This is a genomic window from Burkholderia sp. AU6039, assembly GCF_002223365.1.
Classification (GTDB): domain Bacteria; phylum Pseudomonadota; class Gammaproteobacteria; order Burkholderiales; family Burkholderiaceae; genus Burkholderia.
The window spans coordinates 1-228695 of record NZ_NKFK01000003.1 but is presented as its reverse complement, the minus strand read 5'-3'; the positions used below and the strand labels follow the sequence as shown (position 1 = coordinate 228695).

Genomic DNA, 228695 nt, shown 5'->3' with positions numbered 1-228695 from the left:
ACGCCGTGGCCGTGGTCGACGCCGAGTACTGCGGATACATCGGCATCAGCAGCACGCGCTCGACGCCCGCCCGCTTGAACTGCGCGAGCGCGTGCGAAATGTTCGGGCTGCCGTAGCGCATCGCGTAGTCGACCATCACGTGATAGCCGTTCGACGTGAGCAGATGCCGCACGCTGTCGGTCTGGCGCTCCGTGTACACGCGCAGCGGCGAGCCCTCGGGCATCCAGACCGCCGCGTATTTCTTCGCGGAAGCCCGGCCGCGCAGCGGCAGGATCAACGTGCGCAGCAGCACCTGCCAGACGGCCTGCGGAATCTCGACGACCCGCGGATCCGACAGGAATTCGGCCAGGTAGCGCCGCACCGCACGCGGTGTCGGGGCGTCGGGCGTGCCGAGATTGATCAGCAGCACACCGATGCGATGGGCAGCCGCGGTGCTCGAAGGCGGCTCAAGATCGAAACGCATGGGCAATTACGTGCTCGGGGCACGGGACCGGACGGCTCTCAATTATAGCGGGCCGCTCCGCGCCGGTCGGCTGGCCGTTCGGCCGACTGCCGGCACACGCGGTGCCGCGGCACGATGACGGGGCAGGATCGGGCCGGCGACCGCAGGCTACTGCTGGCTCAGCGTGAGCGACAGCAGGCGCGCGGTGATGTCGACGATCGGTATCACGCGGTTGTACGCCATGCGGGTCGGGCCGATCACGCCGAGCGTGCCGACGATCTGCCCGTTCACCTCGTAAGGCGCGGTAACGACGCTCATTTCCTCGATCGGCACGAGCGTCGATTCGCCGCCAATGAAGATCTGCACGCCCTGGGCGTGGCTCGACACGTCGAGCAGTTGCAGGAGGCCCGTCTTTTGGTCGAATACGTCGAACAGCTTGCGCAGTCGCGCCATGTCGGACGAGAGATCCGCCACTTCGAGCAGGTTGCGCTCGCCGGAAATCAGCACGGTGTCCTCGGTGTCGGGCACCTCGGTGCTGGCCGTCACGGCGGCGTGCATCAGCGCGGTCATGTCGCCGCGCAACTGGTCGATCTCGTCGCGCAGGCGGCGGCGCACCTCGTCGAACGACAGGCCGGCGAAATGCGCGTTGATGTAGTTGGACGCCTCGGTCAGTTGCGACGGCGAGTAATCGCGCGGCGTCGCGAGCATCCGGTTCTGCACGTCGCCCTCGGGCGTGACGATGATCAGCAGGATGCGCTTGTCCGACAGGCGCATGAACTCGATCTGCTTGAACACGTGGCTGCGGCGCGGCGTCAGCACCACGCCCGCGAACTGCGACAGGTTCGACAGCACGCTCGCGGCGGCCGCCACCACCCGCTGCTGCGGCTCGCCGGCCTGCAGCGTGTTCTGCACCTGCCGCGCGACGGCTTCGGCGTCGATCGGCGCCTCGACCGTCAGCATCGTGTCGACGAACAGCCGGTAGCCGCGCGGCGTCGGCACGCGGCCGGCCGACGTGTGCGGGCTCGACACGAGGCCGAGCTCCTCCAGGTCGGACATCACGTTGCGGATCGTTGCCGGGCTCAGCTCGAGCCCGGAGTAACGGGACAACGTGCGCGATCCGACTGGCTGACCGTCGGCGATATACCGTTCGATCAGGGTTTTCAGGAGGGTTCGTGCGCGAGGATCTAGCATGGTGGAAAATTTTAGCGCAACCGCGCGACCGCGGCGAGTGGCGTCGGCTACCGTTGCGCGGGCCGGCCCGATCCGGCCCCGACCGCGCACAGCCGGTTCTTTTCGTCAACGAGCTATGGTGTAATGCCGGCATGAAAACCGGTAATCAGTTCAACACTGTCGCGCTCGTCGGCCGGAGCAACACGCCGAACATCGCCGAGCCGCTCGCCACGCTGGCCGCCTGCGTCGCCAAGCGGGGCTTCGAGGTCGTCTTCGAAGCCGAGACCGCGCGCGAGATCGGCATCACCGGCTACCCGGCGCTGACGCCGGCCGAAATCGGGGCGCGTGCCGATGTGGCGGTCGTGCTGGGCGGCGACGGGACGATGCTCGGCATCGGCCGTCAGCTCGCGCCGTACAAGACACCGCTGATCGGGATCAACCACGGCCGGCTCGGCTTCATCACCGATATCGCGGCGGCCGACATGCAGGCGCTCGTCCCGGTGATCCTGTCGGGCAAGTTCGAGCGTGAGGAACGCGCGCTGCTCGAGGCCCGGATCATGCGCGACGGCGAACCGATCTATCACGCGCTCGCCTTCAACGACGTCGTCGTGAACCGCAGCGGCTTCTCCGGGATGGTCGAGCTGCGCGCATCGGTCGACGGCCGGTACATGTACAACCAGCGTTCGGACGGCCTGATCGTCGCCACGCCGACCGGCTCGACCGCTTACGCGCTGTCGTCGGCCGGCCCGATCCTCCATCCGCAGCTGGCGGGCATCGTGCTCGTGCCGATCGCGCCGCACGCGCTGTCGAACCGGCCGATCGTGCTGCCCGACGATTCGAAAATCGCGATCCAGATCGTCGGCGGGCGCGACGTCAACGTGAACTTCGACATGCAGTCGTTCACCGCGCTCGAACTGAACGACACGATCGAGGTGCGCCGCTCGAAGCACACGGTGCCGTTCCTGCACCCGATCGGCTACAGCTACTACGCGACGCTGCGCAAGAAGCTGCACTGGAACGAACACGCCTCGAACGAAGACGACAAGGCGTCCTGACGCCGCTCTGCCCGACACCATGCTCCGCCACCTCTCGATCCGCGACTTCGTCATCGTCGCCGCGCTCGATCTCGAATTCGACAGCGGCTTTTCCGTCTTTTCCGGTGAAACCGGCGCCGGGAAATCGATCCTGATCGACGCCCTCGCCCTCGCGCTCGGCGAACGTGCCGACGCGAGCGTCGTGCGCACCGGCTGCAGCCGCGCCGACATCACCGCCGAATTCACGCCGCACGACCGCGTCGCGCGCTGGCTCGACGAACACGCGTTCGACACCGAGGACACCGTGATGCTGCGCCGCGTGATCGATGCGAACGGCCGGTCGCGCGCGTTCATCAACGGCACCAGCGCGACGCTCGCGCAGCTGCGCGAGCTCGGCGAAATGCTCGTCGACATCCACGGCCAGCATGCGCACCAGCTGCTGATGCGGCCCGATGCGCAGCGCGAGCTGTTCGATACGCACGCGGGGCTCGTCGCCGATGCCGCGAACGTCGCGCGCGCATGGCGCGTGTGGCGCGACGCGACGCAGGCGATCGACGCCGCAAAGGCGCATGAGCGCGAGCTGCAGCTCGAACGCGAAAAGCTCGCCTGGCAGCTCGCCGAACTCGACAAGCTCGCGCCGCAGCCCGGCGAATGGGACGAAGTCAGCAACGAGCACAAGCGCCTGTCGCATTCGGCGAACCTGATCGAAGGCGTGCGCGGCGCGCTCAACGCGCTGTCCGAGTCCGACGACGCGATGCTCGCGCAGCTCGGCGCGATCGTGTCGAAGCTGCGCAGCCTCGCCGACTACGACACCTCGCTCAGCGACGCGCTCGCGTCGCTCGAACCGGCCGAGATCCAGTTGCAGGAAGCCGTCTATTCGCTGCAGCACTATGCGCAGCGCGTCGATCTCGATCCCGAACGGCTCGCGCAGGTCGAAACGCGTCTCGATGCGCTGCACTCGACCGCCCGCAAGTTCCGCTTGCCGCCCGACACGCTGCACGAAGAACACGCGGCACGCCGCGCGCAGCTCGCCGCACTCGATGCGGCAGCCGATCTCGGCGCGCTCGTGGCGGCGCAGGCCAAGGCGCGGGAAGCCTATCTCGCCGACGCCAAACACCTGTCCAAGGCACGCGCGCAGGCCGCCAAGGCGCTCGGCACGGCCGTCACGGCCGGCATGCAGGAACTGTCGATGGCGGGCGGGAGCTTCGAAGTCGCGCTCGTGCCGCTCGCCGACGGCGGCCCGCACGGGCTCGAGCAGGTCGAATTCCGGGTCGCCGGGCACCCCGGCGTGCCGCTGCGGCCGCTCGCGAAGGTGGCGTCGGGCGGCGAGCTCGCGCGGATCAGCCTCGCGCTCGCGGTGATCGCCAGCGCGGCAAGCCCGACGCCGACGCTGATCTTCGACGAAGTCGATACGGGGATCGGCGGCGGCGTCGCCGAAGTGGTCGGCCGCCTGCTGCACCAGCTCGGGCGCGATCGCCAGGTGCTGTGCGTGACGCACCTGCCGCAGGTCGCCGCGCGCGGTGATCATCACTACCAGGTCGCAAAAGGCGCCGACGACCGTGGCGGCACGGTGTCGACCGTCGTCGCGCTCGACCGCGCCAACCGCATCGAGGAAGTCGCGCGAATGCTCGGCGGGCTCGAGATCACGGCGACCACACGCAAGCACGCGAAGGAAATGCTCGCCGCATAAGGCATCGGATACGCGAAACAGCACGCTCAGCCAACGTGAAAACGTAAAAAGGGCCGTTCCGGGTAATACCGGAGCGGCCTTTTGACGGGTTCCGACTTGTCCGACGCGCTTCGCGGCACGACGAACTTAGCAGGTGGCACCAGATCGAACGGCACGCGCCAGGGCGGTCGCCCGCGCCGGCACCTCGCCGTGCCTACTTGCCCTTGCACGCCGCATGCATGTTCGCGACACCCTTCTCGCGCCATGCGCCCCACTCACCGCCCGTCCCCGGCACATCGCCGAGCACCCACCAGCCGTTGAGCCAGGTCTTGCCGGCGTGGCTGACCTCGTGGCACGGCGTCGCGTAGGTCTTCTTCTTGTCCCAGGCCGGCGCGCCCGTGGCCACGTCGGCACGCACCGTCACGCCATGCGTCGCCACCGCACTGCGGTTCTGCGCATCCGTCACGGTCAGCTTCACGTCGTAGCGCTGCGCCTGCGTCGCCTTCGGCGCGACGAACGATGCATTCGCACCCTGCTGGTCGATCGCGAGTCCTGCCGGCGCGGTCCACACATACTTCAGCCCCTTGCCGGTCGACGCCGCGCCGGACAACGCGACGGTCGCGCCACCGTCGACCGTGGCCGGCCCGCTGATCGCGGCCCGCGGCGGCGGGACGATTTCCTGCGCCTTCACCTTGACGACATGCGACGCCTGCGCCGTGTAGCCCTTGTCGTTGGTCACGGTCAGATCGAAGGCGTAATCGCGGTCCTGTCCAAGCGCGGGTGCAACGAACTTCAGTTCCGCGCCGTTCGGTTTCGCATCGATGCCGGCCGGGGCCGTCCACGCATGGCGCAACTGCTCGCCGACCGACGACGCGCCCGACAACACGACCGTCGCGCCCGCGTTCGCCTGTTGCGGGCCGATGACGGCCGCCTGCGGCAGCAGCACCCCGTCGTTCTTCACCTCGACCACCGCGCCGTTCGGCCCGACCGACTTGACGGTGACGATCTTGCCCGACAGCGTGTCGTGCAACGCATGACCCGGCATCAGCGGCGCGTCCTTCATGCCCTGCGCACTGCCCGGCGTCGCATCGACCAGCGTATTGGCCAGCACATTGCCGGCGTGTGCGACGGTTCGCACGATCACGCCATTGACGAACGGGTCGTCGGACTTCCAGTTGTCGAAGCCGGGCTGCGGCTGGCGAAACTCGAGCCACAGCGTCGAGCCGTCGGCGCGCGCCAGACGGTACGCCTTCGCACCCGACGCTTTGCCCCACAGCGGCGCGAGTTGGTACGTGCCCTCGCCCTTGATCTCGGGCACGTCGGCTTCGGTCAGCCAGCCTCTGAGCAACTGGTAGCTCGCCGGATACAAACGCCGGCCACCGCCGCCCATCGTGTCGGACGGATCGTCGACCCCGCCCGCGCGACACGCGCTGCCTACCTCGACCGTGCCGCCCGGCGTCGGGCAGTTGACGAGCGAGCCCGGATGCCGCGCGCCCAGGCTGTGACCGAATTCGTGGGACCACATCCAGTAACCCTGGCCGCTCGCGTTCGACAGGATCCAGTTGCCGGGCATCGCCGCCAGGCCGGCCCAGTCGCAGCTGCTCATTTTCGGCAGTTCGACGAACAGGTAGTCGAACTTGTCCGGGTTCACACCGCGGGCGAACGCCGCGCTGCGCGCCGCCGCGCGAATCGCGCCGGAATCGCAACTGGCCGGACGGTCGCCCAGGTTGACGCTGTCGAGCGTCTGACCATGCAACGTCAGCTTGCCGTGCGACGCGACCTCGACATAACGCCGCAGCGACGAATAGTCGTCGCCGTCGCCGAACACCGCCTTGCGCACCACTTCGCTATCGGCCGGTTGGGAGTCGTTGAAGTGCGTCACCATCAGCAACGCCGACTTGTCGCCGAGCAGCGGGCGCTGCGACGGCGCGATCGATGCGGACGACCGCCAGACCGACGCCGGCTGGCCGCGCAGGTTCTGCATCGCGACGCCGGCGCTCCCTTCCCGCGGCGCCAGCACTTCGTTGGATCGGCCGGTGTTGACCCGGTACCGGTTGCCGAACGACACGCGGCCGTCGATGCCGATGTCGGCCCGCCAGTCGCGCATCGTCTGGTCGCCCTCGCTGCAGACGCCGACCGACACGCGCCCCATGCCGTTGTCGCCGGTGGCCGAATGCAGGCACATCTTCGTGCCGCGTGCCGCGCTCGCGCCGGCGTTGATGATGCGCTGGAAGCCGTCGCGCGGCTCGAAGGTCCAGTCCTGCGCGGCGCTGCCGTCGCATGCCGCGAACACGGCCGAGTTGTCGGCCGGCTGCCAGGCCAGGCACTGGCCATCGCCACGCGACAGGTTCTTCAGCGGGGTGGAAGCCGTTTCCGCTGCACCAGCGGAAACGGAGAACAGTCCAGCGACGGCCGCGGACAGCGCCGTCGTGGCAAGAGAGTAGCGGATAGGTTTCAAGATGAGTCGAGATCGCTTGTGGCGCACACGGCACCGGTTGAACGGAAAGCCGGATTCTTCCGATACCCGCCCTTCCGCTCAAACAATCTCAAACGAATCTCAATGCCGGCCGCTGCGGCGCGCGCGGCGTGCCGCGGTCAGATTCCGCCGAACACCCGCTCCCACAGCGCCGTCACGGCCGCCCGCTCGTCGGCCACCACGGCCGGATCGACCCGCGCCTTCTCCATCCCGTCGAGCCGCAGCTTGTGCTGCAGCTTCCGGTACTTGCGGTACGCCGCCCCGACCCGCTCGGCCTCGTCCTCGCCCATCAGCCCGAAGCGCGCGACCTCGCGCAGCAGCGCGATGTTGCCCGTGTTGCGGATCAGCTCGGCATCGCTCGACGCGTGCAGCAGCACCCAGTACTGGACGATGAACTCGATGTCGACCATCCCGCCGCGATCGTGCTTCAGGTCGAACAGCTCGGTCTGGTTCGGGTGGCCGGCGAACACCTTGCCGCGCATGTCGACGATTTCCTTCGCGAGCACGCCGCCGTCGCGCGGCGTCGTCAGCACCTGCTGGCGGATCGCCTCGAAGTCCGCGCCGATCTGCGCGTCGCCCGCGCTGTAGCGGGCCCGCGTGAGCGCCTGATGCTCCCAGACCCACGCGGTATTCGCGGCGTCGCCCTCGCGCAGCTGGTAGCGGCGGAACGCGTCGAGATCGGTGACGAGCAGCCCGGCCTCGCCGTTCGGCCGCAGCCGCAGGTCGATGTCGAACAGCGCGCCCGCCCCGGTCGCCGTGGTGAGCCACGTGATCAGGCGCCGCGTGAAGGTCGTGTAGACGTCCGCCGAGCGCTCGTCGGCGTCGTCGTACAGGAAGATCAGGTCGAGATCCGATGCGTAGCCGAGCTCCTTGCCGCCCAGCTTGCCGTACGCGATCACCGCGAACTTCGGCACGTCGCGATGGCGCTTCGCGAGCTGCGACCAGACGACTTCGATCGTCACGTCGAGCACCGCGTCGGCCAGCTCGGACAGCCGGTCGCTCACGTGCTCGACCGACAGTTGCCCGGCCAGATCGATCAGCAGGATCCGGAACACCTCCGCGTGCTGCGCGTGCCGCAGCAGGTCCATCTGTTGCTCGGGGCCGTCGGCCGCGGCGAGGCGCGCGCGCAGCGCGTCCTTGAACGCGGGCCAGTCGAACGGGCTCGCGATCGCCTCGTCGTCGAGCAGTTCGTCGAGCAGCTGCGGATGGCGGATCAAGTAGCCGCCGCCCCAGCGCGTCGCCCCGAGCACCGACAGCACGCGGTCGAGCGCGGCCGGATATTCGGTCAGCAGCGCGAGATAGACACCGCGCCGGCTGACCGTCTCGAGCAGGTCGAACAGGCGCACGATCGTGTCGTCGCGGCGCGCCGCGTCGATGTTCGGCGCGGCGTCGAGCGCCCGCTGCGCGACGCTGTCGAAGCGCTGCCGGCTCTTTTCCGGCAGGCCCATGTAGCGCGACGACTGCCAGATCGCACGCAGCCGGGCGAGCACGGTGGCCGGGTCCGTAAAGCCGAGGCCGTCGAGACGCGCGACCAGCGCGTCGTCCTCGCCGTCGTCGGCCAGCGCGCCGCTCCAGATCCACGCGGCGGCCGTGTCGTCGCCGGCCGCGCAGGGCGCGCCGCTCGCCTTGTCGGCAAAAATCTGGTCGAACTGCGCTTCGACGAACGTGCGGTGGCCGTCCAGCACCGTCATCAGCGCCGCATAGTCGGCAAAGCCCAGCGACGCGGCCAGCGCCGCGCGCTCGTCCGGCTCGACCGGCATCGCGTGCGTCTGCGCGTCGTTGCGGTACTGCAGACGGTGCTCGAGCGTGCGCAGGAAGTTGTAGGCCTCGGTCAGGCGCGCACGCACATCCTCGCCGATCAGCCCGCGCGCCTGCGCATGGCGCAGCACCGCGAGCGTCGGCCGCACGCGGAATTCCGCATCCTGGCCGCCGCGGATCAGCTGGAACACCTGGGCACTGAATTCGATCTCGCGGATCCCGCCGCGCCCGAGCTTGATGTCGTCGGCCTTGTCGGGCCGCATCGACGCGCGGCGCGCGGCTTCCTGCCGGATCTGCTGGTGCAGCGAGCGGATCGCGCCGATCACGCCGAAGTCGAGGTAGCGGCGGTACACGAACGGCTTGACGAGCGACTCGAGTTGCGACGCCAGCCGTTGCGCCGCGTCGCTGTCGCCTTCCGACACGAGCCGCCCCTTGATCCACGCATAGCGCTCCCACTCGCGCCCCTGCACGTAGAAATACTCCTCGAGCATGCCGAGGCTGCAGACGAGCGGCCCCGAATCGCCGTTCGGACGCAGCCGCATGTCGACGCGAAACACGTAGCCGTCGGCCGTGACTTCCGACAACACGCCGATCAGCCGCCGGCCGAGCCGCGTGAAGTATTCCTGCGTGGACAGCGGCGAACGCGCGCCGCCGGTCGTCTCGCCGTCGTCCTCGTAGACGAAGATCAGGTCGATGTCCGACGACACGTTCAGCTCGCGGCCGCCAAGCTTGCCCATCCCGACCACGCCGAGCACGACGCGCTGGCCGTCGGCGCCGCGCGGCTCGCCGTACAGCGCCTCGAGCTCGGCCGACAGCAGCGCGAGCGAGCGCTGCACGGCCACTTCCGCGAGATCGGTCATCGCGCCCGTCACCTCGGCGACGTCCGCCAGCCCGCGCAGGTCGCGCTCCGCCACCGCGCCGAATGCCTCGGCACGCAGTTGCCGCAGCGCGCGCTTCAGGTGCTCCTCGGTCGGCGCGGCGGCGCCGGCCGGCGTTGCCAGCAGTTCGGTGAGGCGCGCGTCGAGCTGCGCGCGACCGAGCGGCGCGGCCGCCCACGCGGCGACCTGGTCGACGAGCGCGGGTCGCGCGGCGGCCGCGCGGGCCAGGTAACGGGAATAGGACGTGCTGATCAGGGCGGAAGCGTCGGTCATCGAGAAGCGGGCCTGGCGGAACGGCCGGCCGGCACGGGAACGCATGCGCGCCCCCCTCCCGACCGGCTCCATGGACTCGGCGCGGCATCGCGGGGCGGGTGCGCCCATCGCGAAACCGCGCGCCGGAAAGCCCGTGCCGCGCTGCCGCATCGGCCGCCGGCACGAACCCGTGTGATACATTTCAACGTCAGTCTGCAAAACTACCATATCGCCGCCCGTCCGCCGCATGTCCGACCGTCAGGAATCCGCCGTAGCTGCGCCCGAAGCGGGACCTCCGAAGCACGATCATCCGGTCTTGCGTCGCGTGTTCAGGGTGACGCTGGCAGTCGGGATCGGCACCTACTTCATCGCGTCCGGCACCTTCCTCGGGCTGCGCTACGTCCTGCTGCCCCGCATCGACGAATTCCGCCCGCGCATCGAACGCGCGGTGTCCGACAAGCTCCACGCGCAGCTTTCAATCGGCAAGCTTTCCCCGAACTGGTCCGGCATGCAGCCGGGCGTCGAACTCACGAACCTGACGATCCGCGGCCATGACGGCAAGGTCGCGCTGTCGGTGCCGCATGCGACGGCCGCGCTGTCGTGGATGTCGCTGCTGCGGCTGTCGCCCGCGCTGTCGAGCCTGATCGTCGACCAGCCCGACCTGGTCGTCGCGCGTGCGGCCGACGGCTCGCTGAGCATCGCGGGCGTCGGCGTGGCGACCACCCACGGCGGCAACGATACGTTCGGCACGTGGCTGCTGAAACAGGAGGCGATCGTGCTGCGCGGCGGCACGCTGCGCTGGCGCGACGCGCAGCATGACGCGCCGGAGCTCGTGCTGTCGGGCATCCGGCTCGCGGTGCTCAATACCGGCCGCGTGCACAAGGCCGCGCTGCAGGCGCCCGCGAACGGCACGCTGCTGCTCGGCCCGCTCGACTTCCGTGCGCGCTTCAAGCACAAGCCGCTCGCGCCGGTCGGCAAACCGGCGAACTGGACGGGCGACGCGTACCTGTCGACGGGCCCGGTCGACCTGCAGACGCTGGCGCGCTACCTCGACATGCCGCTCACGATCCACGCGGGCCGGATCGACAACGCGATCTGGGCCACCTTCGGCGACGGCCACCTGCATTCGGCGGGCGGCGACCTGCAGGGCGCGGACGTCGCGCTGCGCGTGCGCCCGACGCAGCCGCGGCTCGACGTGCCGACGGTCGGCTTCGGCTGGGACATGCAGCTCGACGCCGGCCACGACTACACGCTGCACCTGACGCGCTTCAACGCGGAGCTCGGCCAGCCGCCGCTGCCGGACGGCACGCCGCTCGCCCGCTCGCTCGCGCTGTCGACGCTGACGGCCCGCTACCGCGTGCCGACCGCGAACCAGGGGCAGTTGTTGAGCGTCGTCGGCGACCGCGTCGATCTCGGCATCCTCAGCGAGTTCATCCGCGGGCTGCCGCTGCCGGCACGCCTGCGCAACGAGCTGATCAAGCTTGACCCGCGCGGGATGGTGTCGAACTATCACATCGAGGTCGAGCGCGCGAAACCCGCACATGCCGACCTCGCCGACGAGGAGCGGCGCACGGGCGCCGCGCCGATCGTGCGCTACCGCTTCCTCGGCGATCTCCAGGGCATCAGCTTCGCCGCGCAGGAACCGCCGCCCGGGCTCTCACCGCGCGGCCACCCGCGCGCCGGCTGGCCGGGTGTCGAGAACCTGTGGGGCCGCGTCGACGCGAACGAGACGGGCGGCTCCGCGCATTTCGACACGGTCAATGCGGCCGTCACGGTGCCCGGCGAATTCGACGAGCCGCGCCTGACGTTCGACCGGCTGCGCGGCAATGCCAAATGGACGATCACGCCCGCGCCCGGCGAGAAGCACGCGCGCGTCGACGTATCGCTGCCCGACCTGTTCGTCTCGAACCCCGATGCCGAAATCGCGGTGTCGGGCTCGTACGCGAACCCCGGCCACGGCCGCGGCACGCTCGACCTGCGCGCCGATTTCGCCCGGGCGTCGGTGGCGCGCATCCCGCGCTACCTGCCGACCGGGATGTCCGAACACCTGCGCGACTATCTCGGCCACGCGCTGCAGGACGGCCAGGTGACCAAGGGCGCGTCGATCGTCGCCCGTGGCCCGCTCGAGAAATTCCCGTTCGAACACGAGCCGGACGCCGGCGTGTTCCACATCGTCGCGCCGTTCACCGGTGGCCGCTTCGAACCGACGCCGTACCCGCCGCGCAAGCTCGCGAACGGCACGCCGAGCGTCTGGCCGGCGCTCGACGGGATCGACGGCGTATTCGAACTCGCGCAGAACAAGCTGCGCTTCGACATCCACCGCGCACACTACAAGCGCGTCGCGCTGACGAAGGTCGCCGGCCGCATCGACGATCTCGGCAATCCGACCCACTCGCCGCTCATCATCGACGGCCATGCGCAGGGCCCGCTCGCCGACCTGATCGACTACGCGGACAACAGCTCGCTAGGCACGATGAGCGGACATATCGGCCAGCGGATCGATGCGCAGGGGCCCGCGTCGCTCGGGCTCAAGATCACGATTCCGCAGCACGTCGCGCATCCGCACACGCACGTCGAAGGCGCGCTCGCATTCGGCGGCAACACGCTGACGACCAGCGGCGTGCCGCCACTGTCCGCGCTGCGCGGCAGCGTCCGGTTCACCGAGGCCGGCGCGTCGCTGCACGACCTGTCGGGGCGCTTCCTCGGCGGCCCGGTGCGCGCGAACGGCAACTTCCAGTCGCACGGGCCGTACACGGTGGACGTCGACGGCCGGCTCGCACTCGACGCCGCGCGCGGCCTGAACCTGCACGGCCCGGCCGCCGCGCTGCTCGAGCACGTGGTCGGCGACGCGCCGTACAAGGTCGCCGTGCGCGGCGCGCCGGGCCGCCTGCCCGACATCAGCGCGCGTTCCGACCTGACCGGCGTCGCGCTGAATTTCCCCGCGCCGTTCGCGAAGGCGGCCGGCACGCCGATGCCGTTCAGCTTCACGCTGCAGCCGGCGCCGCAGGCCGACGGCAAGCGCCTCGAGCACGCCGACCTGACGCTCGGCCCCGTGTCCGCGACCTACCTGCTCGACGCGACGCGCGGCCAGCCGCTGCGCGCGGTGCGCGGCGCGATGGGCATTCACCGGATGCCCGACATGCCGCAGGACGGCGTGAGCGCGGCCGTCGACGTCAACGAACTGGACGCCGACGCGTGGCTCGCGCTGGCCCATACGCTGAAGTCCGACACGCCGCGCGCGCCGGAGCCGCAGGCCGCGCCGCGCGTCGATTTCGCGAGCTTCGCGCCGAAGCGTTTCGCGCTCCACTTCGGCACGCTGAAGCTGCTCAAGCGCAACTGGGAAAACGTGATCATCGGCGCGTCTCACGTCGACGAGCTGTGGCAGGCGAACATCGCGTCGAACCAGGTGTCGGGCTACCTGTCGTGGGCGCCGGGCGGCGGCCACAACGGCGCGGGCGTGTTGAATGCGCGGCTCGCGAAGCTCGTGGTGCCCGACAGCGCACAGCACGATCTCGTCGGCCGCGCGATGAACCTGCCGACGCCGACCGACCGGCCGATGCCGTCGATCGACCTGATCGTCGACCAGGTCGTCGCGCGCAACCACGACATCGGCCGCCTCGTCGTCAACGCGCGCAACATCGACGAAGCCGGCACGCCGGTCTGGCAACTCGACAAGCTGGAGCTGTCGAACCCGGACGCGAAGCTGACGGCGACCGGCAACTGGCGCACGTCGCGCCGCGCGCTCGCCCGCGGCGCCGACGAGAGCGACGCACCGCGCCGCACCGTGTTCGACTTCAAGCTCGACATCGGCAACGCGGGCGCGCTGCTCGACCGCGTCGGCCTGCCGCGCACGCTGGCGGACGGCCATGGCTCGGTGACCGGCAAGGTCGGCTGGCGCGGCGGCCCGACCGCGCTCGACTTCCCGTCGCTCGGCGGCCAGATCGCGATCGATCTCGAACACGGCCAGATCCTGAAGGTCGACCCGGGCGCCGCGAAGCTGCTTGGCGTGCTGAGCCTGCAGAGCCTCGCGCGCTTCCTGACGCTGAATTTCCGCGACGTGATCGGCAAGGGGCTGCCGTTCGACAAGATCACCGGCACCGGCCAGATCTCGAACGGGATCGCCCGCACCGACGACTTCTCGATGATGACGGGGCCCGCGAACGTCTCCGTGCGCGGCGCGGTCGATCTCGGCGCCGAGACACAGGACCTGCACGCGCACGTCGCACCGAAGATCAGCGCGGGCGCTGCCGCGATCGGGGCGGCCATCATCAACCCGCTGCTCGGCGTCGGCGTGCTGGCCGCGAACTACGCGCTGTCGGAAACGCTGTCGCGCGCGTTCGCGCTCGACTACGCGATCACCGGCTCGTGGGCGCACCCGCACATCGAGCGGGTGCGGGGCGATCAGGGTAAGATGAATCACGGTCCGGCCGATGCGGCGAATCATTGAGCCGCGCGTCGAATCGCGCACGGTGCCGGGCCGCACCCCATTTATGACGCAACCGATCCTGCGATGACCGACCACACCCGTTCCGCCACGCCCTTCCAGGTCGCCGCGCTGCAGATGGTGAGCACGCCGGACGTCGCGCGCAATCTCGCCGAAGCCCGCCGCCTGATCGCGGAAGCCGCCGGCGAAGGCGCGCAGCTCGTGCTGCTGCCCGAGTATTTCTGCTTCATGGGCCACCGCGACACCGACAAGCTCGCGCTCGCCGAACCCTATCAGGACGGCCCGATCCAGCGCTTCCTCGCGGACGCCGCGCGTCGCCACGGCGTCTGGGTGATCGGCGGCACGCTGCCGCTGAAGGCGCCGGAACCCGATCGCGTGCTCAACACGACGCTCGTGTTCGATCCGTCCGGCAACGAAGCCGCACGCTACGACAAGATCCACCTGTTCAACTTCGAGAAAGGCGACGAGTCGTTCGACGAGGCGCGCACGATCCGCGCGGGCGATACGGTCGTCGCGTTCGACGCGCCGTTCGGGCGGGTTGGCATGTCGGTCTGTTACGATCTCCGCTTTCCGGAGCTGTATCGCAGGATGGGCGACTGCACGCTGATCGTCGTCCCGTCGGCGTTTACGTATACGACGGGCCGCGCGCACTGGGAAACGCTGCTGCGCGCGCGGGCCGTCGAGAACCAGTGCTACGTGCTCGCGGCCGCGCAAGGCGGCAAGCACGAGAACGGCCGGCGCACCTGGGGCCACAGCATGCTGATCGACCCGTGGGGCGAGATCGTCGCGGTCCGCGACGTGGGCGCCAGCGTCGTGCTCGGCGCGATCGATCCGCAACGCATCGCCGACGTGCGCCAGAGCCTGCCCGCGTGGCGGCACCGCGTGCTGACCTGAATCCGCCGCGCCGCTTGAAACGCCGCGCGGCCAACCCATCTGCCCAGAAGCACCCGACAACTTTTTGAGAAACCCCGATATCCGCATGAACATCATCGAACCCGGCATCCGCAACCTCGCGCTGGCGAAGGACATCCTGCTCACGCCGTACGGCCTCGACGAAAGCCTGCTCACGCGCACGATCGCCGACATCTTCACGCATCGCGTCGACTACGCGGACCTGTACTTCCAGGCGACCCGCAGCGAAGCGTGGAGCCTCGAGGAAGGCATCGTCAAATCGGGCAGCTTCAGCATCGACCAGGGCGTCGGCGTGCGCGCGGTCGCGGGCGACCGCACCGCGTTCGCGTATTCCGACGACCTGTCGCCGGAAGCGATCGCGCAAGCCGCTGCCGCCACCAAGGCGATCGCGGCGGCCGGCGGCGGCCGCCAGAAGATCAAGGCGGCATCGTCGCTGAAGGGCATCTCGGGCCGCGACCTGTACCTGCCGTCCGATCCGCTCGCGTCGCTCGACGCGACGGCCAAGGTCAAGCTGCTCGAGCGCATCGAGCAGATGGCACGCGGCCGCGACCCGCGCATCACGCAGGTGATGGCGGGCCTCGCCGGCGAATACGACGTCGTGCTGGTCGCCCGCAGCGACGGCGCGCTCGCGGCCGACATCCGTCCGCTCGTGCGCGTGTCGGTCACGGTGATCGCGGAGCAGAACGGCCGCCGCGAGATCGGCTCCGGCGGCGGCGGCGGCCGCTTCGACTACGGCTACTTCACCGACGACGTGCTGTCGCGCTACGTCGACGACGCCGTGCATGCGGCGCTCGTGAACCTCGATGCGCGCCCCGCGCCGGCCGGCGCGATGACGGTCGTGCTCGGACCGGGCTGGCCGGGCGTGCTGCTGCACGAGGCGATCGGCCACGGCCTCGAGGGCGACTTCAACCGCAAGGGCTCGTCGGCATTCGCGGGCCGGATCGGCGAGCGGGTTGCCGCGAAGGGCGTGACCGTCGTCGACGACGGCACGCTGCCGAACCGCCGCGGCTCGCTGAACATCGACGACGAAGGCAACCCGACGCAGTGCACGACGCTGATCGAGGACGGCATCCTGAAGGGCTACATCCAGGACACGCTGAACGCGCGGCTGATGAAGATGCCGGTTACCGGCAACGCACGGCGCGAGTCGTACGCGGCGCTGCCGATGCCGCGCATGACGAACACGTACATGCTGAACGGCGACAAGGATCCGCAGGAAATCATCGCGTCGGTGAAGAACGGCCTGTACGCGGTGAACTTCGGCGGCGGCCAGGTCGACATCACGAACGGCAAGTTCGTGTTCTCGGCGTCCGAGGCGTACATGATCGAGAACGGCAAGATCACCTACCCGGTGAAGGGCGCGACGCTGATCGGCAGCGGCCCCGAATCGCTGAAGGACGTGAGCATGATCGGCAACGACATGTCGCTCGACTCGGGCGTCGGCGTGTGCGGCAAGGAAGGCCAGAGCGTGCCGGTCGGCGTCGGCCAGCCGACCCTGCGGATCGACAGGATGACGGTCGGCGGTACGGCATAACCGCATCGCGGCGCAGACATTCCGCGCATTTTGAATAAAACGCGCGGAATGTCCGCATTTTCGACGTCTCCCGGTTGCCAGCCGACCGGCGACGGGGTATAAATTCCGAATCAACTTTTTTTGACGAACCGAATCTCCGTCATGTCCGCCAAGTTTTACTTTTACTTTTTTTGGTATCTCAGACCGCTGGCGGATCGAGAGGGTTGATGGCGCGTAAAGCGCAACCGAAATTCCCGAAAAAACCGCCGGCGAACCCGGCGGTTTTTTTTCGCCCTTCGCCACCCGGTCGCCGCCGCAGCGGTCCCGCGGCCCCGACCGAAACCACTGAATCGCTTGAATTGATGAATCTGCCGCACGCGCACTCGCACTGACCGAACCGCGCCCGGAACCAAGGAGAAACAGCATGCCCCCGCACAACACCGACGACGTCCGCATTCGCGAACTCAAGGAACTGACGCCGCCCGCCCACCTGATCCGCGAATTCGCGTGCTCCGAAGCCGCGTCCGAGCTGATCTACAACTCGCGCCAGTCGATGCACCGCATCCTGCACGGGATGGACGACCGGCTGATCGTCGTCATCGGGCCGTGCTCGATCCATGACACGAAGGCGGCGATCGAATACGCGGGCCGGCTGGTGAAGGAGCGCGAGCGCTTCAAGGGCGAACTGGAAATCGTGATGCGCGTGTACTTCGAAAAGCCGCGTACGACGGTCGGCTGGAAGGGCCTCATCAACGATCCGCACCTCGACAACAGCTTCAAGATCAACGAAGGGCTGCGCACCGCGCGCGAGCTGCTGCTGCAGATCAACGAAATGGGGCTGCCGGCCGCGACCGAATACCTCGACATGATCAGCCCGCAGTACATCGCCGACCTGATCTCGTGGGGTGCGATCGGCGCGCGCACGACGGAATCGCAGGTGCACCGCGAGCTCGCGTCGGGGCTGTCGTGCCCGGTCGGCTTCAAGAACGGCACCGACGGCAACGTGAAGATCGCGGTCGATGCAATCAAGGCAGCGTCGCAGCCGCACCATTTCCTGTCGGTGACGAAGGGCGGCCATTCGGCGATCGTGTCGACGGCGGGCAACGAGGACTGCCACGTGATCCTGCGCGGCGGCAAGGCGCCGAACTACGACGCGGACAGCGTGAACGCCGCGTGCGCGGACATCGGCAAGGCCGGGCTCGCCGCGCGCCTGATGATCGACGCGAGCCACGCGAACAGCTCGAAGAAGCACGAGAACCAGATCCCCGTCTGTGCCGACATCGGCCGCCAGATCGCGGCCGGCGACGCCCGCATCGTCGGCGTGATGATCGAGTCGCATCTCGTCGAGGGGCGCCAGGACCTGAAGGAAGGCTGTGAGCTGACCTACGGCCAGAGCATCACCGATGCGTGCATCGCATGGGACGACAGCGTGAAGGTGCTCGAAGGCCTCGCGGAATCGGTGAAGGCGCGTCGCGTCACGCGCGGCAGCGGGAACTGATCGCCTCACCTGCCAAAACAAGAAAGCCCGGCTCCCGCCGGGCTTTTGCATTGGCGGGAGGCGATCCGCCCGCGCATCACTCGAGCGCGCCCGAACCGAAGATCTCGGTGTTCACGCGTTCCGGCGCGACGCCCAGCGCGACGAGCGCGTCACGCTGCGCCTTCATGAACCCGATCGGGCCGCAGATGTAGTAGTCGGCGTCCGGCACCAGCGCGTATTGCTGCACGCGTTCCGGCGTGAGGCGCCCTTCCAGGTCGTGGTCGATGCCCGCGCGATCGTTCGGGCCGGCCAGCTCGTACACCACCGTGCGCTTGACGTTCGCATGGTCGCGCACCGTATCGTTCAGCCAGTCGCGGAACGCGTGGACCGCGCCCGAACGACACGCATGGACGAACCGCACTTCGCGCCGGCTGCCCTCGGCGATCAGCGTCGACGCCATCGACATCATCGGCGTGATGCCGACACCGCCGGAGATCAGCACCACCGGCGTCTCGACGCCATGCTTCAGCGAGAATTCGCCCATCGGCGCGGTCACTTCGACGATCGCGCCCTCTTCCACGCCGTCGTGCATCAGCGTCGACACCTTGCCGGCCGGAATGACTTCCGGCTTGCCGGCTTCACGCTTCACCGAGATGCGCAGCCACTTGCCGTGCGGGGCGTCGGACAGGCTGTACTGGCGCGGCTGGTCGACGCCGAGGTCGCCGACAAAGCGCTTCACGGTGATGTACTGGCCCGGCTCGAACGTCGGCGCCGCGCCGCCGTCGGCCGGCGTCAGGTAGAACGACGTGATCTCGTCGCTTTCGCGCACCTTGCGCTCGACCTTGAACGGGCGGAACCCGCTCCACGCGGCGCCCGCGTACAGGTCGGCCTCGACGCCGATCAGGATCTGCGCGAGCTGGCCGTACGCGACGCGCCATGCCTCGAGCGTCTCGGCATCGACCGCGTCGCCCAGCACTTCGACGATCGACGCGAGCAGGTTCTCGCCGACGATCGGGTAATGCTCGGGGCGAATGTTCAGGCTCGCGTGCTTGTGCGCGATCCTGGTCACGGCGCCGCCCAGCGCGCCGAGGTTGTCGATGTTCGCCGCATACGCGTAGACGGCCTTCGCGAGCGTTTCCGGCTGGCTGCCCGTCTTCTGGTGCGTCTGGTTGAACAGGTTCTTCAGTTCCGGATGGCGCGCGAACATGCGCTGGTAGAAGTGCTTCGTGATCGTCGCGCCGTGCACGGCGAGGACAGGGGCAGTGGCCTTCACGCGAGCCATCTGGTCAGCGGTGATGTGGGTCATGTTCGTTCTCCGTTAAACATGCACACACAATACATCTTTAAAAATGGACGCCCCTCGGGCAAATTGTCGCAGTGCGTCAAAGGGGCAAACCGTCAGCGGACGCGACCGCGCTCCCACAGCACGTCCGATCCGCCGTCGGTGCGGTTCAGCACGCGCGCCAGCACGAACAGCAGGTCCGACAGCCGGTTCACGTAGCGCCGCGGCGCATCATTGAGCGTCTCGGTGCGCCCGAGCGCGACGATCGAACGCTCCGCGCGGCGGCATACGGTTCGGCACACGTGCGCGAGCGACGCCGCGCGCGAGCCGGCCGGCAGGATGAATTCCTTCAGCGGCGGCAGCGTCGCGTTGTAGTCGGCGAGCCAGCGGTCGAGACGCGCGAGATGCGTGTCGTCGAGCACGGTATGGCCGGGTATGCACAGTTCGCCGCCGAGATCGAACAGGTCGTGCTGGATCGTCACGAGCGCCGTGCGGATGCCGTCCGGCAGCGTTTCGGCGAGCAGCACGCCGAGGTTCGAGTTCAGTTCGTCGACGTCGCCGATCGCGGCGATCCGCATGTCGTCCTTGCCGATGCGCCGGCCGTCGCCGAGCCCGGTGGTGCCATCGTCGCCCGTGCGCGTGGCGATCTTGCTCAAGCGGTTGCCCATGCGAATATCCTCTCGTGCGTGGCCGCGAGGCGGCCCGGTTGCGTTCAAACGCGATTATCGCAGCCCGCGGAGGCGGGCGCAGCGGGCGTTACAGCGTAGAATGGGCCGAAACCCTGCAGCACGGGAGCCGGGCCGGTGCCAACGCACTCACCCGGATCGACAAGGAGACGTACGTGAATCACCCTGCCCAGCCGGCCGCCACGCGCCGCCCCCTTCCCCCTGCCATGCTCGATGCGCTGCGCGCCGCCTTCGGCGAGCGCGTGTCGACCGCCGACGCCGTCCGCACCCATCACGGCCGCGACGAATCGCCGTTCGACCCGCAATTGCCCGACGCCGTCGTGTTCGCGCACAGCGCGGACGACGTGCGCGAAGTCGTGTCGCTGTGCTCGCTGTACAGCGTCCCGCTGATCCCGTACGGCGCCGGCTCGTCGCTCGAGGGCCATCTGCTCGCGGTGCGCGGCGGCGTCTCGCTCGACCTGTCGGAAATGAACCGCGTGCTGTCGATCAACGCCGAAGACCTGACCGTGACGGTCGAGCCGGGCATCACGCGCAAGGCGCTCAACGAAGCGCTGCGCGACACCGGCCTGTTCTTCCCGATCGACCCGGGCGCCGACGCGAGCATCGGCGGGATGACCGCCACGCGCGCGTCGGGGACCAACGCCGTGCGCTACGGCACGATGCGCGAGAACGTACTCGGCCTGACCGCCGTGCTCGCCGACGGCCGCGTGGTGAAAACCGGCTCGCGCGCCCGCAAGTCGTCGGCCGGCTACGACCTCACGCGCCTGTTCGTCGGCTCCGAAGGCACGCTCGGCGTGATCACCGAGATCACGCTGCGCCTGCATCCGCTGCCCGAAGCCGTATCCGCCGCGATCTGCACGTTCCCGTCGATGGGCGACGCGGTGCGCACCGTGATCGAGACGATCCAGATCGGCGTGCCGATCGCGCGCGTCGAATTCGTCGATGCGCTCGCCGTGCGCTCGATCAACCGCCATTCGAACCTGACGCTCACCGAAGCGCCGACGCTGTTCTTCGAATTCCACGGCACCGAGGCCGGCGTGAAGGAACAGGCCGAACTCGTGCAGGCGCTCGCCGGCCAGAACAACGGCCAGGGCTTCGAATGGGCCACCCGCCCCGAGGACCGCAGCCGGCTCTGGGCGGCCCGTCACAACGCGTATTTCGCGATGCTGCAGTTGAAACCCGGCTGCCGCGCGGTGACGACCGACGTGTGCGTGCCGATCTCGCAGCTCGCCGCGTGCGTCGAGGAAACCGAGGTCGACCTGCGCGCGTCGTCGCTGCCCTGCCCGATCGTCGGCCACGTCGGCGACGGCAATTTCCACGTCGCGATCCTGATCGACCCCGACAAGCCCGAGGAAATCGCGGAAGCCGAGCACATCAACGACCGGATCGTCGAACGCGCGTTGCGCCTCGGCGGCACCTGCACGGGCGAGCATGGCGTCGGGCTGCACAAGATGCGCTTCCTGCCGAAGGAGCACGGCGACAACGCGATCGACACGATGCGGGCGATCAAGCTCGCGCTCGATCCGCGCAACCTGATGAATCCGGGCAAGATTTTCACGTGCTGACACGGTGGCGCGATGCCGCGCCGCCTGCTGCAGGAGACCCCATGAACGCTCCCGTCGAACTGTCGAGCGCGGCTCGCGCGCAGCGTCAGCGCGAAGTCGTGCAGGCGCTGATGGCCGTGCTGCCGACGCACTGCCTGCTGTACCGCGACGAAGACACGGCGCCGTACGAATGCGACGGCCTGTCCGCGTACCGCCGCCTGCCGCTCGCGGTCGCGCTGCCCGAAACGGAATCGCAGGTGCAGCGGATCGTGCAGATCTGCCGCCGCATGGAAGTGCCGATCGTGCCGCGCGGCGCGGGCACGAGCCTGTCGGGCGGCGCGCTGCCGATGGCGCTCGGCGTCGTGCTGTCGCTGGCGCGCTTCACGCGCATCGTCGAAGTCGATCCTTACGCCCGCACGGCAACCGTGCAGCCCGGCGTGCGCAACCTGGCGATCTCGGAAGCCGCCGCGCCGTACGGCCTGTATTACGCGCCCGATCCGTCGTCGCAGATCGCGTGCACGATCGGCGGCAACGTCGCGGAGAATTCCGGCGGCGTCCACTGCCTGAAATACGGGCTGACGGTGCACAACGTGATGCGCGTGCGTGCGGTGACGATCGACGGCGAGATCGTCGAATTCGGCTCGCTCGCGCTCGACATGCCGGGCCTCGACCTGCTCGCCGTGATGATCGGCAGCGAAGGGATGTTCGCGATCGTCACCGAGGTCACGGTGAAACTGATCCCGAAGCCGCAAACGGCCCAGCTCGTGATGGCGAGCTTCGACGACGTCGTCAAGGGCGGCGAGGCCGTCGCGGCGATCATCGCGTCGGGGATCATCCCGGCCGGGCTCGAAATGATGGACAAGCCGGCCACGCAGGCCGTCGAGTCCTTCACGCATGCCGGCTATGACCTCGACGCGAAGGCGATCCTGCTGTGCGAATCGGACGGCACGCCGGAGGAAGTCGCGGAAGAGATCGTGCGGATGACGGCCGTGCTGCGCGAGCACGGTGCGACGCGCATCCAGGTATCGCGCAACGAGAGCGAGCGGCTGCGCTACTGGTCGGGCCGCAAGAACGCGTTCCCGGCCGCCGGCCGTATTTCGCCCGACTATTACTGCATGGACGGCACCGTGCCGCGCCGCGCGATCGGGCCGCTGCTCGCGCGCATCGAACAGCTCGAAACGCGCTACGGGCTGCGCTGCATCAACGTGTTCCATGCGGGCGACGGCAACATGCATCCGCTGATCCTGTACAACGCGAACGATCCGGACGAACTGCACCGTGCCGAGCAATTCGGCGCGGAAATCCTCGAATGCTGCGTGGAATTCGGCGGGAGCGTGACGGGCGAGCACGGCGTCGGCATCGAGAAGCTCAATTCGATGTGCGTACAGTTCTCGCCGCAGGAGCGCGACGCGTTCTTCGCGGTCAAGCGCGCGTTCGATCCGGCGGGGCTGCTGAACCCGGACAAGGGCATCCCGACCCGCGCGCGCTGCGCCGAGTACGGCCGCCAGCACGTGCGCGGCGGGCTGCTGCCGCACCCCGACCTGCCGCGTTTCTGAGCCTCACCCCCGGTACGCGGCCCGTGCCGACGGGCGGGTCGCGGCGGCGCGCCGCGCCCGCGCGGCCCGTTCGAGCGACGGCGCAAGCATGCGGCCTGCAATACGGGGCTTAGGGATAGTCGCGATGTGGATTCGCGCCACCCCGGTACAATCGACCGAACAACAAGTCGAGGCAGCAACAGAACATGGAAGAGGACGACATCGTCGCCGGATGGGCCGAGCGTATCCGCGCCGCCAGTGCCGACGGCCGGCCGCTGCGGATTCGCGGCGGCGGCACCAAGGACTGGTACGGCCAGGCGCTCGAGGGCGAAATACTCGACACGCGCGCGTTTCAGGGCGTCGTGTCGTACGACCCGGCCGAACTCGTCGTCACGGTCCGCGCGGGCACGCCGCTCGCGCAGCTTGAAACCGTCCTCGCCGAGTGCGGCCAGATGCTGCCGTTCGAGCCGCCGCACTTCGGCCGCGCGGCCACCGTCGGCGGCTGCGTCGCGGCCGGCCTGGCGGGCCCGCGGCGCGCCACCTGCGGCGCGCCGCGCGATTTCGTGCTCGGCGTCACGCTGATGAACGGCCGCGGCGAAATGCTGCGCTTCGGCGGCCAGGTCGTGAAGAACGTCGCCGGCTACGACGTGTCGCGGCTGATGGCCGGCGCGCTCGGCACGCTCGGGCTGATGCTCGACCTGTCGCTCAAGGTGCTGCCGATGCCCGTCGCCGAAGTCACGCTGAAGTTCGAGATGACCGCGACCGACGCGGTGCGCAAGCTCAACGAATGGGGCGGCCATCCGCTGCCCGTCAGCGCGAGCGGCTGGCGCAACGGCACGCTCGTGCTGCGCCTGTCGGGCGCCGAAGCGGCCGTGAAATCCGCGAAGACGCTGCTCGGCGGCGAAGTCGTCGACGCGGTCGAGGCCGAACGCTTCTGGGCCGGCCTGCGCGAGCATACCGACCCGTTCTTCAACGGCATCCCGCCCGGCTATGCGCTGTGGCGCCTCGCGCTGCCGTCGATCACCGAACCGATGCACCTGCCCGGCACCCAGCTGATGGAATGGGGTGGCGCGCAGCGCTGGTGGATCACCGACGCCGACGCGCAGACCGTGCGAATGAGCGCGAAGCAGGCCGGCGGCCACGCGACGCTGTTCCGCGCGGGCGACGCGTACGATCGCAGCGCGGGCGTGTTCACGCTGCTCCCCGCGCCGATGATGAAAATCCACCGCGGGCTGAAGGCCGCGTTCGATCCCGCGCGCATCTTCAACCGCGGCCGGCTCTACCCCGATCTTTAGGGTCTGTTTACCTATGGAACGCACATGCGAATGCCCGAAATCGCCCGTAGGGCAAGAAGTGAGGAGCGCCGTTTGGCCGAGCCAAACAAGCGACGAGCGACGCCGCCATACGGGCGATTTCGGGCATTCCCGTGACATGTTTTTTTTAATTTGGGGTTGCCCCGAGAACGGCCGCTCGCCGCGTTGCGCTCCTTGCGAATACGTCAGTATTCGCGGCGTCGCGCGCCTCGCGAGCGGCCGTTCTCGGGGCAACGCATGTGCGTTCCATAGGTAAACAGACCCTAAGCTCGATGCAAACGAACCTCGCCGATTTCATCCGCAATACGCCCGACGGCGACGAAGCCGACGCGATATTGCGCAAGTGCGTGCATTGCGGGTTCTGCACCGCGACCTGCCCGACCTACCAGTTGCTCGGCGACGAACTCGACGGCCCGCGCGGCCGGATCTACCTGATCAAGCAGATGGTCGAAGGCGCGAGCGTCACGCGCAGCACGCAGCAGCACCTCGACCGCTGCCTCACGTGCCGCAGCTGCGAGACGACCTGCCCGTCCGGCGTCCAGTACGGCCGGCTCGTGGAGATCGGCCGCAAGCACGTCGAGGCGCAGGTGCCGCGCCCGGTGCAGCAGCGTCTCGTGCGCCGCCTGCTCGCGAGCCTGGTGCCGAACGAGGCGCTGTTCTCGCCGGTGATGCGGCTTGGCCAGCACGTGCGGCCGCTGCTGCCGAAGCGGCTGCGCGACAAGGTGCCGCCGCGCACGCGGCTGCTCGAATGGCCGCACCTCACGCATACGCGCAAGATGCTGATGCTCGGCGGCTGCGTGCAGCCGTCGATGCTGCCGAACATCAACATCGCGACCGCGCGCGTGCTGGACGCGCTCGGCATCGAGACGGTCGTCTCGCCCGACGCAGGCTGCTGCGGCGCGATCCGCCTGCACCTGAACTATCACGACGAAGCGCTCGACGACGCGCGCCGCAACATCGACGCATGGTGGCCCCATGTCGAACAGGGTGTCGAGGCGATCGTGATGAATGCGTCGGGCTGCGGCGCGACGGTGCTCGAATACGCACACCTGCTGCGCGACGACCCGGCCTACGCGGAAAAAGCGCAGCGCATCGTGTCGCTCACGCGCGACATCTCCGACGTGCTGCTCGCGTTCGAGGCCGAACTCGCGACGCTCGCGCGGCGCCGCGCGATCCATACGGTCGCGTACCACCCGCCGTGCACGCTGCAGCACGGCCAGCAGTCGCGCGGCAAGGTCGAACGCCTGCTCGAGACGCTCGGCATCGACGTGCGGCTGCCGGCCGACAGCCATCTGTGCTGCGGGTCGGCCGGCACCTATTCGCTGACGCAGCCGTCGCTGTCGTACCGGTTGCGCAAGCAGAAGCTGCTGAAGCTGCAGGCGCTCGAACCGCAGATGATCGTCTCCGGCAACATCGGCTGCATCGCGCACCTGCAAAGCGGCACGCAGATTCCGGTCACCCACTGGATCCAGCTCGTCGAGCATCTGCTGTACGGCTAGCGCGTGCTCATACGAATGACAGGGGGACGCTGGGCCTCGCGCACGGCGTCCGTATAATGGGCGAATCGATGCGTCGCGTGCCGCGGCGCATCCGCACCATGCCCGCTTCCGTGCCTGCTTTCGTGCCCGTCATGTCCGATCTCGCCGCCCGTCTCGCCTCCGTTCATCGCCGCATCGCCGACGCCGCCCGCGCGGCCGGCCGCGATCCCGCCACCGTGTCGCTGCTCGCCGTGTCCAAAACGTTTCCCGCCGACGACGTGCGCGCCGCGCATGCGGCCGGGCAGCGTGCCTTCGGCGAAAACTACGTGCAGGAATCGATCGACAAGATCGACGCGCTCGCCGACCTGCGTGCGGACCTCGAATGGCATTTCATCGGGCCGCTGCAATCGAACAAGACGCGCCCGGTTGCCGAACGCTTCGACTGGGTCCATTCGGTCGACCGGCTGAAGATCGCGCAGCGCCTGTCGGAACAGCGCCCCGCGCACCTGCCGCCGCTCAACATCTGCGTGCAGGTGAACATCAGCGGCGAGGCGTCGAAGAGCGGCGTTGCGCCGGCCGACGTGGCCGAGGTTGCGCGCGCGGTCGCCGCGCTGCCGTCGCTGCGGCTGCGCGGGCTGATGGCGATTCCCGAACCGGCCGGCGACGCCGACGCGCAACGCGCGCCGCATCGTGCGCTGCGTGCGCTGTTCGACACGTTGCGTGCCGACGGCCTGCCGCTCGACACGTTGTCGATGGGCATGTCCGCCGATCTCGACGCGGCCGTGCTCGAAGGCGCGACGATCGTGCGCGTCGGCACCGCGATCTTCGGCGCGCGCGATTACTCGCACTGAACGCCACGCCCTTTTACGCCTTTCCGTTCACTCACTCGCTCAATCCGACATCATGAAAATCGCATTCATCGGCGGCGGCAACATGGCCGCGGCCCTGATCGGCGGCCTGATCAAGCGCGGCGTCGCCGCTGACGGCCTGTATGCCATCGACGTCAACGAAGAGGTGCGCGCGCGCGCGGCCCAGCAGTTCGGCGTGCGCACCGGCGCGGCCATCGACGCGACGCTCGCCGACTACGACGCGGTCGTGCTCGCGGTGAAGCCGCAGGTGCTGAAGGACGTCGCGCAGGCGCTCGCACCGCACCTGAAGACGCAACTCGTGATCAGCATCGCGGCCGGGATCCGCGGCAGCGATCTCGCACGCTGGCTCGGCGACTACGCGCGCGTCGTGCGCACGATGCCGAACACGCCCGCACTCGTCGGCATGGGCGTGACGGGCCTCGCCGCACTGCCCGGCGTCGACGCGGCGGGCCGCGAACTCGCGTCGAACGTGCTGGGTGCAGTCGGTGAAATCGTGTGGTTCGACGACGAGTCGAAGCTCGACGCCGTCACGGCCATTTCGGGCAGCGGCCCCGCGTACGTGTTCTATTTCATCGAAGCGCTGCAGGAAGCCGCGCGCCAGCTCGGCATGAACGACGAACAAGGCCGTGCGCTGGCGGTCGCGACGTTCACGGGTGCCGCGCAACTGGCCGCGCAATCCGGTGAGCCCGCGAGCGTGCTGCGCGAGCGCGTGACGTCGAAGGGCGGCACGACGGCCGCCGCGCTCGCGTCGTTCGACGCGCAAGGCGTGAAGGATGCGATCGTGCGCGGTGCACTCGCGGCCGAAGCGCGTGCGAAGGAAATGGGCGACGAGCTCGGCCGCGCGTGAGCGCGCCTGCGGTGGCCGGCCCGGTGCTCTCTGTACGCGTTGGGCGCCCCGCCCCGTCATGCTGATTTGCACGAACAACAAAAAAGCGGCCCAGGCCGCTTTTTTGTTGGTACCACGTCTAGCATCGCATACCGCCTGCGGTGCGATCGGGAAATTCAGCTCCCCGCCAGCAGGTAATGCACGGCGATCCCGGCGAACAGCACGCCGCCGAGCCAGTTGTTGTGCCGGAACGCCGCGAAGCACGGCATCCGCTCGCGGTCCTTGATCAGCGTGTAGTGATACAACGCGCAGCCGACCGCCGCCGCCCAGCCGGCCCAGTATGCGAGGCCGAAGCCGAGCGTCACGCCGATCCACACGTAGATGCCGAGCGTCACCGCGTAGCACAGCATCACGGCCGCGACGTCGAAGCGGCCGAACGTCAGCGCGGACGTGCGGATGCCGATCTTGATGTCGTCGTCGCGATCGACCATCGCATATTCGGTGTCGTACGCGACCGACCAGAAAATGTTCGCGACCAGCATCACCCACGCGATCGTCGGCACCGTGTCCTGCACGGCCGCGAACGCCATCGGGATGCCGAAGCCGAACGCTATGCCCAGATAGGCCTGCGGAATCGCGAAGAAGCGCTTCATGAACGGATACGAGCCCGCGACGAACAGCGCGACGACGGACAGCTGCTTCGTCAGCGTGTTGAGCGGCAGGATCAGCAGGAACGAGATGAAGGCGAGCCCGACCGCGATCGCGATGGCTTCCCATGCGCGGATCTTGCCCGACGTCAGCGGCCGGTCGGCCGTGCGCTTTACATGGCGGTCGAAGTCGCGGTCGGCGTAATCGTTCATCGCGCAGCCGGCCGAGCGCATCAGCAACGTGCCGAGCGAGAAGATCACGAGCAGCGGCCAGCGCGGATGGCCGTCGGACGCGATCCACAGCGCGTTGAGCGTCGGCCACAGCAGCAGCAGGCTGCCGATCGGCTTGTCCATCCGGACGAGCCGCAGATACAGGGGAAAGCGGGCAAGCATGGCGAGGCACCGGGAAGATAACCCCGGCATTTTAGAGCCGAGCGGTGCTTCGCGTCATGTCGGCACGGCCCGCGGGCGCTCGCGGCCGGACGCCGGCGCGCTGCCCGCACCCGCTGCACGTGGCCGAGCCGCAACGCGCATCAATCAAGGGACAGAGCCGGCGCACGCACGGATCCGCGCAGCCCGACGACGGTGGATCAATCAGGGCCGGAGTCACTATGCGCAGGCGTCGGCCAGCCTGCCGCGCGTTGCACGCCTACGCGAGCAACGACCGCAGCATCCACGCGGTTTTTTCATGAATTTGCAGGCGCTGCGTCAGCAAGTCGGCGGTCGGCTCGTCGCTCGCCGCATCGGCAAGCGGAAAGATCGCACGCGCGGTACGCACGACGGCCTCGTGCCCTTCGACGAGCTGGCGAATCATATCTCCGGCAGCGGGCACACCGTTCGCTTCCGGCACCGACGACAGTTTCGCGAAATCACCGAAGGTGCCCGGCGCGACGACGCCGAGCGTGCGAATGCGTTCGGCAACCGAATCGACCGCGAGCCACAATTCGTTGTACTGCTCCTCGAACATCAGGTGCAGCGTGTTGAACATCGGGCCCGTGACGTTCCAGTGGAAATTGTGGGTCTTCAGGTACAGCGTGAACGTATCGGCAAGCAGACGCGACAGGCCTTCCGCGATCTTCTTGCGGTCCTTGTCGCTGATGCCGATGTTGATCTGGGCAGCTTGAGTTTTCCTGGCCATGTTCCGTACTCCTTATTCAATGAAACAGAGCAATGAAAGTGAATCGGACTACCTGCCTATTGATACCACACCTGCCGCACGCGCGTGGCGAGCGAAACGCCTCGCTCAGGCGGCCGCGATCGCGTGCAGCGCCTGCGACACCAGTTCGGCCGCCCCGCCGATGACGATGGCGGATCCGACGACGTATCGCGCGACCTCTGCCGGCGACGCCAGTACAGCGCGCGTTTTCAACATCACTTGCGTCATGATCGTCACTCCTTCAACAATACTCAGGGTCAGGAAGAAACGGCCGGTCGGACGACCGGCCGTTTCCGGTTACTGCCTCACCGCACTACCGCGCGGCGACGCTTACGCGAGGTCGAAGCGGTCCAGGTTCATCACCTTGTTCCAGGCCGCGACGAAGTCGTGCGCGAACTTCTCCTTCGCATCCGCGCTGCCGTACACCTCGGCCAGCGCACGCAGTTGCGCATGCGAGCCGAAGATCAGGTCGACGCGCGAGCCCGTCCACTTGACCTGGCCCGTCGCCCGATCGCGCCCTTCGAACACGTCGTTCGCGGCCGACACCGGCTTCCATTCCGTGCCCATGTCGAGCAGGTTCACGAAGAAGTCGTTCGTCAGCGCTTCCGGACGATCGGTGAACACGCCCAGCTTCGCATCGCCGGCGTTCGCACCCAGCACGCGCAGGCCACCGACGAGCACCGTCATCTCGGGCGCGGTCAGCGTCAGCAGTTGCGCCTTGTCGACCAGCAGCGCCTCGGCCGGCGTCTTGTATGCGCTCTTCAGGTAGTTGCGGAACCCATCCGCGACCGGCTCGAGCACGGCCATCGCTTCGATGTCGGTCTCTTCCTGCGACGCATCCGCACGGCCCGGTGCGAACGGCACCGTCACCGCGACGCCCGCGTTCTTCGCAGCCTGCTCGACACCGGCCGCACCGGCCAGCACGATCAGGTCGGCGAGCGACACCTTCTTGCCGCCCGTCTGCGCATCGTTGAACGCCTTCTGCACGCCTTCGAGCGTCTCGAGCACCGTCGCGAGTTCAGCCGGACGGTTCACTTCCCAATTCTTCTGCGGCGCCAGGCGGATACGCGCACCGTTCGCGCCGCCGCGCTTGTCCGACCCGCGGAACGTCGCAGCCGACGCCCATGCGGTCGACACGAGCTGCGACACCGACAGGCCCGTAGCCAGCACCTTCGCCTTCAGCTCGGCGACGTCGGCGGCGTCGATCAGCGGGTGATCGACCGCCGGGATCGGGTCCTGCCACAGCAGGTGTTCCGCCGGCACGTCCGGGCCGAGATAGCGGGAACGCGGGCCCATGTCGCGGTGCGTGAGCTTGAACCACGCGCGCGCGAACGCATCGGCGAACTCGGCCGGGTTCTCGTAGAAACGGCGCGAAATCTTCTCGTAGGCCGGATCGAACCGCAGCGACAGGTCGGTCGTCAGCATCGTCGGGCGATGCTTCTTCGACGCGTCGAATGCATCCGGAATCACCTCGCCTGCGTCCTTCGCGACCCACTGGTGCGCGCCGGCCGGGCTCTTCGTGAGCTCCCACTCGTAGCTGAACAGGTGCTTGAAGAAGTCGTTGCTCCACTGCGTCGGCGTCGACGTCCACGTGACTTCGAGGCCGCTCGTGATGGCATCCTTGCCCTTGCCCGTGCCGAACGTGCTCTTCCAGCCGAGACCCTGCTGCTCGAGGCCCGCGGCTTCCGGCTCGGGGCCGACGTTCGACGCCGGACCGGCGCCGTGCGTCTTGCCGAACGTGTGGCCGCCCGCGATCAGCGCGACCGTCTCTTCGTCGTTCATCGCCATGCGCGCGAACGTCTCGCGGATGTCATGCGCGGCGGCGACCGGGTCGGGGTTGCCGTCCGGACCTTCCGGGTTCACGTAGATGAGGCCCATCTGCACCGCGGCGAGCGGGCTTTCGAGTTCGCGCTTGCCCGTGTAGCGGCTGTTCGGGCCGCCGCTCAGTTCCAGCCAGATCTTTTCCGACCCCCAGTACACGTCGTCCGGTTCCCACGTATCGACGCGGCCGCCGGCGTAGCCGAAGGTCTTGAAGCCCATCGATTCGAGCGCGACGTTGCCGGTCAGGATCAGCAGGTCGGCCCACGAGATGTTGCGGCCGTACTTCTGCTTGATCGGCCACAGCAGGCGGCGCGCCTTGTCGAGGCTGACGTTGTCCGGCCAGCTGTTGAGCGGCGCGAAGCGCTGCTGCCCGCCGCCCGCGCCGCCGCGGCCGTCGGCCGTGCGGTACGTGCCGGCGCTGTGCCAGGCCATGCGGACGAACAGGCCGCCATAGTGGCCGAAGTCGGCCGGCCACCAGTCCTGCGACGCCGTCATCAGTGCGTGCAGGTCCTGCTTCACCGCCTCGAGGTCCAGCTTCTTGAACGCTTCGGCGTAGTCGAAATCCGGGTCCATCGGATCGGACAGCGCCGAATGCCGGTGCAGGATGTTCAGGTTCAGCTGATTCGGCCACCAGTCCTTGTTCGTCGTGCCGCCACCAGCGGTGTGGTTGAACGGGCACTTCGTTTCGTTCGACATGCTTTTTCTCCTTGTCTTGCTCGTAGGCCCCCACGTGCCAGGCGCGGTTCGTGGAGCATTGCGGGGGGGATGAAACGGAACAGGCGGTTCCTCCTGTCGTACTACGGGACGTCGTGCGCGGCCTGCGACCGGCTTTCCCGCTGCGACGCGCCGCAGGCGGGGCGCTCGGGAAAGCGGCTGCCGGCAGTCGTCGTGCTGGCGAGGCGGTCGGCTTTTCGGGTATCGGACATGCAATGCTCCCTCATGGCTCGGCGGCAGTTAGTCGGGGGAACACAGGACCGGTGTGCGGCGGCACTCATCCGCCATACACACGGTCCGCCAGGTACGCGAACGCAATCGGACGCAGGCTGCGAACCGCCGCCCTGGCGCGATGTACGACCGCGTCGCGCGACGGGACGTTCCGCTGCGCGTGCTGCAATACCGACCGCATCATGACATCCTCCTTTGACGCTTGCATCCAACGTGCTGATCAGTCGTCGACATCACGCCGATCCATGGAGAAGATTCTATCCAGATCTATCGATTAATTGAATTTGATAAATTTCATCTATTCGATAGAGAAAAATAAACGGGGTCGTAAGATCCCGTTCATCGTGCCGCCACACGCGCATGCTGCAGCGTGCTCAGTTCATCGTCGCCGGCATGTCGAGCTTCGCGACACCCGGCAGCTCGCACGCGGAAATCGCGTCGCTGATCGCGTCGATCGCGGGCATCCGCGTGAAGCTCTTGCGCCACACGAGCACCACGCGGCGGTCGGGCACCGGCTCGTTGAACGGCACGTACGACAGCAGTTCGGCATCGGGGCCGTTCGCGCGCGGGCCGACCTCGGCGACCGACATCCGCGGCAGCACGGTGATGCCGACACCGCTTGCGACCATGTGGCGGATCGTCTCGAGCGACGAGCCCTCGAAGGTCTTCTGGATGCCGTCGGCCGTCTGCGAGAAGCGCATCAGCTCCGGGCACACGCCGAGCACGTGATCGCGGAAGCAGTGGCCGTTGCCGAGCAGCAGCATGGTTTCCTGCTTGAGATCCTCGGCGTCGATTTCCTCGCGCTTTTCCCACGGATGGCCGGCGGGCAGCGCGACGACGAACGGCTCGTCGTACAGCGGGCGCACCATCAGGCCGGTTTCCGGGAACGGCAGCGCCATGATCGCGGCGTCGATCTCGCCCTGCTTGAGCAGTTCGAGCAGCTTCAGCGTGTAGTTTTCCTGCAGCATCAGCGGCATCTGCGGGACACGCTGGATCATCTGCTTGACGAGCGTCGGCAGCAGATAGGGCCCGATCGTGTAGATCACACCGAGGCGGAACGGGCCGACCAGCGGATCCTTGCCCTGCTTCGCGATCTCCTTGATCGCGAAGGTCTGCTCGAGCACGCGCTGCGCCTGCGTGACGATCTGGTCACCGATCGGCGTGACGCTCACTTCGCTCGCGCCGCGTTCGAAAATCTGCACGTTGAGCTCGTCTTCGAGCTTCTTGATCGCCACCGACAGCGTCGGCTGGCTCACGAAGCATGCTTCGGCCGCGCGGCCGAAATGCCGTTCGCGCGCGACCGCGACGATGTATTTCAATTCAGTCAGCGTCATTGTGGGTCAATCAGAGATATACAGGCGATAGGTTTAATTTATACACCCTGTGACACCGGTTCGCCAAGTTTCTCAGCATCGGAATGCTTCAAACGGCGGTTTTAAATCCGGCCCCGACCCGCGGATCAGGCCTTCAGATACTGCTCCCGCGCACCGAGCCAGCGCGCGAGATGCTGCGTGACGACCTCCGGATACGCGGCAATCAGCCGCGACGCGGCTTCGCGGGCCGGCTCGATCAGCCAGCCGTCGGTCTCGAGGTTCGCGAAGCGCAGCATCGCCGCGCCCGACTGGCGCGCGCCGAGGAATTCGCCGGGGCCGCGGATCTCGAGGTCGCGCCGGGCGATCTCGAAGCCGTCGGTCGTCTCGCGCATCGTCTTCAGCCGCTCGCGTCCCGTGAGCGACAGCGGCCCCGTGTACAGCAGCACGCACACCGACGCCGCGGTGCCGCGCCCGACCCGGCCGCGCAGCTGGTGCAGCTGCGCAAGGCCGAAACGCTCGGCGTGCTCGATCACCATCAGCGACGCGTTCGGCACGTCGACGCCGACCTCGATCACGGTCGTCGCGACGAGCAGCTGCACGTCGTTGCGCGTGAACGCCTCCATCACGGCCGCCTTGTCGGCGGGCGACAGCCGGCCGTGCACGAGCCCGACCTTCAGCTCCGGGAGCGCGGCGGCCAGCGTCTCGTATGTCTCGACGGCCGTCTGCAGCTGCAGCGTCTCGCTCTCCTCGATCAGCGGGCACACCCAGTACACCTGGCGCCCGGTCAGCGCGGCCTCGCGCACGCGGGCGATCACCTCCTCGCGCCGCGCATCGCCGACGAGGCGCGTCAGCACCGGCGTGCGGCCCGGCGGCAGCTCGTCGATCGTCGAAACTTCGAGATCGGCGTAATACGTCATCGCGAGCGTGCGCGGAATCGGCGTGGCCGACATCATCAGCTGGTGCGGCTGGAAGTCGCGCGCGCCGTTGGCCGCGTTCGCGGCCTTCGCACGCAGCGCGAGCCGCTGCTCGACGCCGAAGCGGTGCTGCTCATCGACGATCACGAGGCCGAGCCGCGCGAATTCGACCGTGTCCTGGATGATCGCGTGCGTGCCGATCACGAGCTGGGCAGTGCCGAGCGCGGCCGCCTCGATCGCCGCGCGCTTCTCCTTCGCCTTCAGGCTGCCCGCGAGCCACGCGACCGTGACGCCCAGCGGCTCGAGCCACGCGCGCAGCTTGCGCGCGTGCTGTTCCGCGAGGATTTCGGTGGGGGCCATCAGCGCGGCCTGGTAGCCCGCGTCGATCGCCTGCGTGGCGGCCAGCGCCGCGACGACCGTCTTGCCGCTGCCGACGTCGCCTTGCAGCAGGCGCTGCATCGGGTGCGCAAGGGTAAGATCGTTCGCGATTTCGTCGACGACGCGCGCCTGCGCGCCCGTCAGCGTGAACGGCAGCGCGGCATAGAGCCGGGTCGTCAATGCATCGGCATCGCTCGCGGCGCGGCGCGGCATCGCGGGCGCCGCACGCGTGCGGCGCTCCTCGTGCGCGCGCTTGAGCGACAACTGCTGCGCGAGCAGCTCCTCGAACTTGATGCGCGTCCACGCCGGATGCGAGCCGTCCATCAGCGCGGCTTCGTCGGAATCGACGCGCGGGTGGTGCAGGATGCGCACCGCCTGCTCGAGCGTCGGCACGTCGAGCGGCTTCAGATAGTCGCGCTGGATCTCGGGCGGCAGCAGCTCGGGCAGCGGCGTGCGCTCGACCGCGTTCTCGATCGCCTTGCGCAGATAGGCCTGCGACACACCGGCCGTGCTCGGATAGACCGGCGTGAGCACCTGCGGCAGCGGCGCATCCGCTTCGACGACGCGCACCGCCGGATGCACCATCTCCATCCCGAAGAAGCCGCCGCGCACGTCGCCGCGCACGCGCAGCCGCTGGCCGACGGCCATCTGCTTGACCTGCGAGCCGTAGAAATTCAGGAAGCGCAGCACGAGATGCTCGCCGTCATCGTCCTGGATCTTCACGACCAGCTGGCGGCGCGGCCGGTATGCGACCTCGTTGTCGAACACGACGCCTTCGGTCTGCGCGATGCCGCCCGGCAGCAGCTCGCCGATCGGCGTGAGCGTGGTTTCGTCCTCGTAGCGCATCGGCAGATGCAGCACCAGATCGATCGAGCGCGTGAGGCCGAGCTTCGCGAGCTTGTCGACCGTCTTCACGGGTTTATCGGCGGCGGGCTTCTTCTTGCGCTTCGCGCCGGCCGCGCCTGCCGCGTCGCTGTCAGCCGCGCCATCGGCATCGGGCGCGGCGGCGGCCGGCTGCGCGAGCCTGCCGTCGGCGCCGCGCTTCGGGCCGGCGCGGCGCGGTGCGGCGCGCTCCGCGGAATCACGCTCGCCCGCGCGTTGCGCGGGCGGCGCGACATCTTCCGCGTCGAACGGATCGGCGGAATCGGCAACGGCAGCGGGGGAACGGCGTGGTGACACAGGCATCGGATCGTCTGGGTGCTTCGCAAGGCAAGTACAATAGCGGCTTTCACGTCGTCCGAACGAACGACGCCGGCCAGGCCGCGCATCCCGCCATCATAGCGGCTCGCGCGCCCGATTTACGCGTTTCCGCCCCGCCGGCGACGCCCGCCGGCCGCTTCGAACCAGCCCGCATGTTCACGCTTTCCGATTTCGATTTCAATCTGCCTCCCGAGCTGATTGCACAAACCGCGCTGCCCGATCGCACCGCGAGCCGCCTGCTCGAGGTCGACGGCACCGTCGCGCCCGCACGCCTGGTCGACCGCCATTTCACCGCGCTGCCGTCGTGCATCGCGGCCGGCGACCTGCTCGTCTTCAACGATACCAAGGTGCTGAAGGCGCGTTTCTTCGGCCAGAAGGCCAGCGGCGGCAAGATCGAGGTGCTGATCGAGCGCGTGACCGGCACGCACACGGCGCTCGCGCAGATCCGCGCGAGCAAGTCGCCGGGCGCCGGCACGACGCTGCGGCTCGCCGATGCGTTCGACGTGACGGTGGGCGAGCGCGTCGACCCGTTCTTCACGCTGAACTTCCCCGCGCCGTGCCTCGACCTGATCGAGCAGTACGGCCGCCTGCCGCTGCCGCCCTATATCGAACACGATCCGGACGCGACCGACGAGACGCGCTACCAGACCGTCTACGCGAGCAACCCGGGCGCAGTCGCCGCGCCCACGGCCGGGCTGCACTTCGACCAGCCGATGCTCGACCGGCTCGACGCGATGGGCGTCGAGCGCGCGACGCTGACGCTGCACGTCGGCGCCGGCACGTTCCAGCCGGTGCGCGTCGACAACATCGCCGAGCACAAGATGCACAGCGAGTGGTACGACCTGCCGCAGTCGCTCGTCGACAAGATCGCCGCGACCCGTGCGCGCGGCGGCAACGTGATCGCGGTCGGCACGACGTCGATGCGCGCGCTCGAAGCCGCGGCGCGCGCGGCCGACGAAGCGGGCCGCCCGCTCGCGGCCACGCAGGCCGAGACCGACATCTTCATCACGCCCGGCTATCGTTTCCGCGTGGTCGACCGGCTCGTCACGAACTTCCACCTGCCGAAGTCGACGCTGCTGATGCTGGTGTCCGCGTTCGCGGGCGTGGAGACGATCCGCGCCGCGTACCGGCACGCGATCGACGAGCGCTACCGCTTCTTCAGCTACGGCGATGCGATGCTGCTCACGCGGCGCGACACGCCGGAGGCGCCGGGCGCGTAAGCGCGGCACGGAGGCCGGCCGCCGTACCGAACGGCCAGGTTCCGCTTTCACGTTGTGCGTGCGATGCTCGCACGCACCCGCTTTCCCCGCCGCCGGATTCCCGGCGGCGTTTCCAACATGCGCCGGACTGTTTTCCGGTGGCGAGGAGAATGACGCGATGACCGAAGGTTCATCCCACGATACGCACGCTGATACGCACGCCCCCGTGCAGGACCGCCCGGCGAACGGGCTCGAATTCGAACTGCTGACGACCGACGGCCATGCGCGCCGCGGCCGCGTGAAGCTCAACCACGGCGTGGTCGAGACGCCGATCTTCATGCCGGTCGGCACGTACGGCACCGTGAAGGCGATCCAGCCGCGCGAGCTGCACGAGATCAAGGCCCAGATCATCCTCGGCAACACGTTCCACCTGTGGCTGCGCCCGGGCCTCGACACGATCGACGCGCACGGTGGCCTGCACGCCTTCATGGGCTGGAACAAGCCGATCCTGACCGACTCGGGCGGCTTCCAGGTGTTCTCGCTCGGCGACCTGCGCAAGATCACCGAGGACGGCGTGACGTTCGCGTCGCCGATCAACGGCGACAAGCTGTTCCTGTCGCCGGAAGTGTCGATGCAGATCCAGAAGGTGCTGAACTCCGACGTCGTGATGCAGTTCGACGAGTGCACGCCGTATGCGACCAACGGCGTGCCGACCACACACAAGGAAGCGGCCGACTCGATGCGCATGTCGCTGCGCTGGGCGAAGCGCTCGCTCGACGAGTTCAACCGGCTCGGCAACCCGAACGCGCTGTTCGGGATCGTCCAGGGCGGGATGTTCGAGGACCTGCGCGACGAATCGCTCGCGGGCCTCGCGGAACTCGGCTTCCACGGCCTCGCGATCGGCGGGCTGTCGGTCGGCGAGCCGAAGGAAGACATGATGCGCGTGCTGCGCCACGTCGGCCCGAAGCTGCCGCCCAACAAGCCGCACTACCTGATGGGCGTGGGCACGCCGGAGGACCTGGTCGAGGGCGTCGCCAACGGCGTCGACATGTTCGACTGCGTGATGCCGACCCGCAACGCGCGCAACGGCTGGCTGTTCACCCGCTTCGGCGACGTGAAGATCCGCAACGCGACGCACAAGAACTCGCTGAAGCCGCTCGACGCGAGCTGCGCGTGCTACACGTGCCAGAACTTCTCGCGCGGCTACCTGCATCACCTGCACCGCGTAGGCGAGATCCTCGGCGCCCAGCTCAACACGATCCACAACCTGCACTACTACCTGCAGCTGATGAGCGAGATCCGCGAAGCGATCGAGACCCACACGTTCGACGCGTTCCGCCAGCGCTTCGCGGAAGATCGCGCCAGAGGGGTCGACTGACGGACGGTCGCGCCGCCCTTGATAAGACAAGCACTAAACGGATCGAAAATCTGTTGGGACTCGTCCTAAACAAGCGCGTCCCAACTGCCGCTCGGAACCGACAAACATTACAATTGCCTTTCCATACAAGTCGCAACGGTACCGGTTCACGCTTTAACAGCTTGATCCGAAAGCGCATTTGCCGATCCGTTTGCGCATGGGGCCGGTGGTAGAATAACCGGCTTATTTTTCGATCTTCCCCTACGGAGAGACCAACGTGCCGTTCATTTCCAACGCGTTCGCCCAAGGTGCCGGTGGCGCCGAATCGAGCCTGATGAGCTTCCTGCCGCTCATCCTGATGTTTGCCGTGCTCTACTTCATCATGATCCGTCCGCAGATGAAGCGTCAGAAGGAGCACCGCAACATGCTCGCGGCCATGGCCAAGGGCGACGAAGTCGTCACGAGCGGCGGCCTCGTGGGCAAGGTGACGAAGGTCACCGAAGGCTACATCGGCGTCGAAATCGCCGAAGGCACCGAAATCACCGTGCAGAAGGCCGCGGTCACGACCATTCTGCCGAAGGGCACGATCAAGTCGCTGTAAGCCCTTCACCGAGCGTCCGGCTCCCCGCGCCGTGCCCGCCTGAGAGAGCGGGCCGCCGCGGCGCCGGACGCGACGCTTTCACGCCAACCACCCGTTCGGCTCCCTCATGAATCGTTATCCACTCTGGAAATATGTCGTGATGGTCGTGGCGCTCGCCATCGGCCTTCTGTACACATTGCCCAACTTCTTCGGCGAATCGCCGGCGGTGCAGGTGTCGAGCGGCAAGGCCACGGTCAAGCTCGACTCGACCACGCTGACCCAGGTCGAATCGGCGCTCGCCTCCGCGCAGATCACGCCGGACGACGTCACCTTCGAGAACACGGCGACCAACGCGAACATCCGCGTGCGCCTGAAGGACACCGATACGCAGCTGCGCGTCAAGGACCTGCTGCAGAAGTCGCTGAACACCGACCCGAACGATCCGCAGTACGTCGTCGCCCTGAACCTGCAGAGCGCGTCGCCGCGCTGGCTGACCTCCCTGCACGCGCTGCCGATGTATCTCGGCCTCGACCTGCGTGGCGGCGTCCACTTCCTGCTCCAGGTCGACATGACGGGCGCGCTCACGAAGAAGCTCGATTCCGACGCGTCCGACGCGCGCACGCTGCTGCGCGACAAGAACATCCGCGACGGCGGCGTGAGCCGCGTCGACCAGTCCGTGGTCGTCAACTTCAGCGATGCGCAGACGGCGGAAGACGCCCGCAAGCTGCTCGCGCTGTCGATCACCGAACTGCAATGGGCGACCCAGCCCGGCGGCGGCGGCACGCAGGTCGTCGGCACGTTCACGCCGGCCGTGCAGAAGTCCGTCGAGGACGCCGCGCTCAAGCAGAACCTGACGACGCTCCACAACCGCGTGAACGAACTGGGCGTGTCCGAGCCGATCCTGCAGCAGCAAGGTAGCGACCGCATCGTCGTCGAGCTGCCGGGCGTGCAGGACACCGCGAAGGCGAAGGACATCATCGGCCGCACCGCGACGCTCGAGGCGCGCCTCGCCGACCCGATCAACACGCACCCGAACCCGAACGACCCGGTGCCGCCGGGTGAAGAGCTGTTCACGCAGGGCAACCAGGCGCCGGTGCTGCTGAAGAAGGACGTGATCTTCACGGGCGACCGCATCATCGATGCATCGGCCGGCTTCGACGATCACCAGCGTCCGTCGGTCAACATCCGCCTCGATTCGGCGGGTGGCCGCTCGGTGCGCGCGGTCTCGCGCGAGAACATCGGCAAGCCGATGGCGATGGTGCTGTTCGAGAAGGGCAAGGGCGAAGTGCTGACGGTCGCGACGATCCAGTCGGAACTCGGCGACCGCTTCCAGATCACGGGCCAGCCGACGCCGCAGGCCGCAGCCGACCTCGCGCTGCTGCTGCGCGCCGGTTCGCTCGCAGCGCCGATGGACATCATCGAGGAACGCACGATCGGCCCGAGCCTTGGCGCCGACAACATCAAGATGGGCATCCACTCGGTGATCTGGGGCTTCTGCGCGATCGCCGTGTTCATGATCGCGTACTACATGCTGTTCGGCGTGATCTCGGTGATCGGCCTGTCGGTGAACCTGCTGCTGCTCGTCGCCGTGCTGTCGCTGATGCAGGCGACGCTGACGCTGCCCGGCATCGCCGCTATCGCGCTCGCGCTCGGTATGGCGATCGACGCGAACGTGCTGATCAACGAGCGCGTGCGTGAAGAACTGCGCGCCGGCCAGCCGCCGCAGACCGCGATCCAGGCCGGCTACGCGCATGCGTGGGCGACGATTCTCGACTCGAACGTCACGACGCTGATCGCTGGCCTCGCGCTGCTCGCGTTCGGCTCGGGCCCGGTTCGCGCGTTCGCGATCGTGCACTGCCTCGGTATCCTGACGTCGATGTTCTCCGCGGTGTTCTTCTCGCGCGGGATCGTCAACCTCTGGTACGGCGGCCGCAAGAAGCTGAAGTCGCTCGCGATCGGCCAGGTGTGGAAGCCGGAAGGCGCCGCTGCCGCCGCGTCGTTCACCGACGCCGACGAATCGACCGACACCGCACGCGCCGCGAAGCTCGCCGCCCCCGCGAAGGGCAACGCGCCGCGCGCCGGCAAGCCGCAGCTGCGCAACCGCGCGCAGCAGGGCGTGTCGCCGAAGAAACCGGGCTCGACCCAATAAGGCCCCGGAGAAGACCATGGAATTTTTCCGCATCCGTAAAGACATTCCGTTCATGCGGCACGCGCTGGTGTTCAACGTGATCTCGCTGGTCACGTTCCTCGCCGCCGTGTTCTTCCTGTTCCACCGCGGGCTGCACCTGTCCGTCGAATTCACCGGCGGGACGGTGATCGAGGTGCAGTACCAGCAGGCCGCTGAACTCGAACCGGTGCGCGCGACGCTCGGCAAGCTCGGCTACGCCGACGCGCAGGTGCAGAACTTCGGCACGTCGCGCAACGTGCTGATCCGCCTGCAGCTGAAGGAAGGCCTCACGTCCGCGCAGCAGAGCGACCAGGTAATGGGCGCGCTGAAGGCGCAGAACCCGGACGTCACGCTGCAGCGCGTCGAGTTCGTCGGCCCGCAGGTCGGTCGGGAACTCGCGACCGACGGCCTGCTCGCGCTCGCGTGCGTCGTGATCGGCATCGTGATCTACCTGTCGTTCCGCTTCGAGTGGAAGTACGCGGTGGCCGGCATCATCGCCAACCTGCACGACATCGTGATCATTCTCGGCTTCTTCGCGTTCTTCCAGTGGGAGTTCTCGCTGGCGGTGCTCGCGGCGATCCTCGCGGTGCTCGGCTACTCGGTCAACGAGTCGGTCGTCATCTTCGACCGGATCCGCGAAACGTTCCGCCGCGAACGCAAGATGAGCGTGCAGGAAGTGATCAACCACGCGATCACGACCACGATGTCGCGTACGATCATCACGCACACGTCGACCGAAATGATGGTGCTGTCGATGTTCTTCTTCGGCGGCCCGACGCTGCACTACTTCGCACTCGCGCTGACGGTCGGCATCATGTTCGGCATCTACTCGTCGGTGTTCGTCGCGGGCTCGCTCGCGATGTGGCTCGGCATCAAGCGCGAAGACCTGATCAAGGAAAAGAAGTCCGCGCACGATCCGGACGATCCGAACGCAGGCGCGCAGGTTTAAGCGCCACGCTGCTTCGGCACCGACGAAAAGCCGGCCCGGTTGGGCCGGCTTTTTCATGCCCGCGCCACCGCCGCGCATCGCGCCGCCCGCTCGCCCTGCCCCGTCATGCACGTCGGCTACAATCGTGACCGTCCCGCCACGCCGCCCGCCGGCCGTGCGTCAGCGGGACAGCGCCTTCGCCCTCCGTTCAAACGTGCGGTCCCGATGATGCCTCCCACGCGTGTCGTGCTTCGCCTTGCCGCTTGCGCCGCCGTCACGGCCGCGCTCCTGCCGTGCGCGTCATCCGTCGGTGCGCAACAGCCGGCGTCCGCCCCGCCCGCTTCCGCCGCTTCGGCGCCCGCAGCCGCTTCGCCCGCAGCCCAACCGCCCTCGCCCTGCCCGCCCGACTGGGAGCCGCAGATCTGCGAGCTCAAGGCGGCGGTCGAAGTCCTGAAGCGGCAGCACCTGACCGACATCGACATCGGCGCACTGCTCGACGCAACGACCCACGCGGGGATCAAGACGCTGCCGTACGCGCGTTTCTTCGACGCGAAGGAGGAGCAGGAGCGGCGCGACGACGAACGTCGCGCGCGCGACGGCACGCCCGGCATCGGCATCGTGTTCGAGACGCGGCCCGACGGGCTGCACATCGTCGACGTGATTCCCGACGCGCCCGCGGAAAAGGCCGGCGTGCGCCCCGACGATCTCGTCGTCGCTATGAACGATACGAGCGTCGTCGGCATCGACGCCGCCGACCTGACCAGACTCGCCAAGGGCGACGCGGGCGTGCCGCTGAAGCTCACGGTCCAGCGCGGCCCGTCGCACGCGGTGCTGAGCGTCGCGCCCGTGCGGACGATCCTCAAGCCCCATCCGGCCACCGCGAAGCGGCTCGACGGCGACATCCTGTACACGCGGCTGTCGAGCTTCCCCGAACCTGCGGTCGGCGACTACATCGACGCGGTGCAGGCCGCGCGCCGCACGGGGCCGCCGGTGAAAGGCGTGATCCTCGACCTGCGCATCAACGGCGGCGGCGCGCTCAATGCGGCGATCGGCATCACCGCGCTGTTCGCGGGCCGCGACCGCACCGCGATGGTGACGGTCGAGCGCGGCGACGCCAACCGCCGCCGCTACACGACCAACTGGCCCGACTACGCATTGCCGGTCATGCACGGCCAGGATCCGCTCGCGCCGCTGCAGGCGGACGACTGGTGGCGCATCGTGCCGCTCGTCGTGCTCGTCGACGGACAGAGCGCGTCGGCCGCCGAAGCGACCGCGGCGGCGCTGAAGGATCTCGGCCGCGCGAAGCTGCTCGGCATGCCGACCTACGGGAAAGGGCTTGCGCAGACGGGCGTCGACCTGATCGACGGCACGCGCCTGAATTTCACGTACGCGCGCAACCTGCGGCCGAACGGCTGCCCGATGGACGGCTACGGCGTCGTGCCGGACTGGCTCGTGCCGCCGCGCCGCGACTCGGACGTCGACGGCGTGCTGCTGTGGTACCGGGAAGCCGATCTCGCCCGCGCGCCGTATGCGGACCGGCTGGCGCCCGATCCGTTCGCGAAGGTGCGCAAGGAACGGCAGACGCTGCGCGAGCGGCGGGCGCTCGCGAAGATCGATACCGCGAAGAGCGCGGCGCTGCCGCAGCGCGAATTCGGCACGGCCACCGACTGGCAGCTCGGTCAGGCGCTTGCGGCGCTCGCCGGGCGCCCGGTGCGGACCGTCGAAGCCAGGCCGCTGCTGATGCCCGCGCAACCCGTGTGCGAGCGCGCCGGCGACTGATACGCGCCGCCCGTCCCGTTACCGGAACCCGAACCGCTTGCGCAGCACGACCAGCGCCACGAGGCTCAGCACGGCCGCGAACATCAGGTAGAAGCTCGGCGCGGTCTTCATTCCGGTCGCCTTGATCAGCCACGCGATGATGAACGGCCCGAAGCCGCCGAAGATCGTCACCGCGACGTTATAAGCGAGCGACATCCCGGTCGTGCGCGTCTGCACCGGAAACACTTCCGACAGCAAACCCGGCAGCGCCGCGAAGTAGCCCGTCATCAGGAACGCGAGCAGCACCTGCAGCGCGATCAGCGTACCGAAGCCCGGATGGGCAACCAGGTACGCGAACGCCGGGTAGATCAGCACGAGGATGCCGACGGCCGGCGCGATCATCACGCGCACGCGGCCGTAGGTGTCCGACCAGTGGCCGACGAGCGGCGCGAACGCCATCTGGATCACGCCGACCACCAGGATCGCCGCGAACGCAGCCGACGGCGCGAGGCCGAGCTGCTTCACGCCGTAGGTCGGCATGAACAGCACGAGATAAGTCGCGACGGTGCCGAGCACGACCACGCCCATTGCGGCGACGAGGCGCGCCTTGTGCGACGCGAACGTGTCGCGCAGCGGGTTCGCGGTGCCTTCCGCCGCGAGGAATTCGGGCGTCTCGTCGACCTTCGTGCGGATGTAGTACGCAACCGGCCCGAGCAGCAGGCCGAAGAAGAACGGCACGCGCCAGCCCCACGACGCCATCTGCGCGGCCGTGAGCTGCGCGTTCAGCACGGTGCCGAAGCCGGCGGCGAGCAGCGTCGTGAGCCCCTGGCTCGCGACCTGCCAGCTCGCGAAGAAGCCGCGCCGGCCCGGCACGTGCTCGGCGAGGAACGCGGTCGCGCTGCCGAACTCGCCGCCGGCGGAGAAACCCTGCATCAGCCGCGCGGCGACGAGGATCACCGGCGCCGCGACGCCGATCGTCTCGTAGGTCGGCAGCACCGCGATGATCAGCGTGCCGCCCATCATCAGCAGGATCGACAGCGTGAGTGCGGCCTTGCGCCCCGCGCGGTCGGCATACGCGCCGAGCACGATCGCGCCGAGCGGGCGCATGAAGAACGACACGCCGAACGTGCCGAGCGTGAGCAGCAGCGACACGGTGTCGTTGCCGGCCGGGAAGAACAGCTTCGAGATCGTCACCGCGAAGAAGCCGTAGACGACGAGATCGAACCACTCGAGCGCATTGCCGATCGACGCGGCAACCACCGCGCGCCACACGCGCGGCGACGAGGCAATGGAACGGGACTGCGTGACGGCATGCATCGGCGATCTCCTTGTCGTTGTACGTTCTGTGCGAGGCGGCCGCTCGCGCGCCGTCGGCCTGCCCGGCGCCGCGCACGGCGCTCGGGCGATTATAGGCGCGCAAATAAAAACCGCCGCGCCCCTGACGGGAACGCGGCGGCGGGCTCGCGACGGGCCGGCGCGAAGGCCGGCCCGGCCGGCGGGCTTACTGCTGCTTGAGCGCTTCGGCCGTGATCAGCAGCTTCGTCTTCATCTTGAAGCCGTACTGCTTGCCGTAGTCGAGGCCGAAATCGCTGCGGTCGAATTCGCCGACGGCGTCGACGCCGCACACTTCACGCTTGAGCATCGGGTGCGGCATGCACTTGAACGAGTCGATCTTCAGCGTGACCGGCTTCGTGACGCCATGCAGCGTCAGGTTGCCGACCACCGATACCGGCTTGTCGCCGTCGAACTTGATCGCGCCCTTGTAGTTCGCCTGCGGGAACTTGGCGACGTCGAAGAACTCGGCCGTCTGCAGATGCTCGTCGAGCTTCGTGCTGCCGGTGTGGATCGACGCGATGTCGGTCGTCACGTCGACCGTACCGGTCTTCGCCGCGCGGTCGAGCGTCACGGTGCCGCTCGACTTGTCGAACTTGCCGCGCCAGACCGACAGGCCGCCCATGTGGTCAGCCTCGAAGCTCGGGTACGTGTGGCTCGGGTCGAACTGGTACGTGACGCTTTCGGCGAATGCCGAGAACGACAGCGACGCTGCCAGCGCGCCTGCGGCGATGATCAGTTGCTTTTTCAAACCTTTTCTCCTTGGAACGGCGCCGCGCCCTCGCGCGGCATTCGGGTGAGGCGACAGCCCGCCGCTTACTTGGTGGCGACGAGATGGAACTTGATCTGCACTTCGTCCGCGACGACCGACGTGTCCTTCCACTCGCCGGTGCCGACGTTGAACGCCGAGCGCTTGATCGGCAGCACGCCGTCGAAGGTCTGCGTCGCGCCGCTCTGCGTGACCGTGACGGGCACCGTGACGTTCTCGGACTTGCCCTTGATCGTCAGCTTGCCGGTCACGTTGTACTTGTTGCCGCCCGCCGGCGCGATCGCCGACGACACGAACGTGGCCTGCGGATACGCCTTCGCGTCGAACCAGTCCTTGCCGGCGACCTGGTCGTTGTACATCTTGTCGCCGAGGTCATAGCTCGCGACGTCGATCGTCATCTGGGCGCTGCCCTGCGCGGCTTTCGCCGGGTCGAACTTCACCTGCGCGGAAAACTTCTTGAACGCGCCTTCGGTCGGCACGTTCATCTGCTTCGACACGGCGGACACCTTGCTCTTCGCGAGATCGACATCGGCGAGCGCCGCGCCCGACGCGACAAGTGACGCCGCGGCGAACGCGGTCAGCATGGAGCGGGAGAAAGACACTTTCATGGGATCCTTCATTTGGCAAAGGGAAGCATCCGCGACAGCAGGCCGTCGCGGTCCAACAACTGGTGCTTGAGCGCCGCGACCACGTGCAGCGAAACGAGCGCAAGCAGAATGTAATTCAATGACACGTGAAGCGTCTTGAAGGTTTCCTTCAGCACCGGATCGGGGTCGATCAGCCGCGGCAGCGGCACGATGCCGAGATAGACGACCGGGATGTTCGACGCCGAGCTGTACAGGTAGCCCGTCACCGGAATCACGATCATCAGCAGGTACAGCAGGATGTGCACGCCGTGCGACGCCGCACGCTGCCACGCGGGCGTGCCGCCCGGCAGCGCCGGCGGCACATGGGTCGCACGCCACAGCACGCGCGCGACGGCCAGCGCGAATACCGTCACGCCGATCCACTTGTGCCACGAGAAGTACTTCAGCTTGGTCGGCGTGAAGCCGGGGATGTCGGTCATCACCCAGCCCAGCGCGAACGCGCAGACGATCAGCAGCGCGATCAGCCAGTGCAGCGCGATCGCCGTCTGCGTATAGCGTACCGGCGTGGCCGGCAGCGATTTCGATGCCATCTTGGATTCCTCAGTTCAGCGAACGGCCGCGCCGGAAATTCGTCCGACGCTTGTCAAGGGCGCCATGCTACCGCAACCTTTTGACGCGCGCGGACTCTGAAGACAGGCCCGCCAGCCGGCTGACAGCTTCCTGTCATGTTACCGATCGGTCACCGAACTGGCGATCGTTGACGCGCCGAAAAAGGCCTTTTGGTAAGATTGGCGCGGGTTCCGGCCCCGTCGACGCGTCTCCCCAGCCGTCGCACCACTGCCTTTTCCATGCAACGAAACGACCTGATTGCCTGCCACGAGTGCGACGCACTGTTGCACAAACCGCGCCTGAGCGGACGTGAAATCGCGCGCTGCCCGCGCTGCGATGCGCTGCTCTATCGCAACAGCACCACGCAGATCGAGCGGATCTGCGCGCTCGCGCTCGCGGCGCTGATCACGTTCACGATCGCGCAGGCGTTCCCGATTCTCGAAATGGACGTGAACGGCAACCGCGTGCAGACCACGCTGATCGGCGCGATCGATTCGCTGTGGCACCAGGACATGGCGATCGTCGGCGTGATGGTGTTCTGCTCGACCGTGCTGTTCCCGCTCGTCGAGATGGCCGCGCTGCTGTACCTGCTGCTGCCGATCCGGCGCGGCGTCGTCCCGCCCGGCTTCAACCTGGTGCTGCGCGCGATCGAGCTCGTGCGGCCGTGGGGCATGATCGAGGTGTTCATGCTCGGCATCCTCGTCACGATCGTGAAGATGGTGAGTCTCGCAAGAGTCGTTCCCGAGGCCGCACTGTTCGCGTTCGCCGCGCTCACGCTGATGATCGCCGTCGTGCTGATGTTCGATCCGCGCACGCTGTGGGACATCGCCGACGACCTGCGCGCCGGCCGCTCGCCCGGGCAGCCCGACGATGCCGCCCCGCTGCCGGAAGCCCCCCGCCGATGACGATCCCGACCGCCGCCCGCGAGGGCTACGCCAGCTGCCACGCATGCGGCCTCGTGCAGACGCTCGACCATCCGCACGCACACTGCGCGCGCTGCGGCAGCGCGCTCCATTTCCGCACGCCGAACAGCCTGATGCGCACGTGGGCGCTGCTGCTCGCCGCCGCGATCCTCTACATTCCCGCGAACCTGCTGCCGATCATGCGCACCGCGTCGATCGTCGGCTCGCAGGAAGACACGATCATGAGCGGCGTCATCTATTTCTGGACGTCCGGCGACTGGCCGCTCGCCGTCGTCGTGTTCGTCGCGAGCATCCTCGTGCCGATGCTCAAGCTCGGCGTGCTGCTGATCCTCGTGATCAGCGCGCAGCGCCGCGCCGCCTGGCGGCCGCTGCAGCGCACGCGCCTGTTCCGGATCGTCGAACGCATCGGCCGCTGGTCGATGCTCGACATCTTCGTCGTGACGCTGACCGTCGCGCTCGTCCATTTTCGTTCGCTCGCCATCATCACGGCCGGCCCCGGCGCGCTCGCGTTCGGTTCCGTCGTGATCCTGACGATGCTCGCATCGATGCAGTTCGATCCCCGCCTGATCTGGGATCCAGTCGAAACCTCAGGGAATCACCATGAATAGTCCACAAGGCCCGCAGCACGACGCGCCCCGGCCGCCCGATCCGACGATCTCGACGAAAAGCGGCTGGCTGCCGTCGCTCGTCTGGCTCGTGCCGCTGATCGCCGCGCTGATCGGCATCGGCCTCGTGATCAAGTCCGTGCGCGAGCGCGGCCCGGAAATCACGATCAGCTTCCACAGCGCCGAAGGGCTCGAGCCCGGCAAGACCCAGGTCAAGTACAAGGACGTCGAGATCGGCATGGTCAAGACGATCAAGCTGTCGAAGGACCTGTCGCGCGTGCTCGTCCAGGTGCAGCTCAAGAAGGAAGCGGAGGATTTCGCGGTCAAGGGCTCGCGCTTCTGGATCGTGCGGCCGCGCGTCGGCGCGACCGGCGTGTCGGGGCTCGGCACGCTGCTGTCGGGCGCCTACATCGGCGTCGACGCCGGGCGCTCGGAGGACACGCTGACCGACTTCACGGGACTCGAGTCACCGCCCGCCGTCACGGGCGACCAGAAAGGCACGCAGTACGTGCTGCGCGGCGATTCGCTCGGCTCTGTGGACATCGGCTCGCCGGTCTACTACCGCCGCGTGCAGGTCGGCCAGGTGGTCGGCTTCTCGCTCGACAAGGACGGCACCGGCGTCACGTTCAACGTGTTCGTCAATGCGCCGTACAACCAGTACGTCGGCGTGAATTCGCGCTGGTGGCAGGCAAGCGGCGTGGACCTGCGGCTCGACTCGAGCGGCCTGAAGCTGAACACGCAGTCGCTCGCGACGGTGATCCTCGGCGGCATCGCGTTCCAGACGCCGCCGAACCAGGGCTCCGGCGCGACCGCGCCGAACAACACGACGTTCCGCCTCGCGTCCGACGAGGGCGACGCGATGCGCGACCCGGACGGCCAGCCGCTGCAGGTCGTGATGAACTTCAACCAGTCGCTGCGCGGGCTCGCGGTCGGCGCGACGGTCGACTTCCGCGGCATCGTGCTCGGCGAAGTGACGAACATCGGCATCGACTTCGATCCGAAGACGAAGAACTTCCTGATGCCGGTGACAATGAACGTGTATCCGGAACGCCTCGGCCGCCGCTTCCGCGAAACGATCGAGAGCAAGGGCGAACCGGCCCGCCGCGAGATCGTCGAGCGGCTCGTCCAGCACGGGCTGCGCGGCCAGCTACGCACCGGCAACCTGCTGACGAGCCAGCTGTACGTCGCGCTCGACTTCTTCCCGAAGGCGCCGGCCGTGAAGATCGACACGGCGCGCCAGCCGCTCGAGCTGCCGACCGTGCCGAACACGCTCGACGAGCTGCAGCTGCAGGTCGCCGACATCGCGAAGAAGCTCGACAAGGTGCCGTTCGACCAGATCGGCGCGAACCTGAACAGCGCGCTGTCGAACGCCGACAAGCTGTTCAAGCAGCTCGACACGCAGGTCGCGCCGGAAGCGCGCGACACGCTGTCGGCCGCGAAGCAGACCTTCTCGACCGCCGAAGCGACGCTGCAGCAGGATTCGCCGCTGCAGTCCGACGTGCGCGGCGCGCTGAAGGAGCTCACGCGCACGCTGCAATCGCTGAACGCGCTCGCCGACTATCTGGAGCGCCACCCCGAATCGCTGCTCAAGGGCAAGCCAGGAGATAAACAATGACGACGACACGCGTGAACGGTTTCGCGAGCGGCGCGGCGGCGGCTGTCGCCGCCCTCGCGCTCGCCGCGTGCAGCTCGCCGCCCGCGCGGTTCTACACGCTCAGCCCGGCCGATGCCGCGGCGCCGCTGCGCACCGCGCCGGCCAACCCGGCGTTCCTGATCGAGGTGCCGTCCGTCGGCGTGCCCGAACAGGTCGCGAAGAACCAGCTGGTCGTGCAGAAGAACGCCGCGCAGGTCGACGTGCTCGAGCAGGAACGCTGGGCGTCGCCGCCCGCCGACGAGATCCATCGCGCGCTGTCGGACGATCTCGCCGCGCAGCTCGGCACGATCGACGTCGCGAACTCCGCGACCCCGCCCGGCGTGCCGGTGTACCGGATCAGCGTGAACGTGCAGCGCTTCGAGTCGTGGCCCGGCAAACGCGCGGCGGTCGACGCCGTGTGGAGCGTGCGCTCGCTCGCCACGCAGGCCGTGATGACCTGCCGCACGAGCGTCGCGGAACCGGTCGCCGACGGCTACGACGCACTCGTCGCCGGCCACCGGCGCGCGCTCGACGTGATTGCCACGCAAGCCGCGGCCGGCGTGCGCGCAATGGCCGCGCGCCGCGGCACGGCGGCTGCCACGGCGCCCGCTGCCGGCAACAAGACGGCCGCCGCGCCGGTCGTGCCGTGCCCGGCCAACCCGACCTCCGGCGGCGACGCCGGCGCGACGGGCAAGTCCGGCGCGTAAGCGGGCGGCGCGCAGGCGAGCGCTCGACGGCGTACTCGCCTGCGCGGGTTCGGGCAGCGTGACCGGGATCGTCGACGACGCGCTGGCCGCCGTCGGCGTTGCGGCGCCGCCCGCCTCCCGTCACGCTCATCGGCCAAACGGCCTCTTTGCATTGTTTGTCAAAGTCGGCCGGAACCGGCGCCATGCGATGCGGTCGGCTTGCGTTTTCCGGCCCGATTGACGATCCTACGCACTTTCCGGCTCGCGCCGTTCGTCGTGCGCGCCAGCCAGCGGCGCCGGGCCGCGTTCGGCCCGACCGCCGTGCCTCACGGCGCCTGCACGCGATCGGCGTGCACCGCAGCGGGGCAGCCGCATCGCGGGTCGCCGCGCATCGTCCGGCAACCGGCCCCGTCTCACCCGTTCTCCCCGGCGCCGCGCCGTTTCCCCGGCCGGCAATCCGAACCCGCCCGCCGAGGGCTTTCGTTATTCCGTTTATGTTTCGTTCCCTGACGACCCTGATCAAGAAGTGGCGCGCGTCGCGCAATGCCGGTCACCAGCTCGATGCGCTGCTCGCGCACGCCGACGCCGATGCGTCGTACGCCGAGCGCAGCGAATGGCTGATCGAGCTCGCGCACTGGCTGCGCCGCACCGGCACGATGCAGGCCGCACCCGACGCGCCGGCCGATCGCGACGCCGATGCGCGCGCGTATCCGGCCCATGCGCGGTTGCGCTACCTGTTCCACGTGCTCGATCGCAATCCCGCGTGGAAAACCCACGCCGCGCGCATCCTGCGCGGCATCCTGCGCGAGTGCGACGGCATCTCGCTCCTGTGCGACGCCGGCATGCCCGTGCACTCGGGCTTCTTCGGCGCGCTGTTCGAGCGGATCGACGCGTCGCTGATCCCGCCCGCGCCGAACCGCCGCGAGCTGTCCGCGCTGTTCACGCTGATGTTCCCGACGCCGGAAGACGCGCAATGGATCGACGCGCTGCCCGACGATCTCCTCACGCGCCTCGCCGAGCTGATCTCGTTCGACGTCACCGACGAAGAGCGCCACGAGCCGGGCTCGTTCTCGCGCGACCTGCTGGCCGCGCTGCACAACCTGACCTGCCAGATCAGCTCGACCGGCCTGTCGCAGACGGTGCGCAGCCGGCTCTCCGACGACGACGCACGCAAGCCGCTCGAAACCCAGCCGTTCTACCGCCTCACGCGCGCGATGCTCGCGGTCGAGACCGCGCACGCGGCCGTCGAGGACGGTGGCGACCCGAGCAAATTGCTGCACGAGGTGAACTATCTGCGCGTACTGCTCGACGAATGCCGGATCGCCGTCGACGACGTGTTCTCGCACCTGTACCGCAACGGTGTATCGGTCGACATCGTGTTCCAGGTCGAACGGATGCGCATGCGCATCGTGCGCGCCGAGATGCTGCTGAACGCGTGGATGGCGCGCGACGACCTGCACGGCATGGCGCACCTGACGGCCGAGCTCATCGACGCGAACCACAACAGCCAGAGCGTGTCGCACCTCGTGCGCAGCAACTTCTCGCTGTTCGCGCGCAAGCTCGTCGAGACCAACGCGGACACCGGCGAGCACTACATCTCGCGCGGCCGCGCCGAGTACCTGAAGATGCTGCGGATGGCCGCGGGCGGCGGCCTCGTCACGGTCGTGACCGTGTGCGTGAAGTTCGCGATCACCGGCGCGCACCTGCAGTCGATGCTCGAAGGGCTGCTCGCGGGCGTCAACTACGCAGCCAGCTTCATGCTGATGCACTTCCTGCACTTCACGCTCGCGACCAAGCAGCCCGCGATGACCGCGCCGACCCTCGCGCGCGAGCTCGACGACACCGGCCACGAGGAAGGCGTGAAGGCGTTCGTCGCGTCGGTGATCGCGCTGATCCGCACGCAGGCCGCCGCGATTTCCGGCAACGTACTCGTCGTGCTGCCCGTGTGCCTGCTGGTGCAACTGTTCGCGGGCAACGTGATGCACGCGAACCTGATCTCGCCGGAGAAGGCGCACGCGACCCTGCACTCGTTCTCGCTGCTCGGCCCGACGCCGCTCTACGCGGCGCTGACCGGCGTGCTGCTGTGGGCGTCGAGCCTGCTCGCGGGCTGGGCCGACAACTGGTTCGTGCTGCACCGGGTCGGCGACGCGCTCACGTACAACCGCCGGCTGCGCCTCACGCTCGGTCAGGCCGGTGCCGCGAAGCTCGCGCACTTCTGCCGGTCGAACGTGGCCGGCGTGGTCGCGAACGTCGGGCTCGGCCTGATGCTCGGCCTCGTTCCGGCGATCGTCACCGTGTTCATGTTCCCGTTCGAGGTGCGGCACGTGACGCTGTCGGCCGGCTCGATCGGCATCGCGCTCGGCGTGCTGGGCAAGGACACGCTCGGCACGCCCGAGCTGTGGTGGGCCGGCGCCGGCGTGCTCAGCATGGCGATCCTCAACGTGCTCGTGAGCTTCGCGCTCGCGTTCACGATGGCCGTGCGCTCGCGCAGCCTGCGCCGGACCAAGGTGCGCGCGCTCGTCGCCGCGATCGTCCGCACGGTGCTGTCGAATCCGCTCGCGCTGTTCTGGCCGGGCAGCAGCCCAGCCGCGCGCGCCGGCCAGCCGGGCTCGCACTGAGCCCGCGGCGGCATGGCGGTGCCCATCCGGGCGCCGCCGCGCGGCCTGCCGGCACGCGTGCGCGGCGCCCCGGCCCGCGCCGCGGCACCGAAAGGCGACGCAACGCCGGCCCCGGCCGCCCGCGCCGCGTACAATAGTGGACTTTTGCACGTCCTCACCCGCCTTATGTCCTCGCCCACCCTGTACGAATTCTTCGCCCCCTGCCCGCGCGGCCTCGAAGCGGCGCTTGCCGCCGAGCTGGCCGAAATCGCCGGCCGCCACCTGAACGGCGCGCCGTTCACCGCGGGCGCGCAGGTGCCGGGCGGCGTCCACTTCAGCGGCGGCTGGGCCGCCGGCATGGCCGCGAACCTCCATTCGCGGATCGCGAGCCGGATCCTGCTGAAGATCGCGCACGGCCCGTACCGCAACGAACAGGACGTCTATGCGCTCGCGCTCGAGCAGCCGTGGGAGCGCTGGTTCGCGTCGACGCAAACACTGCGCATCGACATCACCGCGATCAAGTCGCCGCTGAAAAGCCTCGAATTCACGACGCTGCGCGTGAAGGATGCGATCTGCGACCGGATGCGCGAGAAAACCGGCTCGCGCCCGAGCATCGACACCGGTGCGCCGGACGTGCGCGTATTCGCGTTCCTGACCGTCAACGAGTGCACGCTGTACCTCGACACGTCGGGCGAACCGCTGTTCAAGCGCGGCTGGCGTCTCGACAAGGGCGCGGCGCCGCTGCGTGAGAATCTCGCGGCCGGCATCCTGCGCCTGACGGGCTGGACGCCCGGCACGGCGCTGTACGACCCGATGTGCGGCAGCGGCACGTTCCTCGCGGAAGCCGCGCAGATCGCACTCGGCGTGGCGCCGGGCGTCGAGCGCCGGTTCGGCTTCGAGAAGCTCAAGCAGTACGACATCACCGCGTGGCAGGGGCTGAAGGTCCCGGCGCTGGACGCGAAGCGCGCGGCGCGCGGCAAACGCGGCGAAGCGCTCGGCGTGTACGGCAGCGACATCTCCGGCGACATGCTCGAGAAGGCGCGCGCGAACCTCGAGCGTGCGGGCGTGCCGTCGGTATGGCTCAAGCAGGTCGACGCGCGCGGGATGACGCCGCCGTGCGACGGCCCGGGCATCATCCTCGCGAACCCGCCGTACGGCGAGCGGATCGAGGTGCGCGGCCGCAGCGCGCGCGGCGAGGTGCGCGAGACGGGCCGCAACCGCGGCAACGACGACGCCTTCCGCCGCACCCACACCGACGCACCCGACAGCGAGTTCTTCAACGCGCTCGGCGATGCGCTGAAGCAGCGCTTCACGGGCTGGCAGGCGTTCCTGCTGACGTCCGACCGTTCGCTGCCGGGCCAGCTGCGGCTGCGCGAATCGGCGAAGACGCCGATGTTCAACGGCGCACTCGAATGCCGGCTGTTCCGCTTCGACCTGATCGCCGGCAGCGTGAAGGCGCGCCCGGCCACGCCGGAAGGCGACGCGTAACCTGCATCATGACCGCCACGGGGCCGCCGGTGCGGCCCCGCTACGGCAACCGGAACGCCGCCGTTACCGCACCCGCGGCAACGGCGGCGTTTCGTTTCAGTGCTTCGAGCACGCCCAGCGCCCCATCGTGAACGGCAGCGCCTGCCCCGTCTCGAGCAGCGTCTTCAGGCTCGACAGCACGACCGGCCAGCCACCGCGAATCCCGCGATCCATCTCCGAGCCCGGCACCAGCCCGTCGTGCGTAACGGTCAGCTTCACGACGCCCTCGTGCGGCTCGACGAGATAGGTCACGCGCGACGCCTCCCCCTCCCCTGACGGCGTACGCCACGTGACGACCAGCCGGTGCGGCGGATCGTTCTCGACCACTTCGCCGACGATGTCGACCCGCGACGGATCGTCGTAGTCCTGATGTTCCCAGCGCGAGCCCGGCCGCCAGTCGGGCGACGCGTTGCGGTGCCGCACCCAGTAGTCCTTCGTCAGCTCGGCGTTGGTGAGCGCATCGAACACACGCTCGGGCGTCGATGCAATGAACGTCACGTACACAAAGGCGGGATTACTCATCGTTGTCTCCCGATTCGCCGGCCGCTTCCAGCCCGCGCTTGAGATCCGCCAGCGCCTGCAGCCGCTGACGCTCGAACTTGCCGATCCAGCGTTCCGCGATGTCGTGGATCGGGACCGGATTCAGGTAATGCAGCTTCTCCCGGCCGCGCCACGTCGTCGCGACGAGATTCGCGGCCTCGAGCAGCGCGAGATGCTTGCTCACCGCCTGCCGGCTCATCGCGAGCCCGTCGCACAGCTCGGACAGGGTCTGCCCGCTTTTCGCGTACAGCAAATCGAGCAACTGGCGGCGCGTGGCGTCGGCCAGCGCCTTGAAAACGAGATCCATGCCACTCCCGGGTCAATGGCCTCATTATGCAACCAATCAGTTGCATGTCAAGGGTGACAACTCTACTGACAATACGGTGTCAGCAGGCCGCGATCACACTGCAATCCCGGCGCAATGCAAGGCTGGTTTCCGCACCGAATCCGAACAACAAACAACGCAACAAGGAGCTCGTCATGACGTCCGCAACTGCCAATGCCACCCTGGAGCGCGCGATCGCGTGGTTCGACATTCCGTCCCTCGATTTCGACCGGGCGATCCGCTTTTACGAAACCGTGCTGCAGACGACGCTGCAGCGCGCAGTCATCGGCGGCGTGCCGATGGCCACGTTCGACCGCGACGCATCGAGCACGGGCGGCAGCATCGTGTTCGATCCGCAGCAGCTGAAGCCGAGCGCGAACGGCGTGCTCGTCTACCTGAACGCCGGCGAATCGGTCGTCGCGGCGCTCGAACGCGCGAAGCGCGCGGGCGGCGTCGTGCAGGGCTCGGTCGTCGAGCTGCCGAACAACTACGGCTACGTCGGCTACCTGATCGACACGGAAGGCAACCGCGTCGGCCTGCACGCGCCGAAATGCCACTGAGCGCGGCGGCCGTCGGGCCCGCGCGGCGCTATCATCGCGAAGTCCCCACTGCCGTTGGAATCGAGGTGCCGTCATGACGCGCCGTGCCGACCGCCTGTTCCAGATCGCCGAGCTGCTGCGCCGGCGTCGTCTCACGACCGCGCAGCAACTGGCCGACTGGCTGTCGGTGTCGCCGCGCACCGTCTACCGCGACGTGCGCGACCTCCAACTGTCAGGGGTGCCGATCGAAGGCGAAGCCGGCATCGGCTACCGGCTGAACCGCAACGCCAGCCTGCCGCCGCTCACGTTCACGGCCGAGGAGCTGGCGGCGCTCGCCACCGGCGCACGCATGCTCGAAACCTGGGGCGGTGCGCGCTTCGCGAGCGGTGCGCGCTCGGCGCTCGCGAAGATCGCGTCGGCGATGCCGGCCGACAAGCGCACGGCGCTCGACCGCCTGCCCGTGTTCGCGCCGTCGTTCCACATCGACGAGACGTTTTGCGCGAAAGTCGACGCGATCCACCAGGCCATCGACACGCGGCACGTCGTCAGCTTCGGCTACCGCGACCGGCTCGGCGCGCATTCGCAACGCCGCGTGTGGCCGCTCGGGCTCGTCTACTGGGGCGGGCGCTGGACGATCGGCGCGTGGTGCGAGCTGCGCGACGATTTCCGCACCTTCGACATCGCGCGGATGGGCGACATCACCGTGCACGAGCAGTTTCCGGACATGGAAGGGCGGCGGATCGCCGACTACATGCGGATCGCGGAAGCGCCGATGCGCTGACGCGTCACGACGGCGGGTGCGCGGCGCGTCGCCGCTGGCCATGTTCCGGGCCGCCAAGCGGCGCCCGGCCCGCCCTACCCGCCGAACACCACCGTCCGCTTCGGCCGCTCGTCGACGTGCAGCGAGAACACGTCGGGCCGCGCGTAATGCCCGACCACGTCGAAGTCGTAGCGCGCCCGCACGAGTTCATCGATATCGATGCGCGCGGTCACGAGCCCGGCTTCGCCGATCAGCGGCTCCGTCAGCAGGTCGCCGAGCGGGCCGACGATCATGCTGCCGCCGCGGATCAGCGGCCGCTCCGGATCCCAGCCCGGCACGTCGATGCCGAGCGCACGCGGCGACGGCTGCACCTGGCACGCACTGACGACGAAGCAGCGCCCCTCGTGCGCGATGTGCCGCATCGAGCTCTGCCAGACGTCGCGCTCGTCGACGGTCGGCGCGCACCAGATCTGCACGCCCTTCGCGTACATCGCGCAGCGCAGCAGCGGCATGTGGTTCTCCCAGCAGATCGCGGCGCCCGCGCGGCCCGCGGCCGTGTCGACGACGGGCAGCGTCGAGCCGTCGCCCTGCCCCCAGATCAGCCGCTCGGTGCCGGTCGGCATCAGCTTGCGGTGCTTCGCGACGAGCCCGTCGCGCGGATCGAAGAACAGCGCCGTGCAGTACAGCGTGCTGCCGCCGCGCTCGATCACGCCGACCACGAGGCTCGCGCCCGTGCGCTGCGACAGCGCGGCCAGTTCGTCGGTTTCCGGCCCCGGCACGTCGATCGCCTGCGCGGCATAGCGCGCATACGCGTCGCGGCCTTCGGGCAGCCGGTAGCCGAGCCGCGTGCCGAAGATCTCGCCTTTCGGATAGCCGCCGAGCACGGCCTCGGGCAACACGACGAGCGACGCGCCGCTGTCGCGGATCGCGGTTTCGTAGCCGAGGATCGTGTCGAGCGTGGCACGCGTGCCGGCGGGCGATGCGCCGATCTGCAGCGCGGCGATGACTGACGTGGACATGAAGGCGTCTCCGGTAAATGGGGTTACGCCATCTTTATCGATAAGATGTCATCGATCAAATCGATAGAACGATAAGTGTCATGAATGCAGATGATATCGCCGGCCTCGACCTGAACCTGCTGAAAGTGTTCGAGGCGCTGTACGAGGAAGGCGGCGCGAGCCGCGCGGCGCTGCGGCTCGGCCTCACGCAGTCGGCGGTGAGCGCGGCGCTCGCGCGGCTGCGCGTGATCTATGCCGATCCGCTGTTCGTGCGCACCGGCCGCGGGCTCGCGCCGACGCCGCGCGCGGACGAGCTGAAGCCGATCCTGTCCGACGCGCTCGACCGCTGTCGCGAAAGCCTCGCGATCGCAGCCGACGGCGGCGACCGCATCGGCCGCACGATCTCGATCGGGCTGTCGGACGACTTCGAGATCGCGCTCGGCCGCGCGCTGATCGACGCCGTCGCGCGGGAAGCCGCCGGCATCCGGCTGATCTTCCGGCAGACGCACAGCGGCATCGCCGGCGACGCGCTGCTGCGACACGGCGTCGACCTCGCGATCGCGTCGGGCGGCTTCTCGGCGAACGGGCTCAGCCGGCGCGCGGTCGCGACGGGCGGCTACGCGTGCCTGGTCGACCCGGCCGCGAGCCCGAAGCCGCCGCGCATACTCACGCTCGCCGATTTCCTGCGGCGCGACCACCTGCTCGTGTCGTCGGGCGGCGTGATCGGGATCGTCGACGAAGCGCTGGCCACGCTCGGCTACAAGCGGCGCGTCGCGGCGTCGACCACGCATTTCGCCGCGCTGCCGTACCTGCTCGCCGGCTCCGACGCGGTCGCGACGATTCCCGCACACGCGGCGCGCGCGATCGCGCAATCCACCCCGCTGCGCGCGCTCGCCTGCCCGGTCGACTTGCCGCACTACCCGGTCGAAATCGGCTGGCGCACGAGCACGCAGCGCGACCCGGCGATCGTGCGCGTACGCGACACGATCGCTGCGTGCGTCGCCCATCTCGTCGCACCATGAAAAAGGCCCGACTGACTGGTGCCAGTCGGGCCCGCCCGGTCACGCTGCCCATGAATCGAAGCAGGCAGCCACGTCACTCGCGCGTGCGTCATTCGACCGACTTCACCATGTCCTCGATGACCTTCTTCGCATCGCCGAACACCATCATCGTCTTGTCCATGTAGAACAGGTCGTTGTCGAGGCCCGCGTAGCCGGCCGCCATCGAGCGCTTGTTGACGATCACCGTGCGCGCCTTGTACGCCTCGATGATCGGCATCCCCGCGATCGGCGACGCCGGATCGTTCTTCGCGGCCGGGTTCACGACGTCGTTCGCGCCAAGCACCAGCACGACGTCGACCTGGCCGAATTCGCCGTTGATGTCCTCCATCTCGTGCACGATCTCGTACGGCACTTCCGCTTCCGCGAGCAGCACGTTCATGTGCCCCGGCATCCGCCCCGCGACCGGATGGATCGCGTACTTCACGTCGATGCCCTTGTCGACCAGCTTGTCGGTCAGCTCCTTCAGCGCGTGCTGCGCACGGGCCACGGCCAGCCCGTAGCCCGGCACGATCACGACCGTCTCCGCGTTGCCGAGCATGAATGATGCGTCTTCAGCCGAGCCCGACTTCACCGGCCGCTGCTCCTTCGCGCCCGTCGCGCCACCTGCCGCCGCGTCGCCGCCGAAGCCGCCGAGGAGCACGTTGAAGAACGAGCGGTTCATCGCGTGGCACATGATGTACGACAGGATCGCGCCCGACGAGCCGACGAGGGAGCCTGCGATGATCAGCATCGCGTTGTTCAGCGAGAAGCCGATGCCGGCCGCCGCCCACCCCGAGTACGAGTTCAGCATCGACACGACCACCGGCATGTCCGCGCCGCCGATCGGGATGATGATCAGCACGCCGAGCGCGAACGCGATCGCCGTCATGATGATGAACGGCAGCCACGACTGCGTGATGAAGAACAGGATGCCGAAGCCGAGCATCGCGAGCGCGAGCATCAGGTTGAGCAGGTGCTGGCCCGCGTACACGACCGGCGCGCCCTGGAACAGCCTGAACCCGTATTTGCCCGACAGCTTGCCGAACGCGATCACCGAACCGGAGAACGTGATCGCGCCGACGACCGTGCCGATGAACAGCTCGACGCGGTTGCCGAACGGGATGAAGTTCGACGACACCGCGTCCTGCGGCACGAGCCCGAACGCTTCCGGCTCCGACACCACCGCATACGCGATGCACACGGCCGCGAGACCGATCAGCGAGTGCATCGCCGCGACGAGCTCCGGCATCTTCGTCATCTCGACGCGCGCGGCGACGAACGCCCCCACGCCGCCGCCGACGATCAGCGCGCCGAGCACCAGCGCGATGCCGAGCGGCAGGTTCGCGCCGAGCCACTCGGCCTGCTTGACGATCAGCGCGACCGTCGTGAGGATCGCGATGGCCATCCCGGCCATCCCGAACAGGTTGCCGCGCCGCGCGCTCTTCGGGTTCGACAGGCCCTTCAGCGCCTGGATGAAGCACACCGACGCGACGAGATACAGCAGCGTGACGACGTTCATGCTCATCGCGCGCCCTCCTTGCCGCCGTCGGCCGGCTTCGGCGCCTTCTTGCGGAACATCTCGAGCATGCGCCTCGTCACGAGGAAACCGCCGAACACGTTGACGGCTGCAAGCGCGACCGCGAGCGTGCCGAACACCTTGCCGGTCGTGCCGACGGTCAGCGCCGCCGCCAGCATCGCGCCGACGATGACGATCGCCGAGATCGCGTTGGTCACGGCCATCAGCGGCGTATGCAGCGCCGGCGTGACGTTCCACACCACGTGGTAGCCCACATACACGGCCAGCACGAAGATGATCACGTTGATCACCGTGTGATTGATGACTTCCATGGTCGCCTGCTCCCCGGTTACTTGCGCGCGACTTCGCCGTCGCGGCACAGGAGCGTCGCGGCGACGATGTCGTCGGTCAGGTCGATGTTCAGCGTGCCGTCCTTCGTGACGATCAGCTTCATGAAGTCGAGCAGGTTGCGTGCATACAGCGCCGACGCGTCCGCCGCGACCATCGACGCGAGATTCGTGTAGCCCGCGATCGTCACGCCGTCGTGCACGATCACCTGGTCGGCGACCGTCAGCGGACAGTTGCCGCTCTTGCGGCCGTCAAATTCCGGGCCGCGGCCGGCCGCGAGATCGACGAGCACCGAGCCCGGCTTCATCGACTGCACGGTTTCAACGGAGATCAAGGTCGGCGCCGGGCGCCCGGGAATCAGCGCGGTGGTGATCACGATGTCGGCCTGCTTCGCCCGCTCATGCACCAGCGCGGCCTGGCGGCCGAGCCACGACGACGGCATCGGGCGCGCGTAGCCGCCCACGCCCTGCGCCGCGTCGCGCTCTTCGTCGGTGTCGTACGGGACGTCGAGGAATTTCGCGCCGAGCGACTCGATCTGCTCCTTCACGGCCGGCCGCACATCGGACGCCTCGATCACCGCACCGAGGCGCTTCGCGGTCGCGATCGCCTGCAGGCCCGCGACGCCCGCGCCGAGAATCAGCACGCGCGCGGCCTTCACGGTGCCCGCGGCCGTCATCAGCATCGGAAAGAAGCGCGGATACAGCGCCGCGGCCACCAGCACGGCCTTGTAACCCGCGATGTTCGCCTGCGACGACAGCACATCGAGGCTCTGCGCACGCGTCGTGCGCGGCGCGGCTTCGAGCGCGAAGGCCGCCACGCCGGCCGCGGCCAGCTTCGCCGCCTGCTCGCCGTCGAACGGCTCGAGCATGCCGACCAGCACCGAGCCGCGCTTGAGCAACGGCAGTTCGGCGTCGGTGGGCGCCTGGACCTTCAGCACGATGTCGACGTCGAACGCGGCCGACTGGCCGGTCAGTTCGGCACCGGCGGCCGCATAGGCGCCGTCGGGATAACTCGCGGCGACGCCGGCCCCTCTCGCGATGCTGACCCGATGCCCGGCCGCCGCGTATTTCTTCACGGTTTCCGGCGTCACGGCCACCCGCGCCTCGTTCGCCCGCGTTTCGGCAGGCACGCCAATATGCATCGTCGGTCCCTCCGTCATCGTCAGTGTTTCGTTTCCTGCGTTTTCTACTGCGCAACGAGCCGGCAGGCTGACTACCGGCTCACGAGCGACGACACTCACCTTCCACTTTAGGCGAAAGCGAGGGCCGTACCAGCAGCTCCGCATGGGCGCGCCTGATGGCGCGCCAGCCCGGCCGGCGTCGCCGCGCATCGGCAGCACAGACGAATTGCGAGGGTCGGATTCGTTTAGCGAGGTGACCGGCAGCGTTCGGGCGCAACCGGTAAAATGCCGAACCATGAAACCCGAAATCTGGACCCCGCATGTGACGGTCGCCGCGCTCGTCGAGCACGCCGGCCGCTTTCTCATGATCGAGGAAGAAACCTCGTCGGGCCTGCGCATCAACCAGCCGGCAGGCCATCTCGAAGCCGGCGAAACGCTGGCCGACGCCGTGATCCGAGAAACGCTCGAGGAAACCGCGCACCCGTTCACACCCGACGCGCTCGTCGGTGTCTATCTCGCGCACTACGACCGCCCCGGCACCGCCGGCGCGACCTACCTGCGCTTCACGTTCTGCGGCACGGCCAGCGAGCCGATCGCGGGCCACGCGCTCGACGACGGCATCGTCCGCACGCTGTGGATGACCGCCGACGAGCTGCGCGCGTGCGGCGAGCGCCATCGCTCGCCCGCGGTGATGCGCTGCGTCGACGATTACCTCGCCGGGCGGCGCATTCCGCTCGATTTCGTGCACACGCATTCGGTCGCGCCGCGCCCCGAAGCATTCGAACGTCAGGCGGTCAACAAATGAGCAAGCGCCGTGTAGTGGTGGGCATGTCGGGCGGCGTCGATTCGTCGGTGACCGCGTGGCTGCTGAAGGAGCAGGGTTACGACGTGGTCGGCCTGTTCATGAAGAACTGGGAAGACGACGACGACGGCGAATACTGCTCGACGCGCCAGGACTGGATCGACGTCGTGTCGGTGGCCGACCTGATCGGCATCGACGTGGAAGCCGTCAACTTCGCGGCCGAATACAAGGACCGCGTGTTCGCCGAATTCCTGCGCGAATATTCGGCCGGCCGCACGCCGAACCCCGACGTGCTGTGCAACGCCGAGATCAAGTTCAAGGCTTTCCTCGATCACGCGATGTCGCTCGACGCGGAAATGATCGCGACCGGCCACTATGCGCGCGTGCGCGAGCGTGACGGGCGTTTCGAACTGCTGAAGGCCTTCGATCATACGAAAGACCAGTCGTACTTCCTGCACCGGCTGAACCAGGCGCAACTGTCGAAGACGATGTTCCCGCTCGGCGAGATCCCGAAGACGAAGGTGCGCGAGATCGCCGCGCAGATCGGGCTGCCGAACGCGAAGAAGAAGGATTCGACCGGCATCTGCTTCATCGGCGAACGGCCGTTCCGCGATTTCCTGAACCGCTATCTGCCGACCAAACCCGGCCCGATGAAGACGCCGGACGGCAAGGTCGTCGGCGAGCACATCGGTCTCGCGTTCTACACGTTCGGCCAGCGCAAGGGCATCGGCCTCGGCGGCAGCAAGACCGGCAACGGCGATCCGTGGTTCGTCGCCGCGAAGGACATCGCGTCGAACACGCTGTACGTCGTGCAGGGCCACGATCATCCGTGGCTGCTGGCGCGGGAGCTGGTCGCCGGCAACGTGAGCTGGGTCGCCGGCGAACCGCCGGCCGAAGGTTTCGCGTGCGGGGCGAAGACGCGCTACCGGCAGGCCGACGCGGCGTGTGCATTCGGCGCCGCCACGCCCGGCCCGGCAGGCGAGGCGCGCTTCTCGCTCGCGTTCGACGACGCGCAGTGGGCCGTCACGCCCGGCCAGTCGGCCGTGCTGTACGACGGCGAGATCTGCCTCGGCGGCGGGATCATCGAATCCGCGCTGTCCGGCAACACGCAGGCGAACGCAGCACCGGCCCTCGCGCTCGCCCGCTGACGCGCTGCCGCCGCCGGCGCCGCGCAAGCGGGCGCCGGCCGGACGCGGCCGCGCCACTCACCGCATGTTCCGCACCGACGCGTCGTAGCGCTCGCGCGCCGCGTCCAGCTCGGGAAAATGGCGCTCGGCCCAGCGGTCGAGCGCCACGAGCGTCTCCACGAGCGACCCCGCCACCGCCGTCAACCGGTACTCGACGTGTGCGCGTCGCGCCGCCACCGCGATTCGTTCGATCAGCCCGTTGCGCTCCAGCTCGCGCAGCGTCTGCGTCAGCACCTTCTGGGAAATCCCGCCGATACGCTTGAGCAGCTCGCCATTGCGCAGCGGCCGCTGGGCCAACGCCGGCAGGATCAGCAGCGACCACTTGCCGGCGACCAGCGCGAGCGCATCGCGCGCCGAGCAGTCCGCCGCGTAGACGTCGCCGGGAAATGTCATGGTTACCTCCGGGTGCGTGATTGCGCGGCCCCACCGCCGCCGGCCATCATCGTCGCACACTCCCGGAGCCCGCCATGCATGCGCTGATCGTCGTTGCCCATCCCGAACCGCAGTCGTTCAACGCCACCCTCGCCGGCACGGCGGCCGACGCCTGGCGCGCGGGCGGCCATGCCGTGACGGTCGCGAACCTGTATGGCGAGACGTTCGATCCGTGCGAGGCACCGCGCCATTACGCGGATCGGCTCGACCCCACCTGCTTCGACGCGCAGCGCGAGCAGCGCCATCACTGGGAACGCGGCACGCTCGCGCCCGAGATCGCGCATCATGTCGGCCTGCTGAAGCAAGCCGATGCGCTGATCCTGCAGTTCCCGCTGTGGTGGTTCGGCGCGCCCGCGATCCTGAAGGGCTGGATGGATCGCGTATTCGTCTATGGCGGCCTTTACAGCAGCCGGCAGCGCCACGATCGCGGCGTGCTGCAAGGGCGGCGCGCGTTGCTGAGCGTCACGACCGGCTCGTCGGCCGCCGCCTGCGCGCCCGATGGCCGTGAAGGCGATACCCGCCTGCTGCTGTGGCCGATCATGTACGCGCTGCGCTACGTCGGCTTCGACGTGCTCGAACCGCACCTGATCCACGACGTCCGCGGCGGCCTGGCGGGCGATGCCGCGCGGCGGCAGGACGCGCGCCTCGCACGCTGCCTCGTCGACTACCGCGCGCGGCTGCGCGACTGGCCCGCGTGGCCGCGCGTGCCGTTCAACCGCGACGAGGACTTCGACGACGACGCCAGGTTGAAACCCGGCACCCCGGCGTACACCCCGTTCATCCGCCCGACCGAGGCCGGCCGGTAGCCGCCGGCTCGGCAACGCGAGCTTCACGACACCCGTAGTAGACTCTCGACCATCGTGGGCGCCGGCGGCGGCGGGTACGGCACGGGCAGCATGCCCGCCGGGCCTGCGCGATGCCTCGGGCGCCGACCTGCCGGCCGCCGCGCGATCCTGGCGACGTGACGGCCATCCAGACAATTACGATGGAGTCCCCATGTTTTCCCGACGCTATATCGCGATGTGGTGCGCGGTCCTGCTGTTCGTGGCCGTCGCGGCGCTCGCCGCCCGGCACACGATCGCGTGGCTGTGGCTCGTGATCCCGGCCGCGCTCGTCGCGCTCGGCCTGTACGACCTGAAGCAGGACCGCCACGCGATCCTGCGCAACTACCCGCTCTGGGGCCACTTCCGCTTCCTGTTCGAATTCATCCGACCTGAAATCCGCCAGTATTTCGTCGAGGACGACACCGACGAAAAACCGTTCTCGCGTGCGCAGCGCAGCCTCGTCTACCAGCGCGCGAAGAACGTCGCCGACAACCGCCCGTACGGCACCGAGCTGAACGTGAAGGCCGTCGCGCACGAATGGATCAGCCATTCGCTCGCGCCGACGAAGCTGCCGAACCACGATTTCCGCATCCGCGTCGGCGCGAACCGCGCGCAACCGTATGACATTTCGATCTTCAACATCTCGGCGATGAGCTTCGGCTCGCTGTCCGCGAACGCGATCCGCTCGCTGAACCTCGGTGCGAAGAAAGGCGGTTTCGCGCACGACACGGGCGAAGGCTCGCTGTCGAAGTACCACCGCGAAAACGGCGGCGACATCATCTGGGAAATCGCGTCCGGCTACTTCGGCTGCCGCAACGACGACGGCACCTTCAACCCCGACAAGTTCGCGAAGCAGGCCGCCGATCCGCAGGTCAAGATGATCGAGGTGAAGCTGTCGCAGGGCGCGAAGCCCGGCCACGGCGGCGTGCTGCCGGCCGCGAAGATCACGCCGGAAATCGCCGAGACGCGCGGCGTGCCGATGGGCAAGGACTGCATCTCGCCGGCGACGCACTCGGAGTTCTCGACGCCGCGCGGGCTGCTCGAATTCGTCGACCGGCTGCGCACGCTGTCGGGCGGCAAGCCGACCGGCTTCAAGCTGTGCATCGGCCATCCGTGGGAATTCTTCGGGATCGCGAAGGCGATGCTCGAGACCGGCATCGTGCCGGACTTCATCGTCGTCGACGGCGCGGAAGGCGGCACCGGCGCGGCGCCGCTCGAATTCACCGACCACGTCGGCGTGCCGCTGCAGGAAGGGCTGCTGCTCGTGCACAACACGCTCGTCGGGATCGGCGTGCGCGATCGCGTGAAGCTCGGCGCGAGCGGCAAGATCATCACCGCGTTCGACATCGCGCGTACGCTCGCGATCGGCGCGGACTGGGTGAACTCGGCGCGCGGCTTCATGTTCGCGGTCGGCTGTATCCAGGCGCAGCACTGCCACACCGATCGCTGCCCGACCGGCGTCGCGACCCAGGACCCGGTGCGCCAGCGCGCGCTCGTCGTGCCCGACAAGGCCGAGCGCGTGTACAACTTCCACCGCAATACGCTGCATGCGTTGCAGGAACTCGTGCAGGCGGCCGGCCTCGCGCACCCGTCCGAGCTGCGCGCGCATCACATCGTGCAGCGGGTCGCGCCGCATGAAGTGCGGCTGATGTCGCAGTTGCTGAAGTACCTGAAGCCCGGCGCGCTGCTCGACGGCAACACCTGCGGCTTTACGCTGTACGACAAGTGGTGGCCGATTGCGCGCAGCGATTCGTTCACGCTCGGCGAAGCCGTGTACGCATCGATCGAATGACGCGGGCGAGCGCCCCCGCCGCGGGGCGGCCCGGCAAAAAGAAAAGCGCCCCGCGGGGCGCTTTTCTTTTGTCTGCCGAATGGCGTGAAACGCGTGAAGCGCGTGAATGCGTCGCGTGCGGCTCAGTTCTGCGGCAGCGTATCGGCGAACGACGGCCGCTGCAGCAGCTTCGCGAAGTGCTTGTCGAGGTTCGGGTGGCGATCGCGCCAGTTGAGCTCGGGCATCCGGAAGTCGAGATAGCCGAGCGCGCAGCCGAGTGCGATGTCGGCGAGCGTGTAATGATTACCGACGCACCACGTCTTGCCACCGAGGCCCTGCGACATCGCGACGAGGCCGTCGTCGATCTTGCGTTGCTGGCGCGTGATCCAGCTCGCGCTGCGCTGCGCCTCGTCGCGCATCGTATGTTCGACGCGAATCGCGACCGCCGCGTCGATCACGCCGTCGCCCAGCGCTTCCCAGCACCGCACCTCGAGGCGCTCGCGGCCCGACGGCGGAATCAGCTTGCCGACCGGCGACAGCGTATCGACGTATTCGCAGATCACGCGGGAATCAAACACCGCGGCACCATCCTCCATCACGAGGCACGGGACCTTGCCGAGCGGATTCGAGGCATGAATATCCGTCTCCGGCGCCCACACGTTCTCGAGCTCCAGCTTGTAGTCGATCTTCTTTTCAGCCAGCACGATCCGCGCCTTGCGGACGTACGGGCTGCTGAGCGAACCGATTAATTTCATCATCTGCCTTTTTAAGGGAACCGCCGAGAGTATACGTTGTCGCCGATCATAACCGGCCAGCGTCGCGCGACAGAAAATCGCCCGGACGGCCTGTGGATGGTTTGCAACAACCGCCGCGCGGGCCTTCCAGGGCGGCTTCCCGCCCCCTCTCTCACGCACGGCGTCCCGCGGCGCTACAATCGCACGAATGAACGCGCCCCTCGATACCGCCATCGCCGTCGACGTCTACCGCCAGCGCCGTGAACGCGTGCTTGCCGCACTGCGTGCCGCCGGCGGCGGCGTCGCCATCGTCCCCACCGCGCCCGAAGTGCCGCGCAACCGCGATACGGACTATCCGTACCGGTTCGACAGCTACTTCCACTACCTGACGGGCTTCAGCGAGCCGGATGCCGTGCTCGTGCTGAACGCGGCCGCGCCGCACGGCGCGCCGGAGTCGATCCTGTTCTGCCGCGCCAAGAACGCCGACCGCGAAATCTGGGAAGGCTTCCATTACGGGCCCGAAGCCGCGCGCGATGCGTTCGGCTTCGACGCCGCGTTCGCGGTCGACGTGATCGATACCGAGATGCCGCGCCTGCTCGCCGACGCGGGCACCGTGCACTACCGGTTCGGCGCATCGGCCGACTTCGAGCGCCGGCTCGCGGGCTGGGTCGACGCGGTGCGCGCGCTGGCGCGCACGGGTGTCGCCGCGCCGGACGCGATGCTCGACCTCACGCCGCTGCTCGACGACATGCGGCTCGTGAAGGACGAACACGAGCTCGCGATCATGATGCGCGCCGCGCACATCTCCGCCCTTGCGCACCGCCGCGCGATGCAGGCGTGCCGCCCCGGCATCCGCGAATACGAACTCGAGGCCGAGCTGCTGTATGTGTTCCGCAAGCACGGCGCGCAGTCGCCCGCGTACGGCTCGATCGTCGCGGCCGGCGCGAACGCGTGCGTGCTGCACTACCCGGCCGGCAACGCGGTCGCGCAAGATGGCGACCTGATCCTGATCGACGCCGCGTGCGAACTCGATGGCTACGCGTCGGACATCACGCGCACGTTCCCGGCCAACGGGCGCTTCTCGCCCGCGCAACGCACGCTGTACGACATCGTGCTCGCCGCGCAGCAGGCCGCGATCGACGCGACGCGCGCCGGCGTGCCGTTCGAGGCGCCGCACGACGCCGCCGTGCGCGTGCTCGCGCAGGGGCTGCTCGACACCGGCATCATCCCGAAATCGCGCTTCTCGAACGTCGACGACGTGATCGCCGAGCGCGCCTACGCACGCTTCTACATGCATCGCACCGGCCACTGGATCGGCATGGACGTGCACGATTGCGGCGACTACCGCGAGCGGCTCGCCGAGCGTGACGGCAACGGCGCGCTGCCGTGGCGCACGCTGAAAGCCGGCATGACGCTGACGATCGAGCCCGGCCTGTACGTGCGCGCCGCCGACGACGTGCCGCCCGAGTACTGGAACATCGGCATCCGCATCGAGGACGACGCGATCGTGCGCGAGCACGGCTGCGAGCTGATCACGCGCGGCGTGCCCGTCGCGGCGGACGAGATCGAAGCGCTGATGCGCGCGGGCGCATGACCGGCTGCCGCCGACCGTTACCTCCGTTTCACGAATCAAGATGACGACCGCCTCCTCCCCGGCCACGCCGGACTACGATCTCGCCATCGTCGGCGCGGGCCCCGTCGGGCTCGCGCTCGCCGGCTGGCTCGCGCGCCGCAGCGCCACGCAGCACGCATCGATCGCACTGATCGATGCACGCGAACCGGCCGCGAGCGCGAACGATCCGCGCGCGATCGCCGTGTCGCACGGCAGCCGCGTGCTGCTCGATACGCTCGCGTGGCCCGCCGACGCGACGCCGATCGAACATATCCACGTGTCGCAGCGCGGCCATTTCGGCCGCACGCTGATCGACCGCGACGAGCACGACGTCGCCGCGCTCGGCTATGTCGTACGCTACGGCTCGCTCGTGCAGGCGCTCGCGGGCGCCGTGCGCGGCACGCGCGTCGACTGGCTCACGTCGACCACCGCGCGCGCGCCGCAGCAGGATGCCGACGGCGTCACGCTGACGCTCGACGGCCCGCAGGGCGAGCGCACGCTGCGCGCACGCGTCGTCATCAATGCGGAAGGCGGGCTGTTCCACGAACAGCAGGCCGACGCCGGCAAACATCGCCGCGACTACGGGCAGACCGCGATCGTCGGCACGGTCACGGTATCGGCGCCGCGCCCGAACGTCGCGTGGGAACGCTTCACGCACGAAGGCCCGCTCGCGTTGCTGCCGCTCGGCGGGCCGCGCCAGGCCGAGTACGCGCTCGTCTGGTGCTGCACGCCCGACGAAGCGGCGCGGCGCGCCGCGCTGCCCGACGATGCGTTCCTGCGCGAGCTCGGCCGCGCATTCGGCGAACGCATGGGCGACTTCGTCGCGATCGCGGGCCGCGCATCGTTCCCGCTCGGCCTGACCGCCGCGCAGACGCTCGTCAACGGCCGCGTCGCGATCGTCGGCAATGCCGCGCAAACCCTGCACCCCGTCGCGGGCCAGGGGCTCAACCTCGGGCTGCGCGATGCGCATACGCTCGTCGATACACTGTCCGCCCAAGGCTTCGAGGCAACCGCACTCGCCACCTTCAACGCGCGCCGCGCACTCGACCGGCGCTTCACGATCGGCGCGACCGACACGCTGGCGCGCCTGTTCACGATCGACTCGGGCCCGCTCCCGCTGCTGCGCGGCGCGGCGCTCACCGCGCTGGAGTTCGTACCGCCGCTCAAGAAGGTGATCGCGCGACAGATGATGTTCGGCCAGCGCAACTGACCCGCGGCGCGCACAGTCGCGCCGCTCAAACCGGGTCAAATCGGCGGGGCATGGGAATACGGTAAAATGCGCGTTTCCGTCTGCCCTTTCCCTGCCCGCGCCCGCCGCGGGCGGTGCCATTGCGATGCCCGTTATCGGCCCTCACGTATTGCGTAACAACCTGTTCGTCGCCCCGATGGCCGGCGTGACGGATCGTCCGTTCCGCCAGCTCTGCAAGCGGCTGGGAGCCGGTTACGCCGTGTCCGAGATGGTCGCGTCCAACGCGCAGCTGTGGAAAAGCGCGAAGACGATGCGGCGCGCGAACCACGAAGGCGAGGTGGAACCGATTGCGGTCCAGATCGCCGGCGCCGATCCGGCGATGATGGCCGAAGCGGCCCGCTACAACGTCGACAACGGCGCGCAGATCATCGACATCAACATGGGCTGCCCGGCGAAGAAGGTCTGCAACGTCGCGGCCGGCTCCGCGCTGCTGCAGAACGAGCCGCTCGTGCAGCGCATCGTCGAGGCCGTCGTCGCGGCGGTCGGCACGGGGCCCGATGCGGTGCCCGTCACGCTGAAGATCCGCACCGGCTGGGATCGCGAGCACAAGAACGCGATCACGGTTGCGCGCCTGGCCGAAGCCGCCGGCATCTCGATGCTCACCGTGCACGGCCGCACGCGCGCCGACCTGTACCGCGGCGACGCCGAATACGACACCATCGCCGCCGTGAAGGCGGCCGTGCGGATTCCGGTGGTCGCGAACGGCGACATCACGTCGCCCGCGAAGGCGAAGGCCGTGCTCGACGCCACTGGCGCCGACGCCCTGATGATCGGTCGTGCCGCGCAAGGTCGGCCGTGGCTGTTCCGCGAAATCGATCATTTCCTGCAAACCGGCGAGCTGCTGCCCCCGCCGCGGATCGACGAGATCCAGCACGTGATGAACGAACACCTGGAAGACCACTACGCTTTCTATGGTGAATTCACGGGAGTCCGTACTGCGCGCAAGCACATCGGCTGGTACACTCGCGGCCTTTCCGGTGCCAACGGGTTCCGGCACAGGATGAACACGCTCGATTCCACCCGCGAGCAGCTCGCCGCCGTCAATGCCTTCTTCGAGGCGCAAAAGGCGCTGTCGGACCACCTCGTCTACGTCGATGACGAAGAGGAAAACGGCCAGGGCGAGTCGGACGACCATAACCAGTTAGCAGCATGAGCAAGCACAACATCGAACAATGTGTCCGCGAGAGCCTGGACGTGTATTTCCGGGATCTAGACGGCTCCAATCCGCACGACGTCTATGAAATGGTGATGTCCTGCGTCGAAAAGCCGATGCTCGAGGTCGTGCTCGTACAGGCCGGCGGCAACCAGTCGCTCGCCGCGGAGTACCTCGGCATCAATCGCAATACGCTGCGCAAGAAGCTGCAGCAGCACGGCCTGCTGTAGGCGGCCGTCCCGTCCCCGTTTCCCTGGCTATTGGTGGTTCCATCATGATCAAGCAAGCGCTCATTTCCGTTTCCGACAAGACCGGCATCGTCGACTTCGCGAAGTCGCTGTCCGACCTCGGCGTCAAGCTGCTGTCGACGGGCGGCACCGCGAAACTCCTCGCCGACGCCGGCCTGCCCGTGACCGAAGTGGCCGATTACACGGGCTTCCCGGAAATGCTCGATGGGCGCGTGAAGACGCTCCACCCGAAGGTGCACGGCGGCATCCTCGCCCGCCGCGACCTGCCCGAGCACATGCAGGCGCTGGAACAGCACGGCATCCCGACGATCGACCTGCTCGTCGTGAACCTGTACCCGTTCGTCGCGACGATCGCGAAGGACGACTGCACGCTCGCCGACGCGATCGAGAACATCGACATCGGCGGCCCGACGATGCTGCGCTCGGCCGCGAAGAACCACCGCGACGTGACGGTCGTCGTCGATCCGGCCGACTACGCGGTCGTGCTCGATGAAATGAAGGCGAACGGCAATGCGGTCGGCTACGCGACCAACTTCCGCCTCGCGACGAAGGTCTTCGCGCACACCGCGCAATACGACGGCGCGATCACGAACTACCTGACGAGCCTGACCGACGAGCTGAAGCACGCGTCGCGCAACGCATACCCGGCCACGCTGAACCTGGCGTTCGACAAGGTGCAGGACCTGCGCTACGGCGAGAACCCGCACCAGAGCGCCGCGTTCTACCGCGACCTCGCGACGCCGGCCGGCGCGCTGGCGAACTACCGCCAGCTGCAGGGCAAGGAACTGTCGTACAACAACATCGCCGATTCCGACGCGGCGTGGGAATGCGTGAAGACGTTCGACGCACCGGCGTGCGTGATCATCAAGCACGCGAACCCGTGCGGCGTCGCGGTCGGCAACGATTCGGCCGACGCATACGCGAAGGCATTCCAGACCGACCCGACGTCGGCATTCGGCGGCATCATCGCGTTCAACCGCGAAGTCGACGAAGCGGCTGCCCAGGCCGTCGCGAAGCAGTTCGTCGAAGTGCTGATCGCACCGTCGTTCTCCGACGCCGCGAAGCAGGTGTTCGCCGCGAAGCAGAACGTGCGCCTGCTCGAGATCGCACTCGGCGACGGCCATAACGCATTCGACCTGAAGCGCGTGGGCGGCGGCCTGCTCGTGCAGTCGCTCGATTCACGCAACGTGCAACCGGGCGAGCTGCGCGTCGTCACGAAGCGCCAGCCCACCGCGAAGGAAATGGACGACCTGCTGTTCGCATGGCGTGTCGCGAAGTACGTGAAGTCGAACGCGATCGTGTTCTGCGGCAACGGCATGACGCTCGGCGTCGGCGCAGGCCAGATGAGCCGCGTCGATTCCGCGCGCATCGCGAGCATCAAGGCGCAGAACGCCGGCCTGACGCTGGCCGGTTCGGCGGTGGCATCGGATGCGTTCTTCCCGTTCCGCGACGGCCTCGACGTCGTCGTGGCAGCCGGCGCGACCTGCGTGATCCAGCCGGGCGGCTCGATGCGCGACGACGAAGTGATCGCGGCAGCCGACGAGCACGGCATCGCGATGGTCCTGACGGGCGTACGCCACTTCCGTCACTGATCGCATGCGGCCCGCGCGGCCGCTGCACGACGACCCGGCGGCATCGCACCCGCCGGGTTTTTTATTGCACGGCGCCTTCGCGCACGACCGGGCGACCGGCTTGCCGCACCAATCGTTGTAGTATCGCTGCATCACGCCACTCTCCTCACTCATGCGAATTCTCGGCATCGACCCCGGCCTGCGCGTCACCGGCTTCGGCGTCATCGACGTCAGCGGCCACCGGCTCGCCTATGTCACGAGCGGCGTGATCCGCACGCCGACGGCCGACCTGGCCACCCGGCTCGGCACGATCTTCCAGGGCGTCTCGACCATCGTGCGCGAACACGCCCCCGACCAGGCCGCGATCGAAAAGGTGTTCGTCAACGTGAACCCGCAGTCGACGCTGCTGCTCGGCCAGGCGCGCGGCGCCGCGATCTGCGGCCTCGTCGCGGGCGGCCTGCCGGTCGCCGAATACACGGCGCTGCAGCTCAAGCAGGCCGTGGTCGGCTACGGCCGCGCGACCAAGACGCAGATGCAGGAAATGGTCACGCGGCTGCTCAACCTCTCCGGCCAACCGGGCTCCGACGCGGCCGACGCGCTCGGCATGGCGATCTGCCACGCGCACGGCGGCGATACGCTCAGCACGCTCGGCGGCCTCGCGCCGGCGCTCGCGAAGAAAGGGCTGCGCGTGCGGCGCGGGCGGCTGGTCGGCTGACGGCGGCGCGCATCGCGGCCCGGCACGTCGGCTCGACTGCGTTGGCCACCTTGGCTGCGCTGACCACCTTGATCGCTTTACCCGCGCCCGACGCGCCCGCGCCATGCATCGCCCCGGCCTGATGGCCGACTCCGTCGGCATCGCGCCGCACGTGCGCTACACTCGCGCTTTCTTCCTCGCATCAAGTCATCCATGATCGGTCGCATCGCCGGCATCCTGCTCGAAAAGAACCCGCCCCACCTGCTCGTCGACTGCAACGGCGTCGGCTACGAGATCGACGTGCCGATGAGCACCTTCTACAACCTGCCGCAAACCGGCGAGCGCGTCGTGCTGCTCACGCAGCAGATCGTCCGCGAGGACGCGCACCTGCTGTACGGCTTCCTGACGCCGCAGGAGCGCACGACCTTCCGCGAGCTGCTGAAGATCACCGGCATCGGCGCGCGCATGGCGCTCGCCGTGCTGTCCGGCATGAGCGTGCAGGAGCTCGCGCAGGCCGTGACGATGCAGGACGCCGCGCGCCTCACGCGCCTGCCCGGCATCGGCAAGAAGACGGCCGAACGCCTGCTGCTCGAACTGAAGGGCAAGCTCGGCGCCGATCTCGGCGCGCTCGCCGGCGCCGCCTCGCCGTCCGACCACGCGACCGACATCCTCAACGCGCTGCTCGCGCTCGGCTATTCCGAAAAGGAAGGCCTCGCCGCGATCAAGAACGTGCCGGCCGGCACCGGCGTATCCGAAGGCATCAAGCTCGCGTTGAAGGCGCTGTCGAAGGTCTAACGCCCGCGTGACGCGCTGCCGGGCGGTGCGTTGAAGCCAGTGTCGCGCAGCTGCGCAACGCTCGCCAGTCGGCCGTTCGGCCAGGTGGGCGGGACTGCGGCGCGCGGTACAATGGCCGCATGATTGAAACCGACAAACTCGCCACCGAGCAGCGGATCATCGCTGCCACGCCCGCCTCGTCGCACGAGGAGGTGTTCGAACGTGCGCTGCGGCCGCGCCAGCTCGACGACTACGTCGGCCAGGAAAAGGTGCGCGGCCAGCTCGAGATCTTCATCGAAGCCGCCAAGCGCCGCTCCGAGCCGCTCGACCACGTGCTGCTGTTCGGGCCGCCGGGCCTCGGCAAGACGACGCTCGCACACATCATCGCGCGGGAGATGGGCGTGAACCTGCGCCAGACGTCGGGCCCCGTGCTCGAGCGCGCGGGCGATCTCGCCGCGCTGCTGACGAACCTCGAAGCGAACGACGTGCTGTTCATCGACGAGATCCACCGGCTGTCGCCGGTCGTCGAGGAAATCCTGTATCCGGCACTCGAGGATTACCAGATCGACATCATGATCGGCGAAGGCCCGGCCGCACGCAGCGTGAAGCTCGACCTGCAGCCGTTCACGCTGGTCGGCGCCACCACCCGCGCCGGGATGCTGACCAACCCGCTGCGCGATCGTTTCGGGATCGTCGCACGCCTCGAGTTCTACGATGCCGATCAACTGTCGCGCATCGTGCGGCGCTCGGCATCGCTGCTGAACGCGCAGATCGATCCGAACGGCGCGCTCGAAATCGCGAAGCGCTCGCGCGGCACGCCGCGGATCGCGAACCGGCTGCTGCGCCGCGTGCGCGACTTCGCGGAAGTGAAGGCCGACGGCCAGATCACCGCGGCCGTCGCCGATGCCGCGCTCGCGATGCTCGACGTCGATCCGGTCGGCTTCGACCTGATGGACCGCAAGCTGCTCGAGGCGATCCTGTACAAGTTCGACGGCGGCCCGGTCGGCATCGACAACCTCGCGGCGGCGATCGGCGAAGAGCGCGACACGATCGAGGACGTACTCGAGCCGTACCTGATCCAGCAGGGCTTCCTGCAGCGCACGCCGCGCGGGCGCGTCGCGACGCTGCTCACGTATCGCCACTTCGGGCTTTCCGTGCCCGACACCGGCCGCACCGAACGCGGCGAGTGGGATACCCCCGACGGGAAGTAACCCGTCGCCCGAGCCGCCCCACCATGACGACGCCACCCAGCTCCCGCCCCGCCGCACCCGCACCGGGCCCGCGCTGGGCCGAGCCGATCCGCAAGCGGCTCGTGGCCGGCGTCACGCACCTGACCGTGGGTGGCGGCGGCCCGTCACTCGACCTCTCTTCACCGCCGGGAGACCCGGGGCTGTTCGGTCCCGAGGCCGTCTGCTGGCGTGTGCATGCCGACTTCACGTCGATGATGACGGGCGGCATCGCGGCGCTGCTGCTGCAGGCGCTCCACCCGCTCGCGCTCGCGGGCGTCTGGGATCACTCGTCGTTCCGCACCGACATCCTCGGCCGCTTGCGACGCACCGCCACGTTCATCACCGGTACGACGTTCGGCAGTCGCGCGGACGCCCTCGCGCTGATCGAGCGCGTGAAATCGATCCACGCGCACATCTCGGGCACCGCGCCGGACGGCCGCCCGTACCGCGCCGACGATCCGGCGTTGCTGACATGGGTGCATGTCGCGGAAGTGTCGAGTTTCCTCGCCGCGCATCTGCGCTATGTGAATCCCGCGCTGCCGGGCGAGTTGCAGGACCGCTACTACGCCGAAACGGCATTGGTCGCCGAGCTGCTCGGCGCACACGAGGTGCCCCGTTCGCGTGCCGAGGTGGCCGCCTATCTCGCGCGCATGCAGCCCGAGCTCGAGGCCGGGCCGCGCACGTTCGACGTGATGTCCATCCTGCTGAACGTGCCGGTCGCGAAGCCCGCGCTGCGGCCGGCCGCGTCGCTGGTGATGCATGCAGGCATCGACCTGCTGCCGCCGTGGGCGCAACGCATGCTCGGCGTGTCGGCGTTCGCGCCGCTGCGCCGCGCGGTGGTCCGGCCGGGCATCCGGGTCGTCGCACCCGTGCTGCGCTGGGCGCTCGTGAACGGCGCGTCAAAACGTGCGCGCCGCCGCGCCACCGCGACGCCGCCCGACGGCACCCCGCCTGCCTGACGATTCGCTTCCTCCTATCATTTCAATTTACTGTCAAATACCTGTGACAAGCTGACGGGCTTGCACCCGCGCACGGTCGCACGTGCCGTACGTCCCGCCTGTCCGTGACCCGCGCGGTGTCCCGCCCACCCGACCGACACCCGATGCCCGCGATGCCACGCCTGCCGATCCGTTTCGCCCTTGCCGCCAGCCTGTCCACCGTCTTCGCCCTCGCCGCCTGCGGAGGCGACGACGTCACCGCCGTCGCGCGTTCGGACGCGCAAACGCCGTCCGGCGGCACCCCGACCACGCCTGCCCCCACGCCGCCCGCCACCGTCACGCCGCAACCGGGCAAGTGGAAGGCCGCTCGCGCCGGCGACCTGATCGACGTGACGCTCGGCGACCTCCATCCGACGCAAGGCGCGATCGGCTACGACCAGATCTATTACAAGCTCGGCCGCTACGAACTGCAGCCCGACAAGAAATTCGACGACTTCTGCGCGGACGAGGGCCTCGGCGGCGTCGCGTCGAGCGGCTACACAGCCAGGTCGACGCTGCGCGAGCCCGCGAGCTACACGTGCACGACGACCGACGCGAACGCCCGCGACCGCTCGGTGCTGAACCCGGTCGTGATCGGCCCGAACGGCGATGCGCTGTACCTGACCGACGGCCACCACGGCCTGTCGACCTACTACGAGACGCCCGACGGCGGCCCGGCGCTGCACGTGCACGTCGTCGTCAAGGACAACCTCAGCGACTACTCGGGCGACGCGTTCTGGCAGCAGATGCAGAGCCGCGGCTATCTGCGCCTCAAGAACGGAGAAGGCAAGCCGATCACGACCGCGCAACTGCCGACCGGGCTCGGCCTGACACTCGGGATGACGAACGACCGCTACCGCTCGCTCGTCTATTTCACGCGCGACATCGGCTACAGCAAGCCCGCACAAGCCACCGACTATCTCGAGTTCTACTGGGCCGACTGGCTGCGCGCGCAACCGGGCACGTTCGCGCTCGCCGGCTATGACCTGACGCGCGCCGGCACAACCGACCCGGATCCGGCGAAGGCCGACACCGGCTACCTGAACGCGGTCTGGAATGCGTCGACGCGCATGGTCGCGGCCACGGACCCGGTGATCGACGGCAAGACGGGCGCCGACCTCGGGCGCGCGGACACGATCAACGGCGGCAAGAAATACAACAAGGGGGAATTCGACAAGCTGCGCCAGCCGATCACGGCGGACAAGCCCGGCAAGATCGCGTACGCGCTCGACTACAAGACGCGCCACGCGCTGCCGCAGTAAGCAGCCGGCACCACGCAGGAAAGAAGTCCCGGCCGGCGATGCCGGACGGGCCTGCTGGCTCAGAGCACCTTGCGGTACCCGTCGTCGTCGCTCGCGGCGTCCAGGTGCGACACGTCGGCCCACTGCACGACCTGCGCGCGGCCGTCGACGTAATCGACGACGTTGATGCTCGTGTTGAGCAGCTGATAATTGCGCGGCGCCGACAGCTCGATGCCGTTCGCGAAACGATAGACGCAGTCGAGCACGCCGCCATGCGCGACGCACGCGATCCGGCCACCCGGATGCTCGGCGACGATCGGTTCGAGTGCATGCAGCACGCGGTGATAGAACTCGCGCTGCGACTCGCCGCCCTCCGGCGCGAAGCCGGGGTCGCGCGTCTGCCAGGCCGCGTACGCGTCGGGGAACAGCGTCTCGATCTCGGCGCTGTCGTGCCCCTGAAACTGGCCGTACGAGCGTTCGCGCAGCCCTTCCCGCAGCCGCGGCGCAAGCCCGAGCGCGTCGGCGAACGGCTGCGCGGTCTGCTGCGCACGCATCAGGTCGCTCGAATAGATCGCGTCGAGCCGTGCACCGTCACGCGCGTCGCGTGCGAGCCGTGCGGCCAGCTTTTGTGCCTGCTCGAGGCCCGTTTCGGCCAGCGGGATGTCGATATGCCCCTGAATGCGCTTGATGCGATTCCAGGCCGTCTCGCCATGGCGGATGAAAAGAATCTGCGTGGTGGCCATCGCGGCGCGTCTCCGGGGAAGAATCAGGGCCGCACTTGCAGCCAGAAGGTCACGGGACCGTCGTTGACGAGCGACACCTGCATGTCGGCGCCGAACTCGCCCGTCTCGACGACCGGATGGCGCGCCCGCGCGGCCGCCACGAAATAGTCGAACAGCCGCGCGCCTTCGTCGGGCGGCGCGGCCGGCGTGAAGCTCGGACGCAGCCCGCTGTTGGTATCGGCCGCCAGCGTGAACTGCGACACGAGCAGCAGGCCACCTGCACGGCCCTCACCGTCGATATTCGACACCGGCAGGTTCATCTTGCCGGCGGCGTCGCTGAACACGCGGTAGCCGAGCATCTTCGCGAGCAGCTTGTCGGCCGCTGCGTCGGTGTCGCCGCGCTCCGCGCAGACCAGCGCGAGCAGGCCCGCGCCGATCTCGCCCGTCGTGCGATCGCCGACGCGCACGTCGGCGCGCTTCACGCGCTGGATCAGCGCGATCATGCGGTCAGCGTGACGCGTGCGAAGCGGCGCTTGCCGACCTGCACGACGAACTCGCCGGCGTCGACCTTCAGGCCCTTGTCCGACACGGTCGCGCCATCGATCTTCACGCCGCCCTGCTCGATGTTGCGCAGCGCCTCGCTCGTCGACGGCACGAGGCCGGCCTGCTTCAGCAACTGGCCGATCGCGAGCGGCGCGCCCGCGAGCGTGACCGACGGAATGTCGTCCGGCACGCCGCCCTTCGCGCGGTGGTTGAAGTCCTCGAGCGCACGCTCGGCGTCGGCCTGCGAGTGGAAGCGCGCGACGATTTCCTGCGCGAGCAGCACCTTGAAGTCGCGCGGGTTGCGGCCGCCTTTGATCTCGCGCTTGAAGCCGTCGATCTCGTCCATCGGACGGAACGACAGCAGCTCGAAGTAACGCCACATCAGCGTGTCCGAGATGCTCATCAGCTTGCCGAACATGTCGTTCGGCTGCTCGCTGATGCCGACGTAGTTGCCCTTCGACTTCGACATCTTCTCGACGCCGTCGAGGCCTTCGAGCAGCGGCATCGTGAGAATGCACTGCTGTTCCTGGCCATACTGCTTCTGCAGTTCGCGGCCGACCAGCAGGTTGAATTTCTGGTCGGTGCCGCCGAGCTCGAGGTCGGCGTTCAGCGCGACCGAGTCGTAGCCCTGCATCAGCGGGTACAGGAATTCGTGGATCGAGATCGGCACGCCGCCCTGGAAGCGCTTCGTGAAATCCTCGCGCTCGAGGATCCGCGCGACCGTGTAGCGCGACGCGAGCTTGATCATCCCGTCCGCGCCGAGCGGCATCGACCATTCGCTGTTGTAGCGGATTTCGGTCTTGTCGCGGTCGAGCACGAGCGCGGCCTGCTCGAAGTAGGTCTTCGCGTTCGATTCGATCTGTTCGCGCGTGAGCGGCGGGCGCGTCGCGTTGCGGCCCGACGGGTCGCCGATCAGCGACGTGAAATCGCCGATCAGGAAGATGACCGTGTGGCCGAGGTCCTGCAGCTGACGCATCTTGTTCAGCACGACCGTGTGGCCGATGTGGATGTCAGGCGCGGTCGGGTCGAGGCCGAGCTTGATGCGAAGCGGCGTGCCCGTCGCCGCGCTGCGCGCGAGCTTCTGCGCGAACTCTTCCTCGACCAGCAGCTCGTCGACGCCGCGCTTCGTGACGGCGAGCGCATGCCGGACTTCGTCGGTGATCGGGAAAACAGGCTTGGAACTGGGTTCGGTGCTCATCGGTGCCAGGAAGAATGTCGCAAAAACAGGGATTTTCCCATAACTTGCGCGCCCATCGCTTAACGGCGCGTCACGTTGCGCGGATAATCGGGCGCAAGGCGCGCGGCACCAGCCCGCGCCGCACGATCCAGGAGAACCCAACGTGCCGCAACGACAGCCGCAACATGCCCATCCGGCCGACGGCATCTACTTCGGGCTGATGTCGGGAACCAGCATGGACGGCGTCGATGGCGTCGCCGTGCGCTTCGAGGCCGGCCGTGCGCCGGTCGTGCTCGCGGAAGCGTTCGTCGGCTTCGCGCAATCGCTGCGCGACGCACTGTTCGCGCTGCAGCAGCCCGGCCACGATGAAATCGACCGCGAATCGCTCGCGGCGAACGCGCTGGTCGCGCGTTATGCGGTGTGCTGCCATGAATTGCAGCGCACGGCCGGGCTGTCGCGCGACGAGATCCATGCGATCGGCGTGCACGGCCAGACCGTGCGCCATCGCCCCGAGCGCGGCTATACGCGGCAGATCAACAACCCGGCACTGCTCGCCGAGCTGACCCAGGTCGACGTGATCGCCGATTTCCGCAGCCGCGACGTCGCCGCGGGCGGCCATGGCGCGCCGCTCGCGCCGGCCTTCCATGCGACGGTGTTCGGCGCGCCGGGCGAAACGCGCGTCGTCTGCAATCTCGGCGGGATCAGCAACATCACGATCCTGCCCGGCGAAGGCGGCGACGTGCGCGGCTTCGACTGCGGCCCCGCGAACGCGCTGCTCGACGAATGGGCAACCCGCCATCTCGGCAAGCCGTACGACGAGGGCGGCAAGTTCGCCGCGCGCGGCACCGTCCACGCGCCGCTGCTCGACGCGCTGCTCGACGAGCCGTATTTCGCCGCACCGCCGCCGAAAAGCACCGGGCGCGACCTGTTCAATCCCGCATGGCTCGACGCGAAGCTCGCCGCGTTCGCGCAGGTCACGCCGGAGGACGTGCAGGCGACCCTTACCGCGCTCACGGCCGTGTCGATCGCACGCGAGATCGCGCAGCACGCAGCGGGCTGCAAGGCCGTGTTCGTCTGCGGCGGCGGCGCACGCAATCCGGTGCTGCTCGACGCGCTCCGGAACGCACTGCGCGAGGCCGGCGTGCCGGCCACGGTCGATACGACGGCCGCGCTCGGCGTGCCGCCGCAGCAGGTCGAGGCGCTCGCCTTCGCGTGGCTCGCGTACCGCTTCACCGCGCGCCAGCCCGGCAATCTCGCGACGGTCACGGGCGCAGCCGGCAATCGCGTGCTGGGCGCGCTCTATCCGCGCTGACGCGGCGCCTGCCGCACGGCGCGCGCCGCATCGCCAATGCGAACGGGCATAAAAAAACGGGGCATGAAGCCCCGTTTTTTATTCCGGCGAACCGGATCGGATCTTCCGTGTGCTCAGACCGAGAACGACGAGCCGCACCCGCAGGTGGTGCTCGCGTTCGGGTTCTTGATCACGAACTGGGCGCCGTTGAGGTCGTCCTTGTAGTCGATCTCGGCGCCGACCAGGTACTGGTAGCTCATCGAGTCGATCAGGAGCTGGACGCCGTTCTTGTTCATCACGGTGTCGTCCTCGTTGACTTCCTCGTCGAACGTGAAGCCATACTGGAAGCCGGAGCAGCCGCCGCCCTGCACGAACACGCGCAGCTTCAGGTCGGGATTGCCCTCTTCGTCGATCAGTTGCTTGACCTTGTCGGCTGCGGCGTCGGTGAAGACGAACGGAACCGGCATTTCGGCCGTCGTTGCTGCGGATTCGGTAACAGCGTTCATTGCGAACTCTCCAAAAAGCTTTAGCCGCTATTGTAGGGCCGATCAGAAGATCGTGCTGAAGTCCATGAAATCAATAGGTTCTTGTCGATTTCATCAAACTCGCCCGCGCGGGCCGCGGCAGCACGCGCCTGGAAGCGGACATAAAAAAACCGCCAGCGCGAACGCTGGCGGTTTTTCCGGCGGACGCCGCCCGGGAGCGGCGAGGCCATGAAGCGGAATTAACGCTTCGAGAACTGCTTTGCGCGACGTGCCTTGCGCAGACCAACCTTCTTACGCTCGACTTCACGTGCATCGCGCGTGACGAAGCCTGCGTTCGACAGCGACGGCTTCAGCGTCGCATCGTAGTCGATCAGTGCACGGGTGATGCCGTGGCGCACTGCACCTGCCTGACCCGTTTCGCCGCCGCCGTTGACGTTGACCTTGATGTCGAACGTCTGGCCGTGGTTCGTGAGTTCCAGCGGTTGACGCACGATCATCAGCGACGTTTCGCGCGAGAAGTAGTCAGCGATGGGCTTGCCGTTGACGATGATGTCGCCCTTGCCAGCCTTGATGAAGACACGTGCGACTGCGCTCTTGCGGCGGCCCGTACCGTAGTTCCAGTTACCGATCATGTGGGCTCCCCTTAGATCTCGAGCGCCTTCGGCTGTTGCGCCGAATGCGGATGCGTAGCTTCAGCGTAGACCTTCAGCTTCTTGATCATCGCGTAGCCGAGCGGGCCCTTCGGCAGCATGCCCTTGACCGCTTTCTCGAGCGCGCGGCCCGGGAAGCGTTCTTGCATCTTGCCGAACGTCGTTTCATAGATGCCGCCCGGGTAGCCCGAGTGACGGTAGTACTTCTTGTCCAGAGTCTTGTTGCCCGTGACCTTCAACTTGCTTGCGTTGATGATGATGATGAAATCACCAGTGTCGACGTGCGGGGTGAACTCAGGCTTGTGCTTGCCGCGCAGACGGCGTGCCACTTCGCTGGCAACACGGCCGAGAACCTTATCCGTCGCGTCAATCACGTACCATTCGCGCGTCACCTCATGGGCTTTTGCGGAAAACGTCTTCATGATCGATCCAAAAAAATTGCTTAGCCCGATGTGTTCTTCCTGCTTGTCTGTGTGCGCTTCGAGGCGCGGTGCAGGCTCTCCCTGTTCTTTTTCCGTGGGCATGAATGCGGAAAAGCCCTGAATTATAAAGGAAATACGGCAACGCGGTCAAAGGGAATCCACTCCCCGTGCCCACGGCGGCCGAAATGGGCCAAAATCCGTTCGTGCCCCGACAAGCCAGGCGAACCGAGCGCCCGGGGAGGCACCCATCGACGCGCGGCACATGACCATCCCGCGCCAGACCGGCCGAATCTGGAAAACAACAAACAAGCATGATGAATCAACGACTTACGCCCTTCCTTGCGGCCGCACTGCTGGCCGCCGCGGCGCCTGCCGTCGCCGCCCGCACCGACTGCGAAGCCAAGCTCGACGCACTCGATACCCGCATTACCGAAGCCCGCGCCGCCCATGCCGAGGATCGCGTCGCCCGCCTGCGCGCGGTGCGCGAACGCGTCCGCCACTTCTGCGCACGCGGCCATGGTCATGCGTCGGCCGTCCACGTGCCGGCGCCTGATGCTCGCTCACCCGGCACGCCGTCCGGCGGCGCGACGTCACGGTCGGACGCAAAGCAACCTGCGTAACGATGCCGGGATGCCGGGGCGCGCAAGCCGCGCGCCGATGTTTGCATGGGACGAAAAAAAGCCCGAACGGCTGGTTCGGGCTTAATCCACCATAGGAGGAGGGTGGAGGAGACATTCGGAGGTTGCCGCAGCGCGACAACCAATGAGGCTCATTATACGAATGCGTCGCCGACTTCACAAGAAAATTTGCATTACGAAATCAAACACCATAATGCGGAATATTTCGCATCTCGTTTGAAAAATTCATTTTCCCTTTGAAATCAATCACCTGATCCCGTCGGGCAGGCTCGAAAACGCCCCGCTTCTAGAGCAAAACCCCTAAATCCGAACGGGAAATGGCCGTCCGGCGCGTCGCTCGTGCGGCGCCGGCATTGCGCGTCGTGCAGCGCATCAGCCGTCCGTTGCGCAGCGGGCTACAATGCCGGATCGAATCCGAATCAGGCAACGCTGGAGTGCAAGCATGGAATGCAAAGTAAGCTGGATGGGCCAGGACGGCATGGCGTTTTCCGCCGAGACCGGCAGCGGCCACCTCGTCACGATGGATGGCGCGCCCGAAGGCGGCGGCCACAACCTCGCGCCGCGCCCGATGGAAATGGTGCTGCTCGGCACCGGCGGCTGCACGGCCTATGACGTCGTGCTGATCCTGAAGAAGAGCCGCCAGGAAGTCAGCGGCTGCTCGGTCACGCTGAAGGCCGAGCGCGCGAGCGAAGATCCGAAGGTGTTCACGAAGGTGCACTTCCACTTCACCGTCACCGGGCGCAACCTGAACCCGTCCACGGTCGAACGCGCGATCAACCTGTCGCACGACAAGTATTGCTCCGCGTCGATCATGATCGCGAAGACGGCCGAACTCACGCATTCGTTCGACATCGTCGCCGGCTGAACGCACGGCGAGCGCGCATGAAAAAAGGGCCGGCGCTCCGCGGGGAGACGCCGGCCCTTTCGCATTCGAACCGCAAAGCAGGCCGATAAGCCGGATTCTGTGCACGCTGCGCGCCGAAGCACGCAACGCGTGGCAGCCATTCCTCTAGGCGCGCCATTGCTGACGCGCTCAAGCTTCCTACCCGCAGACGAGACGGGGGCCCCGTCCTGCATCCGAAAATGCGCGCCTGCCTACTTGGAATTGCTCCGGGTGGAGGTTACCGTGCCGGCGAACGTCGCCGTCGCCGCGGTGCGCTCTTACCGCACCGTTTCACCCTTACCTGATCCCGGCTTGCGCCGGGCCATCGGCGGTTTGCTTTCTGTTGCCCTGTTCCGCGTGTCGCCACGGATGGCCGTTAGCCATCACCCTGCCCTGTGGAGTCCGGACTTTCCTCGCCCCCGCGCGCCCGAAGGCGGCGAGGCCGCGACTGCCTGGCCTGCTTTGCGACGCGCATTCTAGCACTGCGCGCCGCAGGCCGCATGGGGCCGGGTTCGTGCGACGGCGCGGTGGCTTACGCCAGCTTCCAGCCGATCGTCTCGCCGCCGCGCAGCGGCACGACGGGTGTATCGCCCGCGAAGATCTCGCGCGGCAGTTCCCACGCCTCGCGACGCAGCGTGACGGTCTCGGCGCTGCGCGGCAGCCCGTAGAAATCGGCGCCGAAGAAGCTCGCGAAGCCTTCCAGCTTGTCGAGCGCGCCGGCGGTGTCGAACGCTTCCGCATACAGTTCGAGCGCGTGCAGCGCCGTGTAGCAGCCCGCGCAGCCGCACGCGGTTTCCTTCGCGTCGCGCGCGTGCGGTGCGCTGTCGGTGCCCAGGAAGAAGCGCGGGTTGCCCGACGTCGCTGCCTCGACCAGCGCGACGCGATGCGTCTCGCGTTTCAGCACCGGCAGGCAGTAGTAATGCGGGCGAATCCCGCCGACGAACAGCGCGTTGCGGTTGTACAGCAGGTGATGCGCGGTGATCGTCGCGCCGAGCAGGCCAGGCGCCGCGTCGGCGTCGCGCACGTAGTCGGCGGCATCCTTCGTCGTGATGTGCTCGAACACGACCTTCAGGCCCGGGAAATCGCGGCGCAGCGGCGTCATCACGCGGTCGATGAAGACCTTCTCGCGGTCGAACAGGTCGATCGACGCGTCGGTCACCTCGCCGTGCACGAGCAGCGGCATGCCGGTTTCCTGCATCGCCTCGAGCGTCTTCGCGCATTTCGCGAGATCGGTGACGCCGTGGTCGGAATTCGTCGTCGCGCCCGCCGGATACAGCTTCACGCCGTGCACGAAGCCGCTTTCGCGCGCGCGGCGGATCTCGTCGGGCGGCGTGTTGTCGGTCAGGTACAGCGTCATCAGCGGTTCGAACGTCATTCCGGCCGGCAGCGCGGCCAGGATGCGCTCGCGATAGGCCTGCGCCTGCGCGGTGGTCGTCACCGGCGGCTTCAGGTTCGGCATGACGATCGCGCGGCCGAACTGGCGCGCGGTGTGCGGCAGCACGGCGGCCAGCATGTCGCCGTCGCGCAGGTGAAGGTGCCAGTCGTCGGGACGGGCGAGCGAGAGCGTCGCCGGGGAGGAAGCGTTCGAGGCAGTCATAGGAGGCGTCGTGAGGAACGGGCTGGCCATCGGCGGGGCCGGAACGCGCGTGCGCGGGCCGACTGACGGCAAACCGCAACACGGGGCCTTCGGCCGGCGGAATCCGCTTTTTACCGCTCAGGGCTCGGTGATATGCTAGAAGCCGCATTGTACCGGGGTTCGCCCGGTTCGTTACCCCCCGCCTCAGCCTGCCGCCCCAAGTAAAATGTGCCAACTCTTAGGAATGAACTGCGCCGCGCCGACGGACGTCACATTCTCCTTCACCGGTTTCGCGGCCCGGGGCGGGCTCACCGATCACCATGCCGACGGCTGGGGCATCGCGTTCTTCGAAGACAAGGCCTGCCGCCTGTTCATCGATCACCAGGCCTCGGCCACGTCGCCGATCGCCGAAATGGTGAAGCGCTACCCGATCAAGTCCAAGAACACGATCGCGCACATCCGCAAGGCGACGCAAGGCCACATCCTGCTCGAGAACAGCCATCCGTTCATGCGCGAGCTGTGGGGCCGGCACTGGATCTTCGCGCACAACGGCGACCTGCAGGACTACGCCCCGGACATGGACGGCAGCGTCTACCATCCGGTCGGCACGACCGACAGCGAACAGGCGTTCTGCGTGCTGATGCAGGGGCTGCGTGAAGCGTTCCCCGGCGCGCAGCCGCCGTTGCCCGAACTGTTCGAGCGCGTCGGCGAGCTGACGCGCGGCATCACCGATCACGGCGTGTTCAACTTCCTGATGTCGAACGGCCAGGCGCTGTTCGCGCATTGCTCGACGCGGCTGCACTACCTCGTGCGGCGCTGGCCGTTCTCGACCGCGCACCTCGTCGACGAAGACCTGTCGATCGACTTCGCGAAATACACGACGCCCGAGGATCGCGTCGCGGTGATCGCGACGCAGCCGCTCACCGACAACGAAGTCTGGACCGCGTTCGAGCCGGGCGAGCTGATCATGTTCCAGTGCGGCGACGTCGCCGCGCGGATGCGGATCCCTGTGCCGGAACGCGTGCTCGAGAAGCTGCGCAATCCGGCGCTCGACGCGTCGGCATCGGCGCCGCGCGACACGCGCGAGGTGCTCGCCACCGCCGCCGAAGTCGATTCCGACGACGCGATCGACTTCTGAGCGTCCGGCGCGCAGGCGCCCTCCTCCTGTCACCTTTTCGCCGCTGCACGGCAAGTCGATGGGCCGCCGCGCCCGATCGCGGCGGCGACTTCATGCGCCCGCGATTCAGTTGATGTTGTTCATCGTCGGAACAAATCGCCCACCCCAGCGCCGACCGCGTTTCATCCGGATCACAATCCGGCATTTCGAAGCGACGCCGCACAACACTTCATTCAGATTTAATCTATTTTCAATAAAAATCAATTCAGATATAAAAAATAAAATATGGCACCGGACTTCAGATAATCCGGCAACCGCATTTTAACGCGCCGATCCGGCGCACACCGTGCGCCACCTCACCGTGCCGGCAAACGCCGATTCGCATCGCTCAAATCCACCAAATCCTTGTGCAACAAGGCCTTCAGTTCGATTCATCACACAATACAAAAATAGCGGATGCAATCGACAAGATTGCCGCATTTGTTAGCTTCCCGACAATCGATCACGCGCCCGATCAATAAACTCCGCCCATCCTCGGTGTAACGAATTGCGATTCGCGGAGAAACGGCCACGGCCGCCGCACACCCATTCACGCCATTCTCCACCGCGGATCGCGATTTCACTGCGCCGCGGTGAAAACCACATCAAAAGAAGAGAGAGGGGCTTGTCGTGAATCATTCATTTCGATCGATATGGAGCGAGACCACCGGCTGCTGGGTCGCGGTTGCGGAAACGGCACGGGCGCGCGGCAAGCGTTCGCGCGGCGCTTCCTGCGCGAGCCGCCGCGCCGCACACGCGGCAACATGCCGGACCTCGCTTCGCATCGTGGTAGCCGGCGTTGCGCTGGCCGCGCTGTCGGCCGGCACCGCGCATGCCTCGACCTGCGGCGGCACGGCCGTCGCGAACGGCGGCACCTGCGCACCCGGCAGTTTCAGCCCGACCGTCAACGACAACCTGGCAGGCTCCGCCACCGTCTCGGGCGGCGACACCATCGGCGTGTCGGGCGCGTGGACCGGCGCCGGCGGCGACCCGGGCTACACGCTCACGCCGATCGGCAGCACGACCATCGTGTCGGGCAACCCGAACCAGCCGCTGCTGTCGCTCGGCGGCAAGACGCACAGCGTCAGCACGCCCGACTCGATCACCGGCACCCGCACGTCGGTCGCGACCTACGACTCGTCCGCGTTCGTCGCGTCGACGGCCGGCACGACCCAGGTGCCCGTCTACCACGACGTGAATGGCGATCAGTACGTGAACACGCGCATCGGCACCGTCGCCGCCACCGGCGGCACGCTCAACGTGTCGATCGGCAATGCGGCGAACGCGCCCGATGCAGCCGGCAACGCGATCGAGATGGCCGCGAAGCAGACCGACCTGACGTTCGCGGACGGCACGGGCGCCGCGAAAAGCACCGTCACCTGGAACTCACGCAACCAGATCCGGTTCACCACCGGCGACTACCTGGCCGACGGCGGCGCCGTCGGCAGCCGCCAGCTCGACGTGCCGGCCTACGCGGGCACCTTCACCGCATTCGACGGCAGCACGTGGAAGGTCACCGACGCCACATCGCTCGCCGCGTACAACGACTTTCTCGTGCGCTCGGTGCAAAGCGGCGCGCTCGGTTCGCAGGCCGCCTACGACAGCGCGCTCGGCCAGGCCGTCACGTTCTCGCAGCAATCCTTCCAGTATCAGAACAACGTGTCCCCGGGCGACAAGAACACGCTGCCGATCGGCTTCCTGTCGGTGATGCACGGCACGGGCGCGAACGCCACACTGCAGATCGGCAAGGACGGCCAGATCGACTTCCGCGGCGTCAACACGATCGACTCGAGCTCGGCCGTCCTCGCGGAAAACGGCGCGCACTTCATCAACGACGGGCGCCTGTCGGGCGACTTCACGCTGGTGCGCCTGCTGAGCGGCGCAAGCGGCGTCAACAACGGCGTGATCTCGTCCGGGTACGCGTCCGGCGACGACTTCGACACGAGCGGCAGCGCGCCGCCGAACAACTTCGGCTACCACGCGTACACCGAAGGCAACGGCGTGTTTGCGAACGGCGCGGGCACGTCGTTCGTCAACCACGGCGTGATGAACGTCGGCGCGTGGACGCTCGACGGCAACCAGCCGGACCTGCAGAACTACGCGGTCGCCGTGACAGGCGGCGCGACCGCGTCGAACGCCGGCACGATCAATGTCGGCGTCAATGCGACGACGCTCGACAGCCAGGTGATCGGCGGCCTCGTCGATGGCGGCAGCTTCACGAACGAAGCGGGCGGCACGATCACCCTCGGCCGCTCGGCGCAGTACGCGCCCGGCGGAACGGCAAGCGACGTCGCACTCGCTGCGCACGCATACGGCATCCTGCTCGGCAATTCCGGCACCGCGAGCAACCTCGGCACGATCGTGATCGGCTCGCAAACGCAGAACGGCGCCGCGCTGGCGAGCATCGGCTCGGCGTCCGGCACGCTGACCAACGCGGGCGCGATCGTCGTCAACGGCGCGGCGTCCGGCACGCCGCTCGCCAACGTCGGCATGCTCGCGGCCAATACGGCCGCGACCGTGACCAACACCGGCACCATCACGCTGAATGGCGTCAACGGCATCGGCATCATGGTCGTCGGCACCGGTGCGCAGGCAACGTCCGCGCTGTCGAGCGGCACGATCAACGTCGCCGGCGGCCTCGATCCGGCCTCGAGCACGCGCAACTACGGCGTGTGGGCCGAAGGGCCGCGCGCCACGGCCACGCTCGACGGCGCGCTCAACCTGACAGGCACCGGCGCGATCGGCGTGCATGCACGCTCGGGCGCGACGATCAACGTCGGCGCCAATGCCGTGCCGGCCTTCATGTCGGGCACCAACCAGATCGGCTTCTACGCGTATGGCGCGGGCTCGAAGATCAACGTCGCCGCGCAGCACCTGAGCGTCGACACCGACGATTCGACGCTGTTCCGCGTCGCGGGCGGCGCGGCCTACACGGGCACGTCGACGGCCGGCGCGCTGACGACCGACGTCAACGGCCAGCGCGCGCACGGCGTGCTCGCGACCGACGCCGGCACCGTGCTGTCGACCGGCAACGCGATCTACAACGTCAACGGCGCGAACGGCATCGCGATCGCGGTGGAAGGCGGCGCTCGAGGCACGATCGACGCGGGCGCGACGATCAACCTGAACGCGGCCGGTGCGATCGCCGGCGTCGTCGACGGCCAGGCGCACGACCTCGCCGGCGCCAATGCCGGCGCACCGGTCGCCACGACGCTCACCAACCACGCCGCGGTCACGTCGTCGACGGCCGGTGTCACCGGCTTCGTCGCGCAGAACCTCGGCACGCTCGAGAACCGCGACACGGTGCTGCTGACGGGCGCCGGCTCGACCGACGTCGTGATCGGCACGCTCGGCACGGTGAACAACGCGTCGACGATCCGCGTATCCGACGGCACCGGCGCGCTCGTCCAGGGGGCGTCGGCAACGCTCGCCAACGCCGGTTCGATCGAAGCCGACGACGGCATCGCGGGCGTCCACCTGACGGGCACCGGCGCATCGGTCGCGCTGTCGGGCGCCGGCACCGTGATCGCAAACGGCAGCGCCGACGGCGTGCTGATCGACTCGACCGTGACGGGCGGCGGGCTGGCAGCCGGCGCGACATCGATCGCGGTCGGCGGCTCGGGCAACGGGATCGACAACCAGGGGACGAACGCGACGATCGCGCTGGCCGGCACGCAGATCGGCACGACCGGCGGTGGCGCCGACGGCCTGTCGTCAACGGGGGCCGGCGCACGCATCGCGACCGATGCGGCGACCGTCGTCAGGACCACCGGCGACAACGCGCGTGGCTTCTTCGTGTCGGGGGCGGATTCGACGCTGGCGGCCAACGGCACGACCGTTGCGACGACCGGCGCGGGTTCGGCCGCGATCGTGACGACCGGCGGCGCGACCGCGCTGCTGTCGGGCGCGAAGATCACCACGTCGGGCGCGACGTCCGACGGCCTCGTCGCGCAAAACGGCGGCCGCATCGGCGACACGGGCTCGACGATCGCCAGCGCCGCCGGCAACGGCGCCACCGCCGACAGCGGCGGCGTGCTCGCGCTGACCGGCACGACGCTCAAGGGTGCGACGGCCGGCGTGCTGACGTCCGATACGCTCGCAAACGGCGCGACGAGCTCGGTGCTCGTCGACGGCGGCAGCATCACGTCCGTCACCGGGCCGGCTTTCGCCGTGCGCGGCGGCACGGCCGACATCGCCGTGCGCAACGGCACGGTCGTGACGGCCGGCAACGGCACGCTGCTCGACCTGTCGAACGGCAGCCACGCCACCTTCACCGCATCGGCCGTGAACCTGGCCGGCGACATCGTCTCCGACGCATCGAGCACCGGCAACGTGTTCCTCGCGAACGGCACGACGCTGACCGGCAAGATCGATCCGGTCGCACTGACCGTCGACAACACCAGCACGTGGCGCATGACGGGCAGCTCGGTCCTGAGCAGCCTGAACAACGCGGGCCTCGTCGCATTCGCCGCACCGACCGGTTCGCCGACGCTCGCGGGCAGCTACAAGACGCTGACGACCGGCAGCTACGTCGGCAACGGCGGCACGATCGCGCTCAACACGTTCCTCGGCGCCGACGCCTCGCCGACCGATCGGGTGATCGTGAACGGCGGCGCCGCGAGCGGCACGACGGGCCTGAAGATCGCCAACACGGCCGGCACCGGCGCGCAGACGAAGGGCGACGGGATTCCGGTGGTCGTCACGGCCAACGGCGGCACGACCACCGCGTCGGCATTCCAGCTCGCGGGCCCCGTACAGGCGGGCGCGTACGAATACCGGCTCTATCGCGGCGGGCAAGGTGACGCAAACGGCTGGTACCTGCGGTCGCAACTCGATCCGTCTGACCCCGGCGACCCGATCCACCCGTCCGGCGGCGGTGACCGCGGCAACAACGGGAATGGCAACGGCGGCACGCTCGCGTATCGCCCCGGGGTCTCGGGCTATGCCCTCACGCCGCTGCTCAATGCCGACTACGGCTTCTCCACGCTGGGCAAGCTGCACGAGCGCGTCGGCGACGTCTACAACCTCGAAAAGCAGCAGCCGGGCAATCGCGACGGCGTGTGGGGGCGCATCGGCGGCCAGAGCCTCGACGCAAACGCGGGGCGCTTCGCGGCCGACGAGCGCACGTTCTTCGCGCAATTCGGCAAGGACTGGACGCTCGACCCGGCACCGAACGGCGGCGGCAGCACGCATGCGGGCGTGACGGCCAGCATCGGCGTGTCGAACGCGAGCTTCAGCGACATGGCGCGCGCCGATACGGCCAACCTGTCGACGTCGACGGGCTCGGTCGAGATGCACGCACAGAGCATCGGCGGCTACTGGACCAAGTACCTGTCCGACGGCACGTACTTCGACAGCGTCGGCCAGGTCACGCACTACGGCAACCGCTATCGCGACAGCTATGGCAACGAGGCGTCGCAGAACGGCTTCGGCATCGCACTGTCGCAGGAAGTCGGCAAGCCGTTCGCGATCGGCGCGCTGCCGGTCGCGGTCGAGCCGCAGGCGCAGCTCATGTACCAGTACCTGAAGCTGAACGGGTTCAACGACAACGTCTCGGCGGTATCGGGTACGACGACGAACGCGCTGCGCGGCCGCGTCGGCGTGCGCATCTTCCGGCCGAACCTCCAGTCGGATTCGGGCGGCGGCGCCGCCACGCCGTACTTCACGGCCGACGTGCTGCACGACTTCGTGTCGCCGGGCCAGACCGTCGTCGGCGGCACGCCGTTCGCGACGCATCTCGGCCGCACGTGGTACGAACTCGGCGTCGGCGTGACCGCGGGCTTCGGCAAGTCGGGCGAGCTGTACGCGAACGCGAAGATCGCGCGCAACATCGGCGGCGACTACCGGCGCGGCATCGTCGGGCAGGTCGGCTACCGCTACAGCTGGTAACGGCGCGCACCCGCGTCACGCGCGGACGAAAAAAAACCGCCCGGCGCTCGGCCGGGCGGTTTTCGTATCGGCGCATCGGCAGCGCCGACGCGCGCGAACGCTCAGTGCAGGATCTTCGCGAGGAAGTCCTTCGCGCGTTCCGATTTCGGATTCGAGAAGAAATCGTCCTTGCGGTCGTCCTCGACGATCGCGCCCTTGTCCATGAAGATCACGCGATGGGCGACCTTCTTCGCGAAGCCCATCTCGTGCGTGACGACCATCATCGTCATCCCTTCCTGCGCGAGCTCGACCATCACGTCGAGCACTTCGTTGATCATCTCGGGGTCGAGCGCGGACGTCGGCTCGTCGAACAGCATTGCGATCGGATCCATCGACAACGCACGCGCGATCGCGACACGCTGCTGCTGGCCGCCCGACAGCTGGCCCGGGAACTTGTGCGCATGCGCCTTCAGGCCGACGCGGTCGAGCAGCTTCATGCCCTTCTCGTTCGCCTCGTCCTTGCCGCGGCCGAGCACCTTGATCTGCGCGAGCGTCAGGTTCTCGGTGATCGACAGGTGCGGGAACAGCTCGAAATGCTGGAACACCATCCCGACCTTCGAGCGCAGCTTCGACAGGTTCGTCTTCTTGTCGCCGACCGACTGGCCGTTCACGAGGATCTCGCCCTGCTGGAACGGCTCGAGGCCGTTCACGGTCTTGATCAGCGTGGACTTACCCGAGCCCGACGGGCCGCACACGACGACCACTTCGCCTTTCTTGACCTCGGTCGTGCAGTCGGTGAGAACCTGAAACTGGCCGTACCACTTCGAAACGTTCTTGATGGAAATCATCTTGTGACCTTTTTCTGGAGACCCTTGACGAGTGCAGACGCCAACGAGCAAATCACGAAATAGCATGCGCCGGCGAACAGGACCATCTCGACGGTCGTGCCGTCGCGATCGCCGATGTTGGCCGCCGTGCGGAAGAAGTCCGCGAGACTGATCACGTACACGAGCGACGTATCCTGGAACAGGACGATCGCCTGCGTGAGCAGCAGCGGCACCATCGCGCGGAACGCCTGCGGCAGGATCACGAGGCGCATCGCCTGCGCGTAGTTCATGCCGAGCGCGAACGCGGCATTCACCTGCCCGCGCGGCACCGCCTGGATACCGGCGCGGATGATCTCGGAATAATACGCGGCTTCGAACAGCGAGAACGCGACCATCGCCGAGGCGAGACGGATGTCGATCGTCGGCGACAACCCGAGCACGCCCTGCAGCAGCTGCGGCACGATCAGGAAGAACCACAGCAGCACCATCACGAGCGGGATCGAGCGGAACACCGTCACGTACGCTTTCGCGAACCACGCGAGCGGCGTCACGCCGGACAGCCGCAGCAGCGCGAGCAGCGTGCCCCAGACGATCCCGACCACGATCGCGATCAGCGTGATCTGGAACGTGACGACCGCCCCCGTCCACAGCGTCGGCAGCGCGCCGGGAATACTACTCCAGTCGAACTGATGCATCACTTGCCTCCGATATAGCCGGGCAGCCGCGTACGGCCTTCGATCCAGCGCATGAACGCCATCACGACGAGGTTGATGATCACGTAGGCGAGCGTCACCGCGATGAACGATTCATACGTCTGCGCGGTGTAGTCGACGAGCTGGCGCGCCTGCGCGGACAGGTCGAGCAGGCCGATCGTCGACGCGACGGCGGAGTTCTTGAAGATGTTCAGGAATTCCGACGTGAGCGGTGGCACGATGATCCGGTACGCAACGGGCAGCAGCACGTAGCGGTACGTCTGCCATTGCGTGAAACCCATCGCGAGGCCGGCGGCACGCTGGCCCTTCGGCAGCGCGTTGATCCCCGAGCGCACCTGTTCGCACACGCGGGCGCCCGTGAACAGGCCGAGACAGATGATCGACGCGGTAAAGAACTGCGTGGCGGGCGGCAACTGCTTGATCCAGGTGCCGATCGACGCGGGCAGCAGCTCCGGTATCACGAGATACCAGATGAAGAACTGCACGATCAGCGGAATGTTCCGGAAGATCGACACGTACAGGGTACCGATCGCGGACAGCCATTTGTTCGGCACGGTGCGCAGCACGCCGAACAGCGAACCGACGATCAGCGCGATGACCCAGGCGACGAGCGACACTTCGATGGTCACCCAGAAGCCGGACATCAGCCATCCGAAATAAGTCGTCGGCTCGCCGGTCGATACGGGGCTCAGGAAGATGCCCCAGTTCCAGTGGTAAGACATGGGCAAGACTCCAGCAAAAAGAGACGGAAGAAGCGTGGCCTCTTCCGTCTCATTAGCGTCATTTCTGCATCAACGGCCGTGCGGTCAGTCGAGCGCCTTGTCGTTCGGGTTCGCGTACAGCTTCTTCATCGAATCGGACAGCGGGAAGTTCAGGTTCAGCCCCTTCGGCGGGATCGGGTTCTCGAACCACTTCGCGTAGATCTTCGCGGCTTCGCCCGACTTCTCGACTTGCGAGATCGCGTCGTCGACGACCTTCTTGAAGTCCGCATCGCCCTTGCGCATCATGCAGCCGTACGCCTCTTCCGATTGCGGCGTGCCGACGATCACCCACTCGGCCGGCTGCTTCGCCTTCGCGCGTTCGCCCGCGAGCAGCGCGTCATCCATCATGAACGCGACCGCGCGGCCCGATTCCAGCGTATTGAACGAATCGCCGTGATCCTTCGCGCTGATGATGTTCATGCCGAGCTGCTTGTCGTTGTTCATCTTGCGCAGCAGGCGCTCGGACGTCGTGCCGGCGGTGGTCACGACCGTCTTGCCCTTCAGGTCGGCGAAATCCTTGACGCCCGAATCCTTCTTCGTCATCAGGCGCGTGCCGATCACGAAGATCGTGTCGGAGAACGAGGCCTGCTGCTGGCGTTCCGCGTTGTTGGTGGTCGAGCCGCACTCGATGTCGACCGTGCCGTTCTGCACGAGCGGGATGCGGTTCTGCGACGTGACCGGAATGTTCTTCACCTGCAGGTTCGGCAGGTTCAGCTTCTTCTTCACCGCGTCCACCACCTTCAGCTGGAATTCGCGCGAATAGCCGACCACCTGCTGGTTCTGGTCGTAGTAGGAGAACGGAATCGACGATTCGCGGTGCCCCAGCGCGATCACGCCCGTGTCCTTGATCTTCTTCAGCGTGCCCGTCTCCTGAGCATGCGCGCCGCTTGCGAACGCGCAAAGCGCCGCGAACATCAGGACTGCCTTTTGGTATTTCATTTTGGTCATCTCCTTGGCTAAAACCCGCGCCAGTGTATCAAAGTAATATTTTTGAAAGTACTGGTTGTTTACCGCACTACGAATCGCGCTGCGCGAAGCCTTCCTCCCGGCTTCGGGCGCCCCTTCCGGCGCCTGAATGCGCGCGCGGGCGATGCCGGATTCGGCACCGCCCGCGAGGGTTCATGCACGCAACCGGATGGATTGCGTCATGGATTGATCGTAGTCAACCGATCTGAAATCGGCAACTGCCGATCAGGGGTACAGGCCGCGCATTTCGCGCGCCATCAGGATGCGCTTGCACGCAACGATGAACGCTGCGGTACGCACCGACACCTTGTGCTCTTCCGCGACCGCCCACACGCCGGAGAACGCTTCGCGCATCACGCGTTCGAGACGGTGGTTGATCTCGTCTTCCGTCCAGAAGAAGCTCGAGAAATCCTGCACCCATTCGAAGTACGACACGGTCACGCCACCCGCGTTCGCGATCACGTCCGGGATCACCAGCACGCCGTTCGCGGTCAGGATGTCGTCCGCCGCCGTGGTCGTCGGGCCGTTCGCGCCTTCGACGATGATCTTCGTGCGGATCTTCCCTGCGTTCTTCTCGGTGATCTGGTTTTCCAGTGCCGCCGGGATCAGGATGTCGGTTTCGACCGTCCAGAACTCGTCATTCGGCATCGGCTCCGCGCCTTCGAAGCCCGCGACGCCGCCCGTGCGTGCGACGTGGTCGAGCAGCTTGTTCGAATCCAGACCGGCCGGCTGGTAGATCGTGCCCGTGTGATCCTGCACCGCGATCACCTTCGCACCCGCTTCCTGGAACAGCTTCGCCGCGATGCCGCCGACGTTGCCGAAGCCCTGCACCGCGATGCGTGCGCCTTCGATCTCGAGGCCCTTCTTCTTCGCCGCTTCGCTGCCGACGACGAACACGCCGCGGCCCGTTGCTTCCTTGCGGCCGAGCGAACCGCCGAGCGCGATCGGCTTGCCGGTCACGACGCCGGTCGACGTCTGGCCCTGGTTCATCGAGTACGTGTCCATCATCCACGCCATCACCTGTTCGTTGGTGTTGACGTCCGGCGCCGGAATGTCGGTGTTCGGGCCGATGATGATGCCGATTTCGCTGGTGTAGCGGCGCGTCACGCGCTCGAGCTCACCACGCGACAGCTTGCGCGGGTCGACGCGGATACCGCCCTTCGCGCCGCCGTACGGCACGTTCACGGCCGCGTTCTTGACCGACATCCATGCGGACAGTGCCATCACTTCCGACAGCGTCACGTCCTGGTGGTAGCGCACGCCGCCCTTGCCCGGGCCGCGCGACACGTTGTGCTGCACGCGATAGCCTTCGAAGTGCGCGACGGTCCCGTTATCGAGCTCGATGGGGCAGTCGACGATCAGGATGCGCTTCGGGCGCTTCAGCGTTTCGAGCCAGCGCGACAGCGAGCCGAGATACGGCGCGACGCGATCGACTTGCTGAAGGTAGTTGCCCCACGGGCCGAGATCGTCGGCGTGCAGGTAGGACGGGATGGACTGCAATTGCGAAGACATGGATGCTCCAACGGTCAACAGGTGCGCACATTGTCGAAAAACCCGTTTTTTTTATCCAATGCCGTTTGCTTATTCGATTATGCGTTTCTTGCATGATCGCGATTTTTCGCAAATCCGCGGTCGATTTGCGCAAGAACGCCCGCGATCGATCGTGCATCGCGTGCGTGAAAAATCGTGTTTCCTGGCGGCGGGACGGCCGCCGGACAGCCGTCCGACAGGCTTCGCAAGCTCGACGACAGCAGGCCGGCGGTTAACCGCCCACGGTTAACCCGCGGTTTCGCGCAATTCGTCGCGCACGACGTCCCACAGCGCACGCACGAGCTTCTGGCGGGGATCGTCGCCCTGCAGCGCGAGCTTGTCGCAGTACAGCCGGATCTCCATCGTCAGCGTGAACGGGTGCGCGCCGCCGCGCACCGACCGGTCGAGCCGGATCAGGCGGCCGCCCGCGACCGCATCCTCGACCGCGCTGTGCGGCAGGAACGCGACCCCGTGGCCCGCGAGCGCCATCGCCTTCAGCCCTTCGGCCATGTCGGTCTCGTAGACGCGATCGAGGAACAGCGGTGTCGTCGCATTCGCGACGATGACTTCCGTCATCCGGCCGAGATACGCGTTCGGCGTATAGGACAGGTACGGCACGCGTGCGTCGGCCGTGCCGGGCAGCGTATAGCGCGGCCGCCCCGCGCGGCCCGGCGCCGAGAACGGGCTGATCGGCTCGCTGCCGAGGATCAGCATGTCGTAGCGCGCCGGGTCGAGCGCGACCGGATGGCTCGGGTGGTGGTAGCCCATCACGAGATCGCAGCCGCCCTCGACGAGCGACAGCACCGCATCGTGCACGTTCAGCGCGCGCAGCCGCGTGTGGACCTGGCCCATCTTCGCCTCGATCCGCTGCAGCCAGCGCGGAAAATACGTGAGCGACAGCGTGTGCGGCACCGCGAACTCGATCGTCGGCACCGGCGCGCCGACGTGGCCGCGCAGCAGCGTGCGCGCCTCGTGCGCCTGCGACAGCATCGTCAGCGCCTGTTCGTAGAAGATCTGCCCGGCCTGCGTGAGCCGCGTCGGATAAACCGAACGATCGATCAGTTCGGTCGCGAGCCATGCCTCGAGCGCCTGGATGCGCCGCGAAAACGCCGGCTGCGACACGTGCCGCAGCTCGGCGGACCGGCTAAAGCTGCGCGTTTCCGCGAGCGAAACGAAGTCTTCGAGCCATTTCAGTTCCATGCAGGCGGGCGCGGCGGGCGGCGGTCGGGAAGAAGCCTGCATTCTACCGGCGGGCGGGCCCGGCCGGCGTTGCGGCGAGCGGCCCGGCGCCCTGCCGCGCACGCGCGCCGGCGCGGTATCCGCGCGCGGCCGGGATCGTCCCGCGCCAATGGTAAAATGCCGGATTCTCCCTCCCCTCGCTCGACCCGGCCCCAAGGCCCGCCCGATCATGTCCGACACTCGTCCCGATACGCTTTTCGCCCTCACCGCGCTTTCGCCCATCGACGGCCGCTACGCCAGCAAGACCGAAGCGCTGCGCGACTGGCTCTCCGAAGCCGCCTTCATGCGCCACCGCGTCACCGTCGAGGTGCACTGGCTGATCGCGCTGTCGCGCGCCGGCTTCGCGGAAGTCCCGCGCTTCTCCGATGCGTCCGAACAGTTCCTGCTGCAGCTCGCCGAGCGCTTCACCGCGCACGACGCCGCCCGCATCAAGGACATCGAGCGCGTGACGAACCACGACGTGAAGGCCGTCGAATACTGGCTGAAGGAATCGGTGAAGGGCCAGGAAGAACTCGAAAAGGCCAGCGAATTCATCCACTTCGCGTGCACGTCGGAAGACATCAACAACACGTCGCACGGCATGATGCTCGCCGGTGCGCGCGAACACGTGATCCTGCCGGCCCTGCGCACGGTCTACCAGCGCCTCGTCGCACTCGCGCACGCGCACGCCGAGCAGCCGATGCTGTCGCGCACGCACGGCCAGCCGGCCAGCCCGACGACGCTCGGCAAGGAGCTCGCGAACGTCGCGGCCCGCCTCGCCCGTGCGATCACGCGCATCGAGAAGGTCGAGATCCTCGGCAAGATGAACGGCGCGGTCGGCAACTTCAACGCGCATCTGTCGGCGTATCCGGAATTCGACTGGGAAGCGTTCTCGCGCGACGTGATCGAGAACCGCCTGAAGCTCACGTTCAACCCGTACACGATCCAGATCGAGCCGCACGACTACATGGCCGAGCTGTTCGACGCCGTGGCGCGCGCGAACACGATCCTGCTCGACCTCGACCGCGACGTGTGGGGCTACATCTCGGTCGGCTACTTCAAGCAGAAGACGAAAGCCGGTGAAATCGGCTCGTCGACGATGCCGCACAAGGTCAACCCGATCGACTTCGAGAACTCGGAAGGCAACCTCGGCCTCGCGAACGCGACGCTGCGCCACCTCGCCGACAAGCTGCCGGTGTCGCGCTGGCAGCGCGACCTGACCGACTCGACGGTGCTGCGCAACATGGGCGTCGCGCTCGGCTACTCGCTGCTCGCGTACGACTCGCTGATCCGCGGCCTCGACAAGCTCGAAGTGAACCCGCAGCGCCTGAACGAAGACCTCGACAACTGCTGGGAAGTGCTCGCCGAGCCGGTGCAGACGGTGATGCGCCGCTACGGCATCGAGAACCCGTACGAGCAGCTGAAGGAATTGACGCGCGGCAAGGGCATCACGCGCGAAGCGCTGCAGGAATTCGTCGGCACGCTCGCGATCCCGCAAGACGCGAAGGATCTTCTGCTCGCGATGACGCCGGCGTCGTACATCGGCAAGGCCGTCGAACTCGCGAAGCGGATCGCGTAAGCGCCGCCGTCTGCGCACGTAAAAAAGCCCGATGCGAGCAATCGCATCGGGCTTTTTCGTTGCCTGCCGCGGCAGCATCAGAACGAGATCATCCGCCCCGGGTTGAGCGCGCTCATCACGCTCATCGCGGCCTTCGCGGCCGGAATCGCGATCGGCGACAACTGACGGCCGAGCGGAATCGCCCGATGGTCGATGCCGGTCAGCATCGAGAAATCGTCGTTGCGTCCGACGAAATCGTCGCAGATCGCCTTGCCGATCCGCACCGTCTGCGCGACGCCGTGGCCGCTCCAGCCCTGCACCATGTACATCGGCACACGGCCGTCGGTCTTGCGGCTGTCGGTCGCGCCGTTCAGCGTGAAGTCGCTGACGCCGCTCCAGCAGTAGTCGAGCGCGAACCGGCCGTCGTGCTGCGGGAACACCGTGTTCAGCCGCGTCAGCAGGTACGCGTTCACGTCGGGCTGCGCCCAGCACGTGCCGGTGCCCTGCCCGCCGAACAGCAGGCGGTTGCCGCGGACCGGCCGGTAATAGTCGATCTGGAACTGCGTGTCGTACACGGGCATGCCGGCCGGCATCAGCGTCGCGACGTCGACGTCGAGCGGCGCCGTCACGCTCACGTAGGTAAAGAACGGCACCGTGGTCGCCGCGCCGTCGTCGAGCAGCCGGAACGTCGTGTTGTGCAGCGCGAGCACGACGCCGCGGCGCGCGGTGATCGTGCCGCCCGGCGTCGTCGCGACGACGCCCTCCGGCGTCTCGTCGAGATCGAGCACCTCGGTGCCCTCGAACAGCGCGCCGCCGTTCAGCCGGAAGCCGTGCACGAGGCCGCGCACCAGCGCGAGCGGATGAATCTGTCCGCCGATCGCGTCGATCGCCGCGCCGTGATACAGCCCCGAGCGCACGTAGTCGTCATGCAGCTGATGGCGGCCGACGAGCGTCACGCCCGCGTCGCCGAGATGACGGCGCGCATCCGCGCCGTCCAGCAGCGCGCTCATGTGGCCCGGGTGCACCGCCGCGGTGATGTGGCCGCGCTTGCGGTCGAGCTCGAGCGCGTAACGTGCGCCGATCGCATCGATCAGGTCCATCGATTCGGCCGATGCGAAGCGCCACAGCCGCTTCGCGTCGTCGTGCGACAGGTAGTCGATCATGTCGGCGGCTTCCCAGCGCGCGAGGCCGGGCGTCAGTTGCCCGCCGTTGCGGCCCGACGCGGCCGAGCCGACGTGGTGCTTGTCGACGAGGATCGTGTCGACACCCGCTTCCGCGAGATGCAGCGCGGCCGATGCGCCGAGCAGGCCCGCGCCGATCACGAGCACGTCGCACACGGCGTCGTGCGCGAGCGGCACGCTGTTTTCATGGCGCGACAAAGACGCCTCGTACCAGTTCGCCGGGTGCTCGCCGTCGTAGCGGGCCGGCTCGCACCAGTTCCAGTTGTCTTTTTCGATGTTCAGTTGCGTTTGTTCAAAACGCGATTCGCCCTGGATCAGGGATGGATTGTTGAAAGTCATGATTGCACTTGCATGGTCTTGGGCCGCCTGTCGAAGGGCCTCGTTGCGTCGAGGCTTCGCGGGTGGGGCAGCCGGTTCCACATGGGTGTCAACGAGAAAAGGGGCGTGATGGCCCGTGTTGACGGCGGCACGCTCGTGCCGCCTGGATCCCGGACTGTGCGAAAGCACGTATTGAAAGGTGCCGGGACACCCAATTTCTACACCGCAGAAATAATTCTACAGTGTAGAATAAGCTTTCGTCAAGTTTACAGCCGGTGCCGCACCGGCTCGCCAGCCCGCATCGATGAAAGACAAACCCGCCCAGGGCCCGCGCGGCCTCGACAAGGATGCGATCGTCGCGGCCGCCCTCGCGCTGCTCGAAGACGTCGGCGAAGCCGCGTTCAGCGTGCGCAAGCTCGCGCAGTCGGTCGGCTGCGACCCGATGAGCGTGCTGTACCACTTCAAGTCGAAGGAAGGCCTGAGCCGCGCGATCGCGAACGCGCTGTCGCGCTCGCTCGTACCGGTTGATCCGTCACTGCCGTGGCGCGAACGGCTGCGCGACCTGGCGCGCCAGTACCGCGCGCTCGCGCTGCGCTACCCGGCTGCGTTCGCGCTGCTGCAGCGGCACATGAGCACCGGGCCGGCCGATCTCGCGCACATCGAGGCCGTGCATCGCGCGCTGGCCGACGCCGGCATCCCGCGCGCGGCGCTGCCGTCGGTGTGTGTCGGCTGGTATGCGAGCGTGATCGGGCTGGCCGCGGCCGAAGCCGGCGGCCTCACGCGCGCCGCGAACGACGTCGAACTCGCGGAAATGGCAGCGCTGTCCGACGCCGCGCATCCGCTCGTCAAGGCGGCCGCCCCGCTCTATGCGCAGCTCGATCCGGCAGCCGTGCACGACACGATGCTCGACGTGCTGCTCGACGGCATCGCGAAGCAGGCGCACGCGGCCTGACCGGCCCGCGACGACGAGCCGCCAACGAAAAAGGCGCCCGAAGGCGCCTTTTCCATGACGATTGCCGCGAACCGCGCTCAGTGCTGCTGCGCGATGCCGATCTTCAGCATGACCTGATCGACGATCTGTTCGGGCGTCAGCTCGATGCTGACCTCGATCGCTTCGTCCGGGCCCGGCTCCTCGAGCGTGTCGAGCTGGCTCTTCAGCAGCGACGGATCGAAGAAATGGCCGGTGCGGCTCTTCAGGCGCTCGTGCAACACCTCGAACGAACCCTTCAGATACACGAACCGCACGTCGGTGTCGGTGCCGCGCAGCACGTCGCGGTACGACCGCTTCAGCGACGAGCACGTGAACACGGCCGTCTCACCGGCACGCTGCTTTTCCTCGATGGCCGCGCGGATCGTGCGCAGCCACGGCCAGCGGTCGTCGTCGGTCAGCGGAATGCCGTTGTGCATCTTCTCCTTGTTCGCCGCGCTGTGAAACGCGTCGCCATCGGTATAGCTGCACGACAGGCGTTCCGCCAGCATTTCGCCGATCAGCGACTTGCCGGCGCCCGACACGCCCATTGCGATCAGAATCATTGACTACCCCTTGTTACAGAACCATGCTCAGCAGCAGTGTAAAGCCGAGGCCGAGCACCGAGATGATCGTTTCGAGCAACGACCAGGTCTTGAACGTCTGACCGACCGTCATCCCGAAGTATTCCTTGATCAGCCAGAAGCCGCCGTCGTTCACGTGCGAGAAGATCAGCGAGCCCGAGCCGGTGGCGAGCACCAGCAGTTCCGGGCTGACCGCCGCGCCGGACGCCGCCGCGATCGGCGCGACGATGCCGCAGGCCGTCGTCATCGCGACCGTCGCCGAACCCGTCGCGAGACGCATCAGCGCGGCGACGAACCAGCCGAGCAGCAGCGGCGACAGATGCGCGTGCTTCGCCGTCTCGACGATCTGCTGCGAAATCCCGCTGTCGCGCAGGACGCCGCCGAAGCCGCCGCCCGCGCCGACGATCAGCGTGATGCCCGCGATCGGTGCCAGGCACTCGCCGCAGAACTTCTGGATCTGGTCGCGGTTGAAGCCCTGCAGCTTGCCGAATGTGAAAAAGCTCACGAGCACGGCGATCAGCAGCGCGACGTCCGAGTTGCCGGCAAAGCGCAGCAGGTTGTTCGGCAGCGACTTCGGCGTGAACACCAGGTCGGCCCAGCTGCCGACGAGCATCAGCACGACGGGCAGCAGGATCGTGAACAGCGTGATGCCGAAGCTCGGCAGCTCGCGCTTTTCACCGTTCGCGCGCGAGTCGACGAACTGCGCGGCGAGCGGGTTGTTCTCCGGCAGCTTCACGAACTTCGAGATCGTCAGCGCGAACAGCGGGCCCGCGATGATCGCGGTCGGCACGCCGACGATCAGGCCGAACGCGATCGTCTTGCCGATATCGGCGCCGTATTGCTGAACGGCCAGCAACGCGGCCGGGTGCGGCGGGATCAGGCCGTGCACGACGGACAGGCCGGCCACCATCGGCAGGCCGACGACGAGCAGCGACTTGCCGGTGCGCTTCGCGACGTTGAACGCGATCGGGATCAGCAGCACGAAGCCGACTTCGAAGAACACCGGCAAGCCGACGATGATCGCGACGAACATCATCGCCCAGTGGATGTTCTTTTCACCGAACCAGTCGATCAGCGTGGTCGCGATCCGTTCGGCGCCGCCCGATTCGGCCATCATCTTGCCGAGCATCGTGCCGAGGCCGACGACGATCGCGATGTGGCCGAGCGTACCGCCGGTGCCCGTCTCGAACGACTTGACGATCTTGTCCATCGGCATGCCGACGACCAGGCCGAGGCCGAGCGACACGATGATCAGCACCAGGAACGGGTAGATCTTGTAGCGCGCGATCATCAGGATCAGCGCGGCAATCGCGATCAGCGTGAATACGAGCAGCATGCTGCCTTGGACAGCCCCCATGTGGCACTCCTCCTAGAATTGTTCGAACCGGGCGAGTTGTTGCGAGTATGCCCGGCTATGCAGGTCTCCGAAACACGGGGGGTACCCACCCCGTCAGGACGCTGAATTTTACTTATCTTTACGGTCCACGGATAGAACCGGTTCCATCAGCAAAAACCCTCGGTAAAACAAGCACTAAGGCTCGCTTTCCGAGGGTCAAACCGTCATCTCGTACAAGTCTTATCGGGGAAGCTGGCTCGCGGCTTGCGCGAGGCGCGTGACTTCGGCCCAGTCCTGCGCGGCGAGCGCGGCTTTCGGCGTGAGCCACGAGCCGCCGACGCACACGACGTTCGGCAGTTTCAGGAAATTCGGCGCGGTTTCGACGGTGATGCCGCCGGTCGGGCAGAACTTCAGCGCCGGGAACGGGCCGTGGAACGCCTGCAGCATCGGCACGCCGCCCGCTTGCTGCGCGGGGAAGAACTTCACGATCTCGTAGCCGAATTCGAGCGCCTGGATGATGTCGCTCGGCGTCATCACGCCCGGCAGCAGCGGCAGGCCCGCGTCGAGCGACGCGAGGTGCAGCTCCTTCGTCAGGCCCGGCGACACGCCGAACTTCGCGCCCGCGCGCTTGGCCTGCTCGCAATGCTCCGGCTTCGTGATCGTGCCGACGCCGACGACGATGTCGTCCGCGAGCTGGCTGGCGCGCTGGATCGCTTCCAGGCCGGCCGGCGTGCGCAGCGTGATCTCGAGCACCTTCACGCCGCCTGCGTGCAATGCACGCGACACGTGTTCGCCCTGCTCGACCGAGTCGAATGCGAGCACCGGGATGACCGGGCCCAGCTTCACGATTTCAGCAATCGTCTTCATTGAATTGGCTCCTTGAAATTCATGCGGCGACGTGGGCGGCCGTTTCGCCGACCAGCGCGCCGAAAACCGATGCGCCCTGCTCGGCCGGCGCGGCGGCCGCGCGGAACACGCCGAACAGTTCACGCCCGAAACCGACCTCGTTCTCGGCCTGGTGCAGCGGCTGCGCGACCGGGCGCGCCTGCCACTCGGCGGCGTCGACCTCGATATCGAGCACGCCGGCTTCCGCGTCGATCACGAGCGTATCGCCCGTCTTCACCTTGCCGAGCGGGCCGGCCAGCAGCGCTTCCGGCGACACGTGGATCACGGCCGGCACCTTGCCCGACGCGCCCGACATGCGGCCGTCGGTGACCAGCGCGACGTGGAAGCCCTGATCCTGCAGCACGCCGAGCAGCGGCGTCAAACGGTGCAGCTCGGGCATCCCGTTCGCGCGCGCGCCCTGGAAGCGCACCACCGCGACGAAATCGCGCTTCAGCTCGCCGCGATCGAACGCTTCCTGCACGGCTTCCTGCGAATCGAACACGATCGCGGGCGCCGTCACCTTGCGGTGCTCGGGCGCGACCGCCGAAATCTTGATCACGCCGCGGCCGAGGCGGCCCTGCATCAGGCGCAGGCCACCGTCCGGCTGGAACGGGTCGCGGATGCCGCGCAGCACCTTCGTGTCGTGGCTCTCGGCCGCGCCGTCGACCCACGTCAGCTTGCCGTCGATCAGCTTCGGCTCCTTCGTGTAGTGCGACAGACCCTTGCCGGCGACCGTCGTCACGTCCTCGTGCAGCAGCCCGCCTTCGAGCAGGTTGCGTACCAGGAAGGCCACGCCGCCCGCCGCGTGGAAATGGTTCACGTCGGCCTTGCCGTTCGGGTAGATCTTCGCGAGCAGCGGCACGACGGCCGACAGTTCGTCGAAATCGTTCCAGTCGATCAGGATGCCGGCCGCGCGCGCGATCGCGACGAGGTGCAGCGTGTGGTTGGTCGAGCCGCCCGTCGCCAGCAGCGCGACGATCCCGTTGACGATCGCCTTCTCGTCGATCACGTGGCCGATCGGCGTGTAGTGGCCGCGCTCGACGGTCAGGTCGAGCACGCGGCGCGCAGCCTCGGCGGTGAGCGCGGTGCGCAGCGGCGTGTGCGGGTGGACGAATGCCGAGCCCGGCAGGTGCAGCCCCATCAGCTCCATCAGCATCTGGTTGCTGTTCGCGGTGCCGTAGAACGTGCAGGTGCCGTGGCCGTGATAGGCGGCGGATTCGGCTTCGAGCAGCGCGTCGCGGCCGACCTGGCCGGTCGCGAACTGCTGGCGGATCTTCGCCTTGTCGTCGTTCGACAGGCCGCTCGTCATCGGGCCGGCCGGCACGAAGATCGTCGGCAGGTGGCCGAACTGCAGCGCGCCGATCAGCAGGCCCGGCACGATCTTGTCGCAGATGCCGAGGCAGAGCGCCGCGTCAAACATGTTGTGCGTGAGCGCGATCGCCGTGCCCATCGCGATCGCCTCGCGCGAGAACAGCGACAGCTCCATCCCCGGGTTGCCCTGCGTGACGCCGTCACACATCGCCGGCACGCCGCCCGCGAACTGCGCGACGCCGCCGTTCTCGCGCGCGGCCGCCTTGATGATCTCGGGGAAATCCTTGTACGGCGCATGCGCGGACAGCATCTCGTTGTACGAGGACACGATGCCGATGTTCGGCTCGCGGATCGCCTTGATCGAGAACTTGTCGTTACCCTCGAGGCCGGCGAAGCCGTGCGCGAGGTTCGCGCACGATAGCGCGCCGCGTGCCGGGAACTTGCCCTGCGCGCCGTCGATGCGCTGCAGATAGGCGGAACGGGTCGATTGGCTGCGGGCGATCACGCGTTCGGTGACCTTCGCCAGAGTGGGGTGCAGCGGCGTCATGCTGGGCGCTCCTGTATGCCGGCCGACACCGGCGGTTGGAATCGTGGGGACGGTCGAATGCGTCGACAGAACGAAGCCAGTCTAGTAGAAAAACTACACGCATGCAATGCGGATTCGTCGACCCGCAACCCCCATTCCCGCTACCAGCAAGGCGATACTTAGTGAAAACCCTAATCCACCTCACTGAAAGCACCGCACCCGCGCTAGTATTTTCTTGTAGATTTTCTACAATTCGATTGCGATACACTCGCTCATCCGAACCCGATTTCTGCCTGCCGTCCCATGCTGCCCCGCATTGAAGCGATCCGCGCCGAGTTGCGCCCGTCCGAGCGCAAGCTCGCCGACTACATCCTCGCCGCGCCGCGCGAGGTGCTCGACCTCGCGATGACCGAGCTGTCGACGCGCGCGGGCGTCAGCCAGCCGACGATCGCCCGCTTCTGCCAGGCGCTCGGCTGCAGCGGCTTTCGCGAATTCAAGATCCGGCTCGCGCAGAGCGTCGCGCCGGGCGTGTCGTCGGTCTATCGCGACGTCGAGCCCGACGAACCGGCGCCCGGCATCATCGGCAAGGTGTTCGACCGCACGATCGGTGCACTGATCGAGGTGCGCAACAGCCTGTCCGCCGGCAGCGTCGCCGAGGCGATCGGGCTGTTGTCGAACGCGTCGCGGATCGAGTTCTACGGCGCCGGCGGCTCGGGCATCGCCGCGCAGGACATCCAGCACAAGTTCTTCCGGCTCGGCGTGCCGAGCGTCGCGTATTCGGATCCGCACACGTTCTCGATGTCGTCGGCGCTGCTCGGCCCGCACGACGTCGTCGTCGCGATCTCGAACACCGGCCGCACGCGCGACATCGTCGACGCCGCGCGCTCCGCGCTCGCGTGCGGCGCGAAGGTCGTCGCGATCACGCAGAGCCATTCGCCGCTCGCGAAGCTCGCGACGGTGAGTCTCGCGTCGAACGTCGCGGAGGAAACGGACGTGTTCTCGCCGATGACGTCGCGGATGTCGCATCTCGCGATCGGCGACATCCTCGCGGTCGGCGTCGCGCTGTCACGCGGCCCCGCGCTGATGGAACGGGTCGGCCGCGCGAAGGAGGCGATCACGCGCCGCCGGATCGACGACGGCACGAAGGATTGAGCAGACGCTGCGCCGACCGCGTGCAGAAACCGTAAACGACAAACGGCGCCCCGCAGGGCGCCGTTTGCCTATCAGGCCGCGCCGGCAACTGCGCCGGCGATGCCGCTCAGAACGGCTTGATCACGACCAGCGCGACCGCCGCGAGCATGCCGAGCACCGGCAGCTCGTTGAACACGCGATACCACTTGTCGGTGCGGCGGTTCTCGCCGCGCTCGAACACTCGCAGCAGATACCCGCAATACACGTGATAGACGATCAGCAGCAGCACGACCGTCACCTTCGCGTGAATCCAGCCCTGCCCCTGCCCGATGCCGATCGACAGCCAGAGCCACAGCCCGCAGGCCAGCGCCGGCACCGCGATCATCGTCATGAAGCGGAACAGCTTGCGCGCCATCAGCAGCAGGCGACGCACGGCGGCCGGATCGGTTTCCATGGCCAGGTTCACGTAGATGCGCGGCAGGTAGAACAACCCTGCAAACCACGCGGCGATCAGAACGATATGGAACGTCTTGACCCAGAGCATCGCCATCGATTGTGCGCCTCGCTGTTTATTGGCGGCCTTCGCCGTGTCCGAGCACGACGTACTTCAGCGACGTCAAGCCTTCCAGGCCGACGGGGCCGCGTGCGTGCAGCTTGTCGTTCGAGATGCCGATTTCCGCGCCGAGGCCGAATTCGAAGCCGTCCGCGAAGCGCGTCGATGCGTTGACCATCACGCTCGCCGAGTCGACTTCGCGCAGGAACCGCATCGCGCGGTCGTGATCCTCGGTGACGATCGCGTCCGTGTGGTGCGAGCCGTAATGATTGATGTGCTCGATCGCGGCGTCGAGACCGTCGACGACCTTGATCGCGAGCACCGGCGCGAGATACTCGGTGTGCCAGTCCTCCTCGGTGGCATCGACGAGCGGGCCGACGCCCGCATCGGCGAGCACCGCGCGCGCGGCCGCGTCGACGCGCAGTTCGACCTGCTTGTCGCGATACAGCTTGCCGAGCGGCGGCAGCAGCGTCGCCGCGACGCCGCTCGCGACGAGCAGCGTCTCCATCGTGTTGCAGGTGCCGTAGCGGTGCGTCTTCGCGTTGTCGCAGACGGTCAGCGCCTTGGCGAGATCGGCGCGATCGTCGACGTACACGTGGCAGATGCCGTCGAGGTGCTTGATCATTGGCACGCGCGCCTCGTTGATCAGGCGCTCGATCAGGCTCTTGCCGCCGCGCGGCACGATCACGTCGACGTACTCGGTCATCGTGATCAGCTTGCCGACCGCCGCGCGATCGGCCGTCGCGACGACCTGCACCGCGTCCTGCGGCAGGCCGGCTGCCTCGAGCCCTTCGCCGATCAGCTTCGCGAGCGCCGCGTTCGATTCGAGCGCCTCGGAGCCGCCGCGCAGGATCGTCGCGTTGCCCGACTTCAGGCACAGCGCCGCCGCGTCGATCGTCACGTTCGGGCGCGATTCGTAGATGATGCCGATCACGCCGAGCGGCACGCGCATCTGGCCGACCTGGATGCCGCTCGGGCGGTACTTGAGGTTGCTGATCTCGCCGATCGGATCTGCCAGCGACGCCACCTGGCGCAAGCCTTCGACCATCGTCTTCAGCGCCTTGTCCGACAGCGTCAGGCGATCGACGAACGCCGCATCGAGACCCTTTTCACGGGCACGGGCGACATCGCGCGCATTCGCGTCCTTCAGCACCTGTGCGTCGCGTTCGATCGCGCGCGCCACGGCGTCGAGCGCCGCGTTCTTCGCGGCCGTGCTGGCGCGCGCCATCGCGCGGGAAGCGTGCCGGGCGCGACGGCCCAGGTCGGTCATGTACTGATCGATATCCATCGTGTGACTCGAGAAGCGCGCCGCGCGGGGCGGCATGAATTCGTGGGGAAGCGTGAGCGGCGGCGGCCGGAAGGCCGCGCCAGCCATCGAAACATTGTAAGCGGGTTGCGCAGCGCGCGCTGAAGGCCCGAACGGGACTTAGCGTCGCACGCGCCCCGCGGTCGGCGGTCGCTCGCCGCGGGCACCGGCCACCGTCATCGCGAGCTGGAACAGCCCGTCCCACGGATCGGGCGGCGGTTCGTCCTGCGTACGGCGGCCCGGCGTGACGGCCGTGAGCCCCTTGACCTGACGGTCGAGCTTCGCGGCAAACGCGAGCGCCTTCTCGAGCACGGCTTCGGACACGCGATTCAGCGCGGGACCGATCAGCCGCTCGCGCGGCCCCCACACGCGGTTCTCGCGCAGCAGCGTCGCGAGCGGCTTGCCGGCCGTCGTGCCGCGCTTGATCCGCAGCAGCGTGCGCAATTCCTCGACGACGGCCCACATCACGAGCACGATCGCCTCGCCCTCGCCCTTCAGCCCGTCGATCATCCGCGCGAGCCGCGCGGCGTCGCCGGCGAGCATGGCTTCGTTCAGCTTGAAGACGTCGTAGCGCGCGACGTTCAGCACCGCGTCGTGCACCTGCTCGAACGACAGCGCACCCTGCGGATACAGCAGCCCGAGCTTCTGGATTTCCTGGTGTGCGGCGAGCAGGTTGCCTTCGACGCGCTCGGCGATGAACTGCAGCGCGCGCCGCCCGTCCTCGCCGGGCGCGGCGCGCTGGCCCTGCAGCGCGAGGCGCTGGCCGATCCAGTTCGGCAGCTGCGCGCGGTCGACCGGATCGATCTTCAGCGCGACGCCGCCGTTCTGCAGCGCGGTGAACCACGCGGATTTCTGCGTGGCCGCGTCGAGACGCGGCAGCGTGACGAGCATCAGCGCGTCGGGGTTCGGCGTGGCCGCGAGCGTCTTCAGCGCATCGGCGCCTTCCTTGCCGGGCTTGCCCGACGGAATGCGCAGCTCGATCAGCTGGCGCTCGCCGAACAGCGACATCGCCTGGGTCGCGCCGAGCAGCACGCTCCAGTCGAAGCCGCGCTCGACCGTATGCACCGAGCGCTCGGTGAAGCCGGCCGCGCGCGCGGCCGCACGAATGCGGTCGCACGCCTCCTGCGCGAGCAGCGGCTCGTCGCCGTAGACGGTATAGAGCCCGGCCAACCCCTTCGCGAGGTGCGGCTCCAGCGCATCAAGTCGCAGTTGCATCGATACGTGCGCCGTCGATCAGAGCGGCGGCGGCGGCAGCGGCGCGCGCGGTGCGACGCCCGGCACCACGTCTTCCGGCGCCGGCGTCAGCGAATGGACGATCGCGAGACGCCGCATCAGCTGGTCGACCGCATCGCTCTGCATGTCGGCGTACAGGAGGTCCGCTTCCTGCGCCTTCGCGTTCGTGTACTGATCGCTGTACGTCATCGCGCGGTTCAGCGCGATCGCGCTCGGCGGGATCAGCACGGTGCCGTCCTTGCTCGTCAACTGATAACGCAACGTATAGAAGAGCGCGTATTCCTGCGCCGAACCGTACTTGTTGAGCGTCAGCGTGTTCTGGCCACGCGATTCCCACATGGTCAGCACGGCGTCGGCATCATCCGCCGACTTGACGATCTTCGTGTCGCTGCCGGCCTCGACGAGGCGCACGAGGCGCGCCTCGACCGGCGCCGGCGCGCCGGCGATCAGCAGGTGCTTGAACGCGTAGTCCTGCTGGCCGCGCAACTGGAAGCCGCATGCCGACAGCGCAACCGCGCTGCCGACAGCGAGCATCAAAAACGATCTGCGGATCACCTTCGCTCCTTCTGGGTACGTCCGATGGCCAGCGGCCGTCAGACGACGATGTTCACGAGGCGGCCCGGCACGACGACGATCTTCTTCGCCGGCTTGCCGTCGCTGAACTTCGCGAACGCGTCGTCGGCCACTGCCGCGGCTTCGATCGCCTCGCGGCTCGCGTCCTTCGCCACCTTCAGCGCGCCGCGCACCTTGCCGTTCACCTGCAGCACGAGTTCGATCTCGGCCTGCTCGAGCGCGGCCTCGTCGACCTTCGGCCACGGTGCGTCGAGCAGCGGGCCGAATTCGTCCGCGTAGCCGAGCGCCTTCCACAGCTCGAACGTGACGTGCGGCACGACCGGGTACAGCACGCGCAGCAGCACGCCGTACGTTTCACGCAGCACGCCGGGCGTCGCGCCCTTCGCGCCGTCGATCGCGTTCAGCATCTTCATCGCGGCCGACACGACCGTGTTGTACTGCAGGCGCTGGTAGTCGAAATCGGCCTGCTTCAGCACGCTGTAGATCTCGCGGCGCAGCGCCTTGTCGGCGTCGCCGAGCGCGGCCGCATCGAAGCCCGCGCGCGCAGCGAGCGCTTCGCGGTTCGTCGCGCCGAAGCTCCACACGCGGCGCAGGAAGCGGCTCGCGCCTTCGACGCCCGCACCCGACCACTCGAGCTGCTGCTCGGGCGGCGCGGCGAACATCGTGAACAGGCGCGCGGTATCCGCGCCGTACTGGTCGATCAACAGCTGCGGATCGACACCGTTGTTCTTCGACTTCGACATCTTCTCGATGCCGCCGAGCACGACCGGCTGGCCGTCCGCGTTCAGCGTCGCGCCGACCGGGCGGCCCTTGTCGTCGTGCGTGACCGTCACGTCGAGCGGGTTGTACCAGGTCTTCTTGCCCGATGCGTCCTCGCGGTAGTACGTCTCGTTCAGCACCATGCCCTGCGTGAGCAGGTTCTTCGCCGGCTCGCCGAACTTCACGAGGCCGAGGTCGCGCATCACCTTGGTCCAGAAGCGCGAATACAGCAGGTGCAGGATCGCGTGCTCGATGCCGCCGATGTACTGGTCCATCGGCATCCAGTAGTCGGTGCGCGCGTCGACCATCGTGTCGGCGTCCGGCGCCGTGTAGCGCGAGAAGTACCACGACGAATCGACGAAGGTGTCCATCGTGTCGGTTTCGCGCTTGGCCGCCGCGCCGCACTTCGGGCACGTGCAGTTCAGGAACGCTTCCGACTTCGCGAGCGGGTTGCCCGAGCCGTCCGGCACGAGGTCTTCCGGCAGCACGACGGGCAGATCCTGCTCGGGCACCGGCACGTCGCCGCACGACGGGCAGTGGATGATCGGGATCGGCGTGCCCCAGTAGCGCTGGCGCGACACGCCCCAGTCGCGCAGGCGCCACGTGACCTGCTTGTCGCCGAAGCCGCCGGCGTTCAGGTCGGCCGCGACCGCGTCCACGGCTTCCGCGTAATGCAGGCCGTCATACTTGCCGCTGTTCACGCAGACCGCGATTTCCTTGTCGCCGTACCACTCCTGCCAGGCGTCGAGCGAGTACTGCTGGCCTTCGGCCGAGATCACCTGCTTGATCGGCAGGCCGTATTTCTTCGCGAACGCGAAATCGCGCTCGTCGTGGCCCGGCACGCCCATCACCGCGCCTTCGCCATAGCTCATCAGCACGTAGTTGCCGATCCACACCTCGACCGGCTCGCCGGTCAGCGGGTGCGTGACCGAGAAGCCCGTCGCGACGCCCTTCTTTTCCATCGTCGCGACGTCGGCCTCGGCGACGCCGCCGCGCTTGCATTCGTCGATGAACGCGAGCAGCTCGGGCTTGTCCTGCGCGAGGCGCGTGGCGAGCGGATGCTCGGCCGCGATCGCGCAGAACGTGACGCCCATGATCGTGTCGGCACGCGTCGTGAACACGCGCAGCAGCTTCTTCTCGCCGTCGAGTTCGTACGGGAAGCCGAAGTTCACGCCGAAGCTCTTGCCGATCCAGTTCTGCTGCATGATCTTCACGCGCTCGGGCCAGCCGAGGCCGTCGAGGTCGTTCAGCAGCTCATCCGCGTACTGCGTGATGCGCAGGTAGTACATCGGGATCTCGCGCTTCTCGACGAGCGCGCCCGACCGCCAGCCGCGACCGTCGATCACCTGCTCGTTCGCGAGCACGGTCTGGTCGACCGGGTCCCAGTTCACGGTGCCCGTCTTCTTGTACGCGATGCCCTTCTCGAGCATCTTCAGGAACAGCCACTGGTTCCACTTGTAGTAGTCGGGCTTGCACGTCGCGATTTCGCGCGACCAGTCGATCGCGAGGCCCATCGACTGCATCTGGCCCTTCATGTAGTCGATGTTGTCGTAGGTCCACTTCGCGGGCGGCACGCCGTTCGCCATCGCGGCGTTCTCGGCCGGCATCCCGAACGCGTCCCAGCCCATCGGCATCAGCGTGTTGTAGCCGTTCATCCGCAGATAGCGGTACATCACGTCGTTGATCGTGTAGTTGCGCACGTGACCCATGTGCAGCTTGCCGGACGGGTACGGCAGCATCGACACGCAGTAGAACTTCGGCTTCTGCGAATCTTCCTTCGTCTTGTAGGCATCGGCTGCGCGCCAGTCGCCCTGGGCGGCGGCTTCGACGTCGGCGGGTACGTATCTCTCGTGCATGGTGTGGTTCGGACTAGGCTTTAAGCGACGCGACGGCGCGCGCGCAGGAGTGGATCGAAAATCGTGCTTGCCCGGCGGACCTGCAGGTTCGCTGTTGCCGGACCTGTTCGCGGTTGCCGGGCATTTTCCGGGTAACCCGCAGCATGCCCGGGTAGCCTGGAAAATTCCGGGTTACCTGAAAAAAGCCTGCCAACCGGGAAAAACGTTGATTATACCGTCCGCGCCGGCCCATTCGACCGGTCTTGCGGCGCGCGGCCCGATCCCGTGGCCGGGACAGGCCCGCCGGCTCCGCTCAGCGGTTGGCCGGCACGGCGGGCGCCGCCGCGGAACCGCCCGCCTGCGGCGGCACGTCGGTCACGAAACCGATCCGCGTGAGGCCGGCGGCCTGCGCGGCGCCCATCACCTGCGCGATCACGTCGTAGCGGGTCGCACGCGACGCGCGCAGCCGCAGCTCGGGCGGTGCGCCGCCCGCGGCGGCGGCCCGGAAGCGCGCGGGCAGCGCATCGAGCGCGACCGGTGAATCGTCCCAGTACAGCTTGCCCGCGTCGTCGATCGACAAGGTGACGGATTGCGGCGTGTCGCGCGCGACGCTGGCCGCGACTTTCGGCAAGTCGAGCCGGATCGCGTGCGTCATCAGCGGCGCGGTGATGATGAAGATGACGAGCAGCACCAGCATCACGTCGATCAGCGGGGTCATGTTGATCTCCGCCATCGGCGCGGACGTCTTGTGGTGCTCGAGTCCGCCGAATGCCATGGTCGCTCCTCCGGAATGGACGCGTCAGGCTTCCTGCGCGCAAACGAACACGTGCAGGTCGCGCGCGAAGCCGTCGAGTTCCTCGGCGAGCTGGCGCACGAGCCGCCCGAGGATGTTGTAGGCCAGCACCGCGGGAATCGCGACGACAAGCCCGAACGCGGTCATGATCAGCGCCTCGCCGACCGGCCCCGCGACGTTCTCGATCTGCGCCTGCCCGCTCGCGGCGATGCTGCCGAGCGCGTGGTAGATGCCCCACACGGTGCCGAGCAGCCCGACGAACGGTGCGGTGCTGCCGATCGACGCGAGCAGCACCTGGCCGAATTCGAGGCGCCGCTGCGAGCGCAGCATCGCGTGCCGCAACGCGCGCAGCACGCGTTCGCCGCGCTCGACGCGCGCGGCCAGGGCAGCCGGGTCGTGGTCGTCGGCCGCATCGCGCGCGGCTTCGGCGAGCGGCACGAACACGCGCTCGCGATCGGCGCCGGCGAGCGCGGCGATGCCCGCGTCGAGCGACGGCGCGCGCCAGAACGCGGCGAGCGCGCGCGGCCCCTGCCGCTTCGCGCGGACCAGGAGCCAGGCTTTCATGAGGAGGAAGCACCAGCTGGCGACGGACATCGCCAGCAGCACATAGGCGACGGCATGCGTGATCGCATCGCCGCTTTCGAGGTAGTGGACAACGCCGGTGGGTATCGCCATCGGAGTTTCCCCGTGGTGTCAGCGCAGGCCGAGCACGTCCTGCATGTCGAACAGGCCGGCGCCGCGCGCCGACAGGAAGTGGACCGCGCGCAGCGCGCCCTGCGCGTACGACACGCGGCTCGACGACTTGTGCGTGATCTCGATGCGCTCGCCGATCCCGGCGAACAGCACGGTGTGATCGCCGACGATGTCGCCGCCGCGCACCGCGGCAAAGCCGATCGACGACGGATCGCGCTCGCCCGTCACGCCGTGGCGGCCGTACACCGCACAATCGTCGAGCGAGCGCCCGAGCGCGCCGGCGACGGCTTCGCCCATCATCAGCGCGGTGCCCGACGGCGCGTCGACCTTGTGGCGGTGATGCGCCTCGATGATCTCGATGTCGTAGCCATGCGAGAAATGCTTCGCCGCGAATTCGAGCAGCTTCAGCGTGACGTTCACGCCGACGCTCATGTTCGCCGCGAACACGATGCCGATCTTGCCCGCCGCCGCTTGCAACTCGGCCTTCTGCTCGGCGGTGAAGCCGGTCGTGCCGATCACGAGCTTCACGTCGTGGCGCAGCGCGGCCTCGATATGGGCCATCGTGCCTTCCGGACGCGTGAAATCGATCAGGGTGTCGGCCTGCGCGAACACGGCGTCGAGGTCGGCGGTGAGCTTGACCCCGGTTTCCTTGCCGAGGAACGCGCCGGCGTCCTGGCCGAGGAACGGCGAATCGGCGCGGTCGAGCGCACCGACGAGCTGCGCGTCGGCATCGTTGAGAACGGCTTCGATCAGCATCCGGCCCATTCGGCCCGATGCCCCGGCAATCGCAATCTTCATGGCTTTCTACACGACAGGTATAAAAGCGGGCGGCGCATGCCGCCCTGTTTCCGCACGCCGGCTGCTTACTGCGCCGGCGCGGTGAGCGGCTGGTTCTGCAGGTTGTCCGAGCCTTGCGGGCCGACCGGCGGTGCAGCCTCGTTCGACGCGTTCGGCTGCGGCGGCCGATGGAACTGGAACTGCGGCTGGATCGCCGGCGCGGCGCCCGGCGGCTGGCCGCCCGGCACCGGCGCGCCGGCCGAGGCTTTCGCGGCCGGCGTGAACCGGCGCGAACCCGAACCCTGCCCCGACACCTGGTTGGTCGCGCGGTTCGCCGCGCGGGCGGCCTGCGCGTTCGCATCCTGGTCGACCACCGCAGCGGACGCCGGCACGGTGGACGGGCTGGCGACAGCGTCCGGCGCCGGCGCGCTCGCGGCCGCTTGCGCGGCGCTCGCGGCGGCGGCAGCCTCGGCGGCCTTCTTCGCCGCTGCGGCCGCCTTCGCCTTCTTGCCGCCGCGGTCGCCGTCGATATCGGCCAGCAGGTCGAGTTCCGAAGGCAGGTTGTCCGCCCCCGTCCAGCTCGCCAGGCGATCGCCCGAGAACGTCACGACGAGATCGCGCTGCTGGACGACTGCCGTCGAGCCGCGCTTGAAGTAAAAGAGGTAGTCCCAACGGTCGGCGTGGAACATGTCGGCCAGCAACGGGGTGCCGAGCAACGCGCGCACCTGCTCGCGCGACATGCCGACCTGCAGCTGCGCGGCCTTCTCCTGCGACACGAAGTTGCCTTGCACGACGGTGATCCGGTAGGGGGTGATGCTCTGCGCGATGCGCTGCGTCACGCTGTCGTACGACGAACAACCAGCCAGCGCGGCAACGGCGGCGGCAGCGATGATGACACTCCGCATGCGGCTCCTCTGAAAGTGCGAAAGAGATTCTGGAATCATTTCCCTCACCGTGCAGGCCCGTGTGCAGGCCGCGCGTGTTTCTGGAACGGCGAAAAGCCGGTAACATTGAAGCCCTGCATTGTACTCTAGGGATGCCTAGCCATGACCAATCCGACGGATCTCAAGAATATCGGGCTAAAGGCCACCCTACCGCGCCTCAAGATTCTCGAGATCTTCCAGCAAAGCCCGGTGCGCCACCTGACGGCAGAAGACGTCTACCGGAACCTGCTCAACGAGCAGCTCGACATCGGGCTGGCCACCGTCTACCGCGTGCTGACGCAGTTCGAGCAGGCCGGCCTGCTCACGCGCAGCAACTTCGAATCCGGCAAGGCCGTGTTCGAACTGAACGAAGGCTCGCACCACGATCACCTCGTGTGCCTCGATTGCGGCCGTGTCGAGGAATTCTTCGACGCCGAGATCGAAGGCCGCCAGCAGGCGATCGCGAAGGAGCGCGGCTTCCGGCTCCAGGAGCACTCGCTCGCGATGTACGGTTCGTGCACGACCGAGAACTGCCCGCACCGCAAGCACTGATTCGCGCGCCTCGCGCACGCAGCACGGCCCGGCCGGCATCTTGCCGCCCGGGCCGTGTTCTTTTCGGGATAACGGCAACGCACCGCCGCGTGAGTCGTGTGCCTCAGGCATTCGGCAACCCTTCGACACGCCCGCCCGGGCGGCCGTCAGGCAGCCAAAGCCGGGCGTTGCCCTTGCGTCAGGCCGTGCAGGCCGGCTCGAACTCGAGCGCCCACGCACGCTCGAGCGGGATTTCGTCGCAGTTCGGCTGCGGCCCGCCGCGATCGACGATCACGAAATCGCTGACCGCGTCGAGCGCGAGCAGCGGATGGTGCCAGACGCCCTTCGCATAATTCACGCCCTGCCAGCCTTCCGCGAGGAACGCGCGCATCGCGTCGGGCCGGAACTCGCCGGCCGGCGCGACGACGATCGCGTAGCGCGACACGGCCGCGAGCGGGATGAATGCCTGGCTGCCGTGAGGATGGCGCTCCATCAGCGTGACCGCGACCGGCAGCGCGCGCGGCTGCGCGCGGAACACGCTCACGAGCGGGCGGCCGCCGTCCGCGCATACGTCGATCGTCGCGAGATCGTGGAAGCGCTCGGTCGTGCCGCCGTTGATCGGAAAATGCCGCGCGCCTTCGAGCGCGATCACGTCGCCGAACGGCGCGAACGCTTCGCGCGTCAGGCGCTCGACGCGCAGGATCCGGGATTCGCTCATGCCGTTGCCCTCCTTCAAGCCGGCTCGCCCCACAGACGCAGGCGCGACACGCCGCCGTCCGGGAAGATGTTGAAACGCACGTGCGTGACGGGGCCGAGCGCGGCAAGCTGGTCGAACGTGTGAACGTGGTCCATCTGCAGCTTCTGCTCGCCGAGCAGTTCGGCCCAGAACATCGCCTGCGTGACGAGCGAATCGTCGGTGCCGCCCGCGACCCGAGCGGCCTGCAGCGAGCAACGGTCGGGGAAATTGCCCTTGAAGAACGCGGTATCGACCTCGACGCGCCGGATGATGCCCGGCCGCGCGAGCGCGACGATCGCCCAGTCGTTGCCGGGCTCGCGGCGCCGCCGCGTTTCCCAGCCGTCGCCCATGTTCACGCCGCGCCCCGGCATCAGCATCTGCGACGCCGGGCCGAAGTGCTGGTTGTTCGCCGCCACCAGGTAGCCGCCGTTCTCGATCGCCGCGAGATCGACGAGCTCGCCGGCCGGCACCTGGCGCCAGTCACGCTGCGGCTGGCCGTACACGCGCAGCCGTGCGAGGCCGCCGTCCGGGTACAGGTTCACGCGCAGGTGCGTATAGGGCCGCGCATCGTCGACACTCACGTAGTGATGCGAATTGCCCTGCAGCGTCGTCGCCGGGACGATCGGGCGCCATTCGGCGTCATCAGGCGGCGTGGCGCCTTCGGCGACGCACGCGTCGATCGACGCGGCCGGCGGAAAGTTACCGGTGAAGTGGCTCGTATCGAGGTCGACGCCGTGGATCACGCCCGGCCGCGCGAGCCGCACCACGCAGAAGTCGTGGCCGGTCGTGCGCTTGCGGCGCGTTTCCCAGCCGTCCATCCACTTGCCGTGGTCGTCGTACTTGCCGGGGATGAACACGGCCGGCTCGGGATTCAGCATGCGCTCCTTCGGCGCGAAGAATTCGTCGCTGGCAAAGAGCGCCTGCGCCCCGAGACGCGGGTCGGCGAGATTCATGTAACGCCGCGTGAAGGCCGGCGCATTCGGATCGAGGATGGGGGCTGCCATGTCGTCTCCTGATGTTGGATCGCGTGCCGGCGCATCGAGGCGCCGGCCGCATGAATTCGGGTGCGCGGGACGACCAGGGGAAGCCGCCCCGCGCGGGGGTGCGCTCAGAGCGCGTGAGCCTGGTCACCGGCGACCGGCGCCGCGCGGCCTTCCTCTTCGGCCGGCACGTAGCGCAGCTCGCGATTCAGCACGCGGGTCGCGCGGGCACGATCGATGTCGTTCTCCCACACCGCGACGACCACCGTCGCGACGCAGTTGCCGATCAGGTTGGTCAGCGCGCGGGCGATGCCGACGAACCAGTCGACCGGCAGGATCAGCACGAGGCCGAGTACCGGAATCGCGGGGATCGCCGACAGCGTCGCCGCGAGGATCACGATCGCCGAGCCCGGGATCCCGTGCGCGCCCTTCGACGTGACGAGCGACACGAGCAGCACGACGATCAGGTCATGCGTCGACAGCGGCGTGTTGGTGGCCTGTGCGATGAACAGCACCGCGAGCGTCAGGTAGATCGAGAAGCCGTCGAGGTTGAACGAATAGCCGGTCGGGATCACGAGGCCGACCGTCGAATCCTTCACGCCCATGTATTCGAGCTTGCGCATCACCTGCGGCAGCACCGCGTCCGACGACGCCGTGCCGAGCACGATCGACAGTTCCTCGCGCAGGTAGCGGATCAGCTTGAACACCGAGAAGCCCGCGAGCCGCATCACCGCGCCGAGCACGACCGTGACGAACACGAAGCAGCTCAAGTAGAACACCGCGACCAGGTAGCCGAGCTGCTTGAGCGACGCGACGCCGTACTTGCCGGTCGTGAACGCGATCGCACCGAGCACGCCGAGCGGCGCGAGCTTGATGATGAAGCCGATGATCCGGAAGAACACGTGCGACAGTTCCTCGATCAGCGAGTTGACGCGCTGCGCCTTGTCGCCGAGCAGCGACAGCGCGGAGCCGAACAGCACCGCGAACACGAGGATCTGCAGGATGTCGCCCTTCGCGAACGCGTCGATCGCGGTCTCGGGGATGATCTTCATCAGGTAGCCGGCCGTGTCCTTCAGGCTTTCGGCGTTCTTCGCGTACGACGCGAGCGACGACGCGTCGAGCGAGCGCAGGTCGATGTTCATCCCGACGCCCGGACGCGTGAGCCACGCGAGCACGAGCCCGATGCCGAGCGCGAGCGTCGTCATGATCTCGAAGTAGATGACGGCCTTCAGGCCGACCCGGCCGACCTTCTTCAGGTCGCCCGCGTTGGCCATCCCGCTGACCACGACGCAGAACACGATCGGCCCGATCACCATCTTGATGAGCTTCAGGAAGCCGTCGCCGAGCGGTCGCAGCGACTCGGCGAAATGCGGGAAGAACGCGCCGAGCGCGATCCCTAGAATCAATGCGACGACTACTCGGCCAAACAGCGAATTGAGGAATTTCGACACGGCGCTCTCCCGATCCAACGGTTGCAGTTTCGTCTGTTCATACTGGTAAGACCAGTGATGTTATGGTGGATAGTAGGAAGCCGATATAGTCGCGTCAAGGACGGACAAAATAGGGATTTCCCGCCCCTGCCTGCCCTGGTTTCGATGCACCGTGAGGGGCGGATCGTGGCTTTCCCGTAGGCCGGCCATGCACCGCCTGCGTGCGGATTACAATGCCGGTCAGACCGGCCCAAGTTCACATCATGAAAAACGTTCCGCATACCGTGACCGACGCCGCCATCGCGACGATCCGTGACCGGATCGAGGCAGGCGTTTATCCGGTCGGCAGCCTGCTGCCGGCCCAGCGCCAGCTCTCCGAGGAGCTGGAGATCAGCCGCGCGTCGCTACGCGAGGCGCTGTCGACGCTCGAGGCGCTCGGGATGCTGCGCATCCGCGCCGGCAAGGGCGTGTACGTCGAAAGCGCGCAGGCCACGGCCGCGCATGCATGGCGCTTCGCCGAGCAGTCGTCGCCGCCCGACACGTACCAGATGCGCTATGCGCTCGAAGGGTTCGCCGCGCGGATGGCCGCGCACGTCGTCAGTGACGACGACATCGCGTGGTTCGAGGACAACCTCGCCGACCTGCACGTCGCGCTCACCGAAAACGCGCTCGACGACGCGTCGCAACTCGACTTCGATTTCCACATGCGGATCATCCATCTCGCCGGCAACGCGGCGATCGAATCGGTGCTGCGCAGCAGCGCGGACATCATGAAGGAAAGCCAGCGCATGCCGTTCTACCGGCGCGAGCTGCTGCTGTCGACGTGGCAGGAGCACCGCGCGATTGTCGACGCGCTGATCGCGCGCGATGCGGGCGCCGCCGGCATCGCGATCGAAACGCACATCGCGAACGCCGCGCAGCGCGCGGGCATCTTCTTCCCGACACCCCGCACGTGACGGCCCGGGCGGCCGCCCGTCGCGCGCGCCGCCCGGTCTTGCCGGTCAACCTCCCGACGGATCCCGATACGCGAGCGCACGCTCGATGAACGCACGCGCCGCGACGCTGCGGTACGCGCCCTTGCGCGTGAGCAGCGCGGCCGTGCGCGCGGGCAGCGGCGGATCGATCTCCAGCGCGCACAGGTCGGCGCTCTCGCGCGCGACCGCGTCGGGCAGCACCGTCGCGAGCCGGCCGCACCGCACGAGCTCCAGCACCGCGCTGACCGTATTCGTCTCGATCGCGATCTTCGGCTGCGCGCCGTGTTCGATGAAATACCGGTCGATGCGCTCGCGCGTCGCGAACGCGCGGCTCAGCAGCACCAGCGGCTCGCCGCCGAGCTCGGCCGGCGTCAGCGCGCGACGGCGCCGTGCAAGACGATGCGTGCGGCCCGTCACGAGCGCGAGCGGCTCGTCCCACAGCGGCAGCGCGTCGATGTCCGGCGCACGCGGCGGCATGAACGCGAAGCCCGCGTCGAGCCGGTCGTCGGCGAGCAGCGCCTCGATGCGCGCCTGCGGCATCGCATCGATCGTCAGCGCGACGTTCGGATAGTCGGCATGGAACGCGTCGATCAGCGAGCCGCTCAGGTAGGCCGCGAAGGTCGGCATCATCGCGAGCCGCAGCGACCCGCTGCCGAGATCGGCGACGTCGTGCAGCGCGCGCTGACCCGCCTCGAGCTCGTGCAGCGCGGCGCGCGCATGGCGCGCATAGATTTCGCCGAACTCGGTGAGCTGCACCGTGCGGCCGGAGCGGTCGAACAACGGCACGCCGAGCGTGTCCTCGAGCTGGCGCACCTGCTGCGACAGCGTCGGCTGCGACACGTGCAGCGCGTCGGCCGCGCGCGTGAAACTGCGCTGCTCGGCGACGGCCAGGAAATAGCGGATGTGGCGGAGAAGCATGGCGGCCGATGTATTGGTTTTACCAATGAAGTGCATAACGATCCAGTCTTGGACGCTATGGCTCGATTCCCGCATCATACGCACATCCGTTCCCGTGCATGACCGCTGCCAGCGCACCGGAACGGCTCGCCCGGGCCCGCCCTGCCTCCGCCGCCGCACGACGATCCGCCGCCCGCCCGATCCGGGCCCGGCCGCGATCCGCCCGGCGCGCATCGGCTCACCGCCGAGCCGTCGACGCCGGCCCCGATTTCCGTCACCCCGCGCATCCGACGGCTCCGTGCCGCCGGCCGGCGCCGCTGTTTTTCGCGACCATGGAACCGCATCACGACACCCATCCTCCCCTGACCCGCGCCATGACGCTGCTGTTCGCCTGCGCGTGCGGCATCGTCATCGGCAACATCTATTACGCGCAGCCGCTGCTCGCCGCGATCGCGCGCAGCTTCGGGCGCGCGCCGACCGAGCTCGGCTATCTCGTCACGCTGACGCAGCTCGGTTACGCGGCGAGCCTGCTGCTGATCGTTCCGCTCGGCGACGCGGTCAACCGTCATACGCTGATCGTGCGGCTGCTGATGCTCAACGTCGTCGCGCTGGTCGCGGTCACGTTCAGCACGAACTTCACGATGTTCGTCGTCGCGAACGTCGCGGTCGGCTTCGTCACCTGTTCGACGCAGTTGCTCGTGCCGTTCGCCGCATCGCTTGCCGATGCGCGCTCGCGCGGCCGCGCGGTCGGCACCGTGATGAGCGGGCTGCTGCTCGGCATCCTGCTCGCGCGCGTCGCGGCCGGTGCGATCGCCGACGGGTTCGGCTGGCGTGCGGTGTACGGCATCGCGGCGGTGATGGTGGCCGCGCTGACCGTCGTGCTCGCCGTGAAGCTGCCGAAGGATCGCCGCGATGCGCGCGTCGACTATGCGGCGCTGATGAAGTCGCTCGTCGCGCTGGTGCGCGCACAACCGCTGATCGCGCTGCGCTCGACCTACGGCGCGCTCGTGTTCGCGTGCTTCAGCCTGCTGTGGACAGGCCTCACGTTCCTGCTCAGCCAGCCGCCGTACAGCTATTCCGAAGGGCAGATCGGCCTGTTCGGCATCGTCGGCGCGGTGGGCGCGCTCGCGGCGACGTCAGCCGGCCGGCTCGTCGATCGCGGCCACGGCAACGCGGCAACGGGGCTGTTCGCGGCGGCCGTGCTCGCGTCGTTCGCGCTGATCGCTGCCGGCGCGCACTCGCTCGCGGCGCTGATCGCAGGCATCCTGCTGCTCGACGTCGGCGTGCAGGGCATGCACATCTCGAACCAGAGCGTGATCTATGCGCTGGCCGGCAACGCGCGCAGCCGCGTGACGACGATCTACCTGACGAGCTACTTCATCGGCGGCGCATTCGGGTCGTTCGCGGCGAGCGTCGCGTACGGCATCGACGGCTGGCGCGGCGTGTGCATCGCGGGCGCGGCGCTTGCCGGCGTGCTGATCGCGCTGTGGCTCGCATCGCAGCGCGTCGGCGTGCGGCAGGTCACGCAGTAATGCAGTAGCGCGTTTTCGCAGCACGACGAAAAAAGGCACGCCGCGCAAATCGCGGGCGTGCCTTCTTTTGACGACGTCGATAGCGTCCGTCGCGCACTAGCGCGTGATCGTCACGCCGCCTCGTCCGTGAAGTCGATCAGCACCTTCATCGCGCGCTGCCGGTCGCCGGCCAGTTCGAACGCGAGGTTCGCATCGCGCATCGGGAACACGCGCGTGACGGCCGGACGCAGGTCGACGCGCCCCGCGTTGATCAACTGCACCGCGAGCGCGAATTCCGCATGAAAACGGAACGACCCGCAGATCGACAACTCCTTCGCGACCACGACGTTCTGCGGCAGGCTGACATCGCCGCCGAGCCCGAGCTGCACGACGACCCCACGTGGACGCATCACGTCCAGCCCGTCGCGCAGCGCGCGTGCATTGCCCGAACACTCAATCATCACGTCGAACGTGCCCTTGTCGGCGCCGTAGCGCTCGACCCAGCCGGCATCGACCACCGCATTGATCGTGCGGTCGGCACCAAGCGCGCTCGCCACTTCGAGCGGCGCCTCGACGACGTCGGTCGCGACGATCTCCGCCGCGCCGTGCACGCGCGCCGCCGCCACCGCCAGCACGCCGATCGGCCCGCAGCCCGACACCAGCACGCGCTTGCCGATCAGCGGGCCCGCGCGCGACACCGCATGCAGCCCGACCGCGAACGGTTCGGCGAGCGCCGCGAGCGACAGCGGCACGTGATCGGCAACCTTCACGCACTGCACCGCGTCGCACACGAGCGCATTGCGGAACGCGCCCTGCACGTGCGGCATCCGCATCGCGCTGCCGTAGAAGCGCATGTCGAGACACTGGTTCGGCAGCCCTTCGAGGCAATAGCGGCACGCGCCGCACGGCCGGCTCGGATTGACCGCGACGCGATCGCCGACCTTCACCGACGTCACGTCCGGCGCGACTTCCGCGACCGTGCCGGCCACCTCGTGACCAAGCACCATCGGCTGCTGCAGCCGAATCGCGCCGAAGCCGCCGTGCCGGAAGTAATGGAGATCGGAGCCGCAGATGCCGCCCATCGCGACATCGACGCGCACCTGGCCCGGGCCGATCTCGCCCGCGTCCTGCTCTTCGACCCGCAGGTCGTTCGGCCCGTGGATCACGACACACATGCAACGCATACGCATGACAGCCTCCTTGTCAGACGGCACTGGTCAAGCCGCCGTCGACGAACAGCGTCTGGCCGTTCACGAAATCGGATGCGGCCGACGCGAGGAAGATCGCCGCGCCGCACAGCTCGTCGACGCGCCCCCAGCGGCCGGCCGGCGTGCGCTTGCACAGCCAGTCCGAGAACGCCGCGTCGTCGACCAGCGCGCGGTTGAGTTCGGTTTCGAAATAGCCGGGCGCGAGGCCGTTCGCCTGGATGCCGTGGCGCGCCCAGTCGGCGCACATCCCTTTCGTCAGCATCCGCACCGCGCCCTTGGTCGCCGCGTACGGCGCGATCGTCGGCCGTGCGAGCTCGCTCTGCACCGAGCAGATGTTGATGATCTTGCCGCGGCCGCGCGCGATCATGTGCCGCGCGACGGCCTGCGCGACGTTGAACACGCCGTCGAGGTTCACGCGTATCAGCGCATGCCAGTCGTCGGGTTCGAACGCGTCGAGGGGTGCGCGGCGCTGGATGCCCGCGTTGTTCACGAGGATGTCGATCGCGCCGACGCGCGCCTCGAAATCGTCGATCGCCGCGCGCACCTGCGCGTGCTCGGCGACGTCGAATACCGCGTAGTCGGCCGTGAAGCCTTCCTCGCGCAGATGCCGCACGAGCGCTGCGGCCTTCTCCTCATTGCGATCGTTGATGACGATCCCCGCCCCCGCTTCGGCCAGCCCGCGGGCGAGCGTCAGCCCGATCCCGCGTCCGGAACCGGTAATCAGTGCGCGGCGGCCGTTGAGGCGGAACCGTTCAAGCGCGTGGGTCATGCGTGTCTCCTCGTGCCAGTCGAGCCGGCGGCCCATCGCGGCCGGTCTCGGTTGACGATATCTTCGGCTGCCGGCCGGGCGCCGCGCCAATGGTCTTTTTTGATCCGGTTATCATGAAACTTGATCACCGCCCTCGCCTGCCCACCGCCCATGGAACTCAAGCAATTGCGCGCCTTCGTCACGCTCGCGGAAGAACTGCATTTCGGGCGCGCCGCGCAGCGCCTGTTCATCGTGCAGCCCGCGCTGAGCATGCAGATCAAGGCGCTCGAGGAAGCACTCGGCGCGCGCCTGTTCGAGCGCGACCGGCACAAGGTCGAACTGAGCGATACGGGGCGCGTGTTCCTGCCCGAGGCGCGCGCCACGCTGCAGCAGGCCGCGCGCGCGGAACAGATGGCGCGGCTGTCGAGCCGCGGCGAGATCGGCACGCTGCGGATTGCGTTCGTGTCGTCGGTGCTGCCCGTGCTGCTGCCGGCCGTGCTGCGCACGATGCGCGAGCGCTATCCGCTGATCACGCTCGAACTGAAGGACCTGCCGACGCCCGACCAGATCGCCGCGCTGCGCGACCGGCGGATCGATTTCGGGATGATCCGGCTGCCGGCCGCGTATGCGGGCATCGACACTCGGGTGGTGCTCGAGGAAGGTTTCGTCGTCGCGCTGCCGCTCGACCATCCGCTCGCCGCGCACGATGCGATCGCGCCGGCCGCGCTGCGCGGCCAGCCCGCGTTCGTGCTCGCGCGCCGCTACGCGCCGGGCTTTCACGACGACATGCTGCTCGCGCTGAGCCGCGCGGGCACGACGCTCGAGATCGCGCAGGAGTTCGGCGAATTCACGACGATGCTCGCGCTCGTCGCGGCGGGAATGGGCATCGGGCTGATTCCGGCGGAGGCCGCCAGCGCGCTGCCGCCGAACGTACTCGCGCGGCCGCTCGACCTGGCCGGGCACCGCACCGGCATCGGCCTCGCGTGGACCGACCTCGACAGCCCGCTGAAGCGCGCGTTCGTCGCCGCGCTCGAGCAGGTGACGGCAGCATCGAGCCATAACGACGGGCAATGAAAAAGCCCGGCCGGAAAACCGGGCCGGGCTCGTTCGCTACGCAGGCCGCCTCGCAGCGGCCGCGCAACGTGCGGGATTACTTCGCGTTCGCGAACGCGACAGCCGTATCCAGCATGCGGTTCGAGAAACCCCACTCGTTGTCGTACCAGCTCGACACCTTCACGAGGCGGCCCGACACCTTGGTCAGCGTCGCGTCGAACGTCGACGAAGCCGGGTTGTGGTTGAAGTCGATCGACACCAGCGGTGCGTCGTTGTAGCCGAGGATGCCCTTCAGCGCGCCTTCCGACGCTTCCTTCATGATCGCGTTGACTTCCTCGACCGTCGTGTCGCGCTTCGCGATGAACGACAGGTCGACGATCGACACGTTGATCGTCGGGACGCGGATCGCGTAACCGTCGAGCTTGCCGTTCAGTTCTGGCAGCACGAGGCCGACGGCCGAAGCAGCGCCCGTCTTCGTCGGGATCTGGCTGTGCGTGGCCGAACGCGCGCGGCGCAGGTCTTCGTGGTAGACGTCCGTCAGCACCTGGTCGTTCGTGTACGCGTGGATCGTCGTCATCAGGCCGGTTTCGAGGCCGATCTTGTCGTTCAGCGGCTTGACGAGCGGCGCGAGGCAGTTCGTCGTGCACGATGCGTTCGAGATGACGGTGTGCTCGGCCTTCAGCACGTCATGGTTCACGCCGTAGACGATCGTTGCGTCGACATCCTTGCCGCCCGGTGCCGAGATGATCACCTTCTTCGCGCCGCCCTTCAGGTGCGCGCTGGCCTTTTCCTTCGTCGTGAAGAAGCCCGTGCATTCCATCACGACGTCGACGCCCAGCTCGCCCCACGGCAGTTCGGCCGGGTTGCGGTTCGCCAGCACGCGGATCTTGTCGCCGTTCACGACGAGGTAGTCGCCGTCGACCGACACTTCACCCGGGAACTTGCCGTGCGCGGTGTCGTACTGGGTCAGGTGCGCGTTGGTCTTCGCATCGCCCAGATCGTTGATCGCGACGATCTCGATGTCGTGCTTCTTGCCGTTCTCGTAGAACGCGCGCAGCGTGTTGCGGCCGATGCGGCCGTAGCCGTTGATTGCGACGCGAATCGTCATGGTCTATCTCCTGATGGCTGAAAAAATTCGTTTCGTGCAGCTTCACGGTGCGACGCGCGCGAGGGGTGGCGCGCGTCGCGTCTGTCTCTTTAGGCCAGCACGGCCTTGGCGGTCTCGACGACGTGCTCGACGGTGAAGCCGAAGTACTTGAACAGCACGCCGGCCGGCGCCGATTCGCCGAACGTGTCGATCCCGACGACGCCGCCTTCGAGGCCGACGTACTTGTGCCAGAAGCTCGTCACGCCCGCTTCGATCGCGACGCGGCGCACGCCGTGCGGCAGCACGCGCTCACGGTATTCGGCGTCCTGGCGGTCGAACACGTTGGTCGACGGCATCGACACGACGCGTGCCGCGATGCCTTGCTGCGCGAGCGGCTCGACGGCCTTCATCGCGAGTTCGACTTCCGAGCCCGTCGCGATCAGGATGATCTTGCGCGCGACGATCTCTTCGTCCCAGTCCTTCAGCACGTAGCCGCCCTTCTCGATGTTCGCGATCTGCGCATCGGTACGCGGGTTGAACGCCAGGTTCTGGCGGCTGAAGATCAGGCTCGACGGACGGTCGGCGGCGACCGCGTGGGTCCAGGCGACGGCCGTTTCGACCGTGTCGGCCGGACGCCATACGTCGTGGTTCGGGATCAGGCGCAGGCTCGACACGTGCTCGATCGACTGGTGCGTCGGGCCGTCTTCGCCGAGGCCGATCGAGTCGTGCGTGAACACGAAGATCGACGGCACCTTCATCAGCGCGGCCACGCGCAGCGCGTTGCGGCTGTAGTCGGAGAACGTCAGGAACGTGCCGCCGAACGGCTTGTGGCCGCCGTGCAGCGCGAGGCCGTTGATCGCGGCGCTCATGCCGAATTCGCGCACGCCGTAGTTGATGTGGTTGCCCAGCTTGACGCCCGGGCCTTCCGGATTCGCACGGACGGCCTTCGATGCCTTCCAGTTGGTCAGGTTCGAGCCGGTCAGGTCGGCCGAGCCGCCGAGCAGTTCGGGCAGCGCGGCAGCCAGGCCTTCGATCGCCTGCTGCGACGCCTTGCGGGTCGCGACCGTCTCGCCGCGCTCGTTCGCGCCGGCGATGATCGCCGCAGCCTTTTCGGCCCAGTCGGCCGGCAGCTGGTTGGCCATCCGGCGCTCGAATTCGGCGGCTTCTGCCGGGAATTTCGCGCGATAGGCCGCGAACGTCGCGTCCCATTCGGACTCGGCGCGCTTGCCGGCTTCCTTCGCGTCCCATGCCGCATAGACTTCCTGCGGAATCACGAACGGCTCCCAGGTCCAGCCGAGTGCCGCGCGCGTCTTCGCGATTTCTTCCGCGCCGAGCGCCGCGCCGTGCACGTCGTGGCCGCCGGCCTTGGTCGCCGCGCCCTGGCCGATCACCGTCTTGCAGCAGATCAGCGTCGGCTTGTCCGACAGCTTCGCCTTCGCGATGGCTGCGTCGACCGCGTCGACGTCATGGCCGTTCACGTTCGGGATCACGTTCCAGCCGTAGGCTTCGAAACGCTTCGGGGTGTCGTCGTGGAACCAGTTCACGACGTCGCCGTCGATCGAGATGCCGTTGTCGTCGTACAGCGCGATCAGCTTGTTCAGCTTCAGCGTGCCGGCGAGCGAGCAGGCTTCGTGCGAGATGCCTTCCATCAGGCAGCCGTCGCCGAGGAACACGTACGTGTGGTGATCGACGATCTTCGCGCCGTCACGGTTGAACTCGTCGGCCATCAGCGCTTCGCCGAGCGCCATGCCGACCGCGTTCGCGAGACCCTGGCCGAGCGGGCCGGTGGTCGTCTCGACGCCCGGCGTGATGCCGTATTCCGGGTGGCCCGGCGTCTTCGAGTGCAGCTGGCGGAAGTTCTTCAGCTCTTCGATCGGCAGGTCGTAGCCGGTCAGGTGCAGCAGCGAGTACAGCAGCATCGAGCCATGGCCGTTCGACAGCACGAAGCGGTCGCGGTCTGCCCAGTGCGGGTTCGTCGGGTTGTGCTTCAGATGGCGCGACCAGAGCGCGACGCCGATTTCGGCCATGCCCATCGGCATGCCGGGGTGGCCGGAGTTCGCTTGCTGGACGGCGTCCATTGCGAGCGCACGGATCGCATTGGCCATCAGGGTGGTGGAGGCGGGAGACGAAGTCGTCATGTCGAGTCCGGAGAACGAGTCGAGGAAACGGGGGCACGGCGGCATCCGGAAGCTCGAGCGTCAATCGTTCCCGGCGCGCGGTGCGGCGCCTGACGGACGCGAAGCGGACGGAGCCTACGGACGGGGCTGCAAAGCTCGTCATTTTAACAGATGGGCTGACATTTCCCTTGTCGGCGAGTAGTGTTCCGGCACGGTTTTCCGTCAAACCGCCCGCCTCCTATAATTCAGACGTCGGAACTGCCAGCCCTGAGTGGCCCGCCCGTGAGCACGACTCTACTTTTCCACCCTACGCCCGACTCCGCCTACGGCTTCCCGAACGCCCGGCGGCTCGCGCACGTCGCGTCGCCGCACCAGCAGATCGAGGTCTGGGAAACCCCGCAGCTCGGCCGCCTGTTCACGCTGGACGGCCGACCGATGACGTCGGTCGGCGACGAGTACGTCTATCACGAGTGCATGACGCACCCGGCCGCGCTCGCGCATCCGTCGCCGCGCAAGGCGCTCGTGCTCGGCGGCGGCGACGGCGGTGCGGCGCGCCAGCTGCTCAAGCACGCGTGCATCGCGCGGATCGTGATCGCGGAACTCGACGACGAGGTGGTCGGGATGGCGCGCCGGTATCTCGACGACGTGCACCAGGGTGCGCTCGACGACCCGCGCGTCGAGGTCGTGATCGGCGACGCCGCGCATTTCGTCGAGTCGACCGTCGAGCATTTCGATCTCGTCGTGTTCGACCTCACGCCGCCCGATTCACCGGCGGCCGGCCTCTATACCCGCGCGTTCTATGCGCGGCTCAAGCGGATCCTGACGCCGTGCGGCGCGATCTCGATGCATCTCGGCTCGCCGGTGTTCCACGCGGCGCGCATCGCCGCGCTGCTCGACGACCTGCGCGCGAGCTTCGCGGTCGTCGATCCGCTGTCCGCGCACGTGCCGCTGTACGGCTCGCAGTGGCTGATGGCGATCGCGAGCGACACGCTCGACGCGGCCGCGCTGTTCGCACACGACATCGACGAACGGCTCGCGGCCCGCCGCGTCCAGGGCTTGCGCTACTACGACGCGCGGCTGCATGCGTCCCTCTTTGCCCTGCCGCGCGCGCTGCGCGATACACTGGGCGTTCGCCGCTGAACGTCCGCGCGGCCGCCTCGCTTCCGTTTTTCCATCGCGTCCCAGCAGGATTCGCGATGCATGGCACCGGGGCGGAACGTCCTGGACGCCGTGCCGCCCCCTGAACGAACGCCCGGGCATGGAATCAGAACACGTGCCCAAGCGCCCCCACAGGAGATTTTCATGACCGATCCACGTCCGGCCAACGTGCCTTGGTTGACACCCTACCTGGTCGTACGCAACGCGCGCGCGGCCATCGAGTTCTTCAAGGCCGCATTCGGCTTCACGGTACGCGACGTGCACGATGAAGACGGCGCGATCATGCACGTCGAGATGGCCTATCGCGGCCAGCTGATCGTGATGTTCGCGCCCGAAGGCGCGTTCGGCTCGCCCGCGCTCACGCCGAAAAGTGCGAACGCCACCGCGCCGCAATCGTTCTACCTGTATGTCGACGACGTCGACGCCACCTGGCAGCGCGCGCTCGACGCGGGCGCGAAGTCGCTGAGCGCGCCGCAGGATCAGTTCTGGGGCGACCGGTTCGCGCAGATCGAGGACCTCGACGGCTACCGATGGGCGCTCGGGCGCCGTCTCGACGCATGACCCCACCCGTTACACGCATGAACGAAGCCACCACCACCGCGGCCGTGCCGCGCTTTTTCGTCGACGCGGCCCTGCGCGCCGACGCCACGCTCGCGTTGCCGGCCGAGGTCGCGCGCCACGCACAGGTGCTGCGCCTGCAGCCCGGCGACGTGCTCGCGCTGTTCGACGGCACCGGCGGCCAGTACCGCGCGCGGCTCGTCGAGATCGACAAGCGCAGCGCGCTCGCGCAGATCGACACGTTCGAACCGGCCGAGGCCGAGCCACCCTATCGCGTGGCGCTCGCGCAAGGGATCGCCGGCGGCGACAAGATGGACTGGGTGATCGAGAAGGCCGTCGAGCTCGGCGTGACGGCGGTCGTGCCGCTGTCGACCGCGCGCGGCGTCGTGAAGCTCGCCGGCGAGCGCGCGGACAAGCGCGTCGCGCATTGGCGCGGCGTCGTGCGCGCGTCGTGCGAGCAATGCGGGCGCAACCGCGTGCCCGACGTCGCGCCGGTCGCCGGCTTCAACACCTGGCTCGATACGCTGCCGGCGGCACCGGTCGACGGCGAACTGCGGCTGCTGCTGTCGCCGCGCGCGAGCATCCCGTTCGCGTCGCTGCCCGACACGCCGCCCGCTGCAACCGTCACGCTGCTGATCGGGCCGGAAGGCGGGCTGTCGCCCGACGAGGAAAACGCGGCCCGCGCACGCGGGTTCACCGCGCTGTCGCTCGGGCCCCGCGTACTGCGTACCGAGACGGCCGGCGCGGCCGTGCTTGCGGCGCTTGCGGCGCGCTGGGGCGGGTGGTGATGAGCAGTCGTGTCTGCGCAAGACAGCGCGACACGCCTTGACCGCACGCCGCCCGGCCGCTGCGCGACAAGCGGCCGGCGTCGCCGCGGGAATGCGGCCCGTCGCGACGCGGCGGTCTATCGCAACTTACTTGTCGCTCGACGAGCCATGCGGCATCGCTTCTGACAACGCATCGAGCACCGGCGTCAGCACGTCTTGCGGGCTGCCGGTCGTCCAGCCGCCGTCGAGGCTGTAGACATCGATCTTGCCCGTCACGGGGTACGTAACCGGCGCTGCGTCCAGCACCTTCGCCATGCCGGAGAAGATCTTCTGAAACGCGACGATGCGTGCAGCGTCGTTCTTCAGCCGACGGCCGTCGCCAAGCTTTTCCGCCAACGCCTCTCCGCCGGGCCTTGCATCCGGGACGCGGCACGCAAACTCGACCGTCGCGATCGTCTCGCCCTCGCGAGCCGAGTTCGGTTGCTGCGACGACCCGGTTGCCTTGCACTCCGAGCGATTGAGCGCACGCAGATACGCAGCGACGGCCCCTTCGACGGATGGGCGCAGCGCAGCGCTCACCTTCGGCGGCATCGGCTCCAGCATCCCGTCGGCCATGTCCTTGCGCATCGAATCGCCCATCTTCGACAGAACGTCGACGTTGAGCGCGTCCTTGCCGCCGTAACTCGTGCGCACCGCATCGTTGAACTCGCGGGCTTTCGACACATCGCCGTTGACGAATGCGCCGATGTAAAGGTCGACGGTCTGCTCGGGCGTCAGCGGCGCCGCGTGCGCGGCGCCCGCCGCGACCAGCAGGGGCAGCACGACGGCGCGTGCGGAACGGGAAATATTCATGGGAAGACAGCCCTCTCTCGATGGTTTGTTTTGTACGCCCGATGCGGCGGCTGCCGCGGCCGGGCCGACCGAGATTGTCTCGAAAAAAGGTGCCGGATGAAAGGCCGATGTCAGCGGGCCACACGCCGTTTCGGCCCGCACGCATCGCGCAGGCGCAAAAAAGCCCGCTCGAAGCGGGCTTCCGAAGGATGATTCGCCGAATCGGCCGCTGGCCGATGTGCGCTTACGCGAACGAGTAGAACACGCGGAACGCGACCTTGCGCTCGGCCCAGAATTCGGCCGCCTCGCGGAACACGTCGAGCAGCGTCTCGCGCCCTTCCTTGTCGAACTTCTGCGCGATCGGCAGCCCTTCGAGGACGATCACGAAACCGGGCTGCGCGCCGGCCTTCGCGACGAGGTCGGTCAGGGAGTCGTACAGCGCGTCGTAGTTCTTCCCGAAATGCTTCGGGAACAGGAACGACGTCGCGATCGTTTCCATCACTTCCTGCTTCGACTGCGCGGCGCCGCAAAACGCATACAGGAAATGCTGGCCGAGCCGGCCGGCTTCGTCGGCAAGATCCTGCACGCGGAACGCGCGGATCGACTGCACGAGATTGGGTCGCACGGTCGTGAAAAGGCTCATAGGCTCCTCGTTCGATGAAAGCCCGGGCTCGGCTTCCTGTTGCTCCGGCGTGCTGCCAGCCTGCGCCGCCGCGTGCAGTTGAATCACGCGCTGAAACAGATTGCCGTCGCCGGCCGCGAACAGTTCCGCCGCCGCCGTTTCGTGCGCGTAGATGGAGTCGCTCATGCCATTCGTCCCGAAGTCATTCAACAATACGTTTAAAACTGTTGTAGTGGTCGCCCGTGTAATAACAGTTGTCGATCCGGCGCAATGGCCCGCCACAGACGATCCGGCGCGCCCCGCGATTGCGGGCACGCGGCGTCGGCACCGTGTATTCATGGTAGTAGCCGCGCTTCGCTTTTGGCAGGATCCGCTCGCGGTTGCCAAACACGACGCCGTCTTTCTCGTACGGATACGGACCGCCGGCGCCGATCAGGCCCAGCGTGGTCACGGCCTCGCGCGGAAGACGGGCGGTCGGAATCGTATCGAGCCCGCTCGCCGCCACGTCGGCCGGAACGGCCTCCCGTGCGTAAGCGGCGGAAACCAGACTGCCCGTCGGCGTGCCGACGATACCCATCGCGAACATCGCGAAGACGGACGCGAGCGCGCCGTTGCGGAGCCACTTGCGTGCCATGAACCAGGGTTCCCGCTGTTAAATCAAGTAGTTGACGACCAACAAAGGCGTTAGCGTAGCGTTATTGGCCGCGCGAATCAATGTCCGTTTGGGAATCGAAAGGCCAGTGATACCCGGAATGGCGCATTTTTTACCGAAATCACACTACATTTATCTTTCATGAGATAAAATACGGGCGGCATCTCTGGCATGGCAAGACTCTGCCTCCTTGCCACGCCGGCTACGCTGAGTGGAGAGAGATGCTGATGTTGCTTGAGGGAAGCGCGTTTGCGCCCTGCCCGCGGCGTGCCCATTGCGGGCACGCCTCTTTTTGCTTTTGTTTACAATTTCGCCCGACGCGCCACGCCGGTTCGACCGGCCTGGCGCGTTCGTTTTGGCTCAGCGCGTGGCGTTCACGTCGGCGACCAGCAGCGCCGCCATGTTGACGATGCGGCGAACGGTCGCCGATTCGGTCAGCACGTGCACCGGCTGCGCCGCGCCCAGCAGGATCGGCCCGATCGCGATGTTGTTGCCCGCGGCCGTCTTCAGCAGGTTGTACGCGATGTTCGCGGAGTCGATGTTCGGCAGGATCAGCAGGTTCGCTTCGCCTTCCAGCGTCGATTCCGGCAGGATTTCCTTGCGCAGCGCCGCGTCGAGCGCGACGTCGCCATGCATCTCGCCATCCACCTTCAGCTCGGGCGCACGTTCCTGCAGGATCGCGAGCGTATCGCGCATCTTCTTCGCAGAAGGGGCGTTGCTCGTGCCGAAATTCGAGTGTGACAGCAGCGCGACCTTCGGCTCGATGCCGAAGCGGCGCACTTCTTCCGCCGCCATGATCGTAATCTCGGCCAGTTCTTCCGGGGTCGGATCGACGTTCACGTGCGTGTCGACGAGGAAAATCTGGCGGCCCGGCAGCACGAGGCCGTTCATTGCCGCGTACACGCTGCAGCCCGGGCGCTTGCCGATCACCTGGTCGATGAAGTGCAGGTGGCGGTGCGTGGTGCTGATCGTGCCGCAGATCATCCCGTCCGCTTCGCCCTTCTTCACCAGCATCGAGCCGATCAGCGTCGTGCGGCGGCGCATCTCGACGCGCGCGAGCTGCTCGCTGATGCCCTTGCGCGCCATCATCTTGTAGTACGTCTGCCAGAAGTCGCGGTAGCGCTCGTCGTGCTCGGTGTTGACGACCGTGAAGTCGGTGCCCGGCGTCAGGCGCAGGCCGTAGCGCTGGATACGGTGCTCGATCACCGACGGGCGGCCGATCAGGATCGGCTTCGCGAGTTTTTCGTCGACGATGATCTGAACGGCGCGCAACACGCGCTCTTCTTCGCCTTCCGCGAACACGACGCGCTTCTTCTCTTCCGGCGCGGCGCGCGCGATCTGGAAGATCGGCTTCATCGTCGTGCCGCTGTGATACACGAACTGTTGCAGGTGCTGCTTGTACGCGTCCATGTCCTCGATCGGGCGTGTCGCGACGCCGCCGTCCATCGCGGCCTGCGCGACGGCCGGCGCGATCTTCACGATCAGGCGCGGATCGAACGGCTTCGGAATCAGGTATTCGGGCCCGAACGACAGGTCCTGGATGCCGTACGCGGTCGCGACGATGTCGCTCTGCTCGTGCTGCGCGAGCTCGGCGATCGCGTTGACGGCCGCGATCTCCATTTCACGCGTGATCGTCGTCGCGCCGACGTCGAGCGCGCCGCGGAAGATGAACGGAAAGCACAGGACGTTGTTGACCTGGTTCGGGTAATCGGTGCGGCCCGTGGCCAGCACGGCGTCCGGCCGCACTTCGAGTGCGAGTTCCGGCAGGATCTCCGGCGTCGGGTTCGCGAGCGCGAGGATCAGCGGGCGCTCGGCCATGCCCTTCACCATCTCCTGCTTCAGCACGCCGGCAGCCGACAGGCCGAGGAAGATGTCCGCGCCGTCGATCACTTCGGCCAGCGTCCGGGCTTCCGTTTCGCGGGCGAAACGCTCCTTGTCCGGATCCATCAGCTCGGTGCGGCCCTTGTAGACCACGCCCGCCAGGTCGGTCACGATGATGTTCTCGATCGGCAGGCCGATGTCGACCAGCAGGTCGAGACACGCGAGCGCGGCCGCACCCGCGCCGGACGCCACGAGCTTGACCTTCTTGATGTCCTTGTTGACGACCTTCAGCCCGTTCGTGACAGCCGCGGCCACCACGATCGCGGTGCCGTGCTGGTCGTCGTGGAACACCGGAATCTTCATCCGCTTGCGCGCTTCGCGCTCGACGATGAAGCAGTCCGGCGCCTTGATGTCTTCCAGGTTGATCCCGCCGAAGGTCGGCTCCAGCGCGGCGATCACGTCCACCAGCTTGTGCGGGTCCGACTCGTTCAGCTCGATGTCGAACACGTCGATGCCCGCGAACTTCTTGAACAGCACCGCCTTGCCTTCCATCACCGGCTTCGACGCGAGCGGGCCGATGTTGCCGAGACCGAGCACCGCCGTCCCGTTCGTGACGACGCCCACCAGGTTGCTGCGCGCGGTGAAGCGCGCCGCGTTGAGCGGATTCTCGACGATCTCCTCGCACGCGTACGCCACACCCGGCGAGTACGCGAGCGCGAGGTCGCGCTGGTTGATCATCTGCTTGGTCGGGGCGATCGCGATTTTCCCGGGGGTCGGGAATTCGTGATAGTCGAGCGCGGCTTCGCGGAGTTTGGCTTTGGAGGAGGCTTGGGTAGACATGTGTCTCTTGGCGGGCGGATTAGAATGACTCTTCGACGGCATTGTAGCGCCAATCATCGGCCGCCAGACCGGCGATTCGGGTGCAACAGCCGCGACAAAATTGTACTGAACGGTGCAGGAACGGCGCCGCTCGCCTCGTACAATGCCGTTCCTTCCATCGTTTCGGATCCATCCGCCGTGCCAGCCGCCCTCTCCGAGTTTTCGCTGATCGAACGCTTCTTCACGCGCCGCGCCGCGCAGGGCGCCCGTGCGTCGACGCTCGGCATCGGCGACGACTGCGCGTTGATCACGCCCCGATCCGGGAAATTGCTGGCCATTTCGACGGACATGCTGGTGGAAGGCCGCCACTTCTTCCCCGACGTCGCGCCCGACGCGCTCGGCCACAAGACGCTCGCGGTCAACCTGTCCGACCTCGCGGCGATGGGCGCCGAGCCGCGCGCGTTCACGCTCGCGTGCGCGCTGCCGCGGGCCGACGCCGCGTGGCTGGAAGCGTTCAGCAACGGGCTGTTCGCGCTCGCCGAGCGCTACCGCTGCGAGCTGATCGGCGGCGACACGACGAGCGGCCCGCTGAACCTGTGCGTGACCGTGTTCGGCGAAGTCGCGCCCGACGCGGTACTGCGGCGGGACGCCGCGCGCGACGGCGACGATGTCTGGGTATCCGGCACGCTCGGCGATGCGCGCGCCGGCCTCGGCGTCGCGCGCGGCGAATGGACGGCCGGCGCGAACGAAGCGGCGGCGTTCCGGCGCGCGCTCGAATACCCCGAACCGCGCATCGCGCTCGGCCTCGCGCTCGCGGGCGTCGCGCACGCGGCGCTCGATCTCTCGGACGGCCTCGCCGGCGACCTGCAGCACATCCTGGCCCGCTCGAACGTGCGCGCCGAGATCGATGCCGACGCGGTGCCGCGCTCGGCCGCGCTCGCGACGCTGCCGCCCGACGTGCAGCGCCGCTGCACACTGGCCGGCGGCGACGACTACGAACTGTGCTTCACCGCGCCGGCGGCAGCCCGCGCGGCGGTCGAAGCGGCCGGCGTAACGGCCGGCGTGGCGGTCACCCGAATCGGTACAATACGCGCGTTGTCCGCGCCGTCGGAGCAGCCCGCGATCGCGTGGCGCGACACCGCCGGCGCGCCTCTCGCTCTCACGTTGCACGGCTTCGACCACTTCCATGCAGACTGACCCGACGCCCGCGCACACCGCGGCCGAGCCCGGCGCCGCATCCGGCGGCAACGCGCCGCGGCGCGCGACCGCGCGTTTCATGCTGTCGCACCCGGCGCACATCGTGTCGCTCGGCTTCGGCAGCGGGCTCGCGCCGATCATGCCCGGCACGTTCGGCTCGCTGTTCGGCTGGCTGACGTTCGTCGTGCTCAACCGCTACCTGACGGTGCCCGAATGGTGGGCGCTGATCGCGGCCGGCTTCGTCGCCGGCACATGGCTCACCGGTTTCACCGCGACGAAGATGGGTTCGGCCGATCCGGGCGCCGTCGTCTGGGACGAGATCGTCGCGATCTGGCTCGTGATGCTGTTCGTCACGCCCGCGACCTTCGTCGGCCAGTTGTGGGCGTTCGTCGCGTTCCGCTTCTTCGACATGCTCAAGCCGCCGCCGATCCGCTATGTCGAGCGCCGCCTGAAAGGCGGGCTCGGCATCATGGTCGACGACCTGGTCGCCGCGTTCATGACGCTGCTCGTGATCGCCCTGTGGCGCTCCGTCGTCGGCTGACCGATTTTCCGACTCCCGTTCCCCGACGCGCATGCCAACCGATTCCGTCGTCCATCAGCTTGCGATCCGCGCAGGCAACAAGCTGCGTGACGAGCACCTGACGCTCGCCACCGCCGAATCCTGCACCGGCGGCATGATCGCCGCGGCGATCACCGACATCTCCGGCAGCAGCCAGTGGTTCGAGCGCGGTTTCGTCACGTACTCGAACCAGGCCAAGATCGAGATGATCGGCGTGCCGCCCGACCTGATCGACAAGCACGGCGCCGTCAGCGAGCCCGTCGCGCGCGCGATGGCCGAAGGCGCGCTGCGCAACAGCCGCGCGCAGGTCGCGCTGTCCGTCACCGGCATCGCGGGCCCCGCGGGCGGCAGCGAGAAGAAGCCGGTCGGCACGGTGTCGTTCGGCTGGAGCAACCGGCTGCATACCGACGTCGAGACGCTCGTGTTCAAGGGCGACCGCGAACAGATCCGCACGCAGGCGGCCGCGCATGCGCTGCGCGGGCTGCTGAAACTGCTCGACGAGCGCGAGGGCTGATCGCCGGGGGGCGCGCGCCGCGCCCCCGCCTGCCCGCTTACTGGATCGCGTCGGGCTTCACGACGATCCAGTTCTTGTCCGCCGTCACCGGCAGGCCGAGCGACTTCTGCCGCGCGGCCGATTCGTCCGACCACGCGCGGATCTGCGCCATCTGCTTGTCCTTCTTGTTCACCCACACGCGCACGCCGCCGCGCGCGACGTCGGTCGCGTTCAGCAGCATGTAGCCGTCGGACGTCGGCGTGTCGCCCGCGACGAGCACCGGCTTCTTCCACTGGTCGATCCAGCCGACGATCGAGCCGAGCTTGCCTTCGTACCACGTCATCGGGTTCATCAGGAACGGCGTGATCACCAGGCTGCGGTTCGCGGCCTCGTCGTACTTGCCGGCCTTGATCTGCAGCCGCGAGGTGGTCAGCGCGCCGGTCGCCGGGTTGCGCAGCAGCGTCGTCACGCCGATCACGTTCTGCGGCTTCACGTTGTAGCCGTACTTCGGGTCGGACAGCACGAGCCGCGCGAGCTCCTCATGGGCGGCCGTCATCACGTAGACCTCGATCCCGTTCTCGCGCAGCGCGTTGTACAGCTCCTGCATCCCGCGGAAGAAACGCGGCGGGTTCACCGTGCCGTCGACCACCTTGTCGCCCTGCCAGTAGCGGATCGGGATCGGCTTGCCGTCGGCGAGCATCGCGTCGACGTGGCGCTTCAGGTCGGCCAGCGACAGCCCGGCGAACGCCTGCGCGATCCACGGGTAGCAGACCAGGTCGTCGATCTCGCACAGCCGGTAGTAATAGCTCGTCAGCGATTCCCGGTAGTCGGCGGAATCCTTGAACGGGATCAGCTTCAGCGACGGGTCGAGCGTGTCGCGCGTCAGCACGCCGCGGTTCTCGAGGTACGGCAGCAGCGACTCCTCGAGGTCGTAGCGGTAGGTCGTGTTGTCGGCGTCGAACACCGCGTAGTCGCCGCGGTGCGCGTGCGCGGCGATCATCGCGTTCAGCGCCTTCGCGCTATCGGCCGGCCAGTGCGAGAGATCCGCCGCATGGGCGAAGCTCATGCACAACGACGCGGCTAGCGCGCTCAGAAGACGTCGGGACAACTTGGGCATGGCGTCGCTCCTTTCTTGACATTTTCGTGACGGATCGATGACAAGCGGGAGCATCGCGCGATTGGCGCACGGGGATGCGGTGCGGAAGCGACGGGAAGTTGTCCGCGTGCGCCAGCGCGGGCCGGGCGGGCGGAGGAGCGGAAAAACGGGAGGAAAGCGCCGGGCTCGCGCGCGGGAGCCCGGCGGAACCGGCTGCCCGGACGGGCAACCGGTGCAACCGATCAACGATGCGCGTTGATCGTGTCGCGCGTCTTCTGCGCGGCGAGCGCCGCGGCTTCGGCGAAATCCTCGCCCTTGCTCGCGTACAGGATCGCGCGCGACGAGTTGATCATCATGCCGGTGCCGTCGGCCGTGCGGCCCGCGTTGACGGTCGCCTGCACGTCGCCGCCCTGCGCGCCGATGCCGGGAATCAGCAGCGGCATGTCGCCGACGATCCCGCGCACGATCTCGATTTCCTTCGGGAACGTCGCGCCGACCACGAGGCCGAGCTGGCCGTTCTTCGCGTTCCACTTGTTCGCCGCGAGATCGGCGACGACCTGGTACAGCGGCCGGCCGTTGGTGTCGAGGAACTGCAGGTCGGAGCCGCCCGGGTTCGACGTGCGGCACAGCACGATCACGCCCTTGCCTTCGTGCTCGAAGTACGGCTCGACCGAGTCGTAGCCCATGTAAGGGTTCACCGTGACGGCGTCCGCGCGATAGCGCTCGAACGCTTCGCGCGCGTACTGCTCGGCCGTGCTGCCGATGTCGCCGCGCTTCGCGTCGAGGATCACCGGCAGGCCCGGATGCTGGAGGTGGATGTGCGCGATCAGCCGCTCGAGCTGGTCTTCCGCGCGATGCGCGGCGAAGTAGGCGATCTGCGGCTTGAACGCGCTCGCGTATTGCGCGGTTGCGTCGACGATCTGCCGGCAGAATTCGAAGATCGCATCGGGCTGGCCGTCGAACTGCACGGGAAAGCGCGACGGCTCGGGATCGAGGCCGACGCACAGCAGCGAATTGGTGCGCTGCCACGCGGCGCGCAGCGATTCGATGAAAGTAAGCGGGGAAGACATGGCGGGTACTCGCGGCAAACCGTTGGTAGACCGCGTATTTTACCCGCGTCGCCGGCGCGCCTCGCGCGAAGCCGCATTGCCGCGCGCATCGGCGCGCTCGACGGTGAACGCGAAACGCCGCGTGAGCCGCTCGCCGGGCGCGAGCAGCGTCATCCCGTGCGCGGTCGCGCCGCCCGGCAAGTTCACCGCGTTGATCGGATGATCGACCGGCTCGAAGCAGAAGAAATCCTCGCCGGGCGGCGTATAGAGCACGTACGCGTCGGCGTCGGCCGCCACCGTCAGCGACAGCCCGCGGCGCGGCCAGCTCACCGTCGCGTGGCCGCCCCAGCCGGTGAACGCATGATTGACGAGCGCGGCCGGCAGCGGATACGCGACGCCGAACTGCCAGGCCGGCGGCACGCTCACGTGCCGCACCGGCAGGAAATCCGCGCCCGACAGCCACAGCCCGCCGGCAGCCGCGGCCAGTTCGGTCGCGGTATCGCGCACGAGGAACGGATGCACGCCGAGCCCGAACGGCAGCCGCGCACGCCCTGCGTTCTCGATCGTCAGCGCGATCGACAGCGTCGCGTCGTCGAGCTCGAACGACTGGATCGCGCGGAACGCATACGGCGCGCCGGCGGTGCGATCGAGCGACAGTTGCAGCGACGTGCCGGTCGCATCGTCCACCTGCCACCGCGCGAGCCAGCCGTCGCCGTGGATCGGCAGCGGCTCGTCACGGCGATTGCGCGGCACCGCGACCTTGCGCCCGTCGCACTCGAAGCGCCCGTCGCCGATCCGGTTCGAGTAAGGCAGCAGCGGATAGCACGCGAGCTCGTTCGGGTCCGTCGCCGTCTCCGGGTGCTCGCAGCGGCGGAACACCGGCATCAGCGCGCCGTTGTCGCCACGCCAGTCGAAGCGCGCGATGCCGCCGCCGAGATGCGGCAGCACGTCGAGCCGCAGCAACGCATTCGACAGCGTGACGGCCGCCGCATGCGCGGCGCCGACGCCCTGCGCGAAGGCTGCTGTCTGCGGGCCGGGGCTGACCGGCTGCGCGGCGGCGGCCAGGCGCGCGCGGCGCGACTGGCTGGTGGACGACGATGCGCTCGAGGACGTGGCGGTCATGATGAACTCCTTTCCTTCGTCGAAGAATCGATGCGGGTCGTGCGGACGGTCAGGCCCAGCCGCCGTCGACGATCACGTCCTGCGCGGTGATCATCCGGCTGTCGTCGGCCGCGAGAAACAGCGCCATCCGCGCGAGATCGGCGGGCAGCAGTTCGGCATCGAGGCACTGGCCGGCCTTGATCGCCGCGCGGCCCGCGTCGTCGAGCCACAGCCGGCGCTGCTTGTCGGTCATCACCCAGCCGGGCACCAGCGAATTCACGCGGATGCCGAACGGGCCGAGGTCGCGCGCGAGGCCGCGCGTCAGCCCCTGCACGGCCGCCTTCGCCATCACGTAGACGGGATAGCCGCCATTCTTCAGCATCCAGCTGATCGAGCCGAGATTGATGATCGCGCCGCCACGCTGCTGCTTCATGTCGTCGATCACCGCCTGCGCGGCGAAGAACTGGTGACGCAGGTTCACCGCGATGCCCGCGTCGAACGATTCGGGCGTCACGTCGCCGATCGCGTGGCGCGTGTCGTTCGCCGCGTTGTTCACGAGCACCGCGATCGCGCCGATGCGCGCGCGGATCGCGTCGATCGCATGGCGCAGCGCGTCGATGTCGGTCAGGTCGCACTGGAGGAACAGCGGCGCATGGCGTACGTGCGCGAGGCGTTCCGCGAGCGCGGCACCGGCCGCCGCGTCGAGGTCGACGAACGCGACGCGCGCGCCCTGCTCGGCGAAGTGCTCGACGAACGCCGCGCCGATACCGGTCGCGCCGCCCGTGATCAGCACCGCGCGATCCTCGAGGCTCGGGTAGCGTGCATAGCGCGCGTGGCTCGCGGTGTGCGGGTCGTGCGCGGAAGTGTCGATGGTCATGCGGTTCGTCTCCGTAAAAGCGGATCGGGTCAGTCGCGGACGCCGCGGTTCTTCAGCTGGTCGAGCAGCACGGCCGCGAGCAGGATCGCGCCGCGCACGAGGTACTGGTAGAACGCATCGATGTTCAGCAAGTTCATCACGTTCTCGACGGTGCCCATGATCAGCACGCCGATCACGACGCCCGAGATCGTCGCGCGGCCGCCCATCAGCGACACGCCGCCGAGCACGCACGCGGAGATCACGTTCAGCTCGAAGCCCTGCGCGGCGTTCGGCTGGCCCGACGTGATGCGCGAGGCGAGGATCACGCCCGCGAGCGCCGTCACCGCGCCCTGGATCAGGAAGATGTACACGCGCGTGCGTTCGACGTTGATCCCCGCGAGCCGCGAGGCTTCCGGGTTGCCGCCGATCGCGAGCGTGTTGCGGCCATAGACCGTCTGGTTCAGCAGCACGCCGAACGCGATGAAGCACAGCAGCGTGACCCAGATCGGCAGCGACACGCCGAAGAGCGTGAGCCCGCCGAGCGCGATGAACGTATCCGACGACACGCCGACCGCCTGCCCCTTCGACACGATGAAGCCGAGCCCGCGCACGATCTCCATCGTCGCGAGCGTCGTGATCAGCGCGTTGATGCGCAGGTACGCGATCACCGCGCCGTTCACGAAGCCGATCGCGGCGCCGGCCGCGACCGCCGCGACGATCGCGACGAACGTGTTGTCGGTCGCGTTCAGCACCATCGCGCACAGCACGCCCGAGAACGCGACGGTCGAGCCGATCGACAGGTCGAAGTCGCGCGACGCGAGACAGAACATCATCGTGCACGCGACCATGCCGATCTGCGAGATCGACAGCGCGAGGCCGAGCATGTTGTCGATCGAGAAGAAGTGATCGACGGTCAGCGACATCGTGATGAACATCACCGCGAAGATCGCGATCAGGCTGTATTCGGTCAGATGCTGCCACCACTTCTGGCGGTCGCTCTGCTGCGGCACCAGCGCGTCGGCCGACGGCTTCACGGCGGCGCTGCCAAGGTTTTCGTTGACTTGCATGATTGAGTCTCCTGCTCCTGCATCGCACGGCCCGCGCCGTGCCTGTCCGATTCGATTGTCGTGTGCTGCGTCAGGCCGCCTCGACGGCGCTCGTCTGCGGCAGCGCCAGGCTCAGCACCGCATGCTCGTTCGCCTGTTCGCGCGGCAGCTCGCCCGCGATCCGGCCCTCGCGCATCACGACGATGCGGTCGGACACGCCGAGCACTTCCGGCAGCTCCGACGACACCATCACGATCGCGCAGCCGCGTTCCGCGAGCCGGTAGATCACGTCGTAGATCTCGTGCTTCGCGCCGACGTCGATCCCGCGCGTCGGCTCGTCGAGGATCACGACCTTCAGGTCGGGCTCCGCGAGCCAGCGCGACAGGATCGCCTTCTGCTGGTTGCCGCCCGACAGGAAGCGGATCTTCTGGCGCCGGTTCGGCGTCTTGATCTTCAGCCGCTGGATGAAACGGTCGGCCGTTTCGCTTTCGGCCTTGCGGTTGATGAAGAGCCCCGCGCGCAGCGAATGGCGGCGGCAGCTGATGTTGATGTTCTCCGCGACCGACGCGATCGCGATGATCCCCTCTTCCTTGCGGTCCTCGGGGCACAGCACGATGCCGTGGCGGATCGCGTCGCCGGTGCGCTTCACGTCGATGCGCGCGCCGTCGAGCGTCAGCGCGCCCGCGCGCCGGTGATCCGCGCCGTACACGAGCCGCATCAGCTCGCTGCGGCCCGCGCCGACGAGCCCGAAAAAGCCGACGATCTCGCCCGCGCGCACCGAGAAGCTCGCGGGTTCGCGCAACGCCGGGCCATCGATGCCTTCGGCCGCGAAGCGCACGTCGCCGAGCGCACGCGGCGCGTAATGGTAGATATCCGAAATCTCGCGCCCGACCATCTCGGCGACGAGCCGTTCGCGCGGCACGTCGGCCAGCGATTCGTGCGACGCGATCTTGCGCCCGTCGCGGAAGATCGTGCAGGCGTCGCACAGCCGGTAGATCTCGTCCATCCGGTGCGAGATGTAGATCAGCGCGCGGCCCTGCGCACGCAGGTCGTCGACGAGCTTGAACAGCACTTCGGTCTCGCGATGCGACAGCGAGCTGGTCGGTTCGTCGAGCGCGATCACGCGCGCATTGCGCATCAGCGCCTTGCAGATCTCGACCATCTGCCGCTGCGCGATCGACAGCCGCCCGAGCCGCGCATCGGGATCGAGATCGACGCCCATCGCGGCGAGCCGCTCGCGCACGAAGCGCTTCGCCTCGCGCTTCCTCACCCAGCCGAACGCATTCGGCAGGCGGCCGAGCAGCAGGTTTTCCGCGACCGTCAGGTCGGGCACGTACTGCAGCTCCTGGTGAATCACCGCGATGCCGGCCGCGATCGACGCGGCCGCACTCGCGAACTGCACGGGCTGGCCGTCGACCAGCACGCTGCCCGCATCGGGCTGGTATTCGCCGCCGAGAATCTTCAGCAGCGTCGACTTGCCCGCGCCGTTCTCGCCCATCAGGCCATGCACCTCGCCCGCATGCACGTCGAACGAGATGCCGTCGAGTGCGCGCACGCCGGGAAAGACCTTGCCGATATTGTCAAAACGCAGTGCCGCTGACACGTCGTCTCCCTACTCTTGCAGATCCATCGATCGCCGGCTGCCGCGTGGCCGCCGCAGCCGGCAAGCCGCTTACTTCGACGCGAGCCCCATCTCGTCGCGCACCTTCGACACGTTGTCGCGCGTCGCGAGCATGCCGGTCGTCAGCGTCAGCGCCGGCGGTGCCTTGCCCTGCGTGATCCACGTGTACATCAGGTCCGAGGTTTCCTCGCCGTGGCGCTTCGGGCTGATGATCACGGTGCCGTAGAAGCCTGTCGGCTGCGGCTTCTTGAACTCGTTCAGCGCCGAATCGGAGCCGCCGATGCCGATGCCGATCATGTTGTCCGCCTTGAAGCCGCGCCCTTCCGCCGCGCGCACCGCGCCGAGCACCGCTTCGTCGTTCAGGCCGTACGCCACCCAGTGCTTGAACTGCGGATTCTTCGTGAGCGCGATGTTCGCCGCGTTGAAGGCGTTCTCGGTGTCGGTCTTCGCCTGCGGCGCCGCGATCACGTTCGCCTTCGGGAAGCCCGCGGCCACCAGCGCGTCGGTCGCGCCGCTGGTGCGGTCATGCGCGGTCGGCAGCTGCTCGTAGGTGATGTCGATCGCGCCAACGTCCTTCATGTCCCAGCCGCGCTTCTTGATCTCGGCCGCGATGCCGTCGCCGACCTGCTTGCCGATGTTGTACGCGGAGATCCCCATGTGCGGGACCGCCTCGATCGGCTTGCCCGCGCCGTCGACGAGGCGGTCGTCCACCGTCATCATCTTCAGGTTGTGCGACTTCGCCTTCGCGACGATGCCCGGCCCGAGCTTCACGTCGGGCGTGCAGATGATGAAGCCCTGCGCCTTCTGCGCGGACAGGTTGTCGATCGCGCTCATCACCTTCTCACCGGACGGCGCGCCGATCTTCACGAGCGTGAAGCCCTTCTGCTTCGCCGCGATTTCGGCGAACTTCCACTCGTCCTGGAACCACGGCTCTTCCGGCTGCTTCACGAGGAAGCCGATCTTGACCGGATCGGCCGCGTGCACGACGGGGCTCCCGATCACCACCGCGGCCGCGGCCGCCAGCGTTACGAACGTTCTGCGTTTCATCTCCAGTGTCTCCTTGTCTTCATCGAACAGGATGCAGCCGCTTGTTGGTTTCGACGCAGCGTGCGCGCGGCCGTCGCACGTGCGGTCTTTCGAATCGTTACGTCAATCGTGTCAGTCGTGATACAGCGCCGCGCGCCCGCCATCGACGGTGATACACGCGGCATTGATGAACGGCGCCTCGTCGGACGCCAGGAACACGGCCGTCATCGCGACCTCCTCCGGCCGGCCGATCCGCTTCATCGGCTGCAGCGCGAGCGTTTCGGCGCGCGCGGCAGCCGGGTCGGGTTGTGCGTCCCACCAGTCGCGCGTGAGCTGCGTCTCGATGTAGCCCGGCGCGATCGCGTTCACGCGCACGTTGCGCGCCGCGTATTCGATGCCGAGCGCGCGCGTGAGGCCCAGCACGCCATGCTTCGCGACCGGGTACGGAAAGCAGCCCGGGATGATCCTGAACGCGTGCGTCGACGCGATGTTCACGATGCTGCCGCGGCCGCGTTCGACCATCCCCTCCAGCGCCGCACGGCAGCCGTGCCACACGCCGTCGAGGTCGACCGCGAAGCAGCGGCGCCAGTCGTCGTCGGTCATCGTCAGCGGATCGGCGAACACGTTGATGCCCGCGTTGTTGACGAGCACGTCGAGCGGGCCGAACGCCGCCTCGGTCTGCGCCAGTGCGTCGCGCACCGCGTCCTGCCGCGCGACATCCGCCTGCAGCGGCAGCACGCGCGCGCCGGCGATCTCGTGCGCAATCCCGGCGGCCGTGCGCTGCGCCTGCGGGAAGTCGAGATCGACGAGCGCGACGGCCGCCCCCTCGCGAACGAACGCGCGGGCGATCGCGGCGCCGATGCCCCGGCCCGCGCCCGTCACCATCGCGACCTTGTCCGCGAGGCGGCCCATCATGCGGCTCCGCCGCGCGCCGCGCGCAAGCCGGCCTGGAACGCGCGCGCGTTCGCCGCGGTCGCGTCGGCCGACTGGCCGGGGCGGTACAGTGCCGAGCCGAGCCCGAAACCGTTCGCACCCGCGCTGAGGAACGGCGCCATGTTGTCGGGCGAGATGCCGCCGACCGGGATCAGCGGCACCGCGCGGTCGATCACCGCGCGCCACGCCTTCACGACCGGCACGCCGAGCTGCTCGGCCGGGAACATCTTCAGCACGTCGGCGCCGTTCGCGAGTGCCGCAAAGGCTTCGGTCGGCGTCGCCACGCCCGGCGCGCTCGCGAGGCCGCGCTCGCGTGCGCGGCGGATCACGGCCGCGTCGCTGTGCGGCATCACGATCAGCGCGCCGCCCGCGTCCTGCACGCGGTCGACATACTCGGCGCGCAGCACGGTCCCCGCGCCGACGATCGCGTCGTCGGGCAGCGCACGCCGCAGCGCCGCGATGCTGTCGAACGGATCGGGCGAATTGAGCGGCACCTCGATGATCCGGAAGCCGGCTTCATGGAGCGCACGGCCGTGGTCGGCCGCTTCGGCAGGCGTGATCCCGCGCATGATCGCGATCAGCGGGCACGCGTCGAACGCACGCATCAGCGCGGCGTGGGGCGCGTAGGGTGCGGGCAAGGTCAGGTCGGACGGCATCGAAGAATCCTCGGCAAACAGTTCATTGGTCGGCGCAGACGGGCTCGCCGTCCGCACGCACGAGCCCGGCGCGCGACGCGATCCGCCACAGCCCGCGGTCGGTCGCATGCGCGACGATGCGAGCGTGCGGGTGGCCGAATTCCTGGAGCGCATCGGCGTAGCGCGCGCACAGGCCGTCATCGCCGATCAGCAGCAGCGGCTGGTCCGCGAGCGCGATACCGCGCTCCGCGAGCATCGCGTCGAGCGCGTTGAGCTCATGGCCGATCAGCAGCCCGGACAGGTAGTCGCCCTGCGCATCGGGCGCGAGCCGGTCGGTCAGGCCGAGCGTGCGCGTGCTGAAGATCGTCGCGAGCAGCCCCGTGCGCTGCGCGCCGCGCGCGACCGAGACGCCGCGCACGAACGCCGCGCGATCGGGCGACGCGCCCGCGCGCATCGTGCGGCCGAGGATCGTGTGGTCGCGCAGCACCGCGAACAGCTCGCCCGTCATGAAGGTCTGGAAGCGCTCGATCAGCCCGTCCCGCACCCACGCCCATTTCGCATGGGTGCCCGGCAAGCCGATCAGTACCCCTGAACGATCGGTGCCAAGCGTGGGATCGCTCGCGAGCGCACCGAATATCTGCGTTTCTTCACCGCGCATCACGTCGGGCAGTTCGCCCGTGGCGATGACACCCGGCACGATCGAGATCGTCGTGCCGCGCGCGGTCGTCACCGTGATCAGGCCCGCGACGAGCGCGTCGGCGCCGGCCGGCACCGCGACGTACGGCGCCTCGCGCCAGCCCTGCGCGCTGCCGACCATCCCGGCGGCGAGCACCGGCAGGCCCGGCGTGCGGTCGAGCCAGTCGCCGCACGCGTCCTCGAACACCGCGTCGAACGCGCGCGCGCTGCCGCCCGGCACATGCATCACGCCCGCCGCACGGCTGCGCGTGTCGATGAGCGCGCCGTGCGCGTCGTACAGGTAAGCGCGCAGCGACGTCGTGCCCCAGTCGAGCGCGATCAGCGCCGGGGTGGCGGAGCTGGCATCCGGAACGGGCCGGGTCGAAGTCGTCATCGTTTGATCCTGCGGGTACCCTGCGGCGGGCTCCAGCCCAGTTCCGCGGAAATGGCTCGCGCTTCGCGCTGCACGAGCGGAATCAGTTCGTCCATCCGGTCGTGCGGCATGTACGGAATCGTGCTCGCGACCGACACGGCCGCGACGATCGCGCCCGATGCGTCGCGGATCGGCGCGGCCACGCAGCGGATCGACGCCTCGTTCTCCTCGAGATCGAACGTATAGCCGCCGGCCGCGTAATGCGCCATGCGCTGCAGGAACGCGCTCGTCTCGGGCCGGTTGTCCGGCTTGAAATTGACGCCGGCAAGCGCCCGCCGGGCGGCCTCGAACAGCGCGCGCCACGTGTCGGGATCGGTGTCGAGCATCATCGCCTTGCCGATGCCGGTCGACGCGAGCGGCATCCGGTGGCCGACGCGCGAGCGCATCTCGAGGCCGCGCGTGCCGGGAATCTTGTCGATGTACAGCACGTCGTCGCCGTCGCGCACGCCGAGATGGATCGTGTCGAGCGTCGCTTCCGCGAGCGCTTCGAGGTGCGGGCGCGCCACCGCGGTGAGCGGCATCTGCTCGAGCGCGATCGTGCCGAGCTCGATCAGCTTCGGGCCGAGCAGGTAGCCGCCCTGCACCTGGCGCAGGTAGCGCGCCTGCACGAGGCTGCTGACGAGGCGGTGCGTGGTGCTGCGCGTCGTGCCGAGCGCCGCGCCGATCGCGCGCATGTCGCGCGCGCCGTTCGCGATCGCCTCGAGGATCGCGAGGCCGCGCAGCAGCGTCTGCGTACCGGCCTGCTGCGCGGCAAGATCGAGCGGCGTGCTGGTCGCGCCGATGCTGTCGGTCAGCGACGCATCGTCCGGCGTCGCACGCCGGGCGTCGAGGGCAAGGGTGTCGGGCATCTTGGTCATGGGGCGGGCTTCTTCAACGGAACCGGTGAAGCCGTTCGCACGATGCCGGCATGGCGTCCGGCATCGCGACGAGGCGGCGGTCGATGCACCGAATAAAGCGCCCGGCGAACTTCATGGAAGGTGTCTCCGTGTGCGTCGGGCGCCGCGCGATGCGTGGGTCCGAAGCTGTGATGTGCTTCGGATTGTAGGAGCGCACGCACTCGTCTCCAATATTTGAGTGCGTTGCCCAGATAATGAGAATTCGACGTGAATCCGCCCGTCTTCGACGTAACGGCGGCTTCATGTGCACGGGGGCGGAACCCGCCGTGCAGCAGGTTCCGCCCCCGTTTGTTCACCGCGCGCCGCGCTTACTGCTGGCTGCTCGTGCTGCGTGCCTGCATGTAGCGCTGGACGTCCGCGAACGACACGCGGCCGTTGCCGGACGAGTCGATCTGCCGGAAGTGGTTCGCGACATAGCCGAGGCCGGCCGCGCGTGCCTGCGATTCGGTGATCGAACCCGTGTTCTGCGCGTCGGCCGCGCTGAACTGCCGCGCGAGCTTGCGCACCACCTGCGCGTGCAGCGCGGCGCCCGTCGTCTGCGTGCCGGCGGTCGGCTTGCGCGCGGCCGGCGGTACATACGGATCGCCGAGCTGCGCCTGGCGCGCACGCACCGGCGCGGCGGCGTCGCTCGCCTGCGCGAACGCGGATACGGATGCTGCGGCGCCGACACAGGCGAGCGCCGCGGCAACGACGATGAAACGATTCTTCATATCAGGCTCCAGTCTGGAATGAGGTCGTCGACGGCAGGCGCGGCGCCACCGCGGGCGCGCGTCGCCTGCCTGGCGCAGCATCAGTGCGCGGCCGCGTTGTAGAAGGTCACGAGGTCGGCTTTCTCCTGCGGACGCGACGTATCGTCGAGATAGACCATGTGTCCGCCCTGATAGTCCTTGATCGTCAGGTTCGGTTGCGTCCCGAGCCGCGCGAGGTCGAGCTCGGTCTGGTAGAACGGCGTCGCGATGTCGTGATACCCGTTCAGCGACAGCACCTTCAGCTGCGGATTCAGCGACAGCGCCGCGGCGAGATCGGGGATCGTGTCCGGCATCGCGAGGCCGTCGTGGGTCCAGTCCCACGTGTTGATCGCATTGCTGCTCACCGAGTAGGCCGACTGCGCGGTGTACTTCAGTTCGTTCGGCAGGTATTTGCCGATCGTGTCGGTGAACGGCTTCGTGATGAACGAGCTCGACGGATCGCCGTCGGCCGCCAGCGGGCTCGACACCGGCACGTTCACGCGCGCGTCGTAGCGGCCGATTAGCGTGCCCGGGATCAGCGACAGCTGGAAGCTGTTGTCGAAGAAGGTCGGGACTACGTTGAAATTCGCATTCCACAGCGACTGCTTCACGCCGGTCGAATTCACCATCGTCGTGACGAGGGTCGGCGGCGGCGGCGTATGGCTCGCCAGGTACGCGTTCACGGCCGGTGCGTAGCTGCCGGCCGTCAGCAGGCGCATCTGGTCCGCGTACTGCGGCAAGCTCGACGGGTTCGGGTTGTCGAGCTGGTAGTACGCGCCGACGGTGCCATACGACGGCACGAAACCCGCGCAGCTCACCGGGCTCGACCCGTTGTTCGAGTTGCCGATGTAGTCGCTCGCCATGTCGCAGTTCACGTTGTAGTTCAGGATCGACGACTGCAGCACGATGCCGTCGAGCTTCACGCCGGCCGTCTCGAGCAGGTTGGCGAGCACGTCGGTGCGCGGCGTGCCGTACGACTCGCCGAACAGGTATTTCGGCGAATCGTTGCGCTGGTTCACGGTGATGTAGCGCGTCACGAAATCGCGGAACGCGCCGCCGTCCTGGTCGACGCCCCAGAACGTCTGGTTCGTGTTCGGCGCGACTGCTTCGGAGAAGCCGGTGCCGATCGCATCGACGAACACGAGGTCGGTCGTGTCGAGCAGGCTTTCCTGGTTGTCGACGAACGGGAACGTCGACGTATTCGCGTTCGGGTCGCCCGTCTGGATCCGGCGCGGGCCGAACGAGCCGAGGTGCAGCCACACCGATGCCGAGCCGGGGCCGCCGTTGTACAGGAACGTGACGGGCCGCTTCGCCGCGGGCTGGTTGTCGGCCGTATAGGCGACATAGAAGAACGATGCTTCGGGCGCGCCGGTCTGCGGATTGCGCGCGACGAGGTGGCCGGCCGTGGCCGTGTAGCGGATCGTCTTGCCGTTGAGGGTGATCTGGTGATGCGTGACGGCGGCCTTTTCGACCGCGGCGGAGGCGTCGAGCGACGCGTTCGCGCTCGACGAATAACTGTTCGGATCGTTGTACGCCCTGTCCACCTGACTGGCGGGATCGGCTGAATTGTCGGCGCTGGCAGCAGAAGACGATGTCACGTCGTCGTTGCAGGCCGTCAGGATCAGCGAAGAAAACACCACTCCCAACAACAGCTTCGCTTTGCTTGCTGGCATCGTTGCTTTCCTTCTCTCGGATGTTTTTTGTGTCGAGCAGCCGGATAAGCCACCCCCCGCCTCGATTGCGGCCGATAAGCCGAGGCGCTGGCCAATATACGCGAGGCCGTCAGCTTTGAAAAATTTTGAAATATTTGGCTGGCGGCCGGTGCGGCGCACACCTTTCAGGAATGCTTCGGTTTGCGAAACGTTGCATTTCACACACCTTTCACGAACTTTCGTGTTTATCCGGGGAAACTAAAAAATCCCCGAATTTCGTGCCATATCGGCCAACAAAAGCACACGGCGCCCGGTATTGCTCAGCAAAGCGAAATAGACGGATTCGTCTAAAGGATGTGGCCCGAAATGATCGCGACATGAATGCGCTGCAGCGCACAAACGGCCCGTGACGGGCGCACGGGCGACGAAACGGTCAATGCGACGGCGCGAGCGCGCCGTTCACTCCGATTGCGGCAGCGCGGCCGCCCCCATCCGGCGAGCGATGACCGCCGCGCGCTGCGCCTGGTACGCCGAGCCGCGATGCGCGTCGAACCAGCGCGGCTTCGGCAGCATCACCGCGAGACGCGCCGATTGCCACGCGCCGAGCCGGCTCGCGGGAATCCTGTAGTAATAGCGGGCGGCCGCTTCGGCGCCGTACACGCCGCGCCCCCACTCGACGGAATTCAGGTAGATCTCGAAGATCCGCTCCTTGTCGAGCACCGTTTCGAGCATCCACGTGATGATGAGCTCCTGCCCCTTGCGGATGTAGCTCTTCTCGCGCGACAGGAACAGGTTGCGCGCGAGCTGCTGCGTGATCGTCGAGCCGCCCGCGACGATCCGGCCGCGCGCCTTGTTCTTCTCCCACGCCTGCAGGATCGCGTCGACGTCGTAGCCGTTGTTGGTCGCGAAAGTCGAATCCTCCGACGCGATCAGCGCGCGCTTCAGGTTGCGCGAGATCTGGTCGTACGGCACCCATTGATGCTGGATCTGCGCGGGCGGTTTGTCGCGCGACAGCCACCACGCGTCGGTGCGCATGAATGCGGTCGAGCCCGGGTTCACGAACGACCACAGCGCGATCTGCGCGAGATAGAACAGTTGCGTCGCGAGCCACGCCCCCGCGAACACCGATCCCGCATAGACGATCCAGCGGGTCGGGCTCACCGTCCGCGCGGGCTGCGTGCCGCTCACCGCCACCACGTGCCGCGCTCCGCTCAGCTCGCCGCGAGCGCCTGGCGCAGCGCGGCCAGCACCGGTGCGCCGTCCGGCCGCACACCGCGCCAGATGAAGAATGATTCGGCCGCCTGCTCGACGAGCATGCCGAGCCCGTCGGCCGTGCGCGCGCCGAGCGACGCCGCATGCTGCATGAACACCGTCGGCTGCGCGCCGTACATCATGTCGTACGCGAGCGTGCCCGCGCCGAACGCCGCCGCATCACACTCCGGCAGCGCGGCATCGAGGCTGCCGGCCGTCGCGTTGATCACCACGTCGTACGGCTCCGCGCGCACGACGTCGGGGCCACCGCCCGCGAGCGTGCAGCCCGCATCGTGCGCGGCCTGCATGAACTGGCCGACGAGCGCTTCGGCCTTGCTCGCGGTGCGGTTCACGATTCCGATCGACAACGGCGCGCGGTCGAGCAGCGGCAGCACGACCCCGCGCGCCGCGCCACCCGCGCCGAGCAGCAGGATGCGTGCGCCCGCCAGCGACACGCCGAGATTCGCTTCGATGTCGCGCACGAGGCCGACACCGTCGGTGTTGTCGCCATGGATGCGGCCGTCGGCGTCGATGCGCAGCGTGTTCACGGCACCCGCCGCCGCCGCGCGCGGCGACAGCGTGTCGGCGAGCGCATGCGCTTCGAGCTTGAACGGCACCGTCACGTTCGCGCCGCGCCCCCCTTCGGCGACGAAGGCCCGCACGGCCGCGTCGAAACCGTCGACCGGTGCGAGCCGGTGCGTGTATTCGACCGGCTCGCCCGTTTGCGCGGCGAATTGCGCGTGGATGAACGGCGACTTGCTGTGTGCCACCGGGTTGCCGAATACGACATAGCGGTCGGCGCCGTGCATCGACGCAATCGCGGTCATGATGCGCGCCCCTCTTCGCCGGCGTTGCCGTTCGCGGCTTCGCCGCCTTCACCGGCCGCCGCGCCATCCGCTTCCGCCAGAGCTTCGGCTTCGGTTTCGGCCGTGGCGTCTTCGGTGTCGATCAGCGTGTCGTCGCCGCCTTCGGCGTCATCCTCTTCCTCGGCCGCGTCGCCGCTCGTCACGGTCGGCGCGTCGAGCACGTTCAGCAACCGCACCGACGCCTCGATCGTCAGCTCGTCGAGCGCCATCACGTCGAGCAACACGCGCGTACCGCGCGCATGCACGCCCAGCCCCGGCACGTGCAGCAGCAGCGGAATTTCCTCGAGGCGCACGAGGTCGCCCTTCACGACGCTCGCGACGACCTGCTTCTTCTGCTCCTGCGCGAGCCAGCGCAGGCACCAGAAATACTCCATCCGGCGCTGGTAGTCGGCGTAGGCCGTGTAGGTGTCGTCGAAGCCCTGCACGACCGCGTACAGATCGGCGTCCTTCGGCTTGAACGGCGCGGCGAGCTTCGCGGTGACGCCATGCTGCACGCACGCGAGCAGCTGCCACTGGTTCACGAGGTCGACGTAGCGGCGCAGCGGCGACGTGCTCCACGCGTACTGCGCGACGCCGAGGCCTTCGTGCGGCGCGGCCGTCGTCTGCATCCGCGTGCGCTTCGGGCCCGGCGCGCCGAAGCCGCGCTGCGAGCGGTAGATGCCCGGCACCGTGTGGTCGTGCAGGAAGGCGCCCCAGGTCGAGTTCGCGAGGATCGCAAGCTCCGACACGATCAGGTCGAGCGGCGACCCGCGGCGGCGCGGCGTGATCGACACGTGCTCGCCGTCGACGTAGAAGTTGTAATCGGTGTTGCGCTGCACCTCGCGCTTCAGCCCGTAGCCCGCGCGCGCGACCTGGCGCTTCTCGAACAGCGCCTGCGCGAGCGGCCACAGCACGGCGATGTCATCCTTGTGCGGATAGTCGCCGGTGCCGGCCGCGAGCGTCTCTTCGTTGACGAGCTCGTCGAGGTGGTTGTGCCGCAGGTTGCTCTTCACGAACACGAGCTCGGCGCGCGTCTCGTTCGCGACGATCTCCTGGGTTTCGCGATTGACGATGATGTACAGCGACAGCGCCGGACGGTAGTCGCCTTCCTTCAGCGTGAACACGTCGACGACGTCGTCCGGCAGCATCGTGATCTTGTCGCCCGGCATGTAGACGGTCGACAGGCGCGTGCGCGCGATCGCGTCGACCGGGTCGCCGCGCACGATGCCGAGCGCCGGCGCCGCGATGTGCACGCCGATCCGCACGCGGCCGTCGGCCAGGTGCTCGACCGAGAACGCGTCGTCGATTTCGGTCGTCGTGATGTCGTCGATCGAGAACGCCTGGACGTCCGCACGCGGCAGGTCGTCCGGCAGCGGGCCGACCGTGACGGCCGGGAAGCCCGTGCCGTGCGGGAAGAATTCCGCGAGGAAGCGCGCCTCGTGCAACGCACGCGGCGACGCGATGCCGCCGCAGTCGAGCATCAGCCGCGCCGGCGACACGCCGCGCGCACCGGCCGCCGCTTCCATCGCCTTGTATTCGATCGAGTTCTTGTCCGGCCGCGTCAGCAGCCCGAGCACCTTGCCCGCGAACGCCTCCGGCAGCTTGCCGGCCTTCAGTTCCTCTTCATACTGCACCTGGACGAGCGCCTGCTGGCGCTTGCGCTCGAGCGACGCGAGCGCCATCTTGAGCTGCTCTTCCGGCGCGCGCTGGTACTGGCCGCGCCCCTTGCGGCGGAAGTAGACGGGCGAGCCGTGCAGGCGCAACACGAGCGCCGCGCGCTCGACCGGGCCGTACGACGCGCCGAAGTATTCCGCGGCCAGCGCCGTATAGGCAAACTCGTCGGCCGGCGCGCATTCCCACAGGAAATCCAGATCGATCTGCTGCGCGGCCGTGTCGGCTTCCTGCATCAGTTCGCTTGCGGCCGGCTTGTCGAATTCGATCAGCACGTCTTTCGCGCGCACCTTCGCCCGCCGCCCGCCGGGCAACTCGACCTGAAACGCGTCGCCCTGGCGCGACAGCACGCTGCCCGCCTTGAAACTGCCCGATTCCTCGAAGAAAACGTTCACTCAGTACTCTCGTTCAGACTGCCGGGCGCCGCATCGGCGGCGCCGCATGATGATGGGAATTCGATCGGCACATGGCCGGTTTAAGACGTCTTTCCGTCGCAAAAGGCGAGAACGTCGTCGACGTAGTCGGCAAATTCGCTGATTCCGTGATCGCTGCCTTCGATCACGCGCGTCTTCGCGCCCGGGTAATGCGCGAGCATCTCGCGGTAATCAAGCACTTCGTCGCCGGTCGCCGCGAACAGATAGTAGCGTTCGGCACGCGTGATCGCCGGCACGCGCAGCGCATCGAGCTCATGCAGGTGACGGCGCTCGACGACGATCGTGCCGCCGCCGTGATACAGCGGCTGCTCGCCGAGATGCTGCTCGAGATCGCGCTGCGGCACGATGGCCGGATTCAGCAGCACGGCCTTCCAGCCGTGCTTTTCGGCCAGCCACGTCGCGTAATAGCCGCCGAGCGAGCTGCCGATGACGGTCACGTCGCGCGCACCGGCCACCTCGGCTTCTGCCACCGCGATCGCTTCGAGCGGGGACACCGACAGCGACGGGCACCGCCACTCGTCAATCCGGCCGAGTTCGGCCATGCGCGTGGCGAGCTGGCGCGACTTCTGCGATTCCGGCGACGACCGGAAGCCGTGCAGGTACAGGATCACGTGCGGCTCCCGAGCGCGTCGAGCAGCTTCTGGTGCACGCCGCCGAAGCCGCCATTGCTCATCACGAGCACGTGGTCGCCCGGGCGGGCGGCTGCAACGACCGACTTCACCAGCAGGTGCAGATCGTCGAATGCGTGCGCCTTGTCGCCGAGCGGCGCCAGCGCTTCGGCCAGGTTCCAGCCGAGCGCGTCGCGCCCGGTCGGCGCGCCGTAGCCGAACACGAGATCGGCGTCGGCCAGGCTCGCCGGCAGTTGCGACTTCATCACGCCGAGCTTCATCGTGTTCGAGCGCGGCTCGAGCACCGCGAGGATGCGGGCATTCTGACGGCCGATGCGGGCACGAAGGCCGGCGATCGTGGTGTCGATCGCGGTCGGATGGTGCGCGAAGTCGTCGTAGACGGTCACGCCGTCCACGCTGCCGCGCACTTCCATCCGACGCTTCACGTTACGGAACGACGCGAGGGATTCGGCCGCCTGCGCGGGCGGCACACCGACGTGGCGCGCGGCCGCGATCGCTGCAAGCGCGTTCATCCGGTTGTGATCGCCCTGCACCTGCCACGCGACTTCGCCGACGCGTTCCGCGTGCGAATACACCGCGAAGCGCTCGTCGACCGGCACGCCGTCCTCGGCCGGCAGCGCCTGCCAGCCGCCGTCGACGCCGAAGCGCTCGACCTCGCTCCAGCAGCCGCGCGCCAGCACGCGCTCGAGCGCGTCCGAGCGGCCGTTCGTGACGATCCGGCCGACACCGGGCACCGTCCGCACGAGATGGTGGAATTGCGTCTCGATCGCGGCGAGATCCGGGAAGATATCGGCGTGATCGAATTCGAGATTGTTCAGCACCGCGGTGCGCGGCCGGTAGTGGACGAACTTCGAGCGCTTGTCGAAGAACGCCGTGTCGTATTCGTCGGCCTCGATCACGAAGAAGCTCGAATCGGTGAGCCGCGCCGACACGCCGAAGTTCAGCGGCACGCCGCCGATCAGGAAACCCGGATTCAGGCCCGCGTCTTCCAGCAGCCACGCGAGCATCGACGACGTGGTCGTCTTGCCGTGCGTGCCCGCGACCGCGAGCACCCATTTGCCGGCGAGCACGTGCTCGCCGAGCCACTGCGGGCCCGACACGTACGGCAGGCCGCGATCCAGGATCGCCTCCATCAGCGGATTGCCGCGCGTGACGACGTTGCCGATCACGAACAGGTCCGGTTTCAGGTCGATCTGCTCGGCGCCGTAGCCCTCGATCAGCGTGATGCCCTGCGCCTCGAGCTGCGTGCTCATCGGCGGATAGACGCCCGCGTCGCAACCCGTCACCGTGTGGCCCGCCTCGCGCGCGAGTACGGCGAGCCCGCCCATGAAGGTGCCGCAGATGCCAAGAATGTGGATGTGCATAGATGAATGCTTTCGCGCCGCCGGGCGCCGTCGATTCGGAAAGGATGCGTGTGCGGCGCGGCGGACGGGCCGTGCGGCCGACGCCCGGCCAACGGCTGTTGCCGCGACACAAAGAACAGTATTGTAACTGACGGCCTGCCGTGCCCGGCGGCCCGAACGCTGCGCGCGAACGGCGCCGGCACGCCGGGCGGCAGGCCGCCGCACCCGCGCTCGGGCCCTGCGGCGATCGAGTATGATTGCCGGATCATGTCTCGTAAAACGCTTCTCGACCCGCGGCGCGTCCGCGAGGAAATCGCCCAGTCCGCCGCGCGCCTGATCGCGGAGGACGGCCTGGACTATGCCGGCGCAAAGCGCAAGGCCGCGCGCCAGTTGCTGGGCGATACGCGCGTTGCCGGCGAATGGCTGCCGGATAACGACCAGATCGAGGAAGAACTGCGCGAGTACCTCGCCCTGTTCCAGAGCGACACGCAGCCGGACGAACTGCGCCGCCTGCGCGAAATCGCGCTCGACTGGATGCGCCGGCTCGCCGAGTTCCATCCTTATGTGACGGGTGCCGTGCTGAACGGCACCGCGAATGCGCATTCGGATATCCATTTGCAGGCATTCACCGACAACCCGAAGGACGTCGCGATCTACCTGCTGAACCAGAACGTCCAGTACGACGTGTCCGAGACGCGGCACTTCGCGGGCCGCGCCGACGTCGAGACGCTCAGTTTCCTGTGGCGCCCGCGGCGCGACGTCGACGCGATCGGCATCCACCTCGCGCTCTATGCGAGCGACGACCTGCGCGGCGCGGTCAAGGCCGACGCGCGCGGCCGGGTCGCCCGTGCGGATGCCGCCGCGCTGCGCGCGCTCGTCGAAGCAGGCAAGACCCCTTCCGAACCGGAATGATTCAACGATGATGATGAAACGCATGTTGGCGCTCGCGGTGGTCGCGGCCGCCGCCGTTGCCGGCGGGCTCGCCGCCGGCCATTGGTTCCGCGGCCCGGCCGACGACGGTGTCGCCGTCGCGGCGCCCGCCGCACACGGCAGCCCGGTCGAACAGTTGTGGGCGGCGTCGCTGACGGGCACCGACGGCAAGCCGGCCACGTTGTCCGCGTTCAAGGGCCAGAAGGTCGTCGTCAATTTCTGGGCGTCATGGTGCGGCCCCTGCGTCGAGGAGATGCCGGAGCTCGTCGCGCTATCGCACCAATACAAGCAGAAGGGCATCCGTTTCATCGGGATCGGCGTCGATTCCGAACAGAACGTGAAGAACTTTCTGCAGAAGGTGAAGGTCGATTACCCGGTATTCGTCAGCGGATATGCGGGCGCCGATCTGGCCCGTAATTTCGGAAATACGGCCGGCGCGCTGCCGTTTACGGTCGTCATCGACGAAACCGGCAAGATCCGCGAGACAAAATTGGGGCAAATCCAGCCGGCCGAGCTGAAAAAGACGCTCGACGCGCTGTAACCTGCCCGAACGGCGGCCCGCACGTTGGCGACAATTTGCCCGTCGATCACCGCAATTTCGCGTGAATTCGCCGACACTTTGGATGCGCGCCGGTAATTCTTGCAGATCGCGTGCGCCCGGCCGTTCGGCAAAACTAGACAAATTTCTCTAAATAGCGCTAAAGTTCGCGCAATTCCGCAGAAATAGAAGCGACCATGACACGATTGCTGGTGCTGCACGGCCCCAACCTGAACCTTCTCGGCACCCGGGAACCGGAGGTGTACGGCCGCGTCACGCTTGCCCAGATCGATCAGGCGCTTGCCGCGCGTGCCCGGGAAGCCGGCGCCGAACTGTCGTCGTTCCAGAGCAACCATGAAGGCGCGCTGGTCGACCGCATCCAGGCCGCGCGGGAGGAACAGACCGATTTCATCCTGATCAATCCGGCCGCGTACACGCACACGAGTGTCGCGATCCGGGACGCGATCGCCGGCGTTGGCATCCCGTTCGTCGAGGTTCACTTGTCGAACGTGCATCGCCGCGAAGCGTTCAGGCACCACTCCTACTTTTCCGACCAGGCCGAAGGCGTGATCTGCGGGCTCGGCTGGAAAGGTTATCTGTACGCGCTCGAGTACGCGCTGGACAAGCTGCAAGGCACGTCGCGCGGCTGATTTCGCGATCTAGATTCAGCGCCGGCCCCTAACCGGCGCTTTCACGTATTGAAAGGGGAATTCCCGATGGATCTTCGTAAGCTGAAAACTCTGATCGACCTCGTTTCCGAATCCGGCATCTCCGAGCTGGAAGTGACGGAAGGCGAAGGCAAGGTGCGCATCGTCAAGAACGCGCCGCCGGTCTACGTGCAGCCGACGGCTGGGTATGCCCCGCAAGTCAGCGCGCCGGCCCCGTCGGCCGCGCTGCCGACCGAAGGCGCTGCCGCGCCGGCCGCAGGCGGCGCAGCCGCTCCGGCGGCCCCGCAGGGCCACGTCGTGACGTCGCCGATGGTCGGCACGTTCTATCGCGCACCGTCGCCGGGCGCGGACCCGTTCGTCCAGGTGGGCGATACGGTCAAGGAAGGCCAGACCATCTGCATCATCGAAGCGATGAAGCTGCTCAACGAGATCGAGTCGGACAAGGCCGGCGTGATCAAGGAAATCCTCGTCGAGAACGGCCAGGCCGTCGAATACGGCCAGCCGCTTTTCGTGATCGGCTAAGTCCGCCGCGCGGCCTGCGGGCCGCGCGCCGCCGATGCCCGCCAGGCGCCGTTCGCGCGCCCCTCGAAGAGACGAATACTCGCTATGTTTGAAAAAATCCTCATTGCCAACCGCGGTGAAATCGCGCTGCGCATCCAGCGTGCGTGCCGTGAGCTCGGCGTCAAGACGGTGGTCGTCTACTCGGAAGCCGACAAGGAAGCCAAGTACGTGCGCCTCGCGGACGAAGCCGTCTGTATCGGCCCGGCCCCGTCGAACCTGAGCTACCTGAACATGCCGGCGCTGATCAGCGCCGCGGAAGTCACCGATGCCGAGGCGATCCATCCCGGCTACGGCTTCCTGTCGGAGAACGCCGATTTCGCGGAACGCGTCGAGCAGTCGGGCTTCACGTTCATCGGCCCGCGCCCGGAAACGATCCGCATGATGGGTGACAAGGTCACCGCGAAGCAGACGATGATCAAGACCGGCGTGCCGTGCGTGCCGGGCTCGGAAGGCGCGTTGCCGGACGATCCGAAGGAGATCGTCAAGATTGCGCGCGCGATCGGCTATCCGGTCATCATCAAGGCGGCAGGCGGCGGTGGCGGGCGCGGGATGCGCGTCGTGCACACCGAGGCCGCGCTCGTCAACGCGGTCAACATGACCCGCGAGGAAGCCGGCCGTGCGTTCGGCAACCCGCAGGTGTACATGGAGAAGTTCCTCGAGAACCCGCGCCACATCGAAATCCAGGTGCTGTCCGACGCGTACAAGAACGCGATCTGGCTCGGCGAGCGCGATTGCTCGATGCAGCGCCGCCACCAGAAGGTGATCGAGGAAGCGCCGGCACCCGGCATTCCGCGCCGCCTGATCGACCGCATCGGCGACCGCTGCGCGGACGCGTGCAAGAAGATGGGCTACCTCGGTGCGGGCACGTTCGAATTCCTGTACGAAAACGGCGAGTTCTACTTCATCGAGATGAACACGCGCGTGCAGGTCGAGCACCCGGTATCGGAGCTGATCACGGGCGTCGACATCGTGCAGGAACAGATCCGCATCGCGGCCGGCGAGAAGCTCACGCTGCGCCAGCGCGACATCCAGTTCCGCGGACATGCGATCGAATGCCGGATCAACGCGGAAGATCCGTTCAAGTTCACGCCGTCGCCGGGCCGGATCACGTCGTGGCATACGCCGGGCGGCCCCGGCGTGCGCGTCGATTCGCACGCCTACAATGGCTATTTCGTGCCGCCGAACTATGATTCGATGATCGGCAAGCTGATCACCTACGGCGCGACGCGCGAGCAGGCGATCAGCCGGATGCGCATCGCGCTGTCGGAAATGGTCGTCGAAGGCATCCAGACCAACATCCCGCTGCACCGCGAGCTGATGATCGATTCGAAGTTCGTCGAAGGCGGCACCAGCATCCACTACCTCGAAAACCGGCTCGCCCAGAAGCAGCAGGTCGCACCGGAAGAAGCGTAAGCATGAGCTATCGCGAACTCGTCGTCGAACTGGCCCGTGAGCATGCGGAGGCGCTGTCCGACGCGCTGCTCGAACTCGGCGCGCTGTCGGTGTCGGTCGAGGATGCCGACGCCGACACGCCCGACGAACAGCCGCTCTTCGGCGAGCCGGGCCTCGTGCCCGACCGCACCGCGTGGCAGCACTCGCGCGTGGTCGCGCTGCTCGCGGCCGACCATGAGCCGGCCGTGCTGCTCGCGGCGGCCGCGAACGAGATCGGCGTCGCCGAGACGCCGGCGTTCACCGTCCGCGAAGTCGAAGAGCAGGACTGGGTGCGTCTCACGCAATCGCAGTTCGAGCCGATCCCGATCGGCGAGCGGATCTGGGTCGTGCCGTCGTGGCACGATGCGCCCGATCCCGACGCGCTCATCCTCGAACTCGATCCGGGCCTCGCCTTCGGCACCGGCAGCCACCCGACCACGCGCCTGTGCATGGAATGGCTCGAGCAGTCGGTGAAGCCCGGCCAGTCGGTGCTCGACTACGGCTGCGGCTCGGGCATTCTCGCGATCCTCGCGAAGAAATGCGGGGCGAACCCCGTCATCGGCATCGACATCGATCCGCAGGCGGTCGAATCGGCGCGGCAGAACAGCGAACGCAACCGTGCGGAAGTCACGTACGGGCTGCCCGATGCATGCCCCGACGGTGAATTCGACATCGTCGTCGCGAACATCCTGTCGAATCCGCTGAAGCTGATGGCGTCGATGCTCGCCTCGAAGGTCAAGCCGGGCGGGCGCATCGCGCTGTCGGGCGTGCTCGCGCGCCAGGCGGACGAAGTGGCGGCCGTCTACGCACGCTACGTCGACATCTCGGTCTGGCGTGAGCACGAAGGTTGGGTATGCCTCGCCGGAACCCGACGCGAAAGCCATTAGAATAGCGCTGTCCTTCACTCTGGCCAGCAGGCCGCCCGGCTCGACATGCTTCTTGCGACGCGCTGCCCTCATTGCGAAACCGTCTTCAGGCTGCAGCAGGAACAGCTCTCGCTGCATCAAGGGCTCGTGCGCTGCGGGCATTGCCACGAAGTCTTCAACGCATCCGAGTCGCTCGTTCCCGAGCACGCGCAGCAGCCCGAGCCGGTCCTGACCGAACCGGCTGCCGCGCAGGATGACGGTGATGCGCATCCTCCGGCCCCGCCTCGGCTGTTCGCTGCCGAAGCGCCGGCCGGGTCACCTTCCGACACCGATTACAAGCCCGAAGGCTGGGACATGTGGGCGCCGTGGCTCGATGCCGGCGTCGACCCGTCGCTGCAGCACAGCGTGCAGACCTTGCGCACCGAGCCGCTGATCCCGCTTGCCCTTCCGTCCATCGAAGCCGGCGTCGTTCACCTGTCGGGCACGCCCGCACCGTTCGCGCCCTCCCCGGCCGAGCTGGCCCCCTCCGCCGCCGTCGAACAGCCGGCCGAATCGCTGCGGACGCAAACGCAAACGCCGCAGGATACCGAACCATCGGCCGCGCCCGTCGAACACGACCCGCGTGAGCCCCGCTTCGTCGCGCACCGTCCGTCGGACGCAGAGACCGCTCGCGACGCCGCCGAACCCGTCGGTACCGCGCACTTCGCCGTGCCGGACGACGAACGCGCGCCGCGCGAACCGCGCTTTGCGTTCACGCCGGCGCCAGCCGTCACCGAAGCCGGGCCCGAGCCTGACTCCGGCACCACCCGGCACGACGAGACGCCCGCCGCATCGACCCACGCGCCGGCCGCCCCCTTCCCCGCTGCGCTGACCGACGACGATCGTCCGCATTTCACCGTCACGCGCGAGACGCGCGCGCCGCAGCGGCGCGGCATGCTCGGCGGCTTTTTCGGCGGCCTCGTCGCTGCCGTGCTCGCCGTGCTGCTCGTCGGGCAACTCGCATGGTGGCAGCGCGAAACGCTGATGATCTACTGGCCCGTCACGCAGGGCTGGTTCCGGCAGGCCTGCGCGCCGCTCGGCTGCACGGTTGCGCCGCCGCGCGCGATCGACGGCCTGCGGCTCGACGCGACCGACCTGCGTCAGCTCGACGGCCCGCGCGAGCTCGAGCTGAAGGTGCCGCTGACGAACCGCTACCGCGTCGCACTCGCCTACCCGTCGCTCGAGCTGACGCTGCTCGACGACACCAACCACGTGACCGTGCGCCGCGTACTCGCGCCGCGCGACTACGTACGCCCGGGCACGCCGATCGACGCCGGGTTGCCGCCCGGCACGACGCAGACGATGGTCGTCCGCGTCGACACGAACGGTGCGCCCGCCTCGAATTTCCGCGTCCAGATTTTCTATCCGTGACGCGCCGCGGCGCGCGCCTGCGCGCCCGTCTCAACCCGCGCGCCCGAGCGGCGCGCTATTTCGGAGCACGAACATGAGCAAAGTTACGCTGGGTGGCAACCCGATCGATCTCGCCGGCACGTTCCCGGCCGTCGGCGCGCAAGCCGCCGATTTCAAGCTGGTTGGCAAGGACCTCGCCGACCTGTCGCTCGCCAGCTTCGCCGGCAAGCGCAAGGTGCTGAACATCGTCCCGAGCCTCGACACGCCGACCTGCGCGACGTCGACCCGTAAGTTCAACGAAGCCGCATCGTCGCTCGACAACACGGTTGTCGTCGTCGTGTCCGCCGACCTGCCGTTCGCCGCTTCGCGCTTTTGCACGACCGAAGGCCTCGAGAATGTCGTGACGGCTTCGACGTTCCGCACCGGCCGCGCGTTCGCGAACGCGTACGGCGTCGACGTGACGAGCGGCCCGCTGAACGGCCTGACCGCGCGTGCGGTCGTCGTGCTCGACGCGCAGGACAAGGTGATCCACGCGGAACTCGTCGGCGAAATCAAGGACGAGCCGAACTACGATGCAGCGCTCGCCGCACTGAAGTAAGCTTTCTTTCGCTTTCCCCTGCCGCGCCGCGCCTTTCGCGCGGCGTTGTCGCGCAGGGTCCCTCATTTCTACAGGAACGCACACCTTGGCTACGTTGATTTGCGGTTCGATCGCCTACGATTCCATCATGACCTTCGAGGGGCGGTTCCGCGAGCACATCCTGCCCGACCAGGTGCACCTCATCAACCTGAGCTTCCTGGTGCCGACGATGCGCCGCGAATTCGGCGGCTGCGCGGGCAATATCGCGTACGCACTGCACCTGCTCGGCGGCGACGCGCGCATCATGGGGACGATCGGCGCACTCGACGCGCAGCCGTATCTCGACCGGCTCGACCAGCTCGGCCTGCGCCGCGACCACGTTCGCGTGCTGCCCGACACGTATACCGCGCAGGCGATGATCACGACCGATCTCGACAACAACCAGATCACGGCGTTCCACCCAGGCGCGATGATGCAGTCGCACCTGAACCACGCGGGCGACGCGCCGGGCATCAAGCTCGCGATCGTCGGCCCCGACGGCTTCGACGGGATGGTGCAGCACGTGGAAGAGCTCGCCAAGGCCGGCGTGCCGTTCGTGTTCGATCCGGGCCAGGGCCTGCCGCTGTTCGACGGTGCGACGCTGCGCCGCAGCATTGAACTTGCGACCTATGTAGCGGTCAACGACTACGAGGCCAAGCTGGTGAGCGACAAGACGGGATGGTCCGAAGATGAAATCGCCAGCCGGGTCGACGCCCTCGTCATCACGCGTGGCGAGCACGGCGCGACCATCCGCCACAAACAGGGCACGGAGCAGATTCCTGTCGTGCCGGCCGAGCGGATCTCCGATCCGACCGGCTGCGGCGATGCCTTCCGGGGTGGCTTGCTGTACGGCATCGAGCATGGCCTCGACTGGGCAACCACGGGCCGCCTCGCGAGCCTGATGGGCTCGATCAAGATCGCCCACCAGGGGCCCCAGACTTACGTACTGACGCGCGCCGAAATCGACGCGCGCTTCGAGACTGCATTCGGTTACAGTCTCAAATGAATTTTGTGGGAGAGCAAAGATGTTGACGAAAAAGACCCTCACGCTCGCGGCCATGCTGACGGCCTCGCTGACGCTCACCGGTTGCTTCACCGCACCCGGTTCGGCGGATGTCTATAGCGTCGGCCAGGCGCAGCGCGAACAGACTGTCCGCATGGGCACGGTCGAAAGCGTCCGCGCGGTGCGCATCCAGTCCGACGGCGGCGGCAGCGCGATCGGCACGCTCGGCGGCGGCGCCCTCGGCGCGGTGGCAGGCAGCGCGATCGGCGGCGGCAAGGGGTCGATCCTGACCGCGATCGCCGGCGGCCTCGTCGGCGCGGTCGCGGGCAACGCGGTCGGCGAAAACCTCAGCACGGCGAACGGTGTCGAAATCACCGTGCGCCTCGACAACGGCGATCTGCGCTCGATCACGCAGGCTGCAAGCGGCGAAGCGTTCCGCGCCGGCGAACGCGTGCGACTGCTGTCGAGCGGCGGCGTCACGCGCGTCACGCACTAACAGGTACCTCAGCACGCGGCGCAAGCCGCGGTCGAACGCATGTGCGAAGCTGCACATGCGTTTTTTTTCGTCCGTACTCGCCGCAGCCGGCGTACGGGCGTCCGGCGTACGGGCGTCCGGTATGCGGGCACATCCACCGGCAAGGACGGACGAAAAAAATCCCGCCACCTGAGCCAGATGGCGGGACTGATTGAGTAGCGCTACTCAACCCACGGACACCACGTGAGTGTCCGGGTGGTGCAGGTCAGCCTCGATTACGGACGGCTGCCGGTCGGGAACGGCCATGCCGCTGCCGGGTTGAGCGCGGTCTTCACGCCCGATGCCGGCGCAACCGATGCGGTCGACGCGGTCGTTGCCGGCGCAGCCTTCTTCACGACGGCCTTCTTCGGAGCAGCAGCCTTCTTCGGAGCCGCAGCCTTCTTCGCCGGAGCCGCAGCCGGAGCAGCAGCGGCAGCCTTCTTCGCCGGAGCAGCGGCCTTCTTCGCAGGGGCAGCCTTCTTGGCAGGCGCAGCCTTCTTCGCGGCAGCCTTCTTCGCAGGCGCAGCCTTCTTCGCAGCAGCCTTCTTCGCCGGCGCGGCCTTCTTCGCAGCAGCCTTCTTAGCCGGTGCGGCCTTCTTCGCAGCAACCTTCTTCACTGCGACTTTCTTGGCGGCAACCTTCTTCGCTGCGGCCTTCTTCGCCGGTGCTGCCTTCTTCGCGGCAACCTTCTTCACTGCGACCTTCTTGGCGGCAACCTTCTTCGTTGCGACCTTCTTCGCAGCAACCTTCTTCACTGCTGCCTTCTTCGCCGGTGCTGCCTTCTTCGCGGCAACCTTCTTCACCGCGACCTTCTTCGCAGCAACCTTCTTCACTGCAACGGCCTTCTTCGCCGGAGCAGCAGCCTTCTTCGCAGCGACCTTCTTCACTGCGGCCTTCTTTGCAGCCGGTTTCTTCTTGGCAAGTGCCATGTTGTTCTCCTTCAGGTTCAGATGAGAGTCAGTTCAAACTACACCCTTCGTCAAAACCCGCTTCCCGCGGACGCTGTTCAGGACGTGCGCTTCGAAGCGGGCTATTCATCGGCGTACGCGGATACCACGCGCTTACGCTAATGAATACGGTATGGCGCGCGTGACCACCCGGCCTCGCGCGCCAAATCAAGTCGGTAGCCGGCGCACCTCGCGCCGCTACCCCTAATCGCTTGATCAAGCGGACCGCCACACGGCCGTCCGCTTTTTCCGGAGGGAAGTTTGCCCATCCCACTGAAGGGTTCGCAAAGTGCCTGTCGTGTCGTCGTGCCGTTAAGGCACCGGGCATGCTTTGCATCAGGCGTTCTTGCTCCTAAACCTTGAGCCGGGGCCGAGAGGCCGCCGGCTGTTCCATCATGTGACGGGTTCGCTGCTGCGGGTTATTCCCAGGACAGCGCGCCGCCCGTCTGATACTCGATCACACGCGTCTCGAAGAAGTTGCGTTCCTTCTTCAGGTCGATCATCTCGCTCATCCACGGGAACGGGTTTTCCTCGTTCGGGTACAGCGGATCGAGGCCGATCTGCTGGCAACGACGGTTGCTGATGAAGCGCAGATAGCTCTTGAACATCGACGCGTTCAAACCCAGCACGCCGCGCGGCATCGTGTCCTCGGCGTAGCGGTATTCGAGTTCGACAGCCTGCTTGAACAGCTCGCGGATCTCGGCGCGGAATTCGGCGGTCCAGAGATGCGGATTCTCGAGCTTGATCTGGTTGATCAGGTCGATGCCGAAGTTGCAGTGCATCGACTCGTCGCGCAGGATGTACTGATATTGCTCTGCAGCACCCGTCATCTTGTTCTGGCGGCCGAGCGCGAGGATCTGCGTAAACCCGACATAGAAGAACAGGCCTTCCATGATGCAGGCGAACACGATCAGCGACTTCAGCAGCTTCTGATCCGCTTCGAGCGTGCCGGTCTTGAAGGCCGGATCCGTCAGCGTGTGGATGAACGGGATCAGGAATTCGTCCTTCGCGCGGATCGACGTGACCTCGTGGTACGCGTTGAAGATCTCGCCTTCGTCGAGACCGAGCGATTCGACAATGTATTGGTACGCGTGCGTGTGGATCGCCTCTTCGAACGCCTGGCGCAGCAGGAACTGCCGGCACTCGGGCGCCGTGATGTGGCGGTACGTGCCGAGCACGATGTTGTTCGCCGCGAGCGAATCGGCCGTCACGAAGAAGCCGAGGTTGCGCTTCACGATGCGGCGCTCGTCCTCGGTCAGACCGTTCGGGTCCTTCCACAGAGCGATGTCGCGGGACATGTTGATTTCCTGCGGCATCCAGTGGTTCGCGCAACCGGCCAGATACTTTTCCCACGCCCACTTGTACTTGAACGGCACCAGCTGATTGACGTCAGTCTGGCCGTTGATGATGCGCTTGTCGGCGACATTGACCCGCGCTTCCGAACCGCCGGCGGGAACAGCCGATGCTTGCGGGGGCACCGCAAGATCGCCTTCGAAAATGTCGCGGACCTGATGGGCGGCAGGCGTTGCAGCCTGCAGTCCGACAGCCGTTCCTGCGGAGGTGCGCATCGCGTTTTGCTGCGCTCCGCTCGCGGGAGTTACGGCAGTCTTCTCTTCATCCCAGTTGAGCATAAATTCTCACCATCAATTTAGAACGGTTTGTACCATCTTTTCCTGAGCGATAAAAGGGTTCGCTCACGAAAAATCCTTTTTTCGATTCGCGTTGCGACCTCGATACAACACTTTGAGCAACGCATCGTCGTTCATGCAGCGCGCGATGTGCGTCGCGCGTGTATCGCGAGGTGCGCTCGACGCATCGAACGCTGATCGAAACGCGACGTCGTCGGGGATGTTTCGATCGCTTGTCACTGCCTGCAACGCAGGTGCCGCGTTACAGATTCCTTATCATTTTTTTAGTTGAGAGCGGCGCACACTTCAACCTCGATCGGTCGTCGTGTGCGCCGCGCTGACCTGCTTCTCAGGTCAGGCGCACTGCGTTACTGGCACGCTTCGCATTCGTCGAAGCCAGGATCGCCCGGACGCATCGTGCACACCGGACCATCTGCCTCGACCGGTGCGAGTGCCGGTGCCGCGTTGACCGCGCCCGACGACGCATCGCCGCCTGCCGCACCGAAGCCGCCAGCCGCGCCTTGCGCACCGCCGCTGCTCGAACCGCCGCCCGTCGGCACGGCGTTCAGCGCGCCGTGTGCGACCGTCGACTTCTCGACGTGCGTCGCCGCCATCGTGCGGAGGTAGTAGGTCGTCTTCAGGCCACGCAGCCATGCGAGCTTGTAGACCTCGTCGAGCTTCTTGCCCGACGCGCCGCCCATGTAGATGTTCAGCGACTGCGCCTGGTCGATCCACTTCTGGCGACGCGATGCCGCTTCGACCAGCCACGTCGGGTCGACTTCGAACGCGGTCGCGTAGATCGCGCGGAGGTCGGCCGGGATGCGGTCGATGCGCGACAGCATGCCGTCGAAGTACTTCAGGTCGGCGACCATCACTTCGTCCCACAGGCCGCGTTCCTTCAGGTCGCGCACCAGGTACTCGTTCACCACCGTGAATTCGCCCGACAGGTTCGACTTCACGTACAGGTTCTGGAAGGTCGGCTCGATACAGGCCGACACGCCGATGATGTTCGAGATCGTCGCCGTCGGCGCGATCGCGACGCAGTTCGAGTTGCGCATGCCGTGCGCGGCGATCCGCGAACGCAGCGACGTCCAGTCGAGCGATTCGGAGGTATCGACTTCGACGTAGCCGCCGCGTGCTTCCGTCAGCAGCTTCAGCGTGTCCTGCGGGAGGATGCCGCGATCCCACAGCGAGCCGCGGTAGCTCGAGTAGCGGCCGCGCTCTTCGGCCAGCTCGGTCGACGCGTAGTACGCGTAGTAGCAGACCGCTTCCATCGAACGATCGGCGAACTCGACCGCCGCTTCCGACGCGTATGGCGTGCGCAGCAGGTGCAGGCAGTCCTGGAAGCCCATGATGCCCATGCCGACCGGACGGTGCTTCAGGTTCGAGTTACGCGCCTTCGGCACCGCGTAGTAGTTGATGTCGATCACGTTGTCGAGCATGCGCATCGCGACGCTGATCGTGCGCTTCAGCTTGTCGTGGTCGAGCGCGTAGCTGCCGTCGGCCTGCTTCACCAGGTGGGCGACGAGGTTCACCGAGCCGAGGTTGCACACCGCGATTTCGGTGTCGCTCGTGTTCAGCGTGATTTCCGTGCACAGGTTCGACGAGTGGACGACGCCGACGTGCTGTTGCGGCGAGCGCACGTTGCACGGATCCTTGAACGTGATCCACGGGTGGCCCGTCTCGAACAGCATGCCGAGCATCTTGCGCCAGAGTTGCTGCGCCGGGATCTTCTTGAACAGCTTGATCTCGCCGCGCGCGACCTTGTCTTCGTAAGCCGTGTAAGCCTTCTCGAATTCCGCGCCGAACTTGTCGTGCAGATCCGGGCAGGTCGACGGCGAGAACAGCGTCCAGTCCGCACCTTCCATCACGCGCTTCATGAACAGGTCGGGAATCCAGTTCGCCGTGTTCATGTCGTGCGTCCGGCGGCGATCGTCGCCCGTGTTCTTGCGCAGCTCCAGGAACTCCTCGATGTCGAGGTGCCACGATTCGAGGTACGCGCAGACCGCGCCCTTGCGCTTGCCGCCCTGGTTGACCGCGACGGCCGTGTCGTTGACGACCTTCAGGAACGGGACCACGCCTTGCGACTTGCCGTTCGTGCCCTTGATATGCGAGCCGAGTGCACGCACACGCGTCCAGTCGTTGCCCAGGCCGCCGGCGAACTTCGACAGCAGCGCGTTTTCCTTCAGCGCTTCATAGATGCCGTCGAGATCGTCCGCGACGGTCGTCAGGTAGCACGACGACAGCTGCGAGCGGTGCGTGCCCGAGTTGAACAGCGTCGGCGTCGAGCTCATGAAGTCGAAGCTGGACAGCACGTTGTAGAACTCGATCGCGCGCGTTTCGCGGTCGATCTCGTTCAGCGACAGGCCCATCGCGACGCGCATGAAGAAGGCCTGCGGCATTTCGATGCGGGTGCCTTCGACGTGCAGGAAGTAGCGGTCGTACAGCGTCTGCAGGCCGAGGTAGCCGAACTGCAGGTCGCGGTTCGCGTCGAGCGCTTCGCCGAGGCGCTTCAGGTCGAACTGCAGCAGCTTGTCGTCGAGCAGGCCGGCGTCGACGCCGCGCTTCAGGAACTGCGGGAAGTATTCCGCGTAACGGGTCGACATCTCGGCCTGCACCACTTCCTCACCGAGGATCTCGCGGCGGATCGTGTGCAGCAGGATGCGCGACGTAACCTGGCTGTATGCCGGATCCTTCTCGATCATCGTGCGTGCAGCCAGGATCGCCGAGTCGTAGACCTGGCTCATCGGCACGCCGTCGTACAGGTTCTTCACCGTCTCGGCGACGATCGGGTCAGGGTTAACCGCAGCGCCGAGGCCGTCGCATGCCGACACGATCAGCGCGCGCAGCGCGTTCAGGTCGAGCGGGCGCGTGACGCCGTTGTCGACGACGTTGATGCCGGTGCTCGCCTCGCCGCCGGCTGCCGCTGCTTCCTCGCCCGCATGCTGGCGCTCGAGGTGACGCTTCTCGCGATACAGCACGTACGCACGCGCGACGTTGTGCTCGCCGCCGCGCATCAGCGCGAGTTCGACCTGGTCCTGGATGTCTTCGATATGGAACGTACCGCCGTTCGGGCGGCTGCGCACGAGCGCGCGCACGACGTTGTGCGTCAGTTGCTCGACCTGCTCGCGTACGCGCGCCGATGCCGCGCCCTGCCCGCCATTGACGGCCAGGAAAGCCTTGGTCACCGCAATCGCGATCTTCGAAGGTTCGAACGAGACGACGCTGCCGTTCCGGCGGATCACCTTGTAGTCGGCGAACGTGGCCTGCGGCGCGAGCGCCTTCGCGCCCTGTTCGGTCCCGCCGAGCGGACGGCTCGAGGCGCTCTCGTACTGGGACGTCGCGTTGTCGGTGGTTTGCATGTGCAAAGCTCCTGGTGTTGGATGGTGCGGAGAGAACCGCGGATTAAAACGAACGCTGCGCAACGCGGTGCGCGAGCGGTAAGAGGCGAGCGATGCGCCGGGGAAGCCGGTTCGGTCGATGCGCGACAACCGATCCGGTCGTGTGCTTCGTCATGTGTACCCTGCCCCGTCGATGTTCGCTGCGCTGATCGCGACGCCCGGACCGCCCGGCCTGACGCGCCGCCCTGAGAACCCTGTCCGCCGGCGTTGCCCGCCGGCCGGTGCCGCTCGGGTTTCCCCTGCGACACACACTATATCTAGTGCAGAAATGCTCAACTGGCACCAAGTATAGTGGACATTCGGAGGACGTCAAAATGGATAATTTGCGCTGAAGGTATTGACATCACCCCCACCCCGCGCAGGCTCAGACGCGACAAGGCATTGGTCGGAAAAAAAAATTTCGCGCCCTCAAAAACCCTGCGATCAGTGCTGACGGAAAGGAAAGTATTCGGCGGAAAAACCGGCATCGCTCGCAAAGCGTTGCCAATCGAAATGCGGGCCCGGGTCGGTCTTGCGGCCCGGCGCGACGTCCGAGTGCCCCGCGAATGCGTCGACCGGGTAGCGTGCCGCGAGCGCGCGGGAGAGCGCGGCGAGCATGGCGTACTGCGCGTCGTCGAACGGCACGTCGTCCGCGCCCTCGAGCTCGATGCCGATCGAGAAGTCGTTGCAGCGCGCCCGGCCGAAGAACTCGGACGAGCCCGCATGCCACGCACGCTCGTCGCACGACACGAACTGCACGAGTTCGCCGTTGCGGCGGATCAGGAAGTGCGCGGACACGCGCACGTCGCGCAGGTGGCTCTGGTAATAGGGGTGCGCATCGCAGTCGAGACGATTCAGGAACAGCGCCTCGATCGCGTCACCGCCGAATTCGCCGGGCGGCAGGCTGATGTTGTGGACGACCACGAGCGTCGGCACCGCACCCGCGGGCCGCACCTCGAAGTTCGGCGACGGCGCATGGCGCGCTTCGCGCACCCAGCCGTGCGCGTCGACCGACAGCAACCGCGCGTCGCTCATCGTGCGTCGCGACCGCTCGACCGCGCGGCGTGGCGCTGCGCGTGCTCGGCGCTGCAGAAGTATTCACCGCCCGCGGCGACGGCGTCGCCCTTCGGCGCATGCACGCCGCATTCGGCGCAGCGCACCATCGGCTCGGGCAGCGCCCGCGCATCGCCGTTCGGGCGCCCCGCACCCGCGCCGCCGGCGCCGGGCGTGCCGTCGTAACCGGCACCGCGGCCGGTGCGCGCCTGCGCGTGCTCCTGGGCCTGGCGCAGCTTGCGCGCGATCCACGAACCCGCGAAGAAGAGAAGAATCAGGAGAAGAATCTGTCGCATCGGAAACCTGCGTTCAAACCACGGAACGGTGCAGCAGCACCTCGAAAACGAACCGGCTGCCGACATACGCGAGCAGCAGCGCGGCGAACGACACGAGCACCCAGCGCGCGGCACCACGGCCACGCCAGCCCGACGTCTTGCGGGCGACCAGCAGGCCGCCGAACATCAGCCACGACAGGATCGCGAATACCGTCTTGTGGTCGAGGCGCAGCGCGCGCGCGTCGACCTGCTCGCTGAACAGGATGCCCGACGCGAGCGTCAGCGTGAGCAGCACGAAGCCGGCGCCGATCAGGCGGAACAGCAGCTTCTCGAGCGTGAGCAGCGGCGGCAGCGTCTCGAGCCAGCTCGCGATCCAGCCCGTCGAGCCGTCGCGCCCGCCGCTCCTCAGCGACTGCAGGCGCCGCTCGACCATCAGCATCAGGATCGCGTGCAGCGCCGCGATCGCGAACAGGCCGTAGGCGATGTTCGCGATCAGGAAATGCAGCTTGAACAACGGCGCTGCGGCATAAGGAAGCACCCGCACGCCGCCGAACACGAGCGGCAGCAGCGACGCGCCGCACGCGAGCGGCAATACCAGCAGGCGCAGGCTGTCGAGCGGGAAGAAGAAGCTCTCGATCCAGTAGATGCCGGCGCCGAGCCAGAACATCGCGGACAGCGCGAACGCGAAGCCGAACACCATCGCGTCGTTCGGAAAGATCGTCATGTGGAGCAGCACGCCGTGCGCGACCAGCGCGGCAAACAGCAGCGCGCGGCCGGCCCCGCTCATCCCGGACGCGGCGGACGCGGGAACCGGCACGGCCGGCACGCTCGCGACGAGCGGCGTCGCGCCCTGGCGGTGCGTGCGCCAGCCTGCGACGGCGAGGCCGCCGTACAGGAATGCGGTGAGGGCATACAGTACAATATCCATGTTCGAAGTTTACACTAGGCCCCCTTCCCGCGACGGCTCCCTTTGTTCGGTTCCGCCGCGCCTTCGGGCCCCACTGTCCATCGCTCCCCATGCTCGACAATCTCACTCAACGGATGGCGCGCGTCGTCAAGACGCTGCGCGGCGAGGCCCGGCTTACCGAGGCGAACACGCAGGAGATGCTCCGCGAGGTGCGTCTCGCCCTGCTGGAGGCCGACGTTTCGCTGCCGGTCGTCCGCGAATTCATCGCCAAGGTCAAGGAAAAGGCGCTCGGCGAAGAAGTGATCAGCAGCCTGTCGCCGGGTCAGGCGCTGGTCGGCGTGGTCCAGAAGGAACTGACCGCCGTGATCGGCGGCGACTACGAAGGCAAGGCCGCCGAGCTGAACCTCGCGGTCACGCCGCCCGCCGTGATCCTGATGGCCGGCCTGCAAGGCGCCGGCAAGACCACGACCGCCGGCAAGCTCGCGAAGCTGCTGCGCGAGAAGTACAAGAAGAAGGTGCTGACCGTGTCGTGCGACGTGTATCGCCCGGCCGCAATCATGCAGCTGAAAACGGTGAGCGAACAGGTCGGCGCCGACTTCTTCCCGTCCACGCCGGACCAGAAGCCCGTCGACATCGCGGTTGCGGCCGTCGACTGGGCGAAGCGCCACTACCATGACGTGCTGATCGTCGACACGGCCGGCCGCCTCGGCATCGACGAGGCGATGATGCAGGAAATCGCCGCGCTGCACGGCACGCTGAAGCCGGCCGAAACGCTGTTCGTCGTCGACGCGATGCTCGGCCAGGACGCGGTCAACACAGCGAAGGCGTTCAACGACACGCTGCCGCTCACCGGCGTCGTGCTGACCAAGCTCGACGGCGACTCGCGCGGCGGCGCCGCGCTGTCGGTGCGTCACGTCACGGGCAAGCCGATCAAGTTCGTCGGCGTGGCCGAGAAGCTCGACGGCCTCGAGGTGTTCCACCCCGACCGGATGGCGAACCGGATCCTCGGCATGGGCGACATCCTCGCGCTCGTCGAGGAAGCGCAGCGCGGCGTCGACGTGCAGGCCGCGCAGAAGCTCGCCGACAAGGTCAAGAAAGGTGGCGACTTCGACCTGAACGATTTCCGCGCGCAGATCTCGCAGATGAAGAACATGGGCGGCCTGTCGTCGCTGATGGATAAACTCCCTGCGCAGTTCCAGCAGGCGGCCGCCGGCGCCGACATGGGCCAGGCCGAGAAGTCGATCCGCCGGATGGAAGGCATCATCAGCTCGATGACGCCGGCCGAGCGCGCGAAACCCGAGATCATCAAGGCGACGCGCAAGCGCCGCATTGCAGCCGGCGCGGGCGTGCCGGTGCAGGAAGTCAACCGGATGCTGAACCAGTACGACCAGATGCGTACGATGATGAAGAAGCTGAAGGGCGGCAACATGCAGAAGATGATGCGCGGCCTGAAGGGCATGATGCCCGGCATGCGCTGATTCCGCCCATCGGCCGGCGCGCGGGTTTTTGCTGTAGCGCGCGGCGGCCGTTCTGCTTCATTCTTATTTGTATACCGACTGCCCGCCAGAACACATGAACCGCGAAGAAGCCCTCCACATTTTCAACCACTCCGAAGAGATCGTCTCGGCGGACGCCGTCAACGCGTCGATCTCCAAGATGGCCGACGCGATCCGCGCCGAGATCGGCGACGCGTTCCCGCTCGTTCTCTCGGTGATGGGCGGCGCCGCGGTGTTTACCGGGATGCTGCTGCCGCATCTCGATTTCCCGCTGGAATTCGACTACATCCACCTGACCCGCTACCGCAACACGACGCAGGGCAGCCCGGAGATGCACTGGCGCGTCGCGCCGCGCGAATCGGTGAAGGACCGGATCGTGCTCGTGCTCGACGACATCCTCGACGAAGGCGAGACGATGGCCGCGATCCGCGATCGCATTCTCGACATGGGCGCCAAGCGCTTCATGTCGGCCGTGCTGTGCGAAAAGACGCTCGCGAAGGCCAAGCCGCTGCACCCCGACTTCTGCGGCTTCGCGGTACCGGACCGCTACGTGTTCGGCTGCGGGATGGATGCGAAGGGCTACTGGCGCAACCTGCCGACGATCCGTGCGCTGACCACGAACGTCTGAGCGCCCCGCTCCGCACTATATAAATAGAAAGCGGCGCTCCGGTTTCCCGGAGCGCCGCTTTTTTTGGCGTCTTGGGTGCGCGCCGCCCCGTCCTACAGCTGGTGCACGAACGCGCGGACGCCGCCCAGCATCATCTCGACCGAAATCGCGACGAGCACGAGGCCCATCAGGCGCTCGAATGCCGCGACGGTCCGCTCGCCGATCCATTGCTGGATCCGCTCGGCCAGCACCAGCGTCACCGCGCAGACGATCATCGTGACCGTCAGCGCCCCGACCCACTCGAGCATCTTGCCGGGCCCCTGCGACGTCAGCAGCATCACCGTCGCGAGCGCGGACGGCCCGGCGAGCGCCGGAATCGCGAGCGGCACGATGAACGGCTCGCCGCCCGCACGCGGATCGTTGCCGAGCGCGCCGTCCGGATGCGGGAAGATCATCCGCAGCGCGATCAGGAACAGCACGATCCCGCCGCCGAGCCGCAGCGACAGGTCGGTGAGGCTCATCATCCGCAGGAAACGGTCGCCGACCAGCATGAAGAACAGCAGGATCACGAACGCGATGCCCACTTCACGCAGGATCAGCTTCACGCGCCGCTCGCGCGGCACATCCCGCATCGCCGAAATGAACAGCGGGATGTTGCCGAGCGGATCGGTGATCAGCACCAGGAGCACGGTGGCCGACAGGAAGGTGTATTCCACCGCGTTCCCCGGTCGGTGCGCTTAGCGCGCGAGCGCGGCGCGGATCTTCTCCGCGACCGTCGCCGCAGCCGCGTCGGCCGGCAGCAGCGTCGCTTCGGCGTCGCGGCGGCCCTGATACTCGATCTTGCCTTCCTTCAGGCCGCGCTCGCCGATCACGAGGCGATGCGGCACGCCGACCAGTTCCCAGTCGGCGAACATCACGCCCGGGCGCTCGCCGCGATCGTCGAGGATCACGTCGATGCCGGCTGCGACGAGTTCCGCGTACAGCTTGTCGGCGGTCTCGCGCACCATGTCGCTGCGGTCATAGCCCATCGGGCACAGCACGACTTCGAACGGTGCAATCGACTCGGGCCAGATAATGCCGCGGTCGTCGAAGTTCTGTTCGATCGCCGCGCCGAGAATGCGCGTGACGCCGACGCCGTAGCAGCCCATCAGCATCGGCTGCGGCTTGCCCGACTCGTCGAGGAACGTCGCACCCATCGCTTCCGAATACTTGGTGCCGAGCTGGAATACGTGGCCGACCTCGATGCCGCGGCAGATGTCGATCACACCCTTGCCGTCCGGCGACGGGTCGCCCTTCTTCACGTTGCGCACGTCGGCGACGTCCGGCTCGGGCAGGTCGCGGCCCCAGTTCACGCCAGCGATGTGGTAGTCGACCTCGTTCGCGCCGACGACGAAGTCGCTCATGTTCGCGACCGTGCGGTCCGCGATCACCTTCACGGGTTTCTTCGTGCCGACCGGGCCGAGATAGCCCGGCGGCGTGCCGAACCACTCGACGATTTCCTGCTCGGTCGCGAAGCGGTGGTTCTTCAGGCCCGGCAGCTTCGACACCTTGATCTCGTTCAGGTCGTGATCGCCGCGCAGCATCACGAGCCAGATGGTCGGCTCGGCACCTTCGTTGTCGGTCGCGAGCACGATCGACTTGATCGTGCGCTCGAGCGGGATGGCCAGCAGCTCGGCGACGGCTTCGCACTTCGCCTTGCCGGGCGTCGCGACCTTCTCCATCGCTTCGGCCGGCGCCGCGCGTTCGGCGATCAGCGGCAGCGCTTCGGCCGCCTCGATGTTCGCCGCGAACTCGGACGTCGGGCAGTACGCGATCGCGTCTTCACCGGTGTCGGCGATCACGTGGAATTCGTGCGAGAAGTTGCCGCCGATCGAGCCGCTGTCGGCCGCGACCGCACGGAACTCGAGGCCGAGGCGCGTGAAGATGCGCACGTACGCGTCGTACATCTTGCGATACGACTCGTTCAGGCCGGCCGCGTCCTTGTCGAACGAGTATGCGTCCTTCATGATGAATTCGCGGCCGCGCATCACGCCGAAGCGCGGACGGATCTCGTCGCGGAACTTCGTCTGGATCTGGTAGAAGTTCACCGGCATCTGCCGGTAGCTCTTGATCTGGTTGCGCGCGATGTCGGTGATGACTTCCTCGTGCGTCGGCCCGATCACGAAGTCGTTGTCCTTGCGGTCCTTGAAGCGCAGCAGCTCGGGGCCGTACTGCTCCCAGCGGCCCGATTCCTGCCACAGCTCGGCGGGTTGCACGGCCGGCATCAGCAGCTCGATGGCGCCCGCCCGGTTCATTTCCTCGCGCACGATTGCCTCGACCTTGCGAATCGAGCGCAGGCCGACCGGCAGGTAGTTATAGATGCCGCCGGCGACGCGACGGATCATGCCGGCGCGCACCATCAGCTTGTGGCTGACGATCTCTGCGTCGGCGGGTGCTTCTTTCAGGGTGCCGATAAAGAAACGGGAAGCTTTCATGCGGACGGTTCCAAAAACGGCGCCCCCAGGCGGGGCGCCCGAAAAAGTTTCAAGGTGAAAAAGCTGCGCGCGACGAACGGCGATGGCGCAGATGACGTAGCAGACTAATCAGGGACAATTCAGCCGGTGTGCCCCGCGCGGATTCGCTCCGTCACGGTGCGCAGCGCCCGTTATCTGTTTATAATCAAAGCAATTTTAAAGGATTCGAAGGTGGTTGTATGCTGGATCGTGAAGGCTTTCGCCCGAACGTCGGCATCATCCTCTTGAACGCGCGCAACGAGGTGTTTTGGGGCAAGCGGCTCCGCGAGCATTCCTGGCAGTTTCCTCAAGGTGGGATCAAGTACGGCGAGACCCCCATGCAGGCGATGTACCGGGAACTGCACGAGGAAACGGGCCTGCACCCGGAACACGTCAAGATAATCGGCCGCACACGCGACTGGTTGCGTTATGAGGTGCCTGACAAGTTCATTAAACGCGAAGTACGCGGTCATTACCGCGGCCAGAAGCAGATCTGGTTCCTGCTGCGGATGGTTGGACGCGATTGCGACATTTGCTTGCGCGCGACCGACCACCCGGAGTTCGATGCGTGGCGCTGGAACGAGTACTGGGTGCCGCTCGATGCGGTGATCGAGTTCAAGCGGGATGTCTATCAGTTGGCGCTGACGGAACTGTCGCGCTTCCTGCGCCGCCCGGCGCAGCGAGCCGAGAAGCCGCGTGGGCCGCGTCTGTCGCGCTATCCGCGCGTCATTGGCGTAGAGGCCCAGCAGACGCTGACGATTGTCGACACATCGGTAGTCTGTTCGGAGATCGAAGTGGAAGCGGGCACGCTCGACGAGATGCCGCCCCACGTGATCGTCGGCAAATGACGAATCGAACTGCATGACCGGGCGCGACCTTGGTGTCGCGCCCTTTTTTTACGAGGAATGCATATTGAAAGCGATTGCTCTCGCGCTCGCATCGATTGCCGCGGTGGCCACGCTGGCAGGTTGCGCGAATTCGAAGACGCCCACCAACAAGGATGACAGCGAGTTCGTGTATCTGCTGGACCGCCAGGGCACGTGGAAGGAAAACACGGTCGACTCGCTGCCGCCGCTGCCGCAGACGGGCGACCTGCTGCCGTTCAACGTCTCGCAGAACACGCCGCTCAAGTTCTTCGTCGATGCGAAGTCGCTGGCGGTCGGCACCGATGGCGTCGTGCGCTACGCGGTCGTCATCACGAGCCCGGCCGGCGCGCGCAACGTGAACTACGAAGGCATCCGCTGCGACACCTACGAATGGCGCCAGTATGCCGGCCTGAATTCGGAACACGACGGCTGGGACCGCACCGTCGAAAACGACTGGCGGCGCATCGAGAACGGCGAACTGAATGCCTACCATTCGGCGCTCTACCAGGACTATTTCTGCTCGAACAAGATGCCGCAGGGCACGACCCAGCAGATCCTGGAGAACATCCGGTTTCACCGCACCGCGATGAGCCAGTTGCGCTGACGGCGCTCGGCGCCCGCCGCGCCGTTCGTCGCATGAAAAAAGCCCGCATCACGCGGGCTTTTTCGTTTGACGGCCGGAGCCTGCTCGAATGATCACACCAGCACCAGGTTGTCGCGATGGATCAATTCGGGCTCCAGCATGTAGCCGAGCACGGATTCGATCTCGCCGCTCGGCTTGCGGTGAATCAGTTTCGTCTCCGCGCTGCTGTAGTTCGTGAGCCCACGCGCCACCTCGCGCCCGTCGGGGCCGACACACGCGATGACTTCGCCGCGCGCGAACGCGCCCTGCACGTCGATCACACCGATCGGCAGCAGGCTCTTGCCGCCGGCCGTCAGCTTCTCGACCGCGCCTGCGTCGATCACGACATGGCCGCGCACCTGAAGATGGTCGGCCATCCACTGCTTGCGCGCCGCCATCCGCGCGGTACGTGCGATCAGTTGCGTGCCGATCGCCTCACCGGCCGCCAGACGCACGAGCACGTCGGCCTCCCGGCCGCTCGCGATCACGGTGTTCGCGCCGCTGTGCGCCGCGCGCTTCGCCGCGAGGATCTTCGTCAGCATCCCGCCACGGCCGAGGCTGGAGCCTGCCCCGCCGGCCATCGCCTCGAGTTCCGGCGCGCCTGCATTGGCTTCCGCAACAAGCGTCGCGTTCGGGTCCTTGCGCGGATCGGCCGTGAACAGCCCCGACTGGTCAGTCAGGATGATCAGGACATCGCCTTCGATCAGGTTTGCAACGAGCGCGCCGAGCGTATCGTTGTCGCCGAACTTGATTTCGTCGGTGACGACCGTGTCGTTCTCGTTGATGATCGGCACGACGCCAAGCCGCAACAGCGTCAGCATCGTCGAACGCGCATTCAGGTAACGCTCGCGGTCTGCCAGGTCGGCATGCGTCAGCAGGATCTGCGCGGTGCGGATGTCGTGCTCGGTGAAGCGGCTTTCATAGACCTGCGCGAGCCCCATCTGGCCGACGGCGGCGGCAGCCTGCAACTCGTCGATTTCCCGCGGTCGCTTGCTCCAGCCGAGCCGCTGCATCCCTTCGGCAATCGCGCCCGAACTGACGAGCACGACTTCCTTGCCCTGGGCGCGCAGTGCGGCGATCTGAGCCGCCCAACGGCCGATTGCCGCATGATCGAGCCCCTTGCCGTCGTTGGTCACGAGGCTGGAGCCCACCTTCACCACCAATCGCTTCGAATCCGCGATGATCGAACGCATCCTGCACTGTCTCCTGTATCTGCTGCCTTTCCGACCGGGCGCGATTGAACGCCGGCGCCGGGCGGCACGCCCGGCACGCCCGGCGCGCTCCGGAGTCGCTCAGGCGTCGTCGCCCGGCGCTGCATCACCCTTCGCAGGCGGCGCATCGCGGAAACGCACGTCTGCCGCGAGATCTTCCGCCTCCGCGGCGCGATGCGCGTCCGAATGTTCGGAGAGGTAGTCGTAGATCGCGTAGCACAGCGCTTCACAACCCTGGCCAGTCAGTGCCGAGATCTCGAACACGGGGCCGTCCCACTCGAAGCGCTCGAGGAAATCCTCGACACGCGCCTTGCGCTCGTCTTCCGGCACCATGTCGAGCTTGTTGAGCACGAGCCAGCGCGGCTTCTCGTAGAGCGCCTCGTCGTACTTGCGCAGTTCGCCGACGATCGCCGTCGCTTCCGCCACCGGATCGACGCTTTCGTCGAACGGCGCGAGATCGACCAGATGCAGCAGCACGCCGGTGCGCTGCAGGTGGCGCAGGAATTGATGGCCGAGGCCCGCGCCTTCGGCGGCGCCCTCGATCAGCCCCGGAATGTCGGCGATCACGAAGCTCTTGCTCGGGCCGACGCGCACCACGCCGAGATTCGGCGCAAGCGTCGTGAACGGGTAGTCGGCAATCTTCGGCCGCGCGTTCGACACCGACGAGATGAACGTCGACTTGCCTGCGTTCGGCATGCCGAGCAGGCCGACATCGGCGAGCACCTTCAGCTCGAGCTTCAGCATGCGACGCTCGCCGGGCTTGCCGTCCGTCTTCTGGCGCGGCGCGCGGTTCGTGCTCGACTTGAAATGCAGGTTGCCGAGCCCGCCGGCGCCGCCCTGCGCAAGCATGACCTGCTGGTCGTGCTCGGTCAGGTCGGCGATCAGTTCGCCGGTATCCATGTCGCTGATGATCGTGCCGACCGGCATGCGCAGCGTGACATCGTCGCCGCCCTTGCCGTAGCAATCCGATCCGCGCCCGTTTTCGCCGTTGCGCGCCAGGTGCTTCTTCGCGTAACGGTAGTCGATCAGCGTGTTGATGTTGCGGTCGGCGATCGCGTATACGCTACCGCCCCGGCCGCCGTCGCCGCCGTCCGGCCCGCCGAACGGGACGAATTTCTCGCGGCGCATCGACGCACTGCCATCGCCTCCGTCTCCGGCGATGACTTCGATTCGTGCTTCGTCAATGAACTTCATTCGTCACTCCGCCCAGTATTTCCGCTATTGTGCCGCGCGCCGGCGCGCTTGAACAATCTGCCGTTCGGCCGATCGTACGCCGGTTGCGCGATGGCCGCCCGAACGCACGCGCGCCCGGCGGCCAAATAAAAAAAGGCCCCGCGAAGACTGCGGGGCCTTTCGGCTACGAAGCCCGTGGGTGCCTGAACTTAGGCAGCCGCCGGGACAACGATGACCAGATGCTTCTTGTCCGCGCCCTTCGTCGCGAACTTGACGTGACCGTCGACCAGCGCGAACAGGGTGTGATCCTTGCCCATGCCGACGTTCTCGCCTGCGTGCATGCGCGTACCGCGCTGACGCACGATGATGCCGCCGGCATTGATTGCCTGGCCGCCGTACACTTTCACGCCGAGACGTTTCGACTCGGAGTCGCGGCCGTTCCGGGAAGAGCCGCCTGCCTTTTTGTGTGCCATCTGATTGCTCCTTTACCGAGGCGCTTACGCGTTGATCGCGTCGATGCGCAGCTCAGTGTAGTTCTGGCGGTGGCCGCCGTGCTTTTGGTAGTGCTTCCGGCGACGCATCTTGAAGATGGTGACCTTGGCATGACGACCGTGCGACACAACGGTGGCCTTGACGGAAGCCCCACTGACCAGCGGCGTACCGAACTTAATCGATTCGCCTTCGCCCACTGCGAGAACCTGGTCGAGCGTGATTTCAGCGTCAATGTCAGCCGGTATCTGTTCTACTTTGAGTTTTTCGCCAACGGCAACCTTGTACTGCTTGCCGCCGGTTTTTATGACCGCGTACATTGAGAACCTCACTCTGGATCCAATTTTTCCGCACACCACGCGCGGAAAACACGTGATTATACATGGGGTTAGCACCCAAGTCAAAGCCGATTGACGATTGCCGCGCGCGGGCCTCTACCGGACGGCCAAAATCGCGCCGCTGGTACGTCTGACAGACCGGCATATCGCGGATTCGACTTATAATCCGCGGCATCACCCAATTCCATCATCATGTCGTCGTCCACCGCCTCCCCCACCCTCAGCGCCGCCCATCTGCTCGCTCCGATCACCACTGACATGGAGCAGGTGAATCGCGTTATCCGGCAAAGCCTCGCGTCCGATGTGCTGCTGATCAACCAGATCGCCGAGTACATCATCGGCGCGGGCGGCAAGCGGCTGCGTCCGGCATTGCTGCTGCTCGTCGCCGGCGCGCTTGGCGAGACGTCGCACCAGCGGCACGTGCTGGCCGCCGTCGTCGAGTTCATCCACACGGCCACGCTGCTGCATGACGACGTCGTCGACGAATCCGAGCTGCGCCGCGGCCGCCAGACCGCCAATGCGCTGTTCGGCAATGCGGCGAGCGTGCTGGTAGGCGACTACCTCTATTCGCGCTCGTTCGAGATGATGGTCGGCGTCGGCAAGATGCGCGTGATGGAGATCCTGTCGGAAGCGACGACGATCATTTCCGAAGGCGAAGTGCTGCAGCTCCTCAACATGCACGACGCGGACGTCGACGAAACACGCTACATGCAGGTGATCCGCTACAAGACGGCCAAGCTGTTCGAGGCATCGGCGCGCTTGGGCGCGGTACTCGCGGGCGCCGATGCGCCGACCGAGGCCGCCGCCGCCGAATACGGCCGCCGGATCGGCACCGCGTTCCAGATCATGGACGACTGGCTCGACTATGCGGGCACGGCCGAGGCGATGGGCAAGAATGCCGGCGACGACCTGCGTGAAGGCAAGCCGACGCTGCCGCTCATCTATCTGATCGAACGCGGCACGCCCGAACAGTCGGCGCTCGCACGCGAGGCGATCGAACAGGGCGGAACCGATCGCTTCGACACGATCTTCGAAGCGATCACGCGTTCGGGTGCGCTCGATCACACGCTCGAATGCGCACGCCAGGAAGCGCAGGCGGCAGCCGCGGCGATTGCCGCGTTCCCGGACTCGGTCTATAAGGAAAGCCTGCTCGGGTTGTGCTCATACTCGACGTCGCGGCAATCATAAACACGCCGCGAACGCGAAGCGATGCCTTGTCTCGAAAATTTTCTTCATCAAAGTATTCCCTTTTAGAAAAAACATCGTTATAGTTACGTTCTTGCTTGTGACGACGCAGCGATTCTTAACGAAGAAGGCGAAGTCGGAAGAGCAAAAATCGGGGTGTAGCTTAGCCTGGTAGAGCGCTACGTTCGGGACGTAGAGGCCGGAGGTTCGAATCCTCTCACCCCGACCAGATTTGTAAAAAACCGTGCACCTCGTGCACGGTTTTTTTTTACCCGGCCGCCGCAGGCCCCTTGTGTCGCGCACGACACATCGCGGTCGCCGGCCTCTGCTATATTCCTTCCATCCCAGTCCTTCACTGCCCTTCCGACGCGTGGACCAAATTCCCTTATGGGCGCAAATCGGCGCCGTCTTCCTGCTTCTCCTCTGTTCCAGCTTCTTTTCGATTTCCGAGACCGCGATGATGGCGCTCAACCGCCATCGGCTGAAGCATCTCGCCAGCCAGGGCGCACTCGGCGCGAAAACCACGCAAGGCCTGCTCACGCGCACTGACCTGCTGCTCAGCGTGATCCTGATCGGCAACAACCTGTTCAACACGATCATCCCGGTCCTGACGACGTCGCTCGCGCTGCATACGTTCGGCCGCAACAACCTCGCACTGTCGATCGCGACCGGCATCGTCGCGTTCCTGATCATCGTGTTCGCCGAAATCGCGCCGAAGATCGTCGGTGCGACGTTCCCCGAACGCATCGCGCTGCCCGCGAGCCTCGTGATCGCGCCGCTGATGCGCGTGTTCAAGCCCGTCGTCTGGTTCGTCAACGCACTCGCGAACGGCGTGCTGTGGGTGCTGCGCATCAACACGAAGAAGGGTCGCGACCAGAGAATGTCGGCCGACGAGCTGCGGGCCATCGTGCTCGAGTCGAGCAGTTTCATGCCGACCAAGCACCGCAGCATCCTGCTCAACCTGTTCGACCTCGAGAACATCACGGTCGACGACGTGATGGTGCCGCGCCGCCAGATCGAGTCGCTCAATTTCTACGCACCGCTCGACGACGTCCTGCACCAGCTCGAAACCTGCTATCACAACCGGCTCGTCGTCTACGAAGGCGACATCGACAAGGTGCTCGGCGTGTTGCACGTCCGCAAGACACTGACCGCGCTGCACAACCAGGAATTCGACCGCGAGACGCTGCGCGCGCTGCTCGCCGAGCCGTACTACGTGCCGTCCGGCACACCGGTGGTCCAGCAGCTCCAGTTTTTCCAGGAAACCCGGCAGCGGACGGCGCTCGTCGTCAACGAGTACGGCGAGCTCGAAGGGCTCGTCACGCCCGAAGACATCATCGAGGAGCTGATCGGCGAATTCACGACGTCGATGCCGCGCAGCGAACGCAAGGGCGGCTGGGACGAGAACGGCGAATGCATCGTCTCGGCGAGCATGCCGCTGCGCGAGCTGAATCGCTGGCTGCACCTGAAGCTGCCAACTGACGGGCCGAAGACGCTGAACGGCCTGGTGCTCGAAATCCTCGAGGAAATTCCGGAAGACGACGTGTGCCTGAAAATCGGTGACGTCATGCTCGAGGTGATGCGCAGCGACGATCAGGCCGTGCGCACCGTCAAGCTCTTCAAGCCGCGCAGCTCGCGCACCGCACGCGTCACGTCGCGCTAGCCGAACGGCTGACTGCCGGCGCCGCCCGCGACGCGCGACCATCTGCGGGTCACGGTCAACAGGCGGCCAGCGTGCCGGCTCACATGCACTTCCCTCCTTCCGGGGCGCCGCTGCGCACGCAGCCGGCCGCCCACGCCGATGCGTCGCCGGCCACCGCACCGCGCGCGCTCGACGCGGCCCAGCTCGACGATGCGCCGGCCGTGCGGCTGCTGACGGACACGCTTCATGCAGCGCGCGTGCGCGACGCATCCGACATCCACGTCGAACCATTCGAAGCCGGCTGGCGCATCCGCCTGCGCATCGACGGCGTGCTGCACGAACATGCACGGCCGCCCCTTCATCTGCGCGACGCGCTCGTCACCCGGATCAAGGTGCTCGCGCGCATGGACATCGCCGAGCGGCGGCTCCCGCAGGACGGCAGGCTGCGCATCGTGATCGACGGCGGTACGCGCGGTGACTACCGGGTCAGCTCGCTGCCCACGTTGTTCGGTGAAAAGCTGGTGCTGCGGCGGCTCGAAACCATGCCGACCGACCTCACACTCGCCCGCCTCGGCTTCGACGCGCAGCAGGCGGCCGCGATGGAGGCCGCGATACGCGCCCCGCATGGCCTCGTACTCGTCACAGGTCCGACCGGCAGCGGCAAGACGCTGTCGCTCTACTGCGCGCTGCAGATGCTCGATCGCGACGCGCACAACGTCTGCACGGTCGAGGATCCCGCCGAGATCCAGCTCGACGGCATCAGCCAGGTCGGCGTCGCCGAAAAGGCCGGGCTCACGTTCGCGACAGCCCTGCGCGCGCTGTTGCGGCAGGATCCGGACATCATCATGGTCGGCGAGATTCGCGATGCGGAGACGGCCGACGTCGCGATCAAGGCCGCGCAGACCGGCCATCTCGTGCTGTCGACGCTGCACACGAACGACGCACCGGCCGCCGTCGCGCGACTGCTCGATATCGGTGTCGCGCCGTACAACCTCGCGGCCGCGCTGCACCTCGTCACCGCGCAACGCCTCGTCAGGCGGCTGTGCACCGCCTGCCGCGTGCACTCGGACGCACCGGTGCCCGTCCTGCGCGAAGCCGGCTGCGACCCGGCCGCCCTCGCAACCGGATGGCGGCCGTTCGTCGCGCGAGGCTGTCCGGCCTGTCACGGCATCGGCTATCGCGGCCGCGTCGGCCTGCATCAGACGATGCCGGTGTCGTCCGGGCTGGCGGAACGCATCGTCGCACGGGCGAGTGTTGGCGAACTCGCGCAATGCGCGGCGGCCGAAGGCGTGCGCAGTCTGCGCGACGCAGCGCTCGCGCGCGTCCGTGACGGCACGACGAGCATCGCGGAAGCCCTCGCCGCGACACCTGTCGCATGAGCATGCACACGCCGCCGCGCGAAACCCGCTTCGCATGGCGCGGCCGCCGTCGCGACGGCACATCGCGCCGCGGGACCGTCATTGCATTCGACGCCGCGAGCGCACGTGCCGCGCTCGCACGCGACGGCATCGCCGTACTGTCGCTCGACGTCCGCGGGCCGGCCCGGCCGCCCACGGCCAGCGCGCGGGACGTCACGCGCTTCACGCGCCAGCTCGCGAGCCTGCTGCAGGCCGGGTTGCCGCTCGCGCCGTCGCTCGAGATGCTCGCGCGTACGCGGCCACACGACGGCCTGCCGCGCATCGCCGCAGGTCTCGCCCGCGAGATCGTCGGCGGCCGACGCTTCGCCGACGCGCTCGCACGCTATCCATCCCAGTTCGGCACGCTGTATCGCCAGCTGATCGAGGTCGGCGAAGCGTCCGGCTCGCTTGGGATCGTACTGACGCGGGTCGCGGAACACCGCGAGCGCACCGACGCGCAGTGGCGCAAGCTGCGGGCCGCGCTCGCGTACCCGGCGGCCGTCATCCTGTTCGGGCTCGCGATCTCGGCCGCGTTGATGGTGTGGGTGGTACCGACGTTCCGCCAGATCTTCGACGGGTTCGGCGCCGCACTGCCGGCGCCAACCCGCGCGCTGCTCGCGCTGTCCTCCGCGCTGTCGGCATGGGGCGGTGGGCTCCTTGCCATTGCCGCGGCAGCCGGGCTGGCCGCACATCACGCGCTGCGACGGTCGGCACCGCTGCGCCACGCGGTCGCGCGGCAACTGCTGCACGCGCCGCTCGCGGGTAGCGCGCTCAGCCGGTACGCGGCCGCACGCTGGTGCCGCTCGCTGGCGACGCTGCTCGGTGCCGGTGTGCCGCTCGCCGACGCCTTCGCCACGCTCGAGCGCACCGCCGGCCATCCGGTGTTCGAGCACGCCACTGCGCACATCGCAGCCCGCGTGCTGCGCGGCGCACGCCTCGCGGACGCCATGCAGTCGGCCGGCTGCTTTCCGGACGACGTCGTGCAGCCGATCGCCGTCGCCGAGGAGACGGGTGCGCTCGACACGATGCTCGCCGACATCGCGGCGCTGTGCGAACGCCAGCTCGACGCGCGTCTCGATGCACTCGCCGCGCTCGGCGAACCGCTGATCGTGATCGTACTGGGTGCACTCGTCGGCGGCCTCGTGATCGCGATGTACCTGCCCATCCTTCAGCTCGGCAACGTGGTGTAGCATCGCAACCGATTCTGTCGCCTTTTAGTCCGAACCTTGAGCCTCATGACGCCAGCGCCCCTGTACTCCGTTACCGATTCGCCCGAGAGCACGCTGCTCGCGCTGGCAATGCTGCCGCCCGCGCTGCAGTATGCGTTCGCGGTCGTCGTCGGCCTTTGCGTCGGCAGCTTCCTGAACGTGGTCGTCCACCGGCTACCTGTGATGATGCAGCGTGCGTGGCAGGCCGAGATCGATGAAGCGACCGGCAATGCGAGCGCGCCGCCCGACGACGGCTACCCGCCGCGCTACGATTTGTGGCGTCCGCGCAGCGCCTGCCCGCATTGCGGCCACGTGCTGCGCGCATGGGAAAACATCCCGCTCGTCAGCTTTCTGATGCTGCGCGGGCGCTGCCGGCGCTGCGGCCATTCGATCGGCATCGTATATCCGCTCGTGGAGCTCGCGTGCGCGCTGCTCGCCGCCGGCTCACTCGCGGTATTCGGCCCGACCGTCGCCGCGCTTGCCGCGTTCGCGCTGTGCGCCGCGCTGCTCGCGATGAGCGCGATCGATATCCGGACGGGCTACCTGCCCGACTCGATGACGCTGCCGCTCCTGTGGGCCGGGCTCGTGCTGAACCTCGGCGGCACGTTCACGTCGCTGCGCTCGGCGGTGATCGGGGCCATGGCCGGCTACCTGTTCCTGTGGGCGATCTACTGGCTGTTCAAATGGCTGCGCGGCATCGAGGGCATCGGTTTCGGCGACCTGAAGCTGCTCGCCGCGCTCGGCGCATGGATGGGCTGGGCCGCATTGCCGCAGGTCGTGCTGTTCGCCGCGGTGACGGGCGCGATCGTCGGGCTCATCGCGACCTGGCGCGGCCGCATGCGCTTCGAGGAGCCGATTCCGTTCGGCCCGTTCCTCGCGGCAGGCGGCGCCGCGACGCTGTTTTTCGGCACCCCGTTCTATTCGGCGCTCGGAGGCTGACATGTTCGCAATTGGACTCACCGGCGGCATCGGCAGCGGCAAGACGACCGTCGCCGACCTGTTCGGCGCCCGCGGCGCGTCACTGGTCGATACCGATCTGATCGCCCATCGCATCACCGCACCGGGCGGTCTCGCGATGCCGGCGATCGAACAGGCATTCGGCCCCGGCTTCGTTGCCGCCGACGGCTCGCTCGACCGTGCGAAGATGCGCGCACTGATCTTCAGCGACGACGCTGCGCTCCGGCGCCTTGAAGCGATCACGCATCCGCTGATCCGCGCGGAAACCAATCGCGAGGCCCGCGAAGCGCAGGGTCCGTACGTGATGTTCGTCGTGCCGCTGCTCGTCGAGTCAGGCAACTGGAAGGCGCGCTGCGATCGCGTGCTCGTCGTCGATTGCCCGATCGACACGCAGATTGCACGCGTGATGCGGCGCAACGGCTTCACGCGCGAGCAGGTCGAAGCGATCATTGCGAAACAGGCGACGCGCGGAGCACGTCTCGCGGCGGCCGACGACGTGATCGTCAACGACGCGACGACACCCGACACGCTCGCCGCACAGGTCGATGCACTGCACCAACGCTATCTCGGGTTTGCGGCCGCCGCGCGCTGAACCTCGTGCCCAATCGTGATGGTGTACGAAATTGGCGCGTTGCTAGGGTAGAGAGTGAGCATTAGAATGTCCTGCATTGTTTCAATCCCTACCCAAGAGGCGAGCGCGCTTGATTCTTTACGAGTATCCGTTCAATGAGCGAATTCGCACGCTGTTGCGCCTCGAAGATCTCTTCGAGCGCTTCGCGTTCTTTTTGGCTCAGGAGGACCCGCGTGAACACCACGTCGCGCTGACGACGCTGTTCGAAATCGCCGAGGTAACGGGCCGCGCGGACCTGAAATCGGATCTGATGAAGGAGCTCGAACGTCAGCGCCAGACGCTCGCCCCCTTTCGCGGCAATCCGGGCATCGAGCAGAACGCACTCGAAGCCGTGCTCGGCGAAATCGAGCAAACGCTCGCGAACCTCGCGCAGATGCAGGGCAAGACCGGGCAGCACCTCGTCGACAACGAGTGGCTGGCCAGCATCCGCAGCCGTGCGGTGATTCCCGGCGGCACGTGCAAGTTCGACCTGCCGTCGTACTACGCATGGCAGCAGTGGCCCGCCGAGCAGCGGCGCCAGGACATCGCGAAGTGGATCCTGCCGATGCTGCCGCTGCGCGACGCGGTGACGATCGTGCTGCGGCTCGCGCGCGAATCGGGCCAGGCGTCGAAGGTCATGGCGATGCAGGGCAGCTACCAGCAGATGCTGTCCGGCCGCACCTACCAGTTGATGCAGGTGCGTGTGCCGCCGGAGTTGCGCGTCATTCCCGAAGCGAGCGCGAACAAATACATGCTGTGGGTACGGTTCACCATGCAGGACGGCGATGTGCGTCCGCGCGCGGTGGATATCGACGTGCCGTTCCATCTGACACTGTGCAATCTGTAACGGCCGCGGGCCGGATCGCTTTCGTATGACTACCGTTGTGAAATGCCCGTCGTGCGGCGCCGAAGTGCGCTGGACGCCCGAAAATCAGTTCCGCCCGTTCTGCTCGGCCCGCTGCAAGCAGCTCGACCTCGGCGCATGGGCCGCGGAAAAGTACCGGATCGGTGGATCCTCCGACGAGGGCCCCTCGTCGGAAGAAGACGGCACGGACGGCCGCCGCGACAGCTGAGCGGCGCGCGGCACCGCCCGCCAGTGATATGGCCCGCCTTTCCGGCAGGCCATCATGGCGTCAGTTCGACGCGGCTTCCTTTTCGAGCAGTTCGAGCACCGGCAGCGCGGCCGGCAACAGCGGCGCGACGGCGACCGGCAGTTGCTGCCACACGAACGCCTGCCCTTCCTTGCTGTGCGGCTCGCCCGTCCAGCCCGTCACCTTGCAGAAATACAGCCGCACGTACGCATGCGGATAATCGTGCTCGAGCGTGTGCCAGCGGTGGCTGGCCGTGACTTCGATGCCGAGCTCCTCGTGCAGTTCGCGCGCAAGCGCGTCCTCGACGCTTTCACCGGCCTCCAGCTTGCCGCCCGGAAACTCCCAGTAGCCTTCATACGGCTTGCCTTGCAGCCGCTGCGCGAGCAGGTAGCTTCCGTCCGGCTGCACCATCACGCCGACCGCGACTTCCGTCACCTTGCGGCCATCGGGCGCGCGCACCGCGCCTTGTGCAAGATCCGCGCTCATGCCTGCTCCTTGCGGCCCGACCAGTCACGCGCAAACTGCCACGCGACGCGCCCCGAGCGCGAACCGCGCTCGAGCGCCCACACGAGCGCATCGCCGCGTGCGGATTCGATCTCTGCATCGGGACAGCCGAAATGTCGCAGCCAGTGCCCGACGATGTCGAGGTAGTCGTCCTGCTTGAACGGATAGAAGCTGACCCACAGGCCGAAGCGCTCCGACAGCGAGATCTTTTCCTCGACGACTTCGCCGGGGTGAATCTCGCCATCCGGAAGATGCTTGTACGACTCGTTGTCGCTCATGTACTCGGGCAGCAGATGGCGGCGGTTCGACGTCGCGTAGATCAGCACGTTGTCCGACTGCGCGGCGATCGAGCCGTCGAGCGCGACCTTCAGCGCCTTGTAGCCCGACTCGCCTTCCTCGAACGACAGGTCGTCGCAGAACACGATGAAGCGCTCGGGACGCTGCGAGATCAGGTCGACGATGTCGCCGAGATCGTGCAGGTCGTCCTTGTCGACTTCGATCAGGCGCAGGCCCTCGTTCGCATACGCGTTCAGGCACGCCTTGATCAGCGACGATTTGCCGGTACCGCGCGCGCCGGTCAGCAGCACGTTGTTGGCCGGCTTCTGCTGCACGAACTGCCGCGTGTTCTGTTCGATCAGCCCTTTCTGGCGATCGATGTTGTGGAGATCGTCGAGCGTGATCGACGACACGGCCGGCACCGGCTGCAGATAGCCGCGCCCCTGGCGCTTGCGCCAGCGGAACGCGTGCGCGGCATTCCAGTCGACCGCGGCCGGCGCGGGCGGCAGCATCCCCTCAAGACGGCCGAGCAGCGCTTCGGCGCGCGTCAGAAACTGTTCAAGCTTGTCCATGTCGTTCGAACGCTCCCGATCAGGAGCGGTAATCCGCGTTGATGCTCACGTAGTCGTGCGACAGGTCGCACGTCCAGATGGTGGCCTGCGCGTCGCCGCGGCCGAGCAGCACGCGGATCGTGATTTCGCTCTGCTTCATCACGCGCTGGCCGTCTTCTTCCTGGTAAGCCGGGTTGCGGCCGCCCGCCTTCGCGACGAGCACGTCGTCGAGATAGAGGTCGATCTTGTCGACGTCCAGATCCGCGACGCCCGCATAGCCGATTGCCGCGAGAATCCGGCCGAGGTTGGGGTCGGATGCGTAGAACGCCGTCTTCACGAGCGGCGAATGGCCGATCGCGTAAGCGATCTGGCGGCATTCCGCGACATTCTTGCCGCCTTCGACCTGCACCGTCATGAATTTCGTCGCGCCTTCGCCATCGCGCACGATCAGTTGCGACAGCACCTGCGCGACTTCCGTCACCGCATCGCGCAGCGCCGCATAGGCCGGCGAATCGGTCGACGTGATCGCCGGCAGCGTGCTCTTGCCCGATGCGATCAGGATGAACGAGTCGTTCGTCGACGTATCGCCGTCGATCGTGATGCAGTTGAACGAGCGGTCGGCCACTTCCTTCACGAGCGTGTCGAGCACCGGCTGCGCGACGTTCGCGTCGAACGCGAGGAAGCCGAGCATCGTCGCCATGTTCGGCTTGATCATGCCCGCGCCCTTGCTGATGCCCGTCAGCGTGACCGTATGGCCGTCGATCGTCACCTGGCGCGACGTGGCCTTCGGCAGCGTGTCCGTCGTCATGATCGCCTGCGCGGCGTCGAACCAGTTCGCGGCCTTGCGGTTCGCGAGCGCGGCCGGCAGGCCGGCCTTCAGGCGATCGATCGGCAGCGGCTCGAGGATCACGCCGGTCGAGAACGGCAGCACCTGTGCCGGCTCGATGCCCGCGAGGCGCGCGAGTTCCGTGCAGGTTTCGCGTGCGTTCACGAGGCCCGGCTCGCCGGTGCCCGCGTTCGCATTGCCCGTATTCACGACGAGCGCGCGAATGCCCGCGCCGCCCGCGCGCACCTTGGCCAGGTGCTCGCGGCAGACGGTGACCGGCGCGGCGCAGAAACGGTTTTCGGTGAACACGCCCGCGACCGTCGCGCCTTCGTCGACGGAGATGACCAGCACGTCCTTGCGATTCGGCTTGCGGATGTTCGCTTCCGCCCAGCCGAGCGTGACGCCGGCGACGGGATGCAGTTGGGCGGGATCGATCGACGGAAAATTGACAGCCATGGGGCACACCTGCCGGATGGAAAATGCCGGCATGCGCCGGCATCGATTGGAAGAACCAGCGGCCGCACGCGCGGGCCGCCGCAACTCACCTCACTCACTCGAAACTGCGAACGAAGCGGCACGCGTGATGCGCGCCGCCGTCGATCATGACAGCTTCCCGTGACATTGCTTGTACTTCTTGCCGCTGCCGCACGGGCACGGGTCGTTACGGCCGACCTTCGGCATTTCGCCGCCAGGGCCGCTGTGCGTCATCGCGCTGCCGACCATGTCGGCGGTGGCCGTAGCCGCCGCGGCAGCCGTGACATTGGCCACCGGCGCACCGGCTTCCGCGTAATCGGCATGCTGGTACTCGACGTTCTCGAGATGACCGCCACGCTCCTCGATCTGCTCGGCGGCCTGCTCGAGCTGTTCCGGCGACTGGATCTGCACGTTCATCACGACGCGCGTGACTTCCTGCTTGATCGCCTCGAGCATCGCGGCGAACAGTTCGAACGCTTCGCGCTTGTATTCCTGCTTCGGATTCTTCTGCGCATAGCCGCGCAGGTGGATGCCCTGGCGCAGGTGGTCGAGCGCCGCGAGGTGCTCGCGCCACAGGCGGTCGACCGTCTGCAGCATCACCGAGCGCTCGAACGCGCTGAACGATTCGCGGCCGACCATCGCGACCTTCGCCTCGTACTGCTCGTCGGCGGCCGTCGTCACCGCGTCGAGGATTTCCTCGGCCGTGATCGACGAGGACTCGTTCACCATTTCCTGGATCGCGAGGTCGAGCTGCCAGTCGTTGCGCAGCGCTTCCTCGAGCTCGGGCACGTCCCACTGCTCTTCGATGCTGCCTTCCGGCACGAACTGGCGGACGACTTCGGTAATCACGCCGTGACGCATCGCGGTGATCGTCTCGGTGATGTCGTGCGCTTCGAGCAGCTCGTTACGCTGCTGGTAGATCACCTTGCGCTGGTCGTTCGACACGTCGTCGTATTCGAGCAGCTGCTTGCGGATGTCGAAGTTGCGCGCTTCGACCTTGCGCTGCGCGGACTCGATCGAGCGCGTGACGATGCCGGCCTCGATCGCCTCGCCTTCCGGCATCTTCAGGCGGTCCATGATCGAACGCACGCGGTCACCCGCGAAAATGCGCAGCAGCGGATCGTCGAGCGACAGGTAGAAGCGCGACGAACCCGGATCGCCCTGGCGGCCCGCACGGCCGCGCAGCTGGTTGTCGATCCGGCGCGATTCGTGGCGCTCGGTGCCGATGATGTGCAGGCCGCCCGCGGCCTTCACCTGCTCGTGCAGCGTTTCCCACTCGTCATGCAGTTGCTGGATGCGGCGCACCTTTTCGTCGGCCGGGATCGCTTCGTCGGCCTCGATGAATGCGGCCTGCTTCTCGGCATTGCCGCCGAGCACGATGTCGGTACCGCGACCGGCCATGTTGGTTGCGATCGTGACGCGCTTCGGCCGGCCGGCTTCCGCGACGATCGCGGCTTCACGCTCGTGCTGCTTCGCGTTCAGCACCTCGTGCGGCAGCCCGGCCTGCTTCAGCAGGTGCGACAGCAGCTCCGAGTTCTCGATCGACGTCGTACCGACCAGCACCGGCTGGCCCCGCTCGTAACAGTCGCGGATGTCGCGGATCACCGCGTCATAGCGCTCCTTGGCCGTCTTGTAGATCTGGTCCTGTTTGTCGATCCGCTTCGGCGGACGGTTGGTCGGAATCACGACCGTCTCGAGGCCGTAGATCTCGTTGAATTCGTACGCTTCGGTGTCGGCGGTACCGGTCATGCCGGCCAGCTTCGCGTACATCCGGAAGTAGTTCTGGAACGTGATCGACGCGAGCGTCTGGTTCTCGCTCTGGATCTTCACGTGTTCCTTCGCCTCGACCGCCTGGTGCAGGCCGTCGGACCAGCGGCGGCCGGCCATCAGGCGGCCCGTGAATTCGTCGACGATGACCACTTCGCCGTTCTGCACGACGTAGTGCTGATCCTTGTGGAACAGCGTGTGCGCGCGCAGCGCCGCGTACACGTGGTGCATCAGCGTGATGTTCTGCGGTGCGTACAGGCTTTCGCCCTCGCCGATCAGGCCCCATTCGGCGAGCAGGCGCTCGGCCTTCTCGTGGCCCGATTCCGTCAGGAACACCTGGCGCGCCTTCTCGTCGAGCGTGTAGTCGCCCGGCTTCTCGACGCCCGTGCCGTCGGCCTTCTCTTCGCCGATCTGGCGCTCGAGCAGCGGCGGCAGTGCGTTCATCCGCACGTACAGCTCGGTGTGATCCTCGGCCTGGCCCGAAATGATCAGCGGCGTACGCGCCTCGTCGATCAGGATCGAGTCCACTTCGTCGACGACCGCGAAATTCAGGGCCCGCTGCACGCGCGCGTCGGTCTCGTAGACCATGTTGTCGCGCAGGTAGTCGAAGCCGAATTCGTTGTTCGTGCCGTACGTGATGTCCGCCGCGTAGGCCTGCTGCTTCTGGTCGTGCTCCATGCCGGACAGGTTGATGCCGACCGACAGACCGAGGAAGTTGTAGAGGCGCGCCATCCATTCGGCGTCGCGCTGCGCGAGGTAATCGTTGACGGTCACCACGTGCACGCCGCGGCCTGCCAGCGCGTTCAGGTACACGGGCAGCGTCGCGACGAGCGTCTTGCCCTCGCCGGTGCGCATTTCCGCGATCTTGCCGTAGTGGAGCACCATGCCGCCGATCATCTGCACGTCGAAGTGCCGCATCTTCAGCACGCGACGGCTGGCTTCGCGGCAGACCGCGAAGGCCTCGGGCAGCAGCTTGTCGAGCGACTCGCCGGCCGCGACCCGCTGGCGGAATTCGTCCGTCTTGCCGCGCAACTGGTCGTCCGTCAGCTTCTCGATCTGCGTTTCGAGCGCATTGATCGTCGTGACGGTCTTTTGGTATTGCTTGACGAGCCGCTGGTTGCGGCTGCCAAAAATTTTCTGGAGAAAACCGGTTGTCATCGGATCGGATCCTGCGTCGCAGCACCGGCGCCCGGCGCGTGTTGCGCGCCCCGGCGCCCGAGCCTCGGCGGCTTAGCGAATTAGTGGACTCAAACGATGAATTTTAGCACGCGGGGAAGCGTGCGCCCGTGTCTCGGCCGGACGGACACTGCGCGCCGACCGCCGGGCCATCGGGGCGAAAGCCGCCCGTGCACGGGCCCGCACGGGTACAATCGGCGTCAACGTCCGCGCGCGTGCGCGCCCGAAGAATGTCTCGATGAACCGATTTTCCAAGCGTTTCGGCCCGCTCGCCCCGTATCGCCCGCAACCCGTGTCCGAAGTGCTCGGCCGCACCGACGCGTTCGCGGCGTTGCGCGCCGGCGTCGAACAGATCGCGTCGCTGCAGCGCGATCTTGCCGCGCTCCTGCCCGACTATCTGGCGAACCATGTCGAGCCCGGCTTCGTGAAGGATGGCACCCTGACCCTCTTTGCTGCGCACAACGCGTTGGCCGCTCGTCTGCGACAGGTCGAACCGCGGTTGCTCGGCGATCTGCAAAAACGCGGCTGGCCGGTCTCGACGCTACGCGTACGCGTGCGCCCGAAGGATGCGCCGGAGCCGCCCCACGTGAAGCAGGCGCGGATGACGTCGGCTGGCGCGGCCGCGTTGCGCGACCTGGCAGATCATCTCGAACCGTCACCGCTGCAGGACGCGCTCGCGCGGATGGCGGCCCGGCATGGCGCGAAGCCGCGCTGACGGCGCGCACCGCCGGCAACGCCAAGTGCCCGGCCAATAAAAAAGCAGCCCGAAGGCTGCTTTTTTATTGCTTGCACGGAACGCAGATCAGGCGAAGGCCGTCTGCATGTCGAACGCGAAGCCTTTCGGCGCGGCCTGCGGATCGTCGAACGTGACGATCTCGTACGCATCCTCGTTCGCGAGCAGTTCGCGCAGCAGCGCGTTGTTCAGCCCGTGGCCCGACTTGTACGCCGTGTACGACGCCAGCAGCGGATGGCCGATCACGTACAGGTCGCCGATCGCGTCGAGCATCTTGTGCTTCACGAACTCGTCGTCGTAGCGCAACCCGTCGTTGTTCAGGATGCGGTACTCGTCGAGCACGATCGCGTTTTCCATGCTGCCGCCACGGGCGAGACCCATCTCGCGCAGCATCTCGGCTTCATGTGCGAAGCCGAACGTGCGTGCACGCGCAATCTCGCGCACGTACGACGTATTGGCGAAATCGACCTCGAGCTCCTGGCCGGTCTTGTCGACGGCCGGGTGACGGAAGTCGATCGAGAATTTCAGCTTGAAACCGAAGTACGGATCGAGACGCGCGAACTTGTCGCCATCACGGATTTCGACCGTCTTCTTCACCTTGACGAAGCGCTTCGGCGCGTTCTGCTCCTCGATCCCGGCGGACTGGATCAGGAACACGAAGGTCGCCGCGCTGCCGTCCATGATCGGGATTTCCTCGGCCGTCACGTCGACATAGAGGTTGTCGATACCGAGGCCGGCACATGCCGACATCAGGTGCTCGACGGTCGACACGCGCACGCCATCCTTCTGCAACACCGACGCGAGCCGCGTATCGCCGATCGACGTCGCCGCGGCGGGAATGTCGACGGGCGTGGGAAGGTCGACGCGCGAGAAGACGATGCCCGTGCCGGGTGCGGCAGGACGGAGCGTCAGCTCGATCTTGCGGCCCGAGTGGACACCGATACCCACGGTCTTCACGATGGATTTGATGGTGCGCTGCTTCAGCATGATGTTCTTCGTCGTGATTGAAGATATCAATCAGGAGTTATATTCGATAGGGCAGATTATAGCGTAATTCCCTATTCAGCGTAGTTTGAAACTGCGTATCAATCTGTTTCGACTGTTTACCCGCGCCGATACGGGACGGGCCGATGCCCGGAACGGAGGCGTTTCCGGTCATCGGCCCGTGTTACAACTGCCCTGAGGCCGGTGAGCAGCGTTGCCGGAAGGCAACGGCGCACCGCACGATCAGGACGTCAACGTCGCGAGAACACTCGCCGCATCGCTCACTTCGAATTTGCCCGGCGCCTCGACGGCCAGCGTCTTGACCACACCGCCGTCAATCACCATCGCGTAGCGCAGGGAACGAATTCCCATGCCACGCGCGGACAAATCCTGCGTCAGCCCCAGCGCATGAGTGAAAGCCGCGCTGCCGTCCGCCATCATGCGCACCTTGCCCGCGGTGTGCAGATCACGTCCCCATGCGCCCATCACGAATGCGTCGTTGACGGACACGCACCAGATCTCGTCGATGCCCGCCGCGCGCAATTGCTCGGCGTGTTCGACGTAGCCCGGCACATGCTGCGCCGAGCAGGTCGGCGTGAAAGCGCCCGGCAATCCGAAGATCACCACCCGCTTTCCCGCAACCTGGTCGCGCACGCTGTAGGCGTTCGGCCCCAGCGTGCACCCTTCGCGCGCGTCGTCGATGTACTCGAACAATTGCGCGTCGGGCAGCGCGTCGCCCACTTGAATCATGGCTGGTCCCTCATAGCGATACGGTTTTTCAGCGTGTCGCGGACAGCACGGTCCACCCCGCCCCGCTTGAGCGGAGAGGGCACGTTTCCCGGCCCGGCGTCGCAGCCGACGCGGCCTGTCGTGGTCCGTAGCATCCGTCACGCCGGCGATACCGCGGCAGATTCGCCGCGGCTTCGCCTGTGTTTGCGTCAGTCAGCCTGCTTGCGCAGGAAAGCCGGGATGTCGTACGTGTCGACACCCTTCTCCTGCAGCGCCTGCACGTGCGATGCCGCGGTTTCGCGCGAATTGCGCCATACCGCCGGCGTGTCGAGCGCGCCGTAGTCTGCCGTGCTGACGTGATGCGTCGGCGCATAGCCGTGCGATACCGCGCTGACCGGCTGGTTGTCCGTACCCGTGCGCAGCAGCGTCATCGGTGCCGATTGCTGCTTCTTCGCCGCACGGCCCAGACCCGTCGCCACGACCGTCACGCGCAGCGCATCGCCCATTGCGTCGTCGTACACCGCACCGAAGATCACCGTTGCATCTTCCGCCGCGTAGCTCTTGATCGTGTTCATCACTTCGCGCGTTTCCGACAGACGCAGCGAACGGCTCGACGTGATGTTGACCAGCACGCCGCGCGCGCCCGACAGATCGACGCCTTCGAGCAGCGGGCTCGCCACGGCCTGTTCCGCCGCGAGGCGTGCGCGATCGACGCCGGCGACCGTCGCCGTGCCCATCATCGCCTTGCCCTGCTCGCCCATCACCGTCTTCACGTCTTCGAAGTCGACGTTCACGAGGCCATCGACATTGATGATTTCAGCGATGCCCGCGACCGCGTTGTTCAACACGTCGTCCGCGCACTGGAAGCACTTGTCCATCTCGGCGTCGTCGCCCATCACGTCGAACAGCTTGTCGTTCAGCACGACGATCAGCGAGTCGACGTGATCCTCCAGTTGCTGCGAACCGGCTTCAGCGACGCGCATGCGCTTGCCGCCTTCGAACTCGAACGGCTTGCTGACGACACCGACCGTCAGGATGCCCATCTCCTTCGCGATCTGCGCGACCACCGGTGCCGCGCCCGTGCCCGTGCCACCACCCATGCCGGCCGTGATGAACACCATGTGCGCGCCGCGCAGTGCGTCGGCGATGCGCTCACGCGCTTCTTCCGCTGCCGCACGGCCCATTTCCGGCTTCGCGCCAGCGCCCAGGCCCGTGTTGCCGAGCTGGATCACCGACGATGCGCGCGAACGCGACAGCGCCTGCGCATCCGTGTTCATCACGATGAAGTCGACGCCCTGCACGCCGCGGTTGATCATGTGCTGGACGGCATTGCCGCCAGCGCCGCCAACGCCGACCACCTTGATGATGGTGCCGTTGGTCTCGGTTTCCAGCATTTCGAATTCCATTGTTGCCTCCGTCAAGAGAATGACTGCTACTCGGCCGTTATTCGGCAGGAGATCGGGCAACCCCCTGTCGCGCGCCAGCCGCCGGCACCAGCGCGAATTTCGATTCGGTTCGATTCGTCAGAAGTTGCTCAGGAACCATTCCTTCATCCGCGAGAACACCTGTCCCGCGTTGCCGGACTGCACGGCGACCTTGCGGCCGCGCATGCGCTGGGCACTGCCTTCGACGAGCAGCCCCATCGCCGTCGAGTAGCGCGGATTGCGCACGACGTCGGAGAGGCCGCCTGCATATTCCGGCGCGCCGATGCGCACCGGTTTCAGGAAAATGTCTTCGCCGAGCTCGACCATGCCGGGCATCATCGATGCCCCGCCGGTAATGACCACGCCGGAGCTCAGCAGTTCTTCGTAACCAGATTCGCGCACGACCTGCTGCACGAGCGAGAACAGCTCCTCGACGCGCGGCTCGATCACCGCTGCCAGCGCCTGGCGCGACAGCGTGCGCGGGCCGCGTTCGCCGAGGCCCGGCACTTCGACCATTTCGTCCGGATCGGCGAGCGCCTGCTTCGCGATCCCGTAGCCGACCTTGATGTCTTCCGCATCCGGCGTCGGCGTACGCAGCGCCATCGCGATGTCGCTCGTGATCTGGTCGCCGGCGATCGGAATCACCGCGGTGTGGCGGATCGCGCCTTCGGCGAAGATCGCGATGTCCGTCGTGCCGCCGCCGATGTCGACCAGCACCACGCCGAGATCCTTCTCGTCTTCCGTCAGCACGGCCAGCGACGACGCGAGCGGCTGCAGGATCAGGTCGTTCACTTCGAGCCCGCAGCGGCGCACGCACTTGACGATGTTCTGCGCGGCACTCACCGCGCCCGTCACGATGTGCACCTTCACTTCCAGCCGGATGCCGCTCATGCCGATCGGCTCGCGCACGTCTTCCTGGCCGTCGATGATGAATTCCTGCGTGAGGATGTGCAGCACCTGCTGGTCGGTCGGGATGTTGATCGCCTTCGCGGTCTCGATCACGCGCGCGACGTCGGTCTGCGTGACTTCCTTGTCCTTGATCGCGACCATCCCGCTCGAGTTGAAGCTGCGGATGTGGCTGCCCGCGATCCCCGTGAACACGTTGGTGATCTTGCAGTCGGCCATCAGCTCGGCTTCCTCGAGCGCGCGCTGGATCGACTGCACGGTGGCCTCGATGTTGACCACCACACCTTTCTTCAGACCCTTCGACTCGCTCTGGCCGAGGCCGATCACCTCGTAGTGGCCTTCGCCCTTCAGCTCGGCGACGATGGCCACCACCTTCGACGTGCCGATGTCGAGGGAAACCAGCAGATCCTTGTAGTCTTTGCTCATAAAGTGCTCTTGCGTGTGATCTCTCGTTACTTCTTGCGCTTGTCGGTATCGGTCAGGAACCGCATGCCTGCCGCGCGAATCGCGAATCCATTCGGATAGCGCAGGTCCGCGTACTCGATGTCGTTGCCCCAGCGTTCCGTGACGGCCGGCCATGCGGCCACCAGGCGCTGGCTCCGGTCATGCAGCGACTCGCTGTTGCGTTCCTTGCCCAGCTCGACCTGCATGCCGTTCGACAGCTTCACCGTCCACGCGTACCGCGCCGACAGCGTCACTTCTTCCGGCGCCGCCTTCAGCGGCGCAAACCATTTCCCGAAGTCGCGATACCGCGTGACGACTTCCTTCGCACTGCCCTCCGGGCCGTCGAACGCCGGCAGTTCCTGCTCCAGCTCGCCCTGGTTCGCAGTGAACAGCTCGCCATCGACGCTCACGAGCTGGTCGCTGCCCCAGGTCCCGAGCGGTTTGTACTCCTCGAGCGTGACAGCCAGCGCATTCGGCCACACCCGGCGCACGCTCGCATGGCGCACCCAGGGCATCTGCTCGAACGCGGCGCGCGCGGCGTCGAGATCGACCGTGAAGAAATTGCCCTTCAGCCGGCCGACCACGCCCGCGCGCACCGTCGGTGAATTGATGTGCTCGGTGTCGCCGTCGATCCGGATTTCCCGCAGCGCGAACGTCGGGCGCTGGATCAGCCAGTAGCAGCCGGCCGCCGCCAACACGAGCAGCAGCAGCGCGTACAGCGCGCTGGCGGCAAGGTTGAGTTGGCGAACGTTGTTCCACATACGTCGTTCCGTTCCTGCGTCAGTCGTTGAGCGTGAGCGACAGCACCTTCACGACCAGCTCCGAATAGCTGATGCCGACCGCGCGCGCGGCCTTCGGCGGCAGCGAGTGGTCGGTCATGCCCGGCGCGGTGTTCACTTCCAGGAAGTACGCGTTGCCGTCGGCGTCGAGCATGAAGTCCGCGCGGCCCCAGTCGGTGCAGCCGAGCACGTCGAACGCCCGGCGCGCGACGCGCTTGAGCTCCGCTTCCTTGTCGGCGGGCAGCCCACACGGAATCAGGTATTGCGTGTCGTCGGCGACGTACTTCGCGTGATAGTCGTAGAACTCGCCGGCCGGCACGATCTTGATCACCGGCAGGTCGAGATCGCCGGCGATGCAGGCGGTGTACTCGCCGCCGCCTTCGATGCTCTTCTCGACGATCACGATCGGGTCGTGCGTCGCGGCTTCCGCGAGCGCGGCCGGCAGCGCATCGGCCGTCTTCACCTTCAGCACCGCGACGCTCGAGCCTTCGCTCGCCGGCTTCACGAACAGCGGCAGGCCGAGCTTCGCGACGATGTCCGTCGCGCGCGCCGCGAGGTCGTCGCCGCGCAGCACCGTCTCGAACGGCGGCGTCGGCACGCCCGTCTGCTGCCACACGAGCTTCGTGCGGAACTTGTCGAGGCCGAGCGCCGAGCCGAGCACGCCGCTGCCCGTGTAGCGAATGCCGTAGAAATCGAGCGCGCCCTGGATCTGGCCGTTCTCGCCGTAGCCGCCGTGCAGGGCGTTGAACGCGCGCACGAACCCTTCATCCTTCAGCGCCGCCAGCGGGCGCTCGGCCGGGTCGAACGGGTGCGCGTCGATGCCCGCGTCGCGCAGGCCCTGCAGCACGAGCTTGCCCGACGTGAGCGACACCTCGCGCTCCGAGGACTCGCCGCCGAACAACACCGCCACCTTGCCGAAACGTTTCGGATCAATCCCGCTCATGTCATGCCTTCTGTTGAGTGTGCTGCGCAACCTTCGCCGGCACGCCGCCGATCGAACCCGCGCCCATCGTGATCACCACGTCGCCGTTCTGCGCGACCTTCGCCAATGCGTCCGGCACGTCGTCGACCGTCGCGACGAACACCGGGTCAACCTTCCCCACCGCGCGCAGCGCGCGTGACAACGCGTCGCCGTTGGCGGTCGAGATCGCCGCCTCGCCCGCCGCGTAGACTTCGGTCAGCACCAGCGCGTCGACCGTCGACAGCACGTTGACGAAATCGTCGAAGCAGTCGCGGGTGCGCGTGTAGCGGTGTGGCTGGAACGCCAGCACGAGGCGGCGGCCCGGGAACGCGCCGCGCGCGGCCGCGATCGTCGCGGCCATCTCGACCGGGTGATGGCCGTAGTCGTCGATCAGCGTGTACTGGCCGCCGTCCGCGGTCGGCACGTCGCCGTAGCGCTGGAAGCGCCGGCCGACACCGTTGAATTCCGCGAGCGCCAGCTGGATCGCGTCGTCCGACACGCCGAGATCGGTCGCGATCGCGATCGCCGCGAGCGCGTTCTGCACGTTGTGCAGGCCCGGCATGTTCAGCACGACCGCGAGCGGCGCGCGCCCTTCACGGATCACCGTGAAATGCATGCGGCCGTCGCGTGCATCGATGTCTTCGGCGCGCACCTGCGCGTCCGGCGACAGCCCGTAGCGCACGACCGGCTTCGAAATGAACGGGATGATCTGCCGCACGTTCGGATCGTCGACGCACACGACCGCGCTGCCGTAGAACGGCAGGCGCTGCGTGAATTCGATGAACGCCTGCTTGAGCCGCGCGAAATCGTGGCCGTAGGTGTCCATGTGGTCGGCGTCGATGTTCGTGATGACTTCGATCACCGGATACAGGTTCAGGAACGATGCGTCCGACTCGTCGGCCTCGGCGACGATGAAGTCGCCCGTGCCGAGCCGCGCGTTCGCGCCGGCGCTGATCAGGCGCCCGCCGATCACGAAGGTCGGATCGAGTCCGCCCGCCGCGAGCACGCTCGCGACGAGGCTCGTCGTCGTGGTCTTGCCGTGGGTGCCGGCGATCGCGATGCCCTGCTTCAGGCGCATCAGCTCCGCCAGCATCACCGCACGCTGCACGATCGGCACGCGCTGCGCGCGCGCGGCCAGCACTTCCGGGTTGTCCGAACGCACGGCAGTCGACACGACGACCGCGTTCGCGCCCTCGATGTTCGCCGCGTCGTGGCCGATCGCGATCCGCGCGCCGAGCGCCTGGAGACGATCGGTCACCGCGTTGCGCGACAGGTCCGAGCCGCTGACCTCGTAACCGAGGTTGACGAGCACTTCGGCGATGCCGCTCATGCCCGCGCCGCCGATCCCGACGAAATGAATGTGTTTGACGATGTGTTTCATGTCAGCCTCCGCCGGGCCGCCCCAAGGAGGCTGACCGCCCCCTCGAGGGGCAGCGAACGAAGTGAGCGTGGGGGTTGTTTCATTTAAGTTGTTCCAGGTTCGCGCCGGCCGCCTTCGCGCACACGCGCGCGACTTCGTCGGTGGCCTCGGGCTTCGCCAGCGAGCGCGAACGTTCCGCCATGTCCGCGAGCGATGCCCGCGACTGGCCGCGCAGCCAGTCGGCAAGCAGTTCCGCCGACAGGTCGCGTTGTTGCACCAGCACGGCCGCGCCCGCATCGGCGAGGAACGCGGCGTTGCTCGTCTGGTGATCGTCGACCGCGTACGGGAACGGCACGAACAGCGCCGCCACGCCCACCGCCGCGATCTCCGACACCGTCATCGCCCCCGACCGGCAGATCACGAGATCCGCCGCCGCATACGCGGCCGCCATGTCGTCGATGAACGGCACGAGCCGCACGTCTTCGCCGGCCGCGAAACCGGCCGCTTCGTAATTCGCCTTCAATGCTTCGATGTGCTTCGCGCCGGCCTGGTGCACGATGCGCGGGCGTTCGCCCGGCGCCAGCATCGCCAGCGCGCGCGGCACGACTTCATTCAGCGCGGCCGCCCCGAGGCTGCCGCCGACGACCAGCACGTTCAGCGGGCCGCTGCGCGATGCATAGCGTGCTTTGGGCGCTTGCGTGCCGGCAAGTTCCGCGCGAATCGGGTTACCCGTCCATTCCGCGTGCGGCAGCGCGCCGGGGAACGCGACGAGCACGCGTTTCGCGAATTTCGCGAGCACCTTGTTCGTCAGGCCCGCGATCGAATTCTGTTCATGCAGCACGAGCGGACGGCCCGACAGCGCGGTCATCACGCCTGCCGGGAACGTGATGTAGCCGCCCATCCCGAGCACAACGTCGGGCCGCACGCGGCGCAGCGCGGCGAGGCTTTGCCCGCATGCGCGCAGCAGGTTGAACGGCAGCGTCAGCTTCGTCTTCAAACCCTTGCCGCGCAGCCCGCCGAACCGCACGTATTCCATCGGAATGCCGTGCTTCGGCACGAGCGTCGCTTCCATCCCGGCCGGATTGCCGAGCCACACGACGCGCCAGCCCGCCGCTTCCATCCGGTGCGCGACCGCGAGCCCCGGGAACACGTGGCCCCCAGTGCCGCCTGCCATCACCATCAGCGTGCGTTGCGACGCGGTCATACCTTCCCTCCGCGCATCAGGACCCGGTTTTCGTAGTCGACCCGCAGCAGCACCGCGAGCGCGACGCAGTTCAGCAGAATGCCCGAGCCGCCGTAGCTCACGAGCGGCAGCGTCAGGCCCTTGGTCGGCAGCAGCCCGAGGTTCACACCCATGTTGATGAAGGTCTGCGCGCCGAACCAGATGCCGATACCCTTCGCCATCAGGCCCGCGAACGTGCGATCGAGTGCGAGCGCCTGGCGGCCGATCTCGAACGCGCGGCGCACGATCCAGTAGAACAACAGGATCACGACCAGCACGCCGACGAAACCAAGCTCCTCGCCGATCACCGCGAGGATGAAGTCGGTATGCGCTTCCGGCAGGTAGTTCAGCTTCTCGACGCTGCCGCCGAGGCCGACACCGAACCACTCGCCGCGGCCGAACGCGATCAGCGAGTGCGTGAGCTGGTACGCCTTGCCCTGCGCGTAGCGCTCGTCCCACGGATCGAGGTACGCGAAGATCCGCTCGCGACGCCACGGCGACAGCCACACCAGCATCGTGAAGGTGCCGATCGCGGTCGCGACGAGGCCGCCGAACAGCTTGCCGTTCACACCGCCGAGGAACAGCACGCCCATCGCGATCGCCGCGACCACCATGAACGCGCCCATGTCCGGCTCGAGCAGCAGCAACGCACCGACCAGGCCGACCGCGAACGCCATCGGCAGGAAGCCCTTGGCGAAGCTCTGCATGTATTCCTGCTTGCGCACCGTGTAGTTCGCCGCGTAGATCGTCACCGCGAGCTTCATGATTTCCGACGGCTGCATGTTCGTGATGCCGAGCGGAATCCAGCGGCGCGCACCGTTCACGCCCTTGCCGACGTGCGGGATCAGCACGATCACGAGGCCGACGAGCGCGATCAGGAAGAGTTGCGGCGCGTATTTGTCCCACGTCGACACCGGCACGCGGAACGCGATCACCGCCGCGATGAACGCGACGGCGAGCGAGATGCAGTGGCGCATCAGGAACGCGTAATCGTGATACGACGCGTATTTCGGCGAATCGGGCATCGCGATCGACGCCGAATACACCATCACGACGCCGAGCCCGAGCAGCGCGATCGCGACCCACAGCAGCGAGTAGTCGAAGTCGAGCATCCGCGAACGGCTCGGGCGCACGCCGTTGACGACGCTCGCGAGGCCGCCCGTCGCGGCGCGCGTGGCCGACGCGACGCGGCCGCCCGCAGCATTGCCGCCGGTGTCGCGACGATCGTTGAAACGGGAGACGAGGCGATCGGACCAGCTCATGGCGTCGCTCCTTTGTCGATGGCGATTTCGTCGACCGCCGCGCGGAACACATCCGCGCGATGGGCGTAGTTCCTGAACATGTCGAGGCTCGCGCAGGCAGGCGACAGCAGCACCGCGTCGCCCGGCTCCGCGAGGTCGGCCGCCGCGTGCACGGCCCCTTCGAGCGTCGTGTGGTCGGCGAGCGGCACGCCCGTTTCGGCGAGCGTGTCGCGGATCGCCGGTGCGTCGCGGCCGATCAGCATCACCGCGCGGCACCAGCGCGCGACCGGCGCGACCAGCGGTGCGAAATCCTGCCCCTTGCCGTCGCCGCCCGCGATCAGCACGATCTTCTGCGCCAGCCCGTCGAGCGCGGCAACCGTCGCGCCGACGTTCGTGCCCTTGCTGTCGTCGACGTAGTCCACGTCGTCGATCGTCGCGATCACTTCGACGCGATGCGCTTCGCCGCGGTACTCGCGCAGCGCGTGCAGCAGCGGCGCGGCCGGCAGGTCGATCGCGCGTGCGAGCGCGAATGCGGCCAGCGCGTTCGCCGCGTTGTGCAGCCCGCGGATGCGCAGCGCGTCGGCCGGCATCAGGCGCTTCTGCGCGATGTCGGGCGTATGCGCGGCATCGCGCTTGCGCCGACGGGTCGTCGTCGCGGTTTCATCCGGGGCGTCGCGATCGACCGCTTCGACCAGCCACGCGATACCGTTATCGCGCGACAGGCCGTAGTCGCCGTCCTGCACCGGTTCGTTCAGGCCGAACGTGACCGTGCGCGGCGCGTCGGCCGCGCCGGCTGCCGGGGCGAACTTCATCACCGCCGCATCGTCGCGGTTCAGCACGCGCGTGGTCGTCGCGCCGAAGATCCGGCCCTTTGCCTGCGCGTACGCGTCGAAGCTGCCGTGCCAGTCGAGGTGGTCCTGCGTGATGTTGAGGATCGCGGCCGCATCGGGCGCGAACGTGCGCGCGGTCTCGAGCTGGAAGCTCGACAGTTCGAGCACCCACACGTCGGGCAGCGCGGTTTCGTCGATCGCGCTGGCGAGCCGGTCGAGCATCGCGGGGCTGATATTGCCCGCGACCGCGACCTTCTTCCCCGAGCGCTGGCACAGCAGGCCCGTGAGGCTCGTCGTCGTGGTCTTGCCGTTGGTGCCCGTGATCGCGAGCACCTTCGGCTGGTAGCCGCTCGTGCCGAGCGCGCGCAGCGCCTGCGCGAAGAATTCCAGCTCGCCCCACACCGCGACGCCCTGTTCATTCGCGGCCGCGACGAGCGCCGCGAGTGCCGGTTCGAGCGGCGACAGCCCGGGGCTCAGCCCGACGAGCTCGACACCGCCGTCGAGCAGCGCAGGCGTGAACGCCCCGCCGACGAATTCCGCATCGATGCCTTCGGCCTGCAGCGCGGCAAGGTTCGGCGGCGCCTCGCGGGTATCGGCAATACGCAGCCGGCACCCGTGCCTCGCGCACCATCGCGCGATCGCGAGACCCGATTCCCCGAGCCCCAGTACGAGCACCATCGGCCGTTGCCGATCTCCAAACATCTCGCCAGACATCCTTGTTACCTTTCCTTTACCGCAGCTTGAGGGTGGTCAGACCGAACAGGCACAGCATCAGCGTGATGATCCAGAAACGCACGACCACCTGCGTTTCCTTCCAGCCGGACAATTCGAAATGGTGATGCAGCGGCGCCATCTTCAGCAGGCGCCGCCCTTCGCCGTAGCGCTTCTTCGTGTACTTGAACCACGAAACCTGCAGCATCACCGACAGCGTTTCCGCGACGAAGATGCCGCCCATGATGAACAGCACGATTTCCTGGCGCACGATCACCGCGACCGTGCCGAGCGCGCCGCCGAGCGCCAGCGCGCCGACGTCGCCCATGAACACTTGCGCGGGGTGCGTGTTGTACCAGAGGAACGCGAGCCCTGCCCCACCCATCGCGGAACAGAAGATCAGCAATTCGCCCGCGCCCGGAATGTGCGGGAACAGCAGGTATTTTGAATAGACCGCGCTGCCCATCACGTACGCGAACACACCCAGCGATGCACCGACCAGCACCACGGGCATGATCACGAGGCCGTCGAGGCCGTCGGTCAGGTTCACCGCGTTGCTCGCGCCGACGATCACGAAGTACGTCAACACGATGAAGCCCCACACGCCGAGCGGGTAGCTGATCGACTTCAGGAACGGCAGCATCAGGTCGGCGCGTGCCGGCAGCCCCATCGACAGGCCGCTCCTCACCCATGCCATGAACAGGTCGAACACGCGCACGTTGTTCGCCTCGGACACGCTGAAGGCGAGGTAGACGGCCGCGAACAGCCCGATCACCGATTGCCAGAAATACTTCTCGCGCGACGACATCCCGCGCGGGTCCTTGTGGACGACCTTGCGGTAATCGTCGACCCAGCCGATCACGCCGAAACCGAACGTGACGAGCATCACGATCCAGATGAAACGGTTCGTCAGGTCGCCCCACAGCAGCGTCGCGACCGCGATGCCGATCAGGATCAGCACGCCACCCATCGTCGGCGTGCCGGACTTGACCAGGTGCGTCTGCGGACCGTCCTTGCGCACGGCCTGACCGACCTTCATTTGCGTCAGCTTGCGGATCACCCACGGTCCGCACACGAGCCCGATCCCGAGCGCGGTGATGGTGGCCATCACCGCACGGAACGTGAGGTACGTGAACAAGCGCAAAAAGCTTGCGTCTCCTTGCAGCCATTGCGCCAGCGCCAGCAGCATGCTTCCTTCCTTCTACTCAGTGTGCAGCGGGCGTCGTGCCCGCCGCGGGTTGGTTCGTCAGCGCGTCGACCACGCGCTCCATCTTCATGTACCGCGAGCCCTTCACGAGCAGCGTCGCCTGCGCGCCGTAACCCGCCGCGAGCAATGCGCCGACCAGCGCGCCGACGTCGCCGAAATGGCGGGCCGTGTCGCCGTACGCGGTGCAGGCATCGCGCGACGCGTCGCCGAGCGCGAACAGCGCGTCGATCCCGCGCTCGCGCGCGTAGGCTCCGACCTCGCGATGAAAGGCCGGGCCTTCGTCGCCGACCTCGCCCATGTCGCCGATCACCAGCACGCGCGGCGCCGGTTGCGCGGCGAGCACGTCGATCGCGGCACGCATCGAATCGGGATTCGCGTTGTACGTATCGTCGACGACCGTTGCCCCCGCGAGGCTGCCTGCGATCGCCTGTTTCACCTGCAGCCGGCCCTTGACCGGTTCGAACGATTCGAGACCCTGCTTGATCGCCGACAGCGCGACGCCGGCGCCCAGCGCCGCCGCCGTGGCGGCCAGCGCGTTGCGCGCGTTGTGCTCGCCGAGCGCGCGCAGCCGCACCGTGACGGCGCCCGCGGGCGTGTCGATCGCGAGTTCGCCGCCGTGCAGGCGGCCCGTGACCTGTGCGTCGTGTTGCCGTTCGGCATCGTGCAGCGCGAAATCGAGAATCCGGTTGCCGGTCGCCGCGACGCGCCAGATGCCCGCGTATGCGTCGTCGGCCGGGAACACCGCGACGCCGTCCGGCGGCAGCGCGTGAATCACGGCCGCGTGTTCGAGCGCGACGGCTTCGACCGTCGCCATGAACTCCTGGTGCTCGCGCTGCGCGTTGTTGACGAGCGCGACCGTCGGCGCCGTGAGGCGCGCAAGGACTTCCGTCTCGCCCGGGTGATTCATCCCGATCTCGATCACCGCGAGACGATGCGCGGCCGACAGGCGCAGCAGCGTCAGCGGCAGGCCGACATCGTTGTTCAGGTTGCCGGCCGTCGCGAGCCGCGCGTCGGCGCCGACCGCCGCCGCGAAGATCGACGCGATCATTTCCTTGACGGTCGTCTTGCCGTTGCTGCCCGTCACCGCGACGAGCGGCAGCGCGAATCGTTGGCGCCAGCCATGCGCCAGCGCGCCGAGCGCGGCACGCGTTTCACCACCTTCGATCACCGGCATCGTGACGCCCGCCGGCAGGTGCGCGACCAGCGCCGCGGCAGCCCCGCGCGCGGCGACATCGCCGAGGAAGTCGTGCGCATCGAAGCGCTCGCCTTTCAATGCGACGAACAGGTCGCCGGGGCCGGCCGTGCGGCTGTCCGTCGACACGCGGTCGAACGTGACGCCCGCGTCGCCGTGAACAGTTGCGCCGGGGATCAGGCGAGCGGCTTCGCCGAGACTGAGCATCGTCATTCGGCGCCTCCCTTGCCATGCGTCGCACGCGCTGCCAGCGCGAGCCGCGCGTGATCCTGGTCGGAGAACGTGCGCTTCTTGCCCATGATTTCCTGCGTGGCCTCGTGGCCCTTGCCGGCCAGCACGACGACATCCTCGCGTGCCGCGCCGCGCACGGCCTGCAGGATCGCGCTCGCGCGATCCTCGATACGGCGTGCGTGATCGGGCGCGGTCATGCCTGCGACGATCTGGTCGATGATGCGCTGCGGATCCTCGCTGCGCGGGTTGTCGCTCGTGACGACGGTTTCATCGGCGAGCCGCTCCGCGATCGCGCCCATCAGCGGGCGCTTCGTCGCATCGCGATCGCCGCCGCAGCCGAACATGCAGACGAGCCGCCCGCCGCGCGCCGTAGCGATCGGGCGCAGCGCGTCGAGCGTCTTTTCGAGCGCGTCGGGCGTGTGTGCGTAGTCGATCACGACGAGCGGTTCGTCGTTCTGCAGCCGGCCGCCGAGCCGCTGCATCCGGCCGTTGACGGACTCGAGCCGTGCGATCTCGGCGAGCGCCGCGTCGAACGGCACGTCGGCCGCGAGCAGCGAGCCGAGCACGGCAAGCAGGTTGCTGACGTTGAACGTGCCGAGCGTACCGACCTCGACGTCCGCATCGCCCCACGACGAACGCAGACGGAACGCCGTGCCGGTCGCGGTGGCGCGCACGTCGAACGCGACCAGTTGGCGATCGGCGTCCGGTGCCGGCGCGTCACCGATCCCGTACGCGATCGTACGCACGCGGCCAGCCAGTTTCTCGAGCAGGCGCCGACCTGCTACGTCGTCGCGATTGACGACCGCCGCGCGCAGGCCGCGCCATGCGAACAGCTTCGCCTTCGCGGCTTCGTACGCGTCGAACGTGCCGTGATAGTCGAGGTGATCCTGCGTGAGGTTCGTAAACACCGCGATGTCGAAAGCCGTACCGTTCACGCGCCCCTGGTGCAGCGCGTGCGACGACACCTCCATCGCCACGGCCTTCGCGCCCGCGTCGCGCAATTGCGCGAGGCTGCGCTGCAGTTGCGGTGCATCGGGGGTCGTGAAACCGGTCGGCACGAGCTGGCCGGGCATCCCGGTGCCAAGCGTGCCGATCACCGCGCACGGCTGGTGCAGCGCCGTCAGCGCGGTGGCGATCCACTGCGTGCACGAGGTCTTGCCGTTCGTGCCGGTCACCCCCACTGCGAGCAGGTTGTCGCTCGGATCGCCGTACCAGCCGCTGGCGATCTCGCCGGCGAGCTGGTCGAGCGCCGGCACGGCAAGTGCGACAGGAACGGCCGGCGCAGCGGCCAGCCCTTCCGGCTGATACAGCACGGCGGCCGCACCGCGCGCGACGGCTTCGTCGATGAATGCGCGGTTGTCGGCCCCGTCGACCGCATACGCAAAGAACACGTCGCCCGCCTTGAGGCTGCGCGTGTCGGCATGCAGTTGCGCTGCGGGGGCCACATGCTGACGCAGCCACGCAAGCGCGGCTGCGATCTGCTGATGCGCCGGATGGGAACTGCGAGCGGCGCTCATCGAACAACTCCTGGTGAATTACGCGTCGTGCTGGACACGATCATATGCTTCGCACCGCCACCCGCGGGCAGCTTTTGCGGCCCCGTCGCGGAAGGTGCCGCCGGCGAATCGTCAGACACGACGAGCTGCTTGATCGGCATGTTCGGCGGCACATTCAGCGCACGCATCGTGTCGCCGGCGATCGCCGAGAATACGGGGCCGGACACCTGGCCGCCGAAGTGGCTGCCGGCGGTCGGCTCGTCGACCGACACCGCGACGACGATGCGCGGATTCGGCATCGGCGCCATCCCGACGAACGACGCGCGGTACTTGCGCGTGTAGCCGTGCCCTTCATGCTTGTACGCGGTACCGCTCTTGCCGCCGACGCGATAGCCCGGCACGGCCGCATCCGGCGACGTGCCGCCCGGCGCCACCACCGTCTCGAGCATCGCGCGCACTTCGCGTGCGGTGGTCGGGTTGAACACCTGCGTGCCCGCGACCGGCTGGTTGGGGTCGGTCTTGAAAATGGTCACGGGCATCAGCTCGCCGTCATGCGCGATCGCCGTGTAGGCGCGCGCGAGCTGGAACAGCGACACCGACAGGCCGTAGCCGTAGGACATCGTCGCCTGCTCGATGCGGCGCCAGCTCTTCCACGGACGCAGGCGGCCGGCCACCGCGCCCGGGAACCCGACCTTCGGCGCCTGGCCGAGGCCGATGCTCGTATACATATTCCACATTTCCTCGGGCCGCATCGTCATCGCGATCTTCGTCGCGCCGATGTTGCTCGACTTCTGAATCACGCCGCCGACCGTCAGCGTGCCGAACCCCGCGTCGTCGGTGATCGGTGCGCCATCGAGCACGAAATGCCCGTTGCCCGTCTCGACGAGCGTGTTCGGCGTCACGCGGTGCAGGTCGAGCGCGAGCGACACCGTAAACGGCTTCATGATCGAGCCCGGCTCGAACACGTCGGTCATGATACGGTTGCGCAACTGCTCGCCCGTCATGCGCGAGCGGTCGTTCGGGTTGTATGTCGGGTAGTTGACGAGTGCGAGCACCTCGCCGGTGCGCACGTCGACGACCATCGCCGCGCCGGCCTTCGCCTTGAACTTCTCGACGGCGGCCTTCAGGTTCGCGTACGCGATGTACTGGATCTTGCTGTCGATCGACAGGTCGACGTCGGTGCCGTTGTGCGGGGGGATCTGCTCGGCGACGTCCTCGACGATGTGCCCCATCCGGTCCTTGATCACGCGACGCATGCCCGACGTGCCGGACAGCATCTTCTGGTCGCCCAGCTCGACGCCTTCCTGCCCTTCGTCCTCGACGTTCGTGAAGCCGATCAGGTGAGCGGTGATCTCGCCTTCCGGATAGAAGCGCTTGTATTCGTTGCGCTGATAGATGCCGGGAATGTCGAGCGCGGCGACCTTGTCCGCGACGTCGATCGGCACCTGACGCTTGACGTAGACGAAACCCTTGTCTTCCGACAGCTTCACGCGCAGTTCCTTCGACGTCATGCCGAGGAGCTTGCCGAGCTGGTTGACCTTGTCGGCATCGAGATCGTCCGGCACCGCGTCGGGAATCGCCCAGATCGCGCGCACGGGCAGGCTCGTCGCGAGCACAAGCCCGTTACGGTCGAGAATCTTGCCGCGCGTCGCCGGCAGATCGATCGTGCGCTGGTAGCGGCTTTCGCCCTGCTTCCGATAGAACGCGTTGCCGGGCCCCTGGATCCAGAACGCGCGCGCGGCCAGCGCGACGAACGCCATGAACAGCAGGAACACGACGAGCTTCGAGCGCCACATCGGCAGATGCACGCCCAGCACGGGGCTCGACGAGAACTTCACGTTCTGGCGCTTGTGGGACGGCTTCATCGCGCGCCTCCCTTGCCCTTGCCGGCCGTGTCCGCCGAAGCCGGGATCGGCGCATCGATTGCCTTCGCGGCGCCCGGCGGCAGCGTCAGGTATTGCGTGCGGCCGGTCGTGATCGGCTGCATCTTCAGTGAATCGTTCGCGAGCTGCTCGATGCGCGACGTCTTCGACAGCGCGCTCTGCTGATATTGAAGCTGCGCGTAGTCCTGCTGGAGCTGACGCTCCTGCGACTGCGCACGCTGCAGCTGGATGAAGATCTGGCGCTGCTGGTTCGTCGAATTGACGACCGACAGCGCGCAACCCATCACGATGATCAGCAGGAAGATGTTGAAGCGGCTCATGGCGTGACGCGCTCCGCAATGCGCATCACGGCGGAGCGGGCGCGCGGATTCGCGGCGACTTCCGCTTCACTCGGAAACTGGCGGCTGATGATCTTGAGCGGCGGGCTCGGGAGGTCGACGGCGCGGATCGGCAGGCGACGATCGACCGCAGGCGCACTCGCGTGCGCCTGCATGAATCGCTTGACGATCCGGTCCTCGAGTGAATGAAAGCTGATGACCACCAGCCGCCCCCCTTGCTCCAGCAACGACAGTGCCGCGTCTAGTACGACTTGCAGGTCCGCAAGCTCTTGATTGACGTGAATCCGTATAGCCTGAAAGGTGCGGGTTGCCGGATCCTTGCCCTTCTCACGGGTTTTGACGACGTGACCCACGATTTGGGCAAGCTCGCCCGTGGTGTCGAGAGGCCCAAGACGGTCGGACTCTGCCCGGCGAGCAACAAGCGCCTTTGCAATCTGAAAAGCAAACCGTTCTTCCCCATAATCCCGTATCACCTCCGTCAATTCCTGCACCGAAGCCCGTGCGAGCCATTCCGCCGCCGACTCGCCGCGCGTCGGATCCATCCGCATGTCCAGCGGACCATCGGCGCGGAAGCTGAAGCCGCGCGCCGGATCATCCACCTGCGGCGAGGACACGCCCAGGTCGAGCAACACTCCCGACACCTTCTCGACGCCGCGCGCCGCAAGCGCGTCGCGCATCGATGCAAAGCTGTCATGCACGATCGAGAAGCGCGCATCCTCGATGCCCTGCGCCGTCTCGATCGCCCTCGGATCCTTGTCGAACGCGATCAGCCGCCCGCCCGGCGCCAGCCGCGCGAGCACCGCACGGCTATGGCCGCCGCGCCCGAACGTACCGTCGACATAAATGCCGTCCGGTCGCGTCACGAGCGATTCGACCGCTTCGTCCAACAACACGGTCCGATGCTGCAATTCGTTTCCCATCGCGGGCGTCTCCGTCACCGCAATCAGAACGTGAAATTCTTCAGCGCGTCGGGCATGCCCTGCGCCATCGCTGCCTGCTCCTTCGCGTTGTAGGTCTGCGAATCCCACAGCTCGAAGTGACTACCCATTCCCAACAACATGACTTCCTTTTCCAGTCCGGCTGCCATGCGCAGCTCGGGCGATACGAGAATCCGGCCCGCGCTGTCGAGATCGACATCCATCGCATTGCCGAGAAAAATGCGCCGCCACCAGTGTGCGTCCATCGGCAGCGCGGCGATCTTGGCGCGGAATACCTCCCATTCGGGGCGCGGAAACAGCAACAGGCAGCCGTCCGGGTGCTTGGTCACAGTCACCCGTCCTTCTGCCTGTCCTTGCAGCGCTTCGCGATAGCGAGCCGGCACCGACATCCGCCCTTTCGCATCGAGCGTCAGCGCCGACGCCCCTTGGAACACTTTCCGCTCTCCCGTTCAGGGCACCGAAGCACCCGCTCAATGCTGAGAATTTAGCCGGAATAGCCCGCCAAATCACACAAAAATACACTTTCTCACACTGTCTCCCACTTTAGAGGAAGGGTGTGGCACGGTCAAGGGAGCGGCCCGCTTTTTTGACGAATTTTGTTAGTTAGAACAAGGACTTACGCGCACATGCTCATGCGGCCCCTCATTCTAAAAACCGTTATAAATGAATGAGCTAGTGCAACTTGTGAAGGTGATACGTGAGAAAGGCGGGCCAGACGGGTGTGCCGACGGGGCTTTCGGGGGCGGGAAAACGAGGAATAAACGGGCGGTATCAGCGGTGGGGAACCGGGGCGACGTCACGCATCGCCCCGGTGGGAATCTCACAGATAGTACGCAGTGCTCGTCATGACTTTCGACGCGGCGCGCATCAGCATCCGCGCGGGCAGCGGCAGCTCGATCCCGCCTGCGTCGGCCGCGGCCTTGCCGTGCTTCACCTCGTCGATACGCATCTGGTCGACGATCGCGCGCGACGCGGTATCAGCCGCCGGCAACTCGGACATGTGACCTTCGAGATGGCTCTCGACCTGCCGTTCGGTCTCGGCCATGAAGCCGAGGCTGACCTTGTCGCCGAGCGCGCCGGCCGCCACGCCGATTGCGAGCGAACCCGCATACCAGAGCGGGTTCAGCAGGCTCGGGCGCGAGTCGAGCTCTTTCAGGCGATGCGCGGTCCACGCGAGGTGATCCTCCTCCTCGCGTGCGGCCTCCTCGAACATCGCCTTCGCCGACGCCGTGCGCGCGGTGAGTTTCTGCGCCTGGTACAGCGCCTGCGCGCAGACCTCGCCGACGTGGTTCACGCGCATCAGCCCGGCGGCATGCGTACGCTCCGCAGGCGTCAGCTCGACGGCCGGCGCCTCCGCCGGCGCGGGCACCGGCCGGCTCATCCGGCTAATGCCGGTCAGCGATCGCAGGCCGCGATCGAATTCGCTGATCAGTTCATCCAACACCATCCTGTTCTCCTGGCTGCAGGTGCTGCCGCGAGCGGCAAGGGCACGAGTCCGCTGCGTAACCGACTTGATTATTCAGCGGAAATTGCGGTTAACCCGTGATTTTAACCATTGTTGCATAAAGGAAACATGGCGACCTTGAGCTGCGGCATTTCGCTTTGTGGCAAAAAACGGTTTTGCTACATTACGTGCGACTTCTTGCGAAGTTGAAGGGGCCCGTCAACAGAACATAACTATCCGCCCCGCCAGAAAAATTCAGTGAATTTTGGAGATCCGTTAATGAAAAAGTCGCTTCTCGCGCTCGTCGCGCTGGGCGCGTTTGCTGGCGCTGCCCATGCGCAAAGCAGCGTGACGCTTTACGGCATCATCGATGAAGGCCTGCTCTTCAACAACAACGCGGGCGGCAAGCATCTGTACAGCATGGCCAGCGGCGTGATGCAAGGCAGCCGCTTCGGCCTGCGCGGCACCGAAGACCTCGGTGGCGGCCTGAAGGCGATCTTCACCCTCGAAAACGGTTTCGACGTGAACAGCGGCAAGCTCGGTCAGGGCGGCCTGATGTTCGGTCGTCAGGCTTACGTCGGCCTGTCGAGCCAGTACGGTACGGTCACGCTGGGTCGTCAATACGACTCCGTCGTCGACTTCGTCGGCCCGCTCGAGGCAGGCGACCAGTGGGGCGGCTACATCGCCGCTCACCCGGGCGACCTCGACAACTTCAACAACGCGTATCGCGTGAACAACGCAGTCAAGTTCACGAGCTCGACCTACGGCGGCTTCTCGTTCGGCGGCTTGTACAGCTTCGGCGGTCAGGCAGGCCAGTTCTCGAAGAACCAGGTCTGGTCGCTCGGCGCAGGCTACAACAACGGCCCGCTGGTCTTGGGCGTCGGTTACTTGAACGCACGTACGCCGAACCAGTTCGGCGGCATGTTCAACAACGGCTCGGCGTCTTCGTCGGTCTCGTCGCCGATCTACGGCGGGTACGCGAACAACGCGAACACGTACCAGGTCATCGGTGCAGGCGGCGCCTACACGTTCGGCGCAGCGACGATCGGCGCGACGTACTCGAACACGAAGTTCAAGGGCTTCTCGGCAGGCCCGTTCGTGAACCAGACCGCGACGTTCAACAACGGCGAAATCAACTTCAAGTATCAGCTGACCCCGGCGCTGATTCTCGGCGCTGCGTACGACTACACGCAAGGCAGCAAGATCGACGGCAACTCGGCAGCCAAGTACCACCAAGGCTCGCTGGGCGTCGACTACTTCCTGTCGAAGCGTACCGACGTGTACGCCATCGGCGTGTACCAGCACGCATCGGGCAACGTGCTCGACTCGAACGGCAACGTCCTGAAGGCGACGGCAGCGATCAACGGTCTCGCAGGTTCGAGCTCGGCCAACCAGGTCGCAGCACGCGTCGGCATCCGTCACAAGTTCTAATCAGCTTGCCTGGCAAGCCGCAGCATATTGAAGGCGCCTTCGGGCGCCTTTTTCTTTTCCGGTCGGTGCAGCCGCGAAGCCGGAGCGTGGCGAACCGTATCGACTACGATGCGCTCGTCGAGAAGGCACCGTCCTGTCCTTGCTGCGTCGTAACGCATTGCTGCCGCATCGAGCCCACCCCAGAAGCCGCCTCGCGCGGAAACAGCCTCTTCCGGGTCAAGCCGCAAACGAAAAAACCCGGCACAAGCCGGGCTTTTTCGTTCCGATCGATCGACCGCCGTTATGCGCGTCCGTCGCGCAGTTCGCGCCGCAGGATCTTGCCGACGTTCGTTTTCGGCAGCTCCGTGCGGAACTCGACCAGCTTCGGCCGCTTGTAGCCGGTGAGGCGCTCCTTGCAGTAGGCAAGGATGTCCTTGTCGGTGAGCGCCGGGTCCTTCTTCACGACGAACAGCTTCACGGCTTCGCCGGAATGCTCGTCGGGCACACCGACCGCCGCCACCTCGAACACGCCCGGATGCGACGCCACCACGTCCTCGACCTCGTTCGGGTACACGTTGAAGCCCGACACGAGGATCATGTCCTTCTTCCGGTCGACAATCTTCACGTAACCTCGCGCGTCCATCACGCCGACGTCGCCCGTCTTGAAGAAGCCGTCCGCGAACATGACCTTCGCGGTTTCGTCCGGCCGGTTCCAGTAGCCGGCCATCACCTGCGGCCCGCGGATGCAGATCTCGCCGGGTTCGCCGAGCGCGACGTCGTTGCCCGCGTCGTCGCGAATCGCCACTTCGGTCGACGGCAGCGGCAAGCCGATCGTCCCGCTGTACTCGGTGGCCGTCACGGGGTTGCAGGTCGCCACCGGCGACGTTTCAGACAGCCCATAACCTTCGATAATCGCGGTATGGGTCTTTTCATACCAGCGTTTCGCGACGCCCTCCTGGATCGCCATGCCGCCGCCGTTGGCGATCACGAGCTTCGACAGGTCGAGCTGATTGAATTCCGGGTGGTTCAGCAGTGCGTTGTACAGCGTGTTGACCGCCGGGATCGTCGAGATCTGGTAGCCCTTCAGCTCCTTGATCATGCCGGCGATGTCGCGCGGGTTCGGGATGAGGATGCCCATGCCACCGGTACGCATCGTCAGGAAGCCGCAGACGGTCAGCGCGAACACGTGATACAGCGGCAGCGCGACAACGGTCACGAACTGTTTCACGTCGGGGAACTTCTCGTGCGCCGGATGATGCCAGGCGCCCGCCTGCAGCACGTTCGACACGATGTTCCGGTGCAGCAGCGTCGCCCCCTTCGCCACACCGGTCGTACCGCCCGTGTATTGCAGGAACGCGACGTCATCGGGGCCGATCTTCTGCGCCTTGAATGCCTGGCGCGCACCTTCCGACAGTGCGGCCTTGAAGCGCGTGAACGACGGCAGCTGCCAGGCAGGCACCATCTTTTTCACGTTGCGCACGACGTAGTTGACGAGCCATCCCTTGATGCCCAGCAGATCGCCCATCGATGCAACGACGACGTGCTTGACGCCCGTATTCGCGATGACGGCCTGCAGCGTCGACGCGAAATTCTCGAGGATGACGATCGCCTCCGCACCGCTGTCCTTCAGCTGATGCTCGAGCTCGCGCGGCGTATAGAGCGGGTTGACGTTGACGACGGTGTAGCCCGCGCGCAGTACCGCGGCGATCGCCACGGGGTACTGCAGCACGTTCGGCATCATGATCGCGACGCGCGCCCCGCGCGCAAGCCCGCGCGATTGCAGCCACGCGCCGAACTGGCGCGACAGCTTGTCGAGTTCGCCGTACGTGATGCCCTTGCCCATGCAGACGAATGCCGTGCGGTCGCGATACTGCCGGAAGCTTTCGTCGAGCAGGTCGGGAACGGAGGGATAAGGAGACGCGTCAATTTCGGCTGGAACGCCGGGTGGGTACGATTTCAGCCAAATTTTGTCCATACCGCGCGTCTCCTCACAGATTTTCGAATGGTCGTGCTAAAACGCATCGTAACGGCTCGCTCGTTCCGAGACAACAGGGTTAGATGTCCACTTCGAACTTCAGTGGTAATTCGTCTGATGATACGGTGATATCCGATCAAATGCGCTCAACTTCCACGAGGCAATCGTAGAACGTCGCCGAATTGCCGAGATCGGTGAGTGCCTGGCTCGTCACTTCATTCGCGTTTCTGCCGTCCGGCGACAGCTTCTTCCACCAGATCGATAGCCCGACGACGAGCCCTGCGCGCGCGCGATCGGTAATTCTCGCGAGCGCCTGCATCGATCCGCGGTCGTTGAAGATGCGAACGACGTCACCTTCCGCGATACCGCGCGCATCGGCGTCAGACGGGTGGATGTCGAGATGCGGCTCGCCTTCGGTATGACGCAGGCTGTCGACGTTCACGAACGTACTGTTCAGGAAGTGGCGAGCCGGCGGCGAGATCATCGCGAGCGGATAGCGTGCGGCGAGATCGGGCGCGGCCTCGGCCGACTCGAATGGCGGCAGGTAGTCGGGCACGGGATCCGCGCCCATCTGCTCGAGTCGGGGGCTGTAGAACTCACACTTGCCGGACGGCGTGCGGAAACCGCCGTTCGCGAACGGCGCCTCCGGCAGCTTGAGCTTCAACCAGCCATCGCGCTTGAGCGTGTCCCAATCGCTGTCGAGCACCGGATCGTCCCAGCGGAGCGCCGCGCGCGCGACCTCTTCGTCGCTGTGATAAAGCGCGGGTTCGTCGAGCCCCATGCTGCGTGCGATGCCGCGGAAGATCTCCGTATTCGGCCGTGCCTCCCCCACCGGAGGAATCGACGGCAGGTTCGCCATCACGTAGGTGTGACCGTACGATTTGTGGATGTCCAGATGCTCGAGCTGGGTGGTGGCCGGCAACACAATGTCGGCGAAATCGACGGTATCAGTCTTGAAATGCTCGAGAACGACCGTGAACAGATCGTCACGCGCGAACCCTGCCGCGACCTTCGATGAATCCGGCGCGACAGCCACCGGGTTCGAGTTGTATACGATCACCGCTTCGACCTTCGGCCCGAAGGTGGCACCGCCCGGGTGCAGCAGCGCGTCGCCGATCGCGTTCATGTTGATGATGCGCGGCAGTTCGTGCGGCCAGCCCGGCATCAAATCCGGGCGAAGCAGCGCAGCCTGGTTGACCGGCGCGGATTCCGACGACGAGAGCAACAGCCCGCCGGCCCGGTCCCGCCAGGCGCCCGTCAGCGCAGGCAGGCTTGCGATCGCGCGCACGGCGTTGCCGCCACCGCGAACACGCTGCATGCCGTAGTTGAGGCGGATCGATGCCTTACGGGTCGCACCGTAACGACGCGCAAGGTCGATCAGCTCCGACGCGTCGATCCCGCAGATCTGCGCAACGCGTTCCGGCGGATAGGACATCGCCCGCTCCTTGAGCGCGTCGAAGCCGAGCGTATGGCTGGCGATGTAATCGTGATCGAGCAGGTCTTCGGTCATCAGCACGTGCATCATGCCGAGTGCTAACGCGCCGTCGGTACCGGGTTTCAACGCGATGTGCTGATGACACTTCTCCGCTGTCAGCGAACGATACGGATCGATGGCGACAAGACGTGCGCCTCGGCGCTTCGCTTCCTGCGCACGCGTCCAGAAGTGCAGGCTCGACGCGATCGGGTTTGCTCCCCAAATCAGAATCAGCTCGCTTTCCTCGAAATGCTCGAGGTGCATGCCGAGACTACCGCCATAGGTGTAACGCAACCCCGCTGCACCGGCCGCCGCGCAGATCGTGCGTTCGAGTCGCGAGGCACCGAGCTTGTGGAAGAATCGCTGGGCGATCCCCTCCCCCTGGACGAGCCCCATCGTTCCCGCATAGCTGTACGGCACGATTGCTTCCGGTGTACGCGCCGCGATTTCACCGAGACGACGGCCGATCTCATCGAACGCCTCGTCCCAGCTGATGGGTACGAAATGCCCTTCCCCTTTGGCACCGATGCGCTTGAGCGGGACGGTGAGGCGGTCGGGGTGATGAACGCGATCGGCGTACCGGCTGACTTTCGTACACAACACGCCTTGTGTCGGCGGATGGTCGGGATCACCCGTGACCTTGATCGCCTTGCCGTTTTCGACAGTCACACGCATTGCGCACGTGTCCGGACAATCATGCGGGCAAACGGCCCGAGCTACCTGAATGGCGGCGTTCATCGTTTTGTGTGCAGAGATGGGGATTCGCAAATTTTACGTGGACATGACCCGCCCCCGGTTTTAGTCCGAACTGCAGTTAGAGTCCGAGGTTAAAAACTGCTGCTTTGCATCGTGCGCCCGCGCGAACTGCACCGGCGTCAGATAGCCGAGTGAACTATGAGGCCGCTCGGT

General features: G+C 67.3%; 203 protein-coding genes, 1 tRNA gene and 1 other RNA gene (1 of these 205 running past the window's edge). 84 read left to right on the top strand and 121 right to left on the bottom strand.

Annotation, left to right across the window (positions count from 1 at the left end; translation table 11 throughout):
* Positions 1 to 463: the 5' end (the start) of a ferrochelatase gene (gene hemH, locus CFB39_RS03620; RefSeq protein WP_089472185.1), read on the bottom strand. Its footprint begins 602 nt before the window's first position; the window shows 463 of its 1065 coding nt (coding positions 1-463); it begins with the start codon at positions 461 to 463; its stop codon lies beyond the left edge, outside the window.
* A gap of 147 nt (positions 464 to 610) precedes the next feature.
* Positions 611 to 1633 carry a heat-inducible transcriptional repressor HrcA gene (gene hrcA, locus CFB39_RS03615; protein WP_031399637.1) on the bottom strand — a complete coding sequence of 341 codons (1023 nt, stop codon included), beginning with the start codon at positions 1631 to 1633 and terminating at the stop codon, positions 611 to 613.
* A 131-nt stretch (positions 1634 to 1764) separates the two neighbouring features.
* On the opposite strand from hrcA, the gene CFB39_RS03610 reads away from it, so the two are divergent.
* Both CFB39_RS03610 and recN read left to right on the top strand, forming a co-directional pair.
* Positions 1765 to 2667 carry an NAD kinase gene (locus CFB39_RS03610; RefSeq protein WP_089424551.1) on the top strand — a complete coding sequence of 301 codons (903 nt, stop codon included), beginning with the start codon at positions 1765 to 1767 and terminating at the stop codon, positions 2665 to 2667.
* Between the two features lie 19 nt (positions 2668 to 2686).
* On the top strand, positions 2687 to 4336 hold the full coding sequence (gene recN / locus CFB39_RS03605) for a DNA repair protein RecN (RefSeq protein ID WP_089472184.1): 1650 nt from the start codon (positions 2687 to 2689) through the stop codon (positions 4334 to 4336).
* A 193-nt stretch (positions 4337 to 4529) separates the two neighbouring features.
* Here recN and CFB39_RS03600 read toward each other — a convergent pair whose 3' ends face one another.
* Positions 4530 to 6773 carry a carbohydrate-binding protein gene (locus CFB39_RS03600; RefSeq protein WP_256991352.1) on the bottom strand — a complete coding sequence of 748 codons (2244 nt, stop codon included), beginning with the start codon at positions 6771 to 6773 and terminating at the stop codon, positions 4530 to 4532.
* Between the two features lie 137 nt (positions 6774 to 6910).
* A complete protein-coding gene (gene glnE / locus CFB39_RS03595) occupies positions 6911 to 9700 on the bottom strand; it encodes a bifunctional [glutamate--ammonia ligase]-adenylyl-L-tyrosine phosphorylase/[glutamate--ammonia-ligase] adenylyltransferase (protein WP_089473211.1) in 2790 nt (929 codons plus the stop codon).
* 226 nt (positions 9701 to 9926) lie between these two features.
* Here glnE and CFB39_RS03590 point away from each other — a divergent pair, with 226 nt between their 5' ends.
* The 4 genes from CFB39_RS03590 to aroG all read left to right on the top strand — a co-directional run bounded on the left by CFB39_RS03590 (position 9927) and on the right by aroG (position 18046).
* The gene (locus CFB39_RS03590; protein ID WP_089472183.1) at positions 9927 to 14126 is read left to right on the top strand and encodes a YhdP family protein; all 4200 of its coding nucleotides are present in this window, start codon (positions 9927 to 9929) and stop codon (positions 14124 to 14126) included.
* A 63-nt stretch (positions 14127 to 14189) separates the two neighbouring features.
* The gene (locus CFB39_RS03585; protein WP_089472182.1) at positions 14190 to 15017 is read left to right on the top strand and encodes a carbon-nitrogen hydrolase family protein; all 828 of its coding nucleotides are present in this window, start codon (positions 14190 to 14192) and stop codon (positions 15015 to 15017) included.
* 85 nt (positions 15018 to 15102) lie between these two features.
* On the top strand, positions 15103 to 16569 hold the full coding sequence (tldD, locus tag CFB39_RS03580) for a metalloprotease TldD (protein ID WP_039361365.1): 1467 nt from the start codon (positions 15103 to 15105) through the stop codon (positions 16567 to 16569).
* A gap of 403 nt (positions 16570 to 16972) precedes the next feature.
* Complete coding sequence (gene aroG / locus CFB39_RS03570) at positions 16973 to 18046, top strand: 3-deoxy-7-phosphoheptulonate synthase AroG (protein ID WP_089424547.1); 1074 nt, start codon at positions 16973 to 16975, stop codon at positions 18044 to 18046.
* 76 nt (positions 18047 to 18122) lie between these two features.
* Here the strand turns inward: aroG and hmpA are convergent, their stop codons facing one another.
* Entirely contained in the window at positions 18123 to 19331 is a 1209-nt protein-coding gene (hmpA, locus tag CFB39_RS03565) for an NO-inducible flavohemoprotein (RefSeq protein ID WP_089472181.1), read from the bottom strand.
* 92 nt (positions 19332 to 19423) lie between these two features.
* On the bottom strand, positions 19424 to 19975 hold the full coding sequence (locus CFB39_RS03560; protein WP_089472180.1) for a cob(I)yrinic acid a,c-diamide adenosyltransferase: 552 nt from the start codon (positions 19973 to 19975) through the stop codon (positions 19424 to 19426).
* Positions 19976 to 20148: 173 nt separating this feature from the next.
* Between CFB39_RS03560 and CFB39_RS03555 the strand changes: the two genes are divergently transcribed.
* From CFB39_RS03555 to proC, 6 genes are all read left to right on the top strand, one after another.
* Positions 20149 to 21558, top strand: a complete 1410-nt coding sequence (locus tag CFB39_RS03555; protein WP_089472179.1) for an FAD-binding oxidoreductase — start codon at positions 20149 to 20151, stop codon at positions 21556 to 21558.
* Between the two features lie 41 nt (positions 21559 to 21599).
* Positions 21600 to 23093, top strand: coding sequence for an FAD-linked oxidase C-terminal domain-containing protein (locus CFB39_RS03550; RefSeq protein ID WP_089424543.1), 1494 nt, complete (start codon positions 21600 to 21602; stop codon positions 23091 to 23093).
* A 185-nt stretch (positions 23094 to 23278) separates the two neighbouring features.
* Positions 23279 to 24367 (top strand): glycolate oxidase subunit GlcE, encoded by a 1089-nt coding sequence (gene glcE / locus CFB39_RS03545; RefSeq protein WP_089472178.1) that lies wholly within the window; start codon positions 23279 to 23281, stop codon positions 24365 to 24367.
* Between the two features lie 290 nt (positions 24368 to 24657).
* Positions 24658 to 25884: a glycolate oxidase subunit GlcF gene (gene glcF, locus CFB39_RS03540; RefSeq protein WP_089472177.1), complete on the top strand. Its 1227-nt coding sequence runs from the start codon at positions 24658 to 24660 to the stop codon at positions 25882 to 25884.
* A gap of 131 nt (positions 25885 to 26015) precedes the next feature.
* Positions 26016 to 26714, top strand: a complete 699-nt coding sequence (locus CFB39_RS03535; protein ID WP_089473210.1) for a YggS family pyridoxal phosphate-dependent enzyme — start codon at positions 26016 to 26018, stop codon at positions 26712 to 26714.
* Positions 26715 to 26766: 52 nt separating this feature from the next.
* Positions 26767 to 27579: a pyrroline-5-carboxylate reductase gene (gene proC, locus CFB39_RS03530; protein WP_089430622.1), complete on the top strand. Its 813-nt coding sequence runs from the start codon at positions 26767 to 26769 to the stop codon at positions 27577 to 27579.
* A 155-nt stretch (positions 27580 to 27734) separates the two neighbouring features.
* Here the strand turns inward: proC and ubiA are convergent, their stop codons facing one another.
* The 7 genes from ubiA to recG all read right to left on the bottom strand — a co-directional run bounded on the left by ubiA (position 27735) and on the right by recG (position 35917).
* Positions 27735 to 28598 carry a 4-hydroxybenzoate octaprenyltransferase gene (gene ubiA, locus CFB39_RS03525; protein ID WP_089424539.1) on the bottom strand — a complete coding sequence of 288 codons (864 nt, stop codon included), beginning with the start codon at positions 28596 to 28598 and terminating at the stop codon, positions 27735 to 27737.
* A 256-nt stretch (positions 28599 to 28854) separates the two neighbouring features.
* Complete coding sequence (dpsA, locus tag CFB39_RS03520; RefSeq protein WP_089472176.1) at positions 28855 to 29343, bottom strand: non-specific DNA-binding protein DpsA; 489 nt, start codon at positions 29341 to 29343, stop codon at positions 28855 to 28857.
* A gap of 105 nt (positions 29344 to 29448) precedes the next feature.
* Complete coding sequence (locus tag CFB39_RS40100; protein ID WP_179257641.1) at positions 29449 to 29589, bottom strand: hypothetical protein; 141 nt, start codon at positions 29587 to 29589, stop codon at positions 29449 to 29451.
* A 102-nt stretch (positions 29590 to 29691) separates the two neighbouring features.
* On the bottom strand, positions 29692 to 31878 hold the full coding sequence (gene katG, locus CFB39_RS03515) for a catalase/peroxidase HPI (protein ID WP_089472175.1): 2187 nt from the start codon (positions 31876 to 31878) through the stop codon (positions 29692 to 29694).
* Positions 31879 to 31979: 101 nt separating this feature from the next.
* Positions 31980 to 32108: a hypothetical protein gene (locus CFB39_RS40695; protein WP_256991351.1), complete on the bottom strand. Its 129-nt coding sequence runs from the start codon at positions 32106 to 32108 to the stop codon at positions 31980 to 31982.
* 393 nt (positions 32109 to 32501) lie between these two features.
* Entirely contained in the window at positions 32502 to 33461 is a 960-nt protein-coding gene (locus CFB39_RS03510; protein ID WP_043189592.1) for a hydrogen peroxide-inducible genes activator, read from the bottom strand.
* Positions 33462 to 33586: 125 nt separating this feature from the next.
* On the bottom strand, positions 33587 to 35917 hold the full coding sequence (recG, locus tag CFB39_RS03505) for an ATP-dependent DNA helicase RecG (protein WP_089472174.1): 2331 nt from the start codon (positions 35915 to 35917) through the stop codon (positions 33587 to 33589).
* 167 nt (positions 35918 to 36084) lie between these two features.
* On the opposite strand from recG, the gene queA reads away from it, so the two are divergent.
* The 6 genes from queA (at position 36085) to CFB39_RS03475 (ending at position 43942) form a co-directional block, all read left to right on the top strand.
* Positions 36085 to 37152, top strand: coding sequence for a tRNA preQ1(34) S-adenosylmethionine ribosyltransferase-isomerase QueA (gene queA, locus CFB39_RS03500; RefSeq protein ID WP_089472173.1), 1068 nt, complete (start codon positions 36085 to 36087; stop codon positions 37150 to 37152).
* 157 nt (positions 37153 to 37309) lie between these two features.
* A complete protein-coding gene (gene tgt / locus CFB39_RS03495; protein WP_089472172.1) occupies positions 37310 to 38509 on the top strand; it encodes a tRNA guanosine(34) transglycosylase Tgt in 1200 nt (399 codons plus the stop codon).
* Positions 38510 to 38765: 256 nt separating this feature from the next.
* On the top strand, positions 38766 to 39089 hold the full coding sequence (gene yajC, locus CFB39_RS03490) for a preprotein translocase subunit YajC (protein ID WP_006476868.1): 324 nt from the start codon (positions 38766 to 38768) through the stop codon (positions 39087 to 39089).
* A 106-nt stretch (positions 39090 to 39195) separates the two neighbouring features.
* On the top strand, positions 39196 to 41217 hold the full coding sequence (gene secD / locus CFB39_RS03485) for a protein translocase subunit SecD (protein WP_089424533.1): 2022 nt from the start codon (positions 39196 to 39198) through the stop codon (positions 41215 to 41217).
* A 16-nt stretch (positions 41218 to 41233) separates the two neighbouring features.
* On the top strand, positions 41234 to 42184 hold the full coding sequence (gene secF, locus CFB39_RS03480) for a protein translocase subunit SecF (RefSeq protein WP_089424532.1): 951 nt from the start codon (positions 41234 to 41236) through the stop codon (positions 42182 to 42184).
* A gap of 204 nt (positions 42185 to 42388) precedes the next feature.
* On the top strand, positions 42389 to 43942 hold the full coding sequence (locus CFB39_RS03475) for a S41 family peptidase (protein WP_179257640.1): 1554 nt from the start codon (positions 42389 to 42391) through the stop codon (positions 43940 to 43942).
* A gap of 18 nt (positions 43943 to 43960) precedes the next feature.
* Here CFB39_RS03475 and CFB39_RS03470 read toward each other — a convergent pair whose 3' ends face one another.
* The 4 genes from CFB39_RS03470 to CFB39_RS03450 form a co-directional block, all read right to left on the bottom strand.
* Positions 43961 to 45238 (bottom strand): MFS transporter, encoded by a 1278-nt coding sequence (locus CFB39_RS03470; RefSeq protein WP_089455604.1) that lies wholly within the window; start codon positions 45236 to 45238, stop codon positions 43961 to 43963.
* A 184-nt stretch (positions 45239 to 45422) separates the two neighbouring features.
* The gene (locus CFB39_RS03460) at positions 45423 to 46004 is read right to left on the bottom strand and encodes a YceI family protein (RefSeq protein WP_089439259.1); all 582 of its coding nucleotides are present in this window, start codon (positions 46002 to 46004) and stop codon (positions 45423 to 45425) included.
* 65 nt (positions 46005 to 46069) lie between these two features.
* Entirely contained in the window at positions 46070 to 46630 is a 561-nt protein-coding gene (locus CFB39_RS03455; protein ID WP_089425844.1) for a YceI family protein, read from the bottom strand.
* An 8-nt stretch (positions 46631 to 46638) separates the two neighbouring features.
* On the bottom strand, positions 46639 to 47199 hold the full coding sequence (locus CFB39_RS03450; RefSeq protein WP_089472170.1) for a cytochrome b: 561 nt from the start codon (positions 47197 to 47199) through the stop codon (positions 46639 to 46641).
* A gap of 258 nt (positions 47200 to 47457) precedes the next feature.
* Between CFB39_RS03450 and CFB39_RS03445 the strand changes: the two genes are divergently transcribed.
* From CFB39_RS03445 to CFB39_RS03420, 6 genes are all read left to right on the top strand, one after another.
* On the top strand, positions 47458 to 48123 hold the full coding sequence (locus CFB39_RS03445) for a paraquat-inducible protein A (RefSeq protein WP_089472169.1): 666 nt from the start codon (positions 47458 to 47460) through the stop codon (positions 48121 to 48123).
* Positions 48120 to 48749, top strand: coding sequence for a paraquat-inducible protein A (locus tag CFB39_RS03440; protein WP_089472168.1), 630 nt, complete (start codon positions 48120 to 48122; stop codon positions 48747 to 48749). Before CFB39_RS03445 ends, CFB39_RS03440 begins: the two co-directional genes overlap by 4 nt.
* On the top strand, positions 48742 to 50361 hold the full coding sequence (locus CFB39_RS03435; RefSeq protein WP_089424525.1) for an intermembrane transport protein PqiB: 1620 nt from the start codon (positions 48742 to 48744) through the stop codon (positions 50359 to 50361). The genes CFB39_RS03440 and CFB39_RS03435 overlap by 8 nt, the downstream gene beginning before the upstream one ends.
* Positions 50358 to 51086 carry a membrane integrity-associated transporter subunit PqiC gene (locus CFB39_RS03430; protein WP_089472167.1) on the top strand — a complete coding sequence of 243 codons (729 nt, stop codon included), beginning with the start codon at positions 50358 to 50360 and terminating at the stop codon, positions 51084 to 51086. The genes CFB39_RS03435 and CFB39_RS03430 overlap by 4 nt, the downstream gene beginning before the upstream one ends.
* A gap of 473 nt (positions 51087 to 51559) precedes the next feature.
* Complete coding sequence (locus tag CFB39_RS03425) at positions 51560 to 53683, top strand: site-specific recombinase (RefSeq protein ID WP_089472166.1); 2124 nt, start codon at positions 51560 to 51562, stop codon at positions 53681 to 53683.
* 165 nt (positions 53684 to 53848) lie between these two features.
* Positions 53849 to 55150 carry a class I SAM-dependent RNA methyltransferase gene (locus tag CFB39_RS03420; protein WP_089472165.1) on the top strand — a complete coding sequence of 434 codons (1302 nt, stop codon included), beginning with the start codon at positions 53849 to 53851 and terminating at the stop codon, positions 55148 to 55150.
* Positions 55151 to 55246: 96 nt separating this feature from the next.
* Here the strand turns inward: CFB39_RS03420 and CFB39_RS03415 are convergent, their stop codons facing one another.
* A complete protein-coding gene (locus CFB39_RS03415; RefSeq protein ID WP_089430617.1) occupies positions 55247 to 55711 on the bottom strand; it encodes an SRPBCC family protein in 465 nt (154 codons plus the stop codon).
* On the bottom strand, positions 55704 to 56036 hold the full coding sequence (locus tag CFB39_RS03410; protein ID WP_089472164.1) for a helix-turn-helix transcriptional regulator: 333 nt from the start codon (positions 56034 to 56036) through the stop codon (positions 55704 to 55706). The genes CFB39_RS03415 and CFB39_RS03410 overlap by 8 nt, the downstream gene beginning before the upstream one ends.
* A 173-nt stretch (positions 56037 to 56209) precedes the next feature.
* Here CFB39_RS03410 and CFB39_RS03405 point away from each other — a divergent pair, with 173 nt between their 5' ends.
* Complete coding sequence (locus CFB39_RS03405) at positions 56210 to 56614, top strand: VOC family protein (RefSeq protein ID WP_089439251.1); 405 nt, start codon at positions 56210 to 56212, stop codon at positions 56612 to 56614.
* 73 nt (positions 56615 to 56687) lie between these two features.
* Positions 56688 to 57374: a YafY family protein gene (locus CFB39_RS03400; RefSeq protein WP_089472163.1), complete on the top strand. Its 687-nt coding sequence runs from the start codon at positions 56688 to 56690 to the stop codon at positions 57372 to 57374.
* Between the two features lie 74 nt (positions 57375 to 57448).
* On the opposite strand, the gene CFB39_RS03395 is transcribed toward CFB39_RS03400, so the two are convergent.
* Positions 57449 to 58372 carry a carbon-nitrogen hydrolase family protein gene (locus CFB39_RS03395; protein WP_089472162.1) on the bottom strand — a complete coding sequence of 308 codons (924 nt, stop codon included), beginning with the start codon at positions 58370 to 58372 and terminating at the stop codon, positions 57449 to 57451.
* Between the two features lie 80 nt (positions 58373 to 58452).
* Here CFB39_RS03395 and CFB39_RS03390 point away from each other — a divergent pair, with 80 nt between their 5' ends.
* Positions 58453 to 59373 carry a LysR family transcriptional regulator gene (locus CFB39_RS03390; RefSeq protein ID WP_089472161.1) on the top strand — a complete coding sequence of 307 codons (921 nt, stop codon included), beginning with the start codon at positions 58453 to 58455 and terminating at the stop codon, positions 59371 to 59373.
* A gap of 88 nt (positions 59374 to 59461) precedes the next feature.
* Here the strand turns inward: CFB39_RS03390 and CFB39_RS03385 are convergent, their stop codons facing one another.
* Genes CFB39_RS03385 through CFB39_RS03375 form a run of 3 tightly spaced genes read right to left on the bottom strand, consistent with a single transcriptional unit; the run spans position 59462 to position 62396 of the window.
* Positions 59462 to 60916 carry an NAD(P)(+) transhydrogenase (Re/Si-specific) subunit beta gene (locus tag CFB39_RS03385; protein ID WP_089472160.1) on the bottom strand — a complete coding sequence of 485 codons (1455 nt, stop codon included), beginning with the start codon at positions 60914 to 60916 and terminating at the stop codon, positions 59462 to 59464.
* Complete coding sequence (locus tag CFB39_RS03380) at positions 60913 to 61239, bottom strand: NAD(P) transhydrogenase subunit alpha (protein ID WP_089424514.1); 327 nt, start codon at positions 61237 to 61239, stop codon at positions 60913 to 60915. Before CFB39_RS03380 ends, CFB39_RS03385 begins: the two co-directional genes overlap by 4 nt.
* A 17-nt stretch (positions 61240 to 61256) precedes the next feature.
* Positions 61257 to 62396: a Re/Si-specific NAD(P)(+) transhydrogenase subunit alpha gene (locus CFB39_RS03375; RefSeq protein WP_089473208.1), complete on the bottom strand. Its 1140-nt coding sequence runs from the start codon at positions 62394 to 62396 to the stop codon at positions 61257 to 61259.
* A gap of 274 nt (positions 62397 to 62670) precedes the next feature.
* Here CFB39_RS03375 and CFB39_RS03370 point away from each other — a divergent pair, with 274 nt between their 5' ends.
* Both CFB39_RS03370 and mnmA read left to right on the top strand, forming a co-directional pair.
* Positions 62671 to 63180 carry an NUDIX hydrolase gene (locus CFB39_RS03370; RefSeq protein ID WP_089424513.1) on the top strand — a complete coding sequence of 170 codons (510 nt, stop codon included), beginning with the start codon at positions 62671 to 62673 and terminating at the stop codon, positions 63178 to 63180.
* Complete coding sequence (mnmA, locus tag CFB39_RS03365) at positions 63177 to 64325, top strand: tRNA 2-thiouridine(34) synthase MnmA (protein WP_089472159.1); 1149 nt, start codon at positions 63177 to 63179, stop codon at positions 64323 to 64325. The genes CFB39_RS03370 and mnmA overlap by 4 nt, the downstream gene beginning before the upstream one ends.
* A 57-nt stretch (positions 64326 to 64382) precedes the next feature.
* On the opposite strand, the gene CFB39_RS03360 is transcribed toward mnmA, so the two are convergent.
* Complete coding sequence (locus CFB39_RS03360; protein ID WP_089472158.1) at positions 64383 to 64757, bottom strand: helix-turn-helix domain-containing protein; 375 nt, start codon at positions 64755 to 64757, stop codon at positions 64383 to 64385.
* A 74-nt stretch (positions 64758 to 64831) separates the two neighbouring features.
* Here CFB39_RS03360 and CFB39_RS03355 point away from each other — a divergent pair, with 74 nt between their 5' ends.
* Together CFB39_RS03355 and CFB39_RS03350 are read left to right on the top strand one after the other, a co-directional pair.
* Entirely contained in the window at positions 64832 to 65602 is a 771-nt protein-coding gene (locus tag CFB39_RS03355; protein ID WP_089472157.1) for an NAD(P)H-dependent oxidoreductase, read from the top strand.
* 190 nt (positions 65603 to 65792) lie between these two features.
* Positions 65793 to 67412 carry an FMN-binding glutamate synthase family protein gene (locus tag CFB39_RS03350; protein WP_089424509.1) on the top strand — a complete coding sequence of 540 codons (1620 nt, stop codon included), beginning with the start codon at positions 65793 to 65795 and terminating at the stop codon, positions 67410 to 67412.
* A gap of 122 nt (positions 67413 to 67534) precedes the next feature.
* Here the strand turns inward: CFB39_RS03350 and CFB39_RS03345 are convergent, their stop codons facing one another.
* A complete protein-coding gene (locus CFB39_RS03345; RefSeq protein ID WP_089472156.1) occupies positions 67535 to 68149 on the bottom strand; it encodes a glutathione S-transferase family protein in 615 nt (204 codons plus the stop codon).
* Between the two features lie 184 nt (positions 68150 to 68333).
* Between CFB39_RS03345 and CFB39_RS03340 the strand changes: the two genes are divergently transcribed.
* From CFB39_RS03340 to CFB39_RS03295, 10 genes are all read left to right on the top strand, one after another.
* Complete coding sequence (locus CFB39_RS03340; RefSeq protein ID WP_089472155.1) at positions 68334 to 69719, top strand: aminopeptidase P N-terminal domain-containing protein; 1386 nt, start codon at positions 68334 to 68336, stop codon at positions 69717 to 69719.
* A 40-nt stretch (positions 69720 to 69759) separates the two neighbouring features.
* On the top strand, positions 69760 to 70947 hold the full coding sequence (locus CFB39_RS03335) for a UbiH/UbiF/VisC/COQ6 family ubiquinone biosynthesis hydroxylase (RefSeq protein WP_089430609.1): 1188 nt from the start codon (positions 69760 to 69762) through the stop codon (positions 70945 to 70947).
* A gap of 124 nt (positions 70948 to 71071) precedes the next feature.
* Entirely contained in the window at positions 71072 to 72139 is a 1068-nt protein-coding gene (gene dusB, locus CFB39_RS03330) for a tRNA dihydrouridine synthase DusB (RefSeq protein WP_006497523.1), read from the top strand.
* On the top strand, positions 72136 to 72369 hold the full coding sequence (locus CFB39_RS03325) for a Fis family transcriptional regulator (RefSeq protein WP_006476892.1): 234 nt from the start codon (positions 72136 to 72138) through the stop codon (positions 72367 to 72369). Before dusB ends, CFB39_RS03325 begins: the two co-directional genes overlap by 4 nt.
* 44 nt (positions 72370 to 72413) lie before the next feature.
* Entirely contained in the window at positions 72414 to 73979 is a 1566-nt protein-coding gene (purH, locus tag CFB39_RS03320; RefSeq protein ID WP_089472154.1) for a bifunctional phosphoribosylaminoimidazolecarboxamide formyltransferase/IMP cyclohydrolase, read from the top strand.
* Positions 73980 to 74130: 151 nt separating this feature from the next.
* Complete coding sequence (gene ruvC, locus CFB39_RS03315) at positions 74131 to 74673, top strand: crossover junction endodeoxyribonuclease RuvC (RefSeq protein ID WP_039361444.1); 543 nt, start codon at positions 74131 to 74133, stop codon at positions 74671 to 74673.
* A gap of 192 nt (positions 74674 to 74865) precedes the next feature.
* Complete coding sequence (gene ruvA / locus CFB39_RS03310; protein ID WP_014898064.1) at positions 74866 to 75447, top strand: Holliday junction branch migration protein RuvA; 582 nt, start codon at positions 74866 to 74868, stop codon at positions 75445 to 75447.
* Positions 75448 to 75566: 119 nt separating this feature from the next.
* Positions 75567 to 76637: a Holliday junction branch migration DNA helicase RuvB gene (gene ruvB / locus CFB39_RS03305; RefSeq protein ID WP_089430607.1), complete on the top strand. Its 1071-nt coding sequence runs from the start codon at positions 75567 to 75569 to the stop codon at positions 76635 to 76637.
* A gap of 23 nt (positions 76638 to 76660) precedes the next feature.
* On the top strand, positions 76661 to 77614 hold the full coding sequence (locus CFB39_RS03300) for an oxygenase MpaB family protein (protein ID WP_089430606.1): 954 nt from the start codon (positions 76661 to 76663) through the stop codon (positions 77612 to 77614).
* A 143-nt stretch (positions 77615 to 77757) separates the two neighbouring features.
* A complete protein-coding gene (locus tag CFB39_RS03295) occupies positions 77758 to 78894 on the top strand; it encodes a ParB/Srx family N-terminal domain-containing protein (RefSeq protein ID WP_373452719.1) in 1137 nt (378 codons plus the stop codon).
* Between the two features lie 59 nt (positions 78895 to 78953).
* Here CFB39_RS03295 and CFB39_RS03290 read toward each other — a convergent pair whose 3' ends face one another.
* From CFB39_RS03290 to tyrS, 3 genes are read right to left on the bottom strand one after another with little or no spacing between them, the layout of a single operon-like run.
* Entirely contained in the window at positions 78954 to 79616 is a 663-nt protein-coding gene (locus tag CFB39_RS03290) for a histidine phosphatase family protein (RefSeq protein WP_089424501.1), read from the bottom strand.
* Between the two features lie 23 nt (positions 79617 to 79639).
* Positions 79640 to 80098 (bottom strand): D-aminoacyl-tRNA deacylase, encoded by a 459-nt coding sequence (gene dtd, locus CFB39_RS03285; protein ID WP_011350959.1) that lies wholly within the window; start codon positions 80096 to 80098, stop codon positions 79640 to 79642.
* Positions 80095 to 81336, bottom strand: a complete 1242-nt coding sequence (gene tyrS, locus CFB39_RS03280) for a tyrosine--tRNA ligase (protein ID WP_089472153.1) — start codon at positions 81334 to 81336, stop codon at positions 80095 to 80097. Before tyrS ends, dtd begins: the two co-directional genes overlap by 4 nt.
* A 142-nt stretch (positions 81337 to 81478) precedes the next feature.
* Here tyrS and CFB39_RS03275 point away from each other — a divergent pair, with 142 nt between their 5' ends.
* The gene (locus CFB39_RS03275) at positions 81479 to 82627 is read left to right on the top strand and encodes an anhydro-N-acetylmuramic acid kinase (protein WP_089472152.1); all 1149 of its coding nucleotides are present in this window, start codon (positions 81479 to 81481) and stop codon (positions 82625 to 82627) included.
* A 113-nt stretch (positions 82628 to 82740) separates the two neighbouring features.
* Here CFB39_RS03275 and erpA read toward each other — a convergent pair whose 3' ends face one another.
* Genes erpA through rplM form a run of 4 tightly spaced genes read right to left on the bottom strand, consistent with a single transcriptional unit; the run spans position 82741 to position 84163 of the window.
* Positions 82741 to 83112, bottom strand: a complete 372-nt coding sequence (gene erpA, locus CFB39_RS03270) for an iron-sulfur cluster insertion protein ErpA (RefSeq protein WP_011350956.1) — start codon at positions 83110 to 83112, stop codon at positions 82741 to 82743.
* A 20-nt stretch (positions 83113 to 83132) separates the two neighbouring features.
* Positions 83133 to 83321, bottom strand: coding sequence for a hypothetical protein (locus CFB39_RS40095; protein ID WP_179254788.1), 189 nt, complete (start codon positions 83319 to 83321; stop codon positions 83133 to 83135).
* A 9-nt stretch (positions 83322 to 83330) separates the two neighbouring features.
* Positions 83331 to 83723: a 30S ribosomal protein S9 gene (rpsI, locus tag CFB39_RS03265; protein ID WP_011883283.1), complete on the bottom strand. Its 393-nt coding sequence runs from the start codon at positions 83721 to 83723 to the stop codon at positions 83331 to 83333.
* A gap of 11 nt (positions 83724 to 83734) precedes the next feature.
* Positions 83735 to 84163, bottom strand: coding sequence for a 50S ribosomal protein L13 (gene rplM, locus CFB39_RS03260; protein WP_009687896.1), 429 nt, complete (start codon positions 84161 to 84163; stop codon positions 83735 to 83737).
* Positions 84164 to 84474: 311 nt separating this feature from the next.
* Here rplM and CFB39_RS03255 point away from each other — a divergent pair, with 311 nt between their 5' ends.
* Together CFB39_RS03255 and CFB39_RS03250 are read left to right on the top strand one after the other, a co-directional pair.
* A complete protein-coding gene (locus tag CFB39_RS03255; protein ID WP_089472151.1) occupies positions 84475 to 84783 on the top strand; it encodes a DUF1090 family protein in 309 nt (102 codons plus the stop codon).
* 418 nt (positions 84784 to 85201) lie between these two features.
* Positions 85202 to 85666 (top strand): OsmC family protein, encoded by a 465-nt coding sequence (locus tag CFB39_RS03250; protein WP_172625585.1) that lies wholly within the window; start codon positions 85202 to 85204, stop codon positions 85664 to 85666.
* Positions 85667 to 85736: 70 nt separating this feature from the next.
* Here the strand turns inward: CFB39_RS03250 and rnpB are convergent.
* Both rnpB and pyrC read right to left on the bottom strand, forming a co-directional pair.
* Positions 85737 to 86148: RNase P RNA component class A (gene rnpB / locus CFB39_RS03245), an RNA gene on the bottom strand.
* 68 nt (positions 86149 to 86216) lie between these two features.
* Positions 86217 to 87281, bottom strand: a complete 1065-nt coding sequence (pyrC, locus tag CFB39_RS03240) for a dihydroorotase (protein WP_011350953.1) — start codon at positions 87279 to 87281, stop codon at positions 86217 to 86219.
* Between the two features lie 205 nt (positions 87282 to 87486).
* On the opposite strand from pyrC, the gene CFB39_RS03235 reads away from it, so the two are divergent.
* Positions 87487 to 88398, top strand: a complete 912-nt coding sequence (locus CFB39_RS03235) for a class II glutamine amidotransferase (RefSeq protein ID WP_089424497.1) — start codon at positions 87487 to 87489, stop codon at positions 88396 to 88398.
* A 648-nt stretch (positions 88399 to 89046) separates the two neighbouring features.
* Entirely contained in the window at positions 89047 to 94305 is a 5259-nt protein-coding gene (locus CFB39_RS03230; RefSeq protein WP_089472150.1) for an autotransporter outer membrane beta-barrel domain-containing protein, read from the top strand.
* 101 nt (positions 94306 to 94406) lie between these two features.
* On the opposite strand, the gene CFB39_RS03225 is transcribed toward CFB39_RS03230, so the two are convergent.
* The 6 genes from CFB39_RS03225 to CFB39_RS03200 form a co-directional block, all read right to left on the bottom strand.
* Positions 94407 to 95132 carry an amino acid ABC transporter ATP-binding protein gene (locus CFB39_RS03225; protein WP_046544940.1) on the bottom strand — a complete coding sequence of 242 codons (726 nt, stop codon included), beginning with the start codon at positions 95130 to 95132 and terminating at the stop codon, positions 94407 to 94409.
* Positions 95129 to 95806, bottom strand: coding sequence for a glutamate/aspartate ABC transporter permease GltK (gltK, locus tag CFB39_RS03220; protein WP_089424495.1), 678 nt, complete (start codon positions 95804 to 95806; stop codon positions 95129 to 95131). The genes CFB39_RS03225 and gltK overlap by 4 nt, the downstream gene beginning before the upstream one ends.
* Positions 95806 to 96546: an amino acid ABC transporter permease gene (locus CFB39_RS03215; protein ID WP_089424494.1), complete on the bottom strand. Its 741-nt coding sequence runs from the start codon at positions 96544 to 96546 to the stop codon at positions 95806 to 95808. The genes gltK and CFB39_RS03215 overlap by 1 nt, the downstream gene beginning before the upstream one ends.
* A gap of 84 nt (positions 96547 to 96630) precedes the next feature.
* Positions 96631 to 97524 (bottom strand): glutamate/aspartate ABC transporter substrate-binding protein, encoded by an 894-nt coding sequence (locus tag CFB39_RS03210; RefSeq protein ID WP_175238197.1) that lies wholly within the window; start codon positions 97522 to 97524, stop codon positions 96631 to 96633.
* 252 nt (positions 97525 to 97776) lie between these two features.
* Positions 97777 to 99063, bottom strand: coding sequence for a Glu/Leu/Phe/Val dehydrogenase (locus tag CFB39_RS03205; RefSeq protein WP_011350945.1), 1287 nt, complete (start codon positions 99061 to 99063; stop codon positions 97777 to 97779).
* Positions 99064 to 99327: 264 nt separating this feature from the next.
* Positions 99328 to 100281 carry a LysR substrate-binding domain-containing protein gene (locus tag CFB39_RS03200; protein WP_089424492.1) on the bottom strand — a complete coding sequence of 318 codons (954 nt, stop codon included), beginning with the start codon at positions 100279 to 100281 and terminating at the stop codon, positions 99328 to 99330.
* A gap of 208 nt (positions 100282 to 100489) precedes the next feature.
* Between CFB39_RS03200 and purB the strand changes: the two genes are divergently transcribed.
* A complete protein-coding gene (purB, locus tag CFB39_RS03195) occupies positions 100490 to 101878 on the top strand; it encodes an adenylosuccinate lyase (RefSeq protein ID WP_043191242.1) in 1389 nt (462 codons plus the stop codon).
* Positions 101879 to 101955: 77 nt separating this feature from the next.
* On the opposite strand, the gene CFB39_RS03190 is transcribed toward purB, so the two are convergent.
* A complete protein-coding gene (locus tag CFB39_RS03190) occupies positions 101956 to 103377 on the bottom strand; it encodes an FAD-binding oxidoreductase (RefSeq protein WP_089472148.1) in 1422 nt (473 codons plus the stop codon).
* A gap of 283 nt (positions 103378 to 103660) precedes the next feature.
* Between CFB39_RS03190 and CFB39_RS03185 the strand changes: the two genes are divergently transcribed.
* Complete coding sequence (locus CFB39_RS03185) at positions 103661 to 104308, top strand: TetR/AcrR family transcriptional regulator (protein WP_089472147.1); 648 nt, start codon at positions 103661 to 103663, stop codon at positions 104306 to 104308.
* Between the two features lie 77 nt (positions 104309 to 104385).
* Here CFB39_RS03185 and CFB39_RS03180 read toward each other — a convergent pair whose 3' ends face one another.
* The 4 genes from CFB39_RS03180 to edd form a co-directional block, all read right to left on the bottom strand.
* Positions 104386 to 104889, bottom strand: coding sequence for a gluconokinase (locus tag CFB39_RS03180; RefSeq protein ID WP_047851621.1), 504 nt, complete (start codon positions 104887 to 104889; stop codon positions 104386 to 104388).
* A gap of 13 nt (positions 104890 to 104902) precedes the next feature.
* Positions 104903 to 106264 carry a GntP family permease gene (locus tag CFB39_RS03175; RefSeq protein ID WP_089472146.1) on the bottom strand — a complete coding sequence of 454 codons (1362 nt, stop codon included), beginning with the start codon at positions 106262 to 106264 and terminating at the stop codon, positions 104903 to 104905.
* 219 nt (positions 106265 to 106483) lie between these two features.
* Positions 106484 to 107110 (bottom strand): bifunctional 4-hydroxy-2-oxoglutarate aldolase/2-dehydro-3-deoxy-phosphogluconate aldolase, encoded by a 627-nt coding sequence (eda, locus tag CFB39_RS03165; protein ID WP_011350938.1) that lies wholly within the window; start codon positions 107108 to 107110, stop codon positions 106484 to 106486.
* A 19-nt stretch (positions 107111 to 107129) separates the two neighbouring features.
* Positions 107130 to 108986, bottom strand: a complete 1857-nt coding sequence (edd, locus tag CFB39_RS03160; protein WP_089472145.1) for a phosphogluconate dehydratase — start codon at positions 108984 to 108986, stop codon at positions 107130 to 107132.
* 282 nt (positions 108987 to 109268) lie between these two features.
* On the opposite strand from edd, the gene CFB39_RS03150 reads away from it, so the two are divergent.
* Complete coding sequence (locus tag CFB39_RS03150; RefSeq protein ID WP_089424485.1) at positions 109269 to 110117, top strand: MurR/RpiR family transcriptional regulator; 849 nt, start codon at positions 109269 to 109271, stop codon at positions 110115 to 110117.
* Between the two features lie 106 nt (positions 110118 to 110223).
* Here the strand turns inward: CFB39_RS03150 and CFB39_RS03145 are convergent, their stop codons facing one another.
* The 9 genes from CFB39_RS03145 to bamE form a co-directional block, all read right to left on the bottom strand.
* Complete coding sequence (locus CFB39_RS03145) at positions 110224 to 110646, bottom strand: CopD family protein (protein WP_089472144.1); 423 nt, start codon at positions 110644 to 110646, stop codon at positions 110224 to 110226.
* Positions 110647 to 110665: 19 nt separating this feature from the next.
* Positions 110666 to 111937 (bottom strand): glutamate-5-semialdehyde dehydrogenase, encoded by a 1272-nt coding sequence (locus CFB39_RS03140; protein ID WP_089472143.1) that lies wholly within the window; start codon positions 111935 to 111937, stop codon positions 110666 to 110668.
* Positions 111938 to 112075: 138 nt separating this feature from the next.
* Positions 112076 to 113170 carry a DNA polymerase III subunit delta gene (holA, locus tag CFB39_RS03135; RefSeq protein WP_089472142.1) on the bottom strand — a complete coding sequence of 365 codons (1095 nt, stop codon included), beginning with the start codon at positions 113168 to 113170 and terminating at the stop codon, positions 112076 to 112078.
* Between the two features lie 18 nt (positions 113171 to 113188).
* Positions 113189 to 113743 (bottom strand): LPS assembly lipoprotein LptE, encoded by a 555-nt coding sequence (gene lptE, locus CFB39_RS03130; protein ID WP_069247123.1) that lies wholly within the window; start codon positions 113741 to 113743, stop codon positions 113189 to 113191.
* A gap of 38 nt (positions 113744 to 113781) precedes the next feature.
* Positions 113782 to 116376: a leucine--tRNA ligase gene (gene leuS / locus CFB39_RS03125; protein ID WP_089472141.1), complete on the bottom strand. Its 2595-nt coding sequence runs from the start codon at positions 116374 to 116376 to the stop codon at positions 113782 to 113784.
* A gap of 292 nt (positions 116377 to 116668) precedes the next feature.
* Positions 116669 to 117130: a biopolymer transporter ExbD gene (locus CFB39_RS03120; RefSeq protein WP_069247121.1), complete on the bottom strand. Its 462-nt coding sequence runs from the start codon at positions 117128 to 117130 to the stop codon at positions 116669 to 116671.
* Positions 117131 to 117154: 24 nt separating this feature from the next.
* Positions 117155 to 117823: a MotA/TolQ/ExbB proton channel family protein gene (locus tag CFB39_RS03115; protein ID WP_089424480.1), complete on the bottom strand. Its 669-nt coding sequence runs from the start codon at positions 117821 to 117823 to the stop codon at positions 117155 to 117157.
* An 18-nt stretch (positions 117824 to 117841) separates the two neighbouring features.
* Positions 117842 to 118639 (bottom strand): 4-hydroxy-tetrahydrodipicolinate reductase, encoded by a 798-nt coding sequence (dapB, locus tag CFB39_RS03110; RefSeq protein ID WP_089424479.1) that lies wholly within the window; start codon positions 118637 to 118639, stop codon positions 117842 to 117844.
* A gap of 65 nt (positions 118640 to 118704) precedes the next feature.
* On the bottom strand, positions 118705 to 119523 hold the full coding sequence (bamE, locus tag CFB39_RS03105) for an outer membrane protein assembly factor BamE (protein WP_089424478.1): 819 nt from the start codon (positions 119521 to 119523) through the stop codon (positions 118705 to 118707).
* A 141-nt stretch (positions 119524 to 119664) separates the two neighbouring features.
* Here bamE and fur point away from each other — a divergent pair, with 141 nt between their 5' ends.
* The gene (gene fur / locus CFB39_RS03100) at positions 119665 to 120093 is read left to right on the top strand and encodes a ferric iron uptake transcriptional regulator (protein WP_011350926.1); all 429 of its coding nucleotides are present in this window, start codon (positions 119665 to 119667) and stop codon (positions 120091 to 120093) included.
* 178 nt (positions 120094 to 120271) lie between these two features.
* Here fur and CFB39_RS03095 read toward each other — a convergent pair whose 3' ends face one another.
* The 3 genes from CFB39_RS03095 to CFB39_RS03085 form a co-directional block, all read right to left on the bottom strand.
* On the bottom strand, positions 120272 to 120790 hold the full coding sequence (locus CFB39_RS03095) for an ureidoglycolate lyase (RefSeq protein WP_046544922.1): 519 nt from the start codon (positions 120788 to 120790) through the stop codon (positions 120272 to 120274).
* A 14-nt stretch (positions 120791 to 120804) separates the two neighbouring features.
* On the bottom strand, positions 120805 to 121812 hold the full coding sequence (alc, locus tag CFB39_RS03090) for an allantoicase (RefSeq protein WP_089472140.1): 1008 nt from the start codon (positions 121810 to 121812) through the stop codon (positions 120805 to 120807).
* 104 nt (positions 121813 to 121916) lie between these two features.
* Positions 121917 to 123239: a C4-dicarboxylate transporter DctA gene (locus CFB39_RS03085; RefSeq protein ID WP_046546282.1), complete on the bottom strand. Its 1323-nt coding sequence runs from the start codon at positions 123237 to 123239 to the stop codon at positions 121917 to 121919.
* Positions 123240 to 123451: 212 nt separating this feature from the next.
* Here CFB39_RS03085 and CFB39_RS03080 point away from each other — a divergent pair, with 212 nt between their 5' ends.
* The gene (locus CFB39_RS03080; protein WP_089472139.1) at positions 123452 to 124174 is read left to right on the top strand and encodes a FadR/GntR family transcriptional regulator; all 723 of its coding nucleotides are present in this window, start codon (positions 123452 to 123454) and stop codon (positions 124172 to 124174) included.
* A gap of 45 nt (positions 124175 to 124219) precedes the next feature.
* Here the strand turns inward: CFB39_RS03080 and cynR are convergent, their stop codons facing one another.
* Positions 124220 to 125110 carry a transcriptional regulator CynR gene (cynR, locus tag CFB39_RS03075; RefSeq protein ID WP_089472138.1) on the bottom strand — a complete coding sequence of 297 codons (891 nt, stop codon included), beginning with the start codon at positions 125108 to 125110 and terminating at the stop codon, positions 124220 to 124222.
* A 311-nt stretch (positions 125111 to 125421) separates the two neighbouring features.
* Here cynR and CFB39_RS03070 point away from each other — a divergent pair, with 311 nt between their 5' ends.
* Positions 125422 to 126621: an MFS transporter gene (locus CFB39_RS03070; protein ID WP_089472137.1), complete on the top strand. Its 1200-nt coding sequence runs from the start codon at positions 125422 to 125424 to the stop codon at positions 126619 to 126621.
* Between the two features lie 110 nt (positions 126622 to 126731).
* On the opposite strand, the gene CFB39_RS03065 is transcribed toward CFB39_RS03070, so the two are convergent.
* Both CFB39_RS03065 and CFB39_RS03060 read right to left on the bottom strand, forming a co-directional pair.
* Positions 126732 to 127790 carry an L-idonate 5-dehydrogenase gene (locus CFB39_RS03065; protein WP_089472136.1) on the bottom strand — a complete coding sequence of 353 codons (1059 nt, stop codon included), beginning with the start codon at positions 127788 to 127790 and terminating at the stop codon, positions 126732 to 126734.
* A gap of 13 nt (positions 127791 to 127803) precedes the next feature.
* On the bottom strand, positions 127804 to 128577 hold the full coding sequence (locus CFB39_RS03060; protein WP_089473206.1) for an SDR family NAD(P)-dependent oxidoreductase: 774 nt from the start codon (positions 128575 to 128577) through the stop codon (positions 127804 to 127806).
* 150 nt (positions 128578 to 128727) lie between these two features.
* Between CFB39_RS03060 and CFB39_RS03055 the strand changes: the two genes are divergently transcribed.
* Positions 128728 to 129630: a LysR substrate-binding domain-containing protein gene (locus tag CFB39_RS03055; protein WP_089472135.1), complete on the top strand. Its 903-nt coding sequence runs from the start codon at positions 128728 to 128730 to the stop codon at positions 129628 to 129630.
* 76 nt (positions 129631 to 129706) lie between these two features.
* Here the strand turns inward: CFB39_RS03055 and gap are convergent, their stop codons facing one another.
* Both gap and tkt read right to left on the bottom strand, forming a co-directional pair.
* Positions 129707 to 130717 (bottom strand): type I glyceraldehyde-3-phosphate dehydrogenase, encoded by a 1011-nt coding sequence (gap, locus tag CFB39_RS03050; protein WP_059500962.1) that lies wholly within the window; start codon positions 130715 to 130717, stop codon positions 129707 to 129709.
* A gap of 89 nt (positions 130718 to 130806) precedes the next feature.
* Positions 130807 to 132879 carry a transketolase gene (tkt, locus tag CFB39_RS03045; RefSeq protein ID WP_089424470.1) on the bottom strand — a complete coding sequence of 691 codons (2073 nt, stop codon included), beginning with the start codon at positions 132877 to 132879 and terminating at the stop codon, positions 130807 to 130809.
* 216 nt (positions 132880 to 133095) lie between these two features.
* Here tkt and speE point away from each other — a divergent pair, with 216 nt between their 5' ends.
* The 3 genes from speE (at position 133096) to CFB39_RS03030 (ending at position 135317) form a co-directional block, all read left to right on the top strand.
* Positions 133096 to 133953 (top strand): polyamine aminopropyltransferase, encoded by an 858-nt coding sequence (speE, locus tag CFB39_RS03040; protein ID WP_089439211.1) that lies wholly within the window; start codon positions 133096 to 133098, stop codon positions 133951 to 133953.
* Positions 133954 to 134115: 162 nt separating this feature from the next.
* Positions 134116 to 134532 carry a glyoxalase/bleomycin resistance/extradiol dioxygenase family protein gene (locus tag CFB39_RS03035; RefSeq protein WP_089472134.1) on the top strand — a complete coding sequence of 139 codons (417 nt, stop codon included), beginning with the start codon at positions 134116 to 134118 and terminating at the stop codon, positions 134530 to 134532.
* Positions 134533 to 134549: 17 nt separating this feature from the next.
* Complete coding sequence (locus tag CFB39_RS03030) at positions 134550 to 135317, top strand: 16S rRNA (uracil(1498)-N(3))-methyltransferase (protein WP_089472133.1); 768 nt, start codon at positions 134550 to 134552, stop codon at positions 135315 to 135317.
* Positions 135318 to 135443: 126 nt separating this feature from the next.
* Here CFB39_RS03030 and CFB39_RS03025 read toward each other — a convergent pair whose 3' ends face one another.
* From CFB39_RS03025 to CFB39_RS03010, 4 genes are all read right to left on the bottom strand, one after another.
* Complete coding sequence (locus CFB39_RS03025) at positions 135444 to 136148, bottom strand: hypothetical protein (protein WP_089472132.1); 705 nt, start codon at positions 136146 to 136148, stop codon at positions 135444 to 135446.
* Between the two features lie 223 nt (positions 136149 to 136371).
* Positions 136372 to 136935: a barstar family protein gene (locus CFB39_RS03020; protein WP_089424464.1), complete on the bottom strand. Its 564-nt coding sequence runs from the start codon at positions 136933 to 136935 to the stop codon at positions 136372 to 136374.
* A 16-nt stretch (positions 136936 to 136951) separates the two neighbouring features.
* Positions 136952 to 137383 (bottom strand): ribonuclease domain-containing protein, encoded by a 432-nt coding sequence (locus CFB39_RS03015; protein ID WP_031398890.1) that lies wholly within the window; start codon positions 137381 to 137383, stop codon positions 136952 to 136954.
* A gap of 378 nt (positions 137384 to 137761) precedes the next feature.
* Positions 137762 to 140104 carry an NADP-dependent malic enzyme gene (locus CFB39_RS03010; protein ID WP_279608693.1) on the bottom strand — a complete coding sequence of 781 codons (2343 nt, stop codon included), beginning with the start codon at positions 140102 to 140104 and terminating at the stop codon, positions 137762 to 137764.
* Between the two features lie 135 nt (positions 140105 to 140239).
* Here CFB39_RS03010 and thiL point away from each other — a divergent pair, with 135 nt between their 5' ends.
* The 3 genes from thiL to CFB39_RS02995 are packed head-to-tail and all read left to right on the top strand — an operon-like array spanning position 140240 to position 142311.
* Positions 140240 to 141238, top strand: a complete 999-nt coding sequence (gene thiL, locus CFB39_RS03005; RefSeq protein WP_089472130.1) for a thiamine-phosphate kinase — start codon at positions 140240 to 140242, stop codon at positions 141236 to 141238.
* Positions 141228 to 141779: a phosphatidylglycerophosphatase A gene (locus tag CFB39_RS03000; RefSeq protein ID WP_089430589.1), complete on the top strand. Its 552-nt coding sequence runs from the start codon at positions 141228 to 141230 to the stop codon at positions 141777 to 141779. Before thiL ends, CFB39_RS03000 begins: the two co-directional genes overlap by 11 nt.
* A gap of 31 nt (positions 141780 to 141810) precedes the next feature.
* Positions 141811 to 142311: a CinA family protein gene (locus CFB39_RS02995; protein WP_034186407.1), complete on the top strand. Its 501-nt coding sequence runs from the start codon at positions 141811 to 141813 to the stop codon at positions 142309 to 142311.
* A 37-nt stretch (positions 142312 to 142348) separates the two neighbouring features.
* On the opposite strand, the gene CFB39_RS02990 is transcribed toward CFB39_RS02995, so the two are convergent.
* From CFB39_RS02990 to mpl, 18 genes are all read right to left on the bottom strand, one after another.
* Positions 142349 to 143407 carry a phosphorylcholine phosphatase gene (locus CFB39_RS02990; RefSeq protein ID WP_089424460.1) on the bottom strand — a complete coding sequence of 353 codons (1059 nt, stop codon included), beginning with the start codon at positions 143405 to 143407 and terminating at the stop codon, positions 142349 to 142351.
* A 221-nt stretch (positions 143408 to 143628) separates the two neighbouring features.
* Positions 143629 to 144456, bottom strand: coding sequence for an orotidine-5'-phosphate decarboxylase (pyrF, locus tag CFB39_RS02985; RefSeq protein ID WP_011350899.1), 828 nt, complete (start codon positions 144454 to 144456; stop codon positions 143629 to 143631).
* A gap of 39 nt (positions 144457 to 144495) precedes the next feature.
* Complete coding sequence (locus CFB39_RS02980) at positions 144496 to 145557, bottom strand: aldose 1-epimerase (protein WP_089424459.1); 1062 nt, start codon at positions 145555 to 145557, stop codon at positions 144496 to 144498.
* A gap of 49 nt (positions 145558 to 145606) precedes the next feature.
* Positions 145607 to 146413, bottom strand: a complete 807-nt coding sequence (locus CFB39_RS02975; RefSeq protein WP_089472129.1) for an SDR family NAD(P)-dependent oxidoreductase — start codon at positions 146411 to 146413, stop codon at positions 145607 to 145609.
* Positions 146414 to 146442: 29 nt separating this feature from the next.
* The gene (gene araH / locus CFB39_RS02970) at positions 146443 to 147459 is read right to left on the bottom strand and encodes an L-arabinose ABC transporter permease AraH (RefSeq protein ID WP_039353002.1); all 1017 of its coding nucleotides are present in this window, start codon (positions 147457 to 147459) and stop codon (positions 146443 to 146445) included.
* A 70-nt stretch (positions 147460 to 147529) separates the two neighbouring features.
* A complete protein-coding gene (gene araG / locus CFB39_RS02965) occupies positions 147530 to 149041 on the bottom strand; it encodes an L-arabinose ABC transporter ATP-binding protein AraG (protein WP_069247094.1) in 1512 nt (503 codons plus the stop codon).
* Between the two features lie 69 nt (positions 149042 to 149110).
* Positions 149111 to 150106 carry an arabinose ABC transporter substrate-binding protein gene (locus CFB39_RS02960; protein WP_069247093.1) on the bottom strand — a complete coding sequence of 332 codons (996 nt, stop codon included), beginning with the start codon at positions 150104 to 150106 and terminating at the stop codon, positions 149111 to 149113.
* Positions 150107 to 150217: 111 nt separating this feature from the next.
* Positions 150218 to 150997 (bottom strand): SDR family oxidoreductase, encoded by a 780-nt coding sequence (locus tag CFB39_RS02955; RefSeq protein ID WP_089472128.1) that lies wholly within the window; start codon positions 150995 to 150997, stop codon positions 150218 to 150220.
* Positions 150997 to 151674 (bottom strand): 2-dehydro-3-deoxy-6-phosphogalactonate aldolase, encoded by a 678-nt coding sequence (locus CFB39_RS02950; protein ID WP_089472127.1) that lies wholly within the window; start codon positions 151672 to 151674, stop codon positions 150997 to 150999. Before CFB39_RS02950 ends, CFB39_RS02955 begins: the two co-directional genes overlap by 1 nt.
* A 22-nt stretch (positions 151675 to 151696) precedes the next feature.
* Entirely contained in the window at positions 151697 to 152722 is a 1026-nt protein-coding gene (locus CFB39_RS02945; RefSeq protein WP_089472126.1) for a 2-dehydro-3-deoxygalactonokinase, read from the bottom strand.
* Entirely contained in the window at positions 152719 to 153618 is a 900-nt protein-coding gene (locus tag CFB39_RS02940; RefSeq protein WP_089439195.1) for an IclR family transcriptional regulator, read from the bottom strand. Before CFB39_RS02940 ends, CFB39_RS02945 begins: the two co-directional genes overlap by 4 nt.
* A gap of 347 nt (positions 153619 to 153965) precedes the next feature.
* A complete protein-coding gene (locus tag CFB39_RS02930; protein WP_089424454.1) occupies positions 153966 to 154367 on the bottom strand; it encodes an EF-hand domain-containing protein in 402 nt (133 codons plus the stop codon).
* 80 nt (positions 154368 to 154447) lie between these two features.
* Positions 154448 to 156058 carry a S10 family peptidase gene (locus CFB39_RS02925; protein WP_175238221.1) on the bottom strand — a complete coding sequence of 537 codons (1611 nt, stop codon included), beginning with the start codon at positions 156056 to 156058 and terminating at the stop codon, positions 154448 to 154450.
* Between the two features lie 438 nt (positions 156059 to 156496).
* Positions 156497 to 157234, bottom strand: coding sequence for a monofunctional biosynthetic peptidoglycan transglycosylase (gene mtgA / locus CFB39_RS02920; protein ID WP_089472125.1), 738 nt, complete (start codon positions 157232 to 157234; stop codon positions 156497 to 156499).
* 14 nt (positions 157235 to 157248) lie between these two features.
* A complete protein-coding gene (gene aroE, locus CFB39_RS02915) occupies positions 157249 to 158115 on the bottom strand; it encodes a shikimate dehydrogenase (RefSeq protein WP_089472124.1) in 867 nt (288 codons plus the stop codon).
* The gene (locus CFB39_RS02910) at positions 158112 to 160199 is read right to left on the bottom strand and encodes a ribonuclease catalytic domain-containing protein (RefSeq protein WP_089472123.1); all 2088 of its coding nucleotides are present in this window, start codon (positions 160197 to 160199) and stop codon (positions 158112 to 158114) included. The genes aroE and CFB39_RS02910 overlap by 4 nt, the downstream gene beginning before the upstream one ends.
* A gap of 80 nt (positions 160200 to 160279) precedes the next feature.
* On the bottom strand, positions 160280 to 160849 hold the full coding sequence (locus CFB39_RS02905) for a YqiA/YcfP family alpha/beta fold hydrolase (RefSeq protein WP_089472122.1): 570 nt from the start codon (positions 160847 to 160849) through the stop codon (positions 160280 to 160282).
* Positions 160846 to 162435 (bottom strand): UDP-N-acetylmuramate:L-alanyl-gamma-D-glutamyl-meso-diaminopimelate ligase, encoded by a 1590-nt coding sequence (mpl, locus tag CFB39_RS02900; protein ID WP_373452718.1) that lies wholly within the window; start codon positions 162433 to 162435, stop codon positions 160846 to 160848. Before mpl ends, CFB39_RS02905 begins: the two co-directional genes overlap by 4 nt.
* Before the next feature lie 42 nt (positions 162436 to 162477).
* Between mpl and CFB39_RS02895 the strand changes: the two genes are divergently transcribed.
* From CFB39_RS02895 to CFB39_RS02850, 10 genes are all read left to right on the top strand, one after another.
* A complete protein-coding gene (locus CFB39_RS02895) occupies positions 162478 to 163122 on the top strand; it encodes a hypothetical protein (protein ID WP_039353186.1) in 645 nt (214 codons plus the stop codon).
* 7 nt (positions 163123 to 163129) lie between these two features.
* The gene (locus tag CFB39_RS02890; protein WP_089455558.1) at positions 163130 to 163681 is read left to right on the top strand and encodes a TlpA disulfide reductase family protein; all 552 of its coding nucleotides are present in this window, start codon (positions 163130 to 163132) and stop codon (positions 163679 to 163681) included.
* 194 nt (positions 163682 to 163875) lie between these two features.
* Positions 163876 to 164328: a type II 3-dehydroquinate dehydratase gene (aroQ, locus tag CFB39_RS02885; RefSeq protein ID WP_011350880.1), complete on the top strand. Its 453-nt coding sequence runs from the start codon at positions 163876 to 163878 to the stop codon at positions 164326 to 164328.
* A 66-nt stretch (positions 164329 to 164394) separates the two neighbouring features.
* Positions 164395 to 164868 carry an acetyl-CoA carboxylase biotin carboxyl carrier protein gene (gene accB, locus CFB39_RS02880; RefSeq protein WP_089472120.1) on the top strand — a complete coding sequence of 158 codons (474 nt, stop codon included), beginning with the start codon at positions 164395 to 164397 and terminating at the stop codon, positions 164866 to 164868.
* Between the two features lie 84 nt (positions 164869 to 164952).
* The gene (gene accC / locus CFB39_RS02875) at positions 164953 to 166320 is read left to right on the top strand and encodes an acetyl-CoA carboxylase biotin carboxylase subunit (protein WP_021161890.1); all 1368 of its coding nucleotides are present in this window, start codon (positions 164953 to 164955) and stop codon (positions 166318 to 166320) included.
* 2 nt (positions 166321 to 166322) lie between these two features.
* A complete protein-coding gene (gene prmA / locus CFB39_RS02870; protein ID WP_089472119.1) occupies positions 166323 to 167225 on the top strand; it encodes a 50S ribosomal protein L11 methyltransferase in 903 nt (300 codons plus the stop codon).
* A 45-nt stretch (positions 167226 to 167270) separates the two neighbouring features.
* Positions 167271 to 168614, top strand: a complete 1344-nt coding sequence (locus tag CFB39_RS02865) for a zinc-ribbon and DUF3426 domain-containing protein (RefSeq protein ID WP_089472118.1) — start codon at positions 167271 to 167273, stop codon at positions 168612 to 168614.
* A 73-nt stretch (positions 168615 to 168687) separates the two neighbouring features.
* Positions 168688 to 169191: a thiol peroxidase gene (tpx, locus tag CFB39_RS02860; protein ID WP_089472117.1), complete on the top strand. Its 504-nt coding sequence runs from the start codon at positions 168688 to 168690 to the stop codon at positions 169189 to 169191.
* 85 nt (positions 169192 to 169276) lie between these two features.
* Complete coding sequence (locus CFB39_RS02855) at positions 169277 to 170215, top strand: carbohydrate kinase family protein (protein WP_069247079.1); 939 nt, start codon at positions 169277 to 169279, stop codon at positions 170213 to 170215.
* 19 nt (positions 170216 to 170234) lie between these two features.
* Complete coding sequence (locus tag CFB39_RS02850; RefSeq protein WP_021161893.1) at positions 170235 to 170708, top strand: glycine zipper 2TM domain-containing protein; 474 nt, start codon at positions 170235 to 170237, stop codon at positions 170706 to 170708.
* A 254-nt stretch (positions 170709 to 170962) separates the two neighbouring features.
* Here the strand turns inward: CFB39_RS02850 and CFB39_RS02845 are convergent, their stop codons facing one another.
* From CFB39_RS02845 to CFB39_RS02805, 7 genes are all read right to left on the bottom strand, one after another.
* A complete protein-coding gene (locus CFB39_RS02845; RefSeq protein WP_089424445.1) occupies positions 170963 to 171655 on the bottom strand; it encodes a histone H1-like DNA-binding protein in 693 nt (230 codons plus the stop codon).
* A 28-nt stretch (positions 171656 to 171683) separates the two neighbouring features.
* A complete protein-coding gene (locus CFB39_RS02840; protein WP_076841698.1) occupies positions 171684 to 172010 on the bottom strand; it encodes a hypothetical protein in 327 nt (108 codons plus the stop codon).
* An 82-nt stretch (positions 172011 to 172092) separates the two neighbouring features.
* A complete protein-coding gene (locus tag CFB39_RS02835) occupies positions 172093 to 173304 on the bottom strand; it encodes a ribonucleotide-diphosphate reductase subunit beta (RefSeq protein ID WP_039353057.1) in 1212 nt (403 codons plus the stop codon).
* Positions 173305 to 173669: 365 nt separating this feature from the next.
* The gene (locus tag CFB39_RS02825) at positions 173670 to 176663 is read right to left on the bottom strand and encodes a ribonucleoside-diphosphate reductase subunit alpha (RefSeq protein ID WP_089472116.1); all 2994 of its coding nucleotides are present in this window, start codon (positions 176661 to 176663) and stop codon (positions 173670 to 173672) included.
* 462 nt (positions 176664 to 177125) lie between these two features.
* A complete protein-coding gene (gene ampD, locus CFB39_RS02815) occupies positions 177126 to 177716 on the bottom strand; it encodes a 1,6-anhydro-N-acetylmuramyl-L-alanine amidase AmpD (protein WP_089430578.1) in 591 nt (196 codons plus the stop codon).
* Positions 177713 to 178030: a PP0621 family protein gene (locus CFB39_RS02810; protein WP_089472115.1), complete on the bottom strand. Its 318-nt coding sequence runs from the start codon at positions 178028 to 178030 to the stop codon at positions 177713 to 177715. Before CFB39_RS02810 ends, ampD begins: the two co-directional genes overlap by 4 nt.
* A gap of 13 nt (positions 178031 to 178043) precedes the next feature.
* Positions 178044 to 178937, bottom strand: coding sequence for an inner membrane protein YpjD (locus CFB39_RS02805; RefSeq protein ID WP_085042265.1), 894 nt, complete (start codon positions 178935 to 178937; stop codon positions 178044 to 178046).
* An 89-nt stretch (positions 178938 to 179026) separates the two neighbouring features.
* Here CFB39_RS02805 and ffh point away from each other — a divergent pair, with 89 nt between their 5' ends.
* Entirely contained in the window at positions 179027 to 180394 is a 1368-nt protein-coding gene (gene ffh / locus CFB39_RS02800; RefSeq protein WP_021159890.1) for a signal recognition particle protein, read from the top strand.
* A 94-nt stretch (positions 180395 to 180488) separates the two neighbouring features.
* A complete protein-coding gene (locus CFB39_RS02795) occupies positions 180489 to 181040 on the top strand; it encodes a hypoxanthine-guanine phosphoribosyltransferase (RefSeq protein ID WP_089424439.1) in 552 nt (183 codons plus the stop codon).
* A gap of 92 nt (positions 181041 to 181132) precedes the next feature.
* Here the strand turns inward: CFB39_RS02795 and CFB39_RS02790 are convergent, their stop codons facing one another.
* Together CFB39_RS02790 and CFB39_RS02785 are read right to left on the bottom strand one after the other, a co-directional pair.
* A complete protein-coding gene (locus CFB39_RS02790) occupies positions 181133 to 181735 on the bottom strand; it encodes a MarC family protein (RefSeq protein WP_011350864.1) in 603 nt (200 codons plus the stop codon).
* Positions 181736 to 181756: 21 nt separating this feature from the next.
* A complete protein-coding gene (locus CFB39_RS02785; RefSeq protein ID WP_089424438.1) occupies positions 181757 to 183493 on the bottom strand; it encodes a proline--tRNA ligase in 1737 nt (578 codons plus the stop codon).
* 218 nt (positions 183494 to 183711) lie between these two features.
* Here CFB39_RS02785 and CFB39_RS02775 point away from each other — a divergent pair, with 218 nt between their 5' ends.
* The gene (locus tag CFB39_RS02775; RefSeq protein ID WP_039353086.1) at positions 183712 to 184359 is read left to right on the top strand and encodes an RNA pyrophosphohydrolase; all 648 of its coding nucleotides are present in this window, start codon (positions 183712 to 183714) and stop codon (positions 184357 to 184359) included.
* Between the two features lie 13 nt (positions 184360 to 184372).
* Positions 184373 to 184981 (top strand): CNP1-like family protein, encoded by a 609-nt coding sequence (locus tag CFB39_RS02770; RefSeq protein ID WP_069247069.1) that lies wholly within the window; start codon positions 184373 to 184375, stop codon positions 184979 to 184981.
* Between the two features lie 92 nt (positions 184982 to 185073).
* On the opposite strand, the gene proB is transcribed toward CFB39_RS02770, so the two are convergent.
* The 4 genes from proB to rplU all read right to left on the bottom strand — a co-directional run bounded on the left by proB (position 185074) and on the right by rplU (position 188192).
* On the bottom strand, positions 185074 to 186192 hold the full coding sequence (gene proB / locus CFB39_RS02765) for a glutamate 5-kinase (RefSeq protein WP_089472114.1): 1119 nt from the start codon (positions 186190 to 186192) through the stop codon (positions 185074 to 185076).
* 99 nt (positions 186193 to 186291) lie between these two features.
* The gene (gene obgE, locus CFB39_RS02760) at positions 186292 to 187404 is read right to left on the bottom strand and encodes a GTPase ObgE (protein WP_039353096.1); all 1113 of its coding nucleotides are present in this window, start codon (positions 187402 to 187404) and stop codon (positions 186292 to 186294) included.
* 188 nt (positions 187405 to 187592) lie between these two features.
* On the bottom strand, positions 187593 to 187856 hold the full coding sequence (gene rpmA / locus CFB39_RS02755; protein ID WP_006476999.1) for a 50S ribosomal protein L27: 264 nt from the start codon (positions 187854 to 187856) through the stop codon (positions 187593 to 187595).
* 24 nt (positions 187857 to 187880) lie between these two features.
* Complete coding sequence (rplU, locus tag CFB39_RS02750) at positions 187881 to 188192, bottom strand: 50S ribosomal protein L21 (RefSeq protein WP_006025184.1); 312 nt, start codon at positions 188190 to 188192, stop codon at positions 187881 to 187883.
* Positions 188193 to 188402: 210 nt separating this feature from the next.
* Here rplU and CFB39_RS02745 point away from each other — a divergent pair, with 210 nt between their 5' ends.
* The 9 genes from CFB39_RS02745 to CFB39_RS02705 all read left to right on the top strand — a co-directional run bounded on the left by CFB39_RS02745 (position 188403) and on the right by CFB39_RS02705 (position 196282).
* Positions 188403 to 189398 (top strand): polyprenyl synthetase family protein, encoded by a 996-nt coding sequence (locus tag CFB39_RS02745; RefSeq protein ID WP_089472113.1) that lies wholly within the window; start codon positions 188403 to 188405, stop codon positions 189396 to 189398.
* Positions 189399 to 189547: 149 nt separating this feature from the next.
* Positions 189548 to 189624, top strand: a tRNA-Pro gene (locus CFB39_RS02740).
* Between the two features lie 141 nt (positions 189625 to 189765).
* On the top strand, positions 189766 to 191058 hold the full coding sequence (locus CFB39_RS02735) for an HlyC/CorC family transporter (RefSeq protein WP_179257639.1): 1293 nt from the start codon (positions 189766 to 189768) through the stop codon (positions 191056 to 191058).
* 83 nt (positions 191059 to 191141) lie between these two features.
* Positions 191142 to 192416 (top strand): GspE/PulE family protein, encoded by a 1275-nt coding sequence (locus CFB39_RS02730; protein WP_089472112.1) that lies wholly within the window; start codon positions 191142 to 191144, stop codon positions 192414 to 192416.
* Entirely contained in the window at positions 192413 to 193624 is a 1212-nt protein-coding gene (locus CFB39_RS02725; protein ID WP_089472111.1) for a type II secretion system F family protein, read from the top strand. The genes CFB39_RS02730 and CFB39_RS02725 overlap by 4 nt, the downstream gene beginning before the upstream one ends.
* A gap of 45 nt (positions 193625 to 193669) precedes the next feature.
* Entirely contained in the window at positions 193670 to 194581 is a 912-nt protein-coding gene (locus CFB39_RS02720; RefSeq protein WP_089472110.1) for an A24 family peptidase, read from the top strand.
* Position 194582: 1 nt separating this feature from the next.
* Positions 194583 to 195191: a dephospho-CoA kinase gene (coaE, locus tag CFB39_RS02715; protein WP_089472109.1), complete on the top strand. Its 609-nt coding sequence runs from the start codon at positions 194583 to 194585 to the stop codon at positions 195189 to 195191.
* A 109-nt stretch (positions 195192 to 195300) separates the two neighbouring features.
* Positions 195301 to 196056, top strand: coding sequence for a cell division protein ZapD (gene zapD / locus CFB39_RS02710; RefSeq protein WP_039353119.1), 756 nt, complete (start codon positions 195301 to 195303; stop codon positions 196054 to 196056).
* A gap of 25 nt (positions 196057 to 196081) precedes the next feature.
* Positions 196082 to 196282, top strand: coding sequence for a DNA gyrase inhibitor YacG (locus CFB39_RS02705; RefSeq protein ID WP_027788444.1), 201 nt, complete (start codon positions 196082 to 196084; stop codon positions 196280 to 196282).
* Between the two features lie 60 nt (positions 196283 to 196342).
* On the opposite strand, the gene CFB39_RS02700 is transcribed toward CFB39_RS02705, so the two are convergent.
* From CFB39_RS02700 to secA, 4 genes are all read right to left on the bottom strand, one after another.
* Positions 196343 to 196786 (bottom strand): NUDIX domain-containing protein, encoded by a 444-nt coding sequence (locus CFB39_RS02700; RefSeq protein ID WP_039353126.1) that lies wholly within the window; start codon positions 196784 to 196786, stop codon positions 196343 to 196345.
* On the bottom strand, positions 196783 to 197652 hold the full coding sequence (locus tag CFB39_RS02695) for an ATP-binding protein (protein ID WP_089472108.1): 870 nt from the start codon (positions 197650 to 197652) through the stop codon (positions 196783 to 196785). Before CFB39_RS02695 ends, CFB39_RS02700 begins: the two co-directional genes overlap by 4 nt.
* Before the next feature lie 19 nt (positions 197653 to 197671).
* A complete protein-coding gene (gene argJ / locus CFB39_RS02690; protein ID WP_089472107.1) occupies positions 197672 to 198913 on the bottom strand; it encodes a bifunctional glutamate N-acetyltransferase/amino-acid acetyltransferase ArgJ in 1242 nt (413 codons plus the stop codon).
* A gap of 144 nt (positions 198914 to 199057) precedes the next feature.
* Positions 199058 to 201856: a preprotein translocase subunit SecA gene (gene secA, locus CFB39_RS02680; protein ID WP_089472106.1), complete on the bottom strand. Its 2799-nt coding sequence runs from the start codon at positions 201854 to 201856 to the stop codon at positions 199058 to 199060.
* A 256-nt stretch (positions 201857 to 202112) separates the two neighbouring features.
* Between secA and CFB39_RS02675 the strand changes: the two genes are divergently transcribed.
* Entirely contained in the window at positions 202113 to 202589 is a 477-nt protein-coding gene (locus CFB39_RS02675) for a DUF721 domain-containing protein (RefSeq protein ID WP_089472105.1), read from the top strand.
* 87 nt (positions 202590 to 202676) lie between these two features.
* Here the strand turns inward: CFB39_RS02675 and lpxC are convergent, their stop codons facing one another.
* The 18 genes from lpxC to coq7 all read right to left on the bottom strand — a co-directional run bounded on the left by lpxC (position 202677) and on the right by coq7 (position 222930).
* On the bottom strand, positions 202677 to 203594 hold the full coding sequence (gene lpxC, locus CFB39_RS02670) for a UDP-3-O-acyl-N-acetylglucosamine deacetylase (RefSeq protein WP_011350845.1): 918 nt from the start codon (positions 203592 to 203594) through the stop codon (positions 202677 to 202679).
* 240 nt (positions 203595 to 203834) lie between these two features.
* Positions 203835 to 204341: a peroxiredoxin gene (locus CFB39_RS02665; RefSeq protein WP_011350844.1), complete on the bottom strand. Its 507-nt coding sequence runs from the start codon at positions 204339 to 204341 to the stop codon at positions 203835 to 203837.
* Between the two features lie 188 nt (positions 204342 to 204529).
* The gene (gene ftsZ / locus CFB39_RS02660) at positions 204530 to 205726 is read right to left on the bottom strand and encodes a cell division protein FtsZ (protein WP_011350843.1); all 1197 of its coding nucleotides are present in this window, start codon (positions 205724 to 205726) and stop codon (positions 204530 to 204532) included.
* 117 nt (positions 205727 to 205843) lie between these two features.
* Positions 205844 to 207076 (bottom strand): cell division protein FtsA, encoded by a 1233-nt coding sequence (ftsA, locus tag CFB39_RS02655; RefSeq protein WP_006487138.1) that lies wholly within the window; start codon positions 207074 to 207076, stop codon positions 205844 to 205846.
* Between the two features lie 26 nt (positions 207077 to 207102).
* Positions 207103 to 207855 (bottom strand): cell division protein FtsQ/DivIB, encoded by a 753-nt coding sequence (locus CFB39_RS02650; protein WP_011350842.1) that lies wholly within the window; start codon positions 207853 to 207855, stop codon positions 207103 to 207105.
* Between the two features lie 19 nt (positions 207856 to 207874).
* Complete coding sequence (locus tag CFB39_RS02645) at positions 207875 to 208816, bottom strand: D-alanine--D-alanine ligase (RefSeq protein WP_089472104.1); 942 nt, start codon at positions 208814 to 208816, stop codon at positions 207875 to 207877.
* A 1-nt stretch (position 208817) separates the two neighbouring features.
* Positions 208818 to 210215 carry a UDP-N-acetylmuramate--L-alanine ligase gene (murC, locus tag CFB39_RS02640; protein WP_089424423.1) on the bottom strand — a complete coding sequence of 466 codons (1398 nt, stop codon included), beginning with the start codon at positions 210213 to 210215 and terminating at the stop codon, positions 208818 to 208820.
* Between the two features lie 79 nt (positions 210216 to 210294).
* Positions 210295 to 211398 (bottom strand): undecaprenyldiphospho-muramoylpentapeptide beta-N-acetylglucosaminyltransferase, encoded by a 1104-nt coding sequence (gene murG, locus CFB39_RS02635; RefSeq protein ID WP_089424422.1) that lies wholly within the window; start codon positions 211396 to 211398, stop codon positions 210295 to 210297.
* A complete protein-coding gene (ftsW, locus tag CFB39_RS02630) occupies positions 211395 to 212678 on the bottom strand; it encodes a putative lipid II flippase FtsW (protein WP_069247050.1) in 1284 nt (427 codons plus the stop codon). Before ftsW ends, murG begins: the two co-directional genes overlap by 4 nt.
* On the bottom strand, positions 212675 to 214189 hold the full coding sequence (murD, locus tag CFB39_RS02625; protein WP_089472103.1) for a UDP-N-acetylmuramoyl-L-alanine--D-glutamate ligase: 1515 nt from the start codon (positions 214187 to 214189) through the stop codon (positions 212675 to 212677). The genes ftsW and murD overlap by 4 nt, the downstream gene beginning before the upstream one ends.
* A gap of 28 nt (positions 214190 to 214217) precedes the next feature.
* On the bottom strand, positions 214218 to 215387 hold the full coding sequence (gene mraY / locus CFB39_RS02620) for a phospho-N-acetylmuramoyl-pentapeptide-transferase (protein ID WP_006477019.1): 1170 nt from the start codon (positions 215385 to 215387) through the stop codon (positions 214218 to 214220).
* Between the two features lie 16 nt (positions 215388 to 215403).
* Positions 215404 to 216810 carry a UDP-N-acetylmuramoyl-tripeptide--D-alanyl-D-alanine ligase gene (gene murF / locus CFB39_RS02615; protein ID WP_089472102.1) on the bottom strand — a complete coding sequence of 469 codons (1407 nt, stop codon included), beginning with the start codon at positions 216808 to 216810 and terminating at the stop codon, positions 215404 to 215406.
* Complete coding sequence (locus CFB39_RS02610) at positions 216807 to 218345, bottom strand: UDP-N-acetylmuramoyl-L-alanyl-D-glutamate--2,6-diaminopimelate ligase (protein ID WP_089472101.1); 1539 nt, start codon at positions 218343 to 218345, stop codon at positions 216807 to 216809. Before CFB39_RS02610 ends, murF begins: the two co-directional genes overlap by 4 nt.
* Positions 218342 to 220189, bottom strand: coding sequence for a penicillin-binding protein 2 (locus CFB39_RS02605; RefSeq protein ID WP_089430569.1), 1848 nt, complete (start codon positions 220187 to 220189; stop codon positions 218342 to 218344). Before CFB39_RS02605 ends, CFB39_RS02610 begins: the two co-directional genes overlap by 4 nt.
* Positions 220186 to 220527, bottom strand: a complete 342-nt coding sequence (gene ftsL, locus CFB39_RS02600) for a cell division protein FtsL (protein WP_009694564.1) — start codon at positions 220525 to 220527, stop codon at positions 220186 to 220188. The genes CFB39_RS02605 and ftsL overlap by 4 nt, the downstream gene beginning before the upstream one ends.
* Entirely contained in the window at positions 220524 to 221465 is a 942-nt protein-coding gene (gene rsmH, locus CFB39_RS02595) for a 16S rRNA (cytosine(1402)-N(4))-methyltransferase RsmH (protein WP_011350832.1), read from the bottom strand. Before rsmH ends, ftsL begins: the two co-directional genes overlap by 4 nt.
* Positions 221466 to 221488: 23 nt before the next feature.
* On the bottom strand, positions 221489 to 221917 hold the full coding sequence (gene mraZ, locus CFB39_RS02590; protein WP_006487094.1) for a division/cell wall cluster transcriptional repressor MraZ: 429 nt from the start codon (positions 221915 to 221917) through the stop codon (positions 221489 to 221491).
* A gap of 386 nt (positions 221918 to 222303) precedes the next feature.
* Positions 222304 to 222930, bottom strand: coding sequence for a 2-polyprenyl-3-methyl-6-methoxy-1,4-benzoquinone monooxygenase (gene coq7, locus CFB39_RS02585; protein WP_089424416.1), 627 nt, complete (start codon positions 222928 to 222930; stop codon positions 222304 to 222306).
* Positions 222931 to 223206: 276 nt separating this feature from the next.
* On the opposite strand from coq7, the gene CFB39_RS02580 reads away from it, so the two are divergent.
* Positions 223207 to 224358 (top strand): porin, encoded by a 1152-nt coding sequence (locus CFB39_RS02580; protein ID WP_089472100.1) that lies wholly within the window; start codon positions 223207 to 223209, stop codon positions 224356 to 224358.
* Positions 224359 to 224638: 280 nt separating this feature from the next.
* On the opposite strand, the gene CFB39_RS02575 is transcribed toward CFB39_RS02580, so the two are convergent.
* Complete coding sequence (locus tag CFB39_RS02575; protein WP_089439157.1) at positions 224639 to 226312, bottom strand: long-chain fatty acid--CoA ligase; 1674 nt, start codon at positions 226310 to 226312, stop codon at positions 224639 to 224641.
* A 136-nt stretch (positions 226313 to 226448) separates the two neighbouring features.
* A complete protein-coding gene (locus CFB39_RS02570) occupies positions 226449 to 228524 on the bottom strand; it encodes a molybdopterin-dependent oxidoreductase (RefSeq protein ID WP_089472099.1) in 2076 nt (691 codons plus the stop codon).
* Positions 228525 to 228695 lie beyond the last annotated feature (171 nt).

Excerpts from the sequence above, each read along its gene's own strand:
- hrcA (WP_031399637.1), bottom strand. The coding sequence starts at position 1,633 with ATGCTAGATCCTCGCGCACGAACCCTCCTGAAAACCCTGATCGAACGG.
- CFB39_RS03610 (WP_089424551.1), top strand. The coding sequence starts at position 1,765 with ATGAAAACCGGTAATCAGTTCAACACTGTCGCGCTCGTCGGCCGGAGC.
- recN (WP_089472184.1), top strand. The coding sequence starts at position 2,687 with ATGCTCCGCCACCTCTCGATCCGCGACTTCGTCATCGTCGCCGCGCTC.
- glnE (WP_089473211.1), bottom strand. The coding sequence starts at position 9,700 with ATGACCGACGCTTCCGCCCTGATCAGCACGTCCTATTCCCGTTACCTG.
- CFB39_RS03590 (WP_089472183.1), top strand. The coding sequence starts at position 9,927 with ATGTCCGACCGTCAGGAATCCGCCGTAGCTGCGCCCGAAGCGGGACCT.
- CFB39_RS03585 (WP_089472182.1), top strand. The coding sequence starts at position 14,190 with ATGACCGACCACACCCGTTCCGCCACGCCCTTCCAGGTCGCCGCGCTG.
- tldD (WP_039361365.1), top strand. The coding sequence starts at position 15,103 with ATGAACATCATCGAACCCGGCATCCGCAACCTCGCGCTGGCGAAGGAC.
- aroG (WP_089424547.1), top strand. The coding sequence starts at position 16,973 with ATGCCCCCGCACAACACCGACGACGTCCGCATTCGCGAACTCAAGGAA.
- hmpA (WP_089472181.1), bottom strand. The coding sequence starts at position 19,331 with ATGACCCACATCACCGCTGACCAGATGGCTCGCGTGAAGGCCACTGCC.
- CFB39_RS03560 (WP_089472180.1), bottom strand. The coding sequence starts at position 19,975 with ATGGGCAACCGCTTGAGCAAGATCGCCACGCGCACGGGCGACGATGGC.
- CFB39_RS03550 (WP_089424543.1), top strand. The coding sequence starts at position 21,600 with ATGAACGCTCCCGTCGAACTGTCGAGCGCGGCTCGCGCGCAGCGTCAG.
- glcE (WP_089472178.1), top strand. The coding sequence starts at position 23,279 with ATGGAAGAGGACGACATCGTCGCCGGATGGGCCGAGCGTATCCGCGCC.
- glcF (WP_089472177.1), top strand. The coding sequence starts at position 24,658 with ATGCAAACGAACCTCGCCGATTTCATCCGCAATACGCCCGACGGCGAC.
- CFB39_RS03535 (WP_089473210.1), top strand. The coding sequence starts at position 26,016 with ATGTCCGATCTCGCCGCCCGTCTCGCCTCCGTTCATCGCCGCATCGCC.
- proC (WP_089430622.1), top strand. The coding sequence starts at position 26,767 with ATGAAAATCGCATTCATCGGCGGCGGCAACATGGCCGCGGCCCTGATC.
- ubiA (WP_089424539.1), bottom strand. The coding sequence starts at position 28,598 with ATGCTTGCCCGCTTTCCCCTGTATCTGCGGCTCGTCCGGATGGACAAG.
- dpsA (WP_089472176.1), bottom strand. The coding sequence starts at position 29,343 with ATGGCCAGGAAAACTCAAGCTGCCCAGATCAACATCGGCATCAGCGAC.
- CFB39_RS40100 (WP_179257641.1), bottom strand. The coding sequence starts at position 29,589 with ATGACGCAAGTGATGTTGAAAACGCGCGCTGTACTGGCGTCGCCGGCA.
- katG (WP_089472175.1), bottom strand. The coding sequence starts at position 31,878 with ATGTCGAACGAAACGAAGTGCCCGTTCAACCACACCGCTGGTGGCGGC.
- CFB39_RS40695 (WP_256991351.1), bottom strand. The coding sequence starts at position 32,108 with ATGTCCGATACCCGAAAAGCCGACCGCCTCGCCAGCACGACGACTGCC.
- CFB39_RS03510 (WP_043189592.1), bottom strand. The coding sequence starts at position 33,461 with ATGACGCTGACTGAATTGAAATACATCGTCGCGGTCGCGCGCGAACGG.
- recG (WP_089472174.1), bottom strand. The coding sequence starts at position 35,917 with ATGCCTGTGTCACCACGCCGTTCCCCCGCTGCCGTTGCCGATTCCGCC.
- queA (WP_089472173.1), top strand. The coding sequence starts at position 36,085 with ATGTTCACGCTTTCCGATTTCGATTTCAATCTGCCTCCCGAGCTGATT.
- tgt (WP_089472172.1), top strand. The coding sequence starts at position 37,310 with ATGACCGAAGGTTCATCCCACGATACGCACGCTGATACGCACGCCCCC.
- secD (WP_089424533.1), top strand. The coding sequence starts at position 39,196 with ATGAATCGTTATCCACTCTGGAAATATGTCGTGATGGTCGTGGCGCTC.
- secF (WP_089424532.1), top strand. The coding sequence starts at position 41,234 with ATGGAATTTTTCCGCATCCGTAAAGACATTCCGTTCATGCGGCACGCG.
- CFB39_RS03475 (WP_179257640.1), top strand. The coding sequence starts at position 42,389 with ATGATGCCTCCCACGCGTGTCGTGCTTCGCCTTGCCGCTTGCGCCGCC.
- CFB39_RS03470 (WP_089455604.1), bottom strand. The coding sequence starts at position 45,238 with ATGCATGCCGTCACGCAGTCCCGTTCCATTGCCTCGTCGCCGCGCGTG.
- CFB39_RS03455 (WP_089425844.1), bottom strand. The coding sequence starts at position 46,630 with ATGAAAGTGTCTTTCTCCCGCTCCATGCTGACCGCGTTCGCCGCGGCG.
- CFB39_RS03450 (WP_089472170.1), bottom strand. The coding sequence starts at position 47,199 with ATGGCATCGAAATCGCTGCCGGCCACGCCGGTACGCTATACGCAGACG.
- CFB39_RS03445 (WP_089472169.1), top strand. The coding sequence starts at position 47,458 with ATGCAACGAAACGACCTGATTGCCTGCCACGAGTGCGACGCACTGTTG.
- CFB39_RS03440 (WP_089472168.1), top strand. The coding sequence starts at position 48,120 with ATGACGATCCCGACCGCCGCCCGCGAGGGCTACGCCAGCTGCCACGCA.
- CFB39_RS03435 (WP_089424525.1), top strand. The coding sequence starts at position 48,742 with ATGAATAGTCCACAAGGCCCGCAGCACGACGCGCCCCGGCCGCCCGAT.
- CFB39_RS03430 (WP_089472167.1), top strand. The coding sequence starts at position 50,358 with ATGACGACGACACGCGTGAACGGTTTCGCGAGCGGCGCGGCGGCGGCT.
- CFB39_RS03425 (WP_089472166.1), top strand. The coding sequence starts at position 51,560 with ATGTTTCGTTCCCTGACGACCCTGATCAAGAAGTGGCGCGCGTCGCGC.
- CFB39_RS03420 (WP_089472165.1), top strand. The coding sequence starts at position 53,849 with ATGTCCTCGCCCACCCTGTACGAATTCTTCGCCCCCTGCCCGCGCGGC.
- CFB39_RS03415 (WP_089430617.1), bottom strand. The coding sequence starts at position 55,711 with ATGAGTAATCCCGCCTTTGTGTACGTGACGTTCATTGCATCGACGCCC.
- CFB39_RS03410 (WP_089472164.1), bottom strand. The coding sequence starts at position 56,036 with ATGGATCTCGTTTTCAAGGCGCTGGCCGACGCCACGCGCCGCCAGTTG.
- CFB39_RS03405 (WP_089439251.1), top strand. The coding sequence starts at position 56,210 with ATGACGTCCGCAACTGCCAATGCCACCCTGGAGCGCGCGATCGCGTGG.
- CFB39_RS03400 (WP_089472163.1), top strand. The coding sequence starts at position 56,688 with ATGACGCGCCGTGCCGACCGCCTGTTCCAGATCGCCGAGCTGCTGCGC.
- CFB39_RS03395 (WP_089472162.1), bottom strand. The coding sequence starts at position 58,372 with ATGTCCACGTCAGTCATCGCCGCGCTGCAGATCGGCGCATCGCCCGCC.
- CFB39_RS03390 (WP_089472161.1), top strand. The coding sequence starts at position 58,453 with ATGAATGCAGATGATATCGCCGGCCTCGACCTGAACCTGCTGAAAGTG.
- CFB39_RS03385 (WP_089472160.1), bottom strand. The coding sequence starts at position 60,916 with ATGAGCATGAACGTCGTCACGCTGCTGTATCTCGTCGCGTCGGTGTGC.
- CFB39_RS03380 (WP_089424514.1), bottom strand. The coding sequence starts at position 61,239 with ATGGAAGTCATCAATCACACGGTGATCAACGTGATCATCTTCGTGCTG.
- CFB39_RS03375 (WP_089473208.1), bottom strand. The coding sequence starts at position 62,396 with ATGCATATTGGCGTGCCTGCCGAAACGCGGGCGAACGAGGCGCGGGTG.
- CFB39_RS03370 (WP_089424513.1), top strand. The coding sequence starts at position 62,671 with ATGAAACCCGAAATCTGGACCCCGCATGTGACGGTCGCCGCGCTCGTC.
- mnmA (WP_089472159.1), top strand. The coding sequence starts at position 63,177 with ATGAGCAAGCGCCGTGTAGTGGTGGGCATGTCGGGCGGCGTCGATTCG.
- CFB39_RS03360 (WP_089472158.1), bottom strand. The coding sequence starts at position 64,757 with ATGACATTTCCCGGCGACGTCTACGCGGCGGACTGCTCGGCGCGCGAT.
- CFB39_RS03355 (WP_089472157.1), top strand. The coding sequence starts at position 64,832 with ATGCATGCGCTGATCGTCGTTGCCCATCCCGAACCGCAGTCGTTCAAC.
- CFB39_RS03350 (WP_089424509.1), top strand. The coding sequence starts at position 65,793 with ATGTTTTCCCGACGCTATATCGCGATGTGGTGCGCGGTCCTGCTGTTC.
- CFB39_RS03345 (WP_089472156.1), bottom strand. The coding sequence starts at position 68,149 with ATGATGAAATTAATCGGTTCGCTCAGCAGCCCGTACGTCCGCAAGGCG.
- CFB39_RS03340 (WP_089472155.1), top strand. The coding sequence starts at position 68,334 with ATGAACGCGCCCCTCGATACCGCCATCGCCGTCGACGTCTACCGCCAG.
- CFB39_RS03335 (WP_089430609.1), top strand. The coding sequence starts at position 69,760 with ATGACGACCGCCTCCTCCCCGGCCACGCCGGACTACGATCTCGCCATC.
- dusB (WP_006497523.1), top strand. The coding sequence starts at position 71,072 with ATGCCCGTTATCGGCCCTCACGTATTGCGTAACAACCTGTTCGTCGCC.
- CFB39_RS03325 (WP_006476892.1), top strand. The coding sequence starts at position 72,136 with ATGAGCAAGCACAACATCGAACAATGTGTCCGCGAGAGCCTGGACGTG.
- purH (WP_089472154.1), top strand. The coding sequence starts at position 72,414 with ATGATCAAGCAAGCGCTCATTTCCGTTTCCGACAAGACCGGCATCGTC.
- ruvC (WP_039361444.1), top strand. The coding sequence starts at position 74,131 with ATGCGAATTCTCGGCATCGACCCCGGCCTGCGCGTCACCGGCTTCGGC.
- ruvA (WP_014898064.1), top strand. The coding sequence starts at position 74,866 with ATGATCGGTCGCATCGCCGGCATCCTGCTCGAAAAGAACCCGCCCCAC.
- ruvB (WP_089430607.1), top strand. The coding sequence starts at position 75,567 with ATGATTGAAACCGACAAACTCGCCACCGAGCAGCGGATCATCGCTGCC.
- CFB39_RS03300 (WP_089430606.1), top strand. The coding sequence starts at position 76,661 with ATGACGACGCCACCCAGCTCCCGCCCCGCCGCACCCGCACCGGGCCCG.
- CFB39_RS03295 (WP_373452719.1), top strand. The coding sequence starts at position 77,758 with ATGCCCGCGATGCCACGCCTGCCGATCCGTTTCGCCCTTGCCGCCAGC.
- CFB39_RS03290 (WP_089424501.1), bottom strand. The coding sequence starts at position 79,616 with ATGGCCACCACGCAGATTCTTTTCATCCGCCATGGCGAGACGGCCTGG.
- dtd (WP_011350959.1), bottom strand. The coding sequence starts at position 80,098 with ATGATCGCGCTGATCCAGCGCGTGAAGCGCGCCGACGTGCGCGTCGGC.
- tyrS (WP_089472153.1), bottom strand. The coding sequence starts at position 81,336 with ATGAGCACCGAACCCAGTTCCAAGCCTGTTTTCCCGATCACCGACGAA.
- erpA (WP_011350956.1), bottom strand. The coding sequence starts at position 83,112 with ATGAACGCTGTTACCGAATCCGCAGCAACGACGGCCGAAATGCCGGTT.
- CFB39_RS40095 (WP_179254788.1), bottom strand. The coding sequence starts at position 83,321 with ATGGCCTCGCCGCTCCCGGGCGGCGTCCGCCGGAAAAACCGCCAGCGT.
- rpsI (WP_011883283.1), bottom strand. The coding sequence starts at position 83,723 with ATGATCGGTAACTGGAACTACGGTACGGGCCGCCGCAAGAGCGCAGTC.
- rplM (WP_009687896.1), bottom strand. The coding sequence starts at position 84,163 with ATGAAGACGTTTTCCGCAAAAGCCCATGAGGTGACGCGCGAATGGTAC.
- CFB39_RS03255 (WP_089472151.1), top strand. The coding sequence starts at position 84,475 with ATGATGAATCAACGACTTACGCCCTTCCTTGCGGCCGCACTGCTGGCC.
- CFB39_RS03250 (WP_172625585.1), top strand. The coding sequence starts at position 85,202 with ATGCCGGATCGAATCCGAATCAGGCAACGCTGGAGTGCAAGCATGGAA.
- pyrC (WP_011350953.1), bottom strand. The coding sequence starts at position 87,281 with ATGACTGCCTCGAACGCTTCCTCCCCGGCGACGCTCTCGCTCGCCCGT.
- CFB39_RS03235 (WP_089424497.1), top strand. The coding sequence starts at position 87,487 with ATGTGCCAACTCTTAGGAATGAACTGCGCCGCGCCGACGGACGTCACA.
- CFB39_RS03225 (WP_046544940.1), bottom strand. The coding sequence starts at position 95,132 with ATGATTTCCATCAAGAACGTTTCGAAGTGGTACGGCCAGTTTCAGGTT.
- gltK (WP_089424495.1), bottom strand. The coding sequence starts at position 95,806 with ATGCATCAGTTCGACTGGAGTAGTATTCCCGGCGCGCTGCCGACGCTG.
- CFB39_RS03215 (WP_089424494.1), bottom strand. The coding sequence starts at position 96,546 with ATGTCTTACCACTGGAACTGGGGCATCTTCCTGAGCCCCGTATCGACC.
- CFB39_RS03210 (WP_175238197.1), bottom strand. The coding sequence starts at position 97,524 with ATGAAATACCAAAAGGCAGTCCTGATGTTCGCGGCGCTTTGCGCGTTC.
- CFB39_RS03205 (WP_011350945.1), bottom strand. The coding sequence starts at position 99,063 with ATGTCTTCGCAATTGCAGTCCATCCCGTCCTACCTGCACGCCGACGAT.
- CFB39_RS03200 (WP_089424492.1), bottom strand. The coding sequence starts at position 100,281 with ATGGAACTGAAATGGCTCGAAGACTTCGTTTCGCTCGCGGAAACGCGC.
- purB (WP_043191242.1), top strand. The coding sequence starts at position 100,490 with ATGTCCGACACTCGTCCCGATACGCTTTTCGCCCTCACCGCGCTTTCG.
- CFB39_RS03190 (WP_089472148.1), bottom strand. The coding sequence starts at position 103,377 with ATGACTTTCAACAATCCATCCCTGATCCAGGGCGAATCGCGTTTTGAA.
- CFB39_RS03185 (WP_089472147.1), top strand. The coding sequence starts at position 103,661 with ATGAAAGACAAACCCGCCCAGGGCCCGCGCGGCCTCGACAAGGATGCG.
- CFB39_RS03180 (WP_047851621.1), bottom strand. The coding sequence starts at position 104,889 with ATGATTCTGATCGCAATGGGCGTGTCGGGCGCCGGCAAGTCGCTGATC.
- CFB39_RS03175 (WP_089472146.1), bottom strand. The coding sequence starts at position 106,264 with ATGGGGGCTGTCCAAGGCAGCATGCTGCTCGTATTCACGCTGATCGCG.
- eda (WP_011350938.1), bottom strand. The coding sequence starts at position 107,110 with ATGAAGACGATTGCTGAAATCGTGAAGCTGGGCCCGGTCATCCCGGTG.
- edd (WP_089472145.1), bottom strand. The coding sequence starts at position 108,986 with ATGACGCCGCTGCACCCCACTCTGGCGAAGGTCACCGAACGCGTGATC.
- CFB39_RS03150 (WP_089424485.1), top strand. The coding sequence starts at position 109,269 with ATGCTGCCCCGCATTGAAGCGATCCGCGCCGAGTTGCGCCCGTCCGAG.
- CFB39_RS03145 (WP_089472144.1), bottom strand. The coding sequence starts at position 110,646 with ATGGCGATGCTCTGGGTCAAGACGTTCCATATCGTTCTGATCGCCGCG.
- CFB39_RS03140 (WP_089472143.1), bottom strand. The coding sequence starts at position 111,937 with ATGGATATCGATCAGTACATGACCGACCTGGGCCGTCGCGCCCGGCAC.
- holA (WP_089472142.1), bottom strand. The coding sequence starts at position 113,170 with ATGCAACTGCGACTTGATGCGCTGGAGCCGCACCTCGCGAAGGGGTTG.
- leuS (WP_089472141.1), bottom strand. The coding sequence starts at position 116,376 with ATGCACGAGAGATACGTACCCGCCGACGTCGAAGCCGCCGCCCAGGGC.
- CFB39_RS03120 (WP_069247121.1), bottom strand. The coding sequence starts at position 117,130 with ATGGCATTCGGCGGACTCGAGCACCACAAGACGTCCGCGCCGATGGCG.
- CFB39_RS03115 (WP_089424480.1), bottom strand. The coding sequence starts at position 117,823 with ATGGCGATACCCACCGGCGTTGTCCACTACCTCGAAAGCGGCGATGCG.
- dapB (WP_089424479.1), bottom strand. The coding sequence starts at position 118,639 with ATGAAGATTGCGATTGCCGGGGCATCGGGCCGAATGGGCCGGATGCTG.
- bamE (WP_089424478.1), bottom strand. The coding sequence starts at position 119,523 with ATGCGGAGTGTCATCATCGCTGCCGCCGCCGTTGCCGCGCTGGCTGGT.
- fur (WP_011350926.1), top strand. The coding sequence starts at position 119,665 with ATGACCAATCCGACGGATCTCAAGAATATCGGGCTAAAGGCCACCCTA.
- CFB39_RS03095 (WP_046544922.1), bottom strand. The coding sequence starts at position 120,790 with ATGAGCGAATCCCGGATCCTGCGCGTCGAGCGCCTGACGCGCGAAGCG.
- alc (WP_089472140.1), bottom strand. The coding sequence starts at position 121,812 with ATGGCAGCCCCCATCCTCGATCCGAATGCGCCGGCCTTCACGCGGCGT.
- CFB39_RS03080 (WP_089472139.1), top strand. The coding sequence starts at position 123,452 with ATGCCGGTCAGACCGGCCCAAGTTCACATCATGAAAAACGTTCCGCAT.
- cynR (WP_089472138.1), bottom strand. The coding sequence starts at position 125,110 with ATGCTTCTCCGCCACATCCGCTATTTCCTGGCCGTCGCCGAGCAGCGC.
- CFB39_RS03070 (WP_089472137.1), top strand. The coding sequence starts at position 125,422 with ATGGAACCGCATCACGACACCCATCCTCCCCTGACCCGCGCCATGACG.
- CFB39_RS03065 (WP_089472136.1), bottom strand. The coding sequence starts at position 127,790 with ATGCGTATGCGTTGCATGTGTGTCGTGATCCACGGGCCGAACGACCTG.
- CFB39_RS03060 (WP_089473206.1), bottom strand. The coding sequence starts at position 128,577 with ATGACCCACGCGCTTGAACGGTTCCGCCTCAACGGCCGCCGCGCACTG.
- CFB39_RS03055 (WP_089472135.1), top strand. The coding sequence starts at position 128,728 with ATGGAACTCAAGCAATTGCGCGCCTTCGTCACGCTCGCGGAAGAACTG.
- gap (WP_059500962.1), bottom strand. The coding sequence starts at position 130,717 with ATGACGATTCGCGTCGCAATCAACGGCTACGGCCGCATCGGCCGCAAC.
- tkt (WP_089424470.1), bottom strand. The coding sequence starts at position 132,879 with ATGCCGCCGTGCCCCCGTTTCCTCGACTCGTTCTCCGGACTCGACATG.
- CFB39_RS03035 (WP_089472134.1), top strand. The coding sequence starts at position 134,116 with ATGACCGATCCACGTCCGGCCAACGTGCCTTGGTTGACACCCTACCTG.
- CFB39_RS03030 (WP_089472133.1), top strand. The coding sequence starts at position 134,550 with ATGAACGAAGCCACCACCACCGCGGCCGTGCCGCGCTTTTTCGTCGAC.
- CFB39_RS03025 (WP_089472132.1), bottom strand. The coding sequence starts at position 136,148 with ATGAATATTTCCCGTTCCGCACGCGCCGTCGTGCTGCCCCTGCTGGTC.
- CFB39_RS03020 (WP_089424464.1), bottom strand. The coding sequence starts at position 136,935 with ATGAGCGACTCCATCTACGCGCACGAAACGGCGGCGGCGGAACTGTTC.
- CFB39_RS03015 (WP_031398890.1), bottom strand. The coding sequence starts at position 137,383 with ATGGCACGCAAGTGGCTCCGCAACGGCGCGCTCGCGTCCGTCTTCGCG.
- CFB39_RS03010 (WP_279608693.1), bottom strand. The coding sequence starts at position 140,104 with ATGCCGTCGAAGAGTCATTCTAATCCGCCCGCCAAGAGACACATGTCT.
- CFB39_RS03000 (WP_089430589.1), top strand. The coding sequence starts at position 141,228 with ATGCAGACTGACCCGACGCCCGCGCACACCGCGGCCGAGCCCGGCGCC.
- CFB39_RS02995 (WP_034186407.1), top strand. The coding sequence starts at position 141,811 with ATGCCAACCGATTCCGTCGTCCATCAGCTTGCGATCCGCGCAGGCAAC.
- CFB39_RS02990 (WP_089424460.1), bottom strand. The coding sequence starts at position 143,407 with ATGCCCAAGTTGTCCCGACGTCTTCTGAGCGCGCTAGCCGCGTCGTTG.
- pyrF (WP_011350899.1), bottom strand. The coding sequence starts at position 144,456 with ATGTCTTCCCCGCTTACTTTCATCGAATCGCTGCGCGCCGCGTGGCAG.
- CFB39_RS02980 (WP_089424459.1), bottom strand. The coding sequence starts at position 145,557 with ATGACCGCCACGTCCTCGAGCGCATCGTCGTCCACCAGCCAGTCGCGC.
- CFB39_RS02975 (WP_089472129.1), bottom strand. The coding sequence starts at position 146,413 with ATGACCATCGACACTTCCGCGCACGACCCGCACACCGCGAGCCACGCG.
- araH (WP_039353002.1), bottom strand. The coding sequence starts at position 147,459 with ATGCAAGTCAACGAAAACCTTGGCAGCGCCGCCGTGAAGCCGTCGGCC.
- CFB39_RS02960 (WP_069247093.1), bottom strand. The coding sequence starts at position 150,106 with ATGAAACGCAGAACGTTCGTAACGCTGGCGGCCGCGGCCGCGGTGGTG.
- CFB39_RS02955 (WP_089472128.1), bottom strand. The coding sequence starts at position 150,997 with ATGGGCCGCCTCGCGGACAAGGTCGCGATGGTGACGGGCGCGGGCCGG.
- CFB39_RS02950 (WP_089472127.1), bottom strand. The coding sequence starts at position 151,674 with ATGCCGTCCGACCTGACCTTGCCCGCACCCTACGCGCCCCACGCCGCG.
- CFB39_RS02945 (WP_089472126.1), bottom strand. The coding sequence starts at position 152,722 with ATGACGACTTCGACCCGGCCCGTTCCGGATGCCAGCTCCGCCACCCCG.
- CFB39_RS02940 (WP_089439195.1), bottom strand. The coding sequence starts at position 153,618 with ATGACCAAGATGCCCGACACCCTTGCCCTCGACGCCCGGCGTGCGACG.
- CFB39_RS02930 (WP_089424454.1), bottom strand. The coding sequence starts at position 154,367 with ATGAAGAATCGTTTCATCGTCGTTGCCGCGGCGCTCGCCTGTGTCGGC.
- CFB39_RS02925 (WP_175238221.1), bottom strand. The coding sequence starts at position 156,058 with ATGCCAGCAAGCAAAGCGAAGCTGTTGTTGGGAGTGGTGTTTTCTTCG.
- aroE (WP_089472124.1), bottom strand. The coding sequence starts at position 158,115 with ATGACCGCGATTGCGTCGATGCACGGCGCCGACCGCTATGTCGTATTC.
- CFB39_RS02895 (WP_039353186.1), top strand. The coding sequence starts at position 162,478 with ATGTCTCGTAAAACGCTTCTCGACCCGCGGCGCGTCCGCGAGGAAATC.
- CFB39_RS02890 (WP_089455558.1), top strand. The coding sequence starts at position 163,130 with ATGATGATGAAACGCATGTTGGCGCTCGCGGTGGTCGCGGCCGCCGCC.
- aroQ (WP_011350880.1), top strand. The coding sequence starts at position 163,876 with ATGACACGATTGCTGGTGCTGCACGGCCCCAACCTGAACCTTCTCGGC.
- accB (WP_089472120.1), top strand. The coding sequence starts at position 164,395 with ATGGATCTTCGTAAGCTGAAAACTCTGATCGACCTCGTTTCCGAATCC.
- accC (WP_021161890.1), top strand. The coding sequence starts at position 164,953 with ATGTTTGAAAAAATCCTCATTGCCAACCGCGGTGAAATCGCGCTGCGC.
- prmA (WP_089472119.1), top strand. The coding sequence starts at position 166,323 with ATGAGCTATCGCGAACTCGTCGTCGAACTGGCCCGTGAGCATGCGGAG.
- CFB39_RS02865 (WP_089472118.1), top strand. The coding sequence starts at position 167,271 with ATGCTTCTTGCGACGCGCTGCCCTCATTGCGAAACCGTCTTCAGGCTG.
- tpx (WP_089472117.1), top strand. The coding sequence starts at position 168,688 with ATGAGCAAAGTTACGCTGGGTGGCAACCCGATCGATCTCGCCGGCACG.
- CFB39_RS02850 (WP_021161893.1), top strand. The coding sequence starts at position 170,235 with ATGTTGACGAAAAAGACCCTCACGCTCGCGGCCATGCTGACGGCCTCG.
- CFB39_RS02845 (WP_089424445.1), bottom strand. The coding sequence starts at position 171,655 with ATGGCACTTGCCAAGAAGAAACCGGCTGCAAAGAAGGCCGCAGTGAAG.
- CFB39_RS02840 (WP_076841698.1), bottom strand. The coding sequence starts at position 172,010 with ATGCAAAGCATGCCCGGTGCCTTAACGGCACGACGACACGACAGGCAC.
- CFB39_RS02835 (WP_039353057.1), bottom strand. The coding sequence starts at position 173,304 with ATGCTCAACTGGGATGAAGAGAAGACTGCCGTAACTCCCGCGAGCGGA.
- CFB39_RS02825 (WP_089472116.1), bottom strand. The coding sequence starts at position 176,663 with ATGCAAACCACCGACAACGCGACGTCCCAGTACGAGAGCGCCTCGAGC.
- ampD (WP_089430578.1), bottom strand. The coding sequence starts at position 177,716 with ATGAGCGACGCGCGGTTGCTGTCGGTCGACGCGCACGGCTGGGTGCGC.
- CFB39_RS02810 (WP_089472115.1), bottom strand. The coding sequence starts at position 178,030 with ATGCGACAGATTCTTCTCCTGATTCTTCTCTTCTTCGCGGGTTCGTGG.
- CFB39_RS02805 (WP_085042265.1), bottom strand. The coding sequence starts at position 178,937 with ATGGATATTGTACTGTATGCCCTCACCGCATTCCTGTACGGCGGCCTC.
- ffh (WP_021159890.1), top strand. The coding sequence starts at position 179,027 with ATGCTCGACAATCTCACTCAACGGATGGCGCGCGTCGTCAAGACGCTG.
- CFB39_RS02795 (WP_089424439.1), top strand. The coding sequence starts at position 180,489 with ATGAACCGCGAAGAAGCCCTCCACATTTTCAACCACTCCGAAGAGATC.
- CFB39_RS02785 (WP_089424438.1), bottom strand. The coding sequence starts at position 183,493 with ATGAAAGCTTCCCGTTTCTTTATCGGCACCCTGAAAGAAGCACCCGCC.
- CFB39_RS02775 (WP_039353086.1), top strand. The coding sequence starts at position 183,712 with ATGCTGGATCGTGAAGGCTTTCGCCCGAACGTCGGCATCATCCTCTTG.
- CFB39_RS02770 (WP_069247069.1), top strand. The coding sequence starts at position 184,373 with ATGACCGGGCGCGACCTTGGTGTCGCGCCCTTTTTTTACGAGGAATGC.
- proB (WP_089472114.1), bottom strand. The coding sequence starts at position 186,192 with ATGCGTTCGATCATCGCGGATTCGAAGCGATTGGTGGTGAAGGTGGGC.
- obgE (WP_039353096.1), bottom strand. The coding sequence starts at position 187,404 with ATGAAGTTCATTGACGAAGCACGAATCGAAGTCATCGCCGGAGACGGA.
- rpmA (WP_006476999.1), bottom strand. The coding sequence starts at position 187,856 with ATGGCACACAAAAAGGCAGGCGGCTCTTCCCGGAACGGCCGCGACTCC.
- rplU (WP_006025184.1), bottom strand. The coding sequence starts at position 188,192 with ATGTACGCGGTCATAAAAACCGGCGGCAAGCAGTACAAGGTTGCCGTT.
- CFB39_RS02745 (WP_089472113.1), top strand. The coding sequence starts at position 188,403 with ATGTCGTCGTCCACCGCCTCCCCCACCCTCAGCGCCGCCCATCTGCTC.
- CFB39_RS02730 (WP_089472112.1), top strand. The coding sequence starts at position 191,142 with ATGCACTTCCCTCCTTCCGGGGCGCCGCTGCGCACGCAGCCGGCCGCC.
- CFB39_RS02725 (WP_089472111.1), top strand. The coding sequence starts at position 192,413 with ATGAGCATGCACACGCCGCCGCGCGAAACCCGCTTCGCATGGCGCGGC.
- CFB39_RS02720 (WP_089472110.1), top strand. The coding sequence starts at position 193,670 with ATGACGCCAGCGCCCCTGTACTCCGTTACCGATTCGCCCGAGAGCACG.
- coaE (WP_089472109.1), top strand. The coding sequence starts at position 194,583 with ATGTTCGCAATTGGACTCACCGGCGGCATCGGCAGCGGCAAGACGACC.
- CFB39_RS02705 (WP_027788444.1), top strand. The coding sequence starts at position 196,082 with ATGACTACCGTTGTGAAATGCCCGTCGTGCGGCGCCGAAGTGCGCTGG.
- CFB39_RS02700 (WP_039353126.1), bottom strand. The coding sequence starts at position 196,786 with ATGAGCGCGGATCTTGCACAAGGCGCGGTGCGCGCGCCCGATGGCCGC.
- CFB39_RS02695 (WP_089472108.1), bottom strand. The coding sequence starts at position 197,652 with ATGGACAAGCTTGAACAGTTTCTGACGCGCGCCGAAGCGCTGCTCGGC.
- argJ (WP_089472107.1), bottom strand. The coding sequence starts at position 198,913 with ATGGCTGTCAATTTTCCGTCGATCGATCCCGCCCAACTGCATCCCGTC.
- secA (WP_089472106.1), bottom strand. The coding sequence starts at position 201,856 with ATGACAACCGGTTTTCTCCAGAAAATTTTTGGCAGCCGCAACCAGCGG.
- CFB39_RS02675 (WP_089472105.1), top strand. The coding sequence starts at position 202,113 with ATGAACCGATTTTCCAAGCGTTTCGGCCCGCTCGCCCCGTATCGCCCG.
- lpxC (WP_011350845.1), bottom strand. The coding sequence starts at position 203,594 with ATGCTGAAGCAGCGCACCATCAAATCCATCGTGAAGACCGTGGGTATC.
- CFB39_RS02665 (WP_011350844.1), bottom strand. The coding sequence starts at position 204,341 with ATGATTCAAGTGGGCGACGCGCTGCCCGACGCGCAATTGTTCGAGTAC.
- ftsZ (WP_011350843.1), bottom strand. The coding sequence starts at position 205,726 with ATGGAATTCGAAATGCTGGAAACCGAGACCAACGGCACCATCATCAAG.
- ftsA (WP_006487138.1), bottom strand. The coding sequence starts at position 207,076 with ATGAGCAAAGACTACAAGGATCTGCTGGTTTCCCTCGACATCGGCACG.
- CFB39_RS02650 (WP_011350842.1), bottom strand. The coding sequence starts at position 207,855 with ATGTGGAACAACGTTCGCCAACTCAACCTTGCCGCCAGCGCGCTGTAC.
- CFB39_RS02645 (WP_089472104.1), bottom strand. The coding sequence starts at position 208,816 with ATGAGCGGGATTGATCCGAAACGTTTCGGCAAGGTGGCGGTGTTGTTC.
- murC (WP_089424423.1), bottom strand. The coding sequence starts at position 210,215 with ATGAAACACATCGTCAAACACATTCATTTCGTCGGGATCGGCGGCGCG.
- murG (WP_089424422.1), bottom strand. The coding sequence starts at position 211,398 with ATGACCGCGTCGCAACGCACGCTGATGGTGATGGCAGGCGGCACTGGG.
- ftsW (WP_069247050.1), bottom strand. The coding sequence starts at position 212,678 with ATGAGCTGGTCCGATCGCCTCGTCTCCCGTTTCAACGATCGTCGCGAC.
- murD (WP_089472103.1), bottom strand. The coding sequence starts at position 214,189 with ATGTTTGGAGATCGGCAACGGCCGATGGTGCTCGTACTGGGGCTCGGG.
- mraY (WP_006477019.1), bottom strand. The coding sequence starts at position 215,387 with ATGCTGCTGGCGCTGGCGCAATGGCTGCAAGGAGACGCAAGCTTTTTG.
- murF (WP_089472102.1), bottom strand. The coding sequence starts at position 216,810 with ATGACGATGCTCAGTCTCGGCGAAGCCGCTCGCCTGATCCCCGGCGCA.
- CFB39_RS02610 (WP_089472101.1), bottom strand. The coding sequence starts at position 218,345 with ATGAGCGCCGCTCGCAGTTCCCATCCGGCGCATCAGCAGATCGCAGCC.
- CFB39_RS02605 (WP_089430569.1), bottom strand. The coding sequence starts at position 220,189 with ATGAAGCCGTCCCACAAGCGCCAGAACGTGAAGTTCTCGTCGAGCCCC.
- ftsL (WP_009694564.1), bottom strand. The coding sequence starts at position 220,527 with ATGAGCCGCTTCAACATCTTCCTGCTGATCATCGTGATGGGTTGCGCG.
- rsmH (WP_011350832.1), bottom strand. The coding sequence starts at position 221,465 with ATGGGAAACGAATTGCAGCATCGGACCGTGTTGTTGGACGAAGCGGTC.
- coq7 (WP_089424416.1), bottom strand. The coding sequence starts at position 222,930 with ATGGTGTTGGATGAACTGATCAGCGAATTCGATCGCGGCCTGCGATCG.
- CFB39_RS02580 (WP_089472100.1), top strand. The coding sequence starts at position 223,207 with ATGAAAAAGTCGCTTCTCGCGCTCGTCGCGCTGGGCGCGTTTGCTGGC.
- CFB39_RS02575 (WP_089439157.1), bottom strand. The coding sequence starts at position 226,312 with ATGGACAAAATTTGGCTGAAATCGTACCCACCCGGCGTTCCAGCCGAA.
- CFB39_RS02570 (WP_089472099.1), bottom strand. The coding sequence starts at position 228,524 with ATGAACGCCGCCATTCAGGTAGCTCGGGCCGTTTGCCCGCATGATTGT.